The organism is Xanthomonas albilineans (assembly GCF_002939705.1).
GTDB lineage: Bacteria > Pseudomonadota > Gammaproteobacteria > Xanthomonadales > Xanthomonadaceae > Xanthomonas_A > Xanthomonas_A albilineans.
In genome coordinates this window covers 1-228,592 of sequence record NZ_MDCB01000003.1, presented here as the reverse complement: position 1 = coordinate 228,592, position 228,592 = coordinate 1, and the positions used below count along the sequence as shown (strand labels likewise).

Here is a 228,592-nt window from a genome sequence, read left to right as displayed (position 1 = left end):
GGCCGGTCGCTGAAGCAGTGCTGGCTGGCGAGCGGGTCCGAGTACACGGCGCGATCGCGCTTGACTTGGCGCATAAGCAGCAGCCTGGCACTTTGCTGACCGCGTCCAAGCAGGGTATCGACATCGCGTGCGGTCAGGGCGCGTTGCGCCTGCGCATACTGCAGCGGGAGGGAGGCAAGGCGATTACCGCAGCCGATTATCTCAACGCGCGGCGCGACCTGCCGGTGTTGGCCTGAAATTGGGGCATTCGGCGATGAGCGTGCCGTCAACCGTCGGGTTGCCACCGGGCGTGGCGCCGCGGGTCGTCGCTGCCCGGGTGCTGGTGGCGGTGATCGATCGCGGTCGCTCGTTGAAGGCCGAACTTGCCGCTGCGCTGCCGGGGTTACCCGATGCGCGCGACCGCGCGCTGGTGGAGGCGATCTGCTTTGCCGTGTTGCGCCGGCGTCCTGCCTATGAGGCGGCGCTGCGTTTGTGGTTGCAGAAACAATTGCCGCAACGCGATGCCGAACTACGTGCCCTGTTGCTGGCCGGGTTTGCCCAGCTCGATGTGCTGGGGTTGGCGCCGCACGCCGCGCTGTCGGCGACGGTCGAGGCGACGCGTGCGCTGGAGCGGCCGCGCCAGGCCGGGTTGGTCAATGCGTTGCTGCGGCGCGCGTTGCGCGATGGGTTACCTGAGGTTCCCGCCGATGCCGGTTGGCCGCTGTGGTTGCGCGATGCGGTGTGTGCCGACTGGCCCGAACAAGCCGAGGCGATCTTTGCCGCCAGCCAGCAGCCCGCGCCGCTATGGCTGCGGGTCAACCGCCAGCGCGGCACGCGCGCGGCTTACCTACAGGCGCTGGCCGATGCCGGCATCGCCGCGCAGGCAGCGTCGGCACTCGCCGATGCGGTTTGTCTTCACGTGCCGGTGGCGGTGAGTGCCTTGCCTGGTTTCGCCGAGGGCTGGGTTTCGGTACAGGATGCCTCCGCGCAACAGGTCGCCGATGTGCTGGCGCCGGCACCGGGTGCGCGTGTGCTCGACGCTTGCGCCGCGCCCGGCGGCAAATCCGCACATTTGCTCGAACGCGATCCGACTTTGTGCCTGACCGCGTTGGATGTGGACGCCCGGCGTCTGCAGCGCGTGCGCGAGACATTCGAGCGTATCGGTAGCGGGACGCAGGCTCGACTGCAGGTCGCCGACGCGGCGCAGCCGCAGACATGGTGGGATGGCGTGCCGTTCGACGCGGTGCTGCTCGATGCGCCGTGCTCGGCCACTGGCATCGTGCGTCGCCAGCCGGACGTGCTGCTGCACCGGCGAGGCGAGGACCTGGTCGCGCTGCAAGCGCTGCAGGCGCGCCTGCTGGATGCCGGCTGGCAGGTGTTGCGGCCGGGCGGGGTGCTGGTTTACGCCACCTGTTCGCTGTTGCAGGATGAGAATGCGCGGCAGTTGCAGGCGATGTTGGCGCGCCATGCGGACGCGGCGCCGGAGGATCCGGGCGCTGCCTGCGGGCATCCCAGTGGCGGCGGCCGCCAGCGTCTGCCCGGCGAGCAGCATGCCGATGGGTTCTTCTACGCCCGTCTGCGCAAGACGGCGTGAACCGGTCCCGGTATCATCGCGCCCCATGCTGAAGACCCGCGCGTCTCGAGAGTTCTGGTTGCTGGCCGTGCTGGCTTTGCTGGTGCTCGGCGCCGGCCTCGGTCTGCGCGATCCGCATCCGGCGGACGAGCCGCGCTTTGCGTTGGTCGCCAAGCAGATGGTGGAGAGCGGCGATTGGCTGTTCCCGCGTCGCGGGACCGAGTTGTACTCGGACAAACCGCCGATGCTGATGTGGCTGCAAGCCAGCGTCTACACGTTGCTGGGGAATTGGCGGGTGGCGTTTCTGCTGCCGTCGTTGCTGGCGGGATTGGGCACGCTGGCCTGTGTCTACGATCTGGGCCGGCGCCTGTGGACGCGCCGGGTCGGAATGTACGCGGCCTACGCGCTGCTGTTCGCCTTTCAATTCACTTATCAGGCGAAGAGGGCGCAAATCGATCCATTGGTGGTGTTCTACATCACCCTGGCGAATTACGCTCTGCTGCGCCACCTGTTGCGTGGCCCGGATTGGCGGCTGTGGGCGTTAGGCTGGTTCGCTGCGGGCCTGGGCACGATCACCAAGGGCGTGGGCGCGCTGGCGTTGCTGATGGTGCTGCCGGCCGCCGCGGCGTCGCTGGCGCACTGGCGCGGCTGCGTCGTCGGTGCGCGTGATCGGCGCTTCTGGTGGGGGCCATTGGCGTTCCTGGTGGCGGTGTCGCTCTGGTTGGTGCCGATGGTGACCATGGCGTTGTCGGCGCACGCGCCGGAATACCGCGCCTATCTCAACGACATCCTGTTCCGGCAAACGGCCGGGCGCTATGCCAAGTCCTGGGACCACGCGCACGGGCCGTTGTACTTTTTCGGGGTGATGCCGAGCATGTGGCTGCCGGTGCTGCTGGCATTGCCCTGGGCGATCCCGGCCTGGGCAAGGCGCCTGCGTCGGCGCGATGCGCGTTACCTGCTGCCGCTGGCGTGGTGGGGGCTGATCGTGCTGTTTTTCTCGATCCCCAGCGGCAAGCGCGATGTCTACGTTCTGCCGGCCTTGCCGATGCTGTGCCTGGCGATGGCGCCGCTGCTCCCCGGGTTGTTACGCAAGACCGGGATCAAGCGTGTGTTGCGCGCGTTCACTGTGTTGCTGACGCTGGTCATCGGCGGCGTCGGTGCGGCGATCCTGCTCAATCATGGCTTCCGCGTGCGGATGATGCAGGATCGCGGTATCGATTTGGCCACGGTGCAGTTGCTTGGCTGGACGCTGGTAGCGATCGGGCTATGGGGCGTGGTCAGCCTGACGGTCTTTGTGCGGCGGCGTCCCGAACTGGCGATGGTGTCGCTGCTGACCATGGTCTGGGTGCTGGCTGGGGTGCTGGTGTACCCGCTGATCAACGTGTCCAGTTCTGCGCGTGGGGTGATGGACGCGGTCGGGCGCCGGGTCGGTCCGGATGCCGAACTGGGTCTGGTTGCATGGAAAGAACAGAACCTGCTGATGGCCGACCGGCCTGCCGTTACCTTCGGTTTTGTGGTGCCATGGGACGAGCAGTTGCGTCGTGGCATTGCTTGGCAGGCGCAGGCGCCGCAACGGCGCTGGCTGCTGGTCCAGGACACGGCGATGCTGAGCTGCATCCAACGCCGCGCCAGCACCCTGATTGGTGAGTCCAACCGGCGGACCTGGTGGCTGGTTCCGGCCGCTGCCGTGCATGGCCGCTGCGTGGTCACCGATGACGACCGCGATCGCTTGCGTGAGCAGGAAAAGGAACGTTTTGAATGATCTGCGATCATCCTCCTTCGTGGCGTTGCAGGGTCGGTGACGGGGCGTGTGCCTCACGCCTGGGAGGCGATGCATGATGCGGCCACGCCTAATCCGCGTCATCAGCCGCGATAACGGCAGTGGCTTGAGCCGCGATCTGCAGTTGGTCGCCGAGACCTTGCGCAGCAGTGGCCGTTATCAGGTCGAAGTGTTGGGGTTCGGCACCGTGCGCCTGTCCAATCATTTGCGGGAACTGCGCCTGTGCTTGTACAGCCTGTTGTGCGGGCGCGCCGACCTGCAGATCTTCCTGGAGCGTGTGTATCCGCGCTGCCTGAACAGCGGCCGCTGCAACGCCTTGGTGCCCAATCCGGAATGGTTCCTCGCCAAGTGGCTGCCTTGGCTGCCGCGCTTCAAACAGGTGTTGTGCAAGACCCGTCAGGCCGAGCAACGCTTCTCCACGATGGGGCCGGCGACCGCCTTCATCGGTTTCTGCAGTGACGACTGCTACCGCCCGGAGGTGCCGCGCGAGCGCGCCTGCTTGCACGTGGCCGGACGCAGTACGGCCAAAGGCACCGCGCTGTTGCTGCAGGCCTGGGCGCAGCATCCGGAGTGGCCGCGGCTGACAGTGGTGCAGAGTGCCAAGAGGTCGCATTCCATTCAGGCCGAGAACATCGATTATCTGACCGGCTATCTGGACCAGGGCGAATTGCGCCGCCTGCAGAATGTGCACCGCTTCCACCTGTGTCCGTCCGAGGTCGAAGGCTTTGGCCATTACATCATGGAGGCGATGAGCGTCGGCGCGGTGGTGATCACCACCAATGGCGCGCCGATGAACGAACTGGTGACGGTCGAGCGTGGGGTGCTGGTCGATCCGGTCGGCGAGGGCGTCGACAACCTCGGTGTGCGCTATCGGATCGACGTCGCCGGCATCGAACGGGCAGTGGCGCAGGCCTTGGCGCTCTCGCCGATGCAGTGCGATGCCCTGGGCACGGCGGCGCGTGGGTTCTTCGAGTTGCGTCGGCGCGAGTTCGACCAATGCCTGCATGCCGCCGTGGCCGACCTGCTCGGTGAAGTCTTGCCGTCCGATCAGCCAAGCCCCAGCGACACCGATCGCGAGCAGGTCAGGTCGGGTTAGGTCTCCAACTTGGATCATCGCCGCTCCTTCTCCTTCTCGCTGTCATTTTGATGCCTCGATCCAGCGTGCCTCGACATGCTTTCTTCGCATTTTCTCGCCAGGCCATTGCTGAGCGGGGAGCGGCGCTGGCGTTGTTATGCCTGCCGGCGCTGGTGGTGAGCCTGCGCGGCGGACTGCTGCCGTTCGGTCTATTGCTGCTGACCACCAGCCTGTTGGCGCTGCCGCGCCTGGGTCAGGCGGTGCGGCCGTTGCAGCCCTCACTGCGCTGGCTGTGGATCCTGGCGTTGTTGGTGATCGGGTTGTCGCTGTGTTCGTTGTTGCATTTCGGGCAACCGCTGAAGGAGATCGATAATCGCACCCGTTTTCTGGTGTTGCCGTGGACGGCGTTGTGGGTGTACGCGTTGCGCCCGCCGCAACGGTTGTTGTGGTGTGGGGCGCTGCTCGGCATCTTCGGCGCACTGGTGCTGGCCAGCGTACAGGTGTTGCAGGGCCAGCCGCGCGCGGAGGGATGGACCAACGCCATCGTGCTGGCCGATGTGGTGCTGGTGCTGATGGTGCTGGCGGTGTTCTGCCGCCCGCGTGGCCATTGGTTGTGGACGATCGGCGCGGTCGTGGCCGGTGGCGCGACCATTTTGCTCAGCGGTAGCCGTGGCGTATGGCTGGGCGTGCTGCTGCTACTGCTGGTCACCGCGCTGTGCGGCGTGCGTTGGCGCAGTGGCGCGACCCGGCTGTTGATCCTGGGCGTGCTCGCCGCGCTGGCGGCGATTCTGGTCTTGAGTATCCCCACGCTGAGCCGCCAGACCCGTCTGAGCGAACTGCATCACGATGTGCTGCGCTACGAACGTGGCGATAGCGATTCTTCGGCCGGCGCGCGCATCGAGCGCATCCAAGTGGCGGCGGCGACCTTCGTTGACCATCCGCTGCTCGGCGTCGGTGTCGGTCGTTTCGACACCGCCATGCTGCGCCTGCCGGATTGCCGGCGGCGCACCTGGGTGGAGCGCTGCCATCTTGGGCACGCGCACAACGATCTGGCCGAGTGGAGTGCCACCCAGGGTATCCCCGGCACATTGTTGATCCTGATGGTCTATGGCGTGCCGATGTGGGTGCTGGTGCGTCTGTACCGACGGCGTCAGCAGCGCGAGTTCCATGGCCCTGCGGCGGCGGGGATCATGGTGGTTGCGGCCTATGTGTTGTGCGGCATGACCCAGTCGATGTTTGCGCACCAGGTGACGACCGGGTTTTACGTCGCGTTGGTCGGTGTGTTGATCGGCCTGGCGGCGCGCGAGGCCGCCGAGGCGACGGGCGCGACCGCTGAAGGTGCGGCGCGAAGCCGTTAGACTGCCGATCCCGCAGCTCGCGGTGTGGCGCCTGGTATCGCTGGCCGTCCGCATCGCACTCTTCCGGATACCGCGCGCCATGGCCGACGCCGCCGTGACCACCTTGCCGCTCAGCCTGGTGGTGATGACTTACAACGAAGCCGCCAACATCGCGCGCTGCCTGGACAGCGTGCCGTTCGCTGGCGATAAGCTGGTGGTGGACTGCGGCAGTACCGATGACACCGTGGCGATCGCCCGTGCGCATGGTGCGCGCGTGGTCGAGCAGGCATGGCTGGGCTTTGGCCCGCAGCGCAATTTCGCCTCCACGCAGGCCGCATACGACTGGATCCTGGTGCTGGACGCCGATGAATTTCTATCTGATGCCTTGCGTGTCGAATGCTTGGCGCGGCTCCCGTCGCTGTTGCGCGACAATCGCGTGGATGCGGTGTGGCTGCGGCGTAGCACTTGGTACATGGGGGTGCCGATGCGCTGGTACAAACCCATGGTCGGCGAACGCCTGGCACGTCTGTATCACCGTGGGCGGGCGCGCTGGAGCGAGGCACGCGTGCATGAGTCGCTGCGCTTCGATGGCGCCAGCGCCGAGTTCGCGCCGCCTTTTCATCACTTGCACAATCCGACCTTGGTGCATAAGCAGCTCAAGGTGTTGCGTTATGCCGAACTGAAGGCGCTTGGCTGGCGCGACAAACGTAAGCCGGTGAGAATGTGGCAGAGCCCGTTCGTGTTCGTCGGCGCTTTCCTTAAAGATTATCTGCTGCGCTTGGCGTGCCTGGATGGGTGGCGAGGCTTTATCGTGGCGCAGACTGCAGCCAGTTATGCACTTTACAAGCGCATGCGCTACTACGAGATGCAGTACAACCCGGCCTCTGTGGAACAGGCGCGGACGCAACTGCAACGGCACGATCTGGAGCATTGATGAGCAAGCACTATTTGCTGTACGGGTCTGAACGCTACGCACTGGCGATCCTGCGCCCATTGCAGGCGGCGATCCGCGCGCGTGGCGATGAGGCAGCGTGGTTTTTCGATGGCCCTGGCGCCGAGGACTTGAGCGCCGACGAGCGACACCTGGCCACGGTGGAGCAGGTGCTGGCGTGGAATCCCTATGCGGTGATCACCTCCAGCAATGCGGTGCCGCATTTCTTCCCGGGAGTGAAAGTCGAGACCTTCCACGGTTTCGACGCCGGTAAGCCGCGTCACATTTATGTTCGCGGGTTTTTCGATCTGTACTGCACCACTGGCCCGCGCGACACCCAGGCGTTCGGCGCGCTGGCGCGCAAGCTCGGCCACTTCGCCGTCAAGGAAACCGGTTTCCCCAAGCTCGATCCGTTCATGCGTGAAATCGGTGCCGAACTCGTCCCGGTGCGGCAGCCGCCGGTGATCCTGTATCACTCGACGTTCTCGCCGTCGTGGAGCGCGGCCGGTCTGCTTTACGACGAAGTGGAGCGGCTTTCGCGCAGCGGCGAGTGGCGCTGGATCGTGACCTTTCATCCGAAGATGGACCCGGCGATAGTCGCGCGTTATCGCGCGCTGGAGAGTGCGTTTCTGCGCTTTGCCGAGAACGACAATATTCTGGAACTTTTCCCGCAGGTGGACATGATGTGCTCGGATACCTCGTCCGCGCTCAACGAATTCCTGCTCACGTACAAGCCCGTGGTGACTTTCAAGAATCGACGTCCGGGGCCGCACCTGATCGACATCGACGATCCGGCGCAGTTCGAGCCGGCGATCCGCCGTGCGTTGCAGCGCCCGCCGGAGTTGATGGCGGCGATCCGTGCGTTTGCCGACGGCCTGCATCCGTATCGCGATGGCCTGTCCAGCGAGCGGGTGCTGCGTGCGATCGATGACTTTGTCGCCGAAGGCGGACGCAACCCCCGGCGCAAGCCGTGGAATTTCTGGCGCAAACTGAAGATCCGTCGCCGCATCGGCTATTGGGGGCGCGCGGTGGATCGCTGAGGGCACATGCGGTGCTCGAGGTGCGTTGCGCTCCGATTGGCCGACTGTGCATGCTTTGTCTCAACGCGCCTCAGCTGGCTTCGCGCGCAATTCAACGTGCATCACGCCCTTTAGTTAGAGTGGCTAACAAAACGTCGCGAGTCGCTGTCTGGTGGGGGCGTACAGCGCGCAGGAACCGCAGTGAGCGGGTACATGAGGATTTCCGAGCACTGCCCGCGCCCGTTCGGCGGCGACGTAGTCGTTTTGTTAGCTACCCTTCGCGTCCGGCTCGCAGCAAAGTGTCCACGTCCAGCGCATGGCCGGCGCGGGCGGCTTTGGTGCGCAGATAGCCTTCGTTCTCGGCGGTGATCGTGCCGGTGACCGGGATGCGCTCGGTGACCTCGACACCGGCTGCACGCAGGCGCTCGGCCTTGGACGGATTATTGGTCAGCAGGCGCACCCGAGCGATGCCCAACCCGCGCAGCATCGCCACCGCACCGGCGTAGCGGCGCTCGTCGGCGCCGAAACCCAGTTGTGCGTCGGCGTCGATGGTGTCCAGGCCGTCGTGTTGGTAGCCGTAGGCGCGCATTTTGGTGGCGATGCCGGTACCGCGGCCTTCCTGGTCCAGATACAGCAGCACGCCGCCGCCGAGTTGCTTGAGCATGTCCAGACCGTGCCGTAACTGGTCGCCGCAATCGCACTTGAGCGAACCGAACAGGTCGCCGGTCAAGCAGGACGAGTGCACCCGCACTGGCACCGGCGCGGTTAGGTCGGGTTGGCCGATCACGATCGCCACCTGGTCGCGTTGCGCCACCCCACCACGAAACACGACGAATTCGCAGGGGCCGAGGTCGCGCAGCGGCACCTGGGTACGGGTGACCAGTTCGTAACTGTCGGCGGCTGCCAAGGTGCATGCGTGTTCCAGGTCCGCCAATTGCAGTGTATGGCAGCCTTGGAATGCGCTGTCGTCACGGTCGAGTTCTACGGCGACGATGGCTGGCAGTAGCAGCCCCAGCCGCGCGATGTCGGCGGCGCCTGCATCGAGTGCGTCGCCCGGTCGCCACTGCACGGGCGCCGGACTATCCCGCAGGTAGGCCAGCGTCGCCAGAGCGTCGTAGGACTGCCCAGCCAGGGCAATGCGTGCACCCTGAGGTGCGTCCAGGCCCAACACCTGCGCGCGGGTGGACGTCACGAACAGGTAGTGCCGGTGCGCCGCAGCCTGAGCGAAACGGTGGTAGGACTGCGCGGTGCTGCTGTCCAGGGCCATAGCTGCACGGAGATGGCCGCTGTGGTTCTGGATCAGCACGGGGCGTCCGGCGCGCAGTTCCGAGGCAGCGCGTTCGCTGCGGATCGCGCCAGGGTCGCCGAAGGCATGTGCGGACATGTCAGGTGGACGGTTCATGCACGATTCCAGATGGGGGGCGGCGCCGGCGCTTCAAGGCCGGCATGGTCTTGAAGTGCGCGACGGTGGCGGGGATGGGCGCGTGCGCTATTGTCGCGCGCTTTGCGTGCGTCGCGAGCGTTTATGGGGTGGAACGCACTGTGCCTGCTCGCGCGGGGCCGGCGATGCAACCGGATGCGCCGAATGTGGGAACGCGACTGGGGAGAGCCGCGGTTTTCAAGTGTTGTCGATTGGTTTCTACTGTGCCGTATCCCCCCTCAACGCCGTTCCGCATGCACCTTGTCCACTGCACCGAGCCGCGCCATGCGATGGCGATCCTGGAGATCTTCAACGAGGCCATCGTGCATTCCACCGCGCTCTACGATTACCGTCCGCGACCGCCGGAGAGCATGTCGGCCTGGTTCGCGGCCAAGCATGCCGGCGCATTGCCGGTGCTTGGACTCGAAGACGAGGTCGGCACGTTGCTCGGTTTCGCCACGTATGGCCCCTTCCGCGCCTGGCCCGCGTTCAAATACAGCGTCGAGCATTCGGTCTACGTACATTGCGGGCATCGCGGCAAGGGGGTTGGGCGGCGCCTGCTGCAGGCGCTGATCGACACCGCGAAGGCCCGCGGAGTGCATGTGCTGGTTGGAGGCATCGACGCCAGCAACGCTGGCAGCATCGCGCTGCACGAACAACTGGGCTTTGTGCATGCCGGTACCGTGCGCGAAGCCGGTTTCAAGTTCGGGCGCTGGCTGGACCTGGCGTTCTATCAGCGCATCCTCGATGGTCCCGTCGATCCCCAGGACGATTGATCCCGCGTTCTGGTTTGCCGGCCGCGTTCAGTGCGGATGACGGGCTGTGGCATAGGGATTGGGTTCGGTCGGATCCGGACGCAGGGTGTAGCGCTTGTACGTCCACTGATACTGTGCCGGGTCGCGTCGGGCCACGCGCTCGACCCCGGCGTTGAGCGCAGTGGCCGCACGCAGGGGATCCGCGTCGGCGACCGCTGGCGGCGCCGGTTGCACGTGCAGGGCGAATTCCAGGTCGTTGCCCACGCGTTCGCACCAGGCGAACAGGACGGTCGCGTTGGTGCGTTCGGCCAGACGGTTGACCAGGGTCATGGTCAGCGCCGGCACCCCGAAGAAGGGCGCGAATACCCCGTCGCCGGCTTTGGGTTGTTGGTCGGGCAGGATGCCGACCGCGCCGCCGTCCTTGAGCACCTTGAACAACTGGCGTACCGCGGGCCCTTCCGCACGCACCTGGCGCACGCCTTCGCCGCGGCGCACCCGTTGCAGGAAGGCGTCGCCGATTGCCGACTCCGGCACGCGGTAGACGATGGCGATGTCCCCGCGCGAGGCCAACCACTGGTTGAGCAATTCCCAATTGCCGAAGTGCGGTGCGGCTACGATCACCCCACGGCCGCAGGCCAGCGCGGCGTCGTAGAGTTCCTGGCCGTGGCGCTGGCGTAGCCGTGCTAGGTTCTGTGCGGGTGGTCGGGTCCACAACACGAGGGTTTCGAACGCCTGCCGCGCGGTGGAGCGCAGCACGTCGCGATGCAGGGCGATGCGTTCGCTGGGGAGCAGTTCGGGATAGGCGAGTTCCAGGTTACGCCGCACCACCCGGCTTTCGCGCACGTCTTTACGTTGCCACAGCCAGGCCAGGCCATCGGCCAGGCGTCGCAACCATGGCCAGGGCAGGCGTGCCACGGCGGCGGCGCAGCGGTACAGCAGGGAAGCGCATGTGGCGGGTTTCATTGCCGCAGTTTATCCGCTCGGCAGGACGCGTCAGGCTGGCTAGCGCGGGGATCGGTCCGCGCGCCGGGGTGAGCCGGTGTCCCTCACCTGTGTAAGTCGTGCGGGTGAGGTGACAGTGAGGGTGTCGAAGTCGCATGCTTTTGCGTTACCAGTTCGGCGTTCGGCGGTTACACATGCTCTCCTTGATCCAGCGCGTCACCCAGGCCTCGGTCAGTGTCGACGGGGAGGTGATCGGTCGCATCGGGCCCGGCCTGCTGGCGCTGGTGGCGGTGGAGCCGGGAGACCACGATGCCACGTTCCGACGCATGGCCGAACGCCTGCTCGGCTACCGGGTATTTGCCGACACCAGCGGGCGCATGAACCGCTCGTTGCGCGAGACCGCCGGTGGCCTGTTACTGGTCAGTCAGTTCACTCTGGCTGCCGATACGGGCACGGGGATGCGCCCCAGCTTCACCACCGCCGCGTCCCCTGTCGAGGCTGAACACGGTTTCAATCGCTTGCTGGAGTTGTGCCGGGCGCAGCACCCACCAGGGGTGGAAAGTGGTCGCTTCGGTGCCCATATGGTGATCAGCCTAGTCAATGACGGCCCGGTCACGTTCCTGCTGCGGCCTTGAAAGAGCGTAACGTGCTTTGATTCGAAGTGAGATGCGTTGCCGCAGGGCTCCTGGGCGTAGCAATTCAGACATATGGTCCGACAACCGGCGGTCCAGGCTGTTATAATGCTAGGTTCACTCCTTCATCATCTATGCCGGTGGCGCGCGCACTCATGGCCAACGAACGTCCTGCCCAGCAATCCGACATCAAGCAACTGATCAGCAAGGGCCTGGAACAGGGCTATCTGACCTACGCCGAAGTCAACGACCACCTTCCCGACGATTTGGTCGATCCCGAACAGATCGAAGACATCATCGGCATGATCAACGGCATGGGCATCGATGTCCATGAGGTTGCGCCAGATGCCGAGACGCTACTGCTGAACGACGGCAACACCGGTAACCGCGAAGTCGACGACACCGCCGCCGAAGAAGCCGCTGCCGCGTTGACCGCGCTCGACACCGAGGGTGGCCGCACCACCGATCCGGTGCGCATGTACATGCGCGAGATGGGCACAGTAGAGCTGTTGACCCGTGAAGGCGAGATCGCGATCGCCAAGCGCATCGAGGAGGGTCTGAGCCAGGTCCAGGCCGCGCTCGGCGCGTTCCCGCTGGCGGTGGAGACCCTGCTCGAGGATTACGAGCAGCACAAGGAAGGCAAGAAGCGGCTGGCCGAGATCGTGGTCGGTTTCAACGATCTGATCGAGGAAGAGCCGGCGCCGGTGGTGGTGGCCGAGGACGATAGCGCCGCCGCCGATGCCGCCGGGGACGAGGATGAAGACGCCGATGTCGATGCCAGCGAAGAGGATGCTGGCCCGACGGGTCCGGATCCGGCCGAGGTCGCACGGCGGATGGAAGTCCTGTCCGCCGAGTACGCCAAGTTCAAAAAGGCCTATGCCAAGAACGGCGCCGAACACAAGCTGGTCGCCAAGCTGCGCAACGACATTGCCGAGGTGTTTGTCACCTTGAAGCTGCCGCTACCGCTGACCGATGCCCTGGTGCGCAAGTTGCGCGATGCCATGGCGCAGGTCAAGGAACACGAGCGTCGCGTGCTGCACCTGGCGACCCACGTGGCGCGCATGCCGCGCAAGGATTTCATCCGTTCCTGGGAAGGCAATCAGACCAACGTGGTCTGGGTCGATGACGCACTCAAGCGCAAGCAGAAATGGTCCTCGGCGTTGCGCGATGTCAAGGATCAGATCATTGCCGAGCAGGAAGCCACTGTGGGGGTGGAGCAGTCCACCTACCTCAGCCTGACCGAGTTGAAGGAGATCAGCCGGGCCATGGCCTACGGCGAAGCCAAGGCGCGCAAGGCCAAGAAGGAAATGGTCGAGGCCAACCTGCGCCTGGTGATCTCCATCGCCAAGAAGTACACCAACCGCGGTCTGCAGTTCCTCGACCTGATCCAGGAAGGCAACATCGGCTTGATGAAGGCGGTGGACAAGTTCGAATACCGTCGCGGCTACAAGTTCTCGACGTATGCCACCTGGTGGATCCGTCAGGCGATCACCCGTTCGATCGCCGATCAGGCGCGCACCATCCGCATCCCGGTGCATATGATCGAGACGATCAACAAGCTCAACCGCATTTCCCGGCAGATGCTCCAACAGTATGGCCGCGAGGCCACGCCGGAGGAGCTGGCCAAGGAAATGGACATGCCCGAGGACAAGATTCGCAAGGTGATGAAGATCGCCAAGGAGCCGATCTCGATGGAGACCCCGATCGGCGACGACGAGGATTCGCATCTGGGCGATTTCATCGAGGACACCAATGTGGAGTCCCCGATCGAGAACACCACCAACATCAACCTCTCCGAGACCGTGCGCGATGTGCTGGCGGGGCTGACTCCACGCGAAGCCAAGGTGCTGCGCATGCGCTTCGGCATCGACATGAATACCGACCACACGCTCGAAGAAGTCGGTAAGCAATTCGACGTCACCCGCGAGCGCATCCGTCAGATAGAGGCCAAGGCGCTGCGCAAGTTGCGGCACCCCAGTCGTTCGGAGCAGCTACGCAGCTTCCTCGATATCGATTGATCGCACGCGTTACGGCGTACTACGCAAAAGCCCCGCTAAACGCGGGGCTTTTTTGTTGGCGAGTGCGGTGTCGGTGTGCGATCGGCATGCACACGTATGCCGCCCGTAACGCGCACGGCCCGCTGCGGAATCTGCGAGAGCCGTGCGCGTGCGGCGAAAGGGGTTACTTCAGTGCCTTGAAGCGCAGCCGCTTGGGGCCGGCATCGTCGCCCAGGCGGCGCTTCTTGTCCTCTTCGTATTCGCGGTAGTTGCCCTGGAAGAACTCCACGTGCGAATCGCCTTCGAAGGCGAGGATGTGCGTGGCGATGCGATCCAGGAACCAACGGTCGTGCGAAATCACGAAGGTGTTCCCCGGGAACTCCAGCAGCGCGTCTTCCAGTGCGCGTAGGGTTTCGATGTCCAGGTCGTTGGATGGCTCGTCGAGTAACAGCACGTTGCCGCCCTGCAACAGGGTCTTAGCCATGTGCAGGCGGCCGCGCTCGCCGCCGGACAGCGAGCCGACCAGTTTCTGCTGATCCTGGCCCTTGAAATTGAAGCGGCCGATGTAAGCGCGCGACTGGATCTCCACGCCATTGATGTTGAGGATGTCCAGGCCACCGGAAATTTCCTGGAACACGTTGTGGTTGCCTTGCAGCGTGTCGCGGCTCTGGTCGACGTAGGACAGTTGCACGGTCGGGCCGACCACGATTTCGCCCGCGTCGGGTTTTTCCTGGCCGGTGATCATCTTGAACAGCGTGGACTTGCCGGCACCGTTGGGGCCGATGATGCCGACGATTGCGCCGGGCGGGACGATCATTGACAGGTTGTCGATCAGCAGGCGGTCGCCGAATTTCTTGGAGACGTTTTTGAACTCCATCACCGCGTTGCCCAGGCGCTCGCCCGGTGGGATGAACAGTTCGTTGGTCTCGTTGCGCTTCTGATAATCGACCGATTGCAGTTCTTCCAGGCGGGCCAGGCGCGCCTTGCCTTTGGTGCGGCCGCCCTTGGCGTTCTGTCGCGACCATTCCAGTTCCTTCTGGATCGCCTTCTGCCGTGCCTTTTCCTGGTTGTCTTCCTGCTTGAGGCGCTCGTCCTTTTGCATCAGCCACTCGGTGTAGTTTCCCTTCCACGGAATGCCGCGGCCGCGGTCCAGTTCCAGAATCCACTCGGCGGCGTTGTCGAGAAAGTAGCGGTCGTGGGTGACCGCCACCACGGTGCCGGCATAGCGCGCCAGGAACTGCTCCAGCCACTCCACGGATTCGGCGTCGAGGTGGTTGGTGGGTTCGTCGAGCAGCAGCATGTCCGGTTTTTGCAGCAGCAGCCGGCACAACGCCACGCGGCGCTTCTCGCCACCGGAAAGGTTGGCGATCTTGGCCTCCCATGGCGGCAGGCGCAGCGCGTCGGCGGCGATGTCGAGCTGATTCTCCAGCGTGTGCGCATCGCCCGCGGCCAGGATCGCCTCCAGACGCTCCTGCTCCTTGGCCAGTGCGTCGAAATCGGCGCCTTCTTCGGCATAGGCGGCGTAGACCGCCTCCAGTGCGGCCTGTGCTTGCAGCACCTCGCCCACGCCTTCCTCGACCGATTCGCGGACGGTCTTGTTGGGATCCAACTCCGGTTCCTGCGCCAGGTAGCCGACCTTGGTGCCGGGTTGTGGCCGTGCCTCGCCCTCGAAATCGGTATCCACGCCGGCCATGATCTTCAGTACGGTCGACTTGCCGGCGCCGTTGAGGCCAAGCAGGCCGATTTTGGCACCGGGAAAGAACGACAGCGAGATGTCCTTGATGATCTGACGCTTGGGCGGCACGATCTTGCTGACCCGGTTCATGGTGTAGATGTATTGCGACATGGGGACTCCGTAGCGCATGCCGATGCCCGGCCTGGGCGGCCGGACAGCGGCAGAAAAGGGATGGTGAACAGTATAACGGCAAGGCCGATTCGGCTGAGGCGCAGCCGCCGTCGCGGTGCTCGAATGAATGCCGCCTTAGCTCTTTCGAGCAAGCTGAATACGTAATCGGTTGCAGCAGGAGGCGGTTCAGACGTGTGTGGCATTAATGCAATCGCCACATCACGTGATGGAGTTGCCATGAACGTCAAACGCTTTGCCACCCTTGCCCTTTGCTCAGCGCTGGCGCTGGGTTGTATGGCGCCCACGGCATTTGCCTGGGAGCCCTATGGCCCGTATCGCGATTGGGACGGTCGCGGTTGGCACGACGTCGACCGCGACGACTATTGGCGCGAACGCGAACATGAGCGGCACCGAGCGCGACGCGCATACGAGCGCGGCTACCGCGACGGCTACCGCGAGCGCGCTGATGTCGTCTATTACCGCCCGCCGCCGCCGCCGTACTGGGCGCGTGGCCAGCGATACGAAGGTCCCAACGACGTGGTCTACGACTACGACCGTTATCGGGTCAGTCGTCCACCCTATGGTTATCGCTGGGTCCGCGACGATCGGGGCGACCTGCTGTTGGTCGCGATCGCCACCGGCGTCATCGCCGACCTGGTCCTCAATGGCCGTTGAGGATGGTCCCGGGAGTATGGTGGCGGTCGCGAAGGCCGCCGCCATCTCGGGTTCGCGCTTGGGGCCGTGCGCGGCTTAAACTAGCGCTCTGCCTTTTGCTGATCCTCCCGGAGACCCGATGTTCCTGCGCGCCACCCGTATCGAAACCTACGATCCCGAACTGGCTCGGGCAATTGCCGCCGAAGCCGGTCGCCAGGAAGACCATGTCGAACTGATCGCCAGCGAGAACTACTGCAGCCCGCTGGTGATGGAGGCACAGGGCAGCCAACTGACCAACAAGTACGCCGAAGGCTATCCGGGTAAGCGCTATTACGGTGGCTGCGAGTTCGTCGATGTCGCCGAGCAGTTGGCGATCGAGCGGGTCAAGCAACTCTTCGGCGCCGATTACGCCAACGTGCAGCCGCACAGTGGCTCGCAGGCCAATCAAGCGGTGTTCCTGGCACTGTTGCAGCCCGGCGATACCATCCTGGGCATGTCGCTGGCGCACGGCGGCCACCTGACCCATGGCGCCAAGGTCAATGCTTCCGGCAAGCTGTTCAACGCGGTGCAGTACGGCGTCAACGACCAGGGGCTGATCGACTACGACGAAGTCGAGCGGCTGGCCCTGGAACACAAGCCGAAGATGGTGATCGGGGGTTTTTCCGCCTACTCGCAGGCCGTCGATTGGGCGCGTTTCCGCGCCATTGCCGACAAGGTCGGTGCCTATTTCTTGGTGGACATGGCGCATGTGGCCGGGTTGGTCGCCGCCGGTGTCTACCCGAACCCGCTGCCGCATGCGCACGTGGTCACCTCCACCACGCACAAGACCTTGCGCGGTCCGCGCGGCGGCATCATCGTGGCCCAGGGCGCGAGCGAGGAACTGGCCAAGAAGCTGCAGTCGATCGTGTTCCCCGGCATTCAGGGTGGTCCGCTGATGCATGTGATCGCGGCCAAGGCGGTGGCATTCAAGGAAGCCCTGGAGCCGGAGTTCAAGACCTATCAGCAGCAGGTGGTGAAGAACGCCCAGGCGATGGCGAGGACGCTGATCGCGCGCGGCTACAAGATCGTCTCCGGCGGCACCGAAAACCACCTGATGCTGGTGGACATGATCGGCAAGGACGTGTCCGGCAAAGATGCGGAGGCCGCGTTGGGCAAGGCCCACATCACCGTGAACAAGAACGCGGTGCCCAACGATCCGCGCTCGCCGTTCGTGACCTCGGGCCTGCGCCTGGGCACCCCGGCAATCACCACCCGCGGTTATCTGGAACAGGACAGCATCGATCTGGCCAACTGGATCGCCGACGTCCTCGATGCCCCGACCGATGAGGCCGTGCTGGCCCGCGTGCGTCAGGCGGTGACCGCGCAGTGCAGGAAATACCCGGTGTATGGTTAAGAAGCCGGGACCCGGGGCCCGGAACCCGGGTCCCGCGAAAGCGCCGGTCCCTGCATTCGCACGCCTGACCTTGCGGCTGAGTAGTGCGTGCCATTCGCCTTTTTTCGGGGCTGCGCTCGCGGATCCCGAGTCCCGGCTGCGCTGATGCACTGCCCGTTCTGCCAGCACAGCGATACCCGGGTGATCGATTCGCGCGTGTCCGAGGATGGCGCCACGATCCGCCGGCGCCGCGAATGCGAGGCGTGCGGCGAGCGTTTCAGCACCCTGGAGACAGTCGAACTCAAATTGCCGACCGTGGTCAAGAGCGATGGCAGTCGCGAAGCGTTCGACGCGCGCAAGTTGCGCATCAGTTTCGATCGCGCGCTGCAGAAGCGCCCGGTGGGCGAGGAACAGATCGAAGCGGCGGTGCGCGCGGTGGTGCATCAGGTGCGCATGTCTGGCGAACGCGAACTGCCTTCGATCCGAGTCGGTGAGTATGTGATGGCGGAACTGCGCAAGCTCGATCATGTTGGCTATGTGCGTTTCGCTTCGGTCTACCGCAGCTTCCAGGACGTGGCTGATTTTCGCGAGGAGATCGAGAAGCTCGAACGCGAACTGCCGGTAGGCAGCGAACAGTTGCCACTATTGGACTTTGTACGTACTGGCAAGCCGGGCGACAAGTCCGGCAAGCGTTAAAGGCGCATGCGCATCGTTTGTCTGGCCGAGGCGGCCCAGCATATTCCGGCCCTGGCGCAGGAGCACATGCAGGCATTCGGCACGCTGCTGGGCGACTGGAGCCTGGCCGAAACCGAGGCCGATCTGCGCAGCCACCGCTGCGATACCCGGATCCCGACCAGTTGGATCGCCCTCGACGGTCAGACATGGCTGGGTTCGGTCAGCCTGCTGCAGAACGAGGTGGCGTGTGTCCGCCCGTTTTCGCCGTGGCTGGCGAGTCTGTACGTGCGCCCGCAGGCGCGTGGCAGCGGTGTCGGTGCAGCCTTGCTTACGCATGGCATGCAGGCTGCGGCACGGTTTTCGGTGCAGTGGCTGTACTTGTATTGCGAACTGCCACTGGTGGAGTTCTACCGACGGCTGGGCTGGCAACGGCATGCGGATCTGCCACTGGGTCTGTTGCAGGTGGTGGTGATGCGCATCGACGCCGGTGCGTGCGCCGCATGAGTGGCTTCTCCGCCGCCGATCATCGCTGGATGGCGCAGGCGCTGCGCTTGGCCGAGCGTGGCGCCTACACCACGCGTCCAAACCCGATGGTCGGTTGCGTGATCGTGCGCGATGACGAACAAGTCGGCGAGGGCTTCCATCAGCGCGCCGGTGGTCCGCACGCGGAGGTGTTCGCGTTGCGCGCGGCCGGCGAGTATGCCCGTGGTGCCACCGCTTACGTCACCTTGGAGCCGTGTGCGCACTACGGCCGCACCCCACCATGTGCGCTGGCATTGATCGAAGCAGGCGTGGCGCGGGTGGTGGTGGCGATGGCCGATCCGTTCCCACAGGTCAACGGCGGTGGTTTCGCGTTATTGCGCGAGGCTGGAGTCGCGGTGCAGTCGGGGTTGATGGAGGAGCAGGCGCGCGCGCTCAATCGCGGTTTTCTGTCGCGGGTGGAGCGCGGGCGGCCATGGCTGCGGGTCAAGTTGGGGGCCAGCCTGGACGGGCGCACTGCCCTGGCTAGCGGTGAATCCAAGTGGATCACCGGGGCCGCCGCGCGCCAGGACGTGCAGCGCTGGCGCGCGCGCGCCGGGGCGATCCTCAGCGGTGCCGGTACCGTGTTGGCCGATGATCCTGTGCTGACCGTGCGCCTGGGCGAGGCGACCGAGGTACTGCCGCCGTTGCGCGTGGTGCTCGATGCGCAGTTACGCACATTGGCGCGGAGCAAGGTGCGCGACGGCGCCGCACCGACCCTCTACCTGCATGCGCCCGCGTTGGTGCCGCCGGCACTGCCCAATGCCGAGTTCACTGCGGTCGCGCTGCATGAGGGACGTCTGGATCTGGAAGCGGTACTGCGCCTGCTGGCCGCCCGCGGCATCAACGAGGTCCAGGTCGAGGCCGGCGCGACCCTCGGCGGCGCTTTGCTGCGCGCTGGCCTGGTAGACGAAGTGCTGGTGTATCTGGCGCCGGTGTTGCTCGGCGACGCCGCGCGCCCGCTGCTGGCCGGGCTGCAGATCGACACGCTGGCGCAGCGGTGTCCATTGCAGCTGCTGGATGTGCGTCAGCTCGGCGACGATCTGCGCCTGCTGTTGCGCCCGGTTGCCGCAGACGCCGCGTCTGCGTAGCGGCGTAGGTGGGTGTACCCACGCGGAAGGTTGCCGCGCGAACTGCGACGCTGCGTCCGATCGGTGCCGCAGCGCCGCCTGTTAGAATACGTCTGCCGGTTCGCCGGCGACCACAAACGTCTTCAGGGCGGGGTGCGATTCCCCACCGGCGGTAGGTGCGTTCGCGCACGAGCCCGCGAGCGCTTCCCACAGCCGCCTGCGCGGCGATGGCAAGGTCAGCAGATCCGGTGCGATGCCGGAGCCGACGGTATAGTCCGGATGAAAGAAGACAGCTGACGCACGGCCTCGCGGCTGGGCGCGCGCCTGTTTGCCTTGTGGCGTTTTTCGCTCACTGCATCGCGAGAAACGGATATGTTCACTGGGATCATCGAAGGCGTCGGCCATCTCGCCGCGCGTCAGCCGCAGGGCGGTGACGTTCGCTTCACCTTCGCGACCGGCAGCCTGCCGTTCGCTGATGTGCAGCTCGGCGAGAGCATCGCGGTCAATGGCGTGTGCCTGACCGTGATTGCCTTCGATGCGGACGCGTTCCAAGCCGACGCTTCCACCGAAACCCTGGGCCTGACCACGCTCGGTACGCTGGCCGAAGGCGCGGCGCTGAATCTGGAACGGGCGATGCGCCCCACCGACCGTCTTGGCGGGCATCTGGTCAGCGGCCATGTCGATGGTCTCGGCCGGGTGTTGGCGATTCACCACGATGCGCGCGCGCAGCGCTGGCGTTTCGCCGCGCCGTCGGCGCTGCTGCGCTATATCGCCAAGAAGGGGTCGATTTGCGTGGACGGGGTCAGCCTCACCGTCAATGCGGTCGATGTCGACGGCTTCGAGGTCGCGCTGATTCCGCACACCGTGGCGCACACCGCGTTCGCGCAGACCACGGTGGGCACACCAGTGAACCTGGAGATCGATCTGGTCGCGCGTTATGTCGAACGCCTGCTGCAGGGGCGTGAGGCCTGATTCTGGCCGTTCTTTTTCGCCGTGGCGCGTCGTTGTCTGCGATGCCTGCGGTGCCCACCGTCTTCCGCGAGTCGCCGCATGTCGCCTTCCACCCTCCCGAGCCTGAACTTCGCCCCTATCCCCGTGTTGCTGGAAGAACTGCGCGCTGGACGCATGGTCGTCATCGTCGACGACGAGGACCGCGAGAACGAGGGCGACCTCATCATGGCTGCCGAGCTGGTCAAGCCCTCTGACATCAACTTCATGGTCACCCACGCGCGCGGCCTGGTGTGCCTATCGCTTACCCGCGAGCGCTGCGCGCAGCTCGGCTTGGCGCCGATGGTCCAGCACAACACCGCGCAGTTCCATACCAACTTCACCGTCAGCATCGAGGCGGCCGAAGGCGTGACCACCGGCATTTCCGCTTACGACCGCGCGCATACCGTACGTACCGCGGTCAAGCCCGATGCCAAGCCGCACGACCTGAGTCAGCCGGGCCACATCTTCCCGTTGATCGCCCACCCCGGCGGTGTGCTGACCCGTGCCGGCCACACCGAGGCCGCCAGCGATCTGCCGATGCTGGCGGGGCTGGAACCGGCCGGCGTTCTGGTGGAAGTACTGAACCCCGACGGCAGCATGGCGCGGCGTCCGCAGCTGGAGGAGTTCGCACGCACGCACGGGCTCAAGATGGGCTGCATCGCCGATCTCATCGCCTACCGCCTGGCGACCGAGCACACCGTCGAGCGCATCGACGAGCGTCCCATCGTCACCGAGTTCGGCGATTTCACCCTGGTGACCTACCGTGATCGCATCGCGCACGATCTGCACTTCGCCCTGGTCCGTGGCCCGTTGGACGCGGACACGCCGACCCTGGTGCGGGTACAGGTGGAGAACCCGCTGGCAGACTTATTGCACTGGCGTCGCGAGGATTTTGGTGTGGCCGCCAGCGATGCGTTACGCGCCATCGCCACCGCCGACCGGGGGGTGATGGTGGTGCTGTCGGCGCCGCGCGACAGTCAGGCATTGCTGGCGCGGCTGCGCGCGCAACCGGAGGCCGCCCACGGCAAGGACGTGGGCCAGTGGCGCCGCAATGGCGCCGGCAGTCAGATCCTGGCCGACCTGGGGCTGGGCAAGCTGCGCGTACTGGGCACGCCGCGCCGGCAGATCGGCCTGGCCGGCTTCGGCTTGGAGGTGGTGGAGCATGTGGAGGTCGAACCGGGCCTGGGGATTGGCGACCTGGGTTCAGGAAACGCGTGATGTCCAGGCAGGACGCCTGATTGGCGCGCCGTGCGCTTGCATGTCCCGAGCCCCGGCTGCTCGCCTGCTAAACTTTGTAGCCCACTGAACCTGATACCACCATGACCCACTACGAAGGCGATCTTCGCGCTCCCGCATCGGCCCGCTTCGCGATCGTCGCCAGCCGCTGGAACGCCCGCATCACCGACGTACTGGTCGCTGGCGCACGCACGAGTCTGGCCGGCAACGGCATCGCCGAGGATGCGGTGGACGTGATTCGCGTGCCTGGCGCGTGGGAGCTGCCGCTGGCCGCTGCGCATCTGGCAGCGACCGGCCGCCATGCGGCGATCATCGCACTGGGCTGCGTGATCCGCGGCGATACCCGTCACTACGAACACGTCGCCGACGGTTGCGCACAGGGACTGCTGCGGGTATCGCTGGATTTCCGAATTCCGGTGCTCAACGGCGTGCTGGCCGTGGAGCGGGTCGAAGACGCCGAAGCACGTGCCGGCGGCAGTCACGGCAACAAGGGCGAGGAAGCGGCGCTGGGTGCGCTGGAGATGGTCAATTTGCTGGAGCAACTGCCGTGAGCAAGTCCGCCGGGCACAGGCACCCGCGCCGCGATGGCGTCGATCCGGTGTTGCGTTCGCGCGCGCGGCGACGCGCGTTGCAGGCGATCTATGCCTGGCAGATTTCCGGCGGCAATGCGCAGCACGTGATCGCCCAGTTCGCCCATGAACAGGCGCACGAAATCGCCGACCTGGTGTACTTCGAAAACCTTGTCGAGGGCGTGCTCAAGCATCGCGCCGAACTGGACGCGGCGCTGGTCGGCTATCTGGATCGCACCGTGGAGGAAGTGGATGCGATCGAGCGCGCTGTGCTGCGCTTGGCCGCCTACGAACTGCTGTATCGGATGGACGTGCCGTACCGCGTGGTGATCAACGAAGCGATCGAGACAGCCAAGCGTTTCGGCTCCGAACATGGCCACACCTACGTCAACGGGGTGTTGGACCGTGCCGCGCTGGAATGGCGCGCGGTCGAGTCGGGCGGCTGAGCATGGGCGCCGGGGCCTGCGACCAGGGACCGGGAATCTACCAGTGCGGTCATTGCGGGCCGATGGCGCGCCGCGCGATGCGTGACCCATTGCGATGGTCGAGTTCGATCTGATCCAGCGGCTGCGCGCGCGCAGCGGTACGCGCGCGGACGTGGTTTTGGGCATCGGCGACGATGCCGCGCTGCTGCGCGTGCCGCCGGGCGAACTGTTGGCAGTCACCACTGACACGTTGAACGTCGGCGTGCATTTCCCTGCCGAGACCGCAGCGGCTGACTTGGGTTGGAAAACCCTGGCGGTGAATCTCTCCGACCTCGCCGCGATGGGCGCACAGCCGCGCTGGTGCACGCTGTCGCTGTCGTTGCCGCAGGCGGATCCGGCCTGGGTGGACAGCTTCGCCGACGGCTTTTTCGCGCTGGCCGAGGCGCATGGCATCGTGCTGGCGGGAGGCGACACGACGCGTGGACCGCTGTCGCTGTCGGTCACCGCGCTCGGCAGCGTGCCAGCGGCCGCCGCGTTGCGTCGCGATGCCGCGCAGCCCGGCGACGACGTCTGGATCACCGGACAGCCGGGGGAGGCCGCTGCCGGGTTGGCGCTGTGGCAGGCCGGACGGCTGGATGTGGCACAACCAGCCACCGATCCGGTCCACGAGCACCTGCGCCAGCGCTTGCTGCGGCCCACCCCGCGCGTGCAGGCCGGGCACTGCCTGCGCGGTCTGGCGCGGGCCTGCGTGGACATTTCCGATGGCCTGCTGGCCGATCTGGAACATATCTGCGTGCGCAGCGGTGTCGCTGCCGAGTTATCCCTGGCGGCGTTGCCGGTTGTCGCCGCTCCGTCTGAGGCGAGCACAGCGCAGGTACATGCTTGGCAATTGGGCGGCGGCGACGACTACGAGTTGTGTTTCACGGCTCCTCCAGCGCAGCGCGAAGCGATTATTCAGGCGCTGCAGGGCTGTGCGGTGGCGGCGACGCGGATTGGGCGCATCGTGGCCGGCAGGGGCATCGTCGTGCGCGATGCGGACGGTCGGCCTTGGGTGCCGTCGCGAAACGGCTACGTGCATTTCGTCGGATAAAACCCCTCGCGTGGCCTCGGTGGGCCGTGCCATGGCGCGTGATGGTGCAGAGACGGAATTTACGCAGAATTTATTCAAATCCGTTTGCGTTTTGCAACGAAGATATTCGGCGATTTCTATACTTTCCGCGCTGCTGCAGGGGCGTTGGATCGATGGCGGGAGGTGTGCGTTTGTCGCTGACGGCGGCGCCGCTCTGGATCTGCCGCTGCGCCCGGCGCGCTCTGGTATCGGGTCGCGTGCGGGCCTATGCGCCGCCCGACGCCATCGGTTGTTGTCGATCTGCGGTGCCAGCATCCCGCTGCGGTCAGTGATGAGCGCAGCGCAGGATGTCGGAATGCCGCAGGTGTGGTGTGTGTCCCTGTGTCTTATCTATCACCCCAAGAGGACGGCTCGTTGCGAGCCGATGTTGCAATGTCCATGAAGATTCATCCCTTATTCGTGTCCCTGGCCCTGCTCTGCGCCGGCAAGGCGGTTGCGGCCGACGTCACGGTTCCCCTGTCGGTGGCCATGCCGGCGATGCTGCAGGAAAGCGCCGCTGCAGCTCAGCCGGTGAGCGCAGACTGCTCCAACGGTTTCTTCTCGCGCTTTGTGGCCGCGTATCGCGAAGACGCCCAGCCTGCCGACCCGAATGCGCCGGCTCCGGCACGGCGCGGCATGGAGTCGCCATTCTCTTCGCCGCCATTTCCGTCGGCGGAATGGCAACTTGGCGGAGTGGACTATCCAGTCGGCGTGCCCAGCGAGAATGCGCAATATCCGCTGGAAAAGGCGCTGGCGTGCACGCACGTCGGACACTGGATGCAGGATCATCGGATCGAGCTGTACGGCTGGATCAACCCTTCGCTCAACGCCAGCACATCCAGGTTCTCGAACTATCCGTTGTCCTATGACGCGCGGCCCAATCGCGGTGAATTCAATCAATTCCTGTTCCGTTTGCAGCGCCTGCCGGACACGGTGCAGACCGATCACATCGATTGGGGTTTTCACCTGGACGATCTGTACGGCTACGACTACCACTTCACCACGATGAAGGGCGTGACCAGCGATCAACTGCTGAATCATCCGCGGCCCAAGAGCGCGTTGAACGGCAAGATCTACGGCAACGACCCGATGATCGCCTATGTCGACCTGTACGTGCCTTGGGTGGCGCAAGGCATGGTGGTCCTGCTCGGTCGGTATCTGTCGTTGCCGGACATCGAGGCGCAGTTCTCGCCCAATAACTACCTATTGACCCACTCCCTGTTGTACACGGTCGATGCGTATACCGATATGGGTATCCTCACCACCACCAAGCTCAATGATCAATGGATTTTGCAGCTGGGCGTGCATGGCGGCGATGACACCGCGCTGTGGGATTCCAACAGCCGCTTGAGTGCGCAGGTCTGTTTGCGCTGGGTCTCCAAGAGCAACAACGACATGTTGTATCCGTGCGTGGAGTCTTACAACAACGCCTCGCAGACCTACAACAATCTGCAGGAATTCGTTTTGACCTGGGGGCACCGTTTCTCGCCGCGTGTGCATACGCTCACCGAGGCGTACCACATCTATGTGCGTAATCAGGCGCTGGCTACCGATCCGTGGCAGTCGCAGGCGCCAACCGGCAGGCCCGGTTACCCCCTGGGCCAGGCGCCGAATTTCCCGCTGGGGCGCAATTCGACCGACGCCATCGTCAACTACGTCAACATCCAGCTCGATTCGAAAAACATGCTGTCCATTCGCAACGAATTCTTCAACGACCACGTTGGGCAGCGGACCGGCTTTGCCACGCGCTATTCGGAGCATACGATCGGTCTCACCCACTGGGTGTCGCAGGATCTGGAGATCCGCCCCGAGCTGCGCTATGAGAAAGCTTACGATTTCCCGGCTTACGATGCCGGGCACAAGAGCCATCAGACGACCGCTTTGCTCGACGCGATCCTGCATTTCTAAGTAGTTCATGGTGGCAGCGCGCCGCCGTTGAATGCCGTCGTGCGGTGAGTGCCGTGCGACGGCAGGGCGCCGTCTGGTACCTACTACAGGCGGCGCGTGGTCGATCCGCGTCCTGGGCCGCGATACACGTGTGCATGCACCGGCTTTATGCAGAATTTATGCGGTCTGCGCCAGTTCGCTACTGAGAGTTTATGGCGCGCACTTCGATAATATCGATCTGGGCCGCTAGGTCCGTCCGATGCCGCCTCCTATGTTTCCTGCTTGTTTTTTCGGTCCCCGCCCAGCGCGTTCGGCGCTCGGTGGCGTTTGCTTGCGATTTGCGGCCCGCTTTGATTGTGGGCTGCGCACCTGTCTGGAGTTGACACCATGAGCGGTTGGCTTGCATTTGTTTGCGGCGTAGCGGTGATCGTCACCGCTGGCTACCTGTTGTACGTGATCCTGCGTCCCGAAGATTTCTGAGCCGAGTGCCACCCTCATGATCGATACCCTGTTTGTCTATGCGCTCGCGCTGTTGCTGGGATGGCCGTTGGGCCTGTATCTGGCCAAGGTGATGCGCGGCGTACCGATGTGCGGCGATGCGCTGTTCGGCTGGATCGAACGCCCGCTGTATCGCTTGCTGGGCACCGATCCAGCGCGCGGCATGCACTGGCGCGGCTACACGGCGGCGTTTTTGCTCAGCAATCTGGTGCTGGGCGTGCTGGTGTTTGTGCTGTTCGTCACCCAGGCGTGGTTGCCGTTCAATCCCGACGCGGTGCCGAATATGCGCTGGGACGTGGCCCTGCACACCATGGTCTCGTTTCTGACCAATACCGATCAGCAGCATTACTCCGGGCAGGCGCAGTTGTCGTACCTATCGCAGGCGGTGGGCGTGGTCGGCCTGCAGTTCGTCACCCCGATGATGGGGCTGGCGTTGGTTGCGGCAACGCTGCGCGGGCTGTTCGGTGGGCGTGCGCACGCGGCCGCAGCGAGTGTCGGTTCGAGTGCGCCAGCGTCTTCGATGGCCGAACCGCCGCACGCCGAGGCGGATGTCGGCAACTACTGGGCCGATGTGATCCGTCCGACCCTGCGTTTCTTGCTGCCGCTTTGCCTGCTATGGACGCTGTTGTTGACCCAGCAGGGCGTGCCCTCCACGTTGGCTGCCGGTCCGGCGGTCACGCCGCTCGATGCGAGCGCCGGATTGCAGACACAGAAGATCCCGCTCGGGCCGGTTGCCGCGATGGTGGCGATCAAGCAGCTCGGCACCAATGGCGGTGGCTGGTATGGCCCCAATAGCGCGATGGCGCTGGAAAATCCCACCCCGTTCTCCAACCTGCTGGAAGCCCTGGGGATCGTGTTGATTCCGGTGGCGGTGGCGTTCATGGTCGGCCCGTTCACCGGACGGCGTAAATTCACCGCACTGGTGTTCGGCAGCATGCTGGCGATGTCGCTGGCGTCCACTGGAGCATCCATGTGGGCCGAAGGTCATTCGCCCAGTAACGCCAGCGCCGCGTTGATGGAGGGCAAGGAAGTGCGCTTCGGCGTGGATGCCGCGTCTGCGTGGTCATCGCTGACCACGCAGACCTCCAACGGCTCGGTCAACGCGATGCACGATTCGCTGGCGCCGCTGACCGGCGGTGTGGCGATGATCAACATGCTGATCAACGCGATCTGGGGCGGCATCGGCTGCGGTTTGCAACAGTTCCTGGTTTACCTGTTGTTGAGCGTATTCCTGGCCGGGTTGATGACCGGACGGACACCGGAGCTGTTCGGGCGCAAGATCGAGGCGGCCGAGGTTCGTCTGTTGGCGCTGTTGATCCTGCTGCAACCGCTGGTGTTGCTCGGCTTCACCGCCCTGACCCTGGCCATGCCGGCGGCGATCATCGCCAATTCCAATCCTGGCTTCCACGGTATCAGTCAGGTCTTCTACGAATACACCTCGGCGTTCGCCAACAACGGTTCCGGTTTCGAAGGGCTGGGCGACGGCATCCCGTGGTGGAACCTGACCTGCACCGTCGTGCTGCTCCTGGGTCGCTATCCCGCCCTGATCGTGCCACTGATCGTGGCTGCGCAGATGGCGCGCAAGCGCGTGGCGCCTGAAACGGGCGGCAGCCTGCAGGTGGAAACGCCGACCTTCGCGCTGACCTTGATCGCGGTCATCGTGGTCCTGACTGTTCTGCAATTCACGCCGGCGCTGGTGTTGGGGCCGATCGCCGATCACCTGACCCTGGCCGCGCACTGAGACGATGACGATGAGCACCTCACAGGTTTCTTCTTCCGTGGCGACTTCCTCCACGCGCAGTCCCGGTCTGTTCGACGCCGCCGCGCTGCGTGCGGCGCTGCGCGACAGCGTGTTGAAATTATCGCCTCGCCATCTCCTGGGCAGCCCGGTGATGGCGGTGGTCTTCGTCGGTACCTTGCTGTCGGCATTGATCACGCTGGCCGGGCAGGGACCAGCCGGATTCGGTTGGACGGTGACCGCGATTCTGTTGGTCACCGTGTTGTTCGGTAACTTCGCCGAAGCCGTGGCCGAGGCGCGCGGTCGCGGTCAGGCCGCCTCGCTGCGGCGTGCGCGCAAGGACTTGGTGGCGCGCCGCGTCGCCAGTGCGCGGCTGGATGGCGAGACCAGCATTCCCGCCGCCGAGTTGCGCCCCGGCGACTTGGTGGTGGTATCCGCCGGCGAGCTGATTCCCGCCGATGGCGAGATCGTGCACGGCCTGGCGACGATCAACGAAGCAGCGGTCACCGGCGAGTCGGCGCCGGTGCTGCGCGAAGCTGGCACCGATCGTTCGGGCGTCATCGGCGGCACCAAGGTGCTGTCCGACGAGATCGTGGTGAAGGTCACCGCTGAGCCTGGACACAGCTTCCTGGATCGCATGATTGCCCTGGTGGAAGGCGCCAATCGGCAGAAAACGCCGAATGAGATCGCGCTGACCATGCTGTTGGCGGCGATGACCCTGACCTTCTTGATCGTGGTGGCGACACTGCCGGCGATTGCCGCGTTCGTCGGTGTACGGGTCGATCCGCTGCTGTTGATCGCGCTGTTGGTGTGTTTGATTCCGACGACCATCGGCGGGCTGTTGCCGGCAATCGGCATTGCCGGCATGAACCGCGCATTGTCGGCTAACGTACTGGCCAAATCGGGCAAGGCAGTGGAAGTGGCCGGCGACGTGGATGTGCTGTTGCTGGACAAGACCGGCACCATCACTCATGGCGACCGCCAGGCCACCGCGTTCCATGCTCTCAGCGGTGTCGACATGGCCCAGTTGCGCGAGGCGGCGATGCTGTCCTCGCTGGCCGACCCGACCCCGGAAGGCAAGTCGATCGTGCGTCTGGCGCGCGAGCAAGGTCTGCCGCTGGCCGATCCGCAGGATGCCAATTTCGTCGCCTTCACCGCGCAGACGCGCATGTCCGGGGTGGATCTGCCGGCGCAGGGCGAGCACGCGCCACGCTCGATTCGCAAGGGTGCCGCCGATGCGTTGATCCGCCACGTCACCGCGCTCGGCGGGCAGGTGCCGGTGGAGTTGAAGGGCCGTGTCGAGCAGGTTGCGCGTAGCGGCGCCACGCCGTTGGTGGTGGCCGAAGGCCGGCATGTGCTCGGCGTGGTCGAACTGTCGGACGTGGTCAAGCACGGGGTGCGGGAAAAATTCGCGCGGCTGCGCGCGATGGGCATCAAGACGGTGATGATTACCGGCGACAACCCGCTCACCGCCGCGGCGATCGCCGCCGAGGCCGGCGTGGACGACTACATTGCCGAAGCCACACCCGAGGACAAGCTGGCGCGTATCCGTCAGGAGCAGGCCGGCGGGCGGTTGGTGGCGATGGTCGGCGACGGTACCAACGATGCGCCGGCGCTGGCCCAGGCTGATGTCGGCCTAGCGATGAATTCAGGCACGCAGGCGGCCAAGGAAGCCGGAAACATGGTCGATCTGGATTCGGATCCGGCCAAACTGTTGGCGGTGGTGGAAGTGGGCAAGCAGCAGTTGATTACCCGCGGCGCGTTGACCACGTTTTCGTTGGCCAACGATGTGTCCAAGTACTTCGCGATCCTGCCGGCGTTGTTCGCCGCGTCGATCCCGCAAATGGCGGCGCTGAACGTGATGCGTCTGTCCAGCCCGGCGCATGCGGTGCTGGCCGCGTTGATTTTCAACGCGCTGGTGATTCCCGCGTTGATCCCGCTGGCGTTGCGCGGTGTGCGCTTCACTCCGTCCTCGGCCACTTCGCTGCTGCGCCGGAACATGCTGATCTACGGTGTCGGTGGCGTGCTGCTGCCGTTCGTCGGGATCAAGGCGATCGATCTGTTGCTGGTGGCGCTGGGCTGAGCCTCGCGCCGATTTTCCCGACTTTTCCGGAACTGCTGCAATGAACGTTTCTTCCGTTTCTCCGCGCGAACCGATGCGCTTGCGCGCGGTGCTGGTCTTGCCGTTGTTGGTGCTGGGCGCGGCTGCGTTGTATTCGCTGATCGCCACTATCCTGGCGGGCGCCCTGTTTCCCGCGCAGGCCAACGGCAGCCTGCGCGAACGCGACGGGCACGTGGTTGGCTCGGTGCTGGTGGCACAGCCCTTCGCCGCGCCCGGCTATTTCCAGCCACGTCCCTCGGGCGCCAAGTACGATCCGATGTCCGCCGCCGGTAGCAACCAGGCACGCAGTAACCCCGACCTGATCAAGCGTCTGGACGAAGCGCGCCACGCGATCGCTGTGCGCGAGGGCATCGCCCCGGAGGCAGTGCCGGACGACCTGCTGACGCAGTCCGGCAGTGGCCTGGACCCGGAGATCAGCGTGGTTGCGGCACAGGTGCAGGTGGCACGGGTGGCGGCGGCACGCGCGCTAGCGCCGCAGCGCGTTGCCGCTCTGGTTGCCGCGCACGTGCAGCCGCGCCAGTTCGGCGTGCTCGGCGCGCCAAGGGTGAACGTGCTGGAGTTGAATCTGGCGCTCGATGAAGCTGCTGCAAGCGCGGCGGGTTCCTCGGGACATGGCGCGCAACAAGCACAATCACGCCCGCGATAAGGAACAGGGAACGGCGCGGACGCTGTTACGCTGTTGCCACGTTCCATTCCCAGACTTTTCATGTCCGACCTCCGTACCCAGCAGGCCGATGCCCTGATCGGCGAACTCAAGCGCGAACGCGGTGGACGCCTGACGGTGTTCCTCGGCGCAGCGCCCGGGGTGGGCAAAACCTATGCGATGTTGTCGCGCGCCCGGCAGTTGCAGCAGCAGGGGAGCGCACTGGTGATCGGCGTGGTCGAGACCCATGGCCGTGTCGAGACCGCGGCCCTGCTGGAGGGGCTCACCGTGCAGCCGCGGCGGCGGGTGGAGTATCGTGGCCGGACGCTGGATGAGATGGATCTGGATGCGCTATTGGCGCTGCGTCCGCCGTTGGTGCTGGTCGACGAACTGGCGCATCGCAATGCGCCGGGCAGTCGCCACGAGCGCCGCTGGCAGGACGTGGAGGAATTGCTCGATGCCGGCATCGACGTCTACAGCACGGTCAACATTCAACACCTGGAAAGTCTCAACGATGTCGTTCATCGCATCACCGGCGTGCGCGTCAGCGAAACCGTGCCCGATGCGATGTTCGACCGTCTGCGCGATATCGTCCTGGTCGATCTGCCGCCGCGCGAGCTGATCGAGCGCTTGCAGCAAGGCAAGGTGTATCTGCCCGAGCAAGCGGGTCAGGCCTTGCAGGCGTTCTTCTCGCCCTCGAATTTGGCGGCCTTGCGCGAACTGGCGATGCAGACGGCAGCCGATCGCGTCGACAACGATCTGCGCGACGTGCAGGCCGCACAGGGGCGGCCTGGGCTCGCGCTGCGGCGGCGGGTGATGGTGGCGATCGATGGGCGTGGTCAGTCCGATTACCTGGTGCGGGTGGCGCGGCGTGTGGCCGAGCGCCGCGGCTCCCCGTGGACCGTGGTCACCGTGCAAACTCAGGCGCAGCCTGAAGAAGCATGGCAACTGGAGATCGACCGTGCCTTCGCATTGGCGCGTCGGCTCGGTGGCGATGCCGCGCTGTTGCGCGGCAGCAGCGTGGCCGACGCCTTGCTCGACCACGCCGCGCGTAACGGCGTGTCCACCTTGTTGCTCGGCCGCACGCGCGAGCGACCGCTGGCGCGGATGATCAACCGGACGCTGACCCAGCAGCTGTTGCAGCGCGGCGCGCACTACGAACTGGTGATCATCAGCTCGCCGGAGGCGCGTGCGCGCTCGCGGCGGCGCTGGCGCAGCCCCGGCCACTGGTTGTCGCGCGACGATCTCGCGTTCGCCATGGTGGCTTCCGCACTGGCGGTGGTGGTGGCATGGATTGCCGAGCGTTGGGTCGGTATCGACGATCTGTCGATGGTGTTCATCGTCGCGGTGGTGATGGTCGCGGCGAAGACGCGCATGGCGGCGGCGGTACTGGCGGCGCTGTTGAGTTTCTTCGGCTACAACTTTTTCTTCATCGAGCCGCGCTTCACCTTCCAAATTGGTACCCGTCAGGGCGTGGTCACGGTGCTGCTGTTCCTGGTCGCCGCGCTCGTCGCCGGGCGCCTGGCCTCGCGTCTGCGCAGCCAGGTGCTGGCCTTGCGCGCGGCCAATGCGCAGACCACCGCGTTGCAGCGGCTGGGCCGCGAACTGACCAGCGCCGCCGATCTTGGACAGGTGCTGGATGCGGGGCGTCACGCGCTGTCCACCACGCTCGATGCGGAGGCCTGGGTGCGATTGCAGCCGCTGGAGGCCGCGCACGCCGGTGCCGACGACTACGCGCCGTCGATGGCGGCGGTGGATCGCAGTGCCGCCGACTGGGCGCAGCGCCACGGTCAGGCCACCGGTCGCTTCACCGACACCCTGGCCGGCGCCAGCTGGTGGTTCCTGCCGGTGCGCCATGAGCGTGGCGCGATCGGCGTGGTTGGCCTGCGCTTTGCTGCCGGTGTGCAGCGTCCTGGCCTGGAACAACAGCGTCTTGCCGAGGCGATGGTCGAGGACATCGGTCAGGCCGCGTTGCGCACGCGCTTGGTCGCCGACTTGGAAAGCGCGCGCGTCAGCGGAGAGACCGAGCATCTGCGCTCGGCGCTACTGTCGTCGGTGTCGCATGACCTGCGCTCGCCGCTGGCCGCCATGATCGGCGCCGCCAGCAGCCTGTCCAGCTATGGTCAGGCCATGAGCGCCGAAGACCGCCGCAGCCTGCTGGACACCATCCAGATGGAAGGCGAGCGCCTGGACCGCTACATCCAGAACCTGCTGGACATGACCCGGCTCGGCCACAATGGGCTGACCTTGAACCGCGATTGGATCGGCGTGGACGAACTGATCGGCTCTGCGGCGCGGCGCCTGCAGCGCTACCAGCCAGAGGTCCTGCTGGACATCGTCCTGGCGGCGGACCTGCCCACGCTATGGGTGCATCCGGCGCTGGTCGAGCAGGCGGTCTTCAACGTGCTGGAGAACGCAGCCAAGTTCTCGCCGCCGGATACGGCGATCCGGGTCGCCGCGATGATGGTCGAAGGACGCCTGCGGATCGACATCGCCGACCGTGGCCCGGGCATCCCCGAGGACGAACGCGCGCGTATTTTCGACATGTTCTACAGTGTCGAACGCGGCGACCGTGGCCGTCACGGCACCGGCCTGGGCCTGACCATCTGCCAGGGAATGATCGGTGCGCATGGAGGCAGCGTCGAAGCCTTGCCTGGTCCCGATGGTCGCGGCACCACGATCCGCATTACCCTTCCGTTGATCGAACCTGCTGCCCCACCACGCCGCCCCGATGCCGACTGAGTCCCACGCCGATCCGATTCCGCCGCCGCGTATTCTGGTGATTGACGACGAGCCGCAGATTCGTCGCTTCCTTGACATCAGCCTGCGCGCGCAGGGCTACCGCGTGCAGCAGGCGGCCACCGGTGGCGAAGGCTTGGCGCAATTGGCCGCGCATGGCGCCGAATTGGTGGTGCTGGATGTCGGCCTGCCCGACCAGGACGGGCACAGTGTGCTGCGCGAATTGCGGCAATGGTCGTCGGTGCCGGTGATCATGCTGACGGTGCGTGCCGGTGAGGCGGAAAAAGTGCAGGCGCTGGATGCTGGCGCCAACGACTACGTGACCAAGCCGTTTGGCGTGCAGGAATTGATGGCGCGTATCCGCGTGTTGTTACGTATGCAGCCGACGACGGGCGAGGCCGAGCCGGTATTCGACGACGGCCATCTGCACATCCATCTTGGGCTGCGCGAGGTTCGCCTGGAGGGCGAGCCGCTGCCGCTCAGCCGCAAGGAGTACGCGCTATTGGCGCTGCTGTTGCGCCACAGCGGCCGGGTGGTGACGCAGCCGCAGTTATTACGCGAATTGTGGGGGCCAACGCACCAGGACGACACGCATTACTTGCGCATCCTAGTCGGCAAGTTGCGGCAGAAACTCGGCGACAGTGCGGTGGCACCACGCTACATCGCCACCGAGCCCGGCGTGGGATTGCGTTTCATCGGGATGTCTTGCAGCTCGTAGCGTTTTGTTCGCAACTCTTAGTGGCGAGGTCGTGTGGAAGTAAGCTGTGGCGCGCACTGATTTTTATCGTTGCGTTGCATACCGCTCAAGCGTTGTGCCGCATCAGCGATCCGGCAATACCTTCCCAGGGTTGAGAATGCCGTCGGGGTCCAGAGCAGACTTGATCGCGCGCATCGCGTCCAGGGTCGCGGTATCGAAGGCCTGGGCCATGTAGTCGCGCTTGGCGACGCCGATGCCGTGTTCGCCCGAGAGCGTGCCTTCCAGCGTCAGCACCAGCGCGAACAGGCGTGGCAGCGCGGCCTGCGCGCGGGCACTCTCGTTGGCGTCGTCGGGTGCGTACATGATGTTGACGTGCAGGTTGCCGTTGCCGGCGTGGCCGAAGGCGACGATCGGCAACGCGAACTCCGCCGCCAACGCTTCCACACCTGCGACAAGATCGGGAATACGCGATACCGGCACCACCACGTCTTCGTTGATCTTGCCCGCACGGATCGTGCGCAGCGCCGGGGACAGTGCGCGCCGCGCCGCCCACAGCCGGTCGCGCGCGCTGCCGTCGGCGGCCACGTCCAATGTCATCAGACCGTCGCCCTCGGCCGCGGCGGCCAACGCCTGCAGTGCGTAGGGCAGGGTGTCGTGGTCGCCGTCGGCCTCGATCAACAACATCGCGCCGGCCTCGGGCACGTCGCTGCCACTCTGGCGTAACAGGGCGATGGCGCTGCGGTCCATGAATTCCAGCATCGTGGGTGTACTCGGCTGTGCCATCAGCCGCGACACGGCTGCCGCCGCGCTGGCGGCGTCGCGGTACAGGGCGCGCAGACCGGCCTGTGCCAATGGCCGTGGCGAGAGTTTCAGGGTCGCTTCCACGATCAGCGCCAGCGTGCCTTCGCTGCCAACCAGCAAGTGGGTCAGGTCGTAGCCTGTGGCATCCTTGGTGTACGCGCCGCCGCAGCGGATCAATTCGCCGCTGCCGGTGACGGCGACCAGGCCGAGCACGTTGTCGCGGGTGGCGCCGTACTTCACCGCGCGCGGCCCGCCGGCGTTGGTCGAGAGATTGCCGCCGACGCTGCACATCTCAGCGCTTGAGGGGTCCGGTGCCCAGAACAGGCCGTGGGGCGCGAGCGCTTGCTGCAGGTCGTTGTTGAGCACGCCGGGTTCGACCACCGCGCAGCGGTCCTGCGGACGCAACTGTAGGATGCGGTTCATGCGCGCGAACGACAGCACCACGCCGCCGGCGAACGGCACCGCAGCACCAGTCGTGCCGGTGCCGGCACCGCGTGCCACCAGCGGCACGCGATGTGCGCGACAGGCGCGCACGATCGCCTGGACCTGTGCACGCGTCTGCGGCAGCGCCACCGCGTCGGCCAGCGCCCAGCGCCGCGAATCGTCTTCGCCGTAGCTGCGGCGGCTGGTAGCGTCGGTGCGCCAGCCTTCGTCACCGAGCAGAGCGGCGAGGGTATCGGTCAAGGTGGCAGGCAGTGACGTGCTCATGGCAGTGACGGCGCAGAGGGAGAACGGGGTGGCGGCAGCAGTTTCCAGGCGAGTACCGTCAGCGTCAGTGGCTGCCACGCCCTGCGTCGTGCGGATAGCGACGCGGCAAGGCCGCATGTGCCGAAGACGCCGGCTGCCAGCGACAAGACCGCGCTGGGCCGCCATGGCGCAAAGGCGGCGGTCTTTAGCGTCAGCGCAACCGCAGTGTGGGGTAAGAAACCGGGCATGTCAGACGTCGTCGGCGCGGAAGGCATCGCGTAGCCAAGTCAGCCGTGGTGGCTCGCCCTCGGCCTCGACCACGTCGAAGCGGCACGGCCATGCCGCGTACTGTGGATGTGCGGCGAGGAATAACTGCGCGGCCAACAGTAGGCGGCGGCGTTTGCGTAGGTCGACAGAGGCCGCGCCGCCGCCGAACGCGGCGTTGCGCCGGTAACGCACTTCGACGAACACCAGGCCTTGTTCCTGCTGCATCACCAAGTCCAACTCGCCGCCGCGGAAGGCCACGTTCGCCGCGACCAGACGCAACCCGGCACGTTGCAGTTCGGCCCGTGCCGCCGCTTCTACCGCCTTGCCGCGCTGGCGGCGATCAGGTTCCATCAGGGAGCGGGGTGGCCTGTCCGCCGCTGAAGGTGGACCATGCCGGTTGGCGCAGGATGTTGCCGAAGCCGTCCAGATGCAGTATGCCCGTGGCGCCGCGCAAGCTGCTTTCCTTGCCAGTTGCCAGTTTTTCCAGATAGGCGGTGATTTGCCAAGCGTCGTAGCCGAACGCGAACAGGCGCTCGGCCGGGCCGCGCGCGGTCGGCAGCATGTCGGCGACATTGGTCGCCGCCGGCAGGCCGCCGACGCCGCGCACGTTCCATAGTTCGCTCGGATAGACGATGCCGTCCAGCACCAGATCGTCTTCGGGTTTGCCGGTACCCAGCACCAATTGCGAGGTCGCCACCCGGGTCTTGCCGGCGAACCCGGCCAGCGCCAGTTGTGGTGCCAGCGCGCGTGCGGTATTGCCCTTCACCGCCAGAAACACGGCATCGGCGGCCGCCGCATTGCGTAGCTGCGGGCCGATGTCGCCGGGCGTTTCGGCCACGCTGACGCTGCCGGCGATCTTGCCACCGCGTTCGCCGAAGCGTTCGCGGAACGCGGCCGCCGCGCGGCGACCGTTGTCGTCGTTGCTGCCGATCACCAGCGCATTCCGACGCTCGTGGGCCAACAGGTATTCGGCGGCGGCGATGCCGTCGTCTTCCGGCGCCAGCGAGAAGCCGGCGCTGCCGCTGGGCGGGGCGCTGGTGCCGCGATTCAGCGCCAGCACCGGCACGGGCAGTGCGCCGTGTCCGAAGAGCGCGCTCACTTCGTCGCGGCCGAGCGGACCGACCACGAAATCGGCGCCGCTGTTGATCGCCTTCTGGTAGGCGGCCAGTGCGCCGGCCGGGGTGCCGGTGGTGTCGATGAAGTCGATCGGCGGCCGCCGCCGGCTCTCGCCGTAGTAGCCGGCGAGCAGGCCGTCGCGCACCGGTGCGGCGGCGATGGCCAGGTTGCCGCTCAGCGGCAGCAACACCGCCAATTTGGCCGGTGGGCGGTAGCCATCGCGTTCGGCCGGCGGCCGCTTGCTGGTGTCCACGCCCCATTGCGCGTCGCGGTTGCGATCATTGCCGATCGCGCTGGCGGCCTGCGTTTGAGTCTGCTGCGCCGGGTTCCTTTGCGCTGTCGATTGGCTCGGCGAGGCGCTCGGCGTCACGCTGGTGGTCGCGCAGCCGGCGAACAGCAGCGCCAGCAACGACAGGGCGGAAATCCTTGCGAATCGCTTGTTCATTTCTGGTCCATTCGGCTGGGCACGCCGGGCGTGCCGGGGAAAACCGCTACGATTCTACTCTTGACCGATGGGATACCGTAGATGAGCCCCCAGCCTGGAACCCTGCATGTCGTCGCCACGCCGATCGGCAACCTTGCCGACCTGACGCCGCGCGCGCAGGAGGTGCTGCGGTCGGTGGCGGCGATCTGTGCCGAGGACACTCGCCGCAGCGGGCAGTTACTGGCGCATTTCGGCATCGAGCGGCCGTTGGTCGCGCTGCATGAGCACAATGAGGAGGCGCTGGCGCAGCGGATTGTCGCGCGCCTGCGCGGCGGCGAGTCGCTGGCGCTGGTCAGCGACGCCGGCACCCCCCTGGTCAGCGACCCCGGTTACCGGCTGGTGCGTGCCGCGCGCGTGGCTGGGGTGCGGGTCAGCCCGGTTCCCGGCGCCTGCGCGGCGATTGCGGCGCTCAGCGTGGCGGGATTGCCCAGCGATCGCTTCGCTTTCGAGGGCTTTTTGCCGGCCAAGGCCGCCGCCCGCCGCGAGCGCCTGGCGCGGCTGGCCGGCGAGGCGCGCACCCTGGTGTTCTACGAGGCGTCGCACCGCATCGCCGAGTCCCTGGCCGACTGTCGCGCCGCGTTTGGCGACACCCGTCCGGCGGTGATGGCGCGCGAGCTGACCAAGCTCTTCGAGACCGTGCTCGACGGCAGCCTGGCCGACCTGCACGCACGGGTGGAGGCCGACGACAACCAGCGCAAGGGCGAGTTCGTGTTGATCGTGCAGGGCGCTGGCGACGATGCAGACGCGCAACTGGCCGAAGGCCGCCGCGTCTACGCCAAGCTCAGCGAACACCTGCCGCCGTCCACCGCCGCCAAGCTGGCCGCCGAACTCACCGGCGCGGCGCGCAAGGCGTTGTATGGTGGTTGAGGCGGGCATGGTCCAGCGCTTGCGTGTTGGCAATGAGGAAAATATTTCCTAACTACATGCGACAATGCCTGCGGCGGAGTCGGCCAGGCAGTCGCGTCACTCCGGCGCATTTCGGTGCGGCGGGGTGCCGAGGAAAGTCCGGGCTCCACAGGGCAAGGTGCCAGGTAACGCCTGGGCGGCGCGAGCCGACGGAAAGTGCAACAGAAAGATACCGCCTACGTCCCTCGCCACCCCTCTGCCGCTGCTGGAGTGCATTGGCGATGCGCGGCATCGGCCAAGCGCGTTCGGCGACGGTAGCGGGGTGGCGAGGGGCCGGTAAGGGTGAAATGGTGCGGTAAGAGCGCACCGCGAGTCCGGTAACGGACCGGCACGGCAAACCCCACCTGGAGCAAGACCAAATAGGGACCTCATGGCGCGGCCCGCGTCGGGTCCGGGTAGGTTGCTCGAGCGTACCGGTGACGGTGCGCCTAGAAGAATGACTGTCCACGACAGAACCCGGCTTATCGGCCGGCTCCGCCACTTCTTCTTTTCTAAATGCGCCGCCGTTTCGACCGCATCGCGGTCGTGGGGCGTGGCGGCTTTCCCGCATCGCGGGTCCATGCCGCTGGGACGTGGTTCTTCTGTCGCGTCTGCCCAGGAAATCTCCTGTCCGGCCCGAACCGACGCGCGTGGTTCCAGCCGTTGGCGTTCACCGCGACCAGGGCACTAGCTCGGGTGCCTTAGCCCTGGTCGCGTTCATCGTGGAGGCGCACGCGTCAATCTGGGTGCGCGAACGATCAGGCATATGCGGTCGATTGTGCTGCCTTTGCGCAGTGCCGCACGAGTGGGCGATCCGCGATGGCAGTTTGCCGGGATGATCTTAACGCGGCGTACACGAGGCTTTAACGCCACGTACACGGGGCTGAATTTTCGTTCAATATTAAAATTTCATGCGAAACAGTAACTTGTGGATAAGCTTTGAACAATTCTCTAAAGAGTCGCGCAAGGTATTGATCCCGCAGGTGATTTGTTGTTCGGGAAGTTGTTGACAACCGGTCGCGCGCTGCTAAGGTGGGGGCTTGAGGGGAAACCGGGTTTTTTGTGGTTTTTCGTGGTTCAATGACCGCTCCAGGCGGAATCGAAACGAAGAAGGTATAGGCGCTGTGTTTCAGGGCGAGACCGCGATCACTGTTGACGAGAAGGGGCGTATGGCGGTTCCCACCGCATACCGCGACCTCGTCGCGCGCATGAGCGGTAATCGGCTGGTGCTGACCTACAACCCGTTCGAGGCCGGATGTCTGTGGCTGTATGCGGAGAAGGAGTGGGAGCGGGTCCGTGACGAGGTCATGGCCAAGCCCAATACCCAGCGCGTGGTGCGGGTCCTGCAGCAAAAGCTGGTGGGGTCGTCCGCGACGCTGGAGCTGGACGCCAATGCTCGCATCACCGTTCCGCCGAGCCATCGCGCCGCGGTGGGCATTGAAAAGCGCGCCGTGCTGTTGGGCATGGGCGATAAGTTCGAATTGTGGAGCGAGCAGGCTCATCGCGCATTGATCCAGCAGACCCTGTCTGACGAGGATCTGGGCGATGGATTGCTCGATCTGAAGTTGTGAGTCGGGGTGTCCGGATGCGCGGACAGGCGCAGGCCGGTCACCTCGCGGTGTCGTACCCATCGGCAGCGCATGTGCCGGTGTTATTCGCGCAGGTCATGGATGGTCTGCAGGTGATCGAAAACGGAATCTATCTGGATGGCACGTTCGGGCGTGGCGGACACGCGCGCGGGGTGCTGCACAAACTCGGCCCAGGAGGCCGGCTGCTGGTGATGGACAAGGACCCCGAGGCGATTGCCGAAGCCGAACACGCGTTCGGCGGCGACGCGCGCGTGTCCATCCGTCGCGGCAGTTTCGCCGACCTGGGGCACTGGGGTGCGGCGACCGATCTGGACGGGGTGCTGTTCGACCTGGGCGTGTCCTCGCCGCAGTTGGACGTGGCCGAGCGCGGTTTCTCGTTCGGCAAGGATGGTCCGCTGGATATGCGCATGGACCCGCATGTCGGCGAGAGCGCGGCGCAATGGCTGGCGCGCGCCGACGAACGCGAGATCGCCGATGTGCTGTGGCATTACGGCGAGGAGCGGCAGAGCCGGCGCATCGCCCGTGCCATCGTCGCGCGCCGTGCCGAGCAGCCGTTGACCCGCACCGCGCAACTGGCCGAGTTGATCGCCACGGTGATGCCGCGTGGCGATAGCAAGACGCATCCGGCCACGCGCAGCTTCCAGGCGATCCGCATCCACACCAATCGCGAACTGGCTGATTTGGAGAGCGGGTTGGATGCGGCGCTGGCCAGGCTCAAGCCGGGCGGGCGTCTGGCCGTGATCAGCTTCCATTCGCTCGAAGACCGCATCGTCAAACACTTCATGCAGCGTCATGCCAAGGCGCCGCCGAGCAATCGACGTCTGCCCGAGGCGCAGACGTTTGTGCCGGCCCTGCGTCTGCACGGCGGGGCGATCAAGGCCGATGCCGAAGAGTTGGCCGGCAACCCGCGCGCGCGCAGCGCAGTGCTGCGGGTGGCGGAGAAGCTGGCGGGGTTGGGGACCCAGGTTGCGTCGTCGTCTCACAGGAGTGGCGCATGAGCCGCCTGCTGCTGATCGTGCTATTGGCCTGCACCATCGCCTCGGCGATCGGGGTGGTGTACATGCGCCATCGGCATCGCCAACTGTTCGTCGAACTGGCGCAGTTGGAGCACGCCCGCGACGATCTGAACATCGAGTTCGGTCGGCTACAGCTTGAGCAGGCGACCTGGGCCGAGAGCAACCGTGTCGATCAGATTGCGCGCCAGCGCCTGGGGATGAAGTTCCCCGAAACCGGCGACATCGTGGTGGTGCGTCCATGAGCAAGACCGGTCGCAACCGTTCCCGTAGCAACTTCAATCTGCGCGGTCGTCTGGCGCTGGTCGGTGCCGCGCTGGGGTTGTGCTCGATGACGCTGATCGGCCGTGCCGCCTATGTGCAGTTGATCAATACCGATTTCTATCAGCGTCAGGGCGAGGCGCGTTTTTTGCGCGAACTGCCGATTGCGACCTCGCGCGGCATGATCACCGACCGCAATGGGGAACCGCTAGCGGTGTCCACGCCGGTGGAATCGATCTGGGTCAATCCGCAGGAACTGCTACGTAATCCCGACCGCATCCCGCAGTTGGCGCAGGCGTTGGATCTGCCCGTCGATGAGTTGACCGCCAAGTTGTCGCAGAAGGTGGACAAGGAATTCATGTACCTCAAGCGCCGGATCAACCCGGACAAGGCGCATGCGGTGATCGCGTTGGGCATCCCGGGCGTGTTCGCGCAGCGCGAGTTCCGGCGCTTCTACCCACAGGGCGAAGCGATGGCGCATGTGCTTGGCTTTACCAACATCGATGATCGCGGCCAGGAGGGGCTGGAGCTGGCCTTCGATGAGTGGTTGCGTGGTAAGCCCGGTGCCGAGCGCGTGATCCGCGACCGCAAGGGCGCGATCGTGGAGAGTATTGATCTGGTCAAGCCGACGCAGCCGGGCAAGGATCTGACTCTCAGCATCGACCGCCGCATCCAGTTCCTGGCGTACAAGGAATTGCGCAACGCGCTGGTGGAGAACAAGGCGGCCGGTGGCTCGATCGTCATTATGGACGTGGTCACCGGCGAGATCCTGGCCATGGTCAATCTGCCGACCTACAACCCCAATGCCGTCACCGGAGTCAATTCCGACGCACGCCGCAACCGCGCGGTCACCGACTTGGTCGAGCCGGGTTCGACGATGAAGCCGCTGACCATCTCCACCGCGCTCAAGGCCGGTGTGGTGACCAAGGACACCTTGATCGACACCAACCCGGGCTACATGGCGGTCGGTCGCTTCACCATCAAGGACGTGCCGCACAACAACGGTGTGTTGACGGTGACCGGCGTGATTACCCGCAGTTCCAACATCGGTGCGGCCAAGATTGCAGCCAAACTGCCGGATCAGACGTTTTACGACCAGATTCATAGCTACGGTTACGGCAGCGCACCGCACAGCGGCTTCCCCGGCGAATCGGCCGGCGTGCTGCCGTCGCCAGCGCGCTGGAGCGGTTCGTCCAAGACCACGATGGCCTATGGCTACGGCCTGTCGGTGACGCCGCTGCAGATTGCTCGCGCCTACTGCGCGCTCGGCAACGGCGGCAAGTTGGTGACGCCGACCTTCGTCAAGGGCCAGCACGAGGAAACCAAGCAGGTGCTGGACCCGGCGATCGCCAAGGAAGTGGTGGCGATGATGGAGACCGTGGTGACCCAGGGCGGTGCCAAGGGTGCGGCGATCCTGGGCTATCACGTTGCCGGAAAGACCGGCACCGCGCGCAAGACCGGTCCCGGTGGCTACGAGCACGGTCACTACAACGCACTGTTCGCCGGTCTGGTGCCGGCGAGCCATCCGCGCTTCGCAACGGTCATCGTGATCAACGATCCACAGGGCACCAAGTACTACGGTGGTCTGGTGTCGGCACCGGTGTTCCACAACGTGATGGAAGGCGCGCTGCGGCTGATGGACGTGCCGCCGGACGACATCCAGTCGTGGCTGGCGGCGCAGGCCGCCGGCAAGAGCGGGCATGCGTCGTCGCCGTTGCCGACGGAGCCGGATCCGGCCACCGTGCCGGATGCCGCCGCTGAGGTCGATGCCGCACTGCCGAGTGTGCGCGCCATCGCGCCGCCGGCGGCAGCGCTGCCGGCGCCGTTGCAGGAGACGCGTCAGTGACCCGCGCGCTGCCTTTGTCGCAATTGCTGCCGGACGTGGCGCTGCCGCGCGAGGTGCAGGTGTCTGGGCTGGCCATGGATAGTCGTGCGGTGCGTCCAGGCGACGCCTTCGTGGCGATTGCTGGTTTCGGCGCGCATGGGCTGAGTTTCGTCGAACAGGCGCGTGCAAATGGTGCCGTCGCGATCCTGTTCGAGCCGCCAGCACCGGCCGATCTGCCGGCGTCGGCAGATGCGATCGCAGTGCCGGGCTTGCGCGCGCGCATGGGCGCGATGGCCGACCAACTGCACGGCCATCCGTCGCAGGCGATGACCATGGTCGGGGTCACCGGCACCAATGGCAAGACCTCTATCGTGCAACTGTTGACACAGGCCTGGCACGTGCTGGGCACGTGCAGTGGCAGTATCGGCACGCTCGGCGCTGGCTTATACGGTCGTGTGTTGCCGACGGGATTCACGACTCCGTTGGTGCTGCCGTTGCACGCGTTGCTGGCGCAGTTGCGCGATGCCGGTGCGCAAGCGGTGGCGATGGAAGTCAGCTCGCACGCGCTGGATCAAGGCCGCGTGGATGCGGTGCATTTCGACGTGGCGGTGTTCACCAACCTCACCCGCGATCATCTCGATTATCACCGCGACATGGCCGCTTACGGCGCGGCCAAGGCGCGCTTGTTCGCCATGCCGGGGCTGAGAGCGGCGGTCGTGAATCTGGACGATACGTTCGGTCGCGAACTGCTGCATGCACTGGATCCGGCGTTGCGGCGCATCGGCGTCAGTTCGCGTGGCCGCGATGGCGCGACAGTGCGCGCCGAGGCGCTGCATCTGGATGCGCGCGGCATCGGTTTCGACCTGGTCGTCGGGACGCAGCGGCATGCGCTGCAATCGCCCTTGCTGGGTCGTTTCAACGTGGACAATCTGCTGGCCGTGGCCGGCGCGCTGTACGCGCTGGACGTGCCGCCGGTCAGGATTGCCGCCACGCTGGCGCAATTGCAGCCGATCCGCGGGCGCATGAACCGTCTCGGCGGTCGCGATGCGCAACCGCTGGTGGTCGTGGATTACGCGCATACACCTGACGCGCTGGAACAGGCACTGCAAAGCTTGCGCGATCATGCCAAGGGGCGGTTGCTGTGCGTGTTCGGCTGCGGTGGCGAACGCGATGCAGGCAAACGTCCGCAGATGGCCGAGATCGCGCAGCGCCTGGCCGATCATGTGTTCGTCACCGACGACAATCCGCGTGGTGAGGATGGCGAGCGCATCGTTGCCGATATTCTGGCGGGCTTCGACGGCATGACGGCGGTGCAGGTGCAGCGCGAGCGTGCGCAGGCGATCGCCGCGGCGATCGCCATGGCCGGCGCCGAAGACATCGTGCTGATCGCTGGCAAGGGCCATGAGCCTTATCAGGAGATCGCCGGGATCAAGCATCCCTTCGACGATACCGAGGTTGCCGCGCAGGCGCTGCGCGTACGCGTGGCGGAGGGGGTTCGATGAAGCGCTTGCCGTTGTCGATGATTGCGCACTGGGCCGACGCCGACCTGCACGGCGATGACGTGGCAATCGATGCGATCAGCCAAGATACACGTCGTCTGGCCGCCGGCAGCCTGTACGTGGCGCTGCGTGGGGAGCGTTTCGACGGGCACACCTTTGCCGCCGATGCCGCCATGCGCGGTGCCAGCGCGTTGCTGGTCGAGCGGCAGCTGCCGCAAATCGAACTGCCGCAAATCGTGGTTGCCGACACGCAACTGGCTTTGGCGAGGATCGCGGCGGGCATGCAGCGCGGTCGCGCCACGCGCGTGGCCGCGATCACCGGCAGCAACGGCAAGACCAGCGTCAAGGCGTTGTTGCTGGCGATCCTACAGCACGCCTGTCGGCTCGATGGCGGCAGCGTCTACGCCAATCCCGGCAACCACAATAACGAGATTGGCTTGCCGCTGGCGGTGATCGCCGCGCCAGACGACGCCGATTACGCGATCTACGAGATGGGTGCTGGCAAACCGGGCGATATTGCCTATCTGACCGACATCGCTCCGCCGCGTGTGTCGCTGGTCAACAACATTGCGCCGGCACACTTGGAGCGCATGGGGAGCCTGCTCGGCGTGGCTCAGACCAAGGGCGCGATCTACGCCGCATTGCCGGTCGATGGTACGGCGGTGATCAACATCGACGATGCCTTCGGTCTGTGGTTTGAGCAGCAACTCTCGGCCGCGTCGCGGCCGCGCGTGCTGCGCTTCGGCTTGCAGCATGGTGCGCACGTCACCGCCACGCGCATACGCATGGCCGCGGACCGTACCCATTTCGTGCTGCTGACGCCGCAGGGCGAGGCGGAGACGACGCTGCCGCTGCCGGGACGGCACAACTTGCTCAACGCACTGGCTGCCGCTGCGCTGGCGCTGGCGCTGGACGTGGCGCCAGCGCGTATCGCTGCCGGTCTGGCGCAGGTGCAGCCGGTGCCCGGTCGGCAGATTTCGCACACCTTGCCCGGTGGCGCGGTTTTGATCGACGACAGCTACAACGCCAATCCCGGTTCGCTGGCGGCGGCGATCGATGCGCTGGCAGCGGTTGGCGGCGAGCGCTGGCTGGTGTTGGGCGACATGCGCGAACTCGGCGCCGGCGCCGAAGCACTGCATGCCAGCGGCGGTTCCCGTGCACGCGCTGCGGGGCTGACACGGCTGTACGCACTGGGACCGCTCAGTGCGCACGCTGCGCAGGCGTTCGGCGACAACGGTCGGGTGTTCGACAGTCATGCCGCGTTGGTCGAAGCATTGCAGCGGGATCTGGCCGCTGTCGTGGCCCGGGAAAAGCAGGATCAAAAGCAGGAAACAGAGCTGATGCATGACAAAACCAGTGTGCCGTCCGATGGCGCACTCCCACGGGTTCCGGGTCCTGGATCCCGGATCCCGACGCTCCTCGTCAAAGGCTCCCGTGGCAGTGCCATGGATAAAGTCGTGAGCGCGTTGCTTGGTCACGCAGAGGAGGCGCCTCATGCTGCTTGAACTGGCGCGTTGGCTGCGACAACTCGATAGCGTGTTCGGGCTGTTCGGCTATCTCACCTTCCGCGGCATTCTCGCGGCGCTGACCTCGCTGTTCCTGTCGCTGTGGCTGGGACCGGCGGTGATCCGCAAGCTGGCGCAGTTCAAGGGCGGCCAGCCGATCCGCCAGGATGGCCCGCAAACCCATTTCTCCAAGGCGGGCACGCCGACCATGGGCGGTTCGCTCATCCTGCTGACGGTGTTGCTGTCGGTACTGCTGTGGGGCGATCTGCGCAACCGCTACGTGTGGTTGGTGCTGGTGGTGATGCTGGCATTCGGTGTGATCGGTTGGTACGACGACTGGATCAAGATCGTGCGCCGTGACCCGAATGGGTTGAAGTCGCGCTGGAAATACTTGCTGCAGTCGATCTTCGGCTTGGCTGCCGGTCTGTTCCTGTACTACACCGCCGACGTGCCGGCGGCGATCACCTTCTACATCCCGATGTTCAAGTCCATCGCGCTGCCGCTGGCGGGGATCAGCTTCGTCACCATCGCCTATTTGTGGATCGTCGGTTTTTCCAATGCGGTCAATCTCACCGACGGTTTGGATGGGCTGGCGATCATGCCCACGGTGTTCGTGGCTTGCGCGTTGGGTGTGTTCGCTTATGCCTCGGGCAATGTGGTGTTCTCCGATTATCTGAAGATCCCGGCCATTCCGGGCGCTGGCGAGCTGGTCATCATCTGCACCTCGATCGCTGGCGCGGGCCTGGGCTTTCTGTGGTTCAACACCTATCCGGCGATGGTGTTCATGGGCGATATCGGTGCGCTGGCGCTGGGGGCGGTGCTGGGCACCATCGCGGTGATCGTGCGCCAGGAATTGGTGCTGGTGATCATGGGCGGGGTGTTCGTCATCGAGACGCTGTCGGTGATGATCCAGGTGGCCTCGTTCAAGCTCACCGGCAAGCGCGTGTTCCGCATGGCGCCGATTCATCATCACTTCGAATTGAAAGGTTGGCCGGAACCGCGCGTGATCGTGCGCTTCTGGATCATCTCGGTGGTGCTGGTGTTGATTGGTTTGGCGACGTTGAAGGTGCGCTGATGAACGACACCGCACGTCAGGCGACAAGACTGGAGGCCATCGGCGGGCGCTACGACGCCTGGCTGCTCGGTGCTACCGTGACGCTGGCTTCGCTCGGCATCGTGATGGTCGGCTCCAGTTCGATCGAGCTGACCACCAGCCCGTTCTACTATTTGAACCGGCATTTGCTGTTCCTCGCCGGTGGTGTTGGCCTGGCCATCTGGGCCATGCGTACCGAGTTGAAGTACATCGAGCACTACAACCAGTTGCTGCTGCTGGCCTGCTTCGGTTTGTTGATCGTGGTGTTCGTGCCCGGGCTCGGCAGCACGGTCAACGGCGCGCGGCGCTGGATCAATTTGGGCATCTCGCGCTTTCAGACCGTGGAAGCGGTGAAGGTGCTGTACATCGTGTGGCTGTCCAGCTACCTGGTGCGTTTCCGCGACGAGGTCAACGCCACCTGGCCGGCGATGCTCAAACCCTTGGGCGTGGCGGTGGCGCTGGTCGCGCTGCTGCTGCTGCAGCCGGATTTCGGTTCGTCCACGCTGTTGCTGGCCATTACCGCCGGCATGCTGGTGCTCGGCGGGGTCAACTTGCCGCGCATGTCGATGCCGATCGTGATCGGGTTGCCGGTGTTCGCCTTCATTGCCATCCTCGAACCGTACCGCCTGCGCCGCATCACCTCGTTCTTGGATCCGTGGGCCGACCAGCTCGGTTCCGGCTATCAGTTGTCCAATGCGCTGATGGCGGTGGGACGCGGCGAATGGTTCGGGGTCGGTCTCGGCGGTTCGGTGCAGAAGCTCAATTATTTGCCTGAAGCGAATACCGACTTCATTTTCTCGGTGATCGCCGAGGAGTTGGGGTTCGTCGGTGTATGCCTGATCGTGGCGCTGTATGCGCTGCTGGTCGGTCGCGCGTTTTGGTTGGGCATGCGCTGCGTGGAGATGAAGCGCCACTTTTCCGGCTACATCGCCTTCGGCATTGGTCTGTGGATCAGCCTGCAGAGTTTCGTTTCGGTCGGGGTCAACCTGGGCATCCTGCCGACCAAGGGGCTGACTTTGCCGCTGATCTCCGCTGGCGGTTCCAGTGTGTTGATGACCAGCCTGGCGATGGGGCTGCTATTGCGCGTGTCCTACGAGTTGAACCGTGCCGAGCGTCAGGTTGCGCTGGTGCGTAGCGATGCGGCGGCTCCGATTAAGCAGACCGTGGACAATGCGGCGGACCTGCATGCCGCGCGCGAAGCCAGCGCGCATGCGGTTGCCGCGGCGATTCAGTCCGGTGTGCCGGGTCGCGGTACCAGCCGTATGCAGCCGCGTGTCGAACCGACCTTCGGGAGGTTGGGATGAGCACGCCTATGTCTGCATCGACGCTTGGAGCGTCGGCGCCGGTGATGATCCTCGCGGGTGGCACTGGCGGGCATATTTTTCCGGCACTGGCCGTGGCCAAGGTGCTGCGTGCGCGTGGCGTGCCGGTGGTGTGGTTGGGCGCAGCTGGACGCATGGAAACACGGCTGGTGCCGCAACATGGGATCGAACTGGACACCATCGAAATCGCCGGCCTGCGCGGTAAGGGGGCCCTGGCCCTGCTGAGTGCGCCGATACGGGTGTTGCGTGCGATCCGTGCCGCTAGCGGCGTGCTGCGCCGACGTGCGCCGTGCGCGGTGATCAGTTTCGGCGGTTTCGCCGCTGGCCCCGGTGGTCTGGCCGCAGCTCTGCAGAGGCGGCCGCTATTGGTCCACGAACAAAACCGTGCGCCTGGCCTGACCAACAAGGTGTTGGCGCGGGTCGCGCGGCGTGTGCTGACCGGTTTTCCAGGCAGCTTTGCCCGTCATGAGGAAGCGGTGGGCAACCCGGTGCGTGCCGAAATCGCCGCGCTGCCCGCGCCGTCGCTGCGCTTGGCCGCACGTGACGGTGCGCCGCGGTTGTTGGTGCTGGGCGGCAGTCAGGGCGCGCGGGTACTCAATCAAGCGTTGCCGCAGGCGCTGGCCGCGCTGGGGATGCGAGTCGACGTGCGCCATCAATGCGGCGAGGCGCTGCGCGAGGAAGCGGCGCAGGCGTATGCCACAGTCGGTGTCGATGCCAGTGTCGAGGCTTTCATCGGCGACATGGCGGCGGCCTATGCCTGGGCGGATCTGGTGGTATGTCGTGCTGGCGCGTCGACGCTGGCCGAAGTGTGCGCGGTGGGGGTCGGCAGCGTGCTGGTGCCGTTTGCTGCCGCAGTCGACGACCACCAGACCCGCAACGCGCAATACCTGGTCGAGCGTGGTGCAGCCGTGCTGTTGAAGCAGGACGGCGCTCTAGCCGGCCATCTGCAGCGCGTGCTGGGTGAACTGTTGGCGCAGCCTGCGCAGCGCCTGGCCATGGCCGAAGCGGCGCGCGGCCTGGCCAAGCCGGATGCGGCCGAGCGCATCGCGGACATCGTGCTGGAAGAAGTCGGTGGAGCCGGGACTCGGGACCATCGTCTCGGAACTCGGCAAGAGCACAAGCAAGAGCAAAAAGGCATGCAAACAGACGATTTCGGTGGCCAGGCGCGTTGCGCTGCCCCTTCGCTTTCTTCGGGTTCCGTGTCCCGTGTCCCGTGTCCAGGCTCGGAAGGAGTCCGCGCATGATCCGTCGGCTTCACGACACCGGCGATCTGATGCGCGCGTTTCCACGGGTGCATTTCGTCGGCATCGGCGGCACCGGCATGAGTGGCATCGCCGAGGTCATGCTGACCTTGGGCTATGAAGTCTCCGGTTCGGATAATGCCGACAATGCCGCGACCCGACGTCTGGTCAAGCTCGGCGCACGCGTGTTGCGCGGGCATTCGGCGGCCAACGTACTCGGCACCGATTGCGTGGTGGTGTCCAGTGCGATTCGCGAGGACAATCCGGAATTGATGGAAGCGCGTAGTCAGCGCATTCCGATCATGCCGCGTGCGGCAATGCTGGCCGAATTGATGCGCTTCCGCCGCGGTATCGCGGTGGCCGGTACGCACGGCAAGACCACCACCACCAGCCTGACGGCGGCGGTACTCAGCGAAGGCGGAATGGATCCGACTTTCGTCATCGGCGGCCAGTTGCTTGCCGCTGGCGCCAACGCCAAGCTCGGTGGCGGCCAGTGGTTGGTGGCCGAGGCCGACGAGAGCGACGGCAGCTTCCTGCGCTTGAACCCGCTGATCTCGGTCATTACCAACATCGATGCCGATCACCTGGAGAATTACGGCAACGACTTCGCCCGGATCCAGGCCGCCTTCGCCGAATTCTTGCAGCGGCTGCCGTTCTATGGCCTGGCGGTGCTGTGCATCGACGATCCCGAGGTCGCCGCGTTGGCGGCGCAGACGCCGCGCCACGTGATGAGCTACGGACTCAGCGAGAACGCGGATGTGCGCGCCGAGGACGTGGTCCAGGAGGGTTCGCGCATGCACTTCACCTTGCGCATGCCCGAAGGCAGCAGCACGGCGGTGACGCTGGCCTTGCCGGGTCGCCACAACGTGCTCAATGCGTTGGCCGCCGCAGCGATCGGTTGGCAACTGGGGGTGACGCCGGCGGCGATCGCCAGCGCCTTGCAGAGCTTCGCCGGCATCGGCCGGCGTTTCAACGATCTCGGCGAGGTGGTCACCGCCAACGGCGCGCGTGTACGCGTGGTCGACGACTACGGTCACCATCCGCGCGAGTTGGCCGCGGTGTTCGCCGCCGCGCGCGGCGGCTGGCCGGACAAGCGCTTGGTGGTGGCGTTCCAACCCCATCGCTACAGCCGTACCCGCGATCAGTTCGATGCGTTCGCCGCGGTGTTGTCGGAAGTGGATGCACTGGTGCTCAGCGAGGTCTATCCGGCTGGCGAGGCGCCGATTCCCGGGGCCGACGCGCGTGCATTGGCGCGTGCGATTCGTGCGCGTGGCCGTAGCGAGCCTGTGGTGGTCGGGCAGGTCGTCGAACTCGGCAGCGTGCTGCCGGATGTGCTGCAGGATGGCGATCTGCTGCTGATGATGGGCGCTGGCGACATCGGTTACGTCGCCCAGCACATCGCGCAGGACGGCTTTTCCAGCGGAGCGGGCGCATGAGCATGCCGTCCTTGTCGCCGTCGCGTTACACCGATCCGAGCGTGTTCGGTCGTGTTGCGGTGCTGCTCGGCGGTAGCTCCAGCGAGCGCGACGTGTCGCTGACCTCTGGCGCCAACGTGCTCGATGCATTGCGCAGTCGCGGTGTGGACGCACAGCCGGTCGATGGCATCGCGGCGTTGCTGGAGCGCATCCGTGCCGGTGCAGTCGATCGCGTGTTCAACATCCTCCATGGTGGCGATGGCGAGAATGGCGTGCTGCAGGGGCTGCTACGCGCATTGCAGGTGCCGTTCACCGGTGCGGACGTTCTCGGCAGCGCGCTGACCCTGGACAAGATCCGCACCAAGCAGGTGTGGATCGCCGCCGGGCTGCCGACGCCAGGCTTCGCCCGGATCGCCGCCGATGCCGACCTGGCCGCAGCGGCGGCCGAGCTCGGCTATCCGCTCTTCGTCAAGCCGTCCTGCGAAGGGTCCAGTGTCGGCGTGTTTCGCGTGCTGTCCGCAGTGGATCTGGCCCCGGTACGCGCGTTCGCGGCCGATTACGCCGGCGAACTGCTGATGGAACAGATGGTGCAGGGTGAGGAATACACCGTCGGCATTCTCGGCGACATCGCACTACCGTCGATCCGTATCGTTCCCGTCGGCGATTGGTACGACTACCACGCCAAATACATCGCCGAGGACACCCAGTACCTGTGCCCTGGATTGTCGGGCGAGGACGAGGTCCAGATTCGCCAGCTTGCATTGCAGGCCTTCGCCGCTGCTGGTTGCAGTGGCTGGGGTCGGGTCGATGTGATGCGCGATCGCGTGCGCGGTCTGCAACTGATCGAGATCAACACCGCGCCGGGCATGACCAGCCACTCGCTGGTGCCTAAAGCCGCGGCGCATCTGGGCATTGATCTGGCCAGCCTGTGCTGGCGCATCCTCGAGCAGACATTGCCGGAGGTGGCGGCGCGATGAACGCTTCGCTGCGTATTTTCGCCTGGTTGCTGGCGCTGGCTTTGGTCGCGCTGCCGATCGTGGCCGTGCTCAACGGTTGGGTTGGTGCCGAGCGTTGGCCGCTGAGCCGCTTGCAGGTCAGTGGCGATTTCAAACGCGTGTCGGCCGAGCAATTGCGCCAGGTGGTGTTGCCGTATGCGCGCCGTGGTTTCTTCGCGGTGCGCTTGCAGGATGCGCAGAATGCGATCCAGCGCTTGCCGTGGGTGGAAAGCGCGAGGGTGCGCAAGCGCTGGCCGGACGTGCTGGAAGTGCGCGTCACCGAGCATCGTCCATTCGCGCGTTGGGGTGAGGATCGCATGTTGTCCGCGCAGGGGCGCATCCTCGCCATGCCCAACGATTTGCGCAATGTCGCCCTGCCGCGTCTGGCCGGTCCGGATGCCAAGGCCGCGGAAGTGGTCGCGTTATACAACCAATCGTGCGGCTTGTTCGCGCCGCTCCGATTGCAGGTCGCAGGCGTGGCGATGGACGCGCGCGGGAGTTGGTCGCTGGTGTTTGGCGATGGCGTGCAGGTGGTGATCGGACGCGACGATGCACATGCGCGCCTGGAGCGTTTCGCCCGTGTGTTGCCGCAATTGCTGCAACCCGGTCAGCCACCGCTGGAGCGTGCGGATCTGCGTTACACCAATGGGTTCACGGTGGCGTGGAAGCCCGAGAGCCGAGACCCGGGGCCGGGGACCGGGGTACCGAAGAAGCCGGAGCCTGGAACCCGAAACTCAAAGCACGAAACAAGCCCGAACAGCCGGGGCGTTGCATTTGCGTCGTTCCGGGTCCCGGGCCCCGGAACGACCCTCACCACTCTACGTAGTAGTCACACATGAACCGCAAAGGCGATAAATCCCTCATCGTTGGACTGGACATCGGCACCTCCAAGGTCGTTGCGCTGGTCGGCGAATACTCGCCCGGCAATCCGATCGAGGTGATCGGCATCGGTTCGCACGAATCGCGCGGGCTTAAGCGCGGCGTGGTGGTGGACATCGAATCCACGGTGCAGTCGATCCAGCGCGCGATCGAGGAAGCGGAGCTGATGGCTGGCTGCGAGATCCGTTCGGTGTACGCGTCGATTTCCGGCAACCACGTGCAGTGCAAGAACTCGCCCGGGATCGTGCCGATCCGCGATGGCGAGGTGACTTGGACCGACCTGGACCGTGTGCTGGAAGCCGCCAAGGCGGTGGCGATCCCGGCCGATCAGCGCATCCTCCACGCGATCCCGCGCGAGTACGTGCTGGACGATTCGCAGGAAGGCATCCGTAATCCGGTCGGCATGACCGGCGTGCGCCTGGAAGTGCATGCGCACCTGGTGGTGTGCGCGCAGTCGGCCGCGGCCAACATCAGCAAATGCGTGCAGCGTTGCGGCCTGCAGGTGGACGACCTGATTCTGTCCTCGCTGGCGTCCTCGGTCGCGGTGTTGACCGCCGACGAACGCGAACTGGGTGTCGTGCTGGTGGATATGGGCGCAGGCACCACCGACCTGGCGGTGTTCGTGCAGGGCGCGATCTGCCACACCGCGTCGTTGCCGATCGCCGGCGATCACGTCACCAACGACATCGCGCACATGCTGCGCACGCCGACCCCGGAAGCCGAACAAATCAAAGTGCGCTACGCCTGCGCGTTGGCGCAGTTGGCCACCGCCGAGGAAAGCATCCAGGTGCCCAGCGTCGGCGACCGTCCGCCGCGACGCATGCCGCGTCACTCGCTGGCGCAGGCGGTGCAGGGGCGTTACGAGGAGATTTTCGAGATGGTGCAGGCTGAGCTGCGCCGCTCCGGATTCGAGGAGCTGGTGCGCGCGGGCATGGTGCTGACCGGCGGCGCCTCGAAGATGGAAGGCGTGGTCGAACTGGCCGAAGAAATGGTGCAGATGCCGGTGCGCGTGGGGATTCCGCAGCACGTCACCGGTCTGGGAGAAGTCGTCGGCAATCCGGTGCATGCCACCGGCGTGGGCTTGTTGTTGATGGGCAGTCAGATCGAACACCCGCGTCGCCCATCGTTGCCCACTGGGCGTGCAGGCAGCTTGTTCAAAAAATTGAAGAACTGGTATCGCGGTGAGTTCTGAGCATTCGATGCATAGGTCGCGGAATCGATAAGAGCGAAAAGCAGTAGAGCAGTAGAGCGGTAAGGCAGATGGCAAAGGTAATAGAGCGTTAACAGCAATATCCACTAGAGAAATTGCCGGTACCAAGACCGGACTGGGAGCGGAGTTTTTTCCGGCACCCGAGTCCGAGTCCAAAGTCCTGGCCCCATAACAAGAGGAAAACGGACATGGCGCATTTCGAATTGATTGAAAAGATGGCACCCAATGCGGTGATCAAGGTGGTCGGTGTCGGCGGCGGCGGCGGCAACGCGGTCGCGCACATGGTCAGCAGCAGTGTGGATGGTGTGGAGTTCATCACCGCCAACACCGACTCGCAGGCCATCAAGAACTGCGGTGCCAAGTTGCAACTGCAGCTCGGTACCAATGTCACCAAAGGTCTGGGCGCCGGTGCGAACCCGGAAGTCGGCCGTCAGGCCGCGCTGGAAGACCGCGAACGCATCATGGATGCGCTACAGGGTGCGGACATGGTGTTCATTACCGCCGGCATGGGCGGTGGCACCGGCACCGGCGCAGCGCCGGTGGTGGCGCAATTAGCCAAGGAAATGGGCATTCTGACCGTGGCGGTGGTCACCAAGCCGTTCCCGTTCGAAGGCCGTCGCCGCATGCAGGTGGCGCTGAAGGGCATCGAGGAACTGAGCCAGCACTGCGATTCGCTGATCACCATTCCCAATGAAAAGTTGATTACCGTGCTCGGCCGCAACGCCACCATGATCCAGGCGTTCCGCGCAGCCAATGATGTGCTGCAAGGCGCCGTGCAGGGCATCGCCGATCTGATCGTGCGTCCTGGTCTGATCAACGTGGACTTCGCCGACGTGCGCACGGTGATGTCGGAAATGGGCCTGGCAATGATGGGCACCGGCTCGGCGCGCGGCGACGACCGCGCCCAGGCGGCAGCCGAGGCGGCGATTCAGAACCCGCTGCTGGACGACGTCAACCTCGCCGGTGCCAACGGCATCCTGGTCAATATCACCGCCGGTCCGGATTTCACCATGGCCGAGTTCGACGAGATCGGTCGCACCATCGAAGGCTTCTCCTCGGAGGACGCGACAGTGGTGGTCGGCACCGTGCTGGATCCGGACATGCAGGACGAAGTCCGCGTGACCGTGGTCGCCACCGGTCTGAACCGCACGGTGGCGCGTCAGTCGCAGCGCCCGGAGCAGCGCGCGCCGATCAAACTGGTGCGCAACGCCACCACCGGTCAGCCGGAGTTCGGCGACTTCGACTATGCCGGCGACGCCGTGTCCAAGGCGGTCGGCGGAGCGATGGGGCTGGGCCTGCGCCGTCCGAGCAGCGACGCGGTGGGCGGTGGATCTGCCGGCCCGTCGGCGCCGGCGGCGGCGGATCTGCCCAGCGATTACCTGGATATCCCCGCGTTTTTGCGCCGCCAGGCCGACTGAGGTTTGCTCTCGGCCGGCGTACGCGCCGGCCCGCAATACCGCCGTCCAGGACTGTCCACCTGGCTGGCGTGCCGTGTTCCCTTGCTGCCGGGTCGTCGCGACCCGGCAGGTTTTTGCGACCGTGTCAGCCGCATCGATCAAGTGTTGCTGTACTGAAATGCTGTGACCGCTTTATTAAAACCGCGCTAAACGCGTGATATTCTTGTGATCTGTTCAGTTCCGGTGTGAACAGATGTTCTCAGACTCTCTGCCATGACCCAGCAACGCACCCTCAAGAACACGATTCGCGCCACCGGCGTGGGCCTGCACAGTGGCAACAAGGTGTACATGACCCTGCGCCCGGCCCCGATCGACCACGGCATCGTGTTTCGGCGCGTGGATCTGGACCCGGTGGTGGAAGTGCCGGCCGATGCCGAGCTGGTCACCGAAACCACGTTATGCACCGGGCTGAGCCACGGCCAGGCCAAGATCCAGACGGTGGAACACCTGATGTCGGCGTTGGCCGGTCTCGGCGTGGATAACGTCATGGTCGAACTCTCCTCGGCCGAATTGCCGATCATGGATGGCTCGTCCGGCCCGTTCGTGTTTCTGCTGCAGTCCGCGGGCATCGTCGAACAGGCAAAGCCCAAACGCTTCATCCGCATCAAACGCGAGCTGGAAGTGCGCGATGGCGACAAGATCGCCCGCTTCGCACCCTACGACGGCTATCGGCTGGGCTTCACCATCCAGTTCGATCACCCGATGATCCCGGCCAAGCAATCGCGCCAGGAAATCGAGTTCTCGACCATGGCCTATATCAAGGAAATCTCCCGCGCACGCACCTTCGGTTTCATGCGCGATCTGGAGTACATGCGCGAGCGCAACCTCGGCCTGGGCGGTTCCATGGACAACGCCATCGTGCTGGACGAGTTCCGTGTCCTCAACGACGACGGTCTGCGCTATGCCGACGAATTTGTGCGGCACAAGATCCTCGATGCCATTGGCGATCTGTACCTGGCCGGCGGTCCGATCCTCGGCGCTTACGAAGGCTACAAATCCGGTCATGCCCTGAACAACAAACTGGTGCGTGCGCTGCTCGCTGAGCAGGCGGCCTGGGAATGGGTCAGTTTCGAATCGCCGGCGGCACCAGCGCCGGTCGCCTATGCGAATGTGGCCTACGCCTGAGCGCGACGGGTCAGGCATCTCCATCCAGGCCAGGGCCACGGAATCGGCAATTCGCCATTCCTTCTTCATTTTTAACTTTAATTTAACTTTTTGATAACGGCCTCGCGACAGGCGCCCGTTAGGATGCGTCCGGTCGCGGCGTATTTGTCTACGTGCGTCGACGGCTGCGGTCGGAGTCCGTGGTCGTGCCGGGTGTCGTGGAACCGACGTCTTGCAGGGAAGCCAGTGCCTCGCGCAGTCCTTTGTGCGTGGCTGCTGACACCGGTATGGATGTACTCCTTGCCTGCTGCATTGGGGAATGCGCAGGTGTCGTTGCGGTCTTGACGGTCACCTTGGTGACTTTCAGCCCGAGGGAACGGGCGGCGACGAGGATGTCGGCTTCGGCAAGCCTGACGCGGGCGTGCCAGACCGATGATTCAACCAGAAAAATGAGCTGTCCGTCGTTCACATTGGCCAGCCGGCAATGGGAGGCCAGCGGCGGCGGCAGATGGGGGCGTAATTGCCGGTCCAGCGCGTCGAGCCACAAGGCGCGGCGCAACGGGTTGCCCGCTTTGTCTGCCAGTGCGGCGTCCAACGCCTGCTGGGGCGTGGCGGTATGGGCTTCGCCGGATTTTCGCTTAGACATGAAAACTCAATATGGCGTTCAAGAAAATCGTAATCCGTTCCACTGCAACAGGGGGCAACACTCGGTCGTGGCGATGGCAGCAATTCGCCGACCACCGTTCACTCGCCTGGCTCGGTGTGGTGCTGGGTGTCGGCATGGTACTCGGCCTTGGTGTTGGTGCCGCAATTGGATGGGGCGGTTCGGCGTATTTGCGCGCCAAGCTGGAGCGGCAGGATCGTGAGCTGGCGCAGGTGCGCCATGACGCGCAGACACAGGTCAACGCGCTCGCCGCGCGATTGGGTGAGTTGCAGGCGCAGGCGACGCGGCTCAACGCGTTGGGCGAACGTCTGACCCGCATGGGCAAGCTGCAGGATGGCGAGTTCGACTTCGAGCAACCGGTCGGTGTCGGTGGTGGTGGCGACGAACCCAATCACGATATTCCCGCAGCCCAGCTCGGCAAGGAATTGGATGGGTTGCAACAGCGATTTTCCACCTCTGGCCAACAACTGTCGGTGCTGGAATCGCTGTTGTTCGATCATCAGCTCGACCAGAACGCGGTGCCATCGCGGATGCCGATTCGCAACAGCTACATCACCTCCGGTTTCGGCGTGCGTGTAGACCCTTTCGGTCGCGGCACCAGCTTCCATAAGGGGCTCGACTTCCATGCCAGCGTGGGCGATCCGGTCCTGGCCGTGGCCGACGGCGTAGTTAGTTACGCCGGCGTGCGCGCTGGCTACGGCAATGTGGTCGAGATTGATCACAGCAATGGCTATGTCACCCGCTACGCGCATAACTCGCGGTTGTTGGTCAAACTGGGGGATCTGGTGCGCGTCGGTCAGGAAATCGCCAAGGCCGGTTCCACTGGTCTTTCCACCAGCGCGCACGTACATCTGGAAGTGTGGAAGGATGGCGTGGTGATGAATCCAGCCAAGTTCCTCGGCGACGGCGCCCCTCGGGTGGGCCGTCGCGGCCGTGGTTGAGGAAGGTTCCACGCGCATGACCGACGCTTGAGTCGCCGAGCGCCGCCCCAAGTTACAATGTGCTTTGCCATAACAGGGCGCCTCGCGCCCTGTTTCGTTTGCGGCCCAGCGATTCGCTCGGGATTGGGCCGTATGGGCGTTCCTTTCCAATCGGTTTCTTCAATGATCAACAGTCTGCTTACTCGCGTTTTCGGTAGCCGCAACGAGCGTCAGCTGCGTCAGCTCCAGCGTATCGTCGCTAAGATCAATGCGTTGGAGCCGGAGATGGAGCAGCTCTCCGACGCGCAACTACAGGCCAAGACTCCGGAACTGCGTGGGCGTATCGCCTCTGGCGAAACCTTGGACAAGGTGCTGCCGGAAGCGTTCGCGGTGTGTCGCGAAGCCAGCGGTCGCGTGCTGGGCATGCGTCACTACGACGTGCAGTTAATCGGCGGCATGGTGCTGCATCTGGGCAAGATCGCGGAAATGCGCACCGGTGAGGGCAAGACCCTGGTGGCGACGTTGCCGGTGTACCTCAACGCGCTGGAAGGCAAAGGTGTGCACGTGGTCACGGTCAACGACTACCTGGCGCGCCGCGACGCCGCGCAGATGGGCAAGCTGTACAACTGGCTGGGGCTGAGCGTGGGCGTGGTGTACCCGGGCATGCCGCACAGCGACAAGCATGCCGCCTATGCCGCCGACATCACCTACGGCACCAATAACGAGTTCGGGTTCGATTACCTGCGCGACAACATGGCGCTGTCCAAGGCCGACCGTTTCCAGCGTGGCCTCAACTACGCCATTGTCGATGAGGTCGACTCGATCCTGATCGACGAGGCGCGCACCCCGCTCATCATCTCCGGCCCGGCCGACGAGTCGCCGGAGTTGTACATCCGCGTCAACCGCATCGTGCCGCAACTGGTCAAGCAGGAATCGGAAGAAGGCGAGGGCGATTACTGGGTCGACGAGAAGGGCAAGCAGGTGCATCTGTCCGAAGCGGGCATGCAGCACGCCGAAGAACTGCTGCGTGCCGCCGGTATCCTCGCCGACGAGGACGACAGCCTGTATGGCGCGCACAACCTGAGTGTGGTCCACCACCTCAATGCCGCGCTGCGTGCGCATGCCATCTACCTGCGCGACGTGGACTACATCGTGCGCGACGGCGAAGTGGTCATCGTGGACGAATTCACCGGCCGCACCCTGCCGGGGCGGCGCTGGTCCGACGGCCTGCACCAGGCGGTGGAAGCGAAGGAGGGCGTGCCGGTCCAGCGCGAGAACCAGACTCTGGCCAGCATCACCTTCCAGAACCTGTTCCGCATGTACAAGAAGCTGTCCGGCATGACCGGGACGGCCGATACCGAAGCCTACGAATTCCATAGCATCTACGGCCTGGAGGTGGTGGTGATCCCGACCAACCGCCCGACCATCCGCAAGGACTGGCCCGATCAGGTGTTCCTCAACCGCCAGGGCAAATTCAATGCGGTACTGGCCGATATCGAGGACTGCGCCAAGCGTGGCCAGCCGGTACTGGTCGGTACCACGTCGATCGAGACCTCGGAGATGTTGTCCGAGCACCTGCGCAAGGCCGGGGTCAAGCACGAGGTGCTCAACGCCAAGCAGCACGAGCGCGAGGCGCAGATCGTCGCCAACGCCGGCCAGCCAGGCGCGGTGACCATCGCCACCAACATGGCCGGTCGCGGTACCGACATCGTGCTCGGCGGTTCGCTGGAAGCCGAGCTGCATGCGCTGGGCGAGGAACTGGACGCCGCCGAACGCGCGCGTCTGAAAGCTGACTGGCAAGAGCGCCACGAGGCAGTCAAGGCGGCGGGCGGGCTGCATATCATCGGCACCGAGCGCCACGAATCGCGGCGTATCGACAACCAGTTGCGCGGCCGCTCCGGTCGTCAGGGCGACCCGGGGTCTTCGCGTTTCTATCTGTCGCTGGAAGACAATCTGATTCGTATCTTCGGGGGCGAGCGTGTCGTCAAGATGATGCGCTTCATGGGGATGAAGGACGAGGATGTCATCGAGGATCGAATGGTGTCTCGGGTCATTGAAAATTCGCAGCGCAAGGTGGAGGCGCATAATTTTGATACCCGTAAGAACCTGCTCGACTTCGACGACGTCAACAACGATCAGCGCAAGGTGATCTATGCTCAGCGCGACGAACTATTGGATGCCGACTCGGTCAAGGAGAACGTGGATGGTATCCGCGACGACGTGATCTACGATCTGGTTTCGCGCTTCGTGCCGCCCAATTCGGTGGACGACCAGTGGGACCTGTCAGGCCTGGAAGCGACCCTGGTCAGCGAGTTGGGTCTGTCGCTGTCGGTGAGCGAACTGGTCAAGCGTCACGAGGAGCTGGACGCGGCTGGCATCGTCGAGTCGGTGCGCCAAGAGGTGGAACGCCATTTCCACGAGAAGGAGGAGGCGATTGGCAGCGAGACCATGCGCGCGCTGGAGAAGCACATCATGCTCACCGTGCTCGACCAAAGCTGGAAGGAGCATCTGGCGCGCATGGATTACCTGCGCCAGGGGATCCACCTGCGTGGCTATGCGCAGAAGCAGCCAAAACAGGAATACAAGAAGGAAGCCTTCGAACTGTTCTCGGAAATGCTGGAGCATGCCAAGCGCGAAGTGGTGACCTTGCTGGCGCGGGTGCGTATCCGCAGCGAGGAAGAAGTCGCCGCGCTGGAGGTGCAGGAGCGTCAACAGATGGAGGCGAAGCTGAGCCAAGCGCAGTTCCAGCACCAGGAGGCCGGTGGCTACAGTGCGGAGGAGGACGCCGAGCAGCCCTCGCCTGTGCCCAATGGTGTGCCTGTCATGCAGGTAACCCGCGATATCCCCAAGGTTGGCCGCAACGATCCGTGCCCGTGCGGCAGTGGCAAGAAATACAAGCACTGCCACGGTCAGTTGAACTGAGTGCGCTGCCGCGTGCGTGCGCGGCAGCGTCGTGTGCCGGGAAAATGGGCTGGGCGCCGCGTAGATGCGCTCGGTTCGTCTCGGTGTCACTCACGAGGACAGGCGGGCAAATGCGCCGCGGCGCGTGCGGGAGCCATTGCGCGGTACGCGGCCTGTGGGGCGCCAGCTAAGTACTAAGTGAAGCGCATGGTGCGAATCGTCGACGTTGTGACGGCAATTGATTGCGCGGACCCTGCCGGAGACGGCAAGCTTGCCGCATGTCCGAACCGCTCCGATCCATCCATGTCGTGGCCGCCGTCATCACCGATGCGCGCGGTCGTATTCTATTGAGCCGGCGTACTGGCGGCAGCGATCTGGCCGGGCTGTGGGAATTCCCGGGCGGCAAGCGCGAGCCGGGCGAAACCTCCGAGCAGGCGCTGGTGCGCGAGTTGCAAGAGGAACTGGGCATCGATGCGGTGGTCGGCGCGTGGCTGATGGAGGTGCCGCAGCGCTATCCGGATAAACGGCTGCGCCTGGAAGTGCGTCAGGTGCAGTCGTGGAAGGGAACCGCGCGTGGCCGTGAAGGTCAGCCATTGATGTGGGTGATGCCGGACAAGCTGGGCCGTTACGCCATGCCGCCTGCCGATCAACCGGTGGTGGCGATGCTGCGCCAGCCGGACCGTTATCTGGTGACGCCTGAGCCGGCCGATCCTGCGCTGTGGCTGGCCGCGCTGGAGCGCGCGCTGGACAGTGGCGTGCGCTGTGTGCAACTACGCGCGCGCAGTCTGCCGCATGCGCATTGGTGGCCGCTGGCGCGGGCCGCTGCGGCGCTGTGCGCCGCGCATGGCGCGCAGGTGTTGGTCAACCGCGATCTGGCACTGGCGCAGGAACTGGGTGTCGGCGTGCATCTTGGCGCGGAGCAATTGGCGCAGTATCAGGCGCGTCCGCTGCCGTCTGCGCAGGTCGTGGCGGCGTCCTGCCACACTGTGGAGGAATTGCAGGCGGCGCAGCGGCTCGGGTGCGATTTCGCGGTAGTCGGGCCGCTGGCGGCCACCGCCAGTCATCCCGGCGCTACGCCATTGGGTTGGGAGGCGTTCGAGCGGCTGCGTGAGCAGGTGGCCCTCCCGCTGTATCCGATTGGCGGTTTATTGCCATCCCAGGTGGCCGAGGCGCGGCGTCACGGCGGGCAGGGCATCGCCGCGATCCGTGGACTGTGGCCGTTGACCGCCGACGTGGCCTGAGCGCCGTCGGCAGTGCAAGCGCCGATTGCCGAGCACCGTTTGCGGCCAAGACGGCGCCGCGTGGCACGATTTCCTTGCCGCTGACGGGCAATGCATCTCACCCCAATGTACAGCGTACGCTCCAGAAACTGATCCAGTTGCAATCGTGTCGCTGTCTTGGAACCAGCACGGTGGCGATTGGTGTGGCGTTTGGTGTGGCGTTATCGCTGAAGGTTTGCTGCCGCTGTAGCGACTGTTTCAGCGGTGGGGCGATCGTATCCAGGCGGTCGAGGTGCGTTGCGTGGCGAGGAATACCCGTCCTGGAGGCATCCCCGACACGGGTTCGCTCAGCCGTGCGCTGGTTCCATCGCCAGCCGCTTCAGCACGCTGGTGGTCGGCTTGGCCAGATTGAGCGTGTAGAAATGCAGCGCCGGTGCGCCGCCGGCGATCAAACGTTCGCACATCGTCGCGACGACATCGGCGCCGAACTCGCGGATCGACTCGGCATCGTCGCCGTAGGCCTGCATGCGTTTGCCGATCCAACGTGGGATCTCCGCGCCGCACTGTTCGGAGAAACGCCGCAACTGACTGAAGTTGGAAATCGGCATGATCCCCGGCACGATCGGAATCTGCACGCCGAGTTTGCGCACCGCATCGACGAAGTGGAAATACGCGTCGGCGTTGTAGAAATACTGGGTGATCGCGGCATCGGCGCCGGCCTCGACCTTGGTCTTGAAGTGATGCAGATCGCTGAGCGCATCGGTGGCCTGCGGATGCGTCTCCGGATAGGCGCCGACTTCCAGACGGAAGGTGTCGCCGTATTCGGCCCGGATGAAGGCGATCAAGTCCGCGGCATAACGCAGGTCGCCGGGATGGCCCATGCCCGAGGGCAGGTCGCCGCGCAGCGCCACCAAGCGGCGACAGCCGATGGCGCGGTACAGCTTGAGCAGTTCGCGGATTTCCTCGCGGCTACCGCCCACGCAGGACAGATGCGGTGCGGCCTCGAAGCCATGCTGTTGTTTGAGGTGGCGCACCGTCTCGGAGGTGTAGCTCAGGGTCGAGCCGCCAGCGCCGAAGGTGCACGACACGTATTCGGGCGCGTAAGACTTCAGCCGCGCGGCGGTGCGGTCCAACTGCACGCGCTGCTCGTCGGTCTTGGGGGGGTAGAACTCGAAGCTGATGGCGGTCATGGGCGCGACGCAGCGGGTAATGCGGAGATTATATCTCTTCATCCGGATGAATATGCAACAGTGTTGCCGGTTGTCATGAGGGACGGGCCCGGTATTGACCATGCGTCCCATCGGCGCTGGTGCGGTGCGATGTGGCGCGGTGTTGGCGGATGGGAGGGAGGGGCACTTTGCTAAAGTCCCCGGCCTCATTCCCCCTCTACGCGGAGCCATACGATGTCCCATGCCGCCTTCTATCGGATCGGAACGCCGGGGTTGCCTTGGGGCGCTGCGGAACGGGCGGCCTGGCTGGCCGAACAGCATCCCCGGCGTTGTTATCAGACCGAGGTGGTCGTCGCCATCGAAAACCTGCGGGGGTCGTGGGACGTGGTGGAATACGGCGCGCTGAGCTACCCACAGGCACGCTATCGGCTCTTGGCGCTGCGTAGTTGCGATTGGGACGCCGCGTTGCCGTGCATGCTGGTCACTGGTGGTGTGCATGGCTACGAAACCAGTGGCGTGCACGGTGCGCTGCAGTTCGCCGCCCAGGAAGCGACGACGTATCGCGGCCGCGCCAATGTGCTGGTCGTGCCGTGCGTGAGCCCATGGGCCTACGAACGCATTCATCGCTGGAACGCGGATGCACTCGATCCCAATCGCTGTTTTCGCAACGACAGTCCGGCGCAGGAGTCGGCCGCGCTGCTGCGGCTGGTCGCGCCATTGCGTGTACAGGTGGCGATGCATATCGATTTGCACGAGACCACCGATAGCGATGCGTCCGAGTTCCGTCCGGCATTGGCCGCGCGCGATGGTGTCGCCTACGTGCCGGGCAGCATTCCGGATGGTTTTTACCTGGTCGGCGATAGCGAGAACCCGCAACTGGCGTTCCAGCAGGCGGTGCTGGCGGCGGCGGCGCAGGTGACTCACATCGCCCAGGCCGACGCCGCGGGTGAACTCATCGGGACGCCGATTGCCGCGCCTGGCGTCATCCATTACCCGGTGAAGCAGTTGGGCCTGTGTGCCGGTATCACCGATGCACGCTACACCACGACCACCGAAGTGTATCCGGACAACGCCAACGCGACGCCGGCGCACTGCAATGCGGCGCAAGTGGCGGCGGTGCGTGCGGCGATCGACTACGCGTTGGCGCATCCTTGAGAGTGGCTAAAAAACCTCGTGAGTCGCTGTCGGGTGGGCGCCCAAGCGCGGTGCGCAATGTCTGCGCTCTTCTCTGCGTCGGGTTCCGGCATGTCGCGGCTACTGTCGTGCGCGGTCGCGGCCTGACGCGCTAGGCTTACGCGCATCCCTGTTCGCATTTTAGCCATGTCCATCGTTCTCACTGCTTTCGCCCGCCCGCGCCTGTTCCCGCGCGACCGTCGTCGCAACGCGATCCAGGACTGCACGCCTGAGCAGTTCGAACGTTATCTCAACGACACGGTGCCGTTACAGGTTTTGGATGGCTATGCACCGTTTTGCAAAATCCACGTGCATCGCAACTGGACCTCGACCCGCTGCCTGACCGTGCCGATCAACGATGCCAACCGCACTATGCTGTGTTCTGGCTATGAAGCGCGCAGTCGCGAGGAACTTCCCGTGCTGGTGCGTTGGTTCGAGGGCGTCGAACCGCCGGTTGCCGATTATCTGCTGCCGATTCTCTACAGTCGCGATCAACTCGCGCACGAAGGCACGCCGATCGAGGCGGACTGGGGCGTGGTCGGTTGCCTGTATACCGCCGAGCCGCAGGAAATCCCGATGACCCCGATCACCATGCTACGTAATGCGCTGGGCGTGGAAGAAGGTGGCTCCGGCGTGCCGCTGGACCGCGCGGCCTACCGGCGTAGCGTGGAGTTTTGGGAGCATCATGCGAACTGGCGTCCGACGCCGTAACGGTTCGGAACGTGCCATGGACCTTGCGAGGGGGTGGGCCATGCCCATCTCGCGGCTGCGTGCACTAGATGCGATATCGGCACGATATTGACGCATACGTATTCTCCGGAGCATGGGAATGTGCAGTTCACGTTTTCCGCTTCGTGGAGGAGGTGGCTGAGCGGAGCGGATTCGGTTCGCGCGCATTCGTTCATCACGAGCTGGACGTCCTCTGTTTGTCGTGCCCTTCCATGAAGGCAGATGAGACGCTCACCGCATCGTCGATGTGGTAGGCATTGCAGGCTGGGCCGATCAGGTGGTTACAACGTACTTGCGTTCCCGTTCCAGTGGGGCATCTTTATTCAATCCCGCCAAGCGGCGGAGCCCCATCGAGGTGGGGCAACCCCTGGGGCGCCTCTTGGCATGCCGGGACAATACAGTTGCATCTGGAAACCGTTGCAGAAAGTGTAGATGTTTAGGGAAGGTCTGAACAAGCCAGGCCATCGAGATCAGCGACCTTAAAACTCAATGGGTTTTCGTGCGAAAGACTGGAGGGATGGACTTATTCAGACTTTCATTTAGAGAAAAACTTCAGAAGGTGCAATATTTTTTGTGATTTCTGCATGAATTCTGCTCTAAACATTCATTTTGCGTTAGACGCATTCTCAAGCCCGCTTATGATAAACGTACTCCATCAGTGCGGTTCCCCAACAGTTGACAAGCAGGTCACATCCATCGTCAAATCGAAAGCAATCATCATGACAACACATTCGGCGTTCGTCATTTTCGCAGGGTCGCGCTGTGCACTGTATTCGCACTAATGACCGGCGTCGCCACAGCGCTTCGCTCACAACAGGTACTTAATCATCATCAATCGGCGGGGTTTCAATTAAAATCGTTGATGCGAGCGACGGCCAACCCCGCTTCGGGTCGTCGCGTTGCAAATGTCAAAGCCGCCGCGCGGGATGCACCGGTGGCACGCATGCGCATGCTTCTGTTTGGCAAGTATGTGTATATCTCCCTTAGCAATTGAGAGGCAATTAACATGGCTACACGTTTGACCGTTCGTTATTTCCGCAAAGTCGCGCTGTGTGCTTTGTTCGCACTGGCGGCAGGCGCCTCCATGTCGGCTAGTGCACAACAATCTGAGCAAATTATTATCAAAAATTATAGCACATCAAGCGGCGTGAAAGCCTTTTGGATACAAAGCGAAGCTAATGCTGGCGGATGGGCGTGTTTCCCTGTGGATCAGCCGACACTGTTGCCTAGCGGCCGAGCAATCGCCGGCGGAGCCAATGCTCCGGCAATATTATACAATATTTCTTACAGTTTCTATGCCTTGAGTTCAACTGACTGCGCGAGCGGTGGTCAACGTATAAACAAGCTGTCCACACAGCATTACAAAGTGATTGACCCAAATGTGAAAAATGTAACTATTAATATTACCGACTATGGGCTGCAGGTCAAACAGAATTAAGCCGTAACTCCTTAAAGTTACAGGCAAAAACCGTTAATGTAGCGCGGCTGCAGATCGCGTCACGGGCAGCCGCGCTGCAGATGTCGGTACCGCCGCGCAGAATCCAAGCGGCGGCGAAGTTCTGGTGTGTATGACGCGATTGGCATGTAGGTTGTTCCTCGTTCGATTGAAATGCAGAGGAATCATAATGTCCGCTGGCCTGCTCAATCTGGCATCCAAACGTCGCAGACACCGTGTTCATGCCGTCGCCCCGGTCGGCATGCGCAGCTATCCTAGGGGGATTCTGAATAAGTCTATCTCTCCAGTCTTTTGCGCGACGAACCCATTGTTCCTTAAAGCCGCTGATCTCGAAGGTTTGACTTGTTCAGACCTTCCCTAGGTGTGCATGCGCATCAAGCTGTAGGTCCTCATGTTCAGTACGAACATCTGGTCCAGCTTCTCCAAGCCACGCACCATCGCCTGCCGGATCCGGCCCACGGTCTTGGCCCAGCCAATCCCTGCTCGATCCACTTGCGCATGTGCTGGGAGATCGCGTGGCCCTCGCCGGCCGTTAGCGCATCTGCCACAGCCACTGCCGACCGGAGGTTTTTTGCGCCACGTGTGGCAGGACCTTCAGCCCCTCCAGCGCCTGGGTGAACTCGCAGGCTGTCCTGTCCTAGCGACGCAGTCGTGCATTCGCATCGCTGGTGGAAATGTGTGTGTTGTCGTTGCGCAATTGTCCGCGGAAATCGTCGTCGTCCTCGTCATTGCCGTTCTTGCCATTGAAGCTCTTGCGCCCTGCTCAGGCCTGGATATCGGCACCCAGACCGTATCGTCGATCGATAGATCGATGAACCAGCGGTACAGCGGGTTGTAATACACCTGCTCTATTGAATGCGTTCTTCACGAAGGGGCGTTACTGGGCGATCGCGGGTTTCCCGCGTTCAAGTTTCCTGTTCTCAGGACGATAGTGGCTGAAGCAGAACAGATTCGGTTTGCATGCATTCGGTCATCACGAACGGGACGTTGTCTGTTTGTCGTGCCCTTCCATGACGGCAGATGAGGCGTTCACCGCGTCGTCGATGTGTTCGTTATGCAGGCTGGGCCGATCAGGCAGATACAACGCGCTTGCGCTTCCGTTCCAGTGGAGCGTCTTTTGCGCGATAGCGTCCGCCTGTGTTCCAGGTTGCAACGACTGCGTTTCATCACTTTCAGGAAATCATCATGTTGTTCATTTCATTCGATTCCCACACCGTTGCCGAGGCGACGACGTCACGCGAGGTGTGCGATGAACAGATCTGCTCGCGTTTTTCTGCGGTGGTCTGGCTGTGATGATGACCTATCGCCGTCGCCACGATGCACTGTCGTCCATGTCCGACAGCAGCATCGATCTGTCCGGATCTGAAGTGCAACGGCACTCGCACGAGCTCAAGCGTGCGAGCGATACGTCCGCTGTCCAGGTCAACGCCGTCATCGCAGCGAGTGATAGCAGCAACGATGCACTGCGCGAGACGGAGTCCAGCGTGCGCCATGTCGCTGGCATCGTGTGCGAGGTCGCCGCTGTTTCAGCGCAACACAGTGCTGGCATCGCATCGTCTGGTCCAACCCGCGCGCCGTTGGTGGAGCAGACACTGCAATGGCAGCGGGCGGAAGCGATGTTCAGGTGGTCGGCGCAGCAGCTTGCCGCCGGCGTGGGCGAGCCGGGCCATGCGTCGTTGGAGGTGGTGTCATGAGTACCATGATCAGATCAATGGCAGCGATGGCGCTGAGTGTTGCGGTGCCTGCATGGGCAGCCAGCACGACGGCCAACCTCTCGGTCACCTCGAATTACGTTTCGCGCGGATTCGAGCAAAGCTGGGGCAAGCCGGTGGTGCAGGGGGGGCTGGACGTCGTCGGCGACAGCGGTTGGTATGCCGGCACCTGGGCTTCCGGAGTGAGCCCGTATTTCATCGAAGGTGGCCACACCGAATGGGACGTGTATGCCGGTTATGCCGCCAGTCGCGGCGATTGGGGCTGGCGTTCTGGCGTCTACTATTACGCGTATCCTGGCGCGCTGATCACGGTGAGCGGCACGCACTACGACTACGGCGAACTGATCGTCGCCACGCACTGGCGCACCGTCGAACTGTCCTATGCCAGTACGTGGACCCGCGACTATGTAGGCTATAACGGCGCTTCATTGGGGATCGACGGGGGACAGCATTCGCGTGGGTCCGGCTATCTAGCGCTGGACGCCACCTACGAAGTGGCGCCGGCCTGGCAGGCGAGCGTGCATGCCGGACACCAGCACATTCGCAATTTCGCCGATTACGGTTGGACCGATGCGCGCGTGGGCCTGAGCCACACCTGGCGCGGGACCGAGTTTGGCCTGGCGTATGCACGCGCCTGGAGTGGCGCTGACCTGTACCGGCATTACAGCACGGGTGTGCCGGATGGAAGCGGCCGGATTCATGTCTCCAATCCGATCGACGGTGCTTGGACATTCACCATCAAACGCAACTTCAAGCTGTAGTCGCGCGCATAAGCCTTGCCGTGCCAGTCTGCGCGTAAATTCCAGTCGTTCGGCGCGCTGCCGCCTCCCGCGCCGCGTGCCGATGCGCGTCGTCGTATGTGCATTCGCTGCCGAATACAGCGCGCACGCTGCGCGCGTCGAACGATGTACCCCGTCGAAACTGGCGGCAAGGAAGAAATCCGGCTGTGATAGCTTCGGTCTGTCTGGGTCGGACAGGAGCAGAACGCATGTCGTTGCAAGTGATCGGAGCCGGTTTGGGCAGGACAGGGACGCTGTCGTTGAAGTTCGCGCTGGAACATCTTGGATTCGGTCCGTGTTACCACGCGACCGAAGTTGCCGCGACCATGCGCAAGGCGCTGCCGCTGTGGAATGCGGCGGAGCGGGGCGCTGCGGATTGGGCGGCGATCTTCGCCGGATACCGGTCGACCACCGACCATCCAGGCTGCTACTACTGGCGTGAGTTGATCGACGTCTATCCCGACGCGAAGGTCATCCTGACCGTGCGCGATCCGGAGAGTTGGTTTGAATCCGTCACCCAGACCATTCTGGTTCCAGGCAAAAAGAGCACCTTTTTGGGGCCAGAAGGTGAAGAATTCAGTAAGTTTCTGAAGAAGCACTTCGCCGGTCGTAGCGAAGACCGCGCATTCATGGTCGATTATTTCAAGAGATGGAACGAACAGGTCGTCGAAACCGTGCCGGCGGACAGGCTATTGGTGTTCTCTTCACAGCAAGGGTGGGCGCCACTGTGCGCATTTCTCGGTGTGCCGGTTCCAACACACGCGTATCCGCACTTGCACGCGCGGCAGCGCTTGCGCTGGTTTACGCGCGGACTGCGCCTTCCCGACGATGTAGCGTTACGCGAGCGACACGTGCGCGATTATCTCGACTATCTGCGCAAGGATTTATTTGGGTGAAGATGCCTGAATAGAGGGGCGATCAGGGTGGCTTTGTGATCGACATCAACAAAACTGCACTGCCGTGAAGGAAATGTCAAAAAATATATTGATATGCCGGATGGAGGTTGCTAGCCTGAAATTGGTTGATGATTTTTCTTCAGCCAATCAATATGAAAATTTATAATAGGTGAGTACGATGAAAATCAAGAATGCCATTTCTATTGTGTTTCGGAGGATTCTCAACGTGTTCGGACCGCGTAAAGTCGCTTATATCTATACGCAGTGACAGCATGTACGCTAACAGCGGCTTGTGATGGCCGATCTTGGCAGGTTCGCAGAGTGGTTTTAGTGCATCAGGCGTCTTGCCAAGTCTGGTGATGTGCCCGTGGGTTCATGATAACTTTGCTGCCTGCCGAGATATAGCGTATAGATCGATTCTGCGTCGCCTTGCGCGATGTCTTGGTTGGATTAATATCTGGAGCAGTACGTGCTTGAGCGCACCGCGATATATTGCATGCGATGCGTTCCTGGCTAGACGATTGTCCAAAGGATGCCGATGTGAGCATGCCTTCCAAGCAAAGGGAATACCCCAATCGTTTTTTCGACTCCGCAGTATGGAACGAGTTTGCCTTCCGTCCGGATGACATCGTCATCGCCAGTTACGCGAAGGCCGGAACCACCTGGGTCCAGCAGATCGTCGCACAGTTAATTTTCGGTGGTGACGCGCAGGCCGAAGTGTCCAAGATCTCTCCCTGGTTCGATTCGGTCTATCCGGACAAAGCGACCAAGCAGCGATTGCTGGCCGAACAAACCCATCGTCGCTTCATCAAGACCCATCTTCCCGCCGATGCGCTGGTGCTGTCGGAGAAGGTGCGCTATCTCTACGTCGCTCGCGATGGGCGTGACATCGTCTGGAGTTTGTACGATCACCAGCGTGCGGTCAGCGCCGATGCGCAGGCGCGCCTGGATGCGCAGTCTCACAGCGGCGGCAAGTTGAAGGTGATGCCGCCGCCGGCATGCCCGGTCGATGGGTATTTTGAGACCTGGTTGCGCGAAGATGGCGCGCCGCTGTGGCCCTTCTGGGAGGGGGTACGCTCTTGGTGGGCGTTGCGCGATTGCGACAACGTTCTGTTGGTGCATTACGCACAGCTGCTGCAAGACCTGCCAACGCAGGTGCGGCGCATCGCCGCGTTTTTGGACATCCCGCTGGACGCCGCGCGCTGCGAGCGTGTGGTGGAGCATTGCAGCCTCGGCTACATGCGTCAGCATGCGGCGCGCTATGTGCCGCAGGGGGCTGGTTTCTGGCGCGACGATGGCCGTGCGTTTTTCAACCGTGGCTGCAATGGGCGCTGGCTGGACATCCTGACGCCGGCTGCCAGTGCGGCCTATCTGCAGCGCGCCGTTGCCGAACTCGGTAGCGAGTGTGCACAGTGGCTGGCCACAGGCACACGCGTGGATGGCGCTTGTGCGAATGTCGGCATGGTGGCCTAGGCACGAGGTATCCTGTTTTCTATACGAATCACGCCATGCACGCCACGTCAGAGGAAGCCTACAACCGTATTGCGCAGTACTACGACTGGTTGCGGGATGTGTTGTGGAACTCGGCCAACACGCCGCAATGTGTGCGAACCTTGGCTGCACTGGTAAGCACTGGAACGGCTCTGGAGCTGGGGGTCGGTACTGGTCGCATTGCCTTACCGCTTGCGGCTAGTGGGGCAACGGTGTGCGGGATCGACAATTCCCAGGCGATGCTGGACAAACTGCGCGTCAAGTCTGGAGCCGAGCGCTTGCGCTTGGTGTGTGGCAATTTCGTCGATGTCCCGGTTGCGGGGGCGTTCGATCTGATCTACTCGGTGTTTTCTTTCGGTTATCTGCTTGAGCAGAGCGAGCAGGTGTGCTGCTTGGCTGCGGTGCGCGAGCGTTTGTCCGACTCGGGGGTATTCGTGATCCAGACGGCGGTGCCGCAAGCTGAGATGCTTCAGGCTGGGGGCAAGGTATCGTCGGTGTTGGAGGTGCCGCCCTTGGATGATGAGGGGGATACGCCGGTGGTGCTGCTGTGTTCCAGCGCCGACCCATTACGGCAACTGGTGCAGCAACGGATCGTGGTGATGACCGAGTCCGGCACCCATATTTTTAAAGATCGCTACCGCTATGTGTGGCCGTCGGAACTGGACCTGATGGCGCGTCTGGCGGGTCTCGAATTGAAGGAGCGCTGGTCGGACTGGACGCAACAGCCCATCGGTGCGCGGGCGCGCTCCCTGATTTCGATCTACCGTCGCGCTGGATCAGCGTAACGACACGCGCAGGTGCTTGCTTGCGCTGCGCGGGAGCCTGACTCTGGACATGGCGCCCAACAGTGCATCTGCGGCGTGGATGAAATGGCGCTGCGCGTGGCAGATGTATTGTCCATGCCAAAAAGGATCGGGCGCCTTGTGGCGCCCGATTTGAGACTCACACTGACGACGGTGCGGCCGGCACTCAGTAGCGGTAATGCTCCGGCTTGTACGGGCCGTCGATCGCGATACCCAGATATGCCGCCTGGTCTTCGGTCAGCTTGGTCAGCTTGACCCCGATCTTTTCCAGATGCAGCCGCGCCACTTCTTCGTCGAGCTTCTTCGGCAGCCGGTACACCTGCTTTTCGTAGCTGCCCTTGTTGCGCCACAGGTCGATCTGCGCCAGCGTCTGATTGGCGAAGCTGTTGGACATCACGAAGCTGGGATGGCCGGTGGCGCAGCCCAGATTGACCAGGCGGCCTTCGGCCAGCAGGAAGATCGCGTTGCCGTTGGGTAGCACGAACTTGTCCACCTGCGGCTTGATGTTGATTTTCTGCACGCCAGGCAGCGCGTACAGCGCATCGACCTGGATTTCGTTGTCGAAGTGCCCGATGTTGCAGACGATGGCCTGGTCCTTCATCTGCGTCATGTGTTCGATACGGATGATGTCCTTGTTGCCGGTGGTGGTGACGTAGATGTCGGCGCGGCCGAGCGTGTCTTCGATGGTGGCGACCTCGAAGCCTTCCATCGCCGCCTGCAATGCGCAGATCGGGTCGATCTCGGTCACGACGACGCGCGCACCATAGGCGCGCAGGCTGTGCGCCGAACCCTTGCCGACGTCGCCGTAGCCGCACACCACCGCGACCTTGCCGGCCAGCATCACATCCATCGCGCGCTTGAGGCCGTCGGCCAGCGATTCGCGGCAGCCGTAGAGGTTGTCGAACTTGCTCTTGGTGACCGAGTCGTTGACGTTGATCGCCGGCACCAGCAGGGTGCCAGCCTCGGCGAGCTGGTACAGGCGATGCACACCGGTGGTGGTTTCTTCGGATACGCCCTTCCAGTCCTGCACCACGCGGGTCCAGTAGCCGGGGCGCTCCACCGCCACGCGCTTGAGCAGATGCTTGATGACTTGTTCCTCGTGCGAGGACGCCGGTTCGTCCACCCACTTGGACCCGTTCTCCAGCTCATAGCCCTTGTGGATCAGCAGGGTCACGTCGCCGCCGTCGTCCACCACCAGTTCCGGACCGGTCTGGGTGCCGTCGGGCAGGGTGAAGGTGAGCGCGTCGAGGGTGCAGTCCCAATATTCCTCCAGTGTTTCGCCTTTCCAGGCGAAGACTGGGGTGCCGCTGGCGGCGATTGCCGCGGCGGCGTGGTCCTGGGTGGAAAAAATGTTGCACGAGGCCCAGCGCACGTCGGCACCGATGTCCTTCAGCGTCTCGATCAGCACGGCGGTCTGGATGGTCATGTGCAGCGAGCCGGTGATGCGCACGCCGGCCAGCGGCTTGGCCGCGGCGTACTGACGGCGGATCGACATCAGCCCGGGCATCTCGTGCTCGGCGATGTCCAGTTCCTTGCGGCCCCAGTCGGCGAGGGCGATGTCGGCGACCTTGTAGTCGCCTGTGGCGGAGAGGCTCTTGCGTACAGCGTTCATCGATAATGCTCCGGTCAATGGCGAGAAAACTCGCGAAGTCCGGGCGCCGTTGTCGCTGATGCCGTCCGCCGAGCCTGGCCGGGTCTGCAGGACGGGAGTCCCGGTCTCGACACGGTCGCAGCGCCCCTCGACGAAGGGGGAATGAATTATAGCGGCTGCGGGGTGTCGGACTTGAATGGGGCGGTTGGGCTGGGAGACCGCGCATGCAGGCCGCACGATCGAGCGGGTGGCTACGGACCGTCGTGCGGGTGAGGGCGATGCAGACATTGCCGCGAGCCGATGCAATCGTTCGTTCTGCAACCGTTATAGTCGCTGACAAGGCGTGTAATCGTTTTCGGTTAGGCTTGCGGCGCCCCCACCGCCGAGCCATGCGTTTCCCGATGAACGAGTCCCGTAACAACATCGTCTTCGCCACGCCCGATCTTCCCCTGCGCGACGACGTGCGCCGCCTTGGTGCCCTGGTGGGTGAATTGCTCGCCGAACAGGTGTCCGGCGCGTTCCTCGAGGAGATCGAACGCATTCGTATCGCGGCAATCGCGCGCCGCGAACGCGATGCGCCCTCGTCCTTGCTCAGCCAATCCCTCTCTGGGCGCACACCGCGCGAAGCGGAAGCGCTGGTGCGTGCCTTCAGTACCTATTTCCAGGTCGTCAACATCGCCGAACGGGTACACCGCATCCGCCGCCGTCGCGACTATCAACGCAGCAGCGCCGATACGCCGCAGCCCGATGGCCTGCACGACGCCCTGCACCGGCTCAAGGCGCAGGGCGTGAGCGTGCAGGAACTGAGCGACTGGCTGCCGCGTCTGGATGTGGAGCCGGTGTTCACCGCGCATCCGACCGAAGCCGTCCGCCGCGCGCTGCTGGAGAAGGAGCAGTTGATGGTGGCCAGCCTGGTCGATCACCTCGACGGCATGCGCACGCCGGGCGAGCAGGCCACCGACGCGGCGCGCTTACGCATGGCGCTGACCGCCACGTGGCAAACCGCGGACTCCTCGCCGGTGCGGCCGACCGTGGAAGACGAACGCGAGCATGTCGGTTTCTATCTGACCCAGGTGCTGTATCGGGTGATCCCGGTGATGTACGAAACCCTGGAGCACGCGATCGAGCAGACCTACGGCCAGTCCTTGCACTTACCGCGCCTGCTGCGTTTCGGCACCTGGGTTGGCGGCGACATGGACGGCAACCCCAATGTCGATGCGACCACCATGACCGCCACCCTCGATGCGCAGCGCCGCGCGGTGCTGGAGCGCTATCTCAAGGAACTGCGGCAACTCGCCAGCCTGCTCAGCCAGTCGATCATTCTGGTTGGGGTCAGCGCGCCATTGTTGGAACAACTCGAACGTTACCGCCAACTGCTGCCGCAGGCCGCCGCCCGTTCGCGTCCGCGTCATGCGGACATGCCGTACCGCTTGCTCAACGACCTGATGCGGGCACGGTTGCAGGCCACGCTCGACGATGCGCCGGGTGGCTACGCCGCGCCGAGCGAACTGGAACACGACCTGCAATTGATCCTGGACAGCCTGCGGGCGAACAAGGGCTTGCACGCCGGTTGGTTCGCGGTGCGACGCTTGCTGTGGCGGGTGCGTAGTTTCGGCTTCCACCTGGCGCGGCTGGACGTGCGCCAGGAATCCAGCGTGCATGCGCGCGCGGTGGCCGCCGCGTTGGGAGTACAGGAGTGGGAGGCACTGCCGGTAGCCGAACGTGTACGCTTGCTCGGTCCCTACGCTGGCGGAGAGACGCCGTTGCCGGCCTGCGCCGATGCCGGCAACGCGCGGTTGGACGCCGTGTTCGCCGCGCTCGCCGATGCGCGTGCGCGTCACGGTGCCGACGCGCTGGGCAGCTACATCATCTCGATGGCGCACGACCGTGCCGACGTGCTGACCGTGCTGGCGCTGGCGCGTCGTGGTGGTCTGGTCGATGCCGCTGGTGCGGTGCCGCTGGACATCGTGCCGCTGTTCGAGACCGTGGACGACCTGCGTGGCGGCACCGCGACCCTGCGCGATCTGCTCGCCGATCCGGTCTACCGCCGTCATCTGGATGCGCGCGGCGACGTGCAGATGGTGATGCTCGGATACTCCGACAGCGGCAAGGACGGCGGCATCGCCGCCTCGCGCTGGGGGTTGCAGCGGGCGCAGGTGGAACTGCTGCAGGCAGCGGGCGAATCGGGAATTCGGCTGACGTTCTTCCATGGCCGGGGTGGCTCGATCGTGCGCGGTGGCGGCAAGACCACCCGTGCGCTGGAGGCGGCACCACCCGGCAGTGTCGATGGACGTTTGCGGGTGACCGAGCAGGGCGAAGTAATCCATCGTAAATATGGCATCCGTGCGCTGGCGCTGCGTTCGCTGGAGCAGATGACGGGCGCGGTGCTGCTGTCGAGCCTGCGCCCGCGCCCGGTCGATGCGCGCGAAGCGCAGTGGCGGCCGGTGATGGACAGGGTGGCCGAGCACAGCAGCCAGGCCTACCGCCACTTTGTCGGCGACGCCGAGTTCATGCGTTATTTCCGCTTGGCGACGCCGATCGACGTGATCGAGCGGATGACGCTGGGGTCGCGCCCGTCGCGGCGGCTCGGCCAGGATGCGGCGCTGTCCAATCTGCGCGCGATCCCATGGGTGTTCGCCTGGAGCCAGGCGCGCGCGGTGATCCCGGGCTGGTACGGGGTCGGCAGCGGGCTGCAGGCCGCAGTGGATGCCGGGCACGAAGCCGCACTGCGCGCGATGGCCATCGACTGGCCGTTCTTCCGTACCTTCCTCGACGACATCGCCATGGTGCTGTCCAAGGGCGACCTCAACATCGCCGAAATGTTCTCGCATCTGGCCGGGCCGCTGCACGAGCGCTTCTTCCCGCGCATCCGCGCCGAATTGGCGCTGACCAAGCATTGGGTGAAGGCATTGACCGGACAGGCGTCGCTGCTGCAACACGACCCGCGCCTGGCGTTGTCGATCCGCCTGCGTAATCCCTACATCGACCCGATCAGCGTGCTGCAGGTGGACTTGCTGCAGCGTTGGCGCGCCACCGACGGCGAAGACGAGGAGTTGCTGCGCGCTCTGGTGGCGTGCGTCAACGGCGTCGCTCAGGGCTTACAGAACACCGGCTGAGTCATGCCGCGCGGATGTGTCGAGGCCGCCGTGCGGGCGGCCTCGTGTTGCTCCACGATGGCGCCGAACCCGTCGCCATGTCCGCGCCGATGGCGGCAACATTGTCACGCGCGAGGCTGGCGTTGCGACCGGATTACCGCCGACTGTGGTGCTGGCGCGCCGTGATCTGCCCTTCTTTAATTTGAAATGACGAGGAATACAAGCATGCGCTGGATGGTGTGGAGCGTATTGATCGCGGCGACGACGTTGGCCGCGCAGGCGCAACCGGTAGGAAAGCTGGCGCCTGCGCGGCAGTTGCAGGTGGAGCAGGTGTGGATGCTGTTCCGCCACGGTGTGCGCGCGCCATTGCCGGGTGAGGCGGCAGCCGCCGCGCTGGCGCCGCAGCCGTGGCCGGTGTGGACGACACCGCCGAGTCTGCTGACCGCGCATGGCCGTGCCGCGGTGAAACTCAGCGGCGACTACACCCGGCAATGGTTGTTGCGCGATGGCGTCCTGCCGGGCCATGGTTGCCCGGCGCAGGCCACGGTCAGCGTCTACGCCAACACCGACCAACGCACGATCGCCAGTGCGCAGATCCTGGCAGAAACCTTGGCGCCAGGCTGCAAGTTGCAGGTGGATCACCGGGGCGAGGGCAGCGACGATCCGCTGTTCCGCCCGGTCGAGGCCGGTGCGGTGGACTTCGACGCCGCCGCCGCGGTGGCGTCGATCCAGCGCCAGACCGGTGGTCCGGGCGCGCTGCTGGCGCCGTATGCGAAGGAATTGCAGACCATGCAGCAGATCCTCGGCTGCGCGTCGGCATGCGACTTCGTCCGCATGCCGTCGTCGCTGACGCCTGGTCGCAACGGTCGCAGTCTTGCCTTGCACGGGCCGTTGGACCTGACCTCGGGCACCGCCGAGGTGTTCATCCTGCAATACACTGAAGGTCTGCCGCTGGATCAGGTCGGCTGGGGTCGCGCCACGCCTGAGCGTCTGGGCATGGTGTCGCGGTTGCACGCCTTGCTGTTCGACATCTATGCGCGTCCGCAGTACATGGCTGCGCGCGCTGGTGCGCCGCTGGCGCACCGCGTGCTGGACACGCTGGGGGTGGCTGACGCGCCACGCCTGAGCGTACTGGTTGCCAGCGATACCCATATCGCCGCGCTTAGCGGCTTGCTCGACCTGCATTTCCATCTGCCCGGCTACGGTCGCGACGATGCGCCACCTGGCGGAGCGCTGGTACTGGAACAGCTGCGCGACCTGCGCAGCGGTCAACGCTACGTGCGCGTGCGTTACCAGGCGCAGTCGCTGGACCAACTGCGCGCATTGACCCCGCTGAGCCTGCGCGCACCGCCGTTGTTGCAGACTTTGCAGGTGCCCGGCTGCAACGATCCTGCGACCGGGTTGTGCCCGCTGCCGCGGTTCCAGGCGCTGCTGAAGCAAGCGCTACAGCGCCGCGGGTGAGCTGAGGTAAGCGCAGGCGCCGCCACACGCTTCATGTGTGCGACGGGTGTGGTTTGCCGAATGCCGGAATAAAAAACGGGCCATGTTGCGGCCCGTTTTCCGTGCAGCGGTGGAGCCGCCGATTTACTTCAGCTTGGCATCCGCCCGCAGCGCCTCGGCGCGGTCGGTCTTCTCCCACGAGAATGCCGTGGCATGGTGCTGGGCACCGGTGCCGTCGGTGTAGCTGAATGCCTTCGGTGTGCGGCCGAAGTGGCCGTAGGAGGCGGTCTGCTGATACATCGGGTGGATCAGGTCGAGCATCTTGATGATGCCGAACGGACGCAGATCGAAGTGCTTGCGGATCAGCTTTTCGATCTTGTCGTCGGTGATCTTGCCGGTGCCGAAGGTGGTGATCGAGATCGAGGTCGGCTCGGCCACACCGATGGCGTAGGACACCTGTACCTCGCAGCGGTCGGCCAGGCCGGCGGCCACGACGTTCTTGGCCACGTAGCGTGCGGCATAAGCGGCCGAGCGGTCGACCTTGGACGGATCCTTGCCGGAAAACGCGCCGCCGCCGTGGCGTGCCCAACCACCGTAGGTGTCGACGATGATCTTGCGCCCGGTCAGGCCACAGTCGCCCACTGGCCCGCCGATCACGAACTTGCCGGTTGGGTTGATGTGGAACTTGGTGTCCTTGTGCAGCCACTTGGCCGGCAGCACCGGCTTGAGGATCTCTTCGCGCACGGCTTCGATCAGGTGTTTCTGCTTGATGTCCGGGTCGTGCTGGGTGGATAGCACCACCGCGTCGATCGCCGCCGCCACGCCGTTCTCGTAGCGCAGGGTCACCTGGCTCTTGGCGTCCGGGCGCAGCCACGCCAGCGGCGAGTTCTTCTTCTTGCGCACCTTGGCCTGTTGCTCGACCAGGCGATGGGAGAGGTGAATGGCGGCCGGCATGAAGCTCTCGGTCTCGCGGGTGGCGTAGCCGAACATCAGGCCCTGGTCGCCGGCGCCCTGTTCTTCCGGCTTCTTGCGATCCACGCCCTGGTTGATGTCCGGCGATTGCTTGCCGATCAGGTTGAGCACGCCGCAGGTCTCGCCGTCGAAGCCGACCTGCGAGCTGTTGTAGCCGATCTCCAGAATCACCTTGCGTGTCACCGCTTCCAGATCGATCCAGGCGCTGGTGGTGATCTCGCCGGCGACGATGGCCACGCCGGTCTTGACCAACGTTTCGCAGGCCACGCGTGCGCGCTTGTCCTGGGTCAGGATCGCGTCGAGCACGGCATCGGAGATCTGGTCGGCGATCTTGTCCGGGTGGCCTTCGGAGACCGACTCGGAGGTGAAGAGATAGCTGGACATCGCGGCTATATCCTTGCATTCGGATGAAAAGATGGAGATTCATGATACACGTGCGCGTGGCGTCGTGCATTGCGTCGCGCCCGATGTTGGGCGGGATTAACCGTTCGTAGGGCGCGCCGGTGGCGTCATCATGCGGTAGCCGGATTGCAAGAATGCTGTCGTTGCCGACGTCCAGGCTATGCCTAAGTCAGCAATGGGGATGTGCCGTGCTCCGACTGGAACACAGTGTTCAGCGATGCTTTTCCCATCTTGGCTGCGGCCGGACGCAGCCGCAGAGGCGATCCCAGCGCGCATCCGCCGTGAGCAGCGCGCGCTGCCGAGAACGTCTCCCCAGCGAAGCAGAGGTCATCGCATGAATCCGATCAGTCGCCTGTCGCCACGGCGCGCGGTGTTCGTCTCCGATGTGCATCTCGGCGCGCCGCACTGCCATGCCAGCGAACTGGCCGATTTTCTCGGCGGCCTGCGTTGCAACCAGGTGTATCTGGTTGGCGATATTGTCGATTTCTGGTGGATGGCACAGCGGCGCGCGGTCTGGGGCGTGGGCCATCAGCGTGTGGTCGATGCGCTGCATGCGTTGGCGCGTAGCGGCACCGAATTGATCTACGTGCCCGGCAATCACGACCGCCCGATCCGTCGTTTCTGCGGTTTGGCCTTGCCGGCCATGCAGGTGCGCCGACGTGCGGTGCATGCGACCGCCGACGGACGCCGGCTATTGGTGGTGCATGGCGACGATTACGACGCCGTGACCCAGTTCGGTGGTTTGCAGGAAAAGTTCGGTGATTGGCTGTACTACCGCATTCTCACCGGTAACCAGTTGACCAACCGCGTGCGCCGTCGCTTCGGGATGCGTTACTGGTCGCTGGCCGATTATCTGAAGCGGCAGAGCAGCGCCGCCGAGCGCTATATCGAGCGCTTCGTCGCGGCGGGCCTGGACGACGCACGTCGCCGTGGCCTGGATGGGGTGATCTGCGGTCATGTGCATCGCGCCGGCCTGTTCGAGCGCGATGGGCTGGTGTACGCCAACGATGGCGACTGGGTCGAGAGCCTTACCGCGCTCAGCGAAGACCATCAGGGTCGTTTGCAATTGCTCTCGCATACCGGGGAGGTGCTGCAGACTCTGCCGCCGCGCCCGCTGTTCCTGTCGCAGGCGGCGTAGCACGAGCGCGGGTATGACTGTTCGCACTCGCACTCGCACTCGCCATGCAGATGCGGGATGGTGGAATGCGCATGCGCTGTTCCCTGCCGGTGTTGTTCAAGCCGCGTTGGACAGGGCTGGCGGTACGCCGGCGATCAGTGCATCGAAATAATCGGCGGTCAGCGCCAATTGCGCCTGTGCGCTTTCGGCGCGGTTGACCACGGCGCGGAAGGCGGCGTTCTCCGGCCGGTCCTTGGCGTACCAGCCCAGATGCTTGCGCGCGATGCGCACGCCTTGCGCTTCGCCGTAGAACGCGTACAGCGCGTGCAAATGCCCGAGCAGTGTGTCGCGCACGAATGCCAACGATGGCGCCGGGCTTACTTCGCCGTGGGCCAGGTAATGCGCGATCTCGCCGAAGATCCAGGGGCGGCCTTGCGCGGCACGGCCGATCATCACCGCATCGGCACCGGTGGCCGCCAATACCTGCGCGGCCTTGTGCGGTGAATCGATGTCGCCGTTGGCGATCACCGGAATGCGCAGCATCGCCTTGATCTGCGCAATCGTCGCGTACTCGGCCTGGCCGCTGTAATGTTGGTCGCGCGTGCGCCCATGCACGGCCAGCGCGGCGATGCCGCAATCTTCGGCAATACGGGCGATGGTCGGTCCGTTGCGATGGTCGCTGTCCCAACCGGTACGGATCTTCAGCGTCACCGGCACGGGTGATGCCTTGACCACTGCGCTGAGGATGCGCGCCACTAGTGCTTCGTCGCGCATCAACGCCGAGCCGGCCCAGGCATTGCACACTTTCTTCGCCGGACAGCCCATGTTGATGTCGATCAGTTGTGCGCCGTGGTCGGCGTTGTAGCGCGCCGCGTCCGCCAATTGCTGCGGTTGCGTGCCGGCGATCTGCACGCTGATCGGGTCCGGCTCGCCAGCGTGGTCCATGCGTTGCAGCGACTTGCGCGTCTGCCAGAAGCGTGGGTCGGAGAGGGTCATTTCCGACACCGCCAGGCCAGCTCCCAGGCGTTTGCACAGCAGCCGGAACGGCTTGTCGGTGACCCCGGCCATCGGCGCCAGGATCACCTTGGGGTCGATGGTGTAGGGGCCGATGCGCATATGCCTAGTGTAGCGGGGCGGCCAAGGAGATGTCCTCGTTGGCCGCCAGCGCTGACTCCCAACAGGCCGCGGTGCGGCCTGCCCCCTTCCCTTACTGGGAGGAGAGGCGGATGTTGTCCAGGTACAGCGCTGCCGGCGCTGCCGCGTTGGCACGGAACTCGACGCGGTTACTGCCGGCGTTCAATGTCACCGGCTGTTGCAGCGTCGCCCAGTCGCTGGCCGAGGTGGTCTGCGCGAACGTCGGTGTGCCGACCTTGACGCCGTTGATGTACAGATCCACGGTGCCGATGCTTGCGCCGGTGGTCGAATACCGCGTTTGCAGTTGATACGTGCCGGCGCTGGGGACGTTGACGTCGGTGCGGATGCTGGCGGCGGAATTGGTGCCGAAGTCGACATAGCCCAGCGCTTGGTAGTTGCGTATCGGTCCGGACACACCGTAGACGACCAGATTGCGAATGTTGCGGAAATCGAAGTTCTCCGCCTCGTATTGCCGCACCCCGGTGTAAGCGGGTGGCGCATCCGGTGGCTGCAAGGGGACGATCTGCGGCGATGTCTGGCCTGCATTGGCGGTGCCGGTGCACTGCACGGTGATGTCGAGGGGGCCGTTGTGCGCCACGTTCAGCGTCAGTCCGTTGGTTGTCGTGGTGCTGGTGACGATGCTGGCCTGGTGATCGCCGCGATCTGCGAAGGTGAAGGTTGGCGCGGTAGTGGCACCTTCGATATCGATCGTGTCTGTCTTCAACGCGCCGTTGGGGGAGTCGAAGTTGGTGAGGTAGATTGACAGCGTCTGCGAGAATTCCTTGATCACGCCGCTGGTGTAGGGACCATAGGTCAGGTTGAGCGTCGCGCAGCTGTTGTACTTCAGCGGGATGGTGCCGCTCGCACTCTGATTGGTTTTGAACGGGTTGTAGGTCACCCAGGTGTTGTCCTGCCGCCCGGCATAGAGGGTGCCGGTGTACTCCTGCGGGAACAGCGCGTTGAGTTCGTTGAGTTTGTCGTTGATCGTGGGCCAGCGCGTCGCGTAGGTGGTCTTGGGGATTTGCACCTTGAACGACTTGGCGGTGTCGTCGGTCAATTGGAAGACGGTGGGAATGGCCGGATAACGTCCGGTTTTCTTGTACCAACTGTGCTGGTTCAAATAGGTGCCATCGTCATCCAGCAGGTACAGCCCGGTGAAGAGCGACTCCGGCGAAGAATACAGATTTCTGTCGTCGCCGCTGGTGGTGTCGTTGACGATGACTACTTTGGAGCGGTCGATCACTTCCTGACGGCTGAGGATGCGCAGCGTGCCGTCGAGGATCTTGCGGTAGATGTCCAACTGGATATTGCGGTAATGCGGATAGAACTCCCAGCGTCGACTGATGTAGCCATCGGCGGTGGTTGCATTCGGCAGGTTATGCACCGCATCCAATCGGATCTGCTCGGGACCATCGAACATGGTTTCGCCAGTGAATGTCAGGTGCTCGATCAGGTGCGGCGAACCGGCCTGCACGGGATAGTTGTCGCTGTCGTCGCCCTTGCTGTCGTACCAACCGCTGCGATCGGGTCGAATGCCGTAATGGCCGGCGAAGCCAGACAGGAACATGCCCAGACTCACGCTCTCGATATCGTGATAACCGTAATCGGTGGTGAATTTTTCTTCGATGATGAAGTTCTGCGCGTAGTTGCTCAGCGCATTGCGCAGGTTCTGGTCGCGCTTGACCATCGCCAACGGATTGAGGTTCGCGCCCCAGAATCCACCGGTGAAGCTCACCGCCAGATAACCACCATATTTATTGGTGAGTTTGAGCAGGTTCGCCCAGTGTTCCCAGCGTTGGATGGCCGAGCCGGAACACGGCTGATCGAATCCCCAGAACTGCTCGGCATAGTTGAAGCCGATGAAATTCGGGTAGTCACGGAAGAACTCGCCGTAGACGGTGGATTCCAAGTCTGTATCCGGTGGATAGTCGGGAAAATGGCTGAAGCCGCCGCTGGATGGCTGGATCATCGCCCACACGCCATTGGCGGCGGCGGTCTTGATCCAGGAACGTGCGGTCTCGATACCATCCTCCACTTGCAGCCAGTTGCATTGGTTGCCGGTGGCACCTTTATGGTAGATGGACAGGGAAATCAGCAGCACGGTATACGGCCGCAGATCGGCTGGGATCAGGTCGATGATTTTCTGCGCGTCAGCCGCGTTCCAGCTGTCGGCATGGATCAGGAACATCGGTTGGCTTGGCGAGAGTGGCCGGCGCAGCGTAGTGCTGTTATCGGTCTGGCTGACGATCTGGCGCGGTACGGTTGCCGTGGTCGGCGTCCGCGTGGTCGCCGACCACACGGTGGGTGTTGCCGAGGCTATCTGCGGTGAGGTGTTGGCCGCGCTATGTGCGTCTTCATCGCCGCCGCATGCGCTCAACAGCATGCTCAACAACGCGCACGGTAGCGCGCATTTATGCAATTCTCGTGGCATCTTCATCGGAGGTTTCCGTCTGCGGAGAGAAAGACGGCCTGGCCAAACACACCGAGGGCGGTCGCAGCGTGCGACACGACGGGAGGATTGGCGCCGTGAACCTATACTCTAGCAAGCACGCACAGCTGCAATTGGGAACGCGTACACGCTGCACGCCTGTGTTTACGCAGACGACCACAAGAGGTGTCAAGTATCACATGTTATCTGATTGCCAGATGGCACTGGCCGTGTGTCGTCTTGCAGTTTGTGCGATGGATGAAGGTCGCATGCGGTGCAAGCATGGCGATGATGGTTGTCGTTTCAGGCGTGTTCGTGTCGACGCAATCGATCAACGCTCCGTCCCCGCGGAGCCTGCGTCGCACGCGGTGGCCTCTCAGGTCTCCATGCCGCTCACCGACCCGCGCGATCCACCGCACGTGCTGTCTCTCATCTTGAAGGGTGCGCTTCCGAAAGGCGTCTCGCCGGCATTGCTCGTTCAAGCCGCTGCTGCGCGTTACCAGAATGGTATTTGCGGGCCGCGCGATTTCGGCAACATCTTCAGCAATCGCAATGGTGACAAGTTGGTTTTGTATATCAATTCGGCTTTTGCGGTTGGTCCCGCCATTCTCGATCTCATTCAACCGTGCTTGAGCATGCAGTAGACGATGTAGGAGGTGCGGAAATTCGATTACCCCGAGGTAATCAAGAACGCCGCATCCCAGGCGCAACAGCAACAGTTGCAAGCCCAGCAGGCGCAGATGCCGGGATGGCGTTGAGCACGACGTAGCACGGCGCGCGCCGCATTCGAAGATCAATACTGATCTGTCATCCAACGGACTGAACCTGCGTGGTGGCACGATTGAGATTTATGCTCATCGTGGCGCATCCCGCATGCGTCCAGGTGGATGCGCCATGTCCTCGAAGTCAGCGAAGCCTTGGTGTTCCTGGGACGAGTGCCGCGTCCAGTTGCTTGCGCAGCTGTTCGCTGCTTGGTTGAAGTGGTCGTCTGCGGCGGGTCAGCCGACGTCCGGCGTTATGTGAGGCATGGATGCGCAGGCACCCGCCGCCTCGGTCGAGCGGGCCGCGTAGTGGTTGGCGAAGCGCACATGGGTGGCGAAAGCGGCCTGCGACACCTGCGCCAACGAGGCAGCGAGGGCACCGTTGAATGCGTCACCAGCGCCGGTGGTATCCACGGTATGCGCGGCCTCGGCACCGATGCGGTAATAGGCCTGGGTGTCGCCGCGCAGGTGTTCCTCGGGGTGTGAGATGAAGGCGCCGACTGCACCCAGTGTCACCACGACGGTGCCGTCCGGCAGCAGTTTGCGGCACAGTGCGTGCAAGCTGCCGCCGTCGGTGGCGGCGACGGCGTCGGCGTCCACGCGTTCGCCGACGTGGCGCGCGAGCAGGGCGGCGGACTCGGTTTCGTTGGGGGTGAGGACGTCGGCCAGATTGAGCAAGCCGATACTGGTCTGTGCATTCGCCGGTGCGGCGTTGAGTACCGTGGTCAGACCGGCCTCGCGCGCCAGGGCCATGGTGCCTTCGATGGTCTCGATGGGCGACTCCAACTGCGCCAGCAGCACCCGCGCCGATCCCAGTAGCGCGCGCTGTGCGTGTACGAAGTCCAGGCGCAGCGCGGCGTTGGCGCCAGGGCCGACGACGATGGTGTTGTGGCCGTGTCCATCGACGTAGATGCCGCCGGTGCCGGTCGGTTCGCTGCTGACCTCGGCGACCAGGGCGATACCGTCTTGCGCGGCCAGTGCGCGTGCCATTGTACCGCCGGTGTCATTGCCCAGTGCGCAGACGAAACTGGTGTGCGCGCCGGCACGGGCCGCGGCGACTGCCTGGTTGAAACCTTTACCGCCGGGGCCGGTGCTGTAGTGCCCGGTGATGGTCGCGCCCGGCGCCGGCAGGCTTTCGCAGCGCCACACATGGTCAACATTGAACGAACCGACGACGATGACCGAACGCATAGACATGGCTGTTTCTCGATTGGAACTGGAACAAAGAACGGGGGAGTGGTGCGTAGATCCGGCTCAGGCAAAGTGCGATAGCACGCCGGCGATGGTGGCGGTCATGAAGGTGGCAATCGAGCCGCCGAGTACGGCACGCAGGCCGAAGCGTGCCAGATCGTGGCGGCGTTCTGGGGCCAGGCCGCCGATGCCGCCGATCTGGATCGCAATGGAACTGAAGTTGGCGAATCCGCACAGCGCGTAGGTGGCGATCAGCCGGCCTTCGTCGCTTAGGTGCATGCCGGGGATCTGGCCTGTCACGATCTTCGACAATTGCGTGTAGGCCACGAATTCGTTGATGACCACCTTCTGCCCGATCAGCGAACCGACGGTGGTCGCATCCGCCCACGGGGTGCCGATGACCCAGGCAATGGGTGCCAGCGCGTAGCCGAAGAGGGTGGATAGGTCGGTTGGGTGGCCGATTGTCCGGGCCAGCCCGGTGACGTCGCCGAACCAGGTCAGCGGCGCATTGATTAGCGCGATCAACGCGATGAAGGCCAGCAGCATCGCTCCGATGTTCAGCGCCAGGCGCAAACCGTCGCCGGCACCGGCGGCAGCGGCGTCGATCACGTTACTGGTGGTTTTCTCTACCGCTATCTTGACCGTGCCGTGGGTCAGCGGCGTCGCGGTTTCCGGGACCAGCAGTTTGGCGACGACCAGGGTGGCCGGCGCGGCCATGATGCTTGCCGCCAGCAGGTGCTTGGCGTAGAACGCCTGCTCGACCGGATCGCCGCCGCCGAGCATGCCCACGTAGGCGGCCAACACGCCGCCGGCGATGTGCGCCATGCCGCCGATCATCATCGTCAGTAATTCCGATTCGGTCATCTTCGCAATGTACGGACGTACCGTCAGCGGCGCTTCGGTCTGGCCGATGAAGACGCTGGCGCAGACGCTGGTGGTTTCTGCACCGGACACGCGCATCACGTTGGTGATCGCCCAGGCCATCAGCCTGACCAGCGTCTGCATCACGCCTAGGTGGTACAGCACGCCCATCAACGCGGAGAAAAAGATGATGGTCGGCAGCACTTGGAAAGCGAAGATGAAGCCGTAGGTTTTGCTATCCAGCAGGGTGCCGAAGATGAAGCTGGAGCCATCGTTGACGAAGCTCAGCACCTTCACGAATCCACGGCCCAGCCAGTCGAACACGTCGCGCCCGCCGGGCACTAGCAGCACCAATGCAGCGAAGCCGATCTGCAGGATCAAACCGGTCGTCACCAGCTTCCAATCCACCGCGTGGCGGTTGTTGGAGAACAGCCAGGTGATTCCGATCAGCACCGCCAGTCCGAACAGGCCGAAGCCGACCCTTCCCAAACCCTCGACCATCTGCGTCCCCTGGCCCGCACAAAGGAGGGAAGCCTAGTGCAGGGTGGCACAGGCGGCAAGGCGCGTTGTTTTCAGCGCACGCCTTGTCGCAACGCGCTTCAACTGGCTTGGCACTCATTTCGATGTCGATCGCTCTAGACTGTGCAACCGTCCACCGGCCGTATAAGGGGCCGACATCGCAGGAGGAATTGCCATGCTTTACCGTCGTCTTGGTAGTACGGGGTTGCAGCTGTCGGCGCTGTCGTTCGGTGCCTGGATTAACTTCGGCGGAGAGGCAGGCCGCGACGAAGCACGCGATTTGATCGCCGCCGCCTGGGATCACGGGGTCAATTTTTTCGATAACGCCGAGGTTTACGCGCACGGTCGCGCCGAACAGGTGATGGGTGATGTGATCGCCGACCTGCGCCTGCCCCGCGATGGTTACTGTGTGTCCAGCAAGGTCTACTTCGGTGCAGTCGAGACGCCGCGTCCGACTCAGCGCGGCTTATCGCGCAAGCACATCACTGACGCCTGCCATGCCGCGCTCAAACGTCTGCGGGTGGATTATCTGGACCTGTACTACTGTCACCGCCCCGATCTGGACACCCCGGTTGAGGAAACCGTGCGCGCGATGGACGCGTTGATCCGGCAGGGCAAGGTGTTGTATTGGGGCACCTCCGAATGGCCGGCCGAGCGCATCCGCGAAGCGGCGCAGGTGGCGCGCGCGCTTGGCTTGCACGCGCCGTCGATGGAGCAGCCGCAGTACAACCTGCTGCATCGTCAGCGCGTGGAGCAAGAGTACGCGCCGCTCTATGCCGAACTCGGTCTGGGCACCACGATCTGGTCGCCGTTGGCTTCGGGGTTGCTGACAGGCAAGTACAACGATGGGATCGATCCGGCCTCGCGGCTGGGGCAGGACCGCAACGCTTGGTTGCAACAGGAAGTGATCGGACCGCCGGCGCAGCGCCGGGTCGCGCGCGCGCGCGCCTTCACCGCGCTGGCCGCCGCCGAGGGCGTGGCCCCGGCGGTGTTGGCGATTGCCTGGTGTTTGCGTCACCCGCATGTGTCCACGGTGATCCTCGGCGCCAGCCGGGTCGCGCAATTGCTGGAAAATTTCAGTGCGCTGGACTGGGCCGGACGCGAGGATGCGGCGTTGTGGGAGAGGGTCGAGGCTGCCCTGGAGTGAGCATGGGCATGGGGGGGGGCGCCTTGCGCCCGTCCGAGCGCGAATGCTGGCGATTCAATTTGCTTTAACTTTCAAAATTGAGATTTCGATTTTTAATTTGAATTATTTTAATGAGGATGGATCTTGATTAGCAACTGAGAATCATTATCATTGGATCGACCCTTTGGAAGGAGTTCGACTATGACCGCCCAACCCGTTTTGCTACGTCGTCCCGAGATCCTGAGCCTGCCCGAACGTGTGCTGTCGCGCGCGATGCCAGTCGACGCACCTGTCACGAGCCAGTCGCTGCTCAACGGCCGCCGTGAAGTGCTGATCCAGCACGGCGACCGCATCTATCGCCTGCGTCATACCAGTAACGACAAACTCATTCTGACCAAGTGATGTCCGTCCGGCTGCGTTGGACGTCTTCTCTGCGTCCATCGCGTCGGCTACGCAGCCGCGATCTTCCTCTCCTCCTCTCTACGTTGCACCGCGCGGCCTTGTGCCGCGTTGGCGCAAGCCCTTTGCGAAACCGATGACGTCATGTTCCGTACCGTTGCGCTAACCAGCGCGCTATGGCTGGCTCTCAATGGCGATGCGCACGCCGCTTCCGATTCCGCCGCGGTGAATGCGACCCCGCGCGACTTGGACCGCCTGCAAGTCACGGCCACGCGCACCCAGCGCGCGATCGTGGACGTGCCGGGCAGCATCGATGTGATCGACCGCGAGCAAATGGACCAGACAATGGTGCATGACCTGAAGGATCTGCTGCGTTACACCCCGGGCGTGTCCGCGACCGTCAACAGTGGTCGCTTCAGCGGCATCGGCGGCATCCGCATTCGTGGCCTGGATGGAAATCGGGTGTTGATCCTGACCGACGGCGTCCCGGTCTCGGACAGCTTCAGCTTCGGCAGTTATCTCAACGCCAACCGCAATGGCGTGGACATGGAGATGCTCAAGCGGGTGGAGATCGTGCGTGGCCCGGCCAGCGCGTTGTATGGTTCGGATGCGCTCGGCGGCGTGGTCGCCTACGTCACCAAGGATCCGGCCGACTACCTGGCAGCGGACAAGGATCACGACGTTTGGCTGAAATCCGGTTACGAAAGCGAGTGGAAGGGGGTCTTCGCCAGCGCGTTGCTTGCCGAAGGCGGTGAGCGCTGGAGCGGCCTGGTCACAGTCAGCCACCGCCAGGGCCAGGAAAGCGAGAATCAGGGCGGCAATCGCAGCATTGGCGCCGCGCGCACCGCGCCCAATCCGCTCGATCGCGACGGCCGCAGTCTGCTCGGCAAACTGGTGTATAGGCCCAGCGCCAATCAGCGGTTCAAGCTGACCGTGGACGCCAACGAGGACAATGCGCGGATCGATGCGCTGAGCAATGTCGGTGCCAACATCCTGTCCCAACGCGGACGCGATCACCAGACCCGCGTGCGGGTGTCGCTGGCCCACGAGGCCGAACAGCTCGATCGCGCGTTCGTCGACGATCTGCAGTGGCAGTTGTATCGCCAGGACAGCCGGAGCCTGCAGCGCACCGACGAACACCGCAGCAACGGTACGCTGCGGCACATGCAACACGATTTCGATCAGCGCATGTCCGGGCTGCAGGCCAACCTGCACAAGCAGGTGGATCGCGGCAGCATTGTGCACGACATCAGCTACGGCATCGACCTGTTGCAGACCGATACGCGCGAAGAGCGCGACGGCCAGACGCAGAACTTGCGCACCGGCGCCATCAGCAAGACCGTGGGCATAGAGACGCTCCCTGTGCGCGATTTCCCGATGACCACGACGCTCAAGGCCGGCGCCTACATGCAGGATGAAATGCGTCTGGCCGATGGCCGTTTCAGTCTGATTCCGGCGCTGCGCGCGGACTATTATCGGCTTTCACCACAGATGGATACGATCTTCGCGACCGGTAATCCCGCAGTGGCGGTGAAGAAAATAGGTACAACCAACGTCTCGCCTAAGCTCGGTGCAGTCTGGCGCCTGGACGATGCCTGGTCGGTGTTCGCCGATTACGCGCATGGCTTTCGTGCACCGCCCTATAACGATGTCAATATCGGCTTCACTAATCTGATGGTCGGTTATACCGCGATCGCCAATCCGGACCTGAAGCCGGAGACGAGCAAGGGCATCGAACTGGGCGTGCGTTATGTCAGCGATGTCGGCTATTTCGGTCTGAGCGGCTATCGCAACGACTATCGCAACTTTATCCAGTCATACAGTTTCGTCGGCTTTAATGCCGATGGCCTGATGTTGTACCAGTCGCGCAATGTTGATCGCGTCGCAATCGACGGTGTGGAAGCCAAGGCCGGGATCGATGCCGGCGCTTTCGATCCGCGCTGGGTTGGCTGGTCGCTGCGTGCCAGCGCCGCCTATGCACGCGGCGACAACAAGACCGACGACGCGCCGCTCAACTCGGTGGAGCCGCTGCGCGGCGTGCTTGGGTTGGCGTACGAGCGCGATGCTTGGGGCGCGCAACTTGTCGGCACTGTTGTGGCGAAGAAGCACCGGCCGCAGTCGCCGACCTACTACACGCCGTCAGGCTACGCGACGCTGGACTTGCTCGCGCACTGGGCCATCACGCCCGGCGCGCGGCTCAATGTCGGCGTGTTCAACGTGACGGATCGCCGCTACATCGACTGGGACATGCTGCCCAGCGCAACGTTGGCTAACAGCACCGTGCTGGATCGTTACACCGGGGCCGGGCGCAACCTGTCGATCAGCCTAGCGTTGGATTGGTAGCGGGGGATGCATACGGCCTCGTTCCCTGGCACTGGCAGCGGCTGCGCCTGTGACCGGCGCGTTTTCTCTTCCTCCACCACGACCCGACCACACACCATACGATGAACGCAACGTATCCGCTCCCGCTCCTGCTGCTTGTCAGCACCGTTCCCGCCCACGCCGAGGACGCCGCGCCGGTGCGCGACCGTGCCTGCATCCTGGCGATGCAGGGCGAATACACAGTAAATTTTGCCTTCGACGAGACAGTGTTGCTGCAACCCGGTTACAAGCGCGCGCCGCCGCAGCGCAGCGGTGGCGACGAACTGGTGGTCGTGGTCGAGGACAGCCCGCGCAAGGTGGTATTGCAACATCTGCTGGTAGACACCAAGAGCGGTCACGTGACCAAGCACTGGCGCCAGGAATGGATCTACGAAGCGTCGCAGCGCTTCGAATTCAGCGCCGAGCAGACTTGGCAGGTGCGCCCACTCGCCGCAGCGGCGACGCGCGGTGCGTGGACCCAGTGCGTGTACGAGGTCAGCGATGCGCCACGCTACTGCGGCACCGGGCGCTGGGACTATGCAGACGGCCATCCGACCTGGACCAGCGATCTGAGTTGGCGCCCCTTGCCGCGCCGCGAATACACCAAACGCAGCGACTACAGTGCGCTGATGGTGGTCAACCGTCACACGCTGACCCCGGCTGGCTGGACCCACGAACAGTTCAACACCAAAGTCAGGCGCATGCCGGACGGAAGCCAGCACGACATTGCGCGCGAGTTTGGCTTCAATGATTACGTCAAGACAAAGGACGTCGATTTCGCGCCGGCCTATGCCTACTGGAAGGCGACGCGGGACTACTGGGCCAGGGTGCGCGCGCGTTGGGACAAATGGCTCGGCACCGGGCCCGGCGTGCATCTGAAAACCGGGCGCGATGGCATGGCGATGATCGTGCCGCTGTTCGCGCAGGCCGAGACCGTGCAGCAGGGCAAACCGGTGACCGATGCGCAGATCGATGCGGTGTTCGCGCAATGGGTGGAACCCGCGCCGACCACGCGCTGAGCGCACACCCGGCGTCAGCGCCCACGGTGTCGGCGCCGGTCGCGTTCACTGCTCGCGTAGTGCCAACGCCGGCGGCGTGCGCAAGATGCGCCACGTCCCCGACCAGCCGGCGAGCAGGCTCAATGCCACACCGCCGAGGCCGCCAAGCAGCAGTGCTGGCCATGGCGGCGTCAGGGTCAGCTCGAAGGCTTGCCGGGCGACCACCACGCCGATGATCGCCGCCGCGCCGACCGCCAGGAGCGCGGCGATCAGGCCGAGTGCACCGAATTCCACCAGGACCGCGCCGCGCAGTTGCCCACGGCGTGCACCCAGCGTGCGCAATACCGCGCTGTCGTAGCGGCGCTCGCCAGCGGTCGCTTGCAATGCTGACAGCAGCACCAAGGTGCCAGCCAGCAGGCTGAAACCCATGACCACTTGCACGGCCTGCGCCACGCGATCGATGACTTCCCGCACCCGTTGCAGGATTGCATCGATGTCCAGTAACGACACGTTCGGGTATGTGCGGCTGAGGATGCTCAGTTTGACTGCGGAGGTGCGTGGCAGATGGAACGCGCAGATCAGGTTGTACGGCGCATCCTGCACCGCACCGGCGTTGAGCAGCAGGAAGAAGTTGGCTCGGAACGAATCCCAGTCGGCCTTGCGCACGCTGGTCACCGTGAAGCTGCGCTGCTGCTCGCCGAGCAACAAGGTGATGCGATCGCCGAGTCGCAGGTCGTAGCGCCGCGCCCAGGCTTCTTCCACCGATGCCTCGGCCGCAGTGCTGCTCGCGCTCCAAAAGCGGCCTGACAACAAACGGTTGGCGGGTGGGAACTGGTGTCGCCAGGAGAAGTTGATCGGACGGTCGGCGGTATCGCCGTCGTCGTCTGGCCCTTGCGTGTGGCGTCGTGGTGGCTTGCCGTTGATCGCCACCAGTTTGCCGGTGCTCAATGGCTCCGCCGTCGGATCGGCGATGCCGAGTCCACGCAAGGTGGCGAGTACTGGCCCAGCTTGTTCGGGCTGGATGTTCATCAGGAAATAATTCGGTGTGTTCGCTGGCAAGCGCTCACGCCATTGTCCGAGCAGGCCGGGTCCGATCACCGCCAGCAACAGCAAGGCGCACAACGACAGCGACAGGCCCACCAATTGCACCACGCTCAATGCGCGGCGTCGGGTCAGCGCTGCCAGGCCCAGTTTCCAGGGACCACGCAGGCGCGACTGCAATCGCCGCAGTAACGCCAGCAGCACGCTGCCGAGCAAGGCAGCGAGCGTCGCCAACAGGCTCAGTCCGCCCAGGACCCATGCCGCCAGCGCGCCGTCGCCGGTGGCGTAGACCGCCAGCACCACGGTGGCGACCAGGGCGGCGCTATAGACCAGCAGCGAGGTTGGCGGCAGGGCGGCGAAGCTACGGTTGAGCACGCGCATCGGCGGCACGCCGCGTAAGCGCAACAGCGGCGGCAGGCCGAAGCCGAGCAATAGCAACAGGCCGATGCCGGCGCCGCTCAGTGCCGGTGCCGCGTGCGGCAGCGGCAGCCGGTCGGGGATCAGGTTGCCCAGTGCTGCGACCAAACCGAGTTGTGTCAGCATGCCCAGACCCACGCCGAGCGCGCAGGCCGGAATCGCCAGCAGCAGCAATTGCAGTGCCAATGCGCCGAGAATGTCGCGCTGGCGCGCGCCCAGGCAGCGGAGTATCGCCACGCTGTCGATGCGCTGCAGCGCGAAACGGTTGGCGGCCAGCGCCGTGGCGACGCCGGCCAATAGCACCGCCAGCAATGCCGTTAGCGCCAGGAAGCGTCCGGCGCGGTCGAAGGTGCCGCGTATGCCGCGCTGGCTGTCTTCGATCCCGATCAGGCGCAATGCCTTGGCGCGCGGTGCCAGCCATGCACGCAGGGCGGCGATCTCCTTCGCAGGGCCGATGAACATCAACCGGTAGGAGGCGCGGCTGCCGGGGCCGAGTAGGCCGGTGGCATCGATGTCGGCACGGTTCACCAGCAGTGGCGGCGACAGTTGCATCAACTCGCCGGAAGCGTCCGGTTCGGCGCGCAAAACCCGGGTGACGCGCACGCTGCCGGCACCCAATTCCAGCGCATCCCCGAGCCGCAGGCCCAGTGCATCGAGCAGGCGCGGATCTGCATAGGCCTGGCCGCGCGGAGGCGGTCCGGCGGTTTCGCTATCGGTACTGGCGCGCTCGCGCGCCACCCGCAGTTCCCCGCGCAAGGGATAACCGTCGCTCACTGCCTTGATGGTGGCCATCTGGCTGGCGTCGCCATGGAACAGCACGCTCGGGAAGCTGACCACCCGGGTGCTACGCAGGCCACGGCGCTGCGCCTCCTGGGCGAAAGCGGCGGGAATGTCCTGGCGTCCGCTGACCCCGAGATCGCCGCCGATCACCTCCGCCGCGCTTGCGGTCAGTGCCAGGGTGACGCGGTCGACCAGTGTGCCGACTGCGGTCATCACCGCTACCCCCAACACCAGGGCGGCGAACACGGTCAGCAGGTCGCCGGCGAACAACTCGCGACGTAGGGCGCGTGTGGCATGGCGCAGCAGGTTCATGCGCCGGGCGCCGTGTCGGCGACGCGCAAGCGGCCACCGTCGAGCCGGTAGCGATGCGCGCAGCGCTGCGCCAGGCGCAGGTCGTGGGTCACCAGCACCAGCGTGGTGTCGTTGCTGGCGTTGAGCGCGAACAGTAGGTCGCTGATCTGCTGTCCGGTGGCTTGGTCGAGGCTGCCGGTGGGTTCATCGGCGAACAGAATCCGCGGCCGCGCCACGAACGCGCGCGCCAGCGCCACGCGCTGCTGCTCGCCGCCGGACAACTGCCGTGGATAGTGTTTGGCGCGCGCGCTCAGGCCAACCGCCTCCAGCACCTCGCGGACCCGTACCGGCTCTTCGCGTCCGGCCAGTTCCAGCGGCAGCGCGATATTTTCCGCCGCCGTCAGCGACGGTAGCAGGTGGAAACTCTGGAACACGAAGCCGACCGCGCGTGCGCGCAGCGCGGCCCGCGCTTCCTCGTCGAGAGCGTTGAGGGGCTGCCCAGCGAGCAGAATGTCGCCGCGCGTGGGCAGATCCAGACCGGCGAGCAGGCCGAGCAGGGTCGTCTTGCCGGAGCCGGACGCACCGACGATGGCGACACTGTCGCCTTCACCGATGGTCAATCCGACCTTGTCGAGAATGTGGACCGTGCCCTCCGGTCCGCTGACGGATTTGCTGACATCGCGCACATCGATGGCGATGCCGGTGCGGGGAGTGGGGGTCTGACTGTCGATGAGGGAATCTCCGAATGATGCGTGGCGATGCGACGAGAAGGAGGTTGGCCTGGATGCATAGTGCATGGCTGTGGCTGGCATGGTGTGTGTTACTGCCCATCATCGCCTGTGCCAAAGATGCCACGGGACCGGTGCTGGTGGTGGGCGACAGCCTAAGCGCCGCGCACAATATCCCGGTCGAATCCGGTTGGGTGGCGCTGCTGGACAAGCGCATGCATCAGCAACTGCGGACAGCGCCAGTGGTGGTCAATGCAAGTATCAGTGGCGAGACCTCCTCCGGTGCGTTGACCAGATTGCCGGCCCTGCTGCAGAAGCATCAGCCCTCGGTGGTGGTCATCGAACTCGGTGGCAACGACGCGCTGCGCGGCCTCGCGCCCGCAGAATTACGCGCCAACTTGGAGCGAATGATCGTGTTGAGCCGTCGTGCCGGCGCGAAGGTCTTGCTGCTGGGCATCGATGTACCGCCGAACTATGGGCCGGCGTATCGCCAGCGGCTGCGCGCGGTCTACGCCGATCTGGCCGCACAGTACCGGACCGGGCTGTTGCCGTTCCTGCTGGAGGGGGTGGCACTGCATCCGACGCTGATGCAGGACGATGGCTTGCATCCCACCGCCGCCGCTCAGTCGAAGGTTCTGGATAACGTATGGTCAAAACTCAAGCCATTGATTAATAAGTAAATTTTTTCAATTCCGAATGAATCGCAACGATCTTCACACTGTCACCACCTCGCATCGATCATGTTTCACAAAGCTGAAGAATAGGGGATGGGGTTATGCGTCAGAACAAGGAAACATCAGGGCTTGTCTTGGTCGTTGAGGACAACCGCAACATTTCCGAGATGATCGGTGAGTATTTAGAAGGGCGCGGATTCGAAGTGGATTACGCCTGCGATGGTTTGGATGGCTACCGCCTTGCGGCGGAGAACAGCTACGACGTGGTCGTGCTGGATCTGATGCTGCCGCGTCTGGACGGCATCGAGGTGTGTCGCCGCTTGCGCAACGATGCGCGCAAGTCCACCCCGGTGCTGATGCTGACCGCGCGCGATACGCTCGACGATAAACTTACCGGTCTTGGCTTTGGTGCAGACGATTACCTGACCAAGCCGTTCGCCATCCAGGAATTGGAGGCGCGCTTGCGCGCGTTGATCCGTCGCGAGCGTCGTCAGGTCGGTGCGGAAGTGCTGAAAGTGGCGGATCTGGTGCTGGATCCAGTGAGCATGCGTGCCACCCGCGCCGGTAGCGAATTGCAGTTGTCGCCGATTGGCCTGCGCCTGCTGACCATTTTGATGCGCGAATCGCCGCGTGTGGTCACACGCCAAGAGATTGAGCGTGAGATCTGGGGCAATGGTTTGCCCGATTCGGACACGCTGCGCAGTCATCTGTACAACCTGCGCAAAATCATCGACAAACCCTTCGACCGCCCGCTGCTGCACACCGTGCAGAGTGCCGGCTACCGCATCGCCGACATCGCCCAACCGATGAGTTGAGCCTGCGGCTGATCGTGGCGTGCAAGCGGCCCCAGTGGATGGGGCCGCTTGCACGAAGGGCTCACGATCACTCTTTCTATAATCGCGGCAACGATCATGGACGCTGCAATGCCGCACAGTTTATCGCGTAAATTCCGCTTGCCCCTGATCGCCCGCGTCCTGTTCGCGGGCTGTGTCCTCGCGCTCGCCAGTTATCTGGTGGTGGTGATTGTGCAGTATTCGTTGGTCGGCTCGATCCTGCACGAGGAAGCACGCCATTACTGGCAGTTGCGCGCGCAACTGCCGCAACAGCCGCCGCCGAACAGCCATAGCCTGCGCGGTTATCTGGTGCCACCCGGGCAGTCGGACATTGGTGTGCCGGCCAGCTTGCGCACCTTGGCGCCTGGTATGCAGGTGAATCGTCCCGGCGGCGAAATTGTGTTGGTCGACCAGACGCCGGCCGGACGCCTGTATCTGGTGTTCATGCGTGCGCAAGTGCAACGCCTCATATTCTGGTTCGGGGTCGTGCCGGTTGTGTTGATCCTGGTCGCGGTGTTGCTGTTTGCCTGGCTGACCTGGCGTGCCTCCCGGCGTTTGCTGTCGCCAGTGATCTGGCTGGCGCGTCATGTCTCGCAATGGGATCCGCGTTATCCGGTCGCCGCCGAGTTGGCGCCGGAAAATCTGCCGGCCGAGGTACAGGGCGAGTCGCGGCAATTGGCCCTGGCGCTGCATGCGCTGGCGCAACGCGTCACGGAGCATGTCGCGCGCGAGCACAATTTCACCCGCGACGCGAGCCACGAATTGCGTACGCCGCTGACGGTGATCCGCGTCGCCACCGACATCGCGATGACCGATCCCGACTTGCCGCCACGCTTGAACCGCAGCTTGCAACGCATTCAGCGCGCCGGGCGCGACATGGAAGCGGTGATCGATGCATTTTTGATCCTGGCGCGCGAAGCGGATGTTGTGCCGCAGAGCGAGACCTTCGAGGTCGCCGACGTGATCGAATACGAGCTCGAGAATGCGCGCGAGTTGCTGAGCGGCAAGCCGGTTGCGCTGAGCGTGCGTGTGCTTGCCCCTGTGCGCTTGCATGCGCCGCCACGGGTGTTGCACGTGGTCATGAGCAACCTGCTGCGCAACGCTTGCAGCTACACCGATGCCGGTCGCATCGAAGTGGAGGTCGCAGAAGACCGGATCAGCATCCGCGATACCGGCATCGGTATGTCAGACGACGCGTTGCAGCGTGCCTTCGAGCCATTCTTCCGCGCCGAGTCAGATCGGCCGCAGGGAACTGGGCTTGGCTTGTCGATTGTGCATCGGTTGTGTGACCGCTTTGGCTGGCGGGTCGGGCTGGAAAGCGCCGAGGGCGGTGGCATCACCGCCACGGTGTGTTTCGATCCGGCCAAGTGAGCGCTGCGTCCGACGGTCGTTGCGGTTCCAGCGTTGATGGCACACGATCAACCGCAGCTTATTCGCGAATGGAAGATCATGCTGCAGCTGCCGCAGGCGGGGAAATCCACCATGCGCTCGGCGCAGGAGCGCGGCTTATGGCAAAATCGGCGCGTACCCGGCTTCGCCATTGCCCATGACCGTTCTCCTCCGGCCTTCGTCGTTGCATCCGCATTGCGCAGGGCTGCGCTGAGCCATGGCCGACCAATTCGGGCACGTGCCGCGTGGACCGCGTCGTATGCTGATGGCGACGCGCTGGTCGTTGCAGGGCTTGCGTGCGGCTTGGCTGCATGAGTCCTCGTTCCGCCTGGAAGTGTGCCTGTGCGTGCTGCTGGCGCCATTGGCGCTGTGGTTGGGGCAGGGGCCGGTGCAGCAGATCTTGATGATCGGCTCGCTGCTGCTGGTGCTGGCGGTGGAGTTGCTCAATTCCGCGATCGAGGCGGTGATCGAGCGCTACGGTCCGGAACATCACGAACTGGCCGGTCGGGCCAAGGACATGGGCTCGGCGGCGGTGTTCCTGATGTTGGGCAATGCGGTGCTGTGCTGGGGGTTGATCCTGCTGCCGCGCATGCTGTGATTCTTCCCGGTCTTCTCCATCGTCAAAGGATGTGCCCGCATGGCCCTTGAATTCCTCGCCGATCCCAACACCTGGGTCACGCTGCTGACGTTGAGCGCGTTGGAAATCGTGCTGGGCATCGACAACCTGGTGTTCATCTCCATTGCGGTGGGCAAGTTGCCGCAGGCCCAGCGTCCGGGTGCGCGCAGGTTCGGCATCGCGTTGGCGTGCCTGACCCGCATCGCGTTGCTGGTGTCGTTGGCGTTCCTGGCGCGGATGCAGGGCGAACTGTTCAGCGTTGCCGGCATGGGCATTTCGATCCGCGACCTGGTATTGATCCTCGGCGGCCTGTTCCTGCTGGTGAAGGGAAGTATGGAGATCCGCGAGTTGATCGTCGGTAGCGAGGAGGCCGATCCCGGCACCGGCAAGGTGTCCGCTGTGTTCTGGATGGTGATCGCGCAGATCGCGGTGATCGACATCGTGTTCTCGCTGGATTCGGTGATTACCGCAGTGGGCATGGCGCAGCACATTCCGGTGATGATCGCCGCGGTGTTGCTCGCGGTGGCGGTGATGCTACTGGCGGCCAATCCGTTGGGCCGCTTCATCGATGCCAACCCGACGGTGAAGATGCTGGCGTTGGCCTTCATCCTGATGATCGGCGTGGTGCTGATCCTGGACGGCTTGGACGTGCACGTACCCAAGCCCTATATCTATGCGGCGATGGGGTTCTCTGTGCTGGTGGAATGGTTGAATCTGCTGATGCGTCGGCATGCCGCTGCGCACGAGGTGCGGGGCGCCGGCAAGCGCTGAGTCGGGCAATCCCCGCTGAATGCGGACGATGTGAGATACCTGCTCGCGGTGGGTGAGCGGCTGCGCTGTGACCTGCCCGCAGATGAAGCGGTCTGTGTCGATGCCAATGGCGATGCGGTGTCGGTGGCAGAATAGGCAATCTTTGCCTCCCGGCTCACGTCTCCCTATGACCTATCTCCACCAGATCGATCCCATCGCTTTCTCGCTCGGCCCGGTGAAAGTGCACTGGTATGGTTTGATGTACCTGGCCGGGTTCGTATCGGCTTGGTGGCTGGGACGCAGCCGGATCCGTGCCGGGCGCCTGCCGGGCACGGATGCGGACGGGTTCTCCGACCTGCTGTTCTACGCGATGCTCGGCGTGGTGCTGGGCGGACGCATCGGCTACATGCTGTTCTACGCGTTGCACGATGTCCTTGCCGATCCGTTGTTGGTGTTCAAGGTATGGGATGGTGGCATGAGCTTCCACGGTGGCCTGATCGGCGTACTGGTCGCCTCGGCGTGGTGGACGCGCAAGGCGCGCCTGCATTTCTTCGACACCATGGATTTCATCGCCCCCTTGGTTCCGCTGGGGCTGGGATTCGGTCGCATCGGTAACTTCGTCGGCGGCGAGTTGTGGGGCAAGTTCACCGACGCGGGCTGGGGGGTGATCTTTCCGCGTGCGCCGGAACTGCAGTATTGGCCGATGGCACAGATTCAGGCGCAATACGCCGCCGGCGCGTTGGACAAGTTCGCACGGCATCCCTCGCAGCTCTATGAGGCGGCGTTGGAAGGTCTGGCGATGTTCGCGGTGTTGTGGACATTCTCGATGAAGCCGCGTGCGCGTTACGCCGTGTCTGGCCTGTTCGCGCTTTTATACGGCGTATTCCGTTTCGCGGTGGAGTTCGTGCGCGTGCCGGATGCACCGATCGGCTATCTGGCGTTTCACTGGTTGACCATGGGGCAGATCTTGAGTACGCCACTGATTCTGTTCGGTCTATTCTTGTTGTGGCGCTCGCGTAGCGCACCAGTACTGCAGCCAGTGCCGCCGATGGAGGTTGCCAAATGACCCCGTATCTGGAGTTGTTGCGTCATGTGCTCACACATGGCGCGGAGAAGTCCGACCGCACCGGAACCGGTACGCGCAGCGTGTTCGGTTGGCAGATGCGCTTCGATCTCAATGCGGGCTTTCCCCTGGTCACCACCAAAAAGCTGCATCTGCGTTCGATCGTGCATGAGTTGCTGTGGTTCCTGAAAGGCGAGACCAACATCGCCTACCTCAAGGACAATAAGGTCAGCATCTGGGACGAGTGGGCCGATGCGCAGGGCGAACTCGGCCCGGTGTACGGCAAGCAGTGGCGGCGCTGGGCCGGTGCCGACGGTCGCGAGATCGACCAGATGCAGTGGCTGGTGGACGAGATCAAGCGTAATCCGGATTCGCGCCGACTGGTGGTTAGTGCCTGGAATGTGGCCGAGCTGCCGCAGATGGCGTTGATGCCGTGCCACAGCTTGTTCCAGTTCTACGTGGTCGACGGCAAACTCAGTTGCCAGTTGTACCAGCGCAGCGGCGATATTTTCCTCGGCGTGCCGTTCAATATCGCCAGCTATGCGTTGCTCACGCACATGGTGGCGCAGGCCACTGGCCTGGGCGTGGGCGATTTCGTGCATACACTGGGGGATGCGCATTTGTATTCCAACCACTTCGCGCAGGCGCGCGAGCAGTTGGCGCGCACGCCGCGGCCGTTGCCGAGGTTGCGTCTGAATCCGGCAGTCACCGATCTGTTTGCCTTCACTTACGACGACATCGCGATCGAAGGCTACGATCCGCATCCGGCGATCAAAGCGCCGGTAGCGGTATGAGTGCCGGCAAGTCACCGCGCGCCGGGCGCTCGGTTTTTGCGCAGGAAAAGTTCGCAGATCACCTAATGGCGGTCGCCACTGGTGTATCGGTCAGTCTGATCAGTGGCCTGTTGGTGCTGCCGCTCCTGGGAATTGCCAGGATGATGCTCTTCCCCGGTCAGCAGTTGACACTGGAAGGAATGCTTTTGGCAGTTTCCGCCCATCCTTTCCAGTCTTCTCTTTTCTTGGCTTTTTATTTCTTGGTCTTGATCTTCATTGAGATGGTGCGCAAGGTTGCAGCCAGGTACTACGACGAAGTCGATCGGGTTTCCAGGAGTAGTCGGGGCGCGCGTTCATGGTCGCGTTGACGCTGTTCGCGGCGATCGACAAGGCCAATGCCATCGGTCGCGACAACGACCTGCCGTGGCGGCTACCGGACGATTTGAAGCGCTTCAAAGCGTTGACTCTGGGCAAGCCAGTGCTGATGGGGCGCAAGACCGCGCAGTCGCTGGGGCGCGCACTGCCGGGGCGATTGAATCTGGTCATGACTCGATCGGGACATGTGCCGTTCGCGGACATGCAGCCTGTGGCGTCGTTGCGGGCGGCGCTCGATGCGGTCCGGGATGCCGGTGCCACGGAACTGGCGGTCATCGGCGGTGGCGATATTTTCGCCATGACGCTGCCGCTGGCCGGACGGCTGTACCTGACCCATGTCGATACGCTGGTCGATGGCGCCGACGCACATTTCCCTGCGTTCGACCCGGCGCAGTGGGAGGTGCTGGCACGGCAACCGCATCCGGTCGATGCCCGCCACGCCTTGGCGTTCGAGTTCGTCGACTACCAGCGCCGACCGAGCGCCGTGTAGGCGCCCAGCTGTGCGAAGCGATCAGTCCTGAGCAGGCGAGGGCGTGGTCGTGCTGCGTTTCTGAGCGTTACGCTGCCGCGGCGTGCTGACGCGTGCTGCCGGTGGTGGTCCTTCGACCGCGCGCCCGGGGACTTGCACGACCTGTAGCTCCTCGCTATCCAAACGCAGTGCGGTGAGCTTGCCGCCCCAGACCGCACCGGTGTCGATGGCATGCACGCCCTGGGTGATGGTCAGGCCCAGCGCGGACCAGTGGCCGCAGACGATCTTCAGGTCGCGCTCGACCCGTCCCGGCACTTCGAACCAGGGATACAGGCCCTGTGCCTGGGTGCCGGGGGCGCCCTTTTCCTCGATGGCGATGCGACCGCGCGGAGTGCAATAGCGGGCACGGGTGAATAGGTTGATGATCGCGCGCGAACGGTCGTAGCCGGTCAGCCCCGGCGTCCATGCCGGGCGGTCGCCGTACATGTTGCGCAATAGCCTGCGGTAGCCGTTGCCGTGCAGTTGTTGCTCGACCTCGCGTGCGTGTTTTTCGGCTATGGTCGTGGTCCACTTCGGCGCGAGTCCGGCATGGATCATCATCCACCCTAGTGCGCGGTCGGCGTGCAGCAGTTTCTGCATGCGCAGCCAGGTCAGCAGTTCGTCGCGGTCTTCGGCCAGCACGATGCGCTGCAAGTCCGGGTTGACCTTGCGCTGTTCGTCCGCATTGCGTTCGCCGATCGCCAGCAGCGAGAGGTCGTGGTTGCCAAGCACCACCACGCTGTGTTCGCGCAGCGAATGCACCAGGCGCAGGGTCTCCAACGACTGCCCGCCGCGGTTGACCAGGTCGCCGCAGAACCACAGCCGGTCCAGCGCCGGATCGAAGCGAATTTTTTCCAGCAGCCGCTGGGTGATGTCGTAGCATCCCTGCAGGTCGCCGATTGCCCAGACGCTCATGCGGCCGCCATCAGTGCAGGGTCCGTGGCACGGATAACACGAATGGCGCGATTGCGGCGATGAACTGGGTGCCGTCGTCGGCTTCCATATCGTAGTGTCCGCGCATCATGCCGTGTTCGGTTTCCAGCATGAGTCCGGAGGTGTAACGGAAATCCTCGCCGGGGCGCAGCCGCGGCTGCTCGCCGACGACCCCGTCCCCGTCCACACGCTCGATCCGCCCGTTGCCGTCGGTGATCTCCCAGTGTCGGGCGATCAGGCGTGCGGCGATGCGGCCACGGTTGCGGATGCGGATCGTGTAGGCGAACGCATAGCGCCCTTCCTCAGGTGCCGATTGGTCGACGAGGAATCGGGGCGATACTTCGACCTCGATGCGATAGGGGGCGTCATCATTCATGCTCACAGTGTAAGCAAAGCGGACGCCGGAATGGACGACCCACGCCGAGGAGCCCATCGTGAAAGGGAGGCTCACCGCATTGGTGTCGCTGGTTCAGGAGAGTGGTAGGTTGGCCAGTCGCACGAAATCGGCGACCGCGAGCTGCTCGGCGCGTGCGTCCGCGCGTACCCCGGCGGCCTCGAACTGCGGGGCATCGCAGACGCCGTTGAGCGCATTGCGCAGGGTCTTGCGGCGTTGCCCGAACGCGGCGCGCACCACGTCGGCGAAGCGGCGCGGATCGGCGATGCCAACCTCCTGGGCAGGCCGCGGGACCAGCCGCACCACCGCTGAATCCACTTTGGGAGGAGGGCGGAACGCACCCGGCGGTACGACGAACAGGGCGGTCACCTCGCAGTAGGCCTGCAGCATCACGCTGAGCCTGCCGTAGACCTTGCTGCCTGGCGCGGCGGCCATCCGGTCGACCACCTCTTTTTGCAGCATGAAGTGCATGTCGGTGATCGCCGCGGCATGGTCCAGGGCATGGAACAGGATCGGCGAGGAGATGTTGTAGGGCAGGTTGCCGATCAGACGGATACGGCCATCGCCGGCCATCGCGCCGAAGTTCACCGAGAGCACATCGCGGTGAAGGATGGTGAGTTCGCCGAGGTTGGCTGCGGCGGTGGTTAGTGGTTCGATCAGGTCGCGGTCGAATTCGATCACCGTCAGTTGGCCATGCCGGCGCAGCAGGGGGAAGGTGATCGCGCCCTGCCCGGGGCCGATCTCGACCAGCCGGTCGCCCGGTTTGGGATCGACCGCGCGGACGATGTTGTCGATGTAGTGGCGGTCGCTGAGGAAGTGTTGGCCGAGCGATTTCTTGGCCGGTGCGCCAAAGCCGGGAGAGGAGGTCATGGTGTGCATTTTATCGGCATGGGATGGACGATGCTGCGTGCTGACATGATCCGCACGCTCGTCCGACGGGGCTTGGATCACCTTCGCAGGCCATGAGCGGTGTCTTTGGGCGATTCCACGTTCTGCTGCCGTGCCCGTTGTCAGCCGAGACGCGCCTTGTCGTGGATTTCGCATGGGTATGGGCCCTCGAAGCCGAAGTCTCGACAGTCTCTACTGCAATGCAGGTACGGTTATCCATCCTGGCGCGCGGCTAGTTGCGCACACAAGGCGACTGCGGCGAACAGGCTGGATGGATCGGCAAGGCCGCGACCGGCCAGTTCCAGCGCGGTGCCGTGGTCGACCGCCACGCGCGGGTAGGGCAGGCCCAGGGTCAGATTCACCGCCTGCTCGAAACCACTGTATTTCAGCACCGGCAGCCCTTGATCGTGGTACATCGCCACTACGGCGTCGACCTCGGTGAGCTTCTGCGGCAGGAACGCGGTATCGGCGGGCAGCGGGCCGAGCAGGCGCATGCCCTCGCCGCGCAGGGCCTCCAGCACCGGCCGCATCACGTCGATCTCCTCGTGCCCCAGATGGCCGTCCTCGCCGGCGTGTGGGTTGAGTCCGAGTACGGCGATGGTGGGCATGGCGATGCCGAACGCGCGGCGTAGCGCGGCGTGGGTGATGCGCAGGCTACGTTCCAGTAGTTCGGGGGTTAGTGCATCGGCGACTGCGCGCAGCGGTAAGTGCGTGGTGACCAGCGCCACGCGCACGATGTCGTTGGCCAGCATCATCACGACCTCGCAGCCGGCGTGCTGGGCCAGCAGTTCGGTCGTGCCGGTATAGGCGATGCCGCCTGCGTTGATCGCGGCCTTGTGTACCGGGCCGGTAACCATGCCGGCCAGTTCGCCGCGCAGGCAGGCGTCGGCGGCCTGGGTCAACGCGCCGATCACCGCGGCGGCATTGGCCGCCTCGGTACGACCGAATCGGTTGGGTAGGGTGTTGGCGACCACGCGCAGACGCAGGTCGCCGGGGGCGAGGGCGGCACTGGATTCGGGCAGCAGTTGCAGCGGCAGCGATAGCGCCGCGGCGGCGGCGCGTAGGGTGTCGGGATCGGCGAAAGCCAGCAGTTGGCAGTCGTGCCGCGGCTGTTGCGCCAGCCGCACACACAGCTCCGGGCCGATCCCGCCCGGCTCGCCTGGGACCAGCGCGAGCGAGGGGCGCATGGTTCAGTGTTTGGCAGCGGCGGGAGCCGGCGCCGGTGTGGTCTCGGTGGCCGGTGTAGGCGTGTCGGTGTTGCCCAGGCGCAGGTCGACGTAGGCTTCGCCGCGCATTTCCTGCAGGAAGCGGTTGTACTCTTCCTCCAGCTTGCGACGACCGATGGTCTCGCGAACTTGGGCGCGCTGCGTGTCGCTGGTGACGTCGGTCTGACGTTCGCCGACCCGTTGCAGGATGTGCCAGCCGGCCTCGGTGCGGAACGGCGGAGAAATCTGCCCGTCTTGGAGGCTTTCGACCTGGTGGCCGAAATCCGCGCCGAACGCATCGATCGGGAACCAGCCGAGATCGCCGCCCTGATTGCGGCTGTTGGTATCATCGGAGGCTTCCTTGGCCACTTTTTGGAAATCGGCGCCACCGGCGATGCGCGCGCGCAAGGTCTCGATCTTGGCCTTGGCGGCGGCATCGGGCTGCGCGTCGCTCACCCGTGCCAGGATGTGGCGGGCGTGGTACTCGGTGACGGTCTTCTTTTCAGGGTTGGCGGCGGCGTCACGTACTTCGACCAGCTTCAGCAACTGAAAGCCGCTGGGGCCGCGCAGCGGGCCAGCCACCTGACCGGGCTTCATGTCGCGGATCAACTGGGCGAATGCGTTCGGGATCTCGTCCAGGCTGCGCCAGCCGAGATCGCCGCCTTCCAGGGCGTTGGGGCTGTCGGAGTAGCGCACGGCAGCGGCATTGAAGTCGATTTCGCCCTTGTCGATCAGGCTCTTGACGCCATCGATCTTGCCCTGCGCGGTCTTGATCTGCTCGGCAGTGGCGCCTTCCGGCAGGCCGACCAGAATATGCGCGAGGTGGTATTGGGTGCCGGTGGTCGCTTGCTGGGTCAGGGCGGCGTCCACTTCGCTTTCGCTGACGTTGATGCGGCTTTGCGCGAAGCTCTGGCGCAGGCGCTGCACGGTGATTTCGTCGCGCACCGAGTTGCGGAAGTCGTCGTAGGACATGCCGTCGGCGGCAATTTTCTTGCGCAGGCCGTCCACGTCGGTGTTGTTCTGCTGGGCGATGCTGGCAATGGCGCGGTTCAGTTCGTCGTCGCTGACATGGATGCCGGTGCTGTTGGCGCGGGCCACTTGCAGTTTGACCAGAACCAGGCGTTCGAGCACTTGGCGGCGCAGCACGTTATCCGGCGGCAGTTGCGTGTCGCGACCTGCATACTGCGCCTTGACGTTGCGCACGGCACGATCCAGCTCGCTCTGCAGCACGACATCCTCGTCGACCACCGCAGCGATGCGATCCAGCGGTTGGGTTTGTTGTACGGCGGCCTGGGCAGATACGCCAGCGATTGCCAGCACGGCGAGGAGGAAAGCAGAGAGGGTCTTGGTCATGGAATCTGGTTCGGATCGTAAGCGTCCGGATCGGCCGTGGTGTTGCTGGGCGGGACCAAGTACAGGTCGTCGCGGTTGTAGCCGAGGATAGCACGGCGCAGAACGCGGTCCGTGTCCTGCCCCAGCGAGGAGAACCCCTTCAGGACGAATTCGATCTGGAACGCGGTGTCCATTGCGCCGGTGCGATTGCGCACGTAGCGCCGCGCCAGCGCGCGCACGGCCACGCAGCAACTGTCCCATTGCACGCCGAGGATGCTCTCCAGCGGCTTTTTGTCCATCATCGAATAGTAATGGCGGCCGACCAGGCTCCAGTTCGGGTTGATCGGGTACAGGAACGAGGCGTCGGCCTGCTCCAGCAGGTCGCGGCGGTAGCGATAGCCGACGTTGATGATGCCGTCGCCCGGCAGCAGGTAACGCATGCGGAAGCTGGCCAGATCCTTGCGGTGATACTTGGGATCCCACTGATAGGTGGTGCCCAGTGTCCAGCGGTCGTTGATCATGTAGTTGGCGTCGGCGACCCAGGCCGACTTGCCCTGCGCGATCGTGGTGTCGCTGTTGGGCAGGCTGACCCGGGAGTCGTCGAAATACAGGATCTGTCCCAGGCTGACCGACAGCTTTTCCTTGCCGTCGTTCTGGCGCAGCAGGCGTGAACTCAGCGCCATCGTCAATTGGTTGGCATCGTTCTGGCGGTCGGCGCCGGTGTAGCGCGAATCGCGGAACAATTGGCCCCAGCTGAAGGTGAATTCGCGGGTGTCGAAGATAGGTAGGTCGTTCTGGTCCCGATACGGCGTGTACAGGTAAAAAAGTCGCGGTTCCAGGGTTTGCAGATAATTAGTTTTGCCGAGCTTGGTATCGCGGTCGAAGTAGACGCCGGCATCGACGCTGGCGATCGGCAGGCTGCGCGAGGGCGTGGTGTCGCCGCCGAGCGTGGTCGCAAGATCTTTTTCCAATTGGTACGCGGTATAGCGCCAGGCCAGGGTCGGCTTGAGGAACCAGGCGGCGCCGGCCAGCGGCATGGAAATGTAGGGTTTGAGATCCAGGCGGTCGCCGCCGGGCCGCTCGGTGACCACCCCGGTGCGCTTGTACAGCGCATCCTTGGCGTGGATATCGTCGTGTACGAAGCGCACCGCTTCGCTGTACAGCCCGGCCTCGAAGTAGTCGCCGAGCGGTTTGTTCCAGTTGAAGAACGCGCGCGGCTGACGGCTGTAGGGCAGCGAATCTTCAGTGAGAGTGTAGTCGGCCAGTTGCCAGCGATCGGCCATCAGCCCGGCGGTCCAGGTCTCGCCGCTGCCATAGACGCCGACTGTGCTCTGCAGGTTGCTGACGGTGTTGCCAAGCAGGCGGTTGGAGAAGTCTTCGGTATAGCGATCGTCGCTGACCCAGATCAACGAGGCGCGCACCTGCCATTGCGGGTTGATGTTGTGGTAGCCCTGGTACTGGAAGCGACCGCGGTCCTTGTCGCGCAGTTTATCGTTGGGCAGGTAGCCCGCCAGTGCCTCGCCCTTGCCGCCATCGTAGAGATAACGGAATTCGCTGCCGAGCATCAGGCCGCGTCGGCTCATGAAGCGCGGGTACAGCGTGGCGTCGTAGTTCGGCGCAAGATTGAAATAGTACGGCTGGATGTAGTCGAAACCGTTGCGGCTGTTGAAGCCGAACGTCGGGAACAGGAAGCCGCTGGTGCGATTGTCGTTGATCGGGAACTTGAACCAGGGCGAGTACATGATCGGGACTCTGTAGATCTTCAGGACCGCGTTGCGTGCGGTGCCGAACCCTTCGTTGCTGTCGACGTCGATCTCCGGTGCAGAGAGTTCCCACACCCGTTGCGAGGGATCGCAGGTGGTATAGGTGGAGTGGTGCATTTGTCCCAGCGCACCCTGCAGGTCCACCGAGTTTGCGGTGCCGTTGCCGCGCCGGGAGGTCAACTGATAGCGGATGTTGGTGATCTTGTGGGTGTTGGTGTCCTGATTACCCTCGGCGCGGTCGGCGATCAGTCGGATCGACGAATCCTGGTAGCGCACGTGACCCTGAGCGATGTAGTTGCCGGTCTCGGTGTCCATGCGCAGGCTGTCGGTGCCTATGAACTGGTCGCCGCGCTTGAGCGCGACATTGCCGGTGTAGTTCGGGATCGTCGTGGTGCCCGAGAGTTGGTCACCCTCGACATCGGTCGGCTGCTGTTCGCGGTTCGCAGCGAGCTTCGGATCCGGCTTGGGGGCGTCGTCGAACTTGGGCAGCACGTCGGGGGTCGGGCACAGACCCCAGTTCGGCGGCTTTTCGGCCGCCACTGTCGGCAGACAGAGGGCGATACTGAACGGAAGGGGTAGCAGGCGGAGAGCTCGGCGCACGCGCGTCAGGTATCGGGCGAAAACGGCCGCTAGCTTGCCCCATCCTGCGCATAGGGGCAATGAAGGTGCCCCACGGCGTGGGACGGGGTTCATCGGGGCCGCGGTGGGTTCAGCACAATGCGTCGACGTGGGCGATGCTGCATTCGCGCAGCGCTTGCAGGTCGTAGCCGCCTTCCAGCAGCGACACCACCCGGCCGTGTGCATGCCGCTGTGCAAGCGTGCGCAATTGGGCGGTGAGCCAGGCGAAGTCTTCGCTATCGAGCATCAGGTCGGCAAGTGGGTCGCGCAGATGCGCGTCGAAACCAGCGGAGATCAGCAGCAGTTGCGGTTTGAAGGTGTCCAGCAGCGGCAGCATTTGGTCGGCCCAGGTGTTGCGGAATCCCATGCCGTCGCTACCCGGCGCCAGCAAGGCATTGTGCAGGTTGCCGACGCCGCGCTCGTGGACTCCGCCCGAGTGTGGAAACAGACCGGACTGGTGGGTGCTGAGGTAACGCACGCGCGCGTCGCGCTCGAAGATCGCTTGGGTGCCGTTGCCGTGGTGCACATCGAAGTCGACGATGGCGATCCGCTCCAGACCGTGGCTGTCGAGGGCGTGGGCAGCGGCAATAGCAACGTTGTTGAACAGGCAAAAGCCCATTGCGGTGGTCGCGGTGGCGTGGTGGCCGGGCGGGCGCACCGCGCAGAAGGCGGTGTCGCTTTCGCCGCGCATGACCGCATCCACCGCCGCAGTCCCGGCCCCGGCGGCGCGTAGCGCGGCGGCGCGCGAGCCGGGCGAAAGCATGGTATCCATGTCGAGCATGCGCGTGCCGTCGATGTCGGCCAGGACGCGATCGATCAGTGCCTGCTCGTGCACCCGCGCCAGATCGCCGAGCTTGGCCAGCGGCGCCTGGCGCCATTCCAGCTCGGGGAAGGCCTCACGCAGCGCCGCGACCACTGCCTCCAGGCGTTCGGGCCGTTCCGGGTGGTCAGGCCCAGGCATGTGGCCGAGGCAGGCGGGATGGGTGTAGATCAGCATGTGCAGGCGCGTTGTGGGGTGCCGCTAGGCGTGGCGACGGTCGTGGCGCCACAGCACTTCGCCGTGGCCATCGGCCCGTGCCAGCACGCGCGCCAACACGAACAGTAGATCCGACAGTCGGTTGAGATAGCGCACCGTTTCCGAGCGTACCGCGTCCTGCCGCGAGAGCGCGACTGTCTCGCGTTCTGCGCGGCGCACGATGGTTCGGGCCAGGTGGCAGCGCGCTGCCGCCTCGCCGCCGCCGGGCAGGATGAAGTCCTGCAACGGTGGCAAGGTGTCGTTGTAGCGGTCCAGGTGCTGCTCCAGTGCGTCGATGTCGGCGGCCTGGATCGCGGCGTGGCCGGGAATGCACAACTCGCCGCCGAGGTCGAACAGTTGGTGCTGGATCCCGGTCAGCAACTGGCGTACGTCCTCGGCCAGCGAACAGGCCAGGACCATGCCGATCGCCGAGTTGGCTTCGTCCACGGTGCCGTAGGCGGCGACCCGGGCCGAATCTTTGCCGACCCGGTTGCCGTCGCCCAGTCCGGTGCTGCCGTCGTCGCCGGTTCGGGTATAGATCCTGGAGAGACGATGACCCATGTCCGCTCAGTGGCCGGCTGGCTGGTCGCGCTGGCCCAGGCGTGTCAACTGCTCGCCGCCGACCTGGATCGCGGCGGCCAGGGCCACGTACAGGCCCGCGCTGCTCAGGTAAGGCAACAGCCAGTCGCTGTAGTTCTTCAGCCAGCCAGCCAGAGTGGGATTGGGCACGCTGTGGCTGACCCAGTAAAAGCTACCCTGGGCGATCAGATGGCACAGGGCCACCGCTATCAGCAGGCTGCCCGTGGCCAGGCCCAGCGCGCGCCAGTCGGCGCCGCGGTAGTGGCTCACCAGCCAAGCGCCGCCGACCCACAGCACAAAGTATGCGGGGATCAAACACCAGTAGGCTGGCGACACGCAGTAGTGCTGCCAGAAATCCAGGCCCTGGCCATGGATGACCAGATAGTCGACCAATACCGCTATGGCCATCAGCAGCGGGAACGCCCAGCGGGTCCAACTGCGCAGGTAGAAGCCGCCGATGAAGAACACCGCCCAGGAAGCATCGGGAATGGCGCCGAAGTGATTGATGCGGGTCGCGGCCAGCAGCGACGCCAGCAAAAGCAGGGCGGGGAGGCGGTGGGCTGAGGACGTCATGGCGAAGGCAATCGTTTGCGCGTGAGAAGATGCATTCTACTGGGATGCATGGGGCTTTGCCGCTGCCGAGTCGAAAGTGGTGGTAGGTGCGGGAGTCTGCAAATTGAACCGTTTAACTGTTATGCGATGAACGACGTGCCAAACCGAATTGTCGCACAGGCTGTGAGAATGGCTGCATCTATCGGCAAACCTGATTTTCTTTCCTCAATGCTTCTTCTAACTGTGCGCGATCACTCCCTGAGACTGCGTCTCTCAGCGAATCGACCTCTTCTTTTCGGATGATGCATGGGTCGATTGTATAGCCTGGGGGCCAGAGGCCGATAAACTTTGAAACCATTGCAATAACTTCTCGCGGCGGCAAGTTGGTGCGCATATGCAATCGTTCCGGCCCAGAAGAAAAGGTTTTCTCACTTGTATGGTGCGCCATGATTTTCGGCGCGAAATCGATGTTGTCTCCGGATTGATTGCCTTTCAGGGGATCAGTGGGTAGCGTCAATATGAGCTGATCTGGTGAGTGTGCCGTGGGTGCAGTTGAATATTCTTCTGTTTCATGGAGTGGCGCGGGCGGCGGGACATTGGCGTTGTTTGATTTTTTCGGTTTCCCCGAAGCGCGCTTGCTGGCTAATGGCATATCGCGCGCCTTGCCTGCGACGATGTTGTCTTTGATGTGCTGCAAAGAGGAGGGCTCCAAAGAACTCCTTTGGATGAATTTTATTTTCATTCCTGCTTGGCTGTGCAGGGGTGTTACGGCTGATTTTGAAATTAAAAACAAGAAGAAAAAAAAATGAAGAGTTAAAACGAAAAGTGCGGAAATAAATTTCAGTTTTAAATTGCTATTGTCGAGTTCTTTTTTTGATTTTGAATGCATGGTGCGTGCTTGCCTAGTTATATTGAGATCTCCGGAATTTTGGCTGCGTTAATTCTGGGGTCTTTTGATATTATTGCATCTAGTTGGGTGGTGTTGATTTCTTTATAGTATTTCGGGGTCGTGGGGTGGCATGAATGTTCAAAGATATAGAGCCAGTAAATCAGGTCGTTGCCAATCATTTCCTCGTAACATTTGTAAATTTTTGAAATTGTGTTGTGGTCGCAATAAAAATCCGGCCTGCGGGCTATTGGTTTCAATTGATCGTATATTTCATTTGCCTTTATATGATTTGATCTTATTATTTTGAATTTATAATCTTCCATTATGGGTTTCGATAGGAATGGGATTATTGCGCTATTTGATCGTCTGGCGATATATGCCGCTCCAAGAAGGGTCCTGTAAAATCTACCCATAAAATCAATCGTGTAGGTGTTTTTTATTGAATGGAAGACGTCTGTCATAATTACGGCGACACCTCCCGTTTTTAGCGTTCGGATAACCGATGCTAGTCCTCGTGAGTTGTTATGGACTGGGGTAAAGTCGTCACCAAATTCTGTCGCCATTTTTTTTGCTATTAAATCAAAGTCGCGATTTTTAGCATTGACTTCTGGCGGGTCGTAAATTACGCATATTTTTCGAAATTTTGAAATATGAGAAACTAATGCAAAAATGGCGGGGACAAAAGAGCCGTAGTGCATGGTGGTGAGGAGTATGCCGCTATCAGCTTTGATTACAGCCTGTTCGATTTCTTCAATATTATGCGTGTTGTTTTTGATGAAATTGATACATGCAACGGAGTCTGATTGCTTTAAGATATCAATTGCCAATCTTTCCCTGAGTCTCCATCTGTAATAGTGATTTATCGTGCATCCTGAATTTTTACACGCATCGGTCATGATATCAAAATCCGCTTCCGAAAATTTTATTCCGGTTGTATATTCAATAATTCTGCTCTTCTTATTTTGGGTTGCAAAAAACAAAAAATAATCAATTAGAAATTTCTTTAGCGAGATTGGAGTTTTCACGTGCGGCATCCGGTTTTTCTGAGAATATTTTCAATATTTTCCTTGATGCCCTCCAAATTATTGATGCTGTTTATGGCTTTAATTGCATCATTGGCGTTATTCGCATTCATGGCCAGGAGGGATTGATAATGATTTATGTGGATAATCGCCTCTTCCATGACTTTTGGCATTGATCGACTGGGTTGCAGATTGCTTGTTAGCCACGTGCTCTTCAAAATATTGTCAGCATGGTCAAGATAATTATTCAAGTGGTAGAGTATTGTAGATGCACTTGCGCATTTTTCGATTTTCACGAATTCATGCCCTTGCCAAATGAAGAGTGTTGATCCGTATTTTGATGTGGCTAGTATCTCAAAGGCGCAAAATCCTCGGCTCAATCCATTGCGAGATGAAAATATTTGGATGTTGGGATGGGAGGTGATTTGGTCTGGGAAGGAAAATATAATTGGAAGTAATGCATGCTTGCTTTTGCTTGTTGCATCAATTATAGAAATGGCTTGAGAGCGGCTGATTATTTTTTTATTGGATGGGTGAAGTTCTGATAAAATATCTGGATCGCCAGAAATGTACAAATTCTCTCTGCTCTCCTCGCGAAAGGAGAGGTTGATGAAGTTATGGGTGGTTGGTAAGGCAATTATTACGGGGGAGTCAATGTGGCCAAACGCCGTCATCATGACTTCGTCAATAGATATGCCGTGCATCGTCGGTATCTAATAATTAAAAAAATAAAAGGGCCGTCAAAATGACGGCCCACCTTAAAATCTAGATTTTATTAAAAATGGCAGACGCAAATAGGGGTGGTCGGTGGCTGCGGGATGTCGCTGGTTAGAAAAGAGAGGTGATCTTTGATATGATCTGCTGCCATCAGACTATTTTGCAATAAGTCGAGAAAAATATCAGGCGTAACCATTGTGAATCATCCTTAATATAATATGGTTTAATTTGCCGTGTTGCGACCGGCACTGCGATTCAAGCAATCTCTAGTTCTCCTTGTCAAGGAAAATTGGTGAGATTTCTACATGGGTAGACGTGCCAGGCTTGGCCGCACCTTGCGAGGCTGGTCGTATCATGGTCGGATGAGCAAACGACATGACGTAGTGATCGTGGGCGGCGGCTTGGTCGGTGCCAGTCTGGCTATCGCGCTGGACCGCCTGGGCATGGACGTGGGGCTGGTCGAGGCCGCGCTGCCGGGCGCGTTGCCGGCGGTGTTCGACCAGCGCAACCTCAGCTTTGCTGCGGCCACGGTCAACGCACTGACCGCGCTTGGGGTGATGCAGCGGTTGCGCGCGCCGACCGGCCCGATCCGGCGTATCCATGTCAGTCGTGCTGGCGATTTTGGCCGGGTCCGGCTGGACGCGGCCGACTATGGGCGCGAGGCGTTCGGTCAGGTGGTGGTGGCGCGCGATTTCGGCGAGGCGCTGGAGGCCAGTCTGGCCGCAGCCTCGCATCTGCACCGCTATCGACCCGCGCGGTGCGTGGCGGTCGAAGACGGGGACACTGCCAATTCGCGGCGGCTGCGCGTCGTTCACGACGGCGTCGAGCAGGTGTTGCAGGCGCGGTTGCTGGTTGGCGCCGACGGTAGCGCCAGCGCCGTGCGGGACGCGCTGGGCATCGACGCGATCCGCCACGATTTCTATCAAACCCTGTTCGTGGCCCGGGTGCGCGGGAGCCGTCAACCCGATGGCACCGCCTACGAGCGCTTCCGCGATGATGGTCCGACCGCGCTGCTGCCGCGTGGTGATCGGCATTACGGTGCGATCCATGCGGTCGCCACCGAGGACGCCGACGCGGTGGCGGCGCTGGACGAAGGGGCTTGGCTGCAGCGCCTACAGGACGCGTTGGGTTGGCGGGTCGGTCGCTTGCTCGGCAGTGGCGAGCGCAGTGTCTATCCGATCGTGCAGGTTCTGGCCGATCGCTTGACCGACGCGCGTGCGGTGCTGTTGGGCAATGCCGCGCAGACCCTGCATCCACTTGGTGCGCAGGGTTTCAACCTGGGGCTGCGCGATGCGCTGACCCTGGCTGAAATACTCGAACACGATCGCACCGATCCCGGCGCGCCGACGCTGCTGCAGGAGTACGTGCGGCGCCGCGAGCAGGATCGCCAGCGCACCGTGGCTTTTTCCGGCGGGCTGGCGCGGCTGACGGCCAATCCCGCGTCCGTTCTGCGCCCGTTGCGCAGTCTGAGTCTGCTGGCCGCCGCCGGTGCCGCGCCGCTGCAGTCGTTGCTGGTCGGTGGGGCGATGGGGTTCCGTGGCGAGGTGCCGCGTTTGTGTCGGGAGTCTGTGGCATGAGTCGGCGCGGGATGCTGGATACGGTGGTGGTCGGCGGTGGCGTGGTCGGTGCGGCGTGTGCGTTGGCGTTGGCCAGCGAGGGCCTGGCGGTGGCCCTGGTCGAGGGCCGTGAACCACCGCGTTGGTCGCCTGCTACGCCGGACTTGCGGGTATATGCCTTCGCTCCGGATAACGCGGCGCTGTTGCACGGCAGTGGAGTGTGGTCGCAGGTGCTCGCGCGCCGCGCTTGCGCATACCGGCGCATGCGCGTTTGGGATGCCGGCGGTGGCGGTGAGTTGACGTTCGATGCCGATGCGCTGGGACGCGATCAGTTGGGCTGGATCGTCGAACACGCGCTGTTGCTCGAGCAACTGTGGGCGGAGCTACCGGCGGCTGGTGTGCAATTGCACTGCCCGGCGCGGGTAGAGGCGTTGGAGCCGTCGCACGAGCGGGTCCGTTTGCGCCTGGACGATGGTCGCCGGCTCGATGCGCGCTTGGCGATTGCCGCCGATGGCGCCGAGTCCACCTTGCGTAGTCTGGCGGGGTTGGATGCGCCGGCGCACGATTATGCTCAGTGCGGTGTGGTCGCTTTCGTACAGACCGAACGGCCGCACCAGGACACGGCCTGGCAACGTTTCCTGCCGGGCGGGCCGCTGGCATTGCTGCCGTTTGCCGATGGTCGCAGCTCGATCGTGTGGACGTTGCCCGAGGCGGAGGCGGCGCGGGTGCTGGCGCTGGATGAGGCGGCCTTTGGCGCGGAACTGACCCAAGCTTTCGGTGCGCGCCTGGGCACGGTACGTGCCGCGTCGCTGCGGGTCGGATTCCCGCTACGTCGACAACTGGTGGAAACGTATCGACGCGACGGCCTGTTGGTGCTCGGCGATGCTGCGCATGTGGTGCACCCGCTGGCTGGGCAGGGAGTCAACCTCGGCCTGCGCGATGTCGCCGCACTGGCTGCGCTGGTGCGGCAGGCGCAGGCGCGCGGTGTCGATTGGGCTGCGCCGCATCGGTTGGCGCGCTGGGCGCGTGCACGGCGCAGTGACAACACCGTCGCTGCTTACGGTTTCGATACGATCAATCGTGTGTTCTCCAACGATGACCTGCACCTGACCCTTTTGCGTGGGCCGCTGCTGGGGCTGGCCGGCAAATTGCCGCTGCTGATGCATGCATTCTGGAAGCGCGCGTCCGGCATGTGAGTATGTGTTGCAAGCTGAGCATCGTGGTCACTACGCCGCAGATGCATGCAGCAGTCGCTTCGTCTTGCTGGAAAGGAGTCAAAAACATCGGCCCGAACGCAATAGAGTGGCTAAGAAAACGCCGCGAGTCGCTGTCGGGTGGGGGCTGACAGCGCGCAGGAACCTCAGTGTACAAAGGGGTGCATGAGGATTCCGAACACGGCCCGCGCCCATCCGGCGGCGACGCAGTCGTTTTGTTAGCTACTCTTAATCGTGTCTAAAAAATCGGTGCTGCATCGGCGCGCAGCCGCCTTGCTCAACGCGTATTTCCCTTGCTGTCTGGCAGTTGCGCGTATGCCATTGCGTGCGCAGCGTTTGGTATGCGTGATGCTTATCGAAACGGAAACGACCTGTGCAGGTGTCGTAAGCGACCTGCGCCACGAAGCTGGGTTTACAGCCAGCCGGCCAATTGCGCGCGACTGAGGCGTCCGCTATGCGAGGTGTCCAGTGCATCGAATTCGTCGGCCAGCGCTGGATTGGCCTGTGCCTCGCTGCGGCTGATGTAGCCGTCGTGATCGCTGTCCAGCACGTCGAAGTCGATGTGGTAGTTGCCTGCGACGCGTTCGGGTTGGATCGTGCGCACGGTCACCGGCGCTTCGCCGGCAGCGACCGGTAACTGGACCTGGTGGGTCACCACGCCGTTGCTCAGCGGCTGCGAGCGGACCAGGGCAGGAACCTCGCGCAGCGGTTCGGTGGTCACGCTGGAGGTCGCGTTGAGATTTTGCGCGGTGGCGGGCATGGCGATCGTCGCGGACAGGCAGGCGATGAGGATGGCGATAGGGTAGAGCATGGACACGATGGACTCCGGTGCGGCGATAACAGTGAGCGGTGACGTTTTCAGATGGGAATGAACGGGAACGCGAGTTTCAATAGTCCCTTCAACCCATCTTCGGCGGTGCTGGCGATGGCTTTGACGCCAAGGCTGTTGAGCGCTCTGCGCACATCCTGCCAGCGTAGCTTGCTCAGGTCCTGTTTCAGCAGGTCGGCGACTTCTTCTGCGGTGGGGGCCAACTTTTCCAGCGCGCGCGTCACCTTTTCCGGTTCCGGCTGCAGGTAACCCCATCGCTCGGCGATCTTCAGCAACGTGTCGAAGCGCACCGCGATCACATCGCGGTTGCGCTCGTACACCGGCATCGCGCCGACGTCGAGGATGGCTTGTTCGAAGCGCTGTTGGTCATCGGGGTGCTCGATGCGGATCGCCAGGAAGCCATCTTTTTTGCTGCGTTCGCTGACATGCTTTGCCCCGGCGCGCAGGTTGTCTTCGGTCAATAGCGCGGCGACGATGCGCTGCAGCGCGGTCTCGCCGTCCTCCGGTACCAGTGCGCGCCAGCGAGCGTAGCCGTCGCGGCGCAGGCCCTTCACTTTGGCCGGCGTCACGCGCAGGCGCAGCGCCACCAACGCGTTGGAATCGCTGCGCGCGATCGCGCCGTCGCGTTCCAGTAAGACGAAAATCAGTAACTCCAGGTCGCGTTTGGTCAGCGACTGGAATCCCTGGAGTAGGGTCAGTCGCAGGAATTCCTCGGCGAAGCCGGCCGGGTCGTTCAATGCGATCGGCTGCATGTGTGCGTTCCTCCAGTCGAGGGACGCAGGATGCCCTGCGGCGATTGCGCCGATTGAGACGCCACTGCGATGCGTATCCCATCACTGCCCGTGTTCGCGCCCTGGATGATCGCTGCGGAACGTTTCGATCGCGCCGCGATCCTGCATGGTCACATAGACGTCGCGTCCGTCCTTGCCGCCGAAGGCCAGGTTGGTGGGCTTGCGGCCCTTGGTCGCGACTTCGTGCAGGACGGTTCCGTCGGGAGCCAGTACCAGCACCTTGCTGGCATTGTAGCGGGCGATGTACAGATTGCCGTCGGCGTCGCAGCGCATGCCGTCCAGGCCGAAATTGACGAAGCTGGCGAACAGCCGTTTGTTGGACAGTGTGCCGTCGCCGGCGCGGTCGTAGACCCATATCTTGCGCTGCACGCTCTCGTTGACATATAGGCGCTTGCCATCCGGGCTGACCTCGATGCCGTTGGTCGTGCCCATGCCGGTTTCGATCAGGTGCGCGCTGCCGTCGCGATCGATGCGCCACAGTTGGCCGACGTTGTGTTTCCAGTCCGGATCGCTGGCGTACAGGGTGCCGTCCGGCGCCATCGCGATATCGTTGGGCTGGAATGCACCGGCAAGCGTGGCGTAGACCTCGATCTGCTTGCTGTGCAAGGCGATGCGCAGGATGCGATGCTGGACGTAGTCGGCCACGTACATGAGCCCGTTGTGGTCGAAGCGGGTGCCGTTGCCGATGCTGCCGTGGGGGAGCTCCACGAACAGCGTTGCGCGCGGGTGCCCGGCGGCATCGCGGTCGACGCGGCCGATGGTGCCGTCGTGGCCGAAATTGTCTACGTACAACGCACCGTCTGGTCCGGTCGCTGGTCCTTCGATGTTATGGGTGAACACACCATCGCCGATTAGGTCGTGGGCGCTGAAGAGGGTGTCTTGTGCACCTGCAGGGGAGGCCAGTAGCAAGGCGGCGATAGCGAGGAAAAGGCGGGGCATGAGCGTCTTCCTAGAGTGCGGAGGCGGCAGTGTGCCATACCCGCCGCGACCAATCGGTTAACCTGCGAACACTGTACGGTTGGAGTTGCGCATGATGCTGTGCTCGCCGAATCGCCGTCTTTTGCTGTCGAGCGCGTTGTCTGCTGCGGCTGCTGGAACATTGGTCACGCCGCTGTGGGCAGCCATGCGCGGCAAGCGTCGCAAGCCGTTGGGCGTGGCGCTGGTTGGACTGGGCAGTTACGCCAGCGAGCGCTTGGCGCCGGGCTTGGCATTGACCCGGTATTGCCGGCTCGTCGGCATCGTCACCGGCTCGCCGCATAAAATTCCGCACTGGCAGGCCAAATACCGCATCCCCGATCGCAACGTCTACAGCTACGACGACCTGGAGCGTATCGCCAACAACCCGGCAATCGATGTGGTCTACGTCGTGACGCCGACCTCGCTACATGCGCCACTGACGCTGCGCGCTGCAGCGGCGGGCAAGCATGTGTGGTGCGAGAAGCCGATGGCGCTGCATGCGGATCAGGCCCAGTCGATGATCGACGCCTGCGCGCGCAACAAGGTGCGCTTGAGTATCGGCTACCGCATGCAGCATGAGCCGAACACGCGACGGGTCATCGCGTTGGCCAGCGAACGTCCGTTTGGCGCGATGCGCAAGGTATACGCGGAAGCCGGCTACGACGGCTATCGCGACACCGATCCGGCGCAGCGGCCGTGGCGCCTGCGCGGGCAGTTCGGCGGCGGTGCGATGTACGACATGGGCGTGTATCCGCTCAACGCGGCGCGCTACACGGTGGGCACCGAGCCGCTGGCGGTCAGCGCGATTCGTTCCACCGAACGGCCAGCGTTGTTCGACGAGGTCGACGAACACATGCGCTTCACCCTGGAATTTCCGCACGAGGTGGTGGTCGAGTGTGCAACCAGCTTCGGCCGCAATATGAATCGGCTGCGCGCCGAATGCGAACGCGGCTGGTATGGATTGGCGCCGTTCCAGGCCTACGACGGCATCCATGGTCAGGCCAGCGACGGGCGTGTGTTCGATGCGATGGTGCGTCATCAGCAGGCGTTGCAGATGGACGAGGACGCCCTGGCGATTCTCACCGGTGGGCCATTGCGTGCACCGGGCGAAGAAGGCTTGCGCGATATCCGCATCGTCGATGCGATTTACCGCTCCGCTGGCGCTGGCGGGCAGCGCATCGTGTTGTAGCGGGCGTTTTCAGGCATTCGTCGTTGGTGCGATCTGCTGGAGGCGATCAACGGATGCAACCGGCGCCGTGTGCTCAGCCCGGTATCGCCAGCACGGTGATCTCTTCGCGGTCGTGATACAGCTGTTTGGCGCGCAGTTGCAGTGGGCGTTCGGCGCGCTCGGCGAATAGATCCAGGCACAGTTGAGTTTCGTCCCAGCGTTTTTTCATCGGCAGCTTGAGGTTGAAGATCGCATGCCGGCACCAGCCTTCGCGGAACCAGGTGGCCATGCGCTCGGCGACGCGGCGCGGTTGTTCGACCATGTCGCAGACCATCCAGTCCAGCGGTTGTGGCGGTTTCCAGTGGAAGCCGTCGGCGCGCAGGTGATCGACCAGCCCGCTGTCGAGCACGTGTTGGCGTAGCGGGCCGTTGTCCACGCTGGTCACGTGCAGATGTTGGCGGGCCAGCACCCAGGTCCAGCCGCCGGGGGCGGCGCCGAGGTCGGCGGCGCGCATGCCTGGCCGCAGCAGGGTTTCGCGCTCGTGCGGCGTCAGGAGCGTCAGCAGCGCTTCTTCCAGCTTCAGCGCCGAGCGCGAGGGGGCATCGGGTAGCAGTTTCAGCCGTGGAATGCCCAACGGCCACGGCGCACTGTCGTCGCTGTCGGCGATCCCGAGCAGGGCGTGGGTGCCGTTCATGAAACACACGTGCAGGCGCGGTAGCCGGGGGTGCGGCGTGTCGCTGAGCAGGCCGGCCTTGCGCAGCGCTGGACGCAACGCGTTGCCGAAGCTGCGTGCCAGGCCCGACAGTGGCTTGCCGGTGTCCGAGTCCGGGTGTTCGACCCATAGATCGCCACAACGTGCCTGCCCGGCCAGCGCCAGCAAGATTGGTCCGATGCGGTCGTGGGGTGGCAGGTCGCGCAGTTCGGCCAGCAGGTGCAATTTCTGCCGCGCGAAAATCAATTCGCGCCAGGGCAGCGTGTGCGGTGGCAGTGCGGTGTCGCAGATCAGCAGCGCATAGCCGCTGTTACGTTCGGTGCGTGCGTAGGCGGCGAGCCCGATGCTGGCGGCGCGCGCGTTGAGTTCTGCGGCCAGTTCGGGTTCGAAGCCGGGCCGGCAATAGCACAGCAGGCCGTTGACGGAGGACATGGGCAAGCCTTGGTTGGCGGGGTCAGTAGCGGGGGCTGTCGAGTTCGCCGTAGCGACGCAGGACCGCGCAGGCGGCATCGCGGTGCAGGTTGCGTACCACCTCGATACCGCGGCGTTCCAGTTCGCCGACCCAGTCCGCTGGTAGTGGGCCTTCGTCGAATGTGGTCAGTGCCATGACGTCCTCGGCGCTGGCACCGATCAGCAGGCGGTCGATGCCGGCCCAGATGGTCGCGCCATAGCACTGGCAGCACGGTTGCGAGGAGGTCGCCAGGGTGACCGGAGACAGCACAGCGTTCAGACGCGGGCTTTGCAGGCGTTGCTGGGCCAGCATGTAGGCCATGTTCTCGGCATGCGCCAGCGAGGTGGTTTGCGGCACCACCCGGTTCACGCCGACCGAGATGATCCGGTGATCCGGGCCGAAGACCGCCGCGCCGAACGGACCACCGCTGCCGGCTTCCAAGTTCAGACGCGACAGTTCCACCGCCAGCGCCACTTTGTCGGTATCGCTGGCATAGACGGCTTGTGGGTCGACCGCATCGTGGATCCAGGCGGGCAAGGTGAGGTGGACTTGCGCGTAGAGCATCGGCGGATGGTGGCGACTGGGGGTACGTAGCTTAGACGCAATTTCCAGATGCAACACCGCCCGCAAGGTGTTGTGGCGATTTCCAATCGGCGTTCGGTAGGGCAAGGTGCGCGAGTTGGAGCAGATCCGCTGCTGGTCAAGCAGCTGATCCATACCGCCTTGACTCGGCGCTCGCATGTGAACTCGAGCAGCATGTGTGGTTGTTGTTGTCGCAAGGATGGATCGAGCCGGAGATGGACAGCTGTTCCCTGCTGCGGCAGGCATGCGCCACTGGAGTCCAGTGCACACACTGGCAACATCGTGCTGCTGGTGCAGGTTGATGCGGCCGGCGGGAATCGGCTCGCTGGGCTGAATGTGTCGCGGCATCTGCCCTGGATGCGCTGTGTCGCTGGCGTTGCTTCGGTTCAAGCAGGGCGTCGTATAGTGCGCCGCACGCGCGGTGGTCCGCGTTTGCCCATGTTGGTCTCTGCGTGCGCTTGTTGCCCCGTTTCGTGTCCTTGTCCTTGCGGCGTTACTTGGTGCTGGTGGTGTTGCTGTGCGCGGCTCTGGTCGCGTCCGCTCAGCCGCAGGGTGCGGCTATGCCGCAGGATCCGCAGGTCTTGCTGGACCACGCCGAGCAGGCGTTGAAGGATGCCCGCCGCGCGCAGGCCGATGCCGTCGACCAGGGGGCATTGCAGGATCTGGTGGTGCAGGTGGGCGACGCTGAGGACGAGGCGCAGGGGGTGGTGTCGACCCTGTCGCCGCAGTTGGCGCAGGTGGATGCCCGCCTGCAGCAACTCGGACCGGCCGCCTCTGGCGACGGACCCGACATCATCGCCCAGCGCAATGCCTTCACCCGCCAGCACGGCAGGCTGGATTCGGGGATCAAGCGCGGCAAGTTGCTCGCGATGGAGGCCAGACAGCTAGCCGATGACATCGAGCGTGCACGAGCCGAGCATTTCAGCCAGGAGCTGTCGCTGCGCTCGCCCTCGCCGCTGTCGCCCGCGCTGTGGCAGCAGATCGCCAGCGATTTTCCCGACGATCGCGACCGTCTGTTGGGGTTGTACGCGCAGGCGGTGCAGGCGTTGGATACGGCGCTTGCCGATCGCGGTGCCGGTGCGCTCGGCATCGGTGTCGCGTTGGCGTTGTTCTTGCTGTTTCCATTGCGTTATCTGCTGCGCTGGCTGGGTAAACGCTATGCGATGTCGCGTGCGCCGGGCAGCCGCCTGCGTCGTTCCGGGTTGGCGCTGTGGTTCCTGCTGCTGGGCACGCTGACCCCTGGTCTTGCCGCGCTGGTGCTGGCCGAGACGCTGCGTAGCATCGACGCGATACCGGCGCGGCTGGAGGCTGTGCTGAGCGGGTTCGTCGTGGTGAGCTTTGCGACTGCATTCATGGGGTCGCTGGGGGCCAGCGTGCTGCTGCCCAACCAGCCGAGTTGGCGGTTGTTTCCGATCGACGACGCCACCGCGCGGCGTTTACGCAAATACACCTGGGCGACTGCGGCGCTGGCCTGGATCAGCGGCATGCTGTTGGTGTTGAACCAGGCCAGTCGTATCGGCGATGCCACCACGGTCGCGGTCGATGGAGTGGTCACGCTGGCTTACGCCGTGCTGATTTTGGCGACGGTCAATAGCCTGTCGCGGTTGCGTCGACGCCAGTACGCCGAGGCTGTGGCGCAGGCCCTGGCCCATGCGCAGCCGCCGTCCAGTCAACATCGTGGTGCATTGGCGTTGATCGGTGTGTTGGTCAAGGTGGTAGTGGTGGTGGCGCTGCTGGCGTCACTGTTGGGCTATCTGCATCTGGGCTTGTTCATCACCCGCCAGCTCATCTGGATCACGATGATCGTCGGCGCAATGCGCCTGATGATGAACTTCGCCGACGATTTCGCGCTATGGCTGTTCGCCAGCGATGGCCACGTTGGCCGTATCAGCCGTGTCGCCAACGGTGCTTTCGGCGTGCGTCCCAGCCTCCTAGAGCAGGCCGGCGTGTTGACCTCGGCGCTATTGCGTGTGTTGCTGCTGCTGATCGGCGTTGGCGTGTTGTTGATGCCATTCGGCACGAATGTGTCGATCTTTTCCGAAAGGTTCTCGCTGTTGTTCGAGGGCATCCGGGTCAGCGACAAGGTGGTGTTGTATCCGGGTGCGATCGCGCGCGCGGTGCTGGTGTTGCTGTTGGGCCTAGCCACGATGCAGTACCTGCACCGCTGGTTGACGCAGACCTATCTACCCAAGACCGAACTGGACGATGGCGCACGCAATTCGATCAGCACCATGGCGCGTTATGCCGGCATTTTGCTGGCCACGCTGTGGGCGCTGGCCGCGCTGGGTATCGGCCTGGAGCGGATCGCGCTGGTGCTCAGCGCATTGTCGGTCGGTATCGGCTTCGGCTTGCAGTCGATCACTCAGAATTTCGTCTCCGGCCTGATCCTGCTCGCCGAGCGTCCGGTGAAAATCGGCGACTGGATCAAGATCGGCGACTATGAAGGCGATGTGCGGCGCATCAGCGTGCGCTCCACCGAGATCCAAGTGGGCGACCGCTCCACGCTGATCGTGCCCAACTCCGAATTTATCACCAAGACCTTGCGCAACATGACCCTGGCCGGGCCGTTGGGGCGGGTGCAGATCCAGTTCGCGGTCCCGTTGGACACCGATGTGGCAAGGCTGCGGACGTTGTTGCTGGAGTTATACGCGGCGCATCCGGGCGTGCTGCAGGAGCCGGTGCCGTCGGTGTTCATCGACTCCATCGCCAATGGCAGCATCACGCTCAACAGTTACGCTTATGTCGTCTCGCCGCGGTTGGTCTACGCCACCCGCAGCGATCTGTTCTTCGCGTTGCTGCAGCGTCTGGCCGAGGAAGGGATCGCACTGGAGTCGCCGCAGCAGATCAAGCTGCTGCGCGATCCGCCCGAATAGGGGCGGGACTGTGCATGCGATGCGCGTGGGCTGGCGATGGCCGTTGTGCGCGAGCGCTACGCTGTTGCGAGTACCGTGTTTCCCAACAGCGGTTCGGAGTGCAGGCTAATCCGCAGAAACCACGCAGTTTTTGCCTGCCTTCTTCGCTTCGTACATCGCGCGGTCGGCACGCCGTACCAGGGCGTCCTGGTTTTCGCCGGCCGCGCGCATCGCCACTCCGGCGCTGAAGCTGACGAAGACGCGCTGGTCTTCGTGCATCAACGCGCGCTGGGACAGGGCACGCAGCACCCGGTTTACCGCCGCGTTGGCCTCGAAGATCGTGCAGTCCGGCATCAGTAATAGAAATTCCTCGCCGCCGAAGCGCGCGATTGCATCGCTGGCACGCAGGGTGGTGCGCGCCACCTCGACCACATGGCGCAGTGCGGCGTCGCCGCCGGCGTGGCCGTAGGTTGCGTTGAGCGTGCGGAAGTCGTCCATGTCCAACATCGCCACGCACAGCGGCTGCGCGCTGCGTTCGGTGCGGACCAGCTCGCGCGCGAACAGTTCGTCCAGGCCGCGACGGTTGAGGCTGCCGGTGAGCTGGTCCACTCCCACTAGGTCGCTGACGTCGCGTAGTTCCTGTTCCAGGTGCAGGATGCGTTGCTCGGCCGCTTCCACGTCCTGGCGTGCGGCGATCAGGTGGTCGCGTGCTTGCAGTGCCTGCTGCTGTACATGGCCGGTGTCTTGTAGCACTTCCTGCAGCAGTCGGTTGAGGTCGGCGATGCTGCGTGCGTCGCGGATGGTCTGCGAGTAATCGGCGATACGGTCGTGGAACTCGCCGGTGCTGGTTGCCATGCCGTTCAGTTCTTCGACGAAGGACACCATCATGCCTTTCATCGCTTCCTTGGATTCGGCGATGCTCTGCTTGAGCAGGCCCTGCTTGTAGATCACTTCGCGCAGGTTGCCGCGCGCTTCTTCGATCGAGTAGCGGTCCAGCGGTCCTACGATCAGGTCGCGTACCACCGCGATCTGGCCTTGTAGCCAACTGGTGTCGTCGAGCAGTTCGCCGATGTTCTCCAGCAACAGGTCGAACAGGCTCAGTAGCAGGGTCTGCTGTTCCTGACTGTCGTTAGCGCGCAGCGCGATCTGGTGGCACAACTCGCGCACGCGTTGTGCCACCGGTTCCAGCGACTGCCCGGCTTGCCACTGGCGTATTGCCTCGCCGCTGGCTTCGGCTTCGTGGGCCAGTTCCGGCAGGGTGTGCAGCAGCGAGGCCAGGGCACCGGCCACGGTTTGGCGCAGCAGGTCGCGCAGGCGCTCGCTATCGCTGGGGCCGGCCAGTGGGTCGTCCACATCGATGGTGCGGATGTATTTGTCGATGAGTTGGCGAAGCGCGCGACCGTAGCTGGGCCAGTCGCCGCTGCTGGCCGCCGATTGCAGGCGCCTGCCCATGTCGCCGAGTTCGCCATGCAGCCCGGCCATGCCGTCGGCGAAGGCGCCGAGCAGTTCCGGGGGTTCGTGGGCGTGCTGAAACAGGCGAATCAGTGCCGCAGTGGCCGCGGCCGGGTCGATCGCGGGGGGGGGCAATGGCACGACCTCTTGCGTCTGCACGTGCGCCTGCTTGCGCGTGCGCGCTGGCGCTTTGGCGGCGGCAGCGGTCGCGGGTACCGGATCGCGCCGCCGCGGCGACAATAGCTTGCGCAATCCGCTCACTGGCGGCTCGTCGCGTTGATCCGGCATGCCCGGTTATCCTCCCCGTGGGTGGGCACGCCTTGCCGCATGCGCGGCCCCGGGGCGACCCTCAGGTCCTGGATATCGGCGCCGATCGCGCGGGCTTGAGTGGTGCCGGGATGCGCCTCAGAGTGCGCTGCGCACCTCGTCAAGGGATGGCGGGTTGGCTCCGGCACGGGTGCAGTTGATCGCCGCTGCGGCCACGCAAAAGCGCACGAGCTGCTCCAGTGCGGCGGGGGTGCTGCCCAGCGCAGAGAGTGCGGCCAGGTTGGGCAGTTGGTGCAGCAGGGCGGCCTGGAAGCTGTCGCCGGCGCCGACGGTGTCGGCCACCTGCACCACCCGCCCGGCGACGCGCACCTCGCTGTCGCCGCTCCAGGCCACCGCACCGTCGCCGCCCAGGGTCATCACCACCAGCGATGGCCCCTGCTGTAGCCAGCTGCGGGCGATGGCGAACGGATCTTGGTCGGGGTACAGCAGTTCGATGTCTTCCTGGCTGACCTTGATCACGTGCGCCAGGGCGATCCACGTCGTCAGCCGCGCACGCCATACCGCCATGTCCGGTTCCACGGTGGGCCGCACGTTCGGGTCCAGCGAGATCAGCCGCTGCGCGCGTTCGCGCTCGGCCAGGGCCTGGAAGGTGCTGGCGGTGGTTTCGGCGACCAGGGTATAGGAGCCGAAATGCAGGCCGCCGACCGCAGGGGCCAAGGTCGGCAGATCGAGGCTGGTCAATGCGCGGTCGGCGCAGCCGGTGCCGTAGAACGCGTAGTTGGGAACACCGCCGGCATCCAGCGCGACCATCACCAGGGTGGTCGCCTCGCGTTTGTCCACGCAGTAGTCCAGCGTCACGCTTTCGCGCTCCAGGGTGGCGCGCAATTGGCGTCCCAGCGGGTCGGTGGACAGGCCAGTGAACAGCGCCGAGGCCGAGCCCAGCCTGGCCAGGCCGATCGCCACGTTGAACGGCGAGCCGCCCTGTCGTGCGGTCATGCCGACCGACGTGCCGGCATAGCCATCGATGAAGATGTCGTACAAGGCTTCTCCACACACTACGAACATCGAACGGCTCCTGGTCAGGTGGCAGCGGCGCCGGTCGGCGCGCCAGCCGGCTATTGTGGCCTATCCTGCGTCGGCAGCGATGGGGTAGTCCTCGATGATCCGGACAATCCGCAGCGTGCGGCAGGTTCTGGCACCATGGCGGCCCGCGTCGCCCCTGCGCCGCACGTGCGCGGCCGTGCGGCCGTAGCGCGCGTGCGCCACGGCAGCCGTCGCCTGTTCCCTTTTCAGGATGTTCGCAGTGAAGAAGACCTACCGGCTCCACATCGAGGGCAAGCACCCCGATCGCTTGCTCGATGCGGCCAAGCACGATATCCGCAAGTACATTCGTCGCGAGCGTCGCAAGACCTTGCCGGCCGGCGCCGACTACTGGGATTTCGATACGCTGTTTGGTGAAGAGCAGGCCAACGCCACGGTGCTGCCGCCGGCGGAGTTGCTGCGCGCGGTGGATGCGTTGGTCGCCGCAGGTGGCACACAGTTTTATGTGGAAATCCGTAGCCGTCCCTGTGCGCGTCCGCCGCGGGCCAAGGGAGCGTCCAGCGTTGCCGAGAGCGATCCGTTCGAGGACTGAGGGGCGTTCATTGTGCTGCGTGCCGGTTGTGTTGACCGACGCGACAACGGCAGGGCCTTTGCGTGGATACAGCGATGACGAAAGCGGCGTACACGAGTGCGCTTCGCACACGCCGGTGTCTGCTCGGAAGCTGTGACGGTTCGCCTGGGCGCGCGTAACAAGCTGCGACAGCCGTCGCTGCGGTACCCTTGCCGGCCCAGACTGTCCGCGCCACCCATGCCCGTCGAACACAACCAGCGCCCGCTCGAAACCGGGATCCATACCGATCTGGAAGGCCGTCTGACCTATGGCGGCTACTTGCGCCTGGATCGGCTGCTGTCGGCGCAGCAACCACTGTCGGACCCGCCGCACCATGACGAGATGCTGTTCATCATCCAGCACCAGACCTCCGAGCTGTGGTTGAAGCTGCTGGGGCACGAGTTGCAGGCGGCAATCGCGTATTTGCAGCGCGATGCCGTGTGGCCGTGTCGCAAGGTGTTGGCGCGTAGCAAGCAGGTGCTGCGTCAGCTCACCGAGCAGTGGTCTGTGCTGGAGACGATGACGCCATCGGAGTACATGGGTTTCCGCGATGTGCTGGGGCCATCTTCCGGGTTCCAGTCGTTGCAGTACCGTCTCATCGAATCCATGCTCGGCAACAAGAACGTGCAGATGTTGCCGGTGTTCGACCATGACCCCAAGGGCCAGGCCGCGCTGCGAGCGGTGCTGGAAGCGCCCAGTCTGTACGAAGAATTCTTGCGCTATCTGGCCCGCTTCGGCCATGCGGTGCCGGCGATCTATCATGCGCGCGATTGGCGTCAGCCGCATGTCAGCGATTCTTTGCTGCGCCCGGTGTTCGAGCGCATCTACGAGTACACCGATCGCTATTGGCGCGAATACGCGCTGTGCGAGGACTTGGTGGACCTGGAGACGCAGTTTCAACTCTGGCGCTTCCGCCACATGCGCACGGTGATGCGGGTGATCGGCTTCAAGCGCGGTACCGGCGGTTCCAGTGGTGTCGGTTTCCTGCAGCAAGCATTGGAGCTGACGTTCTTCCCCGAGTTGTTCGAGGTGCGCACGTCGGTGGGAATGGATCGCTAGGATTCAGGACGCGTGGACGCTGACCGGCAGGCGATGCGGCACGCGATGTCGCCGTAGCGCGTGGCGCAGGCGATGCCCCGTTCTTCTGCCGATGCCTTGTTTTTCGAGGCTGCCGCTGTGGGAAAGCGGTGTTCGGATGGCGTTGCGGCGTTGGCACCATGGGGGCGCTTCTTTTGCTTGCCGCGGCCGGTTTTTCTCGCTTCCAGGGTTTGGAACTTCACGGCATTTGACGTCAAGCGCCCGCTCGGTGATCCTCGCCCGTCGCCCGGCCTGGCCGGATGCCTACCCCCAGCCCATACTGAATACGCAAGGGAACACCGAATGAGTGTTGACGTCGTCGCGTCGAACCACCCCGCCTCACCGCAGCCGCCCGAGTTCAAAACTCTGCTGGGCCATCCACGTCCGTTGTGGATGCTGTTCATGACCGAATTCTGGGAGCGCTTCGCGTTCTACGGCGTCCGTTGGGCGCTGACCCTGTATATCGTGGCCGAATTCTTCAAGGGCGCCGGGACGGGCGAGGCGCCGGCCAATAAACTCTATGGCGCCTATCTGGCGTTGGTGTACGCCTCGGCGCTGTTCGGCGGTTTCGTGGCCGACCGGCTGATCGGCTATCAGCGCTCGTTGTTGATCGGTGCGGTGGTCATGTCGGTCGGGCTATTCCTGATCGCGGTTCCCAACGAAGCAATATTCAAGATCGGCCTGGCCACGATCATCGCCGGCAACGGCCTGTTCAAGCCGAACGTTTCGACCATGGTCGGCAAGCTGTATCCGCCCAGCGACCCGCGTCGCGATTCGGGGTTCACGATTTTCTACATGGGCATCAACGCGGGCGGATTCTTCGCGCCGATCTTGACGGGCCTACTGGCCGATAAGCTGTTCGGCACCGAGGCCATGCCGGCCTACAAATATGTGTTCATCGCCTCGGGGATCGGCATGCTGATCAGCCTGGTGTGGTTTTGGATCGGACGGTGTCAGCTTGGCCCGGTGGGCCGGCCGCCTGTCGGTGGCGAAGGTATGGGCCCCACGGTTGCGGTGCTGTTGGCGACGCTGCTGTTGATTCCCACGGCCTATGGCCTGCTGCTCATCGATGCCAGCATTCTCGGCTGGATCCTGACCACCTTGTTCGTGGCCTTGTGCGCGATGATCCTGATCGAGGGCATCCGCGAGGGCAAGGTGCCGCGCGATCGTTCGATTGCGATGTTGATCGTGTTCGTGTTCAACGTGATGTTCTTTATGTTCTTCGAGCAGGCGGGCAGCTCGTTCAACTTCCTCGCCCAGAATATCGTCGAGCGCGATCTGGGCGGCTGGATCTTTCCGGTTGGTTGGTTCCAGTCGGTCAATACGCTGGCAATTCTGGTGCTGGGGCCGGTGTTCGTGTTGCTGTGGGTAGCGCTGCGCTCGGCCAATCCGTCGATCCCGCGCAAATTCGGCCTGGGCTTAATCTTCAATGGTCTGGCCTTCGCGCTGTTGATGTACGCGTTGTCCGCGCTGGTCGATGGTGCTGGCAAGATCCCGTTCTGGACCTTGTTCATGGTCTACGTGATCCAGACCGTCGGCGAGTTGTGCCTGTCGCCGATCGGTTTGTCGATGACCACCAAGCTGGCGCCGACCAAGGTCGTGGCCTTCGCCATGGGCGGTTGGTTCCTGTCCACCGCGATCGGCAACAATCTTTCGGGCATCTTCGCCGCGGGAGTCAGCGGCGAGAGCGGGATGACGGTGGCCTCGGCGCTGAAAGGCTACACTTTCGGTTTCTGGGCGTTGCTGGGCTCGGGCGTGTTGCTGTTTCTCATTGCACCGCTGATCAATAAGTTGATGCATGGCATCAAATGACCTTGAGGATGTCGCAATGTCGATGAACAAGACGATGTGGACTGCGCTGGCGTTGATGTTGGCGCTTGGCGCTTGCGACAAGAATGCGCCGCCCCCCGATGCGCCAGCGCCGGCCAAGCCGTTGGATACCTCGGTGCAGAAGCCGCCGGTGGCCGATCCGAGCCAGCCGGTGGCCTCGGGCAACACCCCGGCGGCGGCCGACGTGGCCGCGGCGGCGGCGCTGAGCGCGCAGTTCGATCCGCACCGCGATCCGGTCGACGACTTGAAGACGGCGATCGTCGAGGCCAAGCGTGGTGGCAAGCGCATCATGCTCGACGTGGGCGGGGAGTGGTGTTCGTGGTGCCACATCCTCGATGCGTTTATCCAGGAGGATGCAGAACTGCGCAGCTTCCGTGATGCCAACTACGTCTGGGTCAAGGTCAATTTCAGCGAAGACAACGAGAACCAAGCGTTTCTGGCGCAGTACCCGAAGATCGTGTCTTTCCCGCACCTGCTCGTGCTCGATGCCGACGGCAAGTTGCTGCACTCGCAGTTTACCGGCGAGCTGGAGAAGGGTAAGAGCTACGACCGCAAAAAGCTCTTCGCGTTCTTCAAGGAATGGGCGCCGCCGAAGCCGTAGCAGCATGATCGCGACAGCGCCGTCTCCTGGGCTGCTATCGTGGTTGCAGGCGCACCCTGCAACCGCGACAGCACGGTCTCAGCGGCCGGTCATGTTGGCCAGGCCTTCGGTCGCCAGACGGTCGATCAGTTGGTGCAGTAGGTGTTGCTCGTCTTCGTTGAACGGTGCCAGCAGGCGTCGTTCGCATTCCAACACCATCGGTGCGACCACATGATAGACCTCCACACCTGCGTGGGTCAGGTGCAGCACCGAGCGGCGGCGGTCATCGCCGTGCGTCTCGCGATGAATGAAGCCGCGCTCGAGTAGGCGGGCCACCGCGCGACTCACCGCCACCTTGTCCATCGCGGTGCGCTCGGAGACCTCCCCGGCTGACAGCCCCGGATACAGCGCCAGTACCGCCATCACCCGCCATTCGGTCACCGCCATGCCGTAGCGTTCGCCATAGACACGGGCGATGTTGCTGCTGATCCGGTTGGACAGCACGCTGATGCGGTAGGGCAGGAACTGCTCGAGATCCAGCGAGGACTGGTCAGACGTCGGTGAGACGGGCGTTGCGATCATCATACTGCGTTGCACCTTGATAGTTGTTTCATTTGTAACTATAGTGGAGGGAGAAGAAGCTTTTGCTCCATTCTCGCGAGTCTGGCGTCCGTCCGCATGTGAAATCTCCGCTGCGGTCGCCGCGACTCCTCTTCCAGGAGACGGTTATGCGTGCACAGCCGCAACATCCGCCGCAGCCGACCAACCTCGGCATGCAGGTCACTACCTTCGACAACCCGATGGGCATCGACGGTTTCGAGTTCGTCGAGTTCGCCGCGCCCGCCGGTCAGGGCGAGCGTCTGCATGAGTATTTCCGCCGCATGGGCTTCACTGCGGTGTTGCGTCACCCCCATCGCGCGATCACGGTGTACCGGCAGGGCGGGGTCAACTTCCTGGTCAACGAGGCGCCGGATTCGTTCGCTGCCGATTTCGCTGCCGCGCACGGTCCTTGCGCCTGCGGCTTCGCGATCCGCTTCAAGCATCCGGCCGATGCGGTGTTCGCCGAGGTGCTGGAGAACGGTGGCGAAGCTGTGGCGAACAAGCCCGATACCCGCGCGGTGCCGGCACCTGTGATCCAGGGTATTGGCGACTGCATGCTGTACCTAGTCGATCAGTATGGTGACACGGGATCGGTGTATGCCGAGTTCGAGCCGGTGCCCGGTGCCGATCTGCATCCAGTCGGCTTTGGCCTGACCTTCATCGATCACCTGACGCACAACTTGTATTTCGGCAACATGCAGCGTTGGTCGGATTATTACGCGCGGCTGTTTAATTTCCGCGAGATCCGCTACTTCGACATCAAGGGCGCCAAGACCGGCTTGGTGTCTAAGGCGATGACCGCGCCCGATGGCGTGGTGCGCATCCCGCTCAATGAATCGTCCGATCCGAAGAGCCAGATCAACGAATACCTGGACGCTTACCATGGCGAGGGTATCCAGCACATCGCCTGCTTCACCGACGATATCTACGTGACCGTGGAGCGCATGCGCGCGGCCGGGGTGGAGTTTTTGGAAACGCCTGATACTTATTTCGATGTTATCGATCAGCGTATTCCCGACCATGGCGAGGATGTGGCACGGCTGGCCAGGAACAAGATCCTGATCGACGCCGATCCGGAGACCAAACAGCGCAAGTTGCTGCAGATCTTCACCCAGAATTGCATCGGTCCGATCTTCTTCGAGATCATCCAGCGCAAGGGCAACGAAGGCTTCGGCGAAGGCAATTTCCAGGCACTGTTCGAGAGTATCGAGCGCGATCAGATCAAGCGCGGCGTGCTTTGACCGCCGCGCCGGGCAATGCGCTCGCGTCGTCCGCAGCACTTGGCGTCCTGCGGCTGCGTACACTGTGCTGGCGGTAAGCTCTCCACGCGTTACGTTTTCCGTCATTGCGAGTCCGATCATGCACTTCGATTCCCTTCGCTATCAGTCCGGTTTCGGTAACGAATTCGCTAGCGAGGCGGTAGCGGGGGCGTTGCCGGTCGGGCAGAACTCGCCGCAGCGCGTGGCCCACGGGTTGTATGCCGAACAGTTGTCGGGGACTGCGTTCACCGCACCGCGCGCGACCAACCGACGTAGCTGGCTGTACCGGATCCGGCCGGCGTTGTTGCATGATGGATTCGTTGCCTACACCCAGGCGTACGGGTTCCATAACGCGTTCCAAGATGGGCCGGTGCCTCCGGACCAGTTGCGGTGGAGTCCGTTGCCGTTGCCGGAAGCATCGGTGGATTTCGTCGATGGCCTGTACACCATGGCCGGCAACGGCTCGGCCGAGGCGCAGCATGGGGTGGCGGTACATCTGTACGCGGCCAATGCGTCGATGCAGGGGCGCTTCTTCTACGATGCGGATGCGGAATTATTGATCGTGCCGCAACTGGGACGGCTGCGCGTGTGTACCGAGTTGGGCACGCTGGAGGTGGCGCCGCAGGAGATCGTGGTGATTCCGCGTGGTGTGCGGTTTCGTGTCGCGCTGCCCGATGGCCCTTCGCGGGGATATGTTTGCGAAAACTTCGGTGCCTTGCTGCGCTTGCCGGAACTTGGGCCGATCGGTGCCAATGGTTTGGCCAACCCGCGCGATTTCCTCACCCCGGTGGCGGCCTACGAGGAAGATGAGGGCGACTTCGTCTTGATCGCCAAGTTTCAGGGGCATTTGTGGCAGGCGCTGATTGGGCACTCGCCGTTGGACGTGGTCGCCTGGCACGGCAACTATGCGCCGTACAAATACGATCTGCGCCGTTTCAATGCGATCGGTTCGATCAGTTTCGATCATCCCGACCCGAGCATCTTCACCGTGCTTACCGCGCCCAGTGACACTCCTGGCACTGCCAACGTCGATCTTGCGATCTTCCCGCCACGTTGGTTGGTGGCCCAGCATACCTTCCGGCCGCCGTGGTTCCACCGCAATGTCGCCAGCGAATTCATGGGCCTGGTGTACGGTGCTTACGACGCCAAGGCCGAGGGCTTCGTGCCTGGCGGTGCGTCGTTACACAACTGCATGAGCGGGCATGGTCCGGATGCCGCCACGTTCGACAGGGCATCGCAGACCGACCTGACGCGCCCTGACGTGATCGCCGACACCATGGCCTTCATGTTCGAGACCCGCGCAGTGTTGCGCCCGACCTCGCAGGCGCTGGAAGCCGCGCACCGCCAGCGTGACTACCAGCAGTGTTGGCAGGGATTACGTCGGCACTTCCGTGCGCCTTGAGCGCGCGTTCCATCCGCTGCGCCCTGTGCGTTCAGGCGGCGGCCAGCGCGTCGTGCAGTGGCGCTGGCAGTATTTCCAGCACCCGTTCACGAATACGCTGCGCGTAACGCTCGGAGGTCATCTCTGGCATGGTGCGTAGCGCCTGCGCGATCGCGTGCAGGGTCGCGGTTTCTTCGCGCGCCGCGCGCAGCCGCTGTTGCAGTGCCGGCGAGGCTGGATGGCGCTGCAACTGCAGTAGGTCGAGCAGGTACATGCGCGCATTGAGCAGTGCGCGGCGTGGGTCGGAGGAAGTGGCGACCGATGCAAGCGGCGTGGCGGCATGACGGCCGTCATCCAGATACCCTTGTTGCAGTAGGCCCTGCATGATCGCCGCCGCATTGTGCCCGCCCAGCGCGACCAGTTCCTCGGCGCTGCGCTGGCCGTCGGCCAGAATCAAGACGCGCCGTTGGCGCATGTCCAGCGGCGTGTCGTGGGATTGTAATGCCGCAAGGGCGAGGGCGGTCTTGCGCGGATGCATGTGCGGGGACATGGACGAGACGCCAGCGTGTCGATCTGCGGTGAAACGCGGATGACAAAAGGCATTATTTATGTTTAATTTTTGTTGAAATGAACGGCGCCATGTCACTCGCGCCGACCTGCGGAGCCGGCGCGTTAGGCTATCTGTTGTTCCAGCGAGAGAGACTGTCAATGAAGCCTGCTCTGCTTGTCGCTGCGTCGCTGCTGTTCGGCCTTGCCGCTTGCGATCGGGGGCCGTCGCCGCCGTTGTCGCCGCCTCCCGCTCCGCCGCCGGGTCCTGCACCCGCAGCGCCGCCACTTCCCCCTGCACCCGTTGCGGCCGGGGAGGGTGCGTTGCCGCCACCTGACATGGATCAGCCCGATACTGACGTGCCGCCCGCACAGGCGCCGGTCAAGCGCTAACCGGCTGTCCGCATGGCGGAGGCGTTCTAGCCGGCGCGAGGCGTGCGTCGTGCGCGGCGGGTCGATCGTCGCGTGGCTGCCGGCGCCTGTGCGTGTGGCGACCGACGCACATCGTGACGTGCCTCAGCGCTGCGCTGCCATCGGTAATTGTTGGCGTCGTGATTGGCGCCGTTCGCGTCGCGCACGCCAGCGGTCGCGCAGGCAGGAGAAAATCACGTACAGGGCCGGGGTACTGAGCAGGGTCAGGCTCTGCGAGACCAACAGGCCGCCGATCATCGCGATGCCGAGCGGGCGTCGCAGTTCCGAGCCTTCGCCCAGGCCCACCGCCAGCGGCACCGCCGCCAGGATCGCCACCATGGTGGTCATCATGATCGGGCGGAAGCGCACCAAACAAGCTTCGCGCACGGCTTCCATGGGCGTTTTGCCATGCGTGCGTTCGACGACCAGAGCGAAGTCGATCATCATGATCGCGTTCTTCTTGACGATGCCGATCAGCAGCACCAGCGCGATCATCGAGACCACCGATAGTTCGGTGTCGGTGATCCACAGCGCCAGCAGCGCGCCCATACCCGCGGCTGGCAGCGTGGACAGGATCGTCACCGGATGCACCAGACTCTCGTACAACATGCCCAGCACGATGTAGACCACCGCGATCGCCGTCAGCACCAGCACCAGCATTGAATTTGGTTGCATCTTCGCGGTGAAGTCGTCTTTATCGGCAATGCGGATGTCGCCAGGCATACGCAGACCGTTGGCGGTGACCTGGATGATCGCATCGGCTTCACCGGTACTCACGTCTGGCGCCAGGTTGTAGCTCAGGTCCATGGTGGTGTATTGGTCTCGATGGGTGATTTGCGACGGTGCCAGGCCCGGCACCTGGTGCGCGATTGCCATGAGCGGAATCATCGTGCCGTTGCGCGCCGGCACGTAGATGCGGTTCAGCGCCGCCGGCGTGGTGGTCTGATCGGGCAATGCGTTCACCACCACGCTGTACTGGTTGAGGTTGGAGTAGATCGTGGAGATCTGGCGCTGGCCGAAGGCGCCGTACAGTGCGCCATCGATGGCGCCGATCGATACCCCAAGACGTGCGGCCAGTGGACGGTTGATGACGATGTTTTGGCGTAATCCGGGGCTGTCCACGTCGCTGCCGACATCACGCAGTTTCGGGTTTTGCTTCAGCGCCGCCTCCAGCTTGGGCAGCCACTGCTGCAACTGTGCGGCATCGTTGCCCTGTAGCGACACGCGGTACTGCGCGCCCTGGCTGGTACCGCCTCCGTCGTTGCTGGGTAGGTCCTGGATCGCGTGTAGACGCAATTGAAGGTCCGGGTAGCGGTCGGCTTTGGCACTCAGCCGCGTCAGCACTTCCGCTGTGGTATCGGTGCGGCCCTCGTCGCGTTGCTTGAGCTCGATGTTGAAGCTGGCGCTGGAGCCCTGCCGGCTGCTGCCCAGGCGTGCGCCGACGGTTTTTACCGCCGGATCGGACATCAGCATGTCGGTGATACGGCGCTGTCGGCTGAGCATGTCGGCGAAGGACACGGTGGCGCTGGACGTCGCGCGGCCCCAGATCAGGCCGGTGTCCTGCGCGGGGAACGCGCCTTTTTTCATCATCCCGAGTAAAAACACCATGGCGACGATCAGCAGCAGCGGGGTCAGCGCCAGCAGCAGCGTGTGGCGTAGCGAGAAGTCCAGCGCCACGGTGTACACGCGTAGCATGCCGGCGTGCATGCGTTCCAGCCAAGCGCCGATGCGGCCGGGCCGTTCGGGTTCGGCGTGCGCGGACAGGAAACGGCTACACAGCATCGGGGTCAGGGTCAGCGACACCGCCGCCGAGACACAGATGGCGGCCACCAAGGTGACGGTGAACTCGCGGAAGAACAGTCCCATGATGCCGCCGGCGAACAGCATCGGAATGAATACCGCCACCAGCGAGGCGGTGATTGAGACGATGGTGAAGCCGATTTCGCGTGCGCCGACCAGGGCGGCGTCCATGCGCGACATGCCTTCGTCGAGATGGCGCATGATGTTCTCGATGACCACGATGGCATCGTCGACGACGAAGCCGATCGCGATCACCAGCGCCAGTAGGCTCAAGTTGTTCAGGGTGTAGCCCAGGATGGACATCACCAACGCGGCGCCTGCCAGCGAGAGCGGCACGGTCGCCGCGGCGATCAGCGTCGGCGCCAGCCGGCGCAGGAACATCGCCATGGTCATCACCACCATGGCCAGGCTGATCAACAGCGTGGCCTGCACCTCGTTCAACGACGCACGAATGGTTGGAGTGCGGTCGAAATAGGCGGTCATCTTGGTGCCGGGCTGCAGGTAGGTATGCAGCATCGGGATCTGCGCCTTGACCCGGTCCACCGTCTCCACAATGTTGGCGCCGGCGCGAGTGAACACGTACATCACCACGGCCCGTTTTCCGTTCAACCAGGCGGCCTGGTATGCGTCCTGCTGGCCATCGTAGACATTGGCGATGTCGCGCAGACGCACCGTACGGCCTTGTTGTTGTGCGATCACGACTTGGCCGAAATCGGCGGCTTTGGCCACCGCGTCGTTGGCGACGATGGCGGTGGTGGACACGCCGTCGCTGAGAAAGCCGGTGGGCGAGGTCACGTTGGCTGCGCGCACGGCGTTGCGTAGATCGTCCGGGGTCAGGCCCATCGCGTTGAGCGCGCGCAAGTTCACGTCCACCCGTACCGCTGGGGTCGAAGCGCCGCCGATATCGACCGAGGACACGCCGTTGATCTGGCGCAAGTGTTGCGCCAGCAGCGAATCGGCAACGTTGTACAACTCGTCGGCCGACTGTGTGTCCGAGGTCAGGGCGATGGCGATGACCGGCGCGTCGTTGGGGTTGGCCTTCTCGTATTGCGGGGTGCCAAGACCCGATGGCAGGTCGGCTTGCGCGGCGTTGATCGCGGTCTGCACGTCCTGCGCCGCCGAATCGATGTTGCGTGTGCTCTGGAAGATCATGAACACCTGGCTGTTGCCCTCCGAGCTGGAGGAGCGCATGGTGTCGATCCCGGGCAACTGGCCCAGGTGCCGTTCCAATGGCGCGGTGACCGTGGCGGCCATGGTCGAGGCATCGGCCCCAGCCTGGGTGGCTTGGACGAAGATGACCGGAATCGAGATGTTCGGCAGCGCCGCCACGCTCAGCCGCAAGTAGCAGAGCATGCCCATCACGAACAGGCCAATGGCCAGCAGTGCGGTGCCGATCGGGCGACGGATGAAGGGCGCGGAAATGTTCATGCGGCCGAGTTCCGCCGGGTCGCACTTGAACTCATGCCTGCTCCCCCGCGACCGTACCAGCCCGCGCCGCGCGCCGCGCGCGATAGGCGCGCAGGCGTTCGGCGGCGCGCTCCATATACAGATAGATCACCGGTGTGGTGTACAGCGTGACCAACTGCGACAGCAGCAGGCCGCCGACGATGGACAGGCCCAAGGGTCGGCGCAGTTCCGAGCCGATGCCATCGCCCAGGGCAAGCGGCAGCGCACCGAGCATCGCCGCGGCGGTGGTCATCATGATCGGGCGGAAGCGCAATAGACAGGCGCGGCGGATCGCGTCGTGCGCATTGGCGCCTTCGCGGCGTGCGTCGATCGCGAAGTCGATCATCATGATCGCGTTCTTCTTGACGATGCCGATCAACAGCACGATGCCGACGATGCCATCTACCGACAGGCTCAGCCCGCACAGCATCAGCGCCAGCAGTGCGCCGACGCCGGCCGGCGGCAGCGTGGAGATGATCGTCAGCGGATGGATGTAGCTCTCGTAGAGCACGCCGAGCACGATGTAGATCAGCACCACCGAGGCGAGCAGCAGCCACACCACATCGGTCTGGCTGCCGTTGAACTCGGCGGCTTTGCCGATGAATTCGGCATGTACTTGCTGCGGCAATTGCAACTGCGCCTGGGTCTGCTCGATTGCCGACACCGCCTGCGACAGCGAGTAGCCCGGCGCCAGGTTGAACGATAGCGTCACGGCCGGCAGTTGCTGCTGGTGGCTGACCACCAGCGGCGTGGTCGCCAGCTTGGCGTTGGCCAGCGCCGTCAACGGCACGGTGCCGCCGGCGCCGACGGCGATGCCGATGTTCTGCGCGCCGATGCCGGTGGCGGTGGAAGAATTGCTCGATGTTGTCTGACCGAAGCTGGTGGCGTTGCTGGCGGTCAGCGCGCCGCTGCCGTTGCTGGCCACCGCCAATTGATTCAGTAACGCGGTGCTGGTACGGAATTCCGGGGCCACCTCCAACACCACCCGGTATTGGTTGAGCTGGGTGAAGATGGTCGAGATCTGGCGCTGGCCGAACGCGTCGTAGAGGGTGTCGTCGATGGTCTGCATCGGTACGCCGAGCGTGCTGGCCTTGTCGCGGTCCACCGACAGTTCCAACGCGCGGCCCTGGTTGGCCAGATTGTTGCCCACATCGGCCAGTTCCGGGCGCTTGCGCAGCGCCTCGGTCAGGCGCGTGGCCTGGGTCGCCAGTTCGGTGCTGTCCATGTCCGATAGCGAGTACTGGTATTCGGTGGCGGCCACGCGGGTGTCCAGGGTCACGTCCTGCACTGGTTTCAAGTACAGCGCGACGCCCGGCAACCCGGCCGCCGCCTGTTGCAGTCGTGGCAGCAGTTCTTCCAGGCTGCCGCGCGTGTTGCGCGGCTTCAGCACGATGCTGAGCTGACCTTGGTTGAGTGTGGGATTCATCGAGCCGGCACCGATGAAGGCAGCCACCCCGGTCACGGCTGGATCGCGGCGCAGCGCCTCGGCCACCGCCTGGGTGCGTTTTAGCATCTGCGGGAACGCCACATTCTGGTCGGCCTGCACCACGCCGGTGATCAGCCCGGTGTCTTGCTCGGGCAACAAGCCCTTGGGGATCAACACGTACAGCAGCACGGTCAGCACCATCGTTGCCAGTGCCACCATCAGGGTCAGCTGTTGATGATCCAGCACCCAGTCCAGGCTGCGTTCGTACAGCGCCACAGTGCGTGTCCACAGCGTGGTTTTGCCGGCCGCCGTCGCCCGCTCGTGCGCGTCTTCGCCTTCGGGCAACGCATCGGGTTTGAGCAGGTACGCGCACATCATCGGCGTGAGCGTCAGCGATACCAGCATCGAGATCACCACCGCAATGCTCAGCACCCAGGCGAACTCGTGGAACAGGCGGCCGGTGACCCCGGGCATCAAGATCAGCGGCAGGAACACCGCCACCAGCGACACGGTGAGCGAGAGCACGGTGAAGCCGATCTGGCGCGCGCCGATTTCCGCCGCCTCGCGTCCGCTCTTGCCCTGTTCGATGTAGCGCACGATGTTTTCGATCATCACGATCGCATCGTCGACCACGAAGCCAGTTGCCACCACCAGGGCCATCAATGAGAGGTTGTCCAGTGACATGCCGGCGAAGGTCATCACCGCGAAGGTGCCGGCCAACGACAGCGGCACCGCCACCGACGGAATGATGGTGGCCCACAGCCGGCGCAGGAACACGAAGATCACCGCCACAACCAGGCCGATGGTCAGGATCAGGGTGAATTTGACCTCATGCACCGAGGCGCGGATGGTCTCGGTGCGGTCGGAGAACACGTCCAGATGCACGCCGCTCGGGAGCACCTTGCGCAACTGCGGCAGGATCGCGCGGATATTCTCCACGGTCTGCACGATGTTGGCGCCGGGCTGGCGGCGCACCTCCAGCAGCACCGCTGGTTTGCCGTCGGCCCAGGCGGCAAGTTGGTCGTTCTCCACGCCGTCCACCACCTTGGCCACGTCCGATAGCCGCACCGGCGCGCCGTTGCGGTAGCTGATGACGGTGTCGCTGTAGTCGGCGGCACTGGACAACTGGTCGTTGGTGCCGATGCTGTAGGACTGGGTCTTGCCGTTCAATGATCCCTTCGGCGCGTTGACGTTGGTCTGGGTCAGTGCGCTGCGCAGCCCTTCCATGGTCAGGCCCATGTTCGACAGTTGCGCCGGGTTGACCTGGATGCGCACCGCTGGGCGAACGTTGCCGGCGATCGACACCAGACCCACGCCCGGCACCTGCGACAGCCGCTGGGCCAGGATCGAGTCGGCGTAGTTGTTCACATCGCGCAGCGTCAGCGTGTCGGAACTGAGCTTGAGCGTGAGGATCGCCGCATCGGCCGGGTTCACCCGGTTGTAGACCGGTTGGTACGGCAGCGACTGGGGCAGGATGGACTGACGAATCGCCGCCTGCACGTCCTGTGCGGCGATGTCGATGTTGCGGTCCATCGCGAACTGCAACACGATCGTGGACAATCCGGCCGACGAATCGGAGGTCATCATCTGCAGACCGGAAATCTGTCCGAGCTGGCGTTCCAGCGGCGTGGTCACCAGCGAGGCCATGGTGCTGGCGTTGGCGCCGGGGTACTGCGTGGTCACCACAAGGCTGGGTGCGTCGATTTCCGGCAGCGCCGACACCGGCAATCGCTGGTAGCCGAGGATGCCGAGCAGCAGCACGCCTGCCATCAGCAAGGTGGTGGCGATCGGGCGGCGGATGAAGAGCGTCGAAAAGCCCACGGGGGTAATCCTTGCTGGTGGAAGTCCGGTGCGGCTGTGCCGACAGCGGGAGAAACGGCAGTGTTCGCGCTACCGGAGCCGGCCCGATGTGATGGCCGAGGCGGGGCGGGTGGGGCTGGAAGCGGTGGCGATGGTGTCGGTGTCCATGCACATGAGCGCTTGCGCGAGGCGCACGCGGCCAATCGCATGCCATAGCACGCGCACGCGGCGCACGGGCGTTACAGGACTGCTAAGGCACATGTCTGGCGCGTTCACTCAGTGCGGCCCGCCGCGATGTCCGCCACCGTTGGCTTCCCGGCGTTTCTGTTTTTCTTCGGCGGCCTTTAGTTCGGCTTCGGTCGGCGCCGGTGGCGCCTCGCCGGGCTTGAGCGCGTTGACCTTGGTGCCTGGCTTGAGCCGGAATTGCCCTTCGGTGACGACACGTTCACCGGCCTTCAGGCCCTGCACGAGCTGCACCTGGGTATCGCCCACGTCCACGCCTTGTAGCACCGTCTGCATCTTGACCTTATTGTCGCCCTGCATCAGATACACGTAATCGCCGTTGGGGCCGCGCTGCACCGCCTGCGTCGGGACCACCACGGCGTCGGGCATGGTGCGCAGGGTCAGTCGCACATTGACGAACTGCCCAGGCCACAGATTCCCGTCGGTATTGGGGAATTGGGCGCGGACCCTGAACGTACCGGTGTCGGCGCTGATCTGGTTGTCGATGACATCCACATGGCCGTCGCCGGTGATTACATGCGCATCGGTGCGGTCCAGCGCCGCGATCGACAGCGGACCGGCCGCCTGCGCCTGGCGTACCTCCTGCAACTGCCGCTCGGGCAGGTTGAAGGTCACATAGATCGGGTGGATCTGGGTGATGGTGACGATGTTGCTGCTGGTGGTGACGATGTTGCCCACATCCACACCGCGCAGGCCGGTGAGGCCATCGTTCGGGGCAAGGATGCGGGTGTACTGCAACTGCACCTGCGCCGCGCGCATTTGCGCGTCGTTGGCTGCCACCGCCGCTTCATACTGCGCCACCTGGTTGCGTTGCGTATCCAGGTCGGTCTTGGCAACGTACTGGCGGTAGGCGGGCGTGTCGGAGCGCTGGAACGTGGAGCGCGCGGTGGCGAGTAGTGCCTGATTCTGGCGTTTGCTGGCCGCCGCCTGGTCGTAGCTGGCCTGCAGCGAACGGGGATCGATCTGCGCCAGCAGGTCGCCCTTCTTCACTTCCTGGCCCTCGCGGAAATTCAGGCTCAACAGCTGACCACCGACCTGTGGGTTGACGGTGACGGTGCTTAGTGCTGTGACCGTGCCAGTGGCGGTGGCGTAGATCGGCACGGCCTGACGGGTCGCCGCGACCACCGTCACCGGAACCGGCGTGTTGTCGGTCTCGGCGTCCATGTCCGCGCCGTGATGCCAGCCACCATGCAGGACACGTGATCCCACCATCACGACGACCACTGCTGTGAGGATCAGCAGTGCAATCTTCCAGAAACGCGACATCCGAGGAAACTCCTGTGGCAAAGCGGGGCGGGTAAGGCCCGTCCGCAGTGGCTAGTGGGATAGGCTAAGCATATCGCCGCTGTGTTGCGATTGGACCATGACTGAAGGGATAGACCGCCGATGCCTGTCACGTCGGTCACTGGCTGCGGAAACGCACCTGCGCGGCATCGGTTGACACGGATTGCCAAGGGTTTTCACGCCGCGGCGCCAATATTGGCCGTTCTGCGCCTGCCGCCAATGCACTACCTCGCCTGAATGCCTCATCCGCATCGACTTGTAGATCGCCATGCCTGGAGTCTGCTGGTGCTCGTCCACGCGCTGGCTTGTCGTTCTCACCCTGGCCTGTGCCCGGAGCCCGAGTGCCCGGCGCGGATCGCTGTCGTCATTGGCATTGCAGCCCAGCCTGACGTGTACATCTGCCAGCCAGACCCTGCCGATTACACTGCAAGGCATGAACACCCCACAGGATTCCAGTCTCGGCCGCGAGGTCACGTATCCGGAGAAGTACGATCCAGCGCTGCTGTTTCCCATTCCGCGCGCTGCCGCGCGCACCGAGATCGGCATCGATGCCGGAGCCTTGCCATTCTTTGGTCTGGATCGTTGGCATGCCTACGAGCTGAGTTGGTTGGATCCGCGGGGTAAGCCCTGCGTCGCGACGGCGACCTTGCACGTCCCATGCACTTCGCCGTCGTTGATCGAATCCAAGTCGCTCAAGCTGTATCTCAATTCACTCAACGCGATGCGTTTTAATAGCGCCGAAGCGCTGCGCAGTTGCATCGTTACCGACTTGTCGGCACGCGCCGGCGCCGATGTGGCCATGGAATTCGGCCTGCCGCCATTGGAGACGGTCGCGCAAGGCGAGTCGCTGGACATTCTAGACATCGCCATCGACAACTATGGCCCGCCGCATCCGGAGTTTCTATTCGCCGCCGCGGATGAGGTGGTCGAAGAAACCCTCACCAGCGCTCTACTCAAGTCCAACTGCCCGGTCACCGGCCAACCGGACTGGGCCTCGCTGTACTTGCGTTATCGCGGTGGACGCATCGACCGTGCGGGCCTGCTGCGCTACCTCGTCAGCTTTCGCGAGCATGCGGGTTTCCACGAACAATGCGTCGAGCGCATTTTCCAGGACATCATGAGTCGATGCCATCCGCAGTCGTTACAGGTCGAAGCGCGCTACACCCGGCGTGGCGGTTTGGATATCAATCCCTGGCGTGCCACGCCTGACGTCGTCGCGCCATTGACGTTCCTGCGCGATCCGCGTCAATAAGCCTGGCGGTCTACGGTGGTATCGCCATTGTCAGGCCCGCACCGCTGCTGCCTGGGTCGGTCGATCTCTGCGACCCTGCGCATGGTCTACGTGCCGGACGTAGCATGCCATGGGTGGAGAGTGTGTTCGGGTTTGCGCCAGGCGATGCGGGGCAAGAGTGCTGCTTCCAAATCGCCTGTTGCGCTTGAATCTTGATGCCATCCATCCTTCCTTCCGGTTAAAGACTGCTTGGTGGATTTGGGTATGGATGCATAGATCGGTTCATTGGAGGAATAGGCAGTGATGGTCTCGATACCAGGTGCCAAGTCAGCCGGCGATGCAACTTCCTCGTGCCAAGTTCTCAAGCGTATGCGGGATGTGCAATCGCGGTCATTTCGATACCTCCGTCGACACATCGTTCTTAAAATACGCTGTTGACAGCGCCACGCGCTGGCCGGTTTTTCTGGCAGTCGGCGATGTCGACTGCCAACGTCCTGGCCCGGGTTATGCATAAGCTCCAGCCAAGGGTTTCCACCACCCAGGAGCACGTATGTACGAGTCTTTCAGACAGGGGGCGCCGGCCGAGCTATGGCAGGCGTTGGTGCAGGAGGCCGGGCAGCGTCGGGGCCGGCCGTTGGATGTATCGCGCGAGCACTATCTGGTGTTCGTGCTGTTGCGCTATCAGCGCGATGCGCAGTTGTTGGCGCGCACTCAGGCGCTGGCCTGGTTGCATGCACAGGAGCAGGTCGGGGGTGTCCGTGCCAATGCGTTGCGCGAGGTCGGCGATAGCTGTTTGTTGATCGCCGGGTTGTTTCCCGGCCTGGCCGCGCGGCGTCGGGTCAGCGTGGACTACTTCATCGATCTTGGCCGCGGTGCTTACCATGCAGTCGCAGAAACGCGCGACTGCGACGCGGGTCTGTTCGCGCAACTCGCACGTGGCTACCGCGATCTGGTCGGTACGCTGGGGGCTTTGCGTCCGCCGCGTCCGTTGCTGGCAGGCGTGGATAGCGCAATGCATGCTTGATGTTGGGTGCGTACGCGCCGCTGTGATGGTGCGCGTTCGGACTGCATGTGCAGCGTGGCGACCATCTGGACCCCTGTAATCCGCCAGGTTCGGTACGTCGACGCCGTCGACGTGCGGACGGACACCTGGATGGACGTGTATCGTGGGCGCTGTCTCTCCGTTTCTGCATCATCATGACTCAGCATGCCTGGACGGCCAACGCCATCCATACGATCGAAGCCGATTTCAATCGTTCGGCCGACACCCATCTGATCCCCTTGGAACTGCCCGGTTTCTCCGGGATCGACCTGTATTTCAAGGACGAATCCAGCCACCCCACCGGCAGCCTCAAGCATCGTCTGGCGCGCTCGTTGTTCCTGTACGCGCTGGCCAATGGCTGGCTGCGCGAGGGGCGGCCGGTGATCGAAGCCTCCAGTGGTTCCACCGCGGTGTCCGAAGCCTATTTCGCCCGCTTGCTGGGACTGCCGTTCATCGCGGTGATGCCGGCGACGACGTCGCCGGAGAAGATCGCCGCGATCGAATTTCAGGGGGGGCGCTGTCACCTGATCGAGCGCGCGTGCGATCTGCATGCCGACGCCGCGCAACTGGCGCGCGAAACCGGCGGCCACTTCATGGATCAGTTTCTCTATGCCGAGCGTGCCACCGATTGGCGGGCCAATAACAACATCGCCGAATCGATCTTCCGGCAGATGCAGGAGGAGTCGTACCCGGTGCCGGAATGGATCGTATGCAGCCCCGGTACCGGGGGAACCGCCGCCACCCTTGGGCGCTACGTGCGCTACCGCCGCCACCCCACCCGGATTCTGTGCGCGGACCCGGAGATATCGTTGTTCTTCGACGGCTATCGTGAGGCGCTGGCCGGGCGCGATTACACCTGCTTGACCAGCAACGGAGGTTCGCGGATCGAGGGCATCGGCCGTCCGCAGGTGGAGCCGAGCTTCATCCCCAGTTGCATCGATGCGATGATCAAAGTTCCCGATGCGCTGAGCTTGGCCGCGATGCGTTATGTCAGCGCGCGCCTGGGCCGGCGCGTGGGCGGCTCCACCGGCACCAATTTCGTCGGTGTGTTGCAAGCGGCCATGCGCATGCGTGCGCAGGGCCGTCGCGGTTCCATCGTCACCATCCTGTGCGATAGCGGCGAGCGTTACGCGCATAGCTACTATCGGCCGGAGTGGTACTTGCAGCACGGCATCGACGTCGAACAGGCCGATGCGCAATTGGCCGTGGCCCTGGCGGGTGGCGATCTGCCGGCGCTGCCTTGTGCTGCGCTGGAGTGACCACCATCTCCCCCGTCATGGCTGGCGTCGCCGGTCCTTCCTCCGTTACCGAGAGTTCCGCGATGACCAATCCCCTGCTCGATTTTTCCGGACTACCGCGTTTCGATGCGATCCAGCCCGAACACATCGGCCCGGCGATCGATACGCTGCTGGCGCAAGCCCAAGCGGCGGTCGCCGCGGCCGAGCGGATCGCGCCGTTGCGCTGGGACACCTTCGTGACGCCGTTGGACGACGCCACCGAGTCCCTGTCGCGTGCCTGGGGTCAGGTCGTTCACTTGCAGGCGGTGGTCAACACGCCGACGCTGCGCGAGGCCTATAACGCCAACCTGCCCAAGGTGACGCGCTTCTTCAGTGCGCTGGGGCAGAACCTGGCGCTTTTCGCGCAGTACCGCGCGCTGGCGGATGCGCCAGCGGCCGTTGCACTGGATCCGGCACAGCGCAAGGTGCTGGATAACGCGTTGCGTGATTTCCGCTTGGGCGGTGCGGAACTGGACGAGGCCGATAAGCAGCGTTTCGCCACGATCCAGGAGGAATTGTCCGCGCTTTCGGCTACGTTCTCGCAGCATGTGCTCGATGCGACCGATGCCTGGTCGTTACTGATCGATGACCCGGCACGCTTGGTTGGCTTGCCCGAAGAGGTCGTCATGGCCGCGCGCACGGCTGCGGCGCAGGACGGTTTATCGGGCTGGAAACTGACCTTGCAGATGCCGTGTTATCTGCCGGTGCAGATGTACGCCGAAGATCGCGCATTGCGCGAGACTTTGTACCGAGCCAATGCAATCCGCGCCTCGGAGTTTGGCGATCCGGCACTGGATAACAGTGCGGCGATTGCACGCATCCTGGCGCTGCGCAGCGAACTGGCCGGTCTGCTGGGGTTCGCCAGCTACGCCGAGTACTCGTTGGCGACCAAGATGGCGCGCACGCCGGAGGAGGTGCTGGAGTTCCTGGGCGATCTGGCTGCACGCGCCAAGCCCTACGCGCAGCGCGATCGGGCCGAGCTGGAAGCCTTCGCACGCGAGCACCTGAGCTTGGAGACGCTGGAGGCTTGGGATCTGGCCTATGCCAGCGAGCAGCTCAAGCAGGCGCGCTACAGTTTTTCAGAGCAGGAAGTGAAGCGCTATTTCACCGAACCGAAAGTGTTGGAAGGCTTGTTCGGCGTCATCCACGACCTTTACGGCTTACGTGTGGAAGCCGACACGGCGCCGCTGTGGCACCCGGACGTGCGCTTTTTCCGTCTCAGCGATGCACAGGGGCGTTTGGTCGGCCAGTTTTATCTGGACCTGTACGCCCGCGAGGGCAAGCGCGGCGGCGCCTGGATGGACGATGGCCGTAACCGTCGCAATCGCGTCGATGGCGTGCAGACGCCGCTGGTGTATCTGGTGTGCAATTTCGGTCGTGGCAGCGATGGCAAGCCTGCGACCTTCACCCACAACGACGTCGTCACCCTGTTTCACGAGATGGGCCATGGTCTGCATCAGTTGCTGACCCAGGTTGGCGAGCTGGGCGTGGCTGGCATCAACGGCGTGGAATGGGATGCGGTGGAGCTCCCCAGTCAGTTCATGGAAAACTTTTGCTGGGAATGGTCGCGGGTGCAGGCGATGAGTGCGCACGTGGACAGCGGCGCGGCGTTGCCGCGTGCGCTGTTCGACAAGATGCTGGCGGCGAAGAATTACCAGAGTGGCATGTTTGCCGTGCGCCAGTTGGAGTTCGCGTTGTTCGACATGCAGTTGCACAACAGTGCTGCCGTCGATGCGGCAGGCGTGTTGCAATTGCTCGAACGCGTGCGCGATGCGGTGGCGGTGAATCGGCCGCCGGCCTGGAACCGTTTCCCGCATCACTTCAGCCACATCTTCGCTGGTGGCTATGCGGCGGGCTACTACAGCTACAAGTGGGCCGAAGTACTCAGCGCCGATGCTTATGCCGCGTTCGAGGATGCGCCGGACCAGATGGCCGCGACCGGTGCGCGCTTTTTGCGCGAGATTTTGGCGCGCGGAGGGAGTCGCCCGGCACTGGAGAATTTCACCGCGTTTCGCGGTCGTGCGCCGGAACTGGATGCGCTGCTGCGGCACAATGGTATGGCGAGCTGAGTGCCGCAGTTGCCTCGCAGGTCGGTCATCGCCAAGCCGACGTGCCGTTGCGGCGCGCGCTTGATGCTGGCGGTTGCCGGTTGCCGCGCGGGAACGTGGATGGAGCGGCAGGCGTGGCGAGAGGTCCGCCGCGAATCGGAAGCAAGACGGCGCAGCTGCCGCACCGTGTCGGTCAGCGTCCTGCGAGGTGTGCCGGGGTGGGCGGTCTTCCTACATATGCGGCGCTTGTGCGTATCATGCCGTAACCATCCGTAGGAGAAGGGTGCAGAGCCGATGCGTAAGATCATTCACGTGGACATGGATGCGTTCTACGCGTCCGTGGAGCAGCGTGACGATCCCGCATTGCGCGGCAAACCGGTGGTGGTGGCGTGGCGCGGCATGCGCTCGGTGGTGTGCGCTGCATCCTACGAAGCGCGCGTGTTCGGCGTGCGTTCGGCGATGCCGGCGCTGCGTGCCGAACGGTTGTGTCCGGATGCGATCTTCGTGCCGCCGGATTTCGCCCGCTACAAGGCGGTGTCGCGACAGGTGCGCGCGATCTTCCAGCGCCATACCGATCTGATCGAGCCGCTGTCGCTGGACGAGGCGTATCTCGACGTGACCGTGCCCAAGGGCGGGCCTGCCGCCGCCACCGAAATCGCCCAGACCATCCGTGCGCAGATTCGCGAGGAAACTGCATTGACCGCCTCGGCGGGCATCGCGCCGAACAAGTTCCTGGCCAAGATCGCCTCGGATTGGCGTAAGCCGGATGGTCAGTGCGTGATTCACCCGCATCGCGTGGAAGCATTCCTGACCCCGCTGCCGGTGAACAAGGTGCCGGGCGTGGGCAAGGTCATGCAGAGCAAGCTGGCGGCGTTGGGTATCGTCACCGTCGGTGACCTGCGTGATTGCAGCGAGGCGGAACTGGAGGCGCGTTTCGGTAGTTTCGGCCTGCGCCTGTATCAGCGTGCGCGTGGCATCGACGAGCGTCCTGTGGAATCGGATCAGCCGGTGCAATCGATTTCTTCCGAGGACACGTTCGCCGAAGACCTGGCGCTGGAGGCGCTGGAGCCGGCGATCCGGCGTCTGGCGGAAAAAACCTGGGACGCCACCCGTCGCACCGACCGGGTCGCCCGCACCGTCGTGCTGAAACTGAAGACCGCGCAGTTCCGCATTCTCACCCGCAGTTTCACTCCGGAGCGGCCGCCGGAATCGCTGCAGACGTTGATCGACATCGCCCTGGCGTTGCGCCAACGTGTGGACTTGCCCGCATCCACGCGTTATCGCCTGGTGGGAGTGGGATTATCCGGCTTCCATGAGTGCGCGCCAGGGCAGACCCAGGGCCAGCTGTTCGCCTGATCCGAGCGTGATGCGCATCGCGCGTCACCCGCCTGCCGATGTGCAGGGGTGTGTCGGTCGCAACATGGTGCCGCCTACAATGCCTGCCTTCTTCGCGGGCACAGCAACGAGATGACGTTTCCTTATGCAGTGGTGATATTCGATCTGGACGGCACCTTGGTGGACAGTGGCGCCGACATCGCCGAAGCGCTCAATCGCACGCTGAGCGCGTTCGGCTTGGCGCGTGTGCCCGAGGCCAGCGTGCTTGGCTGGATCGGCGAAGGCGTGCGCACGCTGGTCGAGAGCGCATGGCGGCACGCGCACGATGCCACGCCGATCGATGTGGTGATGCCGGTTTTCATGCGTCATTACGCGGACTGTCTGTTGCGCAGTCCACGTCTGTATCCGGGCGTGGCTGAGGCGCTGTCCCAATTGCGCGCCGCCGGCACCACGTTGGCGCTGTGCACCAACAAGCCGGTCGCCTTGGTGTCGCCGTTACTGTGTCATCTCGGTGTGGCCGATGCGTTTGCGGCGGTACTCGGTGGCGATAGCCTATCCGAGCGCAAGCCCAGCCCGGCACCGTTACTGCACTTGGCGCGGCAGTTTGCGCAGCCGCCCTCGCGTTGCCTGATGGTGGGCGATTCCGCGACCGACCTGCAGGCGGCGCATGCCGCGGGCATGCCCGTGGCGCTGGTGCGCTATGGCTATCCGCGCATGTTGGATCTGACCAAGGCCGATGTCGTGCTGTTGATGGACGACGTGCGCGAATTATTGCGGTTGCGCTGAACCGCGAGTTTCGAGCGCATACCACTTTCGCTGCGTCTCCACCCGCGCTGCGCCATGCGGCGCAGCGTGTTGTGAACGCTCAGCGTGCCGCTGGCGCGTAGCGCAGGGTTAGGCCGTACTCGCGGCCCAGTTGGTTGTACCAATTCACGGTCTGGTAGCGACGGTCGAATACGTTGCTGGCCTTGGCCTGCAATGTCCAGTCGGCTGCGAATGCGTATTCCACGCGCAGATCGACCGTGCCGTAGCCGCCCAGGCGCACCTGATTGGCCGCGTCGTCGTAGCGGTGGCCACTGCCGAATGCGGTGATGCCGAACTTGATCGGCCCGAAGCCGCGATCCACGTCCAGTCGTCCGGTGTTCTGTGCGCGCCGCGCCAGCCAGTTGTCGCGGTTGTCGCCGTCGCTGCGGTTGCGTGGATCGGTATGGCTCAGCTGCGCCGACAGTTCCCAGCCGGCCAGCGTCGCATAACCGGTCAGCTCGGCACCGCGGATGCGCGCCTCGTCCACATTCACCGGCAGGAACGTGGCGGCGTCGTAGGAGATCAGGTCGTCGACGCGGGTTTCGTAGGCGTTGAAGGTCCAGTTCCAAGTGTCCGCGTACTGTGCCACGCCCAGGTTCCCGCTCTTGGACTTCTCCGGTTTCAGTGCCGGGTTGCCGGCGAAGGGGAAATACAGGTCGTTGAAGGTCGGCGCCTTGAAGCCGGTGCCGATGCTGGCGGTGAGTTTGACCCCGCCGCCCAGGGCCAGGCCCCAGCCGAGGCTGCCGGTGGTGTGTTCGCCGAACTGTTGGTTGTCGTCGCTGCGCACGCTGGCCTGTAGCTGTTGTGCGCCGAAATGGCCCTGGTATTCGGCGAACACGCCGGTATTGCGGCGGCTGTCGACGTCGAAGGCGGTGGTGCTGGTCACTTGTTCGCGCTGCCAGTCGCTGCCGACGCTGAGCAGGTGGCCTTCGGTCAGGGTGATGTCGCCCTGCGCCGCCGCGGTATCGCGGCGGCTGTCGAAGGTGCTGACAAAGCTGCGCGTGTGGCTGCCCGGAGCGCGGTAGTAGCTGTGGGCATCGTCGACATTGCGGCCGAGTTGCGTGCTCAGGTGCAGGCGCTCGGATGGGGTCCAGTCGAGGGTGCCGCCGAACACCTGTTGGGTGTTGTCGGCCTCGTTGCCGGCGTATACCGGGTCGCCGTCGTATGCGTTGCGGCTGTCGATGTTCAGCGCCTGACCTGCGACCCGCAGCGTATCGCTCAGCGCGTAGCCGCCGCGTGCGCTCAGCGAGACGTTGCGGTAGCCATCGCGGTCGGGCTGGTCGACGAAGCAGCCCGCGAACAGCATGGCCGAACCGTTGCAGGCGTTGATGCCGCGGGTCTTCTGGTAACCGCTCTGCACGGCGAGCCAGCCGCGCGTGCCGCGGTTGCTGAAGCCGGCGCTGGCGTCGCGCAGGCCATCGCTGCCGCCGCCCAGGCTCAGGTTCTGTTGGAAGCCCTGGCCGGCGTGGCGGGTGAAAATCTGGATGACGCCGCCGATGGCGTCGGAGCCGTACAGGCTCGAACGCGGGCCGCGCACGATCTCGATGCGTTCGATCTGGCTCAGCGGCAGGTCCTGGAACGCGGCCAGGCCGGCGCTGGCCGAGCCGATGCGAACGCCGTCCACCAGCACCAACACGTGGTCCGATTCGCTGCCGCGCAGGTTCAGGGTGGTCAACTTGCCCAGCCCGCCCTGGTTGGAGATACCGATGCCTGCCCGGCCTTGCAGCAACTGCGCCAGCGAATCGGCCTGGCTGCGTTCGATCTCGGCGCGGTCGATGACCTGTGCCGGTACCACGCTGTCCTCCACTGCGATCTGGGTGCGGGTGGCGGTGACCAGGACCTGATCGAGGTCGTTGGCGGCATCGGCGGCCAGCGCCAGCGAAGGCAGGAACAGGGCGGACGCGATTGCGACCGAAAGCAGGTGGGACGACATGGGGTAGCAACTCCGGCGCGCGAGCGTGCGCTGTGACAACAAGGGAGTCGCGAATGGGAGCGAGCGAGTGGACAGCACCGAACATGGCGCAGCACGCGCGACGCCCGCGCATCGCAACCTGTGAACTGCAAGGCCGGTCTCCGGGCTGGCGATGGCGGAGGCGGACCTCCCGGCTGCGACGCCTGCCCATGCCATGGCACAGCGGTGTGGGTCGTCAGCGCGGATCGCTTACCGTTGCTGGGGCAGCGCCGGCTTTGTCGCAAGACGCACCGGCTTCCCGTTTCAACCCGCGGGCCGGAGCCGGCGGGTCACCTTGAAGCGGCTCGATTGTACGCCATTGTGGCGCGGTTCAGTCGATCGCACTGGTGCCGGCGCGGCGGCTGGGCTCCTCATCGCTCCCAGTGCTGTTGTGAGCCTTGTCGTCGTCGTCGTCGCGAGCGAAGCGGGTGGTCGCCACTGGCGCGGCCATTGGTCGACCGTGGGCGGCCTGCAATGCGGTTGCTGCGGTTTCCAGTTCGCTCAGCAACTGCGTGCGTCGTGCTTCGGGCAGTTGCTGCCAATGGCAGTCGCGCAACGCGCCTTCCAGCGAGTACAGCAGGTTGAGGCTGGGTTTGAAGCCGGCGCGCTTGACCTTGAGGAAGGCGCCAATTGCACCGGCCGCCGCCAGATCCTGGGGTGTGTGCACGCCCACCTGACGCAGCCAGGCGGTGCTCTTGGGGCCGATGTTGCGCAGCTTGGTCGGACGACGCATCGCGGTGCGTCTATCGCAGGCTGTCGACGAAGACCTGTGCGATGGCTTCCAGGCCGCATTGGTCGTCGGCGTCGAAGCGGGCCAGATCTGGGCTATCCAGATCGAACACGCCGATCAGGGCGCCATTGCGTAGCAGTGGCACGACCAGTTCGGAGCGCGAGGCCGCATCGCAGGCGATGTGCCCGGGAAATGTCTCCACATCGTCGATGCGCTGGGTCTGTCCGCTGCTGGCGGCGGCGCCGCACACACCCTTGTGCAAGGGAATGCGCACGCACGCGGGCAGGCCCTGGAACGGCCCGACCACCAGTTCCTTGCCATCGTAGAGATAGAAACCGACCCAGTTCAGTTGCGGCAACGCGTGGTACACCAGCGCTGCCAGATTTGCGGCATTGGCGATGCGATCGGGTTCGCCAGCGACCAGCGCACGCGCCTGAGCGAGTAACTGGGCGTACTGTTCCGGCTTGCTGCCGGTAAGCGAGGAGGACGCGAACATCGTGCGAGTCTAGCAGCGCGACCTGCCATGCGAGCGCCGTCGCAGGGCTGACGTCGGGCGCGTTGCCGGCTATCCTGCGCGCCGCCGCGCGTTTTGCCGCTCAATCCACAGGCTTTTGTCATGCGTTTTCCCGCCTTCTACGTCACCGGCACCGATACCGGCATCGGTAAGACCATCGCCAGCACTGCGCTGTTGCATGCCTTGCGCACGCGCGGTCAGCGCGCGGTCGGCATGAAGCCGGTCGCCAGCGGCTGCGAGCGTCACGCCGATGGCTGGCGCAACGAAGATGCGCTGGCGTTGCAGGCGGCGAGTGTGCCGTGCCCGGCGTATCACGATCTCAATCCCTACGCCTTGCCGTTGCCGTTGGCACCGGAACTGGCCGCCGCCGATGCGGGCGTGCAACTGTCATTGGAGCCGATCGCCGCTGCCTTCGCCCGCTTGCGTGCCCTGGCGGATGTGTTGGTGGTGGAAGGCGTCGGTGGCTGGGCGGCGCCGCTATCGGCGACGCTGGATCAGGCCGACCTCGCACGCGCGCTGGGTTTGCCGGTGGTGTTGGTGGTGGGCTTGCGCCTGGGTTGCCTCAATCACGCCCGGCTGAGCGCCGCGGCGATCGCTGCCGATGGCTTGCAGTGCATCGGCTGGATCGGGAACGAGATCGACCCGGCGATGGAGCGTATCGACGACAACATGGCGATGCTGAGCGAACGGCTGCCGATGCCGTGCTGGGGACGTCTGCCGTATAGGCCGCAGCCGCAGGCCGAGCAACTGGCAACGTTCCTGCAGCCGTGGTCCGGCGAGCAGGTGGCGCCGGGCTGAGTCGTGCCGTGGCGCAATGCAGCGGTGACGTACGCGCTGTGCTTGCAGCAGTGCGATACCCGTGCAGAGGCCTGAATCCGGCGCATAAAAAAGCCCGGTGGAGGGAGGGATCCACCGGGCCTGAGGTTGCATGGGGGGAGGGACCCATGCAGACCGCCGGGTGCGTCGCGCGGCATGGCCGCAGCGACGTAGAGCGAGAGATTACTTGCTGGTAGTTTTCGGCTTCGCCGCAGCCTGTTCGGTGGCTGCTTCGAACTGATGCTTGGCCAACTGGCCGATGGCTTCTGAGGTCTTCAGGCCGAGACCGAACACTTCCTGGTTGGCCGTGGCCAGACGCTCGAAGCTGTCGCGGGCCAACTGCAAGCCCTTCGGCCACAGCGCCTGCATGCTGCCAAGATCTCGCGCTTCGGTCAGTTCGCTAAGGAAGCTGGCGGTGGCCGAGATGTTCTTCTCGAAAGTTTTCAACTGTACGCCGAACACGCCCTCCGCGCTTTCCAGCGCCAGACGATTGGCACGCGCTGCGGTAGCGGCGAACTGCTGGGTATAGCTGCTGAACTGGTCGTTGAACTGGGCGGACATCATGCAACTCCGTGGGAATGCTGATTGGCTGTTGCAGCGCAACATACTCCGATCCTGCTGCATTGCAACATGATTTTTCTGAAGCCGCTCAGGATCCGTTTAAATTTATTCAAAATCAATAACTTGAATTAAAAATTAGACGCTCCCGGTGGCGTTCGGGATGTGGTCGCGGGCTGGGGCGTGTGCGGCGACCCGTCGGGCTCAGGCCGCAGGGCCGCGATAGCGGCAGCCGGAGGTGCAGGTCTCGTGCACCACCACTTCGCTGAGGATAGGCAGGACTGGCTTGAGGCGCTCCCAGATCCACACGGCCAGACGCTCGCTGGTCGGATTTTCCAGGCCCTCGATGTCGTTGAGGTAGTGGTGGTCGAGTTGCTCGTAGAGCGGCAGGAACGCAGCCTTGATGTCGCCGAAATCAACGAGCCAGCCGGTTTCGGGATCTGGCTCCCCACTGACGTGCAATTCGACCCGGAACGAATGTCCGTGCAGACGCGCGCATTTGTGACCTGGCGGTACGTTGGGCAGGCGGTGTGCCGCTTCTAGGGTGAAAACTTTGAAGATGTCCATCGTGACATTGTATGAGGAGAGTCGCGCGATATCAGTGGCGTGATCGTGTATGCCCTGGCTACTGCTATGGGAGATGGGCCGAGCTGCATGCCGCCCCGAAGGGCGGCATTTGTGGATACGTCCACGCGGGCTGGCAGACTGTGTCCTGGCTTCAGTGCGGAGCGTTGCTGGGCGGGCGGTTGCCGCCATTGCCCTGGCGGCGTCCCTGACCCTGGCGGCGGGCACCGTCGGCGTGGTGGCCGCCGGGCTTCTTGCTGCCCGCGTGCGCGTGCGACGGCGCATCACCGTGTCCGCGTCGTGCATGGCTGCCGCGGCGCGGTGGACGGTTGCCGCCCGGACGCTCGTCCGGTGGGTTGTTGTTGCCCCAGCGGATCGGTGTGGCTGGCTCGAAACCCGGCACGTCGCGAATGTCCATATCGCGCTTGAGCAGGCGCGCGATCGCGCGCAGCAGCTTGGCTTCGTCCTGCGCCACCAGCGAGACTGCCTCGCCTTGGGCGCCGTTGCGGCCGGTACGGCCGATGCGGTGCACGTAGTCCTCGGCGACCATCGGCAGGTCGTAGTTAATGACTTGCGGCAACTGGTCGATGTCGATGCCGCGCGCGGCGATGTCGGTCGCCACCAAGACAGTGATCCGGCTGGCCTTGAAGTCGCCCAGCGCGCGCAGACGCTGGCCCTGGCTCTTGTTGCCGTGGATCGCCGCGGCCTTGATTCCGGACTTGTCCAGGAACGTGGTCAGCTTGTCGGCGCCATGCTTGGTGCGTGCGAACACCAGCGTCTGCTTGCGCGAGTCGCCCGCCAGCAGGTGCAGCAGCAGTTCGCGCTTGCGCGCGCCATCGACCGGGTGTACGCGGTGGGCGATGGTGTCGGCGACGGTGTTGCTCGGAGTGGCCTGGATTTCCTGCGGGTTGTGCATGAACTCGCGGGCCAACTGCTTGATGCCTTCCTCGAAGGTGGCCGAGAACAACAGGGTCTGCCGGTTTTGCTTGGGCAGCTTGGTCAGGATGCGTTTGATCGACGGCAGGAAGCCCATGTCGAGCATGCGGTCGGCCTCGTCCAGAACCAGGATCTCGATGCCGGACAGGTCCACGCTGCGGCGCTCGAGATGGTCGAGCAGGCGCCCCGGGCAGGCGATCAGCAGATCCACGCCCCGGCGCAGCGCGTCGAGCTGGTTGCCCATGCCCACGCCACCGTAGATGGTGGCGCTGGGAATGCGCAGATACTTGCTGTAGCCGCGCAGGCTGTCGTGAACCTGGGTGGCCAGTTCGCGGGTCGGGGTCAGGATCAGTGCGCGTGGCTTGCGCGGGCCCGAGCCCACCGTCTGCGCCGAGGTGCCCAGGTGTTGCAGCAGCGGCAGGCCGAACGCGGCGGTTTTGCCGGTGCCGGTTTGCGCGCCGGCCATCAGGTCGTGGCCCTGCAGTGCCACAGGAATCGCCTGCGACTGGATCGGGGTGGGGGTTTCATAGCCCTGCTCGGCCAGCGCACGCAGCAGGAAGGGCGCAAGGCCCAGGGATTCGAACGACATCAGGATGCTCCAGGTCACACGTCGACGCCGGGACCAGCCCGGCGCGCAGACGCAAGTAAGTGAGGCTCGGAGCGTTCCCGTGAACCGCGCTGCGAGATGGTGTGGATCGACCCGGAGCGCAAGGCTCGGGTTTGTCGGCACCACGAAAGGCGTCGGGTGGAGCGGGCGAGCGGATCGGGCGATCCTGGCCTCGCCGGCGGTCCTTGAGGGAAACGGACGACCGCATGCAGACTTCCGTAGTATACCCTGAATTGGCGTGTCGCACAAAATGCGGTTTAAGTTTCGATTGAAACCAAGCCGGCTTCTGGTCGTAGAATTACCCCATTAGACCCCGCAATGGACGGACATGAAGCTAGGTTCACTAAAGGAAGGCGGCCGTGACGGTACCTTGATCGTCGTCTCGCGCGACCTCACCCGCGCGGTGCGCGCCACTGGCATCGCCCCGACCTTGCAGCGCGCGCTGGAGGACTGGAGCACACTGGCGCCGCGCCTGAACGCGTTGTCCGAATCGCTCAATGCTGGCAGCGCCGACGGGCAGTTCGACCTGGACATGGTGGCGCTGGCCGCACCGCTGCCCCGCGCCTACGAGTTCCTCGACGGCAGCGCGTATCTGCCGCACGTGGAGCGTGTGCGGCGCGCGCGCGGTGCTGAGGTGCCGGAGAGCTTCTACACCGATCCGCTGATGTACCAGGCGGTGAGCGCCGGTTTTTATGGCCCGCGCGATGCGGTCAAGGCGGTCAGCGAGGAGCACGGTATCGACCTGGAGGCGGAGATCGTGGTGGTGACCGACGATGTGCCGATGGCGGTGGATGTGGCGCAGGCTGCCACACACATCCAGTTGATCGGCCTGGTCAACGACATTTCGCTGCGCAATCTGATTCCGGCCGAATTGGCCAAGGGTTTTGGTTTCGTACAGTCCAAGCCGCGCTCGGCGCTGTCGCCGGTGTTCGTCACCCCGGACGAACTGGGCGAGGCCTGGCGCGACGACAAGGTGCATCTGCCGCTGGTGACCCATATCAACGGTGTCTGGTTCGGCGCGCCGGAAGCCGGCGAGGACATGCAGTTCGATTTCGCCCAGCTGGTCGCGCATGCGGCCAGGACCCGGCCATTGGCGGCTGGTGCGGTGATCGGCTCGGGTACGATTGCCAACCACGACACGACGCGCGGCGCCTCCTGTCTCGCCGAGCGGCGGACCGTGGAAACCTTGCGCGACGGTATGCCGGGCACACCGTACCTGTCCTTCGGCGACATCGTGCGGATCGAGATGCTGGATCGCGACGGCGCCAGCATCTTCGGCGCGATCGAGCAGCGCATCCAGCAGGCGCCGCGACCCTGATCCCTGAGCCGGGCAGTGGCGGTGTCGGGACGACCGATGGCGTTGCGGCGAGCGTGTCCATCGGTATCGTTGTCGCTTGTGCAGACGAAGGGTGGACATGCAAGAGGTATTGCGGCTTTACACCTACTGGCGCTCCAGTGCCGCCTACCGGGTCCGCATCGGGTTGCAGCTCAAGCGGCTGAGCTACCAGGCGCTGCCGGTTCATCTGCTGCGCGACGGCGGCCAGCAGCATTGCCCGGAATATGCGCGGCTCAACCCGCAGGAACTGGTGCCGACGCTGTGCCATGATGGTCAGCCGATCCGTCAGTCGCTGGCGATCCTGGAATACCTAGATGAGCGCTGGCCGGAGCCGCCGCTGCTGCCAGATGCGCCGATCGACCGCGCACGCGTGCGCGGGTTGGCGCAACTGATCGCCTGCGACATCCATCCGCTCAACAATCTGCGCGTGAGCCAGTTCTTCGAGCGCGACTGGAACGTGCCGCAGCCCGAGCGTGAAGAATGGACGCGGCACTGGATCACGACCGGATTCGACGCGTTAGAACAGTTGCTTGCCGAGTCGGCCGACACAGGTACCTTCTGTCACGGTGCGCACCCTGGCCTGGCTGACTGCTGCCTGGTGCCGCAGGTCTACAACGCGCGTCGTTTCGGTGTCGACATGCAGGCCTATCCGACGCTGGAACGGATCGAGCGGGCATGCCTTGCGCTGCCGGCCTTCGACGCTGCCCGCCCGGAGCGCCAGCCGGACGCGCAAGGCTGAGCGCGCGGTGCCGGGCGCCGCTGAGAGTGGCGTCGGCCGGCTCTGACCGTGGTTCAGACGAAGCCGTGTGTGATCTGCGACGAGGCGCCGGTGTCGTTTTCGTAGTCTTCGTAGGGGTTGTGCTCGCCGCTGGCGCCCTCGGACAAGCGGAACTTCAGCGCCAGGCCGTCGCGCGAGTCGGCCGCGCGCAGTGCCGCTTCCTGATCGATCTTGTCCTCCTTGACCATCCGGAACAAACACTGGTCGAAGGTTTCCATGCCCTCTTCCAGCGATTCCTCCATCGCCTGCTTGATCTCGTGGACCTGGCCGCGGCGCAGCAGGTCGCGGATCATCGGCGTGTTCAACAGCACTTCCGAGGCGGGGCGGCGGCGCCCATCTTTGTCCTTGACCAGCCGTTGCGAGATCACTGCGCGCAGATTCAGCGACAGGTTCATCAGAACGTTCTTGTGTGCGCTCTCGGGAAAGAAATTGAGGATGCGTTCGATCGTCTGGTCGGCGTTGTTGGAGTGCAAGGTCGCCAGACACAGATGGCCTGTCTCGGCGAAGGCGATGGCCGCTTCCATGGTCTCCGCGTCCAGAATTTCGCCGATCAGGATCACATCCGGTGCTTCGCGCATCGCATTCTTCAATGCGTTTTGGAACGCATGGGTGTCCAGGCCGACTTCGCGTTGGTTGACGATGGACAGCTTGTGTTTGTGTAGGTACTCGATCGGATCTTCGATGGTGAGGATATGGCCGGTGGTGGTGCTGTTGCGGAAATCGATCATCGATGCCAGCGAGGTGGACTTGCCCGAGCCGGTCGAGCCGACCACCAGGACCAATCCGCGCGGGGTCATGATTACGTCCTTGAGGACCTGTGGCAGATGCAGCTCCTCAATGCTGGGAATCTTGCTGCGAATGGCCCGGATCACCATGCCGACCTCGCCGCGCTGCTTGAACGCGTTGACGCGGAAGCGTCCTGCGTCCTGCACGGCGACAGCCATATTGAGTTCCAGATCGCGTTCGAACTGGGGTACCTGTCCCTCGTCCATCAGCGAGTAGGCGATTTTTTTGACCATCCCCGGCGGCAGGCCAGTAGCGCCGAGTGGATACAGTTTGCCCTCGATCTTGATATAGATCGGTGCTCCCGTTGTCAGGAACATGTCCGAGGCGTTCTTTTCGGTCATCAGCTTCAGAAAGTAGCCGATATCCATGTGCAATGATTCCCAAAAAATCCTGTGTCGCCCGTTGCAAGTTGCAAGCGTGTCACAGGCTTCCGACAATAGCCGCGATTGACGTCTCCGTCCACGGCCCCCCTTAATGAAAACTAGCTTCGCACACTTCTCTTGTCAGCAGTATGTATATGTAGTGGCAGCCGTATTGGTGTTGTTTGCTGCGCCCGCCGCCTTCGCTCAAGTCGCTTCGCCCGAGTTGATGGCTGCGCAGCAGGCGGTTCAGCGCGCAATCCAGGCCGATGCCGATCAGTACGCCCCGGACCTGATCGCCAGCGCCCGGCAGGGCCTGGAGCAGGCCCAGCAGGCTGCCTCGGACCGCCGCCAGCGCAAGGCCGCGCCACAGTTGGCGCTGCGCGTGGCGGCCGATGCCGACCTGGCGCGGGCGCGCAGTGAGGAGGCGGTGGCCAATGCCCAGCTCAAGCAGCGCCAGGCGGAAGTGGCGCAACTGGAACACACGCTCGGTACCGGGGAGGCGCACCCATGAGCCGTCGTTTGACAGGGGGATGGTGGCCGGCCGCGCTGGTACTGCTGCTGGCGCCGTTGATGGCCGTGGCTGCCGACGATCCGGAGCTGGCGGTGTTGAATCAGCGTCTGGTGGCGCTGCAGGCCGATCCGCGCACTGCCGACGTCGCCGCCTACGAGCGTTTGCAGGCGCAGCAGGCGCTTGCCGGGTTCGCCAACGCCAAGCGCAACGAGCGCGAGGAGGCGCGCTACCTGGCCGAGCGCCGGGTCGAGATCGCCGAGACCATGGCGCGTGCGGAGCTGGCGCGGCGTCAGGTCGACCAGTTGGAGAAAACCCGCGGCGACCTGTTGATCGAGGCCAGTCGCCGTGAGGCGGCGCGTGCGCGTCAGGAGGCCGAACGCCTGCGGGTGCAGGCGCAGATCCAGGCCGAGGAGGCCCAGAGCCTGCGTCAGGCTGCCGAGGCCGATCAGCAGGCGCGTCAGGACGCGGAACAGGCTCTGAGCAGTGTCGCCGGGCAGCAGACCGCCAAGCTCAGCGCCGTGCAACAGAAGTCGGCCAAGTTGGCGCGCGAAGAAGCCGAGCTGGTGTCCGGGGCCAAGTTGCCGGCCTCGCGCTTCGAGGGGCGTGGCGAGGTGTTCACCTTTACCGACGCCGGTTTCGGTGCCGGCAAGGCAGCGCTGTCGGCCGATGCCGCGAGCCAAGCCAAGGCCCTGGCCCAGTATCTGCAGATCGGTGCCAAGGGGCGGGTCCGGATCGAAGCCTACGATGCCGATGCTGGGGTGGCGCAGAAGCGCGCCGATGCGCTGCGCGACGCGCTGGTCAACGGTGGTGTTGCTGCTGGCCGGCTGCAGGCAGTCGGCAAGAAGGGCGCGGCGACCAAAGCGCGTGCTGCCGAGGTGGTGATTGCGCCTTGAGCGTTCGTGTTGGTTTAACGGGTTTTTTCCCTGGGCCTGAGTGTTGAACAACTGAATTGGCGCCCTGCGTCGACCGCTCTTGTCGGCGGCGGCTGAGAGGCGTAGGGTCGGTGTTCCAGGCGGCGTTCGGCTGCCTGGTTCCAAACGGAGAGCCGAGCCGATGACGCAGTTACACGCACCGCAGGATGGCGTCGCCGGGGTCATGGTCCCGGGCGTTGTGGTGGGCCTGCTGTCGGTCTATAGCGCTTCCGCTCCCAGGCAACGCCCCGTGCCGTCATGGCCGGGGCGTTCCTGTTTTTCAGTTGAAGGAGGCAATTCCTATGTTCGAAGGGCAACCGCAGACCGAAATCGACGAGTTGATCAAGTCCGATCCGGAATTCAAGCAGCTTTACCAGCGCCATAAAACCTTAGATAAGAAGTGTATGGACGCCGAACTCGGCGTGCTGCCGATCGACGATGTCACCTTGGCCCAGATGAAGCGGGAAAAGCTCGTGGCCAAGCAAAAGCTGCTGCGCCTCTACGAGCAGAAGCCGCACTGAACCCCTGACAGGTTCCATTGTCGCGGGCGGTGGCAGGCCTCCTCGTCGGCCTGCCACCGTCCGCGTCATCTCGATTGAAGCCGGGAGTACGGTTTTTTCGTCTTTTTTCTCACTTTCGGTGTCCGAACGCGGATAATCAGCGTTCCAGTCGCCATCGCGGTGCGACGTCTCCGAATTCGATGGCCATTCATTCCTCCGTCCTCGACCTGATTGGCGATACTCCGATCGTCAAGGCCAGCAAGCTCGATACCGGAGTGTGCGAGCTGTATTTGAAGCTGGAAAGCGCCAATCCTGGCGGTTCGATCAAGGACCGTATCGGCCTATCCATGATCGAAGCGGCCGAGCGTCGTGGCGATCTGCGTCCTGGCGCGGTGCTGGTCGAGGGAACTGCGGGCAACACCGGCATCGGCCTGGCTCTGGTTGCGCAGCAAAAGGGCTACAAGCTCATCCTGGTGGTGCCGGACAAAATGAGCCGGGAAAAGATCTTCAACCTCAAGGCAATGGGGGCCGAGGTGGTGCTGACCCGCTCCGACGTCGCCAAGGGCCACCCCGAGTACTACCAGGATCTGGCCGCGCGCATCGCTGCCGAAACCCCCAACGCCTATTTCATCAATCAGTTCGGCAACCCCGACAACCCGGCTGCCCACGAATTCGGCACCGGCCCTGAGATCCTGCGGCAGATGGACGGACGGCTGGATGCGATCGTGTTCGGTTGCGGCAGTTCCGGTACGGTGACCGGGCTTTCCCGCGCCTTCGCCGCCGCCTCGCCGCAGACCGAACTGGTGCTGGCCGACCCGGTCGGATCGATCCTGACCGAGTACATCGAGCAGGGCACGCTGAGCGAGAAATCCGCTACCTGGCTGGTGGAGGGGATCGGCGAGGACTTCCTGCCGGAGATTTCCGATTTCAGCCGGGTCAAGAAGGCGTATTCGATCAGCGATGCGGAAAGCTTCCACACCGCGCGCGAACTGCTGGCCAAGGAGGGCATCCTCGGTGGCTCCTCTACCGGCACCTTGTTGGCCGCGGCGCTGAAATATTGTCGCGCGCAGAGCGAGCCGAAGCGCGTGCTGGTGTTCGTTTGCGACACCGGCAACAAGTACCTGTCGAAGATGTACAACGACTATTGGATGCTGGACAACGGTTTCTTGGAGCGTCCACAGTATGGCGATCTGCGCGATCTGATCCTGCGCCCGTACAGCCAACGCGACACCGTGGTGGTCGCCCCGGTCGACCTGCTGACCACGGCCTACCAACGCATGAAGCTGTACGATGTGTCGCAGTTGCCGGTGATGGAGGGCAGCCAGTTGGTGGGAATCGTCGATGAAAGCGATGTCCTGTTGCACGTGTACGGCGACGAGGCGCGGTTCCGCGATCCGGTGTCCACGGCCATGGTCAGCAAGCTCGACAGGCTCGATGTCAAATCGCCAATCGAAGCCTTGCTGCCCGTGTTCGACCGCGGTCAGGTCGCCATCGTTATGAACGACGGCGCCTTCCTCGGCCTCATCACCCGCATCGATCTGCTCAACTACCTGCGCCGCCGCGTGCAGTGACACACGCGGCGGTGCGGCTTCTGCGGCATGAGGACATTCAGACCTTCCTGCTACCATCACGCCCCTTATTTTCCGGAACCCTTCATGACGGATCACACGTCGAACCCCCATGACGCCAGCCCCGCGCTGGCGCTGGCGACACTTGCCATCCATGGCGGTCAGTCTCCGGACCCGTCCACTGGCGCGGTGATGCCGCCGATTTACGCCACCTCCACCTATGCCCAGTCCAGCCCGGGCGAGCACCAGGGGTTCGAGTATTCGCGTACTCACAACCCGACCCGGTTCGCCTACGAGCGCTGTGTCGCGGCACTGGAAGGCGGCAGCCGTGGCTTCGCCTTCGCTTCCGGGATGGCCGCCACCGCCACGGTGATGGAATTGCTCGATAGCGGCAGCCACGTGGTGGCGATGGACGATTTGTATGGTGGCAGCTACCGCTTGTTCGAGCGCGTGCGCAAGCGCACCGCCGCGCTGGAGTTCAGCTTCGTCGACCTGACCGACCCGGCCGCGTTCGCGGTGGCGATCACCCCGTCCACGAAGATGGTGTGGATCGAGACGCCGACGAATCCGATGCTGAAGATCGTCGATATCGCCGCGATCGCCGCGATCGCGCGCAAGCATGGTCTGTTGGTGGTGGTCGACAACACCTTCGCCTCGCCGATGCTGCAGCGCCCGCTCGCCTTGGGTGCGGACATCGTGGTGCATTCGGCGACCAAATACCTCAACGGCCATTCCGACATGGTGGGTGGCATCGCCGTGGTCGGCGACAACGCCGATCTGGCCGAGCGACTGGCGTTCCTGCAGAACTCGGTGGGCGGCGTGCAGGGGCCGTTCGACAGCTTCCTGGCGTTGCGCGGGCTCAAGACGTTGCCGCTGCGCATGCGCGCGCACTGCGACAACGCCCTGGCGCTGGCGCAGTGGCTGCAAGCGCATCCGGCGGTGGAGCAGGTGATTTACCCGGGTCTGGCGTCGCATCCGCAGCACGCCCTGGCGAGCCGGCAGATGGCCGGCTACGGCGGCATCGTCTCGATCCTGCTCAAGGGCGGTTTCGCGGCGGCCAAGCGCTTCTGCGAACGGACCCACCTATTTACCCTGGCCGAATCCCTGGGCGGCGTCGAAAGCCTGGTCAACCACCCAGCGGTGATGACCCATGCTTCGGTGCCGGCGCAGCGTCGCCAACAGCTCGGCATCAGCGATGCGCTGGTGCGGTTGAGTGTGGGGGTGGAGGAGGTGGGGGATTTGCAGCAAGACCTGGAGCGTGCTCTGACATGATCGAGCCGCGGCTGGAGTCCTGCCGGTGAACGACCTTCGCCGGCGCGGGCCGAAGGGTCTGTTTTTGCTCAATCTGTCTGCTTGGATCAGGCAGCGCAGCGGGCTGGGCGTGCTGTATCGGAAGTTGCCTCTTTCCTGGCGCGTGGGTGCAGCTCGGCTGCTGTCAGCGTCGTCTGCCGAAAGTGTGCGCTTCGCGCGTACGCCTGCATGGGATAGGTCGTCGCCCTTGGCTGTCGCTGGCCCAGTCGCGCCGATGCAAGCGACTGTCGGTCCAGGAGTCAATATTCTTGGCTATGTACGCGGACAGTTCGGCCTGGGTGAGAGCCTGCGCATGTACGCACGTGCGCTGATCGAGGCTGCGGTACCAGTGCGATTGTTCGATATCGACCTCGGTCTGCCGCACGGTTGGGATGACCATAGCCTGGATGCTTGGATTGGCGATGATCTGCCCTATCCGGTCAGCATTATTTTTGTCAATCCCGATTATCTGAAGTCGGCGCTCGAGCTCGTGGGCGTCGAGCGTCTCGCAGGAAAACATCTGATCGCTTGCTGGTTCTGGGAACTTGAGCGCGTCCCCAGCGCATGGCTTCCCGCCATTGCCTTGGTCGACGAAATCATGGTCGCCACACGCTTCATTGAAAACGCATTCTCCATGGTCACTGACAAGCCGATCTTGCGCGTGCCGCAGCCACTTTCAGCCATTGGCGACAGCGGCCTGCAACGCACAGATTTTGGACTCGAAGAAGATAAGTTTATCTTTCTGATAACCTTCGACTTTAATTCTTGGGTCGAGCGCAAAAATCCCTATGCCGCGATCGCGGCGTTCAAGCGTGCTTTCCCAAAGGGGCGCGACGATGTGCGGTTGTTGGTGAAATCCAGCAATGGGCATCGGTACCAAGATTGGTTTCGTCGCCTGCTCAACGAGGTAGCCACCGATCCGCGCATTGTCGTACGCGACGAGGTGATTGATCGCGCTCATGTTCATGCCTTGCAACGCTGCTGCGATGCTTATGTCTCGCTGCATCGGGCGGAGGGCTTCGGTTTGGGGTTGGCGGAATGCATGGCGATGGGCAAGCCGGTCATTGCGACAGCCTGGTCGGGAAACCTGGACTTCATGGAGACTGGTAACGCCATGCTGGTGGGATATCGGTTGGTGCCTGTGCGCGAGGGCGAGTATCCACACGAACATGGAGATGTCTGGGCCGAGCCCAACGTGGAAGAGGCCGCCGCGTTCATGCAAATGCTCGCCGATGATCCTGTTCGAGCACAGAAACTCGGCCAACGGGCGGCGGAATCTGCCGGTACGCTCCTCTCACCGCAGCAAGCGGCCCGCGCCATCGATGTTCGCTTGCGCCAGCTCACCGCCAACCCGGCGCTACACTCCTAACACGATTGAGGAACCTCATGTCATCATTAATTGCGGCCGCATGGCGCTACAGGGGCTTCATCGTTTCGTCGATCACCAACGATTTCCGCTCCAAGCTTGCGCGTAGCAAACTGGGCACGCTCTGGATCGTTCTGCAGCCATTGGCACAGGCATTGATTTTCGCGGTCGTGCTGTCGAATGTCTTGGCGGCCAAGCTCCCGGGCGTCGAAAACCACTTCGCTTTCGCGGTCTATCTGCTTTCCGGTCTGTTGTGCTGGTCCGCGTTCGCGGAGATCGTGCAGCGTTGCCTCACAGTCTTCATCGATAATGGCTCGCTACTGAAAAAGATGCAGTTCCCAAGAATCAGTCTGCCTTTAGTCGCGGTAGGTTCGGCAATGGTAACCAATGTTGCCTTGCTCGCGGTCATTATGGTGCTTGTGCCGATCTTGGGCATCTCGCTGACGCCGGCGCTGGTCTGGTTGCCGTTGTTATTGTCGATTAACGTCGCATTGGCGACCGGGATCGGTCTGCTTCTTGGTACGCTCAATGTGTTCGCACGCGATATCGGACAGATCATGGCGGTGGCGATGCAGTTCTGGTTCTGGATGACACCGATTGCTTATCCCGCACAGGTTGTCCCTGAAAGGTTCCAAGCGATCCTGCGACTGAATCCCGTCGCCGCACTGGCGACCGGGTACCACGACATCTTTCTATACGGTCGTGCGCCGCAGAACTCACTCGTCTATCCGGCGGTGTTTGCATTGGTGGCGCTTGCCCTTTCGTTCTTCGTTTTTCGGCGTGCCTCTGCCGAGATGGTTGATGCCCTATGAGCAATTCCGTACTGGTCGTCGATGGTGTGGGCAAGTGTTACCGAAGTTATCGGAGCGAGTTGCAACGCTTCGCCAGTTGGTTCGGCGTCCCCATCAAGCCGCAGTCCGAGCACTGGGTGTTGCGGCATATTTCATTCCGGATAGGGCGTGGCGAAGCCGTCGGCCTCGTCGGGCAGAACGGTGCCGGCAAGAGCACGCTGCTCAAGATCATCACTGGCACGGTCCGCCCCAACGAAGGCTCGGTGGCGGCCATCGGGCGCATTTCGGCGCTTCTGGAGCTCGGGCTCGGCTTCAATGCAGAGCTAACCGGTCGCGAGAACGCACGTCATGCTCTCGGCCTGATGGGGGCGGCGAGTCACGAGATCGAACCGATGCTCGAATCGATCGAGGATTTCGCCGAGATTGGCGAGTACTTCGACCAGCCGATCCGTGCCTACTCAAGCGGCATGCAAATGCGCGTGGCCTTCAGCGTGGCGACTGCTGTGCGGCCGGAAACCCTGATCGTTGACGAGGCGCTATCAGTGGGAGACTCGTACTTCGTACACAAGTGCTTCAAGCGGATACGTGAATTCCGAGAGGCTGGCACGACACTTCTGATCGTTTCCCATGATGCTGGTGCAATCCAGGCATTGTGCGATCGCGCGCTGTTGATCGAGGGGGGGAGGCTGATCAGAGACGGCGATCCGCAGGAAGTCATGGATTACTACAACGCGCTGATTGCCGAAAAGGAGAACGCGAGCGTCAGGACTGCAAGTACCGAGGACGGCCGTACAGCGACCGAGTCCGGTACTGGCGAGGCGGTGGTTGATTCGATTCAACTTCTCGACGAAACCGGCAATCCAGTTGAGTACGTTGGCGTAGGCGATGCGGTGACCCTGCGTTGCAAGATTCGCGTTAATGAGTCGATCGACCGGCTCGTGCTCGGCTACATGATCAAAGATAGGCTGGGTCAGCCTGTTTTTGGCACGAATACCCACCACACGGGTCAGACGCGAGAGTGCTTGCAGGCAGGTGACCAGTTGATCGCTAATGCCCGTTTCCCGATGAACCTCGGTCCGGGGACTTATTCGGTGTCGGTGGCGTTGTCCAGTACCGAGACGCATCTGGTCAGGAATTACCAATGGCGCGACTTGGCACTGGTTTTCAATGTCGCCAATATCCGTCACGACACCTTCGTGGGTACGGCCTGGATTCCGCCAACCCTGTCGATCGAAGTCCCGCGCGGAGATCGCTTGCCGTGACTCCTCAGCCCAAAATCGTCGCCACCCCTTCGCCGGTGCTGATAGAAATGAGCGTGGGCGAGATCCTGCGGAAGATCAACGCGGTCGTGCTAAGAAGAAAGGCAACGGACGTAACTGGCGTCGATTCCCTGCTATGGCCGGAAAATTTCGAGATATGGACCGCAGCCGCACCCGCAACGCCGCCACGAGAAGTCTATGACTTGGGTGATCTGCTTTCTCAGGACGATGCCGACTTCGTCAGCAACGCGTATCGCGTGCTGCTACGTCGTGCACCGGATTCGGTCGGGTTTCTCGAGAACATAGAGGCGCTGCGTCGAGGTGCGCAGACCAAGTTAGACGTCATTGCTTTATTGCGTTTTTCACCCGAAGGCATGGCCGCGGGCGTGCCGGTGCGTAGATTGCGCCTAGCGTGGCTATTGCATCGCTGGAAGCGCAAGCGCCTGGTGGGTCCGATCCTCTCCTGGGCCCATGCGCTGATCTGCCTCGGGCGTCGCGCAAGCCAAATGGAGTGGCTGGAGGTTCGCGGCGCACGCGAGGTCCATCGATTGGGACGGCATGTCAATCAGGTCGTACTCGAGGCTGGCAGCCGGCTTGAGGGAATCGAGCATGAACTCTCACGTCTGAAAGCGCGTGAAAGCCGACTGCTTGAGGAGGAGGCACGGCGTGCCGCTCTTGCGCCAAAGTTGGACGCGCTGTATTCAGCGTTCGAAGATCGCTTCCGTGGACCGGAGTCACTGATCCAGGCGCGCGCACGTCCCTACTTGCAACTCGTTCGCGAGTGCGGCGCGGGAACTTTAGCGGCTCCAGTCGTCGACGTTGGCTGTGGTCGTGGAGAATGGCTTGCGTTGTTGCGTGACGAAGGCCTGCATGCGCGCGGCGTCGATCTTAATTCCCGTTTTGTCAGTGATGCGGCTGTGCGGGGGATGGAGGTGATCGAGGGTGACGCGATCGAGGTGCTGCGAGCGATGCCTGCAGGCAGTGTTGGCGCGATCACCTCGATGCACCTGGTCGAGCACCTGCCGTTCGACCGCGTTGTGGAACTCATTGACGCATGCCATCACGTATTGCGACCCGGCGGAGTGTTGATCCTCGAAACTCCGAATCCCGAAAACCTGGATGTGGCGACGATCTATTTCTACATGGATCCTACCCATCGCAATCCGCTGCCGCCAGAGATGCTGCGTTGGGTCGTCGAGGCGCGTGGTTATTCGGATGCAAGGATCGAGCGCCTCAGTGAAGAGCGCGATCTGGTTGCCCCAGCCTTGCTACCCGACGATCTGCCCGGATCATCCTCGATCAACACTCTGCTTGCTCGTACGCACGTCGCTCCCGATTACGCGATCGTTGCCCATCGTGGGGAAGTTCCGCATGAATGATGGACGTAAAAAGCTTCTTGTGACTGGGGCCGGCGGGTTCGTCGGAAAGCATCTGCTGGACGCGGTGGCGCGGGGACAGTTCGGTCATGTTGAGGCCGTGCCATTGCCTGCCGGTACTGACTTGCGCGATATGGCTGCAATCGAAAGTGCGCTGGGCGATGCGTGTCCTGACGCGGTAGTCCACCTTGCTGCACAGAGTTTCGTACCCCAGTCGTTCGACGACCCTGATGAGACTTTGCAGGTCAACTTGATCGGAACCCTGCATCTCCTTCAGGCGCTTGCGCGGAAAGGCTTCTCCGGGCGCTTCCTGTACGTTAGCTCCGGTGATATTTACGGACGCGTTCCCGAGGGCGATCTCCCTGTCGACGAGACCCTTCTGCCGGAACCTCGCAGCCCGTATGCCGTCAGTAAATGGGCCGCCGAACAGCTCTGCATGCAGTGGCATCGAAGCGAGAAGCTCGACGTGGTGATCGCGCGCCCGTTCAATCACGTAGGCGCTGGCCAGGGAGGTCGTTTCGTGCTTTCTTCCCTTGCTCGGCAGGTGGTCGCCATTGCCGAGGGGCGGCAGCCCGCAGTGATCGAGGCGGGGGATATCGATACGACGCGCGATTTCAGTGACGTGCGCGATGTCGTCTCGGCTTATGCTGCCCTGCTGACACGCGGCAGGTCCGGCGGAATTTATATTGTTGCGTCTGGCGTAGAGCGCCGCGTCCGCGATTTGCTCCTTGAAATGTGCCGTCTCACTGGCGTCGAGGCGGAAGTCCGCCAAGATCCCGCCAAGATGCGTCCTGCCGAGCAGAGGCGCATGGTGGCCAGTCCCGCGAAACTCCAGAGCGATACCGGCTGGATGCAGGCTTTCGACATACAATCAACGCTTTCCGAAATTCTCGAACATGCAAGGAAAAATCAATGAGTAAGAACGCACTGATCACTGGCATTACTGGCCAGGATGGCGCATACCTCTCTCGGCTTTTACTGTCCAAAGGCTACAAGGTGCATGGCATTCTTGCCCGCCGCAGCAGCGACACGCTGTGGCGCCTGCGCGAATTGGACATCGCCGATGACGTCGTCCTGCTTGATGGCGATCTTACGGATCTGTCGTCACTCATCCGCGCCATGCATCTGTCCAAGGCTGACGAAGTTTATAATCTTGGTGCACAGAGCTTTGTCGGTTCGTCTTGGCAGCAGCCGATTCTGACGGCTCAAGTCGATGGCGTAGGTGCGCTCAACGTGCTCGAGGCAGTGCGCATCGTCAATGACCAGGCCCACTTTTACCAGGCATCCACCAGTGAGATGTTCGGCTTGATCCAGGCCGAGATGCAGAGCGAGTCGACGCCCTTCTATCCGCGCAGTCCCTACGGCGTGGCGAAGTTGATGGCGCACTGGGCGACGGTGAACTATCGAGAGAGCTTCGGAATGCATGCTTCGAGCGGCATCCTGTTCAACCATGAGTCCCCGCTGCGGGGTATCGAGTTCGTGACCCGCAAGGTCACCGACGCTGTGGCCCGTATCAAGCTGGGCAAGCAGCGGGAGCTGCGCCTGGGCAACATCGATTCAAAGCGTGACTGGGGCTTTGCCGGTGACTACGTCGAGGCGATGTGGCTGATGACGCAGCAGGCGGAAGGCGGTGATTATGTGGTTGCCACCGGCCTCACCACGACGGTGCGCGACATGTGCAAGATTGCCTTTGGCCACGTGGGCCTGAATATGGATGATCACTTGGTGATCGACGAGAAATTTTTCCGTCCGGCCGAGGTGGACGTGCTGCTCGGAAACCCTGGCAAGGCGATGGAAAAGCTTGGCTGGAAGCCCAAGACATCCCTGGAACAGCTGATCACGATGATGGTAGACGCGGATATGCGTCGACTTTCGATCTGAATGACTGAGTAGGGGAATACGGTGCGTCTTGCTATCGACATGCAGGCGTGCCTGACCGATTCGCGCGACCGCGGGATCGGCAGGTATGCTGACAACTTGGTTGCTGAGATGGTGCGTCAGCGCCAGCACGACGAGATCCTGCTGGCGCTGGATGGTGTGGACCCTATACGCCTGCGCCAGGCACGGTCGCGCCTGCGCCATCAGGGTGTGCGTACGGCAACGACAGTAATGCACTACCCTACAAGCGCTTTCGTCGATCATGACACGCTACGCATGCAAAGCGCTGCCCGCATCCGTGGCCGATTCTTTGAATCCTTAGGGCTGGATGCATTTCTGCATACGAGTTACTTTGAAACACGTGGCAGCTATACAACCGCAATCGACTGGGCAGCGGATCCGCGGCCGAAGACGGCCGTCATTGCATACGATGTGATACCGCTACTGTATCCAGAGCGCTACCTGGTGCCGGATCCGTTCTTGGCTGAGTGGTATCCGCGCAAATGTGAGAGTTTCAGTAAATTCGATTGTTTCCTGGCGATATCCCAAGCGACGCGAGTTGACCTGATCGAACAGCTTGGTATTTCTCCGGAAAAAATTCATGTGATCAATGCCGGACTTGATCCGGAAATGTTGGCCATTGCGCAGGCTGACTCGCCTGTGGATGAGGCAATCCTTGCGCGGCGCGGCATCGACGCGCCCTTCGTGCTAATGGTTGGCAATGGTGACTGGCGCAAGAACACCGTAGGTGCGCTGGAGGCTTTTGCACGACTGCCGCGTAGCCTCCAGAAGAAGTATCTGCTTGTGCTCACCCAAGTCGGCACAGATGTCAAAGAGGCACTCGCAGGGTCTTTCTCGCATATCGCTTCGCGGGTGCGCGTGCTTGGCCGTGTCGACGATGTCGAGTTGGCCACGTTGTACCGTGCTTGTCGAGTGTTCTATTTCCCCTCTTTTTATGAGGGCTTTGGTCTTCCTGTGCTTGAGGCAATGGCATTTGGCGCGCCTGTTTTAAGCGCCGACACCGGCAGTCTGCCTGAAGTCGTGCACGATCCGCGTTGTTTGTTCAAACCGCATGACATCGACGCGGCTGCATCGCTTCTTGAGGCCGCCTTGGAAGATGTGGCCTTTCGTGAGGTGCTGGTTTCCGGTGTCAAGGCGCATGCTTGGACTTACAATTGGAAGTCATGCGCTGAAGCCGCACTCGCGGCGATGCGAACTCTGGCAGGCGACGCTAAGGCGGTGCAGCCCCTGTTTGGCCAAGCCGGTGATTTCGATCGTGTGCGGGTGACTCAGGAGGACATCGATGCCTGGTCGGGTCTGCTGATTGATGCCCCCGATGCAGTTGGCCATCTGGAACAGGGGTTGGCTGCGGCTGCCGCGCGCGGTCGACGTCGCATCTTGGTTGATGTTAGTGAAGTGGTGCGACTGGACGCACGTAGCGGCATTCAGCGTGTTGTCCGCAATTATTGTGCAGGCCTGCATGCGCTAGCTGACGATGTGGGGGTGGAAGTCCAGCCTGTCTGTTGGACCGAGCACGGCATCTTATATGCCAGTGATTACGCCGCCAACTGCCTAGGTATGTCCATTGAGACCGCTAACGCGGGCGTGCGAGTCACGGTGAAGCCGAATGACCTGCTGCTGATGCTCGACTCATCGTGGTGGAGTCCCGAACGATTTGATGTCCTGCACGCCCAGGTGGCCGCCGCAGGCGGCGAGGTGGTCTGGATGGTCTATGATCTTATCCCATTGCTAGTGCCGCATACCTGCGATCCCGGCATGCCGCCAGCGTTCCGCAGATGGCTTGAGCATGCCGCGGCCATCGCGGATGGGTTTGTCTGCATTTCCGAGGCGACGCGGCAGGATCTTGAGCGTTTCCTGGATGAGCAGCCTGAGCATCCGGTCGCAAGACCCTGGACGCGCGCGATGCACCTGGGGAGCGATCTGGAGTCTGGCCAGATCGTCGGCCAGGCTTCAGCGGCGATTGCGTCGCTGCTGGAAGGACTAGGGGCTAGGCCGCTAGTCTTGGCAATTGGCACAGTCGAGCCGCGCAAGGACTACGCGACCATTCTGGCAGCCTTTGAAAAAGTGTGGGCACGTGGCGCTGATGTCGCATTGGCCATCGTCGGTAAACATGGATGGAACGTCGAAGAGCTTGTGATGAAGCTCCAGGCGCATCCGCAATTGGGTACGCGACTTTTCTGGTTGCAGGGAATGTCGGATACCGACCTTCACCACCTGATGGATAGAGCGGACGTCTTGGTCCAGGCATCGGTTGCGGAAGGGTTCGGTCTGCCCCTGGTGGAGGCCGGCAGTCGCGGCAAGCCACTCTTGCTCAGCGATCTCGCGGTTTTCAAGGAGATCGCGGGCGAGGAGGCAAGCTACTTCCCTGTAGGTGATGCAGATGCGCTGGCAAGTGAGATCGAATGTGGTGTAGCGAGCGGATGGAAGGTGCCGGCGAATATCCGGACCTTGACTTGGCGCGAATCGTCACGCGGATTGATGGAGTGGTTGCTGTACTAGGGGGCGTCGATCCTGCACTCTGATTGTGGCAGTCAGTTTCGGAGTCGTGACTACTAGAATTATCTGAAGTACAACCAGCTGGTCTGCTCAATGAGTGCGGTGGGCTACTGCGGCGATAATGCTGGCTGAGAAAGCTTCTTCGGCGTTAACAGCTAAAGGTCAGCTGCATCGAAATCCTCCGCTCAACTCCTCGATCCATTGTGGCAGATCAGGCTGATTTGTTCAGACCCTCCCTAATCAGGTGCCCATGCTTTCGCCTGCTGCTTATTTCTGAACGCATCCCGTATTGCTTTTTGTGCAGGAGCTTCGAAGTACCTATGACTTATTAGGCAAAGCGGGATCAGTACCAGCATGAATACGACAAACATTCGTTGGCTGTAGAACCAGTGCCTGTCGATTCCAAACTTCTCAACTACCATTGCAAATATAAGCTGCAAAGGGAAGTGAAGTAAGTATGACGAGTAGCTGATTTCTCCAATTATTGATAGCTGAGATGCTATGGGCTTAATCCATTTCTCCAGGTTGAACAGAAAAGCCATCGATGATGGATAAGCGAGACCCATAAGCAGCGTCATGTTCAATTCTTTTGAATAGGCAATCGCCACCCAAGATGCAGCGGCTACTACAGCAGACACGACTAGGGCAACCCGTTCGCCGAATGCTGAAAAGATCTTTCGGTTGATTGAGTAGGACGCACCGCCAAGGAAAAAAGAATAGAGGCCATGCCCGATCTTGTAGTTGTCGGGGGTGATGAAGAATCCGGCCAGTGCCAGCGCGCCAATCAGGGCATACCGTGACCTGCCAGTTTTCATCGAGATGAAGAACAGGGCGTACAGCATGACTTCCACTGACACGGACCAGATAGGTGCGTTGAACGACCATCCCTTCTCGAACCCCCAGGCCGGGATCAGTAGAATATTCAGGATCGCATGGCGCAGGTCGTTTTCCTGATAGACAAAATAACTTCCGTGCCATTGAAAGTAGAAAGTCTGCGCTATCGCGATAAATGCAAATGTTGCAATATGCAGCGGGTAGAGTCTACTGAATCGGTCCATCGCAAACTTCGATGCTTTGATTTTCTTTTCTGAAATAGCGTCAGAGTAAAGCCAGAAGAATACGAAGCCAGAGATCGAGAAGAATAACTCTACGGCTAGAGAGCCATGTGTATAGAGAAGTTCGAATTGATTGAAAAATGGCTGCTGCTGAATAAGGAAGGTGCCGAGCTTTCCAGACGAATAGAAGAAATGCTGCCAGTGCCAAAAAACGACGGATAGTGCGGCCAAGCCGCGAAGAACATCGAGAGAGTGAACGCGTTCTTTTTGTTGGCTCATCAGAATCTCGGTCGGTACGTGGGGTTCTGCCCAGAAAACACGAGCGGTTGTGAAAGGGTGGAAAACTTTAGATCCTGTCTGGCAGCCCTTCATCGCATTCGTGAGTTGTGACGCCGTTCGATGTATTCGAACACTGATACGCCCAGGGTTCAAAGAAAAGTAGGTCAGATTCAAATCGGCGTTGACATTTAAGGTTCACGGAGTTCACTCCCTGTCTACAGAATCCTGAGCATATCATTCTATTGTAAGTCGCTGCAGGGCAAAGCCAAGTTCTCGCCCATCCCCGCCTATCCCTGCAGAAACAGGGCTGAACGCATTAGGCGTTCTGATTTCGAGGGTGCACAAGTCGCAATCGAGTTTGGCTTTCATGGAAGCAGGGCTTTTCAGCGTAGCGGAGTAGATCTGCTTCCCAGAGAGCAGAACTTCAACATGTTGTTCCTTGATGTTTCCTCCAAGGAAGGGAGAGAGTTGTAACGTCATGCGATCGCCTCGATTCGCCTTGAACTGCAAGGCGGCTCCACGTCCCAAAGAAAAAACGAAATCACCGTTTGGTTCGGTGGTTGAAAACGAAGCGAGGGAACAGTCCCTAAGGGCCTCGCCTATGGAATGATCTCCCGCATACTTCCTCTGTGCCATTGCTGGTATGCAGAATGCATCTAGGCCGAGCGGCGATTGCTTGGGAGGATTTGCACCCGAGCGTGGATTGATGAATATGGGATTGGAAATGGTGCTGAGTGACAAGGCATCAATGGAGTGTTGCTTTCCAAACATAAACTCCCAGTCTTTGTTCACGTGTACGGATGCTCCCTCACGGTCCAGTTCAAGAGTCAGCGCAGTCGTCATGGGCCATGACTCTGTTGTCACAGAAATCAGAACGGATTTACCACGTGCGGAAGGCATGATCGGAGAAGGAAGTGCATATGTTTCACCGCTCGAGAATGCCGGGTGAGGCCGGTAACTCAAGATGATGAATATGCCAGCCAGCAAAAAGACCGGAGAGGTGATCGGTTTTGCGTACTTTTGCAGCAGCGCTACGAGTCCTTCCATGATGAGGAAGAAGGAAATAGTAACTAGAGCGTAGACATAAAACGAATTGAATTCGTAGAGAGGGCCCGTAATGCGCGTAGCCCAGAATATGGACATGACCAATGCGAACAATGCGGCGAGGAAGATATTTCTGTATCCGGAAGCCCGCTGGCCCAATAGCGTAAAGAAGACGGCTAAAGTGGACAGGCATAGAAAGATAGCCGCGAGCCACGCACTTGCTAATGTGGTGCCGTGGTCTGCCGTTGCTTCTGGATACGGATCAAACAACCAGAAACCCAGGATATAGCGCAGGGCCGCATGAAAGGATGGGCGCGGATCTTGGTTTGCGTGAAGGTAGGTAAGAACCTCCTGGATATTAGATGGCCGTACAAAAGTTGCATCGATCAGGATGGGGAGCGCAAAAACAAAACCTATCGCAAGTAGACAGATCAGCGTCCGGACGTGCGGTCGCCAATTACCGCCCATGCTGAGGATCCAACCGATTGCACCATAAGTGGCCACGGGAACGACCAGGGCAGCTTGCGCTACGTGTCCGTGGATACAGAATCCAGATGCAAGGGTCAACGCAACCAAGCCCGAGTTTTCTCCCCTTGAGGCAGCGGCTGCAGCAATGACTAGCAAAAGAAATGGCCCGAACAGAACGTGAGGTGGCCAAATGCTAGAGAGACTTCCAAAGCTTGTCAGGCCCAACACGAGAATGACGGCGAGTACAAAGCTGCTTGCAGCCTTCTTGGAATCGCATGTAAGCGCACAGAGGCAGGCTGAGAGCGCGACAAAAAAACTCTGGAGGGTTATTCCTGATAGGACATGGGCTTGATGCGGACTGTCTACTACGTGCAAGACCTTGAAAAAGACCAGCTCGCCGAGTGCATATACATAGAAGAATGCCGGGCCAGGATGATGGAAATGCCAGCGCGAGTAGTTTCCCAGCAATTCCTTCATTTTCCCTGCATTGGAAATCTGCAGCGCATTCGCCGCGAAGTCGCCGGATTCAAGAACTGCGGGGCCGAAAATGAAGTGAAATGCTCCAATGAGCTGGGAGCATAGGATTACCGCGAATGCAGTAAAGAAGATCGTCGAAAAATCTAGCTTTGTTAAGCTGCAAGTGGATGGCCCTTTGGGGAAAAGAAGGGCTTTTGTATATTTCATGAGCATCGTATCTGTGATATCCGTGAAGGTGAATTCAACGAGGCGCGTTCATTGCGGGGGGGCGATCTTGAAGCTCAGATGCTTGTGCCCAATAAAGCTGGTGAAAATGGGGGTGATCACGCCGGCAGCGTGTGCAATGGTTTCGGGATAAAAATTGAACCCGATCGATGGGAAAAGCCAGCGCGCCAGCAGCAAGCTTATTGCGATCGTCTGAAATATGGCCAGTATATTCACTGTCACGAACCAGAAAGCTTGTTTATGCAACGCGTTCGCCGATTTTCTGAACACGAAGCTGCGGTTCAGCAGGAATGCGATAGTCATTCCAATGAGGTAGGCCAGCGCGATAGCCGGGACATAAGCAAGCCAATGGCTAAGAAGGATTCGCGAGGAAAAGTTTGCCGCGGCAGCAATGCCTCCCACGGCGACAAAGCCGATGAACTGCCGACTGATCATATTTCCGACAGCGCCGTTCGAGCGATCTCGCATCCTACCGAAATACTCTCATTGATCGAGCGATCTTCCGGGTAGTAGTACGCCGTATCCGCCATGTAAAAGCCACGTAGCGGCGTCTTCATCGGCGGTAGCATGTCCTGGAATCCAGGCGGGCAGATCGTCTGTGCATACTCGTAGCGATGGCAATGGGTGGCGCGGATCCATTCCGGCTTGAAGTCTGGATTGATCATTGGCAGGTAGCTGATCACTTCATCGATCAGTTGCTGGTTGCTCCAGTGCCACTTCGGATGGGTCTTGGGCATGTAGTAGGGCGCGTACACGATGTGCTCGCCGGGGCCCTTGCCGGGGTTGAGGTTGCTGTACTCGATCAGGCCGGGGATGGAGATCCGGTCGTCGCTGATGTTCATCCAGAAGTTTTCGCTGATCGGCCTGGACAGCTTCAGGATCACGCAGGCGACCGGAATGTTCTCGATCGCGCCGACCTGGTCGGCGAAGGTCTTGGGCAGACCAGGCACCATGCCGGGCACGTACTGGATCGGCGCCGTCGACACCACGCCGTCGTAGGCGTGATGGCCGTCGCTGGTACGGATGCCGGTGACCTTGCTGTCCGCCGACGCGACCTCTTCGATTGGTCGCGACAGCAGGATGCGGCCGCCGAGACACGTCACTTCCGCCGCCATGCGCTCCAGCAGCACGGCCGAGCCGCCTTCCAGATACCCCATGCTCTCGTTGAACAGATTGCGCCGCGACAGCGCCACGCGCTTGATGCGGGTGCCGATCCAGGAGGCGGACAGGGCGTTCTGGTACTCGAAGAACTTCAGCGCGAAGGCCTTCTCCCACATCACCTTGTAGGCCTTTGGCCCGATCCAGCGGGTGATCCAGTCGCGCGCGTTCTCCTTGTCCAGCGCGGTCCAGTCGCTGATGCCCTTGGTGTGCATGACGTGCAGGGCGTAGCGGATCTTGTCGAGCAGCCCCAGGTGCGGGAAGCCGAGCAGAGCGAACGGGGTTCCCCACTTGTGCAGTTTGCCTTGGTAGTAGTACCCCATCTTGGTGTCCGTCCAGTGCAGGCGGTCGGACAGCTTCAGGTCCTCGAGCAGCTTGAACAGCGGGAAATCGGTCTTGCAGATGAAGTGGTAATAGCGCTCGATGCGCAGGCCGTCGAAATCGAAGTCCGCAGACATGCCGCCGATGCGGTCGTCGCGTTCGTACACGTCGACTTGGTGGCCCTTCTTCAGCAGTTCCATAGCAGCCATCAGGCCCATGGGGCCGCTGCCGACGATCGCGAATGTGCTCATAGTTCTAAATCTCGTTGTGACGGTTCAGCGCTTGAGCACGATGTGGCTGTAGCGCGGGTCGGTATAGCTTTCGCGGATCGCGTCCTCGAACGGCGTCTGCCGCACGCCGAACACCGCTTCGGTATCCACGCCCTTGAAGTCGTCGCCGGCGCTGAGCGCCTTCAGCTGGTCGGCGGTGAACGGCGGCTTGGAACTGAAGAGCGAATACACCCGTAGCAGGAAGGCGAAGAAGCCTATCGGGATATGAACGATCAGGGTATGCAGCTTCTTGACCCGCTTGATCGTCTTGATGATGTCGACGTAGTCGACGCGGGTGTCTCCGACGATGTCGTAGATCGCGCCATCGGGTTCGCGCTCGATACATTTGGCGATGCAACGGCAGAAATCGCGCTCGTACAGCGGTTGACGCATGAACTTGCCATCGCCGGGAATCGGAAACACCGGTGTCTTGGCCATGAAGCGCGATAGCCAACCCAGGTGTTTGGGATCGAACCAGCCGAACATCAGGGTCGGACGCAGCACGCAGTGGCGCAGGCGGCTGGCGACCACCATGGCTTCCTGGGCGCGCTTGGTCTCGGTGTAGTCGTCCTTGGCCACCGAGTTCACCACCGAGGAACTGATGTGCACCAGGTACGGCACGTTTGCCGCGTGGCAAGCGTCGAGCACGTGCGCAGTCGCGGTTAGGTTGTTGCGAGTGAACAGGTCGGTGGTCTTGCCGGTGATCTGCGCGTGCAGCTGAGCGACGCAGGCCGCATCCGCGAATTCGCGCGCCCAATCGCCGGGCTCGGCCAGGTCCGCCTGCACCAAGCGCACGGCCGGATGCAGCTTGCGCAGGATCTGCAGGTTGTGCGCGTGTTTGTCGATCGCCACCAGCTGGGTGTAGCCCTGCTGTTCGAGTTCGACGATCAGGTTCTGCCCGACCAGTCCCGCGGCGCCGGTGATGACGATCTTGGCGTGTTTGTCGGTCATGTCAGAGTTTGACCCTGCGGAAAACGAATTCTGGAATGGATTTGATGACGAACATGATGGCCCACCAGAAACCGGGCAGGTAGGCGATCGCGCGGCGACCATCGACTGCGCGCAGGATGCCCTTGGCGATCTGGTCGGGTTTTGCCCACAGCGCGCCCTTCTTGAAGGCGGCGGTCATTGGCGTATCGACGAACCCTGGCTTGATCGTCAGCACGTTGATCCCCTGTCCACGCAGACGCTGGCCCAGGCCGCTCAGATAGGCGCTGACCGCAGCTTTGGCACTGCCGTACAGATAGTTGCTGGCGCGGCCGCGATCGCCGGCGACTGACGAAATCACTGCCAGCGTCGCACCGGCGTGCAGGCGCGGCACCAGCGCGGCGCACAGGGCAATGGTCGAGGTGCCGTTGGTGGCGAACTCGCGCATCGACAGGGCGACGGAGGCGTCGCACGCGGCCTGGTCGGGAAGCGTGCCATGGGCGATCAACACCACGTCGACGCCGCCAAGTGCAGCCCAAGCGGTGTCCAATGCCGCAGCGTGACCGGCGATATCGTTGACGTCGAGCACGCCGCAACTGGCTTTGGCGCCGCGCACCGAAAGATCCGCTGCGATTGTCTCTACGCGCGCGATCTGACGGCCGAGCAGATGGATCGCTGCACCGCGTGCAGCATAGTGCCGGGCGGTGGCTTCGGCGATGGCGGAGGTCGCACCGATGATGAGGACGCGTTGCATGTTCACTCCGTGACCCGGCGCCAGAAGCCGGATGAAAAACGTGGGTCGAGATAGTGGCTGAATGCTTGCCAGCGGCCGTAGGCGCGCTGGAACGAGGCGGCGTTCATGCGCGCATCCTTGGCAGGGTACACAGCGCCGCCGGCTTCGTCGACGATGCGGTCCAGGCGTTCCAGCAGGCGCAGCACCTCGGCACCGTTGTTGGGGAAATCCAGGGCGAGTGTGGTGCCCGGACGTGGAAAAGACAGCATGCCGCGTGATGCGATGTCGCCGAATTCCTTCAGCACGGCGAGGAAGGAGCCGCTGCCGCTGCGTGCGATTTCCGCCAGCAATGCGTCCACGCCGTCGCGTGCCGTGGCCGGCGGCAACACGCATTGGTATTGCAGAAAGCCGCGCGGGCCGTACATGCGGTTCCAGTGGACGATGCCATCCAGTGGATAGAAGAACGGCAGCACATGGCTGAGGCGGCGTTTGCGCGGCGCCGGCTGGCGCCAGTAGTAAAGCGCATTGAACGGTCGCAGCGATAGGCGGTTGACCAGCGAAAATGGTGGGGTCAGCGGCATGGCCAGGCTTTTGCCGGGCGAGGTCGGGCGTTCTTCGGGCAGGCCGGTGCAGTGATCGGCACGGGTGAAATGACCGCGTCCGCGTGCGCGTCCGTTGGCCAGGCAGTCGATCCACGCGACGCTGTATTCGTGGCTGTCGGCCGATGCGACAGACAGGGCGAAGAACTCGTCGAGCGAGCCGAAGCGGATGTTTTCCGTCTCCAAGACGGGACCGGCGACGCGGCGCAACTGGATCTCCGCCCAGGTGATCAGCCCGGTCAGGCCGAGTCCGCCCACCGTCGCGGCGAACCAGCCTTCGGCATCGTCGTGCGCGGTGCACAGACGGCGGCTGCCGTCACTGCGTAGCAGTTCGAAGGCGAGGACGTGATGGCCGAAGGTGCCGGTGCGGTGATGGTTCTTGCCGTGCACGTCGTTGGCGATGGCGCCGGCTACGGTGACGTAACGGGTGCCAGGTGTCACCGGCAGGAACCAGCCCTGCGGCAAGGCCAGCTCGATGATGTCGGCGAGGGTGACGCCTGCCTCGCAGCGTAGCCGGCCCGATTGCGGATCGAAGCTGATGAAGCGGTCCAGGCCACGCGCGCAGAGCAAGGTACCGTCTGGATTGAGGCAGCTGTCGCCGTAGCTGCGGCCATTGCCGCGTGGCAATGCGTTGCCGTCGAAGGCAGGCAGTGCGGCGGCCCGGTCGATGATCGGTAGCAGCGTCTGCGCCGCTTGCGGATAGCGTCCCCAGGACTGCCCGGCATCGGCCATCAGATGGCGCTCAGCGCGAACACCACGCACAGGGCCACGACCACCTGGCTGACGCGGTCGGTGGCAGCGAAGACAATCGGATCGTCGTGCATGTCGCCGCGATGCGCCACCACCCACACGCGGCTGACCCAATACAGCAGCACCGGGCAGATCAGCCACAGCAGCTTCGGATTGCGATACAGGTGCACGCTTTCCGGGCTGTTGATGTACAGCGCCATCACCAGCACCGCGATGTAGCCGGCCGCGGCGCCCATGGATTGCAGTAACACCAGGTCTTCCACCGAATAGGCGCGGCCGCTGGCCTTGGTCTTGCCGCTGCTGAGCATCGCGTGCAGCTCGGTGTAGCGCTTGAGCAGCGCCAGCGACAAAAAGATGAACATCGAGAAGGCCAGCAGCCAGAACGACAGTTCCAAGTCGATTGCCACCGCGCCGCCGATGATGCGCACGGTGTACAGCGCCGCCAGCAGCACCACGTCGATCATCACGATGCGCTTGAGTCGCAGCGAGTAGGCCAGGGTCATCACGTAGTAGGCCAGCAAGACCAGGGTGAATTGGGGCGTGCAAACGAGCGACAGTGCCAGTCCGGCCAGGGTCAGTGCGGGCGCAGCGAACAGGCCCTGCAGCAGCGGTAGCCGGCCGGCGGCGAACGGCCGCTTGCGCTTGCGCGGATGCTGGCGGTCGGGCGTGAGGTCGAGCAGGTCGTTGAGCACGTAGACGCCGGAGGCGCACAGCCCGAACGCGACCATGGCGATCGCCGACTGTAGGACCGATTCGCCCTCCATGAAACGATGCGCGGTCAGCAGCGGCACGAACACCAGAAGGTTCTTCAGCCACTGGTGCAGGCGCAGCGCCTTGAGCCAGGCGCGGGCGCGCGGCGACGCCGGCCAGTGCGCGTAGACGGTGGTGCGTTGTGCGGCGGCCGCGCGCAACCCGTTGCCGTTGTTGACCACCCAGGCGCCGCCGGCCTTGTCCCAGACGTGCAGGTCCACGCGGTCATTGCCGGCATAGTCGAAGTTGCCGGCGCCGAAGCGCTCCACCAAGACGTTCGCCTTGTTGCGGCCGGACAGGTTGCGCTGGCCGTCGCTGGCGATGACCTCTTCGAACAGGCCCAGGTGTGCGGCGATCGGCGCGACCAGCAACTGGTCGGAGGCGGTGCACAGCACGCGTGGACGCTGTGGCGTTTTGCGCAGCAGTTCCAGCACATGCGCGTTGTAGGGCAGCGTCTCTGCTGGAAGCGATACCCGCTTGGCGAGTTCCCGCTTCAACGCGGCTTTGCCGCGCAGCAGCCACAGTGGCAACAAGAACAGGTACAGCGGATTGCGCGCCAGCAGGGCGAGCAGGGACTCGTAGAGAATGTCCGAGTTCAGCAGTGTGCCGTCCAGATCCACACAGAGCGCGCGCGCTGGAATGGCCAGGCGGTCGGCAGGAAAACTGGGGGTGAGGGACATTCTGCGGCCTGGCGATCCGAAGCTGGGCCGCGATTATACCTAGCACTGCTCAGCGGGTTGGGGGACGTTGCAGGAACTCGGTGATGCACAACGCCAGCGCGCCGACCCCGACGGCGTACCAGAGCGTCACCAGACGGGCGGCTACGGCGACCGCGATCGCGTCGGGGGGCGCAACACCGAGCCGGTTTAGCATCAGGACGATGGCCAGTTCTGTGGTGCCAACCCCGCCCGGAACGAACGACAGTGCGCCAATCAACATCGCTAAGGGGTAGATGCCGAACGCGACGATCGGCTCCAGTTGCAGGCCCAGGCCATTGCACAGCCCCACGAACACGGCCGAGGTCAAGCCCCAGGCGGCGGTGCCGGCGATCAGGCTGCGCACGCATTGATCGGTTCCCAGGCAGGCGCGCAGTTCGGTGGCAGCGAACACGGCGAACTGCGCCACCCGCCGCAGCCAGCGGCCGGGCAGGCGCCGGCCCAGGCTGTCCAGCCAGGCCAGCAGGACCGGCCAGGCTGCGGCGCCGAACAGCAGGGCGACGAAGCCCAGGACCACCGCGACGAGCGTGCCCAGGGTGGGAAACACGGGTGCGGCCAGCAGCGACAGCGCCAGGATCACCAGCAGATCGGACGCGCGCTCGAACACGAACACCGCCAGCGTGCGCCCCGCCGGCACGCCCATGCGCGCGAAGTAGCGGATGCGCAGCAATTCGCCGGCCTTGCCGGGCGTGGCGGTCAGTGCGAAGCCGGCGAGATAGGCGGCCCATCCCAGGCCGAACGGCACCGCATGGCCCTGTCGCTGCAGCAGCCAGCGCCAGCGCCAGAAGCGGAACAGGTAGCTGGCTGAGACCGGCAACACCGCCAGCGCCAGCAACGGCCAGATCGCGCCGAGGCGGGCGAATGTGCCGTTGCCGCGATCGATCCACCACAGGGCGGCCAAGTAGCCGCCGCACAGCAGCACGACGAACAACGCCAGGTGATCTGCACGGTGGCGCGGAGCGGGCACGCCGTCGGCGCCGTGCGGCATCATCGGGAGTCTCCGCCGCCGCTCAGCCCAGCGCCTTTTCCAGCTCTGGCAACACTGTGAACAGGTCGCCGACCAGGCCGATATCCGCGATCTCGAAGATCGGCGATTCAGGGTCTTTGTTGATCGCGACGATGGTGCCGGCGTCCTTGATCCCGGTCAGATGCTGGATGGCCCCGGAGATGCCGATCGCCACATACAGGTCCGGGGCGATGATCTTGCCGGTCTGGCCGACCTGCAGTTCGTTCGGCACGTAGCCGGCGTCGACCGCCGCGCGCGAGGCGCCGACCGCCGCGCCGAGCTTGTCGGCGAGCTGGTAGACGATCTGAAAGTTTTCCGCCGAGCCGACGCCACGGCCGCCGGAGACCACGCGTTTGGCGCTTTGCAGGTCGGGACGGTCAGAGCTGCCCGCGGCCAGGCCGGTGAAGCGGGTATGGGTCGGCAGCGCCGCGTCGACGCTGATCGCTTCGATCACGGCATTGCCGCCCTGCGCCGCTTCCGGCCAGGAGGCGCTGCGCACGGTAGCGACCACCATCTGGTCTGCCGGCGCCTGTACGCTGATGATGGCGTTGCCGGCGTAGATCGGGCGCTTGAACGCGTACTCGCCGTCCACCGCCATCAGGTCGGAGATTTGGTTGACCCCGAGCAGCGCGGCCACCACCGGCATCAGATCCTTGCCGAAGGTGGTGGAGGGGCCGAACACATGGGTGTAGCCGGTCGCCAGGGCGGCGATTTGCGGGCCCAGTACCTGGGCGATGGCGTGTGCGTTGGCCGGGTTGGCGACGGTGAGCACACGGGCGACGCCGGCGATCTGCGCGGCCTTGGCGGCCACCGTGGTCGGATCGGCGGCGAGGACCACGATGTCGATGGCAGTGGGCGACAGCGCTTGCGCGGCACTGACGGTTTTGGCGGTCGCTGCGTTGAGCTGCCCGTTCAGATGCTCGGCGATGATGAGAACGTTGGCCATTACAGCACCCCTTTTTGCTTGAGTGCGGCCACCAGTTCGGCGGCGTTCTTGACCATCACGCCGCGGCTGCGCTTGGCCGGCGGGGCGTAATGGGTGATGGCGAGGCTGTCGTTGGCCTGCACGCCCAGGTCGGTGAAGGCTAGGGTTTGCAGCGGCTTGCTCTTGGCCTTCATGATGTCCGGCAGTTTGATGAAGCGTGGTTCGTTCAGGCGCAGATCGGTGGTGATGACGGCGGGCAGATCCACTTCCATGGTTTCCAGGCCGGCATCGACCTCGCGGGTGACCGTGGCCTTGCCATCGGCCACCACCAACTTGCTGGCGAAGGTGGCCTGCGGCCGGCCCCACAGCGTGGCCAGCATCTGCCCGGTCTGGTTGGCATCGTCGTCGATCGCCTGCTTGCCGAGGATCACCAGGTCCGGCTGCTCCTGCTCGACCAGCTTGAGCAGTGTGCGCGCGGCGGTCAGTGGCTGGATCGCCGCGTCGGTCACCACGTGGATGGCGCGGTTGGCGCCCATCGCCAGCCCGTTGCGCAGATGCGCAGCGGCGTCGGCCGGCGCGATGGTGGCGACCACCACCTCGCTGGCGATCCCGGCGTCGCGCAGGCGCAGCGCTTCTTCCAGGGCGATTTCGTCGAACGGATTGGCGGAGAGCTTGACGCCCTCGGTGACCACGCCAGAGCCGTCCGGCTTGACCTGGATGCGGACGTTGTAGTCCACCACGCGCTTGTAGGCGACGAGGATTTTCATCGTGTACGAGATCCTTCAGCAGTGCGGGAAGGCCCGGCCGCGGCGGCTGGCGCGGGGCAGTCGGTGGATTCTAACCGGGCGCGGTAGACCGTGCGATCGCGTATGGTCAATCGCTTCGGGGGCTGTCGACTGATCGCCACGCAGCGAGGTGCGTGGTCTCATCGCGAGGGCGTTATGATTGCAGGTTACGCTCCAGCCATCTAGCTGGTGCCTGTCCACGATACAGGAGAGAGGAATTGGCGACTTGGCTCGTGACCGGCGGTGCTGGTTTCATCGGCGGCAATTTCGTGCTCGAGGCAGTGGCGCGCGGCGTGCGCGTGATCAACCTGGACGCGCTGACCTATGCCGGGAACCTGAACACGCTGGTGTCGCTGGAGGGCAATTCCGACCATGTGTTCGTGCACGGGGATATCGGCGACCGCGAGCTGGTGAGCCGTCTGCTGACCGAACATCAGCCTGATGCGGTGGTCAATTTCGCTGCCGAAAGCCATGTGGACCGTTCGATCGACGGCCCTGGCGCGTTCATCCAGACCAATGTGGTCGGCACGCTCGGCCTGCTGGAGTCGGTGCGCGATCATTGGAAGACGCTGCCGGATGGCGGCCGCGACGCGTTCCGGTTCTTGCATGTGTCCACTGACGAGGTCTATGGCACGCTCGGCGAGACCGGCAAGTTCACCGAAACCACGCCGTATGCGCCGAACTCGCCGTATTCCGCGTCCAAGGCCGCTTCCGATCACCTGGTGCGTGCGTTCCACCATACCTATGGCCTGCCGGTGCTGACCACCAACTGCTCCAACAATTACGGCCCGTATCACTTCCCGGAAAAACTCATTCCGTTGGTGATCGCCAAGGCGCTGGCGGGCGAACCGCTGCCGGTCTACGGCGATGGCAAGCAGGTGCGTGACTGGTTGTTTGTCGGTGACCACTGCGAAGCGATCCGCACCGTGCTGGTCAAGGGCAGGGTCGGCGAGACCTACAACGTCGGCGGCAACGCCGAGAAGCAGAATATCGAGGTTGTGCAGGCGATCTGCGCGCTGCTGGACGCGCGGCGTCCGCGCGAGGACGGCAAATCCCGCGCCAGTCAGATCACCCACGTCGCCGACCGGCCCGGTCACGACCGACGCTACGCGATCGATGCGTCCAAATTAAAAAACGAACTGGGCTGGGAGCCGACGTACAGCTTCGAGCAAGGCATTGCGATCACCGTGAACTGGTACTTGAACCATCAAGATTGGGTACAGGGCGTACTCGACGGCAGCTATCGCCTGGAACGGATCGGGACCGCGGCATAACGCGCGTCCCTCGCAACCTCCGTGCCGCCTGGGCGGTGCGGGCATTCAAAGGAAAGACCTCATGACGCAACGCAAGGGCATGATTCTCGCAGGCGGCTCCGGCACGCGGCTGTATCCGATCACCAAGGGCGTGAGCAAGCAGCTGCTGCCTGTTTACGACAAGCCGATGATCTATTACCCGCTCAGTGTGCTGATGCTGGCCGGGATTCGCGAGGTGTTGATCATCAACACGCCGCACGAGCAGGCCCTGTTCCAAGCCCTGCTCGGCGATGGTGCGCAGTGGGGAATGAACATCGCCTACGCGGTGCAGCCGAGTCCGGATGGATTGGCGCAAGCGTATCTGATCGGGCGCGACTTCATTGCCGGAAAGCCGAGTTGTCTGGTGCTGGGTGACAATATCTTTCATGGCCATGGTCTCACCGAGACCTTGCGTCGCGCCGACGCGCGGCAGCATGGCGCCACCGTCTTCGGTTACTGGGTCAACGATCCAGAGCGCTATGGCGTCGCCGCGTTCGATGCATCCGGCAAGGTGATCGATCTGGAGGAGAAACCACTCAAGCCGCGTTCCAATTACGCGGTCACCGGCCTGTACTTCTACGATGGCCAAGCCAGCGATCATGCGGCGGAACTGAAGCCGTCGCCGCGTGGCGAACTGGAGATCACCGATCTCAATCGCCGTTACCTTGACGCCGGCGAACTGCATCTGGAAGCCCTGGGGCGTGGCTACGCCTGGCTGGATACAGGTACCCATCAGTCGCTGCACGAAGCGTCCAACTTCATCGAGACCATCCAGGCGCGGCAAGGTCTGCAAGTGTGCTGCCCGGAAGAGATCGCGTTCGGGCAGGGCTGGATCGATGCGGCGCAGCTGGAGAAACTTGCCGCTCCCCTGCGGAAGAACAACTACGGCAAATACCTGCATGCACTGGCTGCACGAGGAACTGTTCCGTGAAAGTGATTGAAACCAGTCTGCCTGGTTGCCTGGCGATCGAGCCGGCGGTGTTTGGCGATGCGCGTGGCTATTTTTTCGAGGCGTGGAATGCTGAACGTTTCGGTCAACATGGACTCCCCACCCACTTCGTACAGAGCAATGTCTCCACCTCCGCCAAGGGGGTGTTACGCGGTTTGCATTACCAGTGGCCGCGACCACAAGGTAAGTTGGTCAGCGTTTTGGAGGGAGAGGTCTATGACGTCGCCGTGGACATACGCCGCGGTTCGCCCTACTTCGGACGGTGGGTTGCGGCCATCTTGAGCGGGGAGAACCGGAAGCAGTTCTGGATCCCGGAAGGTTTTGCCCATGGTTTCGCCGTGCTTTCCGAGCGAGCGGTGTTCAGCTATCTGTGTACCGATGTGTATGTCAAGGAAGCCGATGCGGTGGTGCGCTGGGACGACCCCGCCATCGCGGTGGACTGGCCGATCAACGCGACGGTGTTGTCGCAGAAGGATGCCGTTGCGCCGTGCTTGGCTGATATCCCTGTCGAGCGCCTGCCAGTCTATCGTCCATGACGGTGCTTGTATTCGGCGCCAACGGCCAGGTCGGGCAGGAACTGCTGCGCGCGCTGGCGGCGCAGGGACCCGTGTTGGCGACCACCCGTAGCGGTCGATTGCCCGATGGTCGCGCCTGCGAGCGCACCGATTTCGATCGGCCGCAGGATCTTGGCGGATTACTGGATCGGTTGCAGCCGGCGGTGGTGGTCAACGCGGCGGCCTACACCGCGGTGGATCGCGCCGAGCAGGACGCGGACGCGGCGCATCGGGCCAATGCGCAATCGCCTGGGATCATCGCGGACTGGTGCGCGGCACATGGCGTGCCGCTGGTGCATTACTCCACCGACTATGTATTCGACGGCCAGGGCACGCGGCCCTATCCCGAGGATGCGCCGACCGCGCCGCTGGGCGTGTATGGCGCGACCAAGCTCGCGGGCGAGGAGGCGATCCGTGCCTCTGGCGCCCATCACCTGATCTTCCGCACTGCCTGGGTGTACGCCGCGCATGGACACAACTTCCTGCGCACCATGCTACGTGTGGGCGCCGAACGCGACGAATTGCGCGTGGTGGCCGACCAGGTCGGCACGCCGACACCGGCCGCGCTGATTGCGCAGGTCACCGCGCACGCGTTGGCGCAGCGTGCGACGCTGCCATCGGGCACCTGGCACCTGACCGCAGCGGGCGAGACCACCTGGCACGGTTTCGCCGAGGCGATCTTTGCCGACGCGGTGGCGGCGGGCTTACTGCCGCGCACGCCGCGTGTGCTGCCGATCGCCACCACGGAGTATCCGACACCTGCCAAACGTCCTGCCTATTCGCGCCTAGATGTGTCCAAGCTGCAGTGCGATTTTTCGCTGGAGCTGCCGCAGTGGCGCGACGGTCTGCGCCAAGTGATCGGCGAACTCGTCGCACGGGCTTCCGCCGCCTAGCACGCCGCATGCGCGAGTGGAAAACCAAAGAGCCGGGCGTTGTCCGGCTCTTTGCGTTACAGCGTGCACCGGATTCAGGTGCGCCCGTAGGTGTCTTCGAAACGCACGATGTCGTCTTCGCCCAGATAGCTGCCGGATTGCACTTCGATCAATTCCAGCGGCAACTTGCCCGGGTTCTTCAATCGATGGGTCACGCCCAACGGGATGTAGGTGCTCTGATTTTCGGTGAGCAGCAGTACCTCTTCGCCGCGAGTGACCTCGGCGGTCCCGCTGACCACGATCCAATGCTCTGCGCGGTGGTGATGCATCTGCAGGCTCAGCGTCGCACCGGGCTTGACCGTGATGCGCTTGACCTGGAAGCGCTGGCCGTTGTCGATCGAATCGTAGGCGCCCCATGGCCGATACACCTTGCGGTGCCAAGTTGCCTCCGAGCGCCCGCTGGCCTTGATTCTGGCCACGATGTCCTTGACCTCCTGGATGCGTTCGCGGTGCCCGACCAGCACCGCGTCGTCGGTCTCGACCACCACCACGTCCTGCAGTCCCACCATCGCGATCAGGCGCGAGCCGTAGGCGTAGGTGTTGCGGCAATCGATCTCGATCACGTCGCCGTGGTGCGCGTTGCCGTTGGCGTCGCGCCGCGACACCTCCAGCAGTGCCGACCAGGAGCCGACATCGCTCCATTGGGCGTCCAGGGGCACCACCACCGCGTCGGCGGTCTTCTCCATCACCGCGTAGTCGATAGAGTCGGACGGGCTGGCGGCAAAGGCATCCTTGTCTAGACGGGTGAAGTCGGTGTCGCGCTTGGCTGCTTGCCATGCCATGCCGCAGGCATCGGCGATGGCCGGTTGGAAGCGGCGCAGTTCTTCCAGATAGCGGGAGGCGCGGAACAGGAACATGCCGCTGTTCCAATAGTACTGGCCCGAGGCCAGATAACCCTGTGCGGTGGCCAGGTCGGGTTTTTCGACGAAACGTTCCACCGCACGGGCGCCATTGCCGGCAGCGGCCTTGATGTAGCCGTAGCCGGTTTCCGGTGCAGTCGGCTGGATTCCGAACGTAACTAACTTACCGGCTGCTGCCGCGGCGGTAGCGTTTTTTACGGCCCTCTGGAACGCGGTTTCGTCCAGGATGACGTGGTCGGATGGCAACACCAGCAGGAGTGGATCGTCGCCATCGCGCATTGCCTCCAGTGCCGCCGCCGCAATGGCGGGCGCGGTGTTGCGGCCCTTGGGTTCGAGCAGGATCGCTCCCGGCTTGACACCGAGTTGTTGCAACTGCTCGGCGACGATGAAGCGATGTTCTTCGTTGGCGACCACGATGGGCGGGCACTCGGCGATCGGTGCGGCGCGCAGCCAGGTCGATTGCAGCATGCTGTTGTCCCCGACCAAGGGTAGGAACTGCTTGGGATAGGTCTCGCGCGACAGCGGCCACAGGCGCGTGCCGGAACCACCGGACAGGATGATGGGGAGAATATCGCTCATGAACAGAGAAATTCCATGTGGGCGTTGAAGGATTCGGGCGAAGAAGAATTCACGATCAGGCGTTCAATAGATCGGAAATTTCTCGCGTGCGTTGTTCCAGTAGGGCCGCATCGCCGCGCGTTTCCACGTTTAGCCGCAGCAGCGGTTCTGTATTGGAGCTGCGCAGGTTGAAACGCCATTGCGCGAATTCGGCGCTGACGCCGTCGGTGTAGTCCAGCGCGGGCGACTGCGCCGCATAGTGCTGCATCACCCGCGCCACGGCCGCTTTCGCGTCGGCGACTTTGAAGTTGATCTCGCCGCTGCATGGGAACTTCTGCATCCGCGCCTCGACCAAGTCGGCCAGTGAACGCCCCGATTGCGACACCAATTCGGCGATCAGCAACCAGGGGATCATGCCCGAGTCGGCGTAGGCGAACTCGCGGAAATAATGGTGTGCGCTCATCTCGCCGCCATACACCGCATTCTCGCTGCGCATTTTCTCTTTGATGAAGGCGTGCCCGCTTTTGCACAGCACTGGGATGCCGCCAGCGTCCTCGACCATTTCGATCGTGTTCCAGGTCAGGCGCGGATCGTGCACGATCTTGCCGCCGGGCTGCTTGGCCAGAATCGCCTGCGCCAGCAAGCCCACCAGGTAGTAGCCCTCGATGAAGCGGCCGTTGGCGTCGAAGAAGAAGCAACGGTCGAAATCGCCATCCCAGGCGATGCCGAAGTCCGCGCCGTGCTGCTTGACCGCGTTGGCGGTGGCTGCGCGGTTTTCCGACAGCAGTGGGTTGGGAATGCCATTGGGGAAATGGCCGTCCGGCTCGTGAAACACGCGGACGAACTCGAATGGCAGGTGTGGTGCCAGCAGATCGACGATGGCGCCGGCGCCGCCGTTGCCGGCGTTGACCACCAGCTTCAACGGTTTGAGCGTGGCGTTGTCGACGTAGCTGAGCAGGTGCGCGATGTAGGCGGACTTGTCCGGGCGGTGGTGTTCGGTGGCAATCGGTGTGCCGGCGGGTGCGGTATCGGCGGCCACGGTGTCGCGGATGGCGAACAGGCCGGTGTCGGAACTGATCGGACGCGCGTGCTCGCGGACCAGCTTCATGCCGTTGTAGTCCATCGGGTTGTGGCTGGCGGTGACCATCACGCCGCCAGCGGCCTGCAGGTGGTCGGTTTGGAAATACACTTCCTCGGTGCCGCACAGGCCGATGTCGATCACCTCGCGGCCGCTGGCGCGCAAGCCCGCTGACAGTGCCGCCTGCAGCGACGGGCTCGCTAGGCGCACATCGTGTCCCACTACCACAGGCCCGCTCTGCAACTGCCCTGCCAACGCCACGCCGATGCGGCGCGCCAGATCCTCGTTCAGTTCGTCGGGTACGCGACCGCGGATGTCGTAGGCCTTGAATGCGGGAAGCGACATGTGAAGAAGGTCCTGGGTAATATAGAAAGGAGATTGTAACGTTTCCGCGCTTAATCGCTCGTTGCGGCTCTCACTCCAACGTGCAGCACACGCTCTAAACTACCCACCTACAGTGCAATGCGGAGCTGGCGAATGGGCGACATCTCTCCCGGGGCAACCGGGCAGCGCGGCAAGCGGTTCCCCGATGCGGCCACGGCGCTGGCCGATGTGGTGGCGGATGGTCAAACCTTGGCGGTCGGCGGGTTCGGTCTGTGCGGTATCCCCGAGGCATTGATTGCCGCATTGCGTGATAGCGGCGTGTGTGGACTCACGGTGATCTCCAATAACGCGGGTGTCGACGGTTTCGGCCTTGGCCAACTGCTGGCCACCCGGCAGATCCGCAAGATGATCTCGTCCTATGTCGGCGAGAACAAGGAATTCGAACGCCAATACCTGGCGGGCGAGCTGGAGTTGGAATTCAATCCCCAAGGAACCCTGGCCGAGCGCCTACGTGCTGGTGGTGCCGGCATCCCCGCGTTCTTCACCGCCACCGGCTTCGGCACCGTGGTTGCCGAAGGCAAGGAGACGCGCGAATTCGACGGCAAGCACTACGTGCTGGAAACCGCGCTGCGTGCCGACGTGGCCTTGGTCAAGGCGTGGAAGGCCGATGCCGCCGGTAACCTGGTGTTCCGCAAGACCGCGCGCAACTTCAATCCGGCCTGTGCCATGGCGGGCAAGGTCTGCATCGTCGAGGTAGAGCAGGTGGTGGAGACCGGCAGCATCGATCCCGATCAGGTGCATCTGCCGGGCATCTATGTGGATCGCATCGTGCACAACCCGTATCCGGAAAAACGCATCGAACAGCGCACCCTGCGCCAGAAGGAGGCATGACATGGCCTGGACCCGCGACGACATGGCGCAGCGTGCCGCCCGCGAACTCACCGACGGTGCCTACGTGAACCTGGGGATCGGCCTGCCGACGCTGGTCGCCAACCATATCCCCGAGGACATGGACGTGTGGTTGCAATCGGAGAACGGTTTACTCGGCATCGGCCCGTTCCCGAGCGAGGACGAAGTGGATGCGGACCTGATCAATGCGGGCAAGCAAACGGTCACGGCACGCGCCGGCGCCAGTTATTTCGGCAGCCACGATTCCTTCGCGATGATTCGTGGCGGCCATATCGACCTGGCGATCCTCGGTGCGATGCAGGTCAGCGCGCATGGCGATCTAGCCAACTGGATGGTGCCGGGCAAGATGGTCAAGGGCATGGGCGGGGCGATGGACTTGGTGGCCGGGGTCAAGCGCGTGGTGGTGTTGATGGAACACGTGGCCAAGGATGGCAGCCATAAGATCTTGCCTGCCTGCGACCTGCCGCTGACAGGCGTCGGTGTGGTCGACCGCATCATCACCGACCTGGCAGTGTTCGATGTGACGGCGGATGGATTGGTGTTGGTGGAGATCGCCGAGGGTGTGGACGAATCCGAGTTGGTTGCCAAGACTGGGGTGCCGTTCCGGCGCTGAATTAACGGCTAGGTTGTGCGTAGGGATAGGCGGAGGCGGAGGCGCTCCTGCCGCCCGTGTCGGCCTCCGCCAGACGATAGCCCGCATGCCGCACCACGGCGCCAAACGCGCGCTCCAGTGCATGCGCAAGTGTCCCGTCGGTTTGTGCTTGCTCGGGCTGGAAATCATCGGGTGACAGATGCGCGTCCAGCACCGGGCGCAGCGCCTGCAGGCGTGCCCAGAACATCGTGCCTGCGGGAAATCGCAAATCTTCGCCGCGGGTGGCGATGCCAAGGCGCGCGGCCAGGAAATCCAATTCGTCGGCATTGCTGCCGAGATAGGTTTCCAGTGGAAGCAGGTGCCCGCGCGGGGCGAGCAGGCCGAGGTCGGGCTGTTCCAGGAACTTGTGGATGCAGGTTTCCGGCCCGTCGTCAGGGGGCGACAGACTCGCCAGCAGTTCCGCCGCCCAGCGCTCGCCATCGTGGCGATGCAGTGATCGCTTGGTGTGCAGTTTCAGCACGAGGTCCACGCCCTCGTTGCACAGGCGGTCGGCCTCGTGCAGGAATGGCAACACGTCGCGCCCACGGTTGGGATGCACCCGCAGTTCGGAGGCAAGGCCATGGGATGCCATGACCGATGCGCTGGCATCGGCATGTGCCGCGTCTGTGGTGACGATGATCCGTGGTGGTTGCGGCCAGCGTGCAAGCGCGGCGGCGATGGCCGCTAGCGCTTCGATGTACCATACGTGCACCACGACGGCGATGCGCGGTGTGGGGTTGGGGGAGGGCCGCAACAACGCATTGCGGGTTTGCTCCAGCCATGCGTGCCCAAGCCGTTGGTCCGGTTCCAGCACCGCGCCCTCCGCCCATTCGTTCCACGCGTTGATGAATACGATGCGGTGCGGTGGCGCGACATCGGCCAGGCGTTCGTGGATGGTGCGGCGCAGCCAGTCGCCGTAGCCGCGTGGCGATGCATGCAGCAACACCTGGCCACGACCGGAGCGACGTGGTTCGTTGTCCCAACCCGGATTGACCCCCGGGTACAGCCGGTATGGCGGCAACGGGCGTACGGCGGCGGCGTTGGCGAGCGTGCGCCAGTCCAGCACAGAGCCGCAATAGTGCGGATTGATCAGTGTTTGCCGTGCCGATATCGAGGCTGCCCCGCTCAGGTTGGGTGGGAATTCCACTGCCGCATCGAAACCCATTTCAGTTGGGTCGGTGCGTTCGAATCCCTGCACGTAGGCCAGATGAATTTCGCCCACATCGTGCGCCTGGCACCACTGGCGCCAACGTGCGGCCGTCGCCGCGGGATCGGGCATCAGATGCGGGCGATACACCAGCAGCATGGGTTTGCCGTCAACGCGTAGATAGCGGCGGTCGCGCAGGTAGGGCGCAATATGTGCGATGAAAGCTAGATCGTCTTCGGCGCTGTGTTGCTGGGCGATGAGCACGTCGTGGTCGCGTCCGTCCCAGCGCCGGCTCCAGTTTTCGTTGGCCCAGCACAGGCAGAACGGAAGCGTGATGTGTGCGTCGTCGAGCCACTGCCGCAGCGGCTGTTCCATCAGCGTTTTTCCGGCGAACCAATAGAAGTAGAAGCAGAACGCGCCGACGCCATATTCGGCCGCCAGGCGTGCCTGTTCGCGCATCACGCTGACATGGCGCAGGTCATAGAAACCCAGATCGGCCGGCAGTCGCGGCTGAGCATGTCCCTCGAATTGTGGTAAGGCGCGGGTGACATTGCGCCATTCGGTGAAGCCTTTTCCCCACCACTGCTCGTTCTCTGCGAACGGGTGGAACTGCGGCAGATAGAACGCCACCAGGGTGGCCGGTGGCACTGTCGGCAATGTCTGTTGCTGGTACGGCACGTAACCGATGGCGGGCTGGTCGCTGCTGACCCTGGGGCGGCGCACGCCGCCCCAGCCCAGGCGTCCGCGTGGTGGCGGTGGCGCCCAATCGGCATAACGGCGCAGAAAGGCGCTGCGCCAGCGATCACGGATACTTTCATGCAGCGGCAGCAGTCGGAACGCCGTGCGCAGCGCCGCATACAGTGCCGCGCGGACCGGCTGGGGAAAGGTCCTCATTGGCGGCTCACAAATTCTGGTAATTCGGGCCAGATCCGCCTTCCGGCGTGACCCAGTCGATGATCGCGTAGGGGTCCTTGATGTCGCAGGTTTTGCAGTGCACGCAGTTGGCGGCATTGATCTGCAAACGCTTGCCGGCCGCGTCGTCGACGATCTCGTACACCGATGCTGGACAGAAGCGCGTGCAGGGGTTGCCGTATTCCTCGGTGCAGCGGGTGACGCAAATCTGTGGGTCACGCACGCGCAGGTGCACGGGCTGATCCTCCTCGTGCTCGGTGGCGGCGAAGTACACGCCCTGCAGGCGATCGCGTGGGGCCAGTTCGCGTTGCACGTAATCGCGCTTGGGCTGGGTGTGTTCATCCAGTCTGTTCATTGTCTTCCAGTCGGCAACCACCTTGAGCGTCCATGGCGATGCGCCCTTGACCAGTGTTTCCCAGGCCGCGTTGAACAAGCCGAACCACAGGCCCTTCTTGAAACCCGGCTTGATGTTGCGCACCTGGCACAGTTCGGCCATCACCTGCGAGCTGCGCAATCTGGCGTCGAAGCCGATCGGATCCAACGTCGCACTGCTGGCCAGGTGTTCGGCGGCAAGCATGCCGCTGCGGATTGCCTGGTGGGTGCCCTTGATCTTGGGCACGTTGAGTAGCCCGGCGGTATCGCCGATCAGCAGCGCGCCGGGCATTTCCACCTTCGGCAGCGATTGCCAGCCGCCGCTGGCGATGGCGCGCGCGCCAGCCGACACAATGGTGCCGCCTTCCAGCAACGGTCTTATCATGGGGTGGTTCTTCCACTGCTGAAAGGCTTCCCACGGCTGGTATGCGGGATCGCGGTAATCCAGGCCGCTGACGTAACCCAGCGCCACCTGATCGTGTTCCAGGTGATACAGGAAGCTGCCGCCGTAGGTCGTGTTGTCAGCCGGCCAGCCCAGGGTGTGCACGATCTTGCCTGGGGTGACGCGGCCTGCCGGGAGTTGCCAAAGCTCCTTGATGCCGATCGAAAACGCTTGTGGGTCGTGACCGGCGTCGAGTGTGAAGCGCTGGATCAGGCGCTTGGTCAGATGCCCGCGCGCACCTTCGGCCAGCACCGTGACCTTGGCGTGGATGTCGATACCGGGGGTGTAGCCGGGTTTGTGCGTGCCGTCCTTGGCCACGCCCATGTCGCCGATACGCACGCCGATGACGCTGCCGTCATCGGCGTGCAGTGTGTCGGCGGCAGCGAAGCCAGGATAGATCTCCACTCCCAGCGCTTCGGCCTGCGGCGCCAGCCACGCGCATAGCGCGCCGAGGCTGACGATGAAGTTGCCGTGGTTGCGCATGCCCGGCGGCACGATCGGGAATTTGTGTGCGCGGTCTTTGCTCAGGTACCACAACTCGTCTTCGCCGGCCTGCACGCAGATCGGCGGTGGCGCATTGCGCCAGCCCGGTAGCAGCGCGTCCAGCGGCGCCGGTTCGATCACCGCGCCTGACAGGATCTGCGCGCCCACGGTGCTGGCCTTCTCGATCACGCAAACCGAAATGTCGGGATTGAGTTGTTTGAGCCGAATGGCGAATGCCAGCCCGGCCGGGCCTGCGCCGACGGTGACCACGTCGTACTCCATGACGTCGCGTTCCACCGGCTCCGACGCACTGGTGTCGCCCTGCGTTCCCGTCATCGTGTGTTGCTCCCGCTCGCGTGTTCTGGCGACCCGCATTTTCAGTCTTTGTGCGTGAAGGGGCAAATGGCCAACGCCTGCGGCTGCCTGGGCGCGACGTGTTAGCGTGGTGCGATGGAACTGCACTTGCCAGGCGCCGATATCCGTTGGTTGCCCGATTGGCTGGCGCCGGCGCAAGCCGCGCTGCTATTCGCGCAGCTCCGGGCGGAGGTGAGTTGGGAGGTGCATCGCATCCGCCTGTTCGGGCGGATGGTGGATTCGCCACGGTTGAGTTGCTGGATCGGCGATCCGGAAGCGAGCTACCGCTATTCGGGCACCCGCTTCGCGCCGCACCCATGGCCCTCGGTGTTGTTGCCATTGCGCGAACGGCTGACCGCAGAAACCGGGGTGGACTTCAACAGTGTGCTCGCCAACCGCTATCGCAATGGCTGCGACGCGATGGGGTGGCATAGCGACGACGAAAAGGAACTCGGTCCGAATCCGTTGATCGCTTCGTTGAGTCTGGGGGCGTCGCGCCGTTTTGTGTTGCGCCATCGCAGCGAGCCGACGTTGCGTCGGGCGCTGGAGTTGAGTTCGGGCGGATTGCTGCTCATGGGCGGGGACACTCAGCGCCTGTACCGGCATGCCTTGCCGCGTACTGCCAGGCCGGTCGGCGAGCGGATCAACCTGACGTTCCGCACGATCACCGCCGTGTAGGCGGCGCCACAGTGCTCGCTGCATCGGCCTGACCCTGTTGCAAGGTCCAGCCAACCACCGCGCGGCTCAACTGCGACAGCGCCTGGCCGAAGGCGTCGACCACCTGTGCTTCGGTGGTGCCCCCAGCGGTTTGCGTCACCAGGAACGTGTGCGATGAGACCACGCGCTGGTCGACAGTGTGCAGCAGCTTGGCATTGAGTTCGATCGTGGCCGCGGGAACATCGTGCCCGGCGTAATCCGATTCGAAACGGCGCAGGTCCAGCAAAAGTTTGTAGTCGGCGCCGATACCCGTGCCGAGCCGGGCCACACCGGGGATGCGGCCGGAATCCTCGAACGCGCGCAGCAAGGTGTCTTCGAACATGTCGGTGGCGGGCTGCGCCCAACTCACCCCGCTGTAGACCTGTAATTCGTCGGGCGTGGGGCGCACCGCGATACGTGGGCTGTCGATCATGCGCGTGGCGCTGGGTTTTGTCAGTGCCAGTTGCCAGGTCACCTGCGGCCATGCCGGATCCGGAGTCACCCGCGCATCGGGTGCATAGATCGTGGCCGATTCCTTGTTGCCGCCAGCCAGTGAACAACCGGCGAGCAGCAGGGCCTGAGCGGTGAGCAACAAAAAGGTGCGCATCGGCTTCATTTGGGCTTGAACTCCTTGGGGGTATCGCGACCAAGCAGGTAGCGCGCCGGGTTTTTCTCCAGGCGGTCGCTGACTTGGCGCAGGTCGCGGATTAGGCTACGCAACTCGGTCAGGGTCGGACCGAGTTGGCCCAGGCCGTCGTTGGCGAAGCTGTTGATGGCCGAGCGGTTCTCGCCCAGGATTTTGTCGGCATTGCCGGCGGCCGAATCCAGCTTGCTCAGCGTGTCTTCCAGCTTGTTCAATAGCGGCGGCAATTGCTTGACCAGATTTTGGTCCAGGTGCTGGATGGTGCCGTTGGCGGTATTGAGTGTGGCATCGAGGTGACGTGTGGCATCGCGTGCGCTGAGGATCAGCGATTGCACGCCGTTGTCGCGGTCGGCCAGTGCGCCACTGATTTTCTCCAGGTTGTGCAGCGTCGCGGTGATGCTGGCCACGTTACTTTTGCTGAGCAATTCGTCCAGGCGTTCGACGATTTGGTTGGCGGTATCGGTGATGTTCTGCAGCGCCGAGGGCGTGGTCTGGATGATCGGCGCGTCGCTGTTGTCGATCGCGGTCAACTTCGGCGCCTCGGGAGCACCCCCGGAAAGTTGGATGATCGTTGGGCCGGTCAGGCTGGTGATGCCCAGATTGGCGCGGGTGTCGCTCTTGATCGGCGTGGTCGAGTTCACTCGGATGCGTGCCACGACCTGGCGTGGGTCGTTCGGTGCCAGGGTCAATTCGGTGATCGAGCCGACCGCGATGCCGTTGTATTGCACCGGGCTGCCCACCGATAGACCGGTCACCGCTTCGCGAAATACCACCCGGTATTCCTGCCAAGTGCGGTCGGAGGAGTATTTGGCGGCCCACAGCCCGAACAGCAGCAGCGCGATCCCCGTCACGATGGTGAAGGCGCCGATCAGGACGTAATTGGCTTTGGTTTCCATGACTCAGGTGTTCTCGATCCAGGTGGTTTTGGCATCGCGCGCGGCGCGGGCACGGGGGCCGTGGAAATAGTCCTGGATCCACGGGTGGTCCACTTGCTCGATCTCGGCCAGTGGCGCGTTGGCGATGACTTTGCCACCGGCCAACACCGCGACGCGGTCGCAGATCGCGTACAAGGTGTCCAGATCGTGAGTGATCAGGAAGACGGTCAGACCCAGCGCTTCTTGCAGGGTGCGGATCAGGCGGTCGAACGCCGCCGCGCCGATCGGGTCCAGGCCGGCGGTGGGTTCGTCGAGGAATAACAGGGGCGGGTCGAGTGCCAGCGCGCGTGCCAGTCCGGCGCGTTTGCGCATGCCGCCGGACAATTGCGAGGGGAGCTTGTTTAGCGCATCGGCGGGCAGGCCGGCCAATTTCACCTTGAGCAGCGCCAGTTCGTAGTGCCAGCTGTCGGGCAGTTCGGCAAAATGTTCCTTGAGCGGCACTTGTACGTTCTCGCCCACGCTCAGCGAGGAGAACAACGCGCCATCCTGGAACAGCACGCCGGTGTTGCGCTCCACGTGCAACCGGTCTTCGCGGCGACCGGAGTCGGTGTCCACGCCAAGGACGCGGATCGTGCCAGCGTCGGCTTGGCGCAGACCGAGGATGGTGCGCATCAATACCGATTTGCCGGTGCCCGAGCCGCCGACGACGCCGAGGATCTCGCCGCGGCGCACGTCCAGATCCAGTGCTTCGTGCACGGTCTGGTTGCCGAAACGGTTGACTAGCCCGCGCACCGAGATCGCGAATGTCTCGGCTGCCTCGGGGGAGCGGAGATCGGTCAAGGTCCGCACTCCCGGTCAGGCGCCCGAGTGGGCGCGTGCGGCATACAGTTGCGGTTTTCGCTGTCCAATGCGGTCTTCATCATCACCATCCCATCTTCATGAACCACAGCGCGGCGATCGCGTCGATGATGATCACCAGTGAGATGGTCTGTACCACGCTTGAGGTGGTGCGTTCGCCGACCGATTGCGCGGTCCCTTCCACGCGTAGCCCTTCCAGGCAGCCGATCAGGCCAATCGCGATTGCGAAGATCGGCGCTTTGGCCAGACCGACCAGCATGTGCCGAATCTGGATGGTGTCGTGCATGCGCGCCAGGTACATCTGCGGCGGAATGCCCAGGTCGAACGCACCCACGGTGACGCCGCCGGCCAGGCCGGCAATCATTGCCACGAAGGTCAGCAGCGGCAGCATCAGCAGCAGTGCCAGCAGCCGTGGGATCACCAGCAGGTCCATCGGGTCCAGCCCCAGGGTCTGGATTGCGTCGATCTCCTCGCGCGCTTTCATGGCGCCGATCTGTGCGGTGAATGCGCTGGCAGTGCGTCCGGCCAGCACGATGGCGGTCAACAGCACCGCGAATTCGCGTAGGAATGCGATGCTGACCAGTTCCACCACGTAGATCTCGGCGCCGAAGTCGCGCAGGACAGTAGAGCCCAGAAACGCAATCACCGCGCCGACCAGATAGGACAGCAAGGCCACCAGCGGCACCGCGTCCAGGCCGACCTGTTCCATGTGGTGGACGGTGGAGGTGAGCCGGAAACGTCGCGGTGCATGCATCAGGCGCATTAACTTGACCAGGGTTTCGCCGAGGAAACCGACCAGTGCGACGATTTCCTTGCCGTTGCGATGCACGGTATAGCCAAGGCGTTCCAGTGCCGCGGCAAAGCCGTAATCGCGCTTGCGCTTGGGGCGGTCGTCGGCGACGTCCTCGATGGTCGAAACCAGTGCGCGGTGATCCTGGCGGAAATCCAACGATTCCTGGGCGATGCCGTTGCGGGTTGCGTAACGGATCAGCTGTAACACACCGGCCGAGTCCAATTGAGCGATGCCGCTGGCGTCGATGCCGGTGGTGCCCGCTGGCATGCTGCGCAGTACCTCGGACGCGACCAAGGCGGTGGAAAGAGTCCAACTGCCGGTCAGCCGCACCCGCGAGGGGTCTCGGTCGTCTTGGCGGAATTGGGGGGGCTGTGATTCGATCATGTGGACGTCAGTTTCGCGAGCATACCTGTTTCCCCTTCGGCGCAATGTGGTCGGTCGTACGCGACAGGTGGCTGGGGGCGGTGTTCGCGTCATACTAGCCGCCATGCCCGCCCCTCCCCCGCTCATCAGCCCGTCCGCCAACGCGACCTACGCGCAGCGCATCGCCTTCGTCTCCGAGATCGCCGGGCGCCTGCACACCTACGGCACCACGGCGCAGCGGCTGGAGGCGGCAGTGGTGGCGCTGTCGCAGCAATTGGACCTGGACTGTGAGCCCTGGTCCAACCCCACCGGCCTGATCCTCAGTTTCAGCGACCCCACCAAGGCGATCGGCTCCAGCGATATCACCCGTGTGGTACGTCTGGCGCCGGGCGACAACGACCTGCACAAGCTCAGCGTTGCCGACCGCATCGCCGACGACGTGGCCTGCGGGCGGATGAGCGTGGCGCAGGGCCATACCGCGCTGCGCCAGTTGGACCAGCCGCCGGGGCGGCGCTGGATGGCGATGCAGGTGCTCGGCTTCGGCTTAGCCGCCGGCAGTGTGGCCGGGTTATGGCGGCTGCCATGGCTGGACATTGCCACCGCTGCGGTGACTGGTCTGTTGATCGGTCTGCTCAGCCATTTCACCGACAAGCGGGCTGCGACCCGGGAGGCTCATGACGCGCTGGCGGCACTGCTGGCCGGTTCCGTTGCAACTCTCGTGTCGGCCTTTATCGCGCCGCTCAATCTCAATACGGTGATTATCGCCGCGCTGGTGGTATTACTGCCTGGGATGGCGCTGACCAACGCCGTCAACGAATTGACCAGCCAGCATTGGGGCTCGGGCACGGCGCGTTTTGCCGGTGCGGTCACTACGGTGGTCAAGCTGGCCGTGGGCGCGGTGAGCGCGGTGACGCTGGCGCAGTTGCTCGGCCTGCATCCGATGGTGCGGGCCTTGCGGCCCCAGCCTGACTGGGTGGAGTGCGCTTCGCTGCTGGTCGCGGCGTATGCGTTCGCGTTGTTGTTCAAGGCTAGCGCTCGCGATTATCCGTATGCGATGGCGGCGTCGGTGACCAGTTATGCCATCGCGCGCTTTGCTGGGGATGCCTGGGGTAGTCCGGTTGGCATCTTCATGTCGGCGATGCTGCTGACTGCCGCCGGCAATTTGTTTGGACATCTACTGCACCGACCGGGTGCGTTGATCCGATTGCCGGGCATCATCATGCTGGTCCCGGGGAGTGCCAGCTTGCGTGGGTTGCTCGCTCTGGTCCAGCATCAGGACGTACTCGGTGGGAGGTCGGCATTGTTGACCGTGACCAATATCGTGATGGCGCTGGTCGGTGGCCTGTTGTTCGGCAATCTGCTCGTGCCGGCGCGCAAGAATTTATAGCGCGTGTTACGTGCTCGGCAGTGAGTGCGTCGCCGCCTGGAGCGCGTCGAGACAAAGCGCTCAATACCAGCTTCGCACCGCTTACGACCAACGGACCTGATTTCGAAGTACATCGCGCGATCCAGCCTGCCGCCGCATCGGTGAGGCAATAAAAAACGCCGGCATACGCCGGCGTTTCCGATTGGTCGGTCATTCCCGACTCAAGCTTTTTTAGCAGCGGCCCTGCCTGCTTTCTTGACGATACGCTTGCCAGTCTTCTTGGTGCCTTTCTTGGCCGCAGCGGACTTGGCAGCGGCGCCGGCGATCAGGAAATCTTCGACCTTTTTCCCTTTGGCTACGAGATCGGCCAGCCAGCGCGGCTGCTTGCCGCGGCCGGTCCAGGTTTCGCTGGCATTGGCCGGGTTGCGATATTTCGGCGGCACCTTGCCCAGCTTGCGGCCCGGCTTCGGCCCCGGCTTGCTGACCTTCAGACCGCGCGTTCCGGTCGTGGCGGCGCCAGCGAAAATCTCATCGAGGTTGTAACCGTGGCTCTTCGCCAGCCGCGCCAACTGGGCGCGGACCTTGATGATAGGCGTGCGCTTGGCGACGATGGATTGTTGTTTCTTGGCGGTCTTGATGAGCGCGCCCAACTGCTTGGCCGACAGGCCGCTTAGATCGATGGTCATTTTTTCTCCGGAAATATATGGGGATAGCCTATTCGCCATTCCCTGGCTAGGCTCGAATCATAATCATGCTTTATCCAATTGACAAATACCCCGGTTATTCGTGTGAGCAGTCATTGCCCGATCGGGGCGATGTGATCGGCTTATCCTGTGATACCCATCGTATTCAATCGCCTTATCCACTAGTCCGGATCCGGCCGCGATGCAGTGGTTTGATCGTGGTTTGATCGTCGTGGCGTGAAGGACGGGCAAGGGAAAAGGCCGGGATATATTCCCGGCCCATCTTGTTCATGCCCGCAGCTTTGCCAGCAAGGCGGTATGATTCAGGCTTTCCGGGTCCCCGCCGCTGCGTGCGCGATATTCGAAGGTGCCAGCGGCCAGCCCGCGTTCTGAGACCACGACCCGGTGTGGAATGCCGATCAGTTCTATATCGGCGAACATGGTTCCGGCGCGCAGGCCGCGGTCGTCGAGTATTGCGTCCAGTCCGGCTTGCTGAAGGTCGGCCAACAAGGCGTCGCCGGCGGCGTCGATGGCGGGATCGTGCTTGGGGTTGATCACGCAGATCGCCACTGCCCACGGCGCCATTGGCTGCGGCCAGCGGATTCCCGCCGCGTCGTGGTTCTGCTCGATCGCCGCAGCGACGATGCGGGAAATGCCGATGCCGTAGCAGCCCATCGCCATCGCCACGGTTTTGCCGTTCTCGTCCAGCACGGTGGCGTCCAGTGCCTGCGCATACTGCCGGCCGAGTTGGAATACGTGGCCCACCTCGATGCCGCGGGCCAGGCGGATTTCGCCACCATCCTGGGCGCGTTCGCCTTCCACCACGTTGCGCAGATCGGCGACGGTGTCCGGTTCCGGCAGATCGCGGCCCCAGTTCACCCCGGTCAGATGGAAGCCGATTGCGTTGGCGCCGACGACGAAATCGGCCATCGCCGCCACGTCGCGGTCAGCGATTACACGGATCGGCTGCTGTGGATCCACGGGGCCGAGGAAGCCCGGCTCGCTGCCCAGGTGCGCGCGAATCTCGGCCTCGTTGGCCATGCGGTAGCCGGCCAGGCCGGGGACTTTACCCAGTTTGATCTCGTTCACTGCATGGTCGCCGCGCACCAGCGCCAGCACGAACACATCGCCGGCCATCACCGCCACCGATTTGACCGTGCGCTGCAATGGAATGCCGAGCAACTGCGCGACCTCCTCGCAAGTTTTTTGCGTGGGCGTGGCGACTTTGCGCAGTGTCTCGCTGGCCGCCGCGCGTGGCGGCGGCGTGGCGGCGATGGCGGCCTCCACATTGGCCGCGTAGTCCGAGCCGGTGGAGAACGCCAACGAATCCTCGCCGGAATCGGCCAGGACGTGGAATTCCTGCGAGGCATCGCCGCCGATGTCGCCGGAGTCGGCTTGCACTGCGCGGAACTGCAAGCCCAGGCGGGTAAAAATGCGGTGGTAGGCCGCTTTCATGTTTTCGTATTCGCGTGCCAGATCTGTGTCGCTCAGATGGAACGAATAGGCGTCCTTCATCAGAAATTCGCGCGCGCGCATGACCCCGAAGCGCGGCCGGATCTCGTCGCGGAATTTGCTCTGTATCTGGTAGAAATTGACCGGTAGCTGTTTGTAGCTGTTCAGTTCATGGCGCGCGAAATCGGCGGCGGCTTCCTCGGCGGTGGGGCTATAGCAATAATCTTGTTCCTTGCGGTCGCGTATCCGTAGCATCAAGTCGCCGAATTTTTTCCAGCGTCCGGTCGCGTCCCACAGTTCGCGTGGCTGGATGGTCGGGAACACCACCTCCAGGGCGCCGGCGCGGTTCATTTCCTCGCGCACCACCGTCTCCACCTTGCGCAGCACGCGCAGGCCCAGCGGCGACCACGTGTACAGGCCAGAGGCGAGCTTGCGGATCATGCCGGCGCGTAGCATCAGTCGATGGCTGACCAATTCGGCGTCGGCGGGGGTTTCCTTGGTGGTATGCAGGTGAAACTGGGAAAGGCGCATCGAGGGGGCTTCGCTAGCGGCGGGCGCCCATTTTGCCAGTCATTGCGCGCGCTGCGGGTGGGGCGAGCGGCCCACGCTACGCTGCCGTGGTGCGCGGCTTCACTTGCCCGCGGGGGCCGGCGTGCAGTAGGCCTTGATCGCAGCTTCGGCCAGGGCCTTCTGCGTGGCCCGCTGGGATTCGTCCAGTTCCCCGTCCGGCTTGCCATCGCCCTTGCTATCGGTGGTGATCTTGCCTGGTTTGTTGAGGATGTCCAGGTTCTTGCGCGCGATTAGGCAGTTGGAGTTCTCGGCTGGGCCAGCGGCCTGGGGATCGGCTGAGGTATCGCCGTGGGCGTCGATCCGTCGCTCTTGGTACTTGACGCCTGGAGGTGGCGTCTCCGCATAGTGGGTGACACCCTGCGCGTCCTTCCATTGATACAACGTGGTGGCGCCGAGCATGCCACTGGCGGCGAACAGGGGCAGGCAGCAAAAAAACCGGGGCAGGGCGCGCATCGTGGTCTCCAGGGCGCGGCGGCGAAGTGCCGATTGCAGCATTCGCCGACTCGCCTGGCAAGTCGATTAAACTGCGCGAATGGATCACACCCGACCGCCTCCTCGTTCGCGCGCCATTTATTTGTTGCCGAACCTGTTCACCACCGCCGGCCTGTTTTCCGGTTTTTACGCCATTATTGCTGCGGCCAATGGCGACTTCGTGCCTGCCAGCGTGGCGGTATTCGTGGCCGCGGTGATGGACGGGCTGGACGGACGGGTGGCGCGGTTGACCGGCACCAGCAGCGAGTTCGGCGTGCAGTACGATTCGCTGGCGGACCTGGTCAGCTTCGGTATGGCCCCGGCGCTGGTGATGTACCACTGGTCGCTGTCGGCGCTGAAGTTCGATGGCGGCATGATGGGGCGACTCGGCTGGTCGGCGGCGTTCTTGTATGCCGCTTGTGCGGCATTGCGACTGGCGCGTTTCAATACCCAGACCGGTACCGTCGATAAGCGCTGGTTCGTGGGCTTGGCCAGTCCGGCTGCGGCAGGGTTGATGATGGCGTTCGTGTGGTCCTTCGCTGACGGTGCGTTGGGCTGGGATGGCGGTCAGCTGCGCTACGTGGCGTTGGGGTTGACCGTGATTGTGGCGTTGCTGATGGTCAGTCGCATCCGCTTCTGGAGTTTCAAGGGCGGTGGCGAGAAGGGCCGGCGTACTGATCGGGTACCGTTTCTGATGCTGGTATTGGCATCGGTGCTGATTGCGGTGTTGGTGATCGACTTGGCGCGCGCGTTGCTGGCGATCGCTGTGCTGTATGCGCTGTCCGGACCTTGTCTGTGGTTGGGGCGGCGCTGGCGCAAGGTGCCGGACGCCGTATGAGCGCCCTGTCCGAACCCGCGCTGTTGTGGTCGGTCGAGCAGGTTGGCTGGCTGCAGGCACTGGGCCATACGCTGTATGTCGGTGCCGATGCCGCGTCCGTCGCGGTGCTGTTGCCGGTGGACGAGCCGCCAGCATCGGTGCTGTCGCCTGCGGCGACGCATGTGCCTTCGCGCTCCGCCACAGACACTCTGGTGCCCGCTGTATCCCAGGAGCGTCGCCGTGCGCCCACGTCGGATGAACTGCCCGAACCGGCCCATGTAGCGCCGACCGCGGGTATCGCCCGTGCCGGCGGGCTGCGCATGCCCGACCGTCTGCAGATCGCACTCTTGCGCGCTTCCAGCCTCAACCCCAACGATCCGGCCACCCAAGCCTTGATGGCCACTTGGCCGCTGGATCAACTGCGTGGCAATCCTGCGGCCAAGCGCGCGCTGTGGCCGCAGTTACGCGCGCTACGCAAGCGGGTACCGCGATGAGCGCGATGGGTTGGCCGTCTTCGTCCGCGGCCAACCTGCGGACGCTGCGCGAGGCCGATCTCGATGGGGTGATGGAGATCGAGCGTCGATCCTATCCCTTCCCCTGGACCCGTGGCATCTTCCGCGATTGCTTGCAGGCGGGCTATCCGGGTTGGGTCCTGACAGAACAAGGCGAAATCGTCGGCTATGGAGTCATCAGTGTCGCCGCCGCCGAGGCGCACATCCTGAATGTCTGCGTGGCGCCGGAGCGGCAGTCGCGCGGCTATGGCCGCCTGTTGTTGCGTGCGTTGATCAAGTATGGCGCCGACCTGGGCGCGCGCCGTGTGTTCCTCGAAGTGCGTCCGTCGAACTCAAACGCGATTGCGCTGTACCACAGCGAGGGTTTCAATGAGATCGGTCGACGCCCGCGCTATTACCCCGCCGCGCACGGTCGCGAGGACGCGGTAGTGATGGCGATCGAGTTGTTCTTTGATGGTATGACCTAATTAAGAGCTGCTAAGAATGGCTAACAAAACGACGGCGTCGCCGCCGGGTTGAGGTGGGCATTGCTTTGAGTTTTCGTTTGTATGCCTGGTTTACTGTGATTTCCGCAGCATCGCGCGTGCAGACGCACTGCTGCATAATGCATGTAGGCGGAGACCGCCAGCAGTGCCAGAGCGTGGCGCAAGCACAACGCTAGCTCAAGTAGAATCAACGCATGGCCGAGGTATATGGGATTGCGCGACCACCGATGCAGGCACGATTGCACCAAAGTGTGTGGCGCGTTGCGGTTGCAGTGGATTGACCGTGGGCCGGCGTGTTGGAACCCGCGCTTGGGGGCGACATTGAAGATGACCCCGGCCAGCACAATGACGATGCCGATACTGCCTGCATCGGGCAGTGATGCAGGCCCTGCGTCGATCCGGGACAATCCCCAGGCGGTGACGCCGCATAGCGCCATCGCCAGTTGAGTTGGCAGTCGAGTCTCCAGCCAGCTCACAGCCGGGCTCGCTGTTCGCGCAGACCATCGAGCTGTAAGCTCCAATCGGTCAAGCGTTGACGCTCCTGCTCGATCACCGTGGCCGGCACCTTGTCGGTGAACTTGCCCAGCTTGGCCTCGCTCTTTTCCTTCTCGGCGGCGACCCGGGCGATTTCCTTGTCCAGGCGCAGGCGTTCGGCTTCCAGGTCGACCAAGCCTTCCAGCGGCACCAGCAATTTCAGTTCGCCGACGATCGCCGCGGCAGAGGCCGGCACCGATGCGCCGTCTTCCAGCCACTGGATCGTATCGAGTTTGAGCATAAAGCGCAGTTGCGCGGCGAAACGCTCCACCCGCACGCGATCCTGCGGCAGGCCCGCCAGCAGGCGCAGCGGCACTTGCCGCGATGGCGCCACCTGCAGTTCGCTGCGTACCCGGCGCAGTGCCGAGACCATCGCCTGCAGCCATTCGATATCGGCCGCGGCGCCCGCGTAGGCGGACACGTCCATCGTGGCCGCGTCCGGATATGGCTGCAGCGAAATGGTCGGTGCGGCGATGCCCAGGCGCGGCGCCACCTGTAGCCAGAGTTCTTCGGTGACGAAGGGCGTCAGCGGATGCAGCAGCCGCAGTAGTGTTTCCAGCACGTGTAGCAGGGTATGCCGGGTGCTTTCGGCGGCGGCCACGTCGTCGCCACCCAGCGCCGGTTTTGCTAGTTCTAGGAACCAGTCGCAGAACGCGTTCCAGGCGAATTCGTACAGGCATTGTGCGAGCAAATCGAAGCGGTACGTGGCGAAATGTGTCTGTGCCTCGGCGGTCGTTGCCTGCAAGCGCAGCAGGATCCACTTCTCGGCATCGGTGACGGGGGCGTGCTTCTCCAGGCCCTGATGCAACGCGGTGTCCGTAGCGTTATCCATCTGGGCGTGAGGCGATGCGTTTGTCGCTGTCGTGGCCTCAACATCCTCGGCGCGCGTATTCATCAGCACGAAGCGACTGGCATTCCACAGCTTGTTGCAGAAGTTTTTGTAGCCCTCGGCGCGGCCCAGGTCGAATTTGATGTCGCGGCCGTGGCTGGCCAGCGCGGCAATGGTGAAACGCAGCGCGTCGGCGCCGTGGGCGATGATGCCGGTGGGGAATTCCTTGCGCGTGGCTTTCTCGATTTTCTCGGCCATGCGCGGTTGCATCAGTCCAGTGGTGCGCTTGGCGACCAGGTCGTCGATATGGATGCCGTCGATAATGTCCAGCGGATCGAGCACGTTGCCCTTGGACTTGGACATTTTTTGTCCATCCTTGTCGCGGATCAGGCCGGTGATGTAGACGTCGCGAAATGGCACGCGGCCGGTGAAGCTGTCGGTGGCCATGATCATCCGCGCCACCCAGAAGAAAATGATGTCGAAGCCGGTCACCAGCACGCTGGACGGCAGGTAGCGGTCGAAGCCGCGCTCGGCCATCGCCTGCGTATCCGGCCAGCCCATGGTCGAGAATGGCCACAGTTGCGAGGAAAACCAGGTTTCCAGCACGTCGTGATCCTGGCGCAGCGCGGGGGCCTGGCCGCCGTGCTTGGCCGCCGCCTGCGTTCGCGCTTCCTCTTCGTTGCGTGCGACGTAGCAGTTGCCGGCATCGTCGAACCAGGCGGGAATGCGGTGTCCCCACCACAGCTGGCGGCTGATGCACCAATCCTGGATGTTCTCCATCCAGTGGCGGTAGGTATTGATCCAGTTCGGCGGCACGAACTGGATCTGCCCGGATTCGACTAATTCCAGGCCGCGCTTGGCCAGTGTGTCCATGCGCACGAACCATTGATCGGTGAGATAGGGCTCGATGACTTGCCCGGTGCGGTCGCCGCGCGGTACTTGCAGTTTGTGCGGTTTGGTTTCGACCAGGAGCCCCTGTTCTTCCAGATCGGCCAGCACTGCTTTGCGTGCGTCGTAGCGGTCCAGGCCCTGATATTTCTGAGGGATCACCGATGTCGTCGGCTCAGTGGAGAGGGGGCCTTGGTCGGAGACATCCACACAGGCGAAATTCGATGCGCGCTTCCCCGAATAGGTAAAGTCATCCAATTCGCTGGATTTGAGCTTCGCATCCTTTGTGAAAAGGTTGATCATCGGCAACCCATGCCGCACCCCAACCTGGTAATCGTTGAAATCGTGTGCCGGCGTCACCTTGACCACGCCGGTGCCGAACGCGCGGTCCACGTAGGCGTCGCCGATCACCGGCACGCGACGTCCCGTCAGCGGCAGCGTCACCGTCTTGCCGATCAGGTGCGCATAACGTTCGTCTTCCGGATGCACCATCACCGCGGTGTCGCCGAGCAGGGTTTCCGGACGCGTCGTGGCCACCACCAGATAATCGCGGGTTTCGCGTAGGGTTTCGTTGCCGTCGGCGTCGCGCTCGATGTGTTCGTAGCTGGCGCGGTCCTCCAGTGTGTAGGCGATCGACCACAAAAAGCCCTCTTCCTCTACGCTTTCCACCTCCAGGTCGGAGATCGCGGTCTTCAGCACCGGATCCCAGTTGACCAGGCGTTGGCCGCGGTAGATCAGGCCCTGTTCGTGCCAGCGCACGAACGCCTCGATCACCGCCGCCGAGGGCTGCGGATCCATGGTGAAGGTGCTGCGCGACCAGTCGGCCGAGGTGCCCAGGCGGCGCATCTGTCGTTCGATGGTGTCGCCGGACTGCTGCTTCCACTCCCATACCTTGGCGATGAAACCGTCGCGGCCCAGCGAATCGCGGGTTTCGCCCTTGCCTTCCAGTGTCAGATTGCGCGACACCACCATTTCGGTGGCGATGCCGGCGTGGTCGCTGCCGACTTGCCATAGCGTGTCGAAGCCGCGCATGCGGTGGTAGCGCACCAGTGCGTCCATCAGCGTTTGCTGAAACGCGTGACCCATGTGCAGCGTGCCGGTCACGTTCGGCGGCGGCAGCAGTACCGTGTAAGTCGCGCCACGCCCGGACGGTGCGAAATAACCGGCCGCTTCCCACTGGGCGTACAGGCGCGATTCGAAGGACGTGGGATCGTAGCTGGAAGCGAGGGTGGTCATGGCAAACCGCGGTTGGGTATTCGAAGTGAAGGGGGAATGCGTGAGGCTGCCAGCGCAGATAGGTGGAAACCGTTCCAGCCTCTCCAACCGCCATGCCTGGCGCGGTCACATGTCGTACTTGTTGACTGCGTAGCCCTGTGCTTTGTACTGCTTCCAGCGCTCGCGCAGCGGTTCGCGCGCGGAGAGGTCGGCCGGTACCACTTCCAGGACGCGCTCGCAGGTGCCCAAATAGGGCGCGTCGCGCAGGTTGATGACCAGTGGTCGCGATGCTGCGTCCACTTCTGGAGGGGCGATCAACACCTGCGCCTCCTCTTCGTCCGCGTCGGCACCGGCGATCTGGTGGGGGATATAGGCGTCGTCGTCGAACGCCCAAAGCAGTTCGTCCAGTTCCTCGGCCTGGGCCAGGTCGCGCGCCAGCACCAGCGTCCACAGGTTGGCGTCGTTGGCCTTGCGCGCCAGCTCGCATACCAGCCGCAGCGGTGCAGTGAGGAACCGTGGCTTGGCGATCAGGTAGAAGTCGGCGCGCATCAGGAGGAGAGGTCGGCAGGCGGAACGCGGGTTCGTTGCTGGGTAGAGCGCTTGCTGGAACCCAGCAGGCGCTCTTTCGCGCTGACGCGGGGCGGCGAGAACGACATGGGGCTGCCTTACCGCGTCCCCGGTCCCGCGTCCCGCGCCCCAGCGCCACCGGTCCGGTCCAGCAGCCACTGCGTCAACAGCCCGACCGGACGACCGGTGGCCATGCCGCGCTTGCCTTCGTCGCTGGCGACGCCGGCGATGTCCAGATGCGCCCAGCGCTGGCCTTCGGTGAAGCGCGACAGGAAGCAGCCGGCGGTGATCGCGCCGGCCCAGCGGCCGCCGATGTTGTAGACGTCGGCGAAGCTGGAGTCGAGCAGGCTTTGATATTCGTCCCACAGCGGCAGGCGCCAGGCGCGGTCGAAGACGTGTTCGCCAGCGGCCAGCAGTTCCTCGGCCAGATCGTCGTGTTTGCTCATCAGGCCGGCGGTCTGGTGGCCCAGGGCGGTCATGCAGGCGCCGGTCAGCGTGGCCACGTCGATCAGGGCTTCGGGGTTGAAGCGCTCGGCGTAGGTCAGTGCGTCGCACAGGATCAGGCGGCCTTCGGCGTCGGTGTTGCCGACCTCGATGGTTTTGCCGGACATGCTGGTGATCACGTCCGAGGGACGGTAGGCGTTACCGTCGATCGCATTTTCCACGGCCGGCACCACCACCACCAAGTTCAGCGGCAGGCGTGCGGTGGCGGTGGCGACGAAGGTGCCGATGACGTTGGCGCCTCCGCACATGTCGTACTTCATTTCTTCGATGCCGCCCTGGGTCTTCAGGTTGACGCCGCCGGTATCGAAGGTGATGCCCTTGCCGACCAGCACGTAGGGCTTGGCGTTGCCGCCGCCGTTCCACTTCAGCACCAGCAGCCGCGGGCGGTTGGCTGAGCCGCGCGCCACCGCCAGGAGCGATCCCATGCCCAGTTCCTGCATGCGGGTCTCGTCGAGAATCTCGGCCTCGGCGCCGTCCACGCCCTTGGCGAACGCGGCGGCCGTCTCGGCCAGGTAGGCCGGGGTGCACAGGTTGGGCGGCAGGTTGCCGAGTTCGCGGGCGAAGCGTACGCCGGCGGCGATGGCTTGGCCCTGGGCCAGGGCGGTGATGTCCTCGCCGAACACGGCCAGCCGGGCCAGACCGCTGTCCTCGGGTTTCTTCTTGCCCAGGGTGGCGGTGTAGCGGTAGCAGGTGTGCTCGCTGACGATCACCGCCTGGCGGATGTTCCAGGCGCGGTCGCGCCCCTTGACTTCCAGTTCGGGCAGGGTGAGCAGCGCAGACACCGCCGGTCCGCTCTTCAGTGTGCGGGCGGCGTCCGTGATCGCCTTCAGGTACTGCGGGACGCCGAATTTGGTGGCATCGCCCAGGCCCACGGCGAGCACGCGCGGTGCGCTGACGCCTGGCAGGTCGTGCAGCAGTGTGGAGGCGCCGGTCTTGCCGCTGAGGTCGCCGCGGTCCGCCAGGGCTGTCAGGCGTCCGCCGCTGGCTGCATCCAGGGCCTTGGCCGCTGGGGACAGCTGCTTGTCGGCGAAGATGCCGACGACGATACAGTCGAACGCCGCCGTGGTCGGGGCGTCGTGGTTCAGGGTGAATTCCAGGGCCATTGATCAGATTCCGTTGGCTAAACCGTACAATTGCGGACCGTTTACCTCCAGCCGGATGGGCTGGAGCCGCCGCGAACGAATCTCAGAGTTTAAATCAACCCACCCCCATGCCGAAGCTCGATCGATACTTGCTGCGCGATTTCTTCCAGAGCTTCTCGGCCACCTTGATCGTGCTGCTGGTGGTCAGCGTCGGGGGCGTGCTGGTGGACGTGCTGGGCAACATCGCCGATGGCCGCATTCCGGCCAAGTTGTTGTTTTCCCAGTTGGGTTTGCAGTTCGTGGTGTACCTGCCGCTGATCCTGCCACTTGCGCTGATGCTGGGCCTGCTGTTGGCGCTGGCGCGGCTGTATCGCGACTCGGAGATGGCGGTGATCACCGCCATCGGCGTCGGTCCAAGGCGGCTGCTGCGGCCGATCCTGATGCTGGTCGTGCCGGTGGTTACGCTGGTGGGGCTGTGCTCGCTATGGCTGGGGCCGTGGGCCGACCGCACTTCCGACCAATTGGTCAACGAGGCCAACCACAGTTTGCTGATGGCCGGACTGGAGGCTGGGCGCTTCACCTCGCTGCCCGATGGCAGCATCGTCTATGTCAGTACCCTTTCCGGCGATGGCACTCGACTCAGCAAGGTGTTTGTGCAGCGGCAGAAGGACGGCCGTCTGGACGTGGTCACCGGACAGCGCGGCGCGATGTTCTTCGAGGGCAAAGCCGAGCGCTATCTGCGTCTGGAGGACGGCTATCGGTTCGAAGGGCCGTTGGCTGGCGATGGGCTGGATTACCGGATGATGCGTTTCGCCAACAACGATGTGGCCTTGAGCGAACGCAGTGCCGCACGCAAGGACGATGATCCCGCATTGCTGACCACCGCCGCGCTGATCGGCGACCCGCGTCCGCAGGCCAATGCGCAGTTGCATGCGCGTCTGGCGCCGCCGCTGCTGGCACTGGCCTTTGCGCTGCTGACCTTGCCGCTATCGCGCAGCTCGCCGCGGCAGCAGCGTTATGGTCGGATCATGTTGGCGTTCCTGGCTTATCTGGTCGGCACCAATCTGATGTTCATCGGCACACAGTGGCTGAGTACCGACAAGCTGCCCCGCGCGCTCGGCTTGTGGTGGCTGACCTTGCCGCTATTGACCCTGGCGGTGTGGATGTACCTGCGCGATGGCCGGCTGTCGCGGCCACGAAGGCTTGCGCCATGAAACTGCGCCCGAACCTGCACGATCTGTATGTCGGCCGCGCCGTACTCGGCACTGTCCTGTTGACCTGGGCGGTGCTGCTGGGCCTGGATGTCATCATGGCTCTGTCCAACGAATTCAAGGACATCGGCAAGGGCAGCTATAGTCTCGGCCATGCCGTGGCCTATGTCGCCTACACCGTGCCGCGGCGCGCCTACACCCTGTTCCCGACCGGCGCGGTGATCGGCGTGCTGATGGGCCTGGGCCAACTCGCCGCCACCTCGGAACTGACCGCGCTGCGTGCGTTGGGTCTGTCGCGGCGGCGGCTGAGCCTGGCGGCGGCGGCGACCATGACGGTGTTGATCGTGGCTATGGTGTTCAGTGGCGAAACCTTGGGGCCGTGGGCGCAGAACCAGGCCGATGTGATCAAGGCCAACGCCAAGTTCAACAGTAATATGAGCATGGCCCGATATTCGGGGCTGTGGGCGCGCGAGGGCGACACGTTCCTCAATGCGCAGGCCGGCGAGGAGCATCTGCAAGACGGCGGCGGCTCCTGGCTGGAACTGCGCGACGTGCGCCTGTACTCGCTTGACCAAAATGGCCGTCTGGCCACGCTGACCCATGCGAGCAGCGCCGAGCATCATGCCAACGGCTGGACACTCAAACAGGGCTATCGCGACACCTTTGCCGAGCGCTCGGTGCAGCGCGAGACGTTCGACAGCCAGCCGTGGCCGTCGCAGCTGGATGCGGCGGCGCTGGCCTCGGGTTTGGCCAAACCACGCAATCTGTCCGCGCACGATCTGCACGTCAGCATCGAGTACCGCCAGCGCAACGGTCTGGACGCGCGCGATTACGAAGACCAGTACTGGAGCCGCTGGTTCTACCCGATCAATGTGCTGGCGCTGTGCTTCGCTGCGATCCCGTTTGCGTTCGGTGCGTTGCGTAGCGGTGGCATGGGCAAGCGCTTGTTTCTGGGCATCCTGTTCGCACTGGTGTTCTGGCTGTTGCAGTTGTTCTTCGGGCGCATGGCTGGCGCGTTGAAGTTCGACTATCGCATTGCCTATGCGCTGCCGCCGCTGGTGATGCTCACCGTTTCCTGGTTGATGTTCCGTAAACGCAGCAGTTAGCCGCGTTAACGGGGATGCTGGGTTTGTTTTTGAATCCTTGTCAGTCGGGTGTCGCTGGCGCGGTCATGCCACGCCAGCCGTTCCCGATCCACCAGCGCCCACCAGAATCCCAGTCCGCCCAGCAGCAATGACAAGGTGCCGACCAGGTAGCGGCGCCACAGGGCGCCCCAGCACGGTGTGCTGCCGTCGGTCGTCTGCAGGCGCAGCCGCCACGGGCGCATGCCCAGGGTCTGGCCACCGCGGCGCCAACTCAGCGTTGCGTAGAGTCCGGCCACTAACCAGCAGCACAGCCACAGCAACCACTGCAGTGCGCTGAACGGCGCGATGTTCTCGCGTGGTGCATGGCCATTGAGGGTGTAGAAGAGGGTGAACAGCGCTGCGACCACGAACCACAGCGCCAGCACCGGCCAGGCATCGTAGAACAGCGCCAGCAGCCGCCACGGTAGCAACGCGTGTGGGCGTGAGTGGGATTCGGGAAGCTGTGCGCTCATCGGCACAGCTTAGAGCGTGTCGTGTGTTTTGCGGTGGGCTGCCTTGTGTTGATCCGGGGCGGTCCGTTTTGGGGCTGCGCCGACAGCACGCGGCCTGTGTAAAACGGATCCAAGGAGTTAGGATTTCTCGGGTCCCGGAGACGGCCTTTCCCGTATTCTTCTCCACCATGCCCATTCTGCATTCTCCTGCCGAACGCCGCCAGCAGGTGCAGCGCCTCGCGCCGCTGCGCGAGGCCGATGCTGCGGCGATCCAGCAATTTTTGGACGCGGCCTGGACTGAGCAGGGGCTGGCGCGGCAGAGCCTGGACAGCTATCGGCGCGACCTGGAAGGGTTTGCGCGCTGGCGCGATGGGGTCGGGGATGGTCTGGTCGGTGCCGACCGTCAGGCGCTGTTTAATTATCTGGCTTGGCGTACCGAACTCGGCTACACGCAACGCAGCAACGCGCGTTGGCTGTCGTCGTTGCGGGCGTTTTTCGCCTTGCGTCTGCGTCGCGGCCAGCGTGGGGATGACCCGACCGCATTGTTGGAGCCGCCGCGGCTGCCGCGGTCATTGCCCAAGGCACTTGCCGAAAGCCAGATCGATGCGTTGCTGGCGGCGCCCGACACAACCGCGCCGCTGGGCCTGCGCGACCGCGCCATGCTGGAGTTGATGTATGCGGCCGGACTGCGCGTCAGTGAACTGGTGCAGTTGCCCGCCAATGCGGTGAATTTGCGTCAAGGCGTGCTGCGGGTCACCGGCAAGGGCAGTAAGGAGCGGCTGGTTCCATTGGGCGAAGAATCCCAGCATTGGTTGCAGTGCTACCTGGACACGGCACGGTCGGTCTTGGTCGCTGGGCAGGCGGTGCCGGCCCGTGACGGCGCGGTGCCGTTGTTCATCGATGCGGCGCGGCGTCCGTTGAGCCGGCAGCAGTTCTGGGTGCTGATCAAACGCTACGCGACGTTGGCCGGGATCGACCCGATGCGGATCAGTCCGCATGGTCTGCGTCACAGTTTCGCCACCCACCTGCTCAACCGGGGCGCCGATCTGCGCGCACTGCAGATGCTGCTCGGGCACAGTTCGCTGTCCACCACTCAGATCTATACCCTGGTGGCGCGCGAACACTTGCAGACCCTGCATCGCAAACATCATCCGCGCGGTTGAGAGCGATCAGTCAGGGGGCTATCCCTGTTCGGTCCATTCATAATCGCGCGCGATGGGGGGTGTGCGACAATCGGCCCAGTCTGCAGCTCTCAGGATAGTTCATGCTCCGTTTTGCCCTCTGTGCGCTGCTCAGCGCCGTTTCCCTCTCCGCCTGCGCCGAGTCCACCACGCCTGCTGTCGGCGCCGATGCCTCGGCCAAGGTCGCGCCTGCGGCTGGCGGCGCGAACGAGCAGCGGGTACGCGCCGGGTTGATGGAACTCGATCCCAGCTTCAAACCGGACTACATCGGCGCGGCGCCGTTCCCCGGTTTTCGCGAAGTGGTGGTCAGCGGGCATGTGCTGTACGTTTCCGACGACGGTCGTTATCTGTTCCAGACGCAGCCCATCGACATTCAGGAGAAGCAGCTCGCGTCCAGTGAGGGCCTATTGAATTACCGCCGCAAACTGCTTGAATCGGCGCCGCGCGCCGACCGCATCGTGTTTGCTCCGCCCAATCCGAAGTACAAGATCAGCGTGTTCACCGACATCGAATGCGGCTATTGCCGCAAGCTGCACAGTGAGATCGGCGAACTCAACAAGCAGGGTATCGCGGTGGAATACCTGGCTTTCCCGCGCATGGGTCTGGGCAGCCAGGACTACAAGGACATGGTGGCGGTGTGGTGCGCGGCGGACAAGAAGAAAGCGCTGACCGAGGCCAAGGCCAGCGGCAAGGTGCCGACCGCGTCCAACAACTGCAAGAACCCGGTGACCATGCAGTACAACCTGGGCCAGCGTCTGGGTGTCAACGGTACCCCGGCGATCTTTGCTCCTGATGGTACGCAGTTGGGCGGCTACTTGCCGCCAGCGAAACTGCGCGAGGCACTGGACATGCGTGCGGCGGAGGCGTCCAAGGCCGGTGCAAGCCGCTAATGGGGCACGGGTCAGGAATGCTGGAACGCCGGTAAGGGGAGCGTTGGCCGGTGCTGCCGGACAGATCCTGCTGCGTCTTGATCTCCCATAGGCCCCGCCATGGCGGGGCTGATGCTTTTCGAGCCGCGAGTTCGGCGTCGAGTCCCGAGTCCCGGCTACAATAGCCAGCCCGTTTCCTCACACGGTTCACCGGACATGATCGTCCTCGAGGGCGCTTCCGCTCTTTCGCCGTTCCGTCGCGCTCGGCTCGAAACCCGTCTGCAATCCATCGTTCCCGGCGTGCGCATCACCGGCGCCTGGCATGTCTATTTTCTCGATCGCGACAGCGATGGTCGGGTCGATCTGAGTGCTGCGTGTCGCATCTTGCAGGCCCAGGAATCGCCGGTTGCGGCCGAGCCGGGGGCCTGTTCGCGCTATGTGGTCCCGCGCTTGGGAACGCGCTCGCCGTGGTCGAGCAAGGCCACCGAACTGGTACGTGGCGCCGGCCTGGCGATCCGGCGGGTGGAGCGTGGGACCCGGCTAGACCTGGCGGGTTGGCCTGCGACACCGACGCATCAGGCGGCGCTGGCCAAACTGTTGCACGATCCGATGACCCAATCGCTGTTGGAGGACGCGGCGCAGGCGCAGGCGTTGTTCCAGGCGCCGGTGCGCGGCGAGGTCGAGCGCATCGCGCTGGCGCAGTTGGAAGCGGCCAACGTGCGCCTGGGGCTGGCTCTGGCCCAGGACGAGATCGACTACCTGCGTCAGCGCTTCGGCGAGCTTGGTCGCGATCCGGCCGATGTGGAACTGATGATGTTCGCGCAGGCCAATTCTGAGCATTGCCGGCACAAAATCTTCAACGCCAGCTGGACCATCGACGGCAAGGAGCAGGAGCGCTCGTTGTTCCGGATGATCAAGCACACTCACCAGCAGACTCCGCAGCACACGCTCAGCGCTTACAGCGACAATGCCGCGGTGGTGGAAGGATATCCGGCCGCGCGCTACCGCCCGGACCCGGCCAGCGGCGAGTACCGCAGCGAAGCGGTCACGCCCTCGGCGTTCTGCATCAAGGTCGAGACCCATAACCACCCGACCGCGATCGCGCCGTTCCCGGGCGCGTCCACCGGCGCTGGCGGCGAGATCCGCGACGAGGGCGCCACCGGTCGTGGCGGCAAGCCCAAGGCGGGCCTGACCGGTTTCAGCGTCTCGCACTTGCGTATTCCGATGTTGCCGCAGCCATGGGAGCGTGCGCGTCCATTGAACCCGCGCATGGCCCCGGCGTTGGAGATCATGCTGGAAGGGCCTTTGGGCGGCGCGGCGTTCAACAACGAATTCGGTCGGCCCAACCTGCTCGGTTATTTCCGTAGCTTCGAGTTGCCCGAGACGCAGGATCTGACCCGCGCCTACGACAAGCCGATCATGTTGGCCGGGGGCTTGGGCGCGATCGACCGGATGCAGGTGCAGAAGATCGCGCTGCAACCGGGCGATGCGGTGATCGTGCTTGGCGGCCCGGCGATGCTGATCGGTCTGGGCGGTGGCGCGGCCAGTTCGGTGGCTTCTGGCGACAGCGCCGAAGATCTGGATTTCGCCAGTGTGCAACGCGACAACCCGGAGATGGAGCGGCGCGTGCAGGAGGTGATCGACCGCTGCGTGGCGTTGGCGGCGGACAATCCGATCCGCTGGTTCCACGATGTTGGCGCTGGTGGTTTGTCCAACGCCATTCCCGAACTGCTGCACGACTCGGGCGTGGGCGGCATCATCGATCTGGAGCGCGTGCCCAGCGATGACCCGTCGCTCTCGCCGATGCAGTTGTGGTGCAACGAATCGCAGGAACGCTATGTGCTCGGTGTGCCGCAGGCGCGCCTGGCCGAATTCACCGCGATCTGCGAGCGCGAGCGTTGTCCGTTTGCCGCAGTTGGCGTGGCGACGGCGGAGCAGCGGTTGGTGGTGGGCTACGGCACGCTGGGCACTGCGGCCGATGCCGCCGGGATGCGCGACTTGCCCATCGATCTGCCCATGGACGTCCTCTTTGGCAAGCCGCCGAAGATGCATCGCGATACCCGTCAGCCGCCGGCGCCGCGCTGGCCGTCACTGGACACCGCCGCGCTGGACTTGCACGAGGCTGGCTTGCGGGTGTTGGCGCATCCTGCGGTGGCGGCGAAGAACTTCCTGGTCACCATTGGCGATCGCAGTGTTGGCGGTCTCACCGCACGCGAGCAAATGATCGGGCCATGGCAATTGCCGCTGGCCGATTGTGCGATCACGCTGGCCGGCTTCGACACCAATGCCGGCGAAGCGATGGCGATCGGCGAGCGCACCCCGCTGGCGTTGCTCGATGCAGCGGCCGCCGCACGCATGGCGGTCGGCGAGGCGATTACCAACCTGTGCGCGGCACCGGTGCAGGCGCTGGATCAGATCAAACTCTCGGCGAACTGGATGGCCGCGTCCAACCACCCTGGCGAGGACGCACGCTTGTACACCGCGGTCAATGCGGTGGGCATGGAGTTGTGCCCGCAGTTGGACCTGAGTATCCCCGTGGGCAAGGATTCGCTGTCGATGCAGGCGCAGTGGCAGACAGTTGCGCATCACGGCGCTCAGACGTCGGATGCAGGCGCAACCCATAAAAGTGTTTCGCCGGTCTCGCTCATCGTCTCCGCCTTCGCTCCCGTTGCCGATGCGCGTGCGCAGTTGACGCCGTTGTTGGCGCGCGAGGTCGAGAGCGATGTGTGGTTGATCGGGTTGGGTGGTGGCAAGCAACGCCTGGGTGGGTCTGTCCTGGCACAGGTGTATGCCGAGGGCGAACTGCCGGCGTTTGGCGGTGCAGTGCCCGATCTGGACGATCCGCAGCGCTTACGCGCCTTCTTCCACCTCATCCGCGATGCGCGCGAGGCAGGTATTCTGCTTGCCTACCACGACCGCAGCGACGGCGGTGCGTTCGCGGCCTTGTGCGAAATGGCGTTTGCCTCCCGCCAGGGCCTGGACATCACCCTCGATGCCTGGGGCGAGGACCCGTTCCGCAGTCTGTTCAACGAGGAACTTGGCGCCGTGGTACAGGTTGCCAACGAGGACCGCGTCGCCTTCGCCGATCTGGTCGAGCGCCATGCGCTGACCGAATGTGCGCAGCGCATCGCCCGTCCCAGTACGGCCGCCGCCGTGCGCGTGAGTCTGGCCGGCAAGCTACTGGCGCAGTGGCGTTGGGAGGCGTTGTTCGATGCGTGGTGGTCTGTCAGCCATGCCATACAGAAGTTGCGCGACAACCCCGACAGCGCCGACGAAGAACGCGCGTTGGCGCGCGATTTCGCCGTGCCTGGGCTGCAGCCGCACTTGACCTTCGATCCGGCCGAGGATGTGGCCGCGCCGTACATCAAGGGACACGTGCCGCAAGTGCAGGCGGTGCGGCAGCGCTCGCCGGTCGCCAGCGGCCAGCGGCCGAAGGTGGCGATCCTGCGCGAACAGGGCGTCAACGGTCAGATCGAAATGGCGCATGCTTTCGAACGTGCCGGTTTCCGTGCGTTCGACGTGCACATGAGCGACCTCATCGCCGGCCGCGTGAACTTGGCCGATTTCGTGGGTCTGGCCGCCTGCGGCGGCTTCAGCTATGGCGACGTCCTCGGTGCGGGCCGCGGTTGGGCGACGTCGATCCTGGAGCGGCCAGTGCTGCGCGATGCGTTCGCCGCGTTTTTCGCACGCAGCGACAGCTTCGCGCTGGGTGTGTGCAATGGCTGTCAGATGCTCAGCCAACTCAAGGACATCATTCCCGGCGCAGCCCATTGGCCGCGGTTCCTGCGTAACCGTAGCGAGCAGTTCGAGGCACGCACCAGCCTGCTGGAAGTGGTCGAATCGCCGTCGATTTTCCTGCGTGGTATGGCTGGTTCACGCATCCCGGTGGTGGTGGCGCATGGCGAAGGTCGTGCCGAATTCGCCAGCGCCGTCGATCAGGCGGCCGCGCGTGTGGCACTGCGTTTCGTCGATGGCAATGGTGCGGTCGCTGTGCAGTACCCATTGAATCCGAACGGTTCGCCCGACGGCATCACCGGCCTGACCAGCGACGATGGCCGGGTGACGATTTTGATGCCGCATCCCGAGCGCACGTCGCGCTCACTCAACCTGAGTTGGCATCCCGCCGATTGGCCGGACACCTCGCCGTGGCTGCGGATGTTCCGTAACGCGCGGGTGTGGGTGGCTTGAGCTGACGCACTGACGCATCCGCTGCCATGCGGATGCGTCAGTCCGCTGCAGAAGCGATACCGCCGTGATTGCATGACCGGGTAACGGCATCGCGCGGATGCCGCTTTGTTGCTGTTCTGCTGCCATACCCTGCATCGCCGGTGCATGCGCCGGCGGTTGCGTGCGATCGTCCTTAGTCCGTGTTGTGTAGGCAGCACAGCCTGTGCTGCGCTCTTGCCTGCGCCAGTTTGGTGGCGTGTTGTGGGTGATGTTGCGCAATCGGCGCTGGCGGCGATTGGCGGCTGACGCAAGCGCATTGCATGTGTCGATGCGTCAATTCATTGGAGTGCAGGGGAGTCGTGTGAGGGGATGCGCTGCGGGTTACAAAGGATGTGTCGAAAAATTGGCGGACAGTGCTTTGATTTTTATTGAATTTTACTGTTGAGATGGATTTCACTCGAAAAATTTAGATTTATGTCGCAAAAGAAAAATTAAAATGTCAAAAACTTGACTTGTTTCGGGCCTGCGGTTAACACTCCAGTCAGTTCCGCATTCTGCCTCTGTTCATGTAATTGGGGCTGGCGACAGGCGCACGTCTTTTGTGTCCTGGTTCCAAGGAGTATGCGGCGCTAAAAACCGACGGGGGGTCGGCCGGTTGAAACGCCGGACGGGGGTGGCTTTTCGAGCAAAAACCAGCCGAATTTAGGAGCAGCCGTCGATGAATCGGATTTACCGCAAGGTCTGGAACAAAGCATTGGGGATGTGGGTCGTGGCGTCGGAACTGGCCAGTGGCGACGCGCGTGCGGCACGTCTACGCGACGGGCGTGGCGGACATGCTCAGGGGCTCACCCTGTCGGCGGCGATCGTGATGGCGTTGGGGGGCGCTGTATCGGTACTCCCCGTCCCCGGACAGGCGCAGTCGCTGCAAACCGCCAGCGCCGCCGTCGCTCAGGGGCAACGCCATAGCGCCCGCATCGCCGCAGTTACCGATCCGGTCAACGTGCAGCACGTTGATGCGGCCAAGCACGGTAAGGTCAAGTACTTTAAGACCAAGTACGTTAAGACCAAGCACAAGACGGTGAGGCAGATCGCCGAGACCAACGCCAAGTACTTCCAGTCCAGTGGCAGTGCCTACAGCAATGTCGGTGCCTATGTCGAAGGCGCCAATGCAGTCGCCGTCGGCGAAGGTGCCAAAGCCATCGGCGGCGGCGGCAGCGCGCTGGGGAGCGGTGCCACGACGTTGGGGAATAACGCAACCGCCGTAGGCAGCAATGCCAGTGCCATCGGCGTCTCGGCCACGGCGATTGGCGGCATTGCCAAGGTATACGAATACGACGATCAAGGCGTCATCATCGGCAGTCATCAGCAAGCCACTCAGGCCATAGGGACCGCATCCACTGCCGTCGGTGGCGGCGCGCGAGCGCTGGATCCGCTGTCCACTGCGGTCGGCACCGGCACTTCCGCGAGCGGCGTGCAAAGCACAGCATTGGGCTATCACGCGCAAACCTTTCGAAATGGGGCCACTGCTGTCGGTGGTTTGTCCAAGGCGGCCGGCTCTCTGGCCACGGCAATGGGGTACGACGCGCGTGCTGCCGGCGACTACTCGGCTGCGGTGGGCGAAGGCGCGCGGGCAACGGCAACCAGTACCGTGGCAATGGGCATGAATGCGTTGGCCAGCGGTACCGATAGCGTGGCGCTGGGCGGTGTGAGTACCGCTGCGGCCAGCGCCGGCAACAGCGTTTCGATCACCGCCGCGACTGGTATCGGTGGAATTGCGTTGGGCGCGGGCGCCGAGAGTCAGGCGAACTACGCGATTGCAATGGGCTACAACGCCAATGTGTCTCCCAACCGGCCGGGCAACGTCGATTCGGTCGCGATCGGCCACAGCGCCGCATCGTTCGCGCCTTACAGCGTGTCGTTGGGGGGCTATGCCCTTGCCAGCGGCAACGGCAGCATGGCGCTGGG

The 228,592-nt window shown here is 63.6% G+C and carries 193 protein-coding genes, 3 other RNA genes, 3 pseudogenes and 3 riboswitches (1 of these 202 cut by a window edge); of the genes and pseudogenes, 121 read left to right on the top strand and 78 right to left on the bottom strand.

The features are described 5' to 3' along the window. The 7 genes from fmt to XalbCFBP2523_RS04050 all read left to right on the top strand — a co-directional run. A protein-coding gene (gene fmt, locus XalbCFBP2523_RS04080) for a methionyl-tRNA formyltransferase (protein WP_045766365.1) crosses the window boundary here: on the top strand, positions 1–236 show its 3' end. 688 nt of this gene lie to the left of the window's left edge; only the last 236 of its 924 coding nucleotides appear in the window; its start codon lies off the left edge, out of view; it ends in the stop codon at positions 234–236. A 17-nt stretch (positions 237–253) separates the two neighbouring features. Then, positions 254–1,573 (top strand): 16S rRNA (cytosine(967)-C(5))-methyltransferase RsmB, encoded by a 1,320-nt coding sequence (gene rsmB / locus XalbCFBP2523_RS04075; protein ID WP_045766364.1) that lies wholly within the window; start codon positions 254–256, stop codon positions 1,571–1,573. 25 nt (positions 1,574–1,598) lie between these two features. Further along, positions 1,599–3,314 carry an ArnT family glycosyltransferase gene (locus XalbCFBP2523_RS04070; RefSeq protein WP_045766363.1) on the top strand — a complete coding sequence of 572 codons (1,716 nt, stop codon included), beginning with the start codon at positions 1,599–1,601 and terminating at the stop codon, positions 3,312–3,314. Positions 3,315–3,390: 76 nt separating this feature from the next. Beyond that, positions 3,391–4,428, top strand: a complete 1,038-nt coding sequence (locus XalbCFBP2523_RS04065) for a glycosyltransferase (RefSeq protein ID WP_045757412.1) — start codon at positions 3,391–3,393, stop codon at positions 4,426–4,428. Positions 4,429–4,478: 50 nt separating this feature from the next. Next, positions 4,479–5,765: an O-antigen ligase family protein gene (locus XalbCFBP2523_RS04060; protein ID WP_045766362.1), complete on the top strand. Its 1,287-nt coding sequence runs from the start codon at positions 4,479–4,481 to the stop codon at positions 5,763–5,765. 79 nt (positions 5,766–5,844) lie between these two features. Next, positions 5,845–6,678 (top strand): glycosyltransferase family 2 protein, encoded by an 834-nt coding sequence (locus tag XalbCFBP2523_RS04055; RefSeq protein ID WP_045766830.1) that lies wholly within the window; start codon positions 5,845–5,847, stop codon positions 6,676–6,678. Further along, positions 6,678–7,715 (top strand): CDP-glycerol glycerophosphotransferase family protein, encoded by a 1,038-nt coding sequence (locus XalbCFBP2523_RS04050; protein WP_045766361.1) that lies wholly within the window; start codon positions 6,678–6,680, stop codon positions 7,713–7,715. The genes XalbCFBP2523_RS04055 and XalbCFBP2523_RS04050 overlap by 1 nt, the downstream gene beginning before the upstream one ends. Positions 7,716–7,836: 121 nt before the next feature. On the opposite strand, the gene XalbCFBP2523_RS04045 is transcribed toward XalbCFBP2523_RS04050, so the two are convergent. Continuing rightward, positions 7,837–7,909: non-coding RNA, sX9 sRNA (locus XalbCFBP2523_RS04045), on the bottom strand. A 56-nt stretch (positions 7,910–7,965) separates the two neighbouring features. Continuing rightward, positions 7,966–9,096, bottom strand: a complete 1,131-nt coding sequence (gene ribA, locus XalbCFBP2523_RS04040) for a GTP cyclohydrolase II RibA (RefSeq protein ID WP_045766360.1) — start codon at positions 9,094–9,096, stop codon at positions 7,966–7,968. 272 nt (positions 9,097–9,368) lie between these two features. Here ribA and XalbCFBP2523_RS04035 point away from each other — a divergent pair, with 272 nt between their 5' ends. Continuing rightward, positions 9,369–9,890 carry a GNAT family N-acetyltransferase gene (locus XalbCFBP2523_RS04035; RefSeq protein WP_045766359.1) on the top strand — a complete coding sequence of 174 codons (522 nt, stop codon included), beginning with the start codon at positions 9,369–9,371 and terminating at the stop codon, positions 9,888–9,890. Between the two features lie 27 nt (positions 9,891–9,917). Here XalbCFBP2523_RS04035 and XalbCFBP2523_RS04030 read toward each other — a convergent pair whose 3' ends face one another. Then, positions 9,918–10,832: a lauroyl acyltransferase gene (locus tag XalbCFBP2523_RS04030; protein ID WP_012917318.1), complete on the bottom strand. Its 915-nt coding sequence runs from the start codon at positions 10,830–10,832 to the stop codon at positions 9,918–9,920. 173 nt (positions 10,833–11,005) lie between these two features. On the opposite strand from XalbCFBP2523_RS04030, the gene dtd reads away from it, so the two are divergent. Both dtd and rpoD read left to right on the top strand, forming a co-directional pair. Further along, entirely contained in the window at positions 11,006–11,446 is a 441-nt protein-coding gene (dtd, locus tag XalbCFBP2523_RS04025; RefSeq protein WP_045766358.1) for a D-aminoacyl-tRNA deacylase, read from the top strand. A gap of 152 nt (positions 11,447–11,598) precedes the next feature. After that, complete coding sequence (rpoD, locus tag XalbCFBP2523_RS04020; protein ID WP_012917316.1) at positions 11,599–13,461, top strand: RNA polymerase sigma factor RpoD; 1,863 nt, start codon at positions 11,599–11,601, stop codon at positions 13,459–13,461. A 163-nt stretch (positions 13,462–13,624) separates the two neighbouring features. Here the strand turns inward: rpoD and ettA are convergent, their stop codons facing one another. After that, positions 13,625–15,286, bottom strand: coding sequence for an energy-dependent translational throttle protein EttA (gene ettA, locus XalbCFBP2523_RS04015; protein WP_045761063.1), 1,662 nt, complete (start codon positions 15,284–15,286; stop codon positions 13,625–13,627). 237 nt (positions 15,287–15,523) lie between these two features. On the opposite strand from ettA, the gene XalbCFBP2523_RS04010 reads away from it, so the two are divergent. From XalbCFBP2523_RS04010 to XalbCFBP2523_RS03930, 17 genes are all read left to right on the top strand, one after another. Then, positions 15,524–15,961, top strand: a complete 438-nt coding sequence (locus tag XalbCFBP2523_RS04010) for an RcnB family protein (protein ID WP_045766357.1) — start codon at positions 15,524–15,526, stop codon at positions 15,959–15,961. Between the two features lie 118 nt (positions 15,962–16,079). Beyond that, a complete protein-coding gene (gene glyA, locus XalbCFBP2523_RS04005) occupies positions 16,080–17,333 on the top strand; it encodes a serine hydroxymethyltransferase (RefSeq protein ID WP_045766356.1) in 1,254 nt (417 codons plus the stop codon). A gap of 144 nt (positions 17,334–17,477) precedes the next feature. After that, on the top strand, positions 17,478–18,008 hold the full coding sequence (gene nrdR / locus XalbCFBP2523_RS04000; RefSeq protein WP_012917312.1) for a transcriptional regulator NrdR: 531 nt from the start codon (positions 17,478–17,480) through the stop codon (positions 18,006–18,008). A gap of 6 nt (positions 18,009–18,014) precedes the next feature. Then, positions 18,015–18,491: a GNAT family N-acetyltransferase gene (locus tag XalbCFBP2523_RS03995; protein ID WP_012917311.1), complete on the top strand. Its 477-nt coding sequence runs from the start codon at positions 18,015–18,017 to the stop codon at positions 18,489–18,491. Continuing rightward, on the top strand, positions 18,488–19,597 hold the full coding sequence (gene ribD, locus XalbCFBP2523_RS03990) for a bifunctional diaminohydroxyphosphoribosylaminopyrimidine deaminase/5-amino-6-(5-phosphoribosylamino)uracil reductase RibD (RefSeq protein WP_045766355.1): 1,110 nt from the start codon (positions 18,488–18,490) through the stop codon (positions 19,595–19,597). The genes XalbCFBP2523_RS03995 and ribD overlap by 4 nt, the downstream gene beginning before the upstream one ends. 114 nt (positions 19,598–19,711) lie before the next feature. Next, positions 19,712–19,871: riboswitch (FMN riboswitch) on the top strand. 77 nt (positions 19,872–19,948) lie between these two features. After that, on the top strand, positions 19,949–20,548 hold the full coding sequence (locus XalbCFBP2523_RS03985) for a riboflavin synthase (protein ID WP_045766354.1): 600 nt from the start codon (positions 19,949–19,951) through the stop codon (positions 20,546–20,548). A 102-nt stretch (positions 20,549–20,650) separates the two neighbouring features. Further along, positions 20,651–21,784 carry a 3,4-dihydroxy-2-butanone-4-phosphate synthase gene (ribB, locus tag XalbCFBP2523_RS03980; protein ID WP_045757411.1) on the top strand — a complete coding sequence of 378 codons (1,134 nt, stop codon included), beginning with the start codon at positions 20,651–20,653 and terminating at the stop codon, positions 21,782–21,784. A gap of 101 nt (positions 21,785–21,885) precedes the next feature. Further along, positions 21,886–22,353, top strand: a complete 468-nt coding sequence (gene ribH / locus XalbCFBP2523_RS03975) for a 6,7-dimethyl-8-ribityllumazine synthase (protein WP_012917307.1) — start codon at positions 21,886–21,888, stop codon at positions 22,351–22,353. Continuing rightward, a complete protein-coding gene (nusB, locus tag XalbCFBP2523_RS03970) occupies positions 22,350–22,817 on the top strand; it encodes a transcription antitermination factor NusB (protein WP_012917306.1) in 468 nt (155 codons plus the stop codon). The genes ribH and nusB overlap by 4 nt, the downstream gene beginning before the upstream one ends. 94 nt (positions 22,818–22,911) lie before the next feature. Continuing rightward, complete coding sequence (gene thiL, locus XalbCFBP2523_RS03965) at positions 22,912–23,886, top strand: thiamine-phosphate kinase (RefSeq protein ID WP_045766353.1); 975 nt, start codon at positions 22,912–22,914, stop codon at positions 23,884–23,886. Between the two features lie 411 nt (positions 23,887–24,297). Then, complete coding sequence (locus XalbCFBP2523_RS03960) at positions 24,298–25,812, top strand: outer membrane beta-barrel protein (protein WP_045766352.1); 1,515 nt, start codon at positions 24,298–24,300, stop codon at positions 25,810–25,812. A gap of 366 nt (positions 25,813–26,178) precedes the next feature. Next, a complete protein-coding gene (locus tag XalbCFBP2523_RS03955) occupies positions 26,179–26,271 on the top strand; it encodes a potassium-transporting ATPase subunit F (protein WP_012917303.1) in 93 nt (30 codons plus the stop codon). A gap of 16 nt (positions 26,272–26,287) precedes the next feature. After that, positions 26,288–28,030 carry a potassium-transporting ATPase subunit KdpA gene (kdpA, locus tag XalbCFBP2523_RS03950; RefSeq protein ID WP_045766351.1) on the top strand — a complete coding sequence of 581 codons (1,743 nt, stop codon included), beginning with the start codon at positions 26,288–26,290 and terminating at the stop codon, positions 28,028–28,030. A 10-nt stretch (positions 28,031–28,040) separates the two neighbouring features. Then, positions 28,041–30,110, top strand: a complete 2,070-nt coding sequence (gene kdpB / locus XalbCFBP2523_RS03945; protein ID WP_045757410.1) for a potassium-transporting ATPase subunit KdpB — start codon at positions 28,041–28,043, stop codon at positions 30,108–30,110. Between the two features lie 40 nt (positions 30,111–30,150). Next, positions 30,151–30,795: a potassium-transporting ATPase subunit KdpC gene (gene kdpC, locus XalbCFBP2523_RS03940; protein ID WP_045766350.1), complete on the top strand. Its 645-nt coding sequence runs from the start codon at positions 30,151–30,153 to the stop codon at positions 30,793–30,795. 60 nt (positions 30,796–30,855) lie between these two features. Continuing rightward, positions 30,856–33,534 (top strand): sensor histidine kinase, encoded by a 2,679-nt coding sequence (locus XalbCFBP2523_RS03935; RefSeq protein ID WP_045762020.1) that lies wholly within the window; start codon positions 30,856–30,858, stop codon positions 33,532–33,534. Further along, positions 33,524–34,249 (top strand): response regulator, encoded by a 726-nt coding sequence (locus XalbCFBP2523_RS03930; RefSeq protein ID WP_045758453.1) that lies wholly within the window; start codon positions 33,524–33,526, stop codon positions 34,247–34,249. The genes XalbCFBP2523_RS03935 and XalbCFBP2523_RS03930 overlap by 11 nt, the downstream gene beginning before the upstream one ends. Positions 34,250–34,351: 102 nt before the next feature. Here the strand turns inward: XalbCFBP2523_RS03930 and XalbCFBP2523_RS03925 are convergent, their stop codons facing one another. From XalbCFBP2523_RS03925 to XalbCFBP2523_RS03915, 3 genes and pseudogenes are all read right to left on the bottom strand, one after another. Continuing rightward, on the bottom strand, positions 34,352–35,737 hold the full coding sequence (locus XalbCFBP2523_RS03925; RefSeq protein WP_045766349.1) for an FAD-binding oxidoreductase: 1,386 nt from the start codon (positions 35,735–35,737) through the stop codon (positions 34,352–34,354). A 228-nt stretch (positions 35,738–35,965) separates the two neighbouring features. Further along, the gene (locus tag XalbCFBP2523_RS03920; protein ID WP_012917296.1) at positions 35,966–36,334 is read right to left on the bottom strand and encodes a YraN family protein; all 369 of its coding nucleotides are present in this window, start codon (positions 36,332–36,334) and stop codon (positions 35,966–35,968) included. Continuing rightward, a pseudogene (locus XalbCFBP2523_RS03915) lies at positions 36,324–37,370 on the bottom strand (penicillin-binding protein activator); the annotation flags it as partial. The pseudogene XalbCFBP2523_RS03915 and the gene XalbCFBP2523_RS03920, both read right to left, overlap by 11 nt. 255 nt (positions 37,371–37,625) lie before the next feature. On the opposite strand from XalbCFBP2523_RS03915, the gene rsmI reads away from it, so the two are divergent. From rsmI to lpxC, 17 genes are all read left to right on the top strand, one after another. Then, on the top strand, positions 37,626–38,450 hold the full coding sequence (gene rsmI / locus XalbCFBP2523_RS03910) for a 16S rRNA (cytidine(1402)-2'-O)-methyltransferase (protein ID WP_045766347.1): 825 nt from the start codon (positions 37,626–37,628) through the stop codon (positions 38,448–38,450). Positions 38,451–38,525: 75 nt separating this feature from the next. Further along, an RNA gene (gene rnpB, locus XalbCFBP2523_RS03905) (RNase P RNA component class A) lies at positions 38,526–38,969 on the top strand. A 614-nt stretch (positions 38,970–39,583) separates the two neighbouring features. Then, complete coding sequence (locus XalbCFBP2523_RS03900; RefSeq protein ID WP_104629902.1) at positions 39,584–40,039, top strand: division/cell wall cluster transcriptional repressor MraZ; 456 nt, start codon at positions 39,584–39,586, stop codon at positions 40,037–40,039. A 14-nt stretch (positions 40,040–40,053) separates the two neighbouring features. Continuing rightward, a complete protein-coding gene (rsmH, locus tag XalbCFBP2523_RS03895; RefSeq protein ID WP_045766346.1) occupies positions 40,054–41,055 on the top strand; it encodes a 16S rRNA (cytosine(1402)-N(4))-methyltransferase RsmH in 1,002 nt (333 codons plus the stop codon). After that, on the top strand, positions 41,052–41,315 hold the full coding sequence (gene ftsL, locus XalbCFBP2523_RS03890) for a cell division protein FtsL (protein ID WP_012917290.1): 264 nt from the start codon (positions 41,052–41,054) through the stop codon (positions 41,313–41,315). Before rsmH ends, ftsL begins: the two co-directional genes overlap by 4 nt. Further along, the gene (locus tag XalbCFBP2523_RS03885; protein WP_012917289.1) at positions 41,312–43,177 is read left to right on the top strand and encodes a peptidoglycan D,D-transpeptidase FtsI family protein; all 1,866 of its coding nucleotides are present in this window, start codon (positions 41,312–41,314) and stop codon (positions 43,175–43,177) included. The genes ftsL and XalbCFBP2523_RS03885 overlap by 4 nt, the downstream gene beginning before the upstream one ends. After that, on the top strand, positions 43,174–44,658 hold the full coding sequence (locus XalbCFBP2523_RS03880) for a UDP-N-acetylmuramoyl-L-alanyl-D-glutamate--2,6-diaminopimelate ligase (RefSeq protein WP_045766345.1): 1,485 nt from the start codon (positions 43,174–43,176) through the stop codon (positions 44,656–44,658). Before XalbCFBP2523_RS03885 ends, XalbCFBP2523_RS03880 begins: the two co-directional genes overlap by 4 nt. Then, complete coding sequence (locus XalbCFBP2523_RS03875; protein WP_045766344.1) at positions 44,655–46,160, top strand: UDP-N-acetylmuramoyl-tripeptide--D-alanyl-D-alanine ligase; 1,506 nt, start codon at positions 44,655–44,657, stop codon at positions 46,158–46,160. The genes XalbCFBP2523_RS03880 and XalbCFBP2523_RS03875 overlap by 4 nt, the downstream gene beginning before the upstream one ends. Next, on the top strand, positions 46,150–47,235 hold the full coding sequence (mraY, locus tag XalbCFBP2523_RS03870) for a phospho-N-acetylmuramoyl-pentapeptide-transferase (protein WP_012917286.1): 1,086 nt from the start codon (positions 46,150–46,152) through the stop codon (positions 47,233–47,235). The genes XalbCFBP2523_RS03875 and mraY overlap by 11 nt, the downstream gene beginning before the upstream one ends. Beyond that, positions 47,235–48,557 (top strand): putative lipid II flippase FtsW, encoded by a 1,323-nt coding sequence (gene ftsW / locus XalbCFBP2523_RS03865; protein WP_045766343.1) that lies wholly within the window; start codon positions 47,235–47,237, stop codon positions 48,555–48,557. Before mraY ends, ftsW begins: the two co-directional genes overlap by 1 nt. Next, positions 48,554–49,819 carry an undecaprenyldiphospho-muramoylpentapeptide beta-N-acetylglucosaminyltransferase gene (murG, locus tag XalbCFBP2523_RS03860; protein ID WP_045766342.1) on the top strand — a complete coding sequence of 422 codons (1,266 nt, stop codon included), beginning with the start codon at positions 48,554–48,556 and terminating at the stop codon, positions 49,817–49,819. Before ftsW ends, murG begins: the two co-directional genes overlap by 4 nt. Beyond that, on the top strand, positions 49,816–51,252 hold the full coding sequence (gene murC, locus XalbCFBP2523_RS03855) for a UDP-N-acetylmuramate--L-alanine ligase (RefSeq protein ID WP_012917283.1): 1,437 nt from the start codon (positions 49,816–49,818) through the stop codon (positions 51,250–51,252). The genes murG and murC overlap by 4 nt, the downstream gene beginning before the upstream one ends. 2 nt (positions 51,253–51,254) lie before the next feature. Then, a complete protein-coding gene (locus XalbCFBP2523_RS03850) occupies positions 51,255–52,208 on the top strand; it encodes a D-alanine--D-alanine ligase (RefSeq protein WP_045757032.1) in 954 nt (317 codons plus the stop codon). Beyond that, positions 52,205–53,065: a cell division protein FtsQ/DivIB gene (locus XalbCFBP2523_RS03845; RefSeq protein WP_045766341.1), complete on the top strand. Its 861-nt coding sequence runs from the start codon at positions 52,205–52,207 to the stop codon at positions 53,063–53,065. The genes XalbCFBP2523_RS03850 and XalbCFBP2523_RS03845 overlap by 4 nt, the downstream gene beginning before the upstream one ends. Next, positions 53,062–54,297 (top strand): cell division protein FtsA, encoded by a 1,236-nt coding sequence (gene ftsA, locus XalbCFBP2523_RS03840; RefSeq protein ID WP_012917280.1) that lies wholly within the window; start codon positions 53,062–53,064, stop codon positions 54,295–54,297. The genes XalbCFBP2523_RS03845 and ftsA overlap by 4 nt, the downstream gene beginning before the upstream one ends. A gap of 206 nt (positions 54,298–54,503) precedes the next feature. Then, positions 54,504–55,733, top strand: coding sequence for a cell division protein FtsZ (gene ftsZ / locus XalbCFBP2523_RS03835; protein ID WP_045766340.1), 1,230 nt, complete (start codon positions 54,504–54,506; stop codon positions 55,731–55,733). Positions 55,734–55,985: 252 nt separating this feature from the next. Beyond that, positions 55,986–56,897: a UDP-3-O-acyl-N-acetylglucosamine deacetylase gene (lpxC, locus tag XalbCFBP2523_RS03830; RefSeq protein ID WP_045766339.1), complete on the top strand. Its 912-nt coding sequence runs from the start codon at positions 55,986–55,988 to the stop codon at positions 56,895–56,897. Positions 56,898–57,045: 148 nt separating this feature from the next. Here lpxC and XalbCFBP2523_RS03825 read toward each other — a convergent pair whose 3' ends face one another. Next, a complete protein-coding gene (locus XalbCFBP2523_RS03825) occupies positions 57,046–57,522 on the bottom strand; it encodes a DciA family protein (protein ID WP_012917277.1) in 477 nt (158 codons plus the stop codon). Between the two features lie 11 nt (positions 57,523–57,533). Between XalbCFBP2523_RS03825 and XalbCFBP2523_RS03820 the strand changes: the two genes are divergently transcribed. From XalbCFBP2523_RS03820 to XalbCFBP2523_RS03810, 3 genes are all read left to right on the top strand, one after another. Continuing rightward, positions 57,534–58,481: a M23 family metallopeptidase gene (locus tag XalbCFBP2523_RS03820; protein ID WP_045766338.1), complete on the top strand. Its 948-nt coding sequence runs from the start codon at positions 57,534–57,536 to the stop codon at positions 58,479–58,481. A gap of 162 nt (positions 58,482–58,643) precedes the next feature. Further along, the gene (gene secA, locus XalbCFBP2523_RS03815; RefSeq protein WP_045766337.1) at positions 58,644–61,382 is read left to right on the top strand and encodes a preprotein translocase subunit SecA; all 2,739 of its coding nucleotides are present in this window, start codon (positions 58,644–58,646) and stop codon (positions 61,380–61,382) included. Between the two features lie 257 nt (positions 61,383–61,639). Then, the gene (locus tag XalbCFBP2523_RS03810) at positions 61,640–62,602 is read left to right on the top strand and encodes a Nudix family hydrolase (RefSeq protein WP_012917273.1); all 963 of its coding nucleotides are present in this window, start codon (positions 61,640–61,642) and stop codon (positions 62,600–62,602) included. Positions 62,603–62,928: 326 nt separating this feature from the next. Here the strand turns inward: XalbCFBP2523_RS03810 and metF are convergent, their stop codons facing one another. Beyond that, on the bottom strand, positions 62,929–63,771 hold the full coding sequence (gene metF / locus XalbCFBP2523_RS03805) for a methylenetetrahydrofolate reductase [NAD(P)H] (RefSeq protein WP_045766336.1): 843 nt from the start codon (positions 63,769–63,771) through the stop codon (positions 62,929–62,931). Between the two features lie 213 nt (positions 63,772–63,984). Here metF and XalbCFBP2523_RS03800 point away from each other — a divergent pair, with 213 nt between their 5' ends. From XalbCFBP2523_RS03800 to XalbCFBP2523_RS16255, 3 genes are all read left to right on the top strand, one after another. Further along, positions 63,985–64,905 carry a M14 family metallopeptidase gene (locus tag XalbCFBP2523_RS03800; protein WP_045766335.1) on the top strand — a complete coding sequence of 307 codons (921 nt, stop codon included), beginning with the start codon at positions 63,985–63,987 and terminating at the stop codon, positions 64,903–64,905. A gap of 165 nt (positions 64,906–65,070) precedes the next feature. Further along, complete coding sequence (locus tag XalbCFBP2523_RS03795; protein WP_045766334.1) at positions 65,071–65,634, top strand: DUF3228 family protein; 564 nt, start codon at positions 65,071–65,073, stop codon at positions 65,632–65,634. 1,024 nt (positions 65,635–66,658) lie between these two features. Then, complete coding sequence (locus XalbCFBP2523_RS16255) at positions 66,659–67,090, top strand: hypothetical protein (protein ID WP_146084030.1); 432 nt, start codon at positions 66,659–66,661, stop codon at positions 67,088–67,090. 375 nt (positions 67,091–67,465) lie between these two features. On the opposite strand, the pseudogene XalbCFBP2523_RS17380 reads toward XalbCFBP2523_RS16255, so the two are convergent. Beyond that, a pseudogene (locus XalbCFBP2523_RS17380) lies at positions 67,466–67,736 on the bottom strand (IS5/IS1182 family transposase); the annotation flags it as partial. A gap of 703 nt (positions 67,737–68,439) precedes the next feature. On the opposite strand from XalbCFBP2523_RS17380, the gene XalbCFBP2523_RS03790 reads away from it, so the two are divergent. From XalbCFBP2523_RS03790 to XalbCFBP2523_RS03770, 5 genes are all read left to right on the top strand, one after another. Beyond that, positions 68,440–68,802 carry a hypothetical protein gene (locus XalbCFBP2523_RS03790; RefSeq protein WP_146084029.1) on the top strand — a complete coding sequence of 121 codons (363 nt, stop codon included), beginning with the start codon at positions 68,440–68,442 and terminating at the stop codon, positions 68,800–68,802. Then, the gene (locus XalbCFBP2523_RS03785) at positions 68,799–69,581 is read left to right on the top strand and encodes a TorF family putative porin (protein ID WP_045766331.1); all 783 of its coding nucleotides are present in this window, start codon (positions 68,799–68,801) and stop codon (positions 69,579–69,581) included. Before XalbCFBP2523_RS03790 ends, XalbCFBP2523_RS03785 begins: the two co-directional genes overlap by 4 nt. Before the next feature lie 227 nt (positions 69,582–69,808). After that, positions 69,809–70,495, top strand: a complete 687-nt coding sequence (locus XalbCFBP2523_RS03780; protein WP_045766330.1) for a sulfotransferase family protein — start codon at positions 69,809–69,811, stop codon at positions 70,493–70,495. Positions 70,496–71,035: 540 nt separating this feature from the next. Then, positions 71,036–71,968, top strand: coding sequence for a sulfotransferase domain-containing protein (locus tag XalbCFBP2523_RS03775; protein ID WP_045766829.1), 933 nt, complete (start codon positions 71,036–71,038; stop codon positions 71,966–71,968). Between the two features lie 35 nt (positions 71,969–72,003). Further along, complete coding sequence (locus tag XalbCFBP2523_RS03770; protein WP_045766329.1) at positions 72,004–72,771, top strand: class I SAM-dependent DNA methyltransferase; 768 nt, start codon at positions 72,004–72,006, stop codon at positions 72,769–72,771. Positions 72,772–72,955: 184 nt separating this feature from the next. Here XalbCFBP2523_RS03770 and ahcY read toward each other — a convergent pair whose 3' ends face one another. Beyond that, positions 72,956–74,401 (bottom strand): adenosylhomocysteinase, encoded by a 1,446-nt coding sequence (ahcY, locus tag XalbCFBP2523_RS03765; protein WP_045766328.1) that lies wholly within the window; start codon positions 74,399–74,401, stop codon positions 72,956–72,958. Between the two features lie 34 nt (positions 74,402–74,435). Then, a riboswitch (S-adenosyl-L-homocysteine riboswitch) is annotated at positions 74,436–74,536 on the bottom strand. Positions 74,537–74,781: 245 nt separating this feature from the next. Here ahcY and ppc point away from each other — a divergent pair. Together ppc and XalbCFBP2523_RS03755 are read left to right on the top strand one after the other, a co-directional pair. Beyond that, entirely contained in the window at positions 74,782–77,496 is a 2,715-nt protein-coding gene (gene ppc / locus XalbCFBP2523_RS03760) for a phosphoenolpyruvate carboxylase (RefSeq protein ID WP_045766327.1), read from the top strand. Between the two features lie 204 nt (positions 77,497–77,700). Beyond that, entirely contained in the window at positions 77,701–78,936 is a 1,236-nt protein-coding gene (locus XalbCFBP2523_RS03755) for a histidine-type phosphatase (RefSeq protein WP_230599158.1), read from the top strand. A 123-nt stretch (positions 78,937–79,059) separates the two neighbouring features. Here the strand turns inward: XalbCFBP2523_RS03755 and metK are convergent, their stop codons facing one another. Continuing rightward, positions 79,060–80,271 (bottom strand): methionine adenosyltransferase, encoded by a 1,212-nt coding sequence (gene metK, locus XalbCFBP2523_RS03750; RefSeq protein WP_045766326.1) that lies wholly within the window; start codon positions 80,269–80,271, stop codon positions 79,060–79,062. 352 nt (positions 80,272–80,623) lie between these two features. Between metK and XalbCFBP2523_RS03745 the strand changes: the two genes are divergently transcribed. Then, a complete protein-coding gene (locus XalbCFBP2523_RS03745) occupies positions 80,624–81,427 on the top strand; it encodes a UDP-2,3-diacylglucosamine diphosphatase (RefSeq protein WP_045766325.1) in 804 nt (267 codons plus the stop codon). A gap of 96 nt (positions 81,428–81,523) precedes the next feature. Here XalbCFBP2523_RS03745 and dusB read toward each other — a convergent pair whose 3' ends face one another. Together dusB and XalbCFBP2523_RS03735 are read right to left on the bottom strand one after the other, a co-directional pair. Beyond that, the gene (gene dusB, locus XalbCFBP2523_RS03740; protein ID WP_012917255.1) at positions 81,524–82,522 is read right to left on the bottom strand and encodes a tRNA dihydrouridine synthase DusB; all 999 of its coding nucleotides are present in this window, start codon (positions 82,520–82,522) and stop codon (positions 81,524–81,526) included. A gap of 91 nt (positions 82,523–82,613) precedes the next feature. Next, on the bottom strand, positions 82,614–84,977 hold the full coding sequence (locus XalbCFBP2523_RS03735; RefSeq protein ID WP_045766324.1) for a glycoside hydrolase family 98 domain-containing protein: 2,364 nt from the start codon (positions 84,975–84,977) through the stop codon (positions 82,614–82,616). A gap of 209 nt (positions 84,978–85,186) precedes the next feature. Between XalbCFBP2523_RS03735 and XalbCFBP2523_RS16805 the strand changes: the two genes are divergently transcribed. Beyond that, positions 85,187–85,612, top strand: coding sequence for a hypothetical protein (locus XalbCFBP2523_RS16805; RefSeq protein ID WP_146084028.1), 426 nt, complete (start codon positions 85,187–85,189; stop codon positions 85,610–85,612). 354 nt (positions 85,613–85,966) lie between these two features. On the opposite strand, the gene XalbCFBP2523_RS03725 is transcribed toward XalbCFBP2523_RS16805, so the two are convergent. Both XalbCFBP2523_RS03725 and XalbCFBP2523_RS03720 read right to left on the bottom strand, forming a co-directional pair. Then, positions 85,967–86,920 carry a ribokinase gene (locus tag XalbCFBP2523_RS03725; RefSeq protein WP_045766322.1) on the bottom strand — a complete coding sequence of 318 codons (954 nt, stop codon included), beginning with the start codon at positions 86,918–86,920 and terminating at the stop codon, positions 85,967–85,969. A 63-nt stretch (positions 86,921–86,983) separates the two neighbouring features. Next, complete coding sequence (locus XalbCFBP2523_RS03720) at positions 86,984–88,282, bottom strand: NupC/NupG family nucleoside CNT transporter (protein ID WP_045766321.1); 1,299 nt, start codon at positions 88,280–88,282, stop codon at positions 86,984–86,986. A 193-nt stretch (positions 88,283–88,475) separates the two neighbouring features. Here XalbCFBP2523_RS03720 and XalbCFBP2523_RS03715 point away from each other — a divergent pair, with 193 nt between their 5' ends. The 4 genes from XalbCFBP2523_RS03715 to XalbCFBP2523_RS03700 all read left to right on the top strand — a co-directional run bounded on the left by XalbCFBP2523_RS03715 (position 88,476) and on the right by XalbCFBP2523_RS03700 (position 93,205). After that, positions 88,476–89,447 (top strand): aldo/keto reductase, encoded by a 972-nt coding sequence (locus XalbCFBP2523_RS03715; protein ID WP_045766320.1) that lies wholly within the window; start codon positions 88,476–88,478, stop codon positions 89,445–89,447. Positions 89,448–89,627: 180 nt separating this feature from the next. After that, positions 89,628–89,828, top strand: coding sequence for a hemin uptake protein HemP (gene hemP, locus XalbCFBP2523_RS03710; RefSeq protein WP_012917249.1), 201 nt, complete (start codon positions 89,628–89,630; stop codon positions 89,826–89,828). A 141-nt stretch (positions 89,829–89,969) separates the two neighbouring features. Next, on the top strand, positions 89,970–92,168 hold the full coding sequence (locus tag XalbCFBP2523_RS03705) for a TonB-dependent hemoglobin/transferrin/lactoferrin family receptor (RefSeq protein ID WP_045766319.1): 2,199 nt from the start codon (positions 89,970–89,972) through the stop codon (positions 92,166–92,168). Between the two features lie 101 nt (positions 92,169–92,269). Continuing rightward, a complete protein-coding gene (locus XalbCFBP2523_RS03700; protein WP_045766318.1) occupies positions 92,270–93,205 on the top strand; it encodes a DUF6607 family protein in 936 nt (311 codons plus the stop codon). 45 nt (positions 93,206–93,250) lie between these two features. On the opposite strand, the gene XalbCFBP2523_RS03695 is transcribed toward XalbCFBP2523_RS03700, so the two are convergent. Continuing rightward, positions 93,251–95,734 (bottom strand): ABC transporter permease, encoded by a 2,484-nt coding sequence (locus XalbCFBP2523_RS03695; RefSeq protein ID WP_045766317.1) that lies wholly within the window; start codon positions 95,732–95,734, stop codon positions 93,251–93,253. After that, complete coding sequence (locus XalbCFBP2523_RS03690) at positions 95,731–96,333, bottom strand: ABC transporter ATP-binding protein (RefSeq protein ID WP_045766827.1); 603 nt, start codon at positions 96,331–96,333, stop codon at positions 95,731–95,733. The genes XalbCFBP2523_RS03695 and XalbCFBP2523_RS03690 overlap by 4 nt, the downstream gene beginning before the upstream one ends. 128 nt (positions 96,334–96,461) lie before the next feature. Between XalbCFBP2523_RS03690 and XalbCFBP2523_RS03685 the strand changes: the two genes are divergently transcribed. The 9 genes from XalbCFBP2523_RS03685 (at position 96,462) to XalbCFBP2523_RS03645 (ending at position 103,404) form a co-directional block, all read left to right on the top strand. Further along, positions 96,462–97,121 carry an arylesterase gene (locus XalbCFBP2523_RS03685; RefSeq protein WP_045766826.1) on the top strand — a complete coding sequence of 220 codons (660 nt, stop codon included), beginning with the start codon at positions 96,462–96,464 and terminating at the stop codon, positions 97,119–97,121. A 95-nt stretch (positions 97,122–97,216) separates the two neighbouring features. Further along, positions 97,217–97,930 (top strand): response regulator transcription factor, encoded by a 714-nt coding sequence (locus XalbCFBP2523_RS03680; protein WP_012917243.1) that lies wholly within the window; start codon positions 97,217–97,219, stop codon positions 97,928–97,930. A gap of 108 nt (positions 97,931–98,038) precedes the next feature. After that, positions 98,039–99,319 carry a sensor histidine kinase gene (locus tag XalbCFBP2523_RS03675; RefSeq protein WP_045766825.1) on the top strand — a complete coding sequence of 427 codons (1,281 nt, stop codon included), beginning with the start codon at positions 98,039–98,041 and terminating at the stop codon, positions 99,317–99,319. A gap of 235 nt (positions 99,320–99,554) precedes the next feature. Then, entirely contained in the window at positions 99,555–99,935 is a 381-nt protein-coding gene (locus XalbCFBP2523_RS03670; RefSeq protein ID WP_012917241.1) for a diacylglycerol kinase, read from the top strand. A 39-nt stretch (positions 99,936–99,974) separates the two neighbouring features. Then, positions 99,975–100,724: a TerC family protein gene (locus XalbCFBP2523_RS03665; protein WP_045766316.1), complete on the top strand. Its 750-nt coding sequence runs from the start codon at positions 99,975–99,977 to the stop codon at positions 100,722–100,724. 166 nt (positions 100,725–100,890) lie between these two features. Beyond that, positions 100,891–101,769, top strand: a complete 879-nt coding sequence (lgt, locus tag XalbCFBP2523_RS03660) for a prolipoprotein diacylglyceryl transferase (RefSeq protein ID WP_045766315.1) — start codon at positions 100,891–100,893, stop codon at positions 101,767–101,769. Further along, complete coding sequence (locus tag XalbCFBP2523_RS03655) at positions 101,766–102,560, top strand: thymidylate synthase (RefSeq protein ID WP_012917238.1); 795 nt, start codon at positions 101,766–101,768, stop codon at positions 102,558–102,560. Before lgt ends, XalbCFBP2523_RS03655 begins: the two co-directional genes overlap by 4 nt. Then, positions 102,557–102,907 (top strand): hypothetical protein, encoded by a 351-nt coding sequence (locus XalbCFBP2523_RS03650; RefSeq protein ID WP_045757027.1) that lies wholly within the window; start codon positions 102,557–102,559, stop codon positions 102,905–102,907. The genes XalbCFBP2523_RS03655 and XalbCFBP2523_RS03650 overlap by 4 nt, the downstream gene beginning before the upstream one ends. Next, positions 102,895–103,404, top strand: coding sequence for a dihydrofolate reductase (locus XalbCFBP2523_RS03645; RefSeq protein WP_012917237.1), 510 nt, complete (start codon positions 102,895–102,897; stop codon positions 103,402–103,404). The genes XalbCFBP2523_RS03650 and XalbCFBP2523_RS03645 overlap by 13 nt, the downstream gene beginning before the upstream one ends. A 21-nt stretch (positions 103,405–103,425) precedes the next feature. Here the strand turns inward: XalbCFBP2523_RS03645 and XalbCFBP2523_RS03640 are convergent, their stop codons facing one another. The 12 genes from XalbCFBP2523_RS03640 to XalbCFBP2523_RS16245 all read right to left on the bottom strand — a co-directional run bounded on the left by XalbCFBP2523_RS03640 (position 103,426) and on the right by XalbCFBP2523_RS16245 (position 115,316). Further along, positions 103,426–104,337 carry a symmetrical bis(5'-nucleosyl)-tetraphosphatase gene (locus XalbCFBP2523_RS03640; protein ID WP_045758435.1) on the bottom strand — a complete coding sequence of 304 codons (912 nt, stop codon included), beginning with the start codon at positions 104,335–104,337 and terminating at the stop codon, positions 103,426–103,428. 10 nt (positions 104,338–104,347) lie between these two features. Beyond that, positions 104,348–104,731: a Co2+/Mg2+ efflux protein ApaG gene (gene apaG / locus XalbCFBP2523_RS03635; protein ID WP_045758434.1), complete on the bottom strand. Its 384-nt coding sequence runs from the start codon at positions 104,729–104,731 to the stop codon at positions 104,348–104,350. A gap of 93 nt (positions 104,732–104,824) precedes the next feature. Next, on the bottom strand, positions 104,825–105,619 hold the full coding sequence (gene rsmA / locus XalbCFBP2523_RS03630) for a 16S rRNA (adenine(1518)-N(6)/adenine(1519)-N(6))-dimethyltransferase RsmA (RefSeq protein ID WP_045758884.1): 795 nt from the start codon (positions 105,617–105,619) through the stop codon (positions 104,825–104,827). A gap of 230 nt (positions 105,620–105,849) precedes the next feature. Then, positions 105,850–106,824, bottom strand: coding sequence for a 4-hydroxythreonine-4-phosphate dehydrogenase PdxA (gene pdxA / locus XalbCFBP2523_RS03625; protein ID WP_045766314.1), 975 nt, complete (start codon positions 106,822–106,824; stop codon positions 105,850–105,852). Between the two features lie 3 nt (positions 106,825–106,827). Then, positions 106,828–108,195: a peptidylprolyl isomerase gene (locus tag XalbCFBP2523_RS03620; RefSeq protein WP_012917232.1), complete on the bottom strand. Its 1,368-nt coding sequence runs from the start codon at positions 108,193–108,195 to the stop codon at positions 106,828–106,830. After that, positions 108,192–110,537, bottom strand: coding sequence for an LPS-assembly protein LptD (lptD, locus tag XalbCFBP2523_RS03615; RefSeq protein ID WP_230599152.1), 2,346 nt, complete (start codon positions 110,535–110,537; stop codon positions 108,192–108,194). Before lptD ends, XalbCFBP2523_RS03620 begins: the two co-directional genes overlap by 4 nt. A 109-nt stretch (positions 110,538–110,646) precedes the next feature. After that, the gene (locus XalbCFBP2523_RS03610; protein ID WP_045766312.1) at positions 110,647–111,552 is read right to left on the bottom strand and encodes a histone deacetylase family protein; all 906 of its coding nucleotides are present in this window, start codon (positions 111,550–111,552) and stop codon (positions 110,647–110,649) included. 24 nt (positions 111,553–111,576) lie between these two features. After that, complete coding sequence (locus XalbCFBP2523_RS03605; protein ID WP_045766311.1) at positions 111,577–112,131, bottom strand: cob(I)yrinic acid a,c-diamide adenosyltransferase; 555 nt, start codon at positions 112,129–112,131, stop codon at positions 111,577–111,579. Between the two features lie 6 nt (positions 112,132–112,137). Further along, the gene (locus tag XalbCFBP2523_RS03600; RefSeq protein WP_012917228.1) at positions 112,138–112,722 is read right to left on the bottom strand and encodes a hypothetical protein; all 585 of its coding nucleotides are present in this window, start codon (positions 112,720–112,722) and stop codon (positions 112,138–112,140) included. A 178-nt stretch (positions 112,723–112,900) separates the two neighbouring features. Next, positions 112,901–113,590: a hypothetical protein gene (locus XalbCFBP2523_RS16250; protein ID WP_146084027.1), complete on the bottom strand. Its 690-nt coding sequence runs from the start codon at positions 113,588–113,590 to the stop codon at positions 112,901–112,903. 17 nt (positions 113,591–113,607) lie between these two features. After that, positions 113,608–114,615, bottom strand: a complete 1,008-nt coding sequence (locus XalbCFBP2523_RS03590; RefSeq protein ID WP_158250770.1) for an LpxL/LpxP family acyltransferase — start codon at positions 114,613–114,615, stop codon at positions 113,608–113,610. Then, entirely contained in the window at positions 114,612–115,316 is a 705-nt protein-coding gene (locus tag XalbCFBP2523_RS16245; RefSeq protein WP_146084026.1) for a hypothetical protein, read from the bottom strand. Before XalbCFBP2523_RS16245 ends, XalbCFBP2523_RS03590 begins: the two co-directional genes overlap by 4 nt. 375 nt (positions 115,317–115,691) lie before the next feature. On the opposite strand from XalbCFBP2523_RS16245, the gene ubiH reads away from it, so the two are divergent. Both ubiH and XalbCFBP2523_RS03580 read left to right on the top strand, forming a co-directional pair. Further along, positions 115,692–116,906 (top strand): 2-octaprenyl-6-methoxyphenyl hydroxylase, encoded by a 1,215-nt coding sequence (gene ubiH, locus XalbCFBP2523_RS03585; protein ID WP_045766309.1) that lies wholly within the window; start codon positions 115,692–115,694, stop codon positions 116,904–116,906. Continuing rightward, a complete protein-coding gene (locus XalbCFBP2523_RS03580) occupies positions 116,903–118,081 on the top strand; it encodes a UbiH/UbiF family hydroxylase (protein WP_045766308.1) in 1,179 nt (392 codons plus the stop codon). The genes ubiH and XalbCFBP2523_RS03580 overlap by 4 nt, the downstream gene beginning before the upstream one ends. Positions 118,082–118,189: 108 nt before the next feature. On the opposite strand, the gene XalbCFBP2523_RS03575 is transcribed toward XalbCFBP2523_RS03580, so the two are convergent. The 4 genes from XalbCFBP2523_RS03575 to XalbCFBP2523_RS03560 form a co-directional block, all read right to left on the bottom strand. Beyond that, positions 118,190–118,266, bottom strand: a non-coding RNA gene (locus XalbCFBP2523_RS03575) — sX9 sRNA. Positions 118,267–118,511: 245 nt separating this feature from the next. Then, positions 118,512–118,910, bottom strand: a complete 399-nt coding sequence (locus XalbCFBP2523_RS03570) for an EF-hand domain-containing protein (protein WP_045766307.1) — start codon at positions 118,908–118,910, stop codon at positions 118,512–118,514. A 47-nt stretch (positions 118,911–118,957) separates the two neighbouring features. Continuing rightward, a complete protein-coding gene (locus tag XalbCFBP2523_RS03565; RefSeq protein WP_012917221.1) occupies positions 118,958–119,680 on the bottom strand; it encodes a hypothetical protein in 723 nt (240 codons plus the stop codon). 81 nt (positions 119,681–119,761) lie between these two features. Continuing rightward, positions 119,762–120,658: an SMP-30/gluconolactonase/LRE family protein gene (locus XalbCFBP2523_RS03560; RefSeq protein WP_045766306.1), complete on the bottom strand. Its 897-nt coding sequence runs from the start codon at positions 120,656–120,658 to the stop codon at positions 119,762–119,764. Between the two features lie 91 nt (positions 120,659–120,749). Here XalbCFBP2523_RS03560 and XalbCFBP2523_RS03555 point away from each other — a divergent pair, with 91 nt between their 5' ends. Then, positions 120,750–121,865, top strand: a complete 1,116-nt coding sequence (locus tag XalbCFBP2523_RS03555) for a Gfo/Idh/MocA family protein (protein WP_045766824.1) — start codon at positions 120,750–120,752, stop codon at positions 121,863–121,865. A 73-nt stretch (positions 121,866–121,938) separates the two neighbouring features. Here the strand turns inward: XalbCFBP2523_RS03555 and rlmM are convergent, their stop codons facing one another. Both rlmM and XalbCFBP2523_RS03545 read right to left on the bottom strand, forming a co-directional pair. Then, complete coding sequence (gene rlmM, locus XalbCFBP2523_RS03550; RefSeq protein ID WP_045766305.1) at positions 121,939–122,988, bottom strand: 23S rRNA (cytidine(2498)-2'-O)-methyltransferase RlmM; 1,050 nt, start codon at positions 122,986–122,988, stop codon at positions 121,939–121,941. A gap of 22 nt (positions 122,989–123,010) precedes the next feature. Further along, positions 123,011–123,571: a nucleoside deaminase gene (locus XalbCFBP2523_RS03545; RefSeq protein ID WP_012917217.1), complete on the bottom strand. Its 561-nt coding sequence runs from the start codon at positions 123,569–123,571 to the stop codon at positions 123,011–123,013. A gap of 578 nt (positions 123,572–124,149) precedes the next feature. On the opposite strand from XalbCFBP2523_RS03545, the gene XalbCFBP2523_RS03540 reads away from it, so the two are divergent. Continuing rightward, positions 124,150–126,462: a DUF3772 domain-containing protein gene (locus XalbCFBP2523_RS03540; RefSeq protein WP_407071010.1), complete on the top strand. Its 2,313-nt coding sequence runs from the start codon at positions 124,150–124,152 to the stop codon at positions 126,460–126,462. 105 nt (positions 126,463–126,567) lie between these two features. Here the strand turns inward: XalbCFBP2523_RS03540 and XalbCFBP2523_RS03535 are convergent, their stop codons facing one another. Continuing rightward, positions 126,568–128,181 (bottom strand): GGDEF domain-containing protein, encoded by a 1,614-nt coding sequence (locus tag XalbCFBP2523_RS03535; protein ID WP_045766304.1) that lies wholly within the window; start codon positions 128,179–128,181, stop codon positions 126,568–126,570. Between the two features lie 117 nt (positions 128,182–128,298). After that, entirely contained in the window at positions 128,299–129,225 is a 927-nt protein-coding gene (locus tag XalbCFBP2523_RS03530) for a carbohydrate kinase family protein (protein ID WP_045766303.1), read from the bottom strand. Positions 129,226–129,463: 238 nt separating this feature from the next. Here XalbCFBP2523_RS03530 and XalbCFBP2523_RS03525 point away from each other — a divergent pair, with 238 nt between their 5' ends. Together XalbCFBP2523_RS03525 and XalbCFBP2523_RS03520 are read left to right on the top strand one after the other, a co-directional pair. After that, on the top strand, positions 129,464–129,793 hold the full coding sequence (locus tag XalbCFBP2523_RS03525) for a DUF6172 family protein (RefSeq protein WP_045766822.1): 330 nt from the start codon (positions 129,464–129,466) through the stop codon (positions 129,791–129,793). A gap of 216 nt (positions 129,794–130,009) precedes the next feature. Further along, positions 130,010–130,870, top strand: coding sequence for a tryptophan 2,3-dioxygenase (locus XalbCFBP2523_RS03520; RefSeq protein ID WP_045766302.1), 861 nt, complete (start codon positions 130,010–130,012; stop codon positions 130,868–130,870). Here XalbCFBP2523_RS03520 and XalbCFBP2523_RS16240 read toward each other — a convergent pair. Then, positions 130,867–131,091, bottom strand: coding sequence for a hypothetical protein (locus XalbCFBP2523_RS16240; RefSeq protein WP_146084025.1), 225 nt, complete (start codon positions 131,089–131,091; stop codon positions 130,867–130,869). The two genes, XalbCFBP2523_RS03520 and XalbCFBP2523_RS16240, sit on opposite strands and share 4 nt — an antisense overlap. 100 nt (positions 131,092–131,191) lie before the next feature. On the opposite strand from XalbCFBP2523_RS16240, the gene XalbCFBP2523_RS03515 reads away from it, so the two are divergent. Together XalbCFBP2523_RS03515 and XalbCFBP2523_RS03510 are read left to right on the top strand one after the other, a co-directional pair. Continuing rightward, positions 131,192–132,700 (top strand): peptide MFS transporter, encoded by a 1,509-nt coding sequence (locus XalbCFBP2523_RS03515; RefSeq protein WP_045766301.1) that lies wholly within the window; start codon positions 131,192–131,194, stop codon positions 132,698–132,700. Between the two features lie 16 nt (positions 132,701–132,716). Further along, entirely contained in the window at positions 132,717–133,319 is a 603-nt protein-coding gene (locus XalbCFBP2523_RS03510; RefSeq protein WP_045761031.1) for a thioredoxin family protein, read from the top strand. A 78-nt stretch (positions 133,320–133,397) separates the two neighbouring features. Here the strand turns inward: XalbCFBP2523_RS03510 and XalbCFBP2523_RS03505 are convergent, their stop codons facing one another. Then, complete coding sequence (locus tag XalbCFBP2523_RS03505; RefSeq protein ID WP_012917209.1) at positions 133,398–133,883, bottom strand: MarR family winged helix-turn-helix transcriptional regulator; 486 nt, start codon at positions 133,881–133,883, stop codon at positions 133,398–133,400. Between the two features lie 188 nt (positions 133,884–134,071). Here XalbCFBP2523_RS03505 and hppD point away from each other — a divergent pair, with 188 nt between their 5' ends. Together hppD and hmgA are read left to right on the top strand one after the other, a co-directional pair. Then, positions 134,072–135,139 carry a 4-hydroxyphenylpyruvate dioxygenase gene (gene hppD / locus XalbCFBP2523_RS03500; RefSeq protein WP_104629900.1) on the top strand — a complete coding sequence of 356 codons (1,068 nt, stop codon included), beginning with the start codon at positions 134,072–134,074 and terminating at the stop codon, positions 135,137–135,139. A 118-nt stretch (positions 135,140–135,257) separates the two neighbouring features. Further along, entirely contained in the window at positions 135,258–136,559 is a 1,302-nt protein-coding gene (gene hmgA, locus XalbCFBP2523_RS03495; protein ID WP_045766299.1) for a homogentisate 1,2-dioxygenase, read from the top strand. Positions 136,560–136,590: 31 nt separating this feature from the next. Here the strand turns inward: hmgA and XalbCFBP2523_RS03490 are convergent, their stop codons facing one another. The 4 genes from XalbCFBP2523_RS03490 to XalbCFBP2523_RS03470 form a co-directional block, all read right to left on the bottom strand. Then, positions 136,591–137,076 carry a hypothetical protein gene (locus tag XalbCFBP2523_RS03490; RefSeq protein WP_045766298.1) on the bottom strand — a complete coding sequence of 162 codons (486 nt, stop codon included), beginning with the start codon at positions 137,074–137,076 and terminating at the stop codon, positions 136,591–136,593. A 524-nt stretch (positions 137,077–137,600) separates the two neighbouring features. Further along, a complete protein-coding gene (locus XalbCFBP2523_RS03480) occupies positions 137,601–140,723 on the bottom strand; it encodes an efflux RND transporter permease subunit (RefSeq protein WP_045766297.1) in 3,123 nt (1,040 codons plus the stop codon). A gap of 31 nt (positions 140,724–140,754) precedes the next feature. Beyond that, positions 140,755–143,988 (bottom strand): efflux RND transporter permease subunit, encoded by a 3,234-nt coding sequence (locus XalbCFBP2523_RS03475; RefSeq protein ID WP_012917204.1) that lies wholly within the window; start codon positions 143,986–143,988, stop codon positions 140,755–140,757. Between the two features lie 255 nt (positions 143,989–144,243). Further along, positions 144,244–145,476, bottom strand: a complete 1,233-nt coding sequence (locus XalbCFBP2523_RS03470) for an efflux RND transporter periplasmic adaptor subunit (RefSeq protein WP_045766296.1) — start codon at positions 145,474–145,476, stop codon at positions 144,244–144,246. 451 nt (positions 145,477–145,927) lie between these two features. On the opposite strand from XalbCFBP2523_RS03470, the gene queF reads away from it, so the two are divergent. The 6 genes from queF (at position 145,928) to gph (ending at position 153,213) form a co-directional block, all read left to right on the top strand. Then, on the top strand, positions 145,928–146,746 hold the full coding sequence (queF, locus tag XalbCFBP2523_RS03465; protein ID WP_012917202.1) for an NADPH-dependent 7-cyano-7-deazaguanine reductase QueF: 819 nt from the start codon (positions 145,928–145,930) through the stop codon (positions 146,744–146,746). A 529-nt stretch (positions 146,747–147,275) separates the two neighbouring features. Then, positions 147,276–147,749: a hypothetical protein gene (locus tag XalbCFBP2523_RS03460; protein ID WP_012917201.1), complete on the top strand. Its 474-nt coding sequence runs from the start codon at positions 147,276–147,278 to the stop codon at positions 147,747–147,749. A gap of 173 nt (positions 147,750–147,922) precedes the next feature. Next, positions 147,923–149,026 carry a PLP-dependent cysteine synthase family protein gene (locus XalbCFBP2523_RS03455; RefSeq protein ID WP_045758421.1) on the top strand — a complete coding sequence of 368 codons (1,104 nt, stop codon included), beginning with the start codon at positions 147,923–147,925 and terminating at the stop codon, positions 149,024–149,026. Positions 149,027–149,088: 62 nt separating this feature from the next. After that, the gene (locus XalbCFBP2523_RS03450; protein ID WP_045766295.1) at positions 149,089–151,113 is read left to right on the top strand and encodes a M3 family metallopeptidase; all 2,025 of its coding nucleotides are present in this window, start codon (positions 149,089–149,091) and stop codon (positions 151,111–151,113) included. Between the two features lie 273 nt (positions 151,114–151,386). Beyond that, positions 151,387–152,448 carry a DNA polymerase IV gene (gene dinB / locus XalbCFBP2523_RS03445; RefSeq protein ID WP_012917198.1) on the top strand — a complete coding sequence of 354 codons (1,062 nt, stop codon included), beginning with the start codon at positions 151,387–151,389 and terminating at the stop codon, positions 152,446–152,448. A gap of 111 nt (positions 152,449–152,559) precedes the next feature. Continuing rightward, positions 152,560–153,213 carry a phosphoglycolate phosphatase gene (gene gph / locus XalbCFBP2523_RS03440; protein ID WP_012917197.1) on the top strand — a complete coding sequence of 218 codons (654 nt, stop codon included), beginning with the start codon at positions 152,560–152,562 and terminating at the stop codon, positions 153,211–153,213. Positions 153,214–153,292: 79 nt separating this feature from the next. On the opposite strand, the gene btuB is transcribed toward gph, so the two are convergent. The 3 genes from btuB to XalbCFBP2523_RS03425 form a co-directional block, all read right to left on the bottom strand. Next, complete coding sequence (gene btuB, locus XalbCFBP2523_RS03435; protein WP_012917196.1) at positions 153,293–155,164, bottom strand: TonB-dependent vitamin B12 receptor; 1,872 nt, start codon at positions 155,162–155,164, stop codon at positions 153,293–153,295. A gap of 114 nt (positions 155,165–155,278) precedes the next feature. Then, positions 155,279–155,495: riboswitch (cobalamin riboswitch) on the bottom strand. 18 nt (positions 155,496–155,513) lie between these two features. Continuing rightward, positions 155,514–155,915: a TfoX/Sxy family protein gene (locus XalbCFBP2523_RS03430; RefSeq protein WP_012917195.1), complete on the bottom strand. Its 402-nt coding sequence runs from the start codon at positions 155,913–155,915 to the stop codon at positions 155,514–155,516. A 10-nt stretch (positions 155,916–155,925) separates the two neighbouring features. Beyond that, positions 155,926–156,408, bottom strand: coding sequence for a GAF domain-containing protein (locus XalbCFBP2523_RS03425; protein ID WP_012917194.1), 483 nt, complete (start codon positions 156,406–156,408; stop codon positions 155,926–155,928). A 120-nt stretch (positions 156,409–156,528) separates the two neighbouring features. Between XalbCFBP2523_RS03425 and bioD the strand changes: the two genes are divergently transcribed. After that, on the top strand, positions 156,529–157,224 hold the full coding sequence (gene bioD, locus XalbCFBP2523_RS03420) for a dethiobiotin synthase (protein ID WP_012917193.1): 696 nt from the start codon (positions 156,529–156,531) through the stop codon (positions 157,222–157,224). Positions 157,225–157,425: 201 nt separating this feature from the next. On the opposite strand, the gene XalbCFBP2523_RS03415 is transcribed toward bioD, so the two are convergent. The 3 genes from XalbCFBP2523_RS03415 to XalbCFBP2523_RS03405 form a co-directional block, all read right to left on the bottom strand. Beyond that, a complete protein-coding gene (locus XalbCFBP2523_RS03415; RefSeq protein WP_045766821.1) occupies positions 157,426–157,803 on the bottom strand; it encodes a phasin family protein in 378 nt (125 codons plus the stop codon). A 201-nt stretch (positions 157,804–158,004) separates the two neighbouring features. Beyond that, entirely contained in the window at positions 158,005–158,367 is a 363-nt protein-coding gene (gene queD, locus XalbCFBP2523_RS03410; RefSeq protein ID WP_012917191.1) for a 6-carboxytetrahydropterin synthase QueD, read from the bottom strand. A gap of 151 nt (positions 158,368–158,518) precedes the next feature. Continuing rightward, on the bottom strand, positions 158,519–159,889 hold the full coding sequence (locus tag XalbCFBP2523_RS03405; RefSeq protein WP_045766294.1) for a DEAD/DEAH box helicase: 1,371 nt from the start codon (positions 159,887–159,889) through the stop codon (positions 158,519–158,521). A gap of 346 nt (positions 159,890–160,235) precedes the next feature. Here XalbCFBP2523_RS03405 and XalbCFBP2523_RS03395 point away from each other — a divergent pair, with 346 nt between their 5' ends. Together XalbCFBP2523_RS03395 and maiA are read left to right on the top strand one after the other, a co-directional pair. Continuing rightward, on the top strand, positions 160,236–161,225 hold the full coding sequence (locus XalbCFBP2523_RS03395; RefSeq protein ID WP_012917189.1) for a fumarylacetoacetate hydrolase family protein: 990 nt from the start codon (positions 160,236–160,238) through the stop codon (positions 161,223–161,225). 97 nt (positions 161,226–161,322) lie between these two features. Continuing rightward, positions 161,323–161,982 carry a maleylacetoacetate isomerase gene (gene maiA, locus XalbCFBP2523_RS03390; protein ID WP_045766293.1) on the top strand — a complete coding sequence of 220 codons (660 nt, stop codon included), beginning with the start codon at positions 161,323–161,325 and terminating at the stop codon, positions 161,980–161,982. A 53-nt stretch (positions 161,983–162,035) separates the two neighbouring features. Here the strand turns inward: maiA and XalbCFBP2523_RS03385 are convergent, their stop codons facing one another. Beyond that, positions 162,036–163,175 (bottom strand): PilT/PilU family type 4a pilus ATPase, encoded by a 1,140-nt coding sequence (locus XalbCFBP2523_RS03385; RefSeq protein WP_012917187.1) that lies wholly within the window; start codon positions 163,173–163,175, stop codon positions 162,036–162,038. Positions 163,176–163,281: 106 nt separating this feature from the next. Between XalbCFBP2523_RS03385 and XalbCFBP2523_RS03380 the strand changes: the two genes are divergently transcribed. From XalbCFBP2523_RS03380 to XalbCFBP2523_RS03320, 13 genes and pseudogenes are all read left to right on the top strand, one after another. Continuing rightward, positions 163,282–163,680, top strand: a complete 399-nt coding sequence (locus tag XalbCFBP2523_RS03380) for a DUF4398 domain-containing protein (protein WP_045764740.1) — start codon at positions 163,282–163,284, stop codon at positions 163,678–163,680. Further along, on the top strand, positions 163,677–164,573 hold the full coding sequence (locus XalbCFBP2523_RS03375; protein WP_045766292.1) for an OmpA family protein: 897 nt from the start codon (positions 163,677–163,679) through the stop codon (positions 164,571–164,573). The genes XalbCFBP2523_RS03380 and XalbCFBP2523_RS03375 overlap by 4 nt, the downstream gene beginning before the upstream one ends. A 320-nt stretch (positions 164,574–164,893) precedes the next feature. Continuing rightward, the gene (locus XalbCFBP2523_RS03370) at positions 164,894–165,112 is read left to right on the top strand and encodes an HP1242/YdcH family protein (RefSeq protein ID WP_045757024.1); all 219 of its coding nucleotides are present in this window, start codon (positions 164,894–164,896) and stop codon (positions 165,110–165,112) included. A 179-nt stretch (positions 165,113–165,291) separates the two neighbouring features. After that, a complete protein-coding gene (locus XalbCFBP2523_RS03365) occupies positions 165,292–166,662 on the top strand; it encodes a pyridoxal-phosphate dependent enzyme (RefSeq protein ID WP_045766291.1) in 1,371 nt (456 codons plus the stop codon). An 84-nt stretch (positions 166,663–166,746) separates the two neighbouring features. Further along, a complete protein-coding gene (locus XalbCFBP2523_RS03360) occupies positions 166,747–167,931 on the top strand; it encodes a cystathionine gamma-synthase (protein ID WP_045766290.1) in 1,185 nt (394 codons plus the stop codon). A gap of 25 nt (positions 167,932–167,956) precedes the next feature. After that, positions 167,957–169,318: a glycosyltransferase family 4 protein gene (locus tag XalbCFBP2523_RS03355; RefSeq protein ID WP_045766289.1), complete on the top strand. Its 1,362-nt coding sequence runs from the start codon at positions 167,957–167,959 to the stop codon at positions 169,316–169,318. A gap of 17 nt (positions 169,319–169,335) precedes the next feature. Then, positions 169,336–170,127, top strand: a complete 792-nt coding sequence (locus XalbCFBP2523_RS03350; protein ID WP_045766288.1) for an ABC transporter permease — start codon at positions 169,336–169,338, stop codon at positions 170,125–170,127. Then, complete coding sequence (locus XalbCFBP2523_RS03345; RefSeq protein WP_045766287.1) at positions 170,124–171,368, top strand: ABC transporter ATP-binding protein; 1,245 nt, start codon at positions 170,124–170,126, stop codon at positions 171,366–171,368. The genes XalbCFBP2523_RS03350 and XalbCFBP2523_RS03345 overlap by 4 nt, the downstream gene beginning before the upstream one ends. After that, a complete protein-coding gene (locus tag XalbCFBP2523_RS03340; protein WP_230599151.1) occupies positions 171,365–172,744 on the top strand; it encodes a class I SAM-dependent methyltransferase in 1,380 nt (459 codons plus the stop codon). Before XalbCFBP2523_RS03345 ends, XalbCFBP2523_RS03340 begins: the two co-directional genes overlap by 4 nt. Further along, a complete protein-coding gene (locus XalbCFBP2523_RS03335; protein ID WP_045764735.1) occupies positions 172,737–173,657 on the top strand; it encodes a GDP-mannose 4,6-dehydratase in 921 nt (306 codons plus the stop codon). Before XalbCFBP2523_RS03340 ends, XalbCFBP2523_RS03335 begins: the two co-directional genes overlap by 8 nt. Beyond that, complete coding sequence (locus tag XalbCFBP2523_RS03330) at positions 173,654–174,622, top strand: GDP-mannose 4,6-dehydratase (protein WP_045764734.1); 969 nt, start codon at positions 173,654–173,656, stop codon at positions 174,620–174,622. Before XalbCFBP2523_RS03335 ends, XalbCFBP2523_RS03330 begins: the two co-directional genes overlap by 4 nt. 21 nt (positions 174,623–174,643) lie before the next feature. Continuing rightward, on the top strand, positions 174,644–177,139 hold the full coding sequence (locus tag XalbCFBP2523_RS03325; protein WP_230599149.1) for a glycosyltransferase family 4 protein: 2,496 nt from the start codon (positions 174,644–174,646) through the stop codon (positions 177,137–177,139). A gap of 9 nt (positions 177,140–177,148) precedes the next feature. Continuing rightward, a pseudogene (locus XalbCFBP2523_RS03320) lies at positions 177,149–177,265 on the top strand (IS3 family transposase); the annotation flags it as partial. Between the two features lie 107 nt (positions 177,266–177,372). Here the strand turns inward: XalbCFBP2523_RS03320 and XalbCFBP2523_RS03315 are convergent. The 11 genes from XalbCFBP2523_RS03315 to XalbCFBP2523_RS03265 all read right to left on the bottom strand — a co-directional run bounded on the left by XalbCFBP2523_RS03315 (position 177,373) and on the right by XalbCFBP2523_RS03265 (position 189,605). After that, the gene (locus XalbCFBP2523_RS03315; RefSeq protein WP_045766819.1) at positions 177,373–178,470 is read right to left on the bottom strand and encodes an acyltransferase family protein; all 1,098 of its coding nucleotides are present in this window, start codon (positions 178,468–178,470) and stop codon (positions 177,373–177,375) included. Positions 178,471–178,704: 234 nt separating this feature from the next. Beyond that, positions 178,705–180,666, bottom strand: coding sequence for a hypothetical protein (locus tag XalbCFBP2523_RS03310; protein WP_230599146.1), 1,962 nt, complete (start codon positions 180,664–180,666; stop codon positions 178,705–178,707). Positions 180,667–180,714: 48 nt separating this feature from the next. Next, positions 180,715–181,119 (bottom strand): GtrA family protein, encoded by a 405-nt coding sequence (locus XalbCFBP2523_RS03305; RefSeq protein WP_045764731.1) that lies wholly within the window; start codon positions 181,117–181,119, stop codon positions 180,715–180,717. Then, positions 181,116–182,414, bottom strand: a complete 1,299-nt coding sequence (locus XalbCFBP2523_RS03300) for an NAD(P)/FAD-dependent oxidoreductase (RefSeq protein ID WP_045764730.1) — start codon at positions 182,412–182,414, stop codon at positions 181,116–181,118. Before XalbCFBP2523_RS03300 ends, XalbCFBP2523_RS03305 begins: the two co-directional genes overlap by 4 nt. 24 nt (positions 182,415–182,438) lie before the next feature. After that, complete coding sequence (locus XalbCFBP2523_RS03295) at positions 182,439–183,383, bottom strand: NAD-dependent epimerase/dehydratase family protein (protein WP_045766284.1); 945 nt, start codon at positions 183,381–183,383, stop codon at positions 182,439–182,441. 1 nt (position 183,384) lies between these two features. After that, entirely contained in the window at positions 183,385–184,113 is a 729-nt protein-coding gene (locus XalbCFBP2523_RS03290; RefSeq protein WP_045766283.1) for an SDR family oxidoreductase, read from the bottom strand. 2 nt (positions 184,114–184,115) lie between these two features. After that, positions 184,116–185,423, bottom strand: coding sequence for an FAD-binding oxidoreductase (locus XalbCFBP2523_RS03285; RefSeq protein WP_045766282.1), 1,308 nt, complete (start codon positions 185,421–185,423; stop codon positions 184,116–184,118). Next, entirely contained in the window at positions 185,423–186,811 is a 1,389-nt protein-coding gene (locus XalbCFBP2523_RS03280) for a UbiA family prenyltransferase (RefSeq protein WP_045766281.1), read from the bottom strand. Before XalbCFBP2523_RS03280 ends, XalbCFBP2523_RS03285 begins: the two co-directional genes overlap by 1 nt. 109 nt (positions 186,812–186,920) lie before the next feature. Continuing rightward, on the bottom strand, positions 186,921–187,898 hold the full coding sequence (locus XalbCFBP2523_RS03275) for a lysylphosphatidylglycerol synthase transmembrane domain-containing protein (RefSeq protein WP_045766280.1): 978 nt from the start codon (positions 187,896–187,898) through the stop codon (positions 186,921–186,923). A gap of 19 nt (positions 187,899–187,917) precedes the next feature. Then, complete coding sequence (locus XalbCFBP2523_RS03270; protein ID WP_045764724.1) at positions 187,918–188,859, bottom strand: electron transfer flavoprotein subunit alpha/FixB family protein; 942 nt, start codon at positions 188,857–188,859, stop codon at positions 187,918–187,920. Beyond that, positions 188,859–189,605: an electron transfer flavoprotein subunit beta/FixA family protein gene (locus XalbCFBP2523_RS03265; protein ID WP_012917168.1), complete on the bottom strand. Its 747-nt coding sequence runs from the start codon at positions 189,603–189,605 to the stop codon at positions 188,859–188,861. The genes XalbCFBP2523_RS03270 and XalbCFBP2523_RS03265 overlap by 1 nt, the downstream gene beginning before the upstream one ends. A 236-nt stretch (positions 189,606–189,841) precedes the next feature. Between XalbCFBP2523_RS03265 and rfbB the strand changes: the two genes are divergently transcribed. The 4 genes from rfbB (at position 189,842) to rfbD (ending at position 193,311) form a co-directional block, all read left to right on the top strand. Then, on the top strand, positions 189,842–190,897 hold the full coding sequence (rfbB, locus tag XalbCFBP2523_RS03260; protein ID WP_045766279.1) for a dTDP-glucose 4,6-dehydratase: 1,056 nt from the start codon (positions 189,842–189,844) through the stop codon (positions 190,895–190,897). Positions 190,898–190,958: 61 nt separating this feature from the next. After that, on the top strand, positions 190,959–191,846 hold the full coding sequence (gene rfbA, locus XalbCFBP2523_RS03255) for a glucose-1-phosphate thymidylyltransferase RfbA (protein ID WP_045758415.1): 888 nt from the start codon (positions 190,959–190,961) through the stop codon (positions 191,844–191,846). Next, positions 191,843–192,400, top strand: coding sequence for a dTDP-4-dehydrorhamnose 3,5-epimerase (gene rfbC / locus XalbCFBP2523_RS03250; protein WP_045766278.1), 558 nt, complete (start codon positions 191,843–191,845; stop codon positions 192,398–192,400). The genes rfbA and rfbC overlap by 4 nt, the downstream gene beginning before the upstream one ends. After that, the gene (gene rfbD, locus XalbCFBP2523_RS03245) at positions 192,397–193,311 is read left to right on the top strand and encodes a dTDP-4-dehydrorhamnose reductase (protein WP_045766277.1); all 915 of its coding nucleotides are present in this window, start codon (positions 192,397–192,399) and stop codon (positions 193,309–193,311) included. Before rfbC ends, rfbD begins: the two co-directional genes overlap by 4 nt. A gap of 74 nt (positions 193,312–193,385) precedes the next feature. On the opposite strand, the gene XalbCFBP2523_RS03240 is transcribed toward rfbD, so the two are convergent. After that, positions 193,386–194,789: a mannose-1-phosphate guanylyltransferase/mannose-6-phosphate isomerase gene (locus XalbCFBP2523_RS03240; RefSeq protein WP_045766276.1), complete on the bottom strand. Its 1,404-nt coding sequence runs from the start codon at positions 194,787–194,789 to the stop codon at positions 193,386–193,388. Between the two features lie 55 nt (positions 194,790–194,844). Further along, positions 194,845–196,191, bottom strand: a complete 1,347-nt coding sequence (locus tag XalbCFBP2523_RS03235) for a phosphohexomutase domain-containing protein (RefSeq protein ID WP_045766275.1) — start codon at positions 196,189–196,191, stop codon at positions 194,845–194,847. 132 nt (positions 196,192–196,323) lie between these two features. Between XalbCFBP2523_RS03235 and XalbCFBP2523_RS03230 the strand changes: the two genes are divergently transcribed. Next, entirely contained in the window at positions 196,324–197,061 is a 738-nt protein-coding gene (locus tag XalbCFBP2523_RS03230; protein ID WP_045757021.1) for a CoA transferase subunit A, read from the top strand. 1 nt (position 197,062) lies between these two features. Further along, positions 197,063–197,692, top strand: coding sequence for a CoA transferase subunit B (locus XalbCFBP2523_RS03225; RefSeq protein WP_045766274.1), 630 nt, complete (start codon positions 197,063–197,065; stop codon positions 197,690–197,692). Between the two features lies 1 nt (position 197,693). On the opposite strand, the gene XalbCFBP2523_RS03220 is transcribed toward XalbCFBP2523_RS03225, so the two are convergent. Further along, positions 197,694–199,751 carry a glycoside hydrolase family 99-like domain-containing protein gene (locus XalbCFBP2523_RS03220; RefSeq protein ID WP_045766273.1) on the bottom strand — a complete coding sequence of 686 codons (2,058 nt, stop codon included), beginning with the start codon at positions 199,749–199,751 and terminating at the stop codon, positions 197,694–197,696. Between the two features lie 7 nt (positions 199,752–199,758). Then, positions 199,759–201,402 carry an electron transfer flavoprotein-ubiquinone oxidoreductase gene (locus tag XalbCFBP2523_RS03215; protein WP_045766272.1) on the bottom strand — a complete coding sequence of 548 codons (1,644 nt, stop codon included), beginning with the start codon at positions 201,400–201,402 and terminating at the stop codon, positions 199,759–199,761. 114 nt (positions 201,403–201,516) lie between these two features. On the opposite strand from XalbCFBP2523_RS03215, the gene XalbCFBP2523_RS03210 reads away from it, so the two are divergent. Beyond that, entirely contained in the window at positions 201,517–202,098 is a 582-nt protein-coding gene (locus tag XalbCFBP2523_RS03210) for an alpha-ketoglutarate-dependent dioxygenase AlkB family protein (protein WP_045766271.1), read from the top strand. On the opposite strand, the gene XalbCFBP2523_RS03205 is transcribed toward XalbCFBP2523_RS03210, so the two are convergent. The 4 genes from XalbCFBP2523_RS03205 to XalbCFBP2523_RS03190 all read right to left on the bottom strand — a co-directional run bounded on the left by XalbCFBP2523_RS03205 (position 202,085) and on the right by XalbCFBP2523_RS03190 (position 205,669). Continuing rightward, the gene (locus XalbCFBP2523_RS03205) at positions 202,085–202,732 is read right to left on the bottom strand and encodes an ABC-type transport auxiliary lipoprotein family protein (RefSeq protein WP_012917156.1); all 648 of its coding nucleotides are present in this window, start codon (positions 202,730–202,732) and stop codon (positions 202,085–202,087) included. The genes XalbCFBP2523_RS03210 and XalbCFBP2523_RS03205 overlap by 14 nt on opposite strands. Next, positions 202,729–203,655 (bottom strand): MlaD family protein, encoded by a 927-nt coding sequence (locus XalbCFBP2523_RS03200; protein WP_012917155.1) that lies wholly within the window; start codon positions 203,653–203,655, stop codon positions 202,729–202,731. Before XalbCFBP2523_RS03200 ends, XalbCFBP2523_RS03205 begins: the two co-directional genes overlap by 4 nt. Positions 203,656–203,658: 3 nt before the next feature. Next, a complete protein-coding gene (locus XalbCFBP2523_RS03195) occupies positions 203,659–204,474 on the bottom strand; it encodes an ABC transporter ATP-binding protein (protein WP_045757400.1) in 816 nt (271 codons plus the stop codon). An 82-nt stretch (positions 204,475–204,556) separates the two neighbouring features. After that, entirely contained in the window at positions 204,557–205,669 is a 1,113-nt protein-coding gene (locus tag XalbCFBP2523_RS03190) for an ABC transporter permease (protein WP_045757019.1), read from the bottom strand. A gap of 103 nt (positions 205,670–205,772) precedes the next feature. On the opposite strand from XalbCFBP2523_RS03190, the gene XalbCFBP2523_RS03185 reads away from it, so the two are divergent. Next, positions 205,773–207,035 (top strand): threonine/serine exporter family protein, encoded by a 1,263-nt coding sequence (locus XalbCFBP2523_RS03185; RefSeq protein ID WP_045758410.1) that lies wholly within the window; start codon positions 205,773–205,775, stop codon positions 207,033–207,035. 200 nt (positions 207,036–207,235) lie between these two features. Here the strand turns inward: XalbCFBP2523_RS03185 and XalbCFBP2523_RS03180 are convergent, their stop codons facing one another. The 3 genes from XalbCFBP2523_RS03180 to XalbCFBP2523_RS03170 form a co-directional block, all read right to left on the bottom strand. Further along, on the bottom strand, positions 207,236–207,700 hold the full coding sequence (locus tag XalbCFBP2523_RS03180; protein WP_012917151.1) for an H-NS histone family protein: 465 nt from the start codon (positions 207,698–207,700) through the stop codon (positions 207,236–207,238). Positions 207,701–207,985: 285 nt separating this feature from the next. Continuing rightward, a complete protein-coding gene (locus XalbCFBP2523_RS03175; protein WP_012917150.1) occupies positions 207,986–209,680 on the bottom strand; it encodes a proline--tRNA ligase in 1,695 nt (564 codons plus the stop codon). 99 nt (positions 209,681–209,779) lie between these two features. Then, on the bottom strand, positions 209,780–210,172 hold the full coding sequence (locus XalbCFBP2523_RS03170; protein ID WP_045757399.1) for a DUF4124 domain-containing protein: 393 nt from the start codon (positions 210,170–210,172) through the stop codon (positions 209,780–209,782). 79 nt (positions 210,173–210,251) lie between these two features. Here XalbCFBP2523_RS03170 and pssA point away from each other — a divergent pair, with 79 nt between their 5' ends. From pssA to rimI, 3 genes are read left to right on the top strand one after another with little or no spacing between them, the layout of a single operon-like run. Continuing rightward, positions 210,252–211,028, top strand: a complete 777-nt coding sequence (pssA, locus tag XalbCFBP2523_RS03165; protein ID WP_012917148.1) for a CDP-diacylglycerol--serine O-phosphatidyltransferase — start codon at positions 210,252–210,254, stop codon at positions 211,026–211,028. A gap of 5 nt (positions 211,029–211,033) precedes the next feature. Continuing rightward, positions 211,034–211,501 carry a hypothetical protein gene (locus tag XalbCFBP2523_RS03160; RefSeq protein ID WP_045757398.1) on the top strand — a complete coding sequence of 156 codons (468 nt, stop codon included), beginning with the start codon at positions 211,034–211,036 and terminating at the stop codon, positions 211,499–211,501. Next, positions 211,498–211,986, top strand: coding sequence for a ribosomal protein S18-alanine N-acetyltransferase (gene rimI, locus XalbCFBP2523_RS03155; RefSeq protein ID WP_012917146.1), 489 nt, complete (start codon positions 211,498–211,500; stop codon positions 211,984–211,986). Before XalbCFBP2523_RS03160 ends, rimI begins: the two co-directional genes overlap by 4 nt. A 20-nt stretch (positions 211,987–212,006) precedes the next feature. On the opposite strand, the gene XalbCFBP2523_RS16235 is transcribed toward rimI, so the two are convergent. From XalbCFBP2523_RS16235 to XalbCFBP2523_RS03140, 4 genes are all read right to left on the bottom strand, one after another. Further along, positions 212,007–212,480, bottom strand: coding sequence for an isoprenylcysteine carboxylmethyltransferase family protein (locus XalbCFBP2523_RS16235; protein ID WP_146084024.1), 474 nt, complete (start codon positions 212,478–212,480; stop codon positions 212,007–212,009). Next, the gene (locus XalbCFBP2523_RS03150) at positions 212,477–215,491 is read right to left on the bottom strand and encodes a valine--tRNA ligase (RefSeq protein WP_045766270.1); all 3,015 of its coding nucleotides are present in this window, start codon (positions 215,489–215,491) and stop codon (positions 212,477–212,479) included. Before XalbCFBP2523_RS03150 ends, XalbCFBP2523_RS16235 begins: the two co-directional genes overlap by 4 nt. A gap of 105 nt (positions 215,492–215,596) precedes the next feature. Next, positions 215,597–216,022, bottom strand: a complete 426-nt coding sequence (locus XalbCFBP2523_RS03145; RefSeq protein WP_045766818.1) for a DNA polymerase III subunit chi — start codon at positions 216,020–216,022, stop codon at positions 215,597–215,599. Positions 216,023–216,135: 113 nt separating this feature from the next. After that, on the bottom strand, positions 216,136–217,644 hold the full coding sequence (locus tag XalbCFBP2523_RS03140) for a leucyl aminopeptidase (protein ID WP_012917143.1): 1,509 nt from the start codon (positions 217,642–217,644) through the stop codon (positions 216,136–216,138). Between the two features lie 107 nt (positions 217,645–217,751). Here XalbCFBP2523_RS03140 and lptF point away from each other — a divergent pair, with 107 nt between their 5' ends. Both lptF and lptG read left to right on the top strand, forming a co-directional pair. Further along, positions 217,752–218,837 carry an LPS export ABC transporter permease LptF gene (gene lptF, locus XalbCFBP2523_RS03135; protein WP_012917142.1) on the top strand — a complete coding sequence of 362 codons (1,086 nt, stop codon included), beginning with the start codon at positions 217,752–217,754 and terminating at the stop codon, positions 218,835–218,837. Continuing rightward, a complete protein-coding gene (gene lptG / locus XalbCFBP2523_RS03130; RefSeq protein ID WP_012917141.1) occupies positions 218,834–219,940 on the top strand; it encodes an LPS export ABC transporter permease LptG in 1,107 nt (368 codons plus the stop codon). The genes lptF and lptG overlap by 4 nt, the downstream gene beginning before the upstream one ends. A gap of 5 nt (positions 219,941–219,945) precedes the next feature. On the opposite strand, the gene XalbCFBP2523_RS03125 is transcribed toward lptG, so the two are convergent. Next, a complete protein-coding gene (locus tag XalbCFBP2523_RS03125) occupies positions 219,946–220,431 on the bottom strand; it encodes an RDD family protein (protein WP_012917140.1) in 486 nt (161 codons plus the stop codon). Between the two features lie 167 nt (positions 220,432–220,598). On the opposite strand from XalbCFBP2523_RS03125, the gene xerD reads away from it, so the two are divergent. From xerD to XalbCFBP2523_RS03105, 4 genes are all read left to right on the top strand, one after another. Further along, entirely contained in the window at positions 220,599–221,573 is a 975-nt protein-coding gene (xerD, locus tag XalbCFBP2523_RS03120) for a site-specific tyrosine recombinase XerD (RefSeq protein ID WP_012917139.1), read from the top strand. 101 nt (positions 221,574–221,674) lie between these two features. Then, positions 221,675–222,481 carry a DsbC family protein gene (locus tag XalbCFBP2523_RS03115; protein WP_012917138.1) on the top strand — a complete coding sequence of 269 codons (807 nt, stop codon included), beginning with the start codon at positions 221,675–221,677 and terminating at the stop codon, positions 222,479–222,481. A gap of 195 nt (positions 222,482–222,676) precedes the next feature. Next, a complete protein-coding gene (gene purL / locus XalbCFBP2523_RS03110) occupies positions 222,677–226,648 on the top strand; it encodes a phosphoribosylformylglycinamidine synthase (protein ID WP_012917137.1) in 3,972 nt (1,323 codons plus the stop codon). Positions 226,649–227,345: 697 nt separating this feature from the next. Next, a partial coding sequence (locus XalbCFBP2523_RS03105) for an ESPR-type extended signal peptide-containing protein (protein ID WP_282956811.1) occupies positions 227,346–228,592 on the top strand: 1,247 nt, incomplete at its 3' end.

Excerpts from the sequence above, each read along its gene's own strand:
- rsmB (WP_045766364.1), top strand. The coding sequence starts at position 254 with ATGAGCGTGCCGTCAACCGTCGGGTTGCCACCGGGCGTGGCGCCGCGG.
- XalbCFBP2523_RS04070 (WP_045766363.1), top strand. The coding sequence starts at position 1,599 with ATGCTGAAGACCCGCGCGTCTCGAGAGTTCTGGTTGCTGGCCGTGCTG.
- XalbCFBP2523_RS04065 (WP_045757412.1), top strand. The coding sequence starts at position 3,391 with ATGCGGCCACGCCTAATCCGCGTCATCAGCCGCGATAACGGCAGTGGC.
- XalbCFBP2523_RS04060 (WP_045766362.1), top strand. The coding sequence starts at position 4,479 with ATGCCTCGATCCAGCGTGCCTCGACATGCTTTCTTCGCATTTTCTCGC.
- XalbCFBP2523_RS04055 (WP_045766830.1), top strand. The coding sequence starts at position 5,845 with ATGGCCGACGCCGCCGTGACCACCTTGCCGCTCAGCCTGGTGGTGATG.
- XalbCFBP2523_RS04050 (WP_045766361.1), top strand. The coding sequence starts at position 6,678 with ATGAGCAAGCACTATTTGCTGTACGGGTCTGAACGCTACGCACTGGCG.
- ribA (WP_045766360.1), bottom strand. The coding sequence starts at position 9,096 with ATGAACCGTCCACCTGACATGTCCGCACATGCCTTCGGCGACCCTGGC.
- XalbCFBP2523_RS04035 (WP_045766359.1), top strand. The coding sequence starts at position 9,369 with ATGCACCTTGTCCACTGCACCGAGCCGCGCCATGCGATGGCGATCCTG.
- XalbCFBP2523_RS04030 (WP_012917318.1), bottom strand. The coding sequence starts at position 10,832 with ATGAAACCCGCCACATGCGCTTCCCTGCTGTACCGCTGCGCCGCCGCC.
- dtd (WP_045766358.1), top strand. The coding sequence starts at position 11,006 with ATGCTCTCCTTGATCCAGCGCGTCACCCAGGCCTCGGTCAGTGTCGAC.
- rpoD (WP_012917316.1), top strand. The coding sequence starts at position 11,599 with ATGGCCAACGAACGTCCTGCCCAGCAATCCGACATCAAGCAACTGATC.
- ettA (WP_045761063.1), bottom strand. The coding sequence starts at position 15,286 with ATGTCGCAATACATCTACACCATGAACCGGGTCAGCAAGATCGTGCCG.
- XalbCFBP2523_RS04010 (WP_045766357.1), top strand. The coding sequence starts at position 15,524 with ATGAACGTCAAACGCTTTGCCACCCTTGCCCTTTGCTCAGCGCTGGCG.
- glyA (WP_045766356.1), top strand. The coding sequence starts at position 16,080 with ATGTTCCTGCGCGCCACCCGTATCGAAACCTACGATCCCGAACTGGCT.
- nrdR (WP_012917312.1), top strand. The coding sequence starts at position 17,478 with ATGCACTGCCCGTTCTGCCAGCACAGCGATACCCGGGTGATCGATTCG.
- XalbCFBP2523_RS03995 (WP_012917311.1), top strand. The coding sequence starts at position 18,015 with ATGCGCATCGTTTGTCTGGCCGAGGCGGCCCAGCATATTCCGGCCCTG.
- ribD (WP_045766355.1), top strand. The coding sequence starts at position 18,488 with ATGAGTGGCTTCTCCGCCGCCGATCATCGCTGGATGGCGCAGGCGCTG.
- XalbCFBP2523_RS03985 (WP_045766354.1), top strand. The coding sequence starts at position 19,949 with ATGTTCACTGGGATCATCGAAGGCGTCGGCCATCTCGCCGCGCGTCAG.
- ribH (WP_012917307.1), top strand. The coding sequence starts at position 21,886 with ATGACCCACTACGAAGGCGATCTTCGCGCTCCCGCATCGGCCCGCTTC.
- thiL (WP_045766353.1), top strand. The coding sequence starts at position 22,912 with ATGGTCGAGTTCGATCTGATCCAGCGGCTGCGCGCGCGCAGCGGTACG.
- XalbCFBP2523_RS03960 (WP_045766352.1), top strand. The coding sequence starts at position 24,298 with ATGTCCATGAAGATTCATCCCTTATTCGTGTCCCTGGCCCTGCTCTGC.
- XalbCFBP2523_RS03955 (WP_012917303.1), top strand. The coding sequence starts at position 26,179 with ATGAGCGGTTGGCTTGCATTTGTTTGCGGCGTAGCGGTGATCGTCACC.
- kdpA (WP_045766351.1), top strand. The coding sequence starts at position 26,288 with ATGATCGATACCCTGTTTGTCTATGCGCTCGCGCTGTTGCTGGGATGG.
- kdpB (WP_045757410.1), top strand. The coding sequence starts at position 28,041 with ATGAGCACCTCACAGGTTTCTTCTTCCGTGGCGACTTCCTCCACGCGC.
- kdpC (WP_045766350.1), top strand. The coding sequence starts at position 30,151 with ATGAACGTTTCTTCCGTTTCTCCGCGCGAACCGATGCGCTTGCGCGCG.
- XalbCFBP2523_RS03935 (WP_045762020.1), top strand. The coding sequence starts at position 30,856 with ATGTCCGACCTCCGTACCCAGCAGGCCGATGCCCTGATCGGCGAACTC.
- XalbCFBP2523_RS03930 (WP_045758453.1), top strand. The coding sequence starts at position 33,524 with ATGCCGACTGAGTCCCACGCCGATCCGATTCCGCCGCCGCGTATTCTG.
- XalbCFBP2523_RS03925 (WP_045766349.1), bottom strand. The coding sequence starts at position 35,737 with ATGAGCACGTCACTGCCTGCCACCTTGACCGATACCCTCGCCGCTCTG.
- XalbCFBP2523_RS03920 (WP_012917296.1), bottom strand. The coding sequence starts at position 36,334 with ATGGAACCTGATCGCCGCCAGCGCGGCAAGGCGGTAGAAGCGGCGGCA.
- rsmI (WP_045766347.1), top strand. The coding sequence starts at position 37,626 with ATGAGCCCCCAGCCTGGAACCCTGCATGTCGTCGCCACGCCGATCGGC.
- rsmH (WP_045766346.1), top strand. The coding sequence starts at position 40,054 with ATGCGCGGACAGGCGCAGGCCGGTCACCTCGCGGTGTCGTACCCATCG.
- ftsL (WP_012917290.1), top strand. The coding sequence starts at position 41,052 with ATGAGCCGCCTGCTGCTGATCGTGCTATTGGCCTGCACCATCGCCTCG.
- XalbCFBP2523_RS03885 (WP_012917289.1), top strand. The coding sequence starts at position 41,312 with ATGAGCAAGACCGGTCGCAACCGTTCCCGTAGCAACTTCAATCTGCGC.
- XalbCFBP2523_RS03875 (WP_045766344.1), top strand. The coding sequence starts at position 44,655 with ATGAAGCGCTTGCCGTTGTCGATGATTGCGCACTGGGCCGACGCCGAC.
- mraY (WP_012917286.1), top strand. The coding sequence starts at position 46,150 with ATGCTGCTTGAACTGGCGCGTTGGCTGCGACAACTCGATAGCGTGTTC.
- ftsW (WP_045766343.1), top strand. The coding sequence starts at position 47,235 with ATGAACGACACCGCACGTCAGGCGACAAGACTGGAGGCCATCGGCGGG.
- murG (WP_045766342.1), top strand. The coding sequence starts at position 48,554 with ATGAGCACGCCTATGTCTGCATCGACGCTTGGAGCGTCGGCGCCGGTG.
- murC (WP_012917283.1), top strand. The coding sequence starts at position 49,816 with ATGATCCGTCGGCTTCACGACACCGGCGATCTGATGCGCGCGTTTCCA.
- XalbCFBP2523_RS03850 (WP_045757032.1), top strand. The coding sequence starts at position 51,255 with ATGCCGTCCTTGTCGCCGTCGCGTTACACCGATCCGAGCGTGTTCGGT.
- XalbCFBP2523_RS03845 (WP_045766341.1), top strand. The coding sequence starts at position 52,205 with ATGAACGCTTCGCTGCGTATTTTCGCCTGGTTGCTGGCGCTGGCTTTG.
- ftsA (WP_012917280.1), top strand. The coding sequence starts at position 53,062 with ATGAACCGCAAAGGCGATAAATCCCTCATCGTTGGACTGGACATCGGC.
- ftsZ (WP_045766340.1), top strand. The coding sequence starts at position 54,504 with ATGGCGCATTTCGAATTGATTGAAAAGATGGCACCCAATGCGGTGATC.
- lpxC (WP_045766339.1), top strand. The coding sequence starts at position 55,986 with ATGACCCAGCAACGCACCCTCAAGAACACGATTCGCGCCACCGGCGTG.
- XalbCFBP2523_RS03825 (WP_012917277.1), bottom strand. The coding sequence starts at position 57,522 with ATGTCTAAGCGAAAATCCGGCGAAGCCCATACCGCCACGCCCCAGCAG.
- XalbCFBP2523_RS03820 (WP_045766338.1), top strand. The coding sequence starts at position 57,534 with ATGGCGTTCAAGAAAATCGTAATCCGTTCCACTGCAACAGGGGGCAAC.
- secA (WP_045766337.1), top strand. The coding sequence starts at position 58,644 with ATGATCAACAGTCTGCTTACTCGCGTTTTCGGTAGCCGCAACGAGCGT.
- XalbCFBP2523_RS03810 (WP_012917273.1), top strand. The coding sequence starts at position 61,640 with ATGTCCGAACCGCTCCGATCCATCCATGTCGTGGCCGCCGTCATCACC.
- metF (WP_045766336.1), bottom strand. The coding sequence starts at position 63,771 with ATGACCGCCATCAGCTTCGAGTTCTACCCCCCCAAGACCGACGAGCAG.
- XalbCFBP2523_RS03800 (WP_045766335.1), top strand. The coding sequence starts at position 63,985 with ATGTCCCATGCCGCCTTCTATCGGATCGGAACGCCGGGGTTGCCTTGG.
- XalbCFBP2523_RS03795 (WP_045766334.1), top strand. The coding sequence starts at position 65,071 with ATGTCCATCGTTCTCACTGCTTTCGCCCGCCCGCGCCTGTTCCCGCGC.
- XalbCFBP2523_RS16255 (WP_146084030.1), top strand. The coding sequence starts at position 66,659 with ATGGCTACACGTTTGACCGTTCGTTATTTCCGCAAAGTCGCGCTGTGT.
- XalbCFBP2523_RS03790 (WP_146084029.1), top strand. The coding sequence starts at position 68,440 with ATGTCCGACAGCAGCATCGATCTGTCCGGATCTGAAGTGCAACGGCAC.
- XalbCFBP2523_RS03785 (WP_045766331.1), top strand. The coding sequence starts at position 68,799 with ATGAGTACCATGATCAGATCAATGGCAGCGATGGCGCTGAGTGTTGCG.
- XalbCFBP2523_RS03780 (WP_045766330.1), top strand. The coding sequence starts at position 69,809 with ATGTCGTTGCAAGTGATCGGAGCCGGTTTGGGCAGGACAGGGACGCTG.
- XalbCFBP2523_RS03770 (WP_045766329.1), top strand. The coding sequence starts at position 72,004 with ATGCACGCCACGTCAGAGGAAGCCTACAACCGTATTGCGCAGTACTAC.
- ahcY (WP_045766328.1), bottom strand. The coding sequence starts at position 74,401 with ATGAACGCTGTACGCAAGAGCCTCTCCGCCACAGGCGACTACAAGGTC.
- ppc (WP_045766327.1), top strand. The coding sequence starts at position 74,782 with ATGAACGAGTCCCGTAACAACATCGTCTTCGCCACGCCCGATCTTCCC.
- XalbCFBP2523_RS03755 (WP_230599158.1), top strand. The coding sequence starts at position 77,701 with ATGCGCTGGATGGTGTGGAGCGTATTGATCGCGGCGACGACGTTGGCC.
- metK (WP_045766326.1), bottom strand. The coding sequence starts at position 80,271 with ATGTCCAGCTATCTCTTCACCTCCGAGTCGGTCTCCGAAGGCCACCCG.
- XalbCFBP2523_RS03745 (WP_045766325.1), top strand. The coding sequence starts at position 80,624 with ATGAATCCGATCAGTCGCCTGTCGCCACGGCGCGCGGTGTTCGTCTCC.
- dusB (WP_012917255.1), bottom strand. The coding sequence starts at position 82,522 with ATGCGCATCGGCCCCTACACCATCGACCCCAAGGTGATCCTGGCGCCG.
- XalbCFBP2523_RS03735 (WP_045766324.1), bottom strand. The coding sequence starts at position 84,977 with ATGAAGATGCCACGAGAATTGCATAAATGCGCGCTACCGTGCGCGTTG.
- XalbCFBP2523_RS16805 (WP_146084028.1), top strand. The coding sequence starts at position 85,187 with ATGGCACTGGCCGTGTGTCGTCTTGCAGTTTGTGCGATGGATGAAGGT.
- XalbCFBP2523_RS03725 (WP_045766322.1), bottom strand. The coding sequence starts at position 86,920 with ATGCGTTCGGTCATCGTCGTCGGTTCGTTCAATGTTGACCATGTGTGG.
- XalbCFBP2523_RS03720 (WP_045766321.1), bottom strand. The coding sequence starts at position 88,282 with ATGGTCGAGGGTTTGGGAAGGGTCGGCTTCGGCCTGTTCGGACTGGCG.
- XalbCFBP2523_RS03715 (WP_045766320.1), top strand. The coding sequence starts at position 88,476 with ATGCTTTACCGTCGTCTTGGTAGTACGGGGTTGCAGCTGTCGGCGCTG.
- hemP (WP_012917249.1), top strand. The coding sequence starts at position 89,628 with ATGACCGCCCAACCCGTTTTGCTACGTCGTCCCGAGATCCTGAGCCTG.
- XalbCFBP2523_RS03705 (WP_045766319.1), top strand. The coding sequence starts at position 89,970 with ATGTTCCGTACCGTTGCGCTAACCAGCGCGCTATGGCTGGCTCTCAAT.
- XalbCFBP2523_RS03700 (WP_045766318.1), top strand. The coding sequence starts at position 92,270 with ATGAACGCAACGTATCCGCTCCCGCTCCTGCTGCTTGTCAGCACCGTT.
- XalbCFBP2523_RS03695 (WP_045766317.1), bottom strand. The coding sequence starts at position 95,734 with ATGAACCTGCTGCGCCATGCCACACGCGCCCTACGTCGCGAGTTGTTC.
- XalbCFBP2523_RS03685 (WP_045766826.1), top strand. The coding sequence starts at position 96,462 with ATGCGTGGCGATGCGACGAGAAGGAGGTTGGCCTGGATGCATAGTGCA.
- XalbCFBP2523_RS03680 (WP_012917243.1), top strand. The coding sequence starts at position 97,217 with ATGCGTCAGAACAAGGAAACATCAGGGCTTGTCTTGGTCGTTGAGGAC.
- XalbCFBP2523_RS03675 (WP_045766825.1), top strand. The coding sequence starts at position 98,039 with ATGCCGCACAGTTTATCGCGTAAATTCCGCTTGCCCCTGATCGCCCGC.
- XalbCFBP2523_RS03670 (WP_012917241.1), top strand. The coding sequence starts at position 99,555 with ATGGCCGACCAATTCGGGCACGTGCCGCGTGGACCGCGTCGTATGCTG.
- XalbCFBP2523_RS03665 (WP_045766316.1), top strand. The coding sequence starts at position 99,975 with ATGGCCCTTGAATTCCTCGCCGATCCCAACACCTGGGTCACGCTGCTG.
- lgt (WP_045766315.1), top strand. The coding sequence starts at position 100,891 with ATGACCTATCTCCACCAGATCGATCCCATCGCTTTCTCGCTCGGCCCG.
- XalbCFBP2523_RS03655 (WP_012917238.1), top strand. The coding sequence starts at position 101,766 with ATGACCCCGTATCTGGAGTTGTTGCGTCATGTGCTCACACATGGCGCG.
- XalbCFBP2523_RS03650 (WP_045757027.1), top strand. The coding sequence starts at position 102,557 with ATGAGTGCCGGCAAGTCACCGCGCGCCGGGCGCTCGGTTTTTGCGCAG.
- XalbCFBP2523_RS03645 (WP_012917237.1), top strand. The coding sequence starts at position 102,895 with ATGGTCGCGTTGACGCTGTTCGCGGCGATCGACAAGGCCAATGCCATC.
- XalbCFBP2523_RS03640 (WP_045758435.1), bottom strand. The coding sequence starts at position 104,337 with ATGAGCGTCTGGGCAATCGGCGACCTGCAGGGATGCTACGACATCACC.
- apaG (WP_045758434.1), bottom strand. The coding sequence starts at position 104,731 with ATGAATGATGACGCCCCCTATCGCATCGAGGTCGAAGTATCGCCCCGA.
- rsmA (WP_045758884.1), bottom strand. The coding sequence starts at position 105,619 with ATGACCTCCTCTCCCGGCTTTGGCGCACCGGCCAAGAAATCGCTCGGC.
- pdxA (WP_045766314.1), bottom strand. The coding sequence starts at position 106,824 with ATGCGCCCCTCGCTCGCGCTGGTCCCAGGCGAGCCGGGCGGGATCGGC.
- XalbCFBP2523_RS03620 (WP_012917232.1), bottom strand. The coding sequence starts at position 108,195 with ATGACCAAGACCCTCTCTGCTTTCCTCCTCGCCGTGCTGGCAATCGCT.
- XalbCFBP2523_RS03610 (WP_045766312.1), bottom strand. The coding sequence starts at position 111,552 with ATGCTGATCTACACCCATCCCGCCTGCCTCGGCCACATGCCTGGGCCT.
- XalbCFBP2523_RS03605 (WP_045766311.1), bottom strand. The coding sequence starts at position 112,131 with ATGGGTCATCGTCTCTCCAGGATCTATACCCGAACCGGCGACGACGGC.
- XalbCFBP2523_RS03600 (WP_012917228.1), bottom strand. The coding sequence starts at position 112,722 with ATGACGTCCTCAGCCCACCGCCTCCCCGCCCTGCTTTTGCTGGCGTCG.
- XalbCFBP2523_RS16250 (WP_146084027.1), bottom strand. The coding sequence starts at position 113,590 with ATGCATTCAAAATCAAAAAAAGAACTCGACAATAGCAATTTAAAACTG.
- XalbCFBP2523_RS16245 (WP_146084026.1), bottom strand. The coding sequence starts at position 115,316 with ATGCACGGCATATCTATTGACGAAGTCATGATGACGGCGTTTGGCCAC.
- ubiH (WP_045766309.1), top strand. The coding sequence starts at position 115,692 with ATGAGCAAACGACATGACGTAGTGATCGTGGGCGGCGGCTTGGTCGGT.
- XalbCFBP2523_RS03580 (WP_045766308.1), top strand. The coding sequence starts at position 116,903 with ATGAGTCGGCGCGGGATGCTGGATACGGTGGTGGTCGGCGGTGGCGTG.
- XalbCFBP2523_RS03570 (WP_045766307.1), bottom strand. The coding sequence starts at position 118,910 with ATGCTCTACCCTATCGCCATCCTCATCGCCTGCCTGTCCGCGACGATC.
- XalbCFBP2523_RS03565 (WP_012917221.1), bottom strand. The coding sequence starts at position 119,680 with ATGCAGCCGATCGCATTGAACGACCCGGCCGGCTTCGCCGAGGAATTC.
- XalbCFBP2523_RS03560 (WP_045766306.1), bottom strand. The coding sequence starts at position 120,658 with ATGCCCCGCCTTTTCCTCGCTATCGCCGCCTTGCTACTGGCCTCCCCT.
- XalbCFBP2523_RS03555 (WP_045766824.1), top strand. The coding sequence starts at position 120,750 with ATGATGCTGTGCTCGCCGAATCGCCGTCTTTTGCTGTCGAGCGCGTTG.
- rlmM (WP_045766305.1), bottom strand. The coding sequence starts at position 122,988 with ATGTCCTCCGTCAACGGCCTGCTGTGCTATTGCCGGCCCGGCTTCGAA.
- XalbCFBP2523_RS03545 (WP_012917217.1), bottom strand. The coding sequence starts at position 123,571 with ATGCTCTACGCGCAAGTCCACCTCACCTTGCCCGCCTGGATCCACGAT.
- XalbCFBP2523_RS03540 (WP_407071010.1), top strand. The coding sequence starts at position 124,150 with ATGCCGCAGGATCCGCAGGTCTTGCTGGACCACGCCGAGCAGGCGTTG.
- XalbCFBP2523_RS03535 (WP_045766304.1), bottom strand. The coding sequence starts at position 128,181 with ATGCCGGATCAACGCGACGAGCCGCCAGTGAGCGGATTGCGCAAGCTA.
- XalbCFBP2523_RS03530 (WP_045766303.1), bottom strand. The coding sequence starts at position 129,225 with ATGTTCGTAGTGTGTGGAGAAGCCTTGTACGACATCTTCATCGATGGC.
- XalbCFBP2523_RS03520 (WP_045766302.1), top strand. The coding sequence starts at position 130,010 with ATGCCCGTCGAACACAACCAGCGCCCGCTCGAAACCGGGATCCATACC.
- XalbCFBP2523_RS03515 (WP_045766301.1), top strand. The coding sequence starts at position 131,192 with ATGAGTGTTGACGTCGTCGCGTCGAACCACCCCGCCTCACCGCAGCCG.
- XalbCFBP2523_RS03510 (WP_045761031.1), top strand. The coding sequence starts at position 132,717 with ATGTCGATGAACAAGACGATGTGGACTGCGCTGGCGTTGATGTTGGCG.
- XalbCFBP2523_RS03505 (WP_012917209.1), bottom strand. The coding sequence starts at position 133,883 with ATGATGATCGCAACGCCCGTCTCACCGACGTCTGACCAGTCCTCGCTG.
- hppD (WP_104629900.1), top strand. The coding sequence starts at position 134,072 with ATGCAGGTCACTACCTTCGACAACCCGATGGGCATCGACGGTTTCGAG.
- hmgA (WP_045766299.1), top strand. The coding sequence starts at position 135,258 with ATGCACTTCGATTCCCTTCGCTATCAGTCCGGTTTCGGTAACGAATTC.
- XalbCFBP2523_RS03490 (WP_045766298.1), bottom strand. The coding sequence starts at position 137,076 with ATGCATCCGCGCAAGACCGCCCTCGCCCTTGCGGCATTACAATCCCAC.
- XalbCFBP2523_RS03480 (WP_045766297.1), bottom strand. The coding sequence starts at position 140,723 with ATGAACATTTCCGCGCCCTTCATCCGTCGCCCGATCGGCACCGCACTG.
- XalbCFBP2523_RS03470 (WP_045766296.1), bottom strand. The coding sequence starts at position 145,476 with ATGTCGCGTTTCTGGAAGATTGCACTGCTGATCCTCACAGCAGTGGTC.
- queF (WP_012917202.1), top strand. The coding sequence starts at position 145,928 with ATGAACACCCCACAGGATTCCAGTCTCGGCCGCGAGGTCACGTATCCG.
- XalbCFBP2523_RS03460 (WP_012917201.1), top strand. The coding sequence starts at position 147,276 with ATGTACGAGTCTTTCAGACAGGGGGCGCCGGCCGAGCTATGGCAGGCG.
- XalbCFBP2523_RS03455 (WP_045758421.1), top strand. The coding sequence starts at position 147,923 with ATGACTCAGCATGCCTGGACGGCCAACGCCATCCATACGATCGAAGCC.
- XalbCFBP2523_RS03450 (WP_045766295.1), top strand. The coding sequence starts at position 149,089 with ATGACCAATCCCCTGCTCGATTTTTCCGGACTACCGCGTTTCGATGCG.
- dinB (WP_012917198.1), top strand. The coding sequence starts at position 151,387 with ATGCGTAAGATCATTCACGTGGACATGGATGCGTTCTACGCGTCCGTG.
- gph (WP_012917197.1), top strand. The coding sequence starts at position 152,560 with ATGACGTTTCCTTATGCAGTGGTGATATTCGATCTGGACGGCACCTTG.
- btuB (WP_012917196.1), bottom strand. The coding sequence starts at position 155,164 with ATGTCGTCCCACCTGCTTTCGGTCGCAATCGCGTCCGCCCTGTTCCTG.
- XalbCFBP2523_RS03430 (WP_012917195.1), bottom strand. The coding sequence starts at position 155,915 with ATGCGTCGTCCGACCAAGCTGCGCAACATCGGCCCCAAGAGCACCGCC.
- XalbCFBP2523_RS03425 (WP_012917194.1), bottom strand. The coding sequence starts at position 156,408 with ATGTTCGCGTCCTCCTCGCTTACCGGCAGCAAGCCGGAACAGTACGCC.
- bioD (WP_012917193.1), top strand. The coding sequence starts at position 156,529 with ATGCGTTTTCCCGCCTTCTACGTCACCGGCACCGATACCGGCATCGGT.
- XalbCFBP2523_RS03415 (WP_045766821.1), bottom strand. The coding sequence starts at position 157,803 with ATGTCCGCCCAGTTCAACGACCAGTTCAGCAGCTATACCCAGCAGTTC.
- queD (WP_012917191.1), bottom strand. The coding sequence starts at position 158,367 with ATGGACATCTTCAAAGTTTTCACCCTAGAAGCGGCACACCGCCTGCCC.
- XalbCFBP2523_RS03405 (WP_045766294.1), bottom strand. The coding sequence starts at position 159,889 with ATGTCGTTCGAATCCCTGGGCCTTGCGCCCTTCCTGCTGCGTGCGCTG.
- XalbCFBP2523_RS03395 (WP_012917189.1), top strand. The coding sequence starts at position 160,236 with ATGAAGCTAGGTTCACTAAAGGAAGGCGGCCGTGACGGTACCTTGATC.
- maiA (WP_045766293.1), top strand. The coding sequence starts at position 161,323 with ATGCAAGAGGTATTGCGGCTTTACACCTACTGGCGCTCCAGTGCCGCC.
- XalbCFBP2523_RS03385 (WP_012917187.1), bottom strand. The coding sequence starts at position 163,175 with ATGGATATCGGCTACTTTCTGAAGCTGATGACCGAAAAGAACGCCTCG.
- XalbCFBP2523_RS03380 (WP_045764740.1), top strand. The coding sequence starts at position 163,282 with ATGAAAACTAGCTTCGCACACTTCTCTTGTCAGCAGTATGTATATGTA.
- XalbCFBP2523_RS03375 (WP_045766292.1), top strand. The coding sequence starts at position 163,677 with ATGAGCCGTCGTTTGACAGGGGGATGGTGGCCGGCCGCGCTGGTACTG.
- XalbCFBP2523_RS03370 (WP_045757024.1), top strand. The coding sequence starts at position 164,894 with ATGTTCGAAGGGCAACCGCAGACCGAAATCGACGAGTTGATCAAGTCC.
- XalbCFBP2523_RS03365 (WP_045766291.1), top strand. The coding sequence starts at position 165,292 with ATGGCCATTCATTCCTCCGTCCTCGACCTGATTGGCGATACTCCGATC.
- XalbCFBP2523_RS03360 (WP_045766290.1), top strand. The coding sequence starts at position 166,747 with ATGACGGATCACACGTCGAACCCCCATGACGCCAGCCCCGCGCTGGCG.
- XalbCFBP2523_RS03350 (WP_045766288.1), top strand. The coding sequence starts at position 169,336 with ATGTCATCATTAATTGCGGCCGCATGGCGCTACAGGGGCTTCATCGTT.
- XalbCFBP2523_RS03345 (WP_045766287.1), top strand. The coding sequence starts at position 170,124 with ATGAGCAATTCCGTACTGGTCGTCGATGGTGTGGGCAAGTGTTACCGA.
- XalbCFBP2523_RS03335 (WP_045764735.1), top strand. The coding sequence starts at position 172,737 with ATGAATGATGGACGTAAAAAGCTTCTTGTGACTGGGGCCGGCGGGTTC.
- XalbCFBP2523_RS03330 (WP_045764734.1), top strand. The coding sequence starts at position 173,654 with ATGAGTAAGAACGCACTGATCACTGGCATTACTGGCCAGGATGGCGCA.
- XalbCFBP2523_RS03315 (WP_045766819.1), bottom strand. The coding sequence starts at position 178,470 with ATGAGCCAACAAAAAGAACGCGTTCACTCTCTCGATGTTCTTCGCGGC.
- XalbCFBP2523_RS03310 (WP_230599146.1), bottom strand. The coding sequence starts at position 180,666 with ATGAAATATACAAAAGCCCTTCTTTTCCCCAAAGGGCCATCCACTTGC.
- XalbCFBP2523_RS03305 (WP_045764731.1), bottom strand. The coding sequence starts at position 181,119 with ATGATCAGTCGGCAGTTCATCGGCTTTGTCGCCGTGGGAGGCATTGCT.
- XalbCFBP2523_RS03300 (WP_045764730.1), bottom strand. The coding sequence starts at position 182,414 with ATGAGCACATTCGCGATCGTCGGCAGCGGCCCCATGGGCCTGATGGCT.
- XalbCFBP2523_RS03295 (WP_045766284.1), bottom strand. The coding sequence starts at position 183,383 with ATGACCGACAAACACGCCAAGATCGTCATCACCGGCGCCGCGGGACTG.
- XalbCFBP2523_RS03290 (WP_045766283.1), bottom strand. The coding sequence starts at position 184,113 with ATGCAACGCGTCCTCATCATCGGTGCGACCTCCGCCATCGCCGAAGCC.
- XalbCFBP2523_RS03285 (WP_045766282.1), bottom strand. The coding sequence starts at position 185,423 with ATGGCCGATGCCGGGCAGTCCTGGGGACGCTATCCGCAAGCGGCGCAG.
- XalbCFBP2523_RS03275 (WP_045766280.1), bottom strand. The coding sequence starts at position 187,898 with ATGATGCCGCACGGCGCCGACGGCGTGCCCGCTCCGCGCCACCGTGCA.
- XalbCFBP2523_RS03270 (WP_045764724.1), bottom strand. The coding sequence starts at position 188,859 with ATGGCCAACGTTCTCATCATCGCCGAGCATCTGAACGGGCAGCTCAAC.
- XalbCFBP2523_RS03265 (WP_012917168.1), bottom strand. The coding sequence starts at position 189,605 with ATGAAAATCCTCGTCGCCTACAAGCGCGTGGTGGACTACAACGTCCGC.
- rfbA (WP_045758415.1), top strand. The coding sequence starts at position 190,959 with ATGACGCAACGCAAGGGCATGATTCTCGCAGGCGGCTCCGGCACGCGG.
- rfbD (WP_045766277.1), top strand. The coding sequence starts at position 192,397 with ATGACGGTGCTTGTATTCGGCGCCAACGGCCAGGTCGGGCAGGAACTG.
- XalbCFBP2523_RS03240 (WP_045766276.1), bottom strand. The coding sequence starts at position 194,789 with ATGAGCGATATTCTCCCCATCATCCTGTCCGGTGGTTCCGGCACGCGC.
- XalbCFBP2523_RS03235 (WP_045766275.1), bottom strand. The coding sequence starts at position 196,191 with ATGTCGCTTCCCGCATTCAAGGCCTACGACATCCGCGGTCGCGTACCC.
- XalbCFBP2523_RS03230 (WP_045757021.1), top strand. The coding sequence starts at position 196,324 with ATGGGCGACATCTCTCCCGGGGCAACCGGGCAGCGCGGCAAGCGGTTC.
- XalbCFBP2523_RS03225 (WP_045766274.1), top strand. The coding sequence starts at position 197,063 with ATGGCCTGGACCCGCGACGACATGGCGCAGCGTGCCGCCCGCGAACTC.
- XalbCFBP2523_RS03220 (WP_045766273.1), bottom strand. The coding sequence starts at position 199,751 with ATGAGGACCTTTCCCCAGCCGGTCCGCGCGGCACTGTATGCGGCGCTG.
- XalbCFBP2523_RS03215 (WP_045766272.1), bottom strand. The coding sequence starts at position 201,402 with ATGACGGGAACGCAGGGCGACACCAGTGCGTCGGAGCCGGTGGAACGC.
- XalbCFBP2523_RS03210 (WP_045766271.1), top strand. The coding sequence starts at position 201,517 with ATGGAACTGCACTTGCCAGGCGCCGATATCCGTTGGTTGCCCGATTGG.
- XalbCFBP2523_RS03205 (WP_012917156.1), bottom strand. The coding sequence starts at position 202,732 with ATGAAGCCGATGCGCACCTTTTTGTTGCTCACCGCTCAGGCCCTGCTG.
- XalbCFBP2523_RS03200 (WP_012917155.1), bottom strand. The coding sequence starts at position 203,655 with ATGGAAACCAAAGCCAATTACGTCCTGATCGGCGCCTTCACCATCGTG.
- XalbCFBP2523_RS03190 (WP_045757019.1), bottom strand. The coding sequence starts at position 205,669 with ATGATCGAATCACAGCCCCCCCAATTCCGCCAAGACGACCGAGACCCC.
- XalbCFBP2523_RS03185 (WP_045758410.1), top strand. The coding sequence starts at position 205,773 with ATGCCCGCCCCTCCCCCGCTCATCAGCCCGTCCGCCAACGCGACCTAC.
- XalbCFBP2523_RS03180 (WP_012917151.1), bottom strand. The coding sequence starts at position 207,700 with ATGACCATCGATCTAAGCGGCCTGTCGGCCAAGCAGTTGGGCGCGCTC.
- XalbCFBP2523_RS03175 (WP_012917150.1), bottom strand. The coding sequence starts at position 209,680 with ATGCGCCTTTCCCAGTTTCACCTGCATACCACCAAGGAAACCCCCGCC.
- XalbCFBP2523_RS03170 (WP_045757399.1), bottom strand. The coding sequence starts at position 210,172 with ATGCGCGCCCTGCCCCGGTTTTTTTGCTGCCTGCCCCTGTTCGCCGCC.
- pssA (WP_012917148.1), top strand. The coding sequence starts at position 210,252 with ATGGATCACACCCGACCGCCTCCTCGTTCGCGCGCCATTTATTTGTTG.
- rimI (WP_012917146.1), top strand. The coding sequence starts at position 211,498 with ATGAGCGCGATGGGTTGGCCGTCTTCGTCCGCGGCCAACCTGCGGACG.
- XalbCFBP2523_RS03150 (WP_045766270.1), bottom strand. The coding sequence starts at position 215,491 with ATGACCACCCTCGCTTCCAGCTACGATCCCACGTCCTTCGAATCGCGC.
- XalbCFBP2523_RS03140 (WP_012917143.1), bottom strand. The coding sequence starts at position 217,644 with ATGGCCCTGGAATTCACCCTGAACCACGACGCCCCGACCACGGCGGCG.
- lptF (WP_012917142.1), top strand. The coding sequence starts at position 217,752 with ATGCCGAAGCTCGATCGATACTTGCTGCGCGATTTCTTCCAGAGCTTC.
- lptG (WP_012917141.1), top strand. The coding sequence starts at position 218,834 with ATGAAACTGCGCCCGAACCTGCACGATCTGTATGTCGGCCGCGCCGTA.
- XalbCFBP2523_RS03125 (WP_012917140.1), bottom strand. The coding sequence starts at position 220,431 with ATGAGCGCACAGCTTCCCGAATCCCACTCACGCCCACACGCGTTGCTA.
- xerD (WP_012917139.1), top strand. The coding sequence starts at position 220,599 with ATGCCCATTCTGCATTCTCCTGCCGAACGCCGCCAGCAGGTGCAGCGC.
- XalbCFBP2523_RS03115 (WP_012917138.1), top strand. The coding sequence starts at position 221,675 with ATGCTCCGTTTTGCCCTCTGTGCGCTGCTCAGCGCCGTTTCCCTCTCC.
- purL (WP_012917137.1), top strand. The coding sequence starts at position 222,677 with ATGATCGTCCTCGAGGGCGCTTCCGCTCTTTCGCCGTTCCGTCGCGCT.